The organism is Rhodococcus jostii RHA1, from assembly GCF_000014565.1.
Lineage (GTDB): Bacteria > Actinomycetota > Actinomycetes > Mycobacteriales > Mycobacteriaceae > Rhodococcus_F > Rhodococcus_F jostii_A.
In genome coordinates, this window is record NC_008269.1 from 686,807 (window position 1) to 917,492 (window position 230,686).

Sequence of the window (230,686 nt, forward strand, 5' to 3'; positions counted from 1 at the left end):
CGCACTCGACCAGGCCCGCGAGGCCGCCGGGAACCGGGACGTCCGCATAGCGGGCGGCGGCGCGACGATCCTGGAGTACGTGAACGCCGGCCCGATCGACGAGTTCTCGATCGCGTTGTCACCCGTACTGTTCGGCTCCGGAATTCGCCTGTTCGACGGCGTGGACGCGGGCCGCGTGGCCCTGGAGCAGGTCCGCGCGGAGCCGACGCGGCGGGTGACCCATCTGACTTACGCAGTCCGGGAACGGTAACTGTCTCGAACTCGGCGCTCCGCCGGTGTCCTCGGTGATCCCGGGCATGACCATGACGCCGGAGGGGCCGATCTCCGCCTCGACACGAGGTTCTCCTGGAGCCACGTCGAATACGGCACCGCGAGTGTCCTCACGGCGCTGAGTGGTTACCTGGATCGGTCCCTGGACACCCGCTCGTTGTGGCCGGCGATCATGACGCACGGCATCTACGACCTGTTCGTCTTTTGGGTGATGATTCGGATGTGACGGCTGGGGCCCTGGTCTGCGTGGTCCACCACTCTCGGACGGGTTGTGCCATGCTGTGGGCACAGTGTCGAAGTCGCGGGGGTGACATGACTGTTCATACGTTGGTGCGATCCACAGGCAGGCGCGGCTGGACGGTGCGATGTGATCTGTGCGAGCGCACCTTCGCCGCTCCGTTGGCAGGCCGGCCCGAGGCGGTGGCGTTCGCCGAGACGAATGGGTGGATCGTCGGCGAGCGCACGTGGTGCCCGATGTGTGCGGCGGCCCACACCTCTCGCCGCACAGCCTGAAATCGCCGGTCCACAGCCCTGACCCGGAACTCGGGGGCGGTTGCCGGGCTGTGAGGATGGGCTCGAAGGTTTCGTCTTGCGTTGAAGGGAACGGGTGTGATGGGGGAGCTGGCCGCGGCGAGCAAGGTGCATGTGATGGTGTCGTACTGGTGGAGCCGCGGCGACGGTCTCGCCAACCACCAGCTCGGCCAGATCCTCACCCGTGCAGCAGGTATGGACCAGGTGGATCTCGCCGATCCGCAGTCGATCGACCGGGCGCTGAGGATCGCGGTCGCCGATTCTACGGTGCTGGCCGAGCTGGACCAGTGGTGGCAGATGGTCGAAACCCGCAGGGCCGGCAACGGCACCCGCAACCCGGGTCTGGGTCTGGATCAGTCGATTCGGTACCTCACCGATCGGCTCGATGCCGCCGCCGTCACTCCGGAGGTGCTCGGCGAGTGCCGCCGGCAGGTCGCCGCGGTCGATCAGGCGATCATCGGCGCGAAGGACCTTCCCGAACTCGCGCACCCGGATGCGGAGATGCTGGATCTTCTCGGCCGCTACCTGGAGGCGCGTTCCCGAGTGCTGGCCCTGGCGTGACCCCACTCGGGTGAGCCGGTGCCAGGCGCGGGCCCACAGGGTTGGACCGGCGAACCGCCACCGGAGGAAGCGACCTGCCAGCATTGCCGGTGGGGCCGGTGGTGTCCGCGATGAGGCGGCTCGCCGATCAGATGGGACGTGTCGTTCCCACTGGTGAAGGCGGATAAATCTCTGGACGATTCAGAGGTTCCAGAGTTGGAGCAGAGCGGTCCGCAGGCTGGCGGAGGCGATCCGGTGATCGGCCCGTAGCCGGGGATTGGGGTGTCCGAGGTCGGCGAGGGTTTGTTCCGCGTCCGGCACCGGGAGGGGCGAGAGGTCGGTGCGGCTGCGCAGCAAGTGACCGATGGCGCCAGGCGTGCGGGGGATCGCGATCGCCTCGGAATCCACCACCGCGGGCGGGTAGATCCATTCGTTGTCGGCGGTGACGAAGACCAGGACGTCACCTTGCTTCAAGCGGGTGTCGGACTTGTCGTGGTGGAACCATTCGAGCTGGTATTTCGCGGCCGGCCCGGCAGGGGCGCGGTGGTGGCGGGCCTGGGTGGTCCAGGTGTGGTGTTCGGTGGGGCTGGGTTCATATTCGACGATGTGCCGCAAAAACATTCGGGTGATCTTGGCGGGCAGGAACCCGGGGTCGACTTGTCCGCGGCCGCTGACGCCGGGGATCGGCACTGCTCGCCCGATCTGCCATTGCGCGGTGGCGTTGTCGAGGAACGCCTGATCGACCTCGGTGATCTCCTCGATGCCGTCGATGAACTTCCGGACGGCAGCGACAACCTGGGGGTCGTCGGTGATGACCACCGCCTCGTCGGCGATGGTGGAGCTGTGGGAGGCGTTGGCGGAGCCGATGACCGCCTGCCGGTCGGAGGCGATGACATTGGCGTGCAGGTTCGGCGACGACAGCACCCGAACTCCGGCGTCCAGGTAGTAGGCGAGTGCTACCGGGGAGGTCAGGTGTGCGCGTACCGCGGCGCGGGAGGCGTTGACGACGAGGACGTCTCCGGCACGTAGCGGCAGCAGGGTGGGTGCGTCTTGGCCGAGGTGGGCGATCGCGGCACGGCGGGGCCCGCGCGTGCGGACGGCGCGGGTGATGGGCGGCCACGGGCTCGGTCCGTGGAAGGTGGTCTCCATATCCGAAACGGTAGCGGGTGCGAACACCCGATTGGGTGGATCCGGGATCAGTGGCGGCGTGTTCAACGGCTGGATGCAGGCCACCTAGCTGTGAAGATGGCACGTCCCCTCCCTCTCACGGGACTGATTCGCAGAGGCCGCTATTGGTGGGAAGTGGACGTCGTCACGGGCACCCTCGGTTGTGATGTCGAAACCGGAGTGCTCGTTTAGCTGGGTTCCTCTACGTGCCAAACTATCTCGCAAAGCTGGAATGGATACGGTGCCGCTGCCCGGCACCACTCGCGCGTGCCGAGGCCGGCGACGAGAAACGCCCACATCGTCAGTACTTACGAATAGGCGACGCCCGCAGCATGCGCAAGTGCGGCGGCGGTCGGCAACAAGACGAGTTGCGCCTGCTGAGTGCGCTCAATTCGCTCCAGTACCGCCGAGTATGTTCGGATTCATGGCACACGGTTCATTCAGTTGCGGGCTGACCTGCGCTGTGATCCTCGCGCATCGCCGGCGGTATGAGCGCCCGGGGCGCCTGCCGACCCCGAGCAATTGCCGATGAAAGGCGGGCTGCCCGGTCTGGCCCGTCAGCACTATTGAAACCACCATCTCGGTGGTCCCCGTACGCCTCCCAAGCGTTGGCCCAGGCCAGCGGATGGCCGCTCGTAGCCGGCGATCGTAGAACACCAGTGTCACACGCAGTGAAGCGCTGATCACCCTGCACGAAGGGAAGTATCGGCCGGTCGTGTCGGGTTTCGGCTGTCGACTGGTCGTCGAGGTCAGGCGAACTCCCGGCGCGACATCCGAAAACCGACACGGAAATGGGGATGTCGGTTGCCATTCGACCTGAGGCCTGAGCGCGCAGGCCGGACCTGCGGTGCAGACGGGACGCCGCCGCCGCTGAACACCGGCACGAACTCCTGCCAGTCGAACTCGAGGGCGTGTGCATATTCGCCATCGTCGTGGTCGGGATGTCGGACGTATGATCGACGGACCGTCGGGGGCGCCCACGCGGAAGGGATGTCCAATGGACAATTGGTGGCTGTACTACAGCCCGTTTCCCCAACCTGTCCGGGAATGGCTGTGGCTGATCGTGCAGCAGATCTGGTAGCGCGCTGACGGTCCCGGACGTCCACCTCCTGCGGTCCTCTTGGCGAGTCTGCACCCCATATCAGTTGTTGGTGACGACGAAGCCCTTCCCGACGGGGTTGGGTTGGGCGTTGATGCCGTCGAGGACGGCAGCGAACTTGATGTACTCGAACGCGAACAGCGCTGTGTCGAATCCGCGGACCATGCCCACGATCTCGGTGTTGTTCTGCAGTACGGGACCACCGGAGTCACCACCACCTGATTGGGCGTTGCTGTAGAAGCGTGTCGTGTTCTGCGCGGTGATCGACCCGCAATGGACGCCGGTACCGGCCCCGTCCTTGCAATGGGGACCGACCGGGTTGGAGGCGCCGATTCCGTCGACCCGGGCACTGGGACCATTCGATGTGAGTACCGCGTCAGCGTTGAGGTAGAGGACCACCCAGTCGACGCCGGTCCCGCCGCCGGGACTGCGGTAGGCGATGTTCCCGATGTGTTCCCGCGGTCCGGTCGGCGCGTAGCGGTAGACGGGTGCACCGTCGGGTGTGCCGTCGACACAGTGGGCGGCGGAGATGCCGATCTTGTTGCCGAACAAGTCGGTACCGACGACGCCCATCGTGCAGAACTCGATGATGCCGGGCGGGTGCGGTACCGGGTTCAGGTCGTCGGTCCACGCGATGCCGTTGGACACGACACCGGTGGCTGATGCCGCCGGCGCGTTGACAAGGAATGCGCCGAGGGTGACGGCGAGACACGCAACATACCCGTAAAGCCTTCTCAATTGGGTTCTCTCTTCTTGGCGGCGTCGACGGGCTGTCTGTAGGCCGCTTGTTCTTGGTGGCCGAGCTGGCTAGGCGTGATGATTTCTTCACGGCTGACTGTCGGGGTCCGGAAGTAGCGGGACTCTGTCTGCCGGTCGCTGGTGGCGTCAGGCTCGCCTTTCGGGAAGGCCGTCAGGGCACGGGCATGGTGCGGAAGAACGGCGCGGTCGGCGACAGCACACACGGATCGGTGGTCGGATTGGCGATGACGAGGCCCGCACCAACAGCGGATCCGACTCGCCCGGAATCATCCGGTCATAGCGGACGCGGATCTTGCCCCGGGCACCCTGCGCGAGGGAGTCGTCGACCCAGGCGTATGCCCGACGGTCCGATCGTCGTCCGCGACGATCGTGCCCGTGACGGGGGTGATGTCGGTGCCCGTCCAACGGGGCGACAGCTCGATGACCGTCCACGACATGATCGTGTCGTTCCCGACGAGGGAATCTTGCCCGGTTCGGTGCTGCGGCACGACGAGCATATGGGCGCGTCGGCGGCGGGCATGGTGTGGCACTGATCGCAGCAGCGGATGGTGAAGGCTCGCGTGCGACGAGAGGGGAGCGGGGGAGCTGATCGCGGTGGAACTGATCGTGCATCGGGGGCCTCGACTTGCAGGATTCGGGGGTTGTGCGACTCCCACACTCCTCGCGTAATGTCCGTCCGACGACGGCAGAACGACCGGTAGACATACCTGTTTTCGTGCCCGGGGCCGTCCATAGGGTCGAGATCCGCATGGCCTGGGTCGGGGGTGTGACCGGGTTCGGGCTCCCGGAGCAACGCGGGGCATGGCACGTCCACGTGCGACCCCTCGGGGTATTTGCACACTCGTCGGTGGATCGCCGAGATCCTCGCCGCGAACCCGGATGTCGATGGCGTGCACCACCGGCCGAGAACACCCTCGCCTGGATGTTGGCCGATGACCCGGCCGCACACACCCACCCCGCCGTCACCGTCGCCGGAGTACGAATCGGAAACGTCTGCCCAATTCGTGTGAAGGGGCGCCGAGAATGGGCGCACGGAACTACGCGAACGAGACTTGGGCAAGGGGTGACTCGCTCGGAGGTGACATGTTTGAGCCGAGGGGCGCCGCGTCACAAGGTGCGAACAGCGGCGGTGACACGGTTGATGTGTTGTGGCGCAGCCAAGCGCAGCCCCTGCCAACGATGTAGATCAGCTGGCAGGGGCGCTACACGGACAATCTGCACGTAGTAACGAGCAGCGCACAATTGATGTTCGTGAGCCGGCGCAGGGAAGTCCAGGGAGTGTGATCCATGCCATTGCAGTATTTTTCGCATCTCCGGATTACCGACCAGTAAGTGTGATTTCGGCGAGGCGTGCTGCGGTGCGTGCACGATCCGGATGGAGTTTCCGAGGGCGATCTGCGTGATCCAGCGACACGGTGCGCTACCGGACCCATTTTGTTCTGCTTCGCCGCAGCAGTGCCGGCGGGCTTCGACAGCGAGAGGTTAGGTGGGCAGTTCCGTTTCATTTACCGATTGTTCTGTGCTGCAGCGTGTCCAGTCGTGATGAGCAGCTGTTCTGCGCAATCGAGTATCTGCGGCGAGCCGCTCACCGACAGATGTCGCCGACGACCAACGACCCAGCCGGATCACTACCGGCGGGCGGGCAGGCAACCCCGCATAAACTGTGCTTGCGACGCGAAATGCTTGGGCGACACAGCTCAGGCACCAAGACTGTGACGTAGAACACAGCTGAATATGTGGGCGAAGCCTGGCGCTCGGGGATGTTCGGTTGCAACCCTGAGCTGAGACCCAAACCTCCAGACCCGAACACGGGTATGGGTGTAGGTAGTTCGGCCAATGTGCAGGTGTCGAAGTCGGTCCAAGGTAGCTGGTACGCCGCCATTCGACGTGGCAGCCGAAAATTATCTGCACGTGAGAGAAGAGTTGTCATGGCACGGATTACCGAGAACCTGGGCGCCAGTCTGCTGAATACGTTGCGGGTCGGTGTGGTTGGCACTGTTCTGTACGCCGGACTGATCATGGGCGTAGTTGTGGTGGCGGTGTGGAAGTTCCCGATGCCCGGCGTGTAGGCCCGCACCGACCCATGGCCTTGCGCCGATGGCGGCCAGTGAAACACTCGGTGGCAGTTCGGCGATAGAGCTGACAGGGGCGTGGTTGTGCCCGTGGCTCCGCGTGGCCGTTAATCAACACGCGATACCCGTGACGGGCCCTATTTGCTGTGGAAGGGACGATGATGTTCGGGACCGGCGTAAGCCTCATGGTTGCTCTGCTGGTGGTGATGCTTCTGGTGGTTCCCGTCTCGTTGGGTGTGGCGGCACGAGCGGACGCGAGGGTCCGCCGCCTTGCGGAGTCCCGGGCGTCCCATCCGAATCCGGTGGGTTCGGTCGGCGTCGCGGGTGTGGACGAGCGGTGTGATCGGTGGCGGCAGTTGGCGACGCGGGCGTGGTTGATCTGCGGCGGCGCCTCGCTGGTCGCAGTAGCGGTCGTGGGGGTCCTGATCTGTGTCGGGTGAAGGCGACTACATTGCGGGAGTGCGTGTGGTGGCTCGTGGCCGTCGGTGCGGGGCGGGCTGAGCCCTCAACCTGCGAACCCGCAGCTGACAGTTCAACGAAGATGAAATCACGTCGGCCGCTGTGATATACGCGCTACAGAATTCCCTTGATGCGGTCACGCCCAAGTTGGGCCGAAGCGGCCCGGTCGGAGTGTAGTCCGCTCCGGCCGGGCCTCGCCGGGACATACAACAGGTACCCGCCGCGTGAGCCCTGACCGCGCTCCTCATGCACTGCGCGTCGCGAAGGGGTGGGACGCGCTCCAGTCGAGAAGCGCGGTTCCGCGTTGGTGTACCTGGGTGGTCGGCGTCGCTGATGTCTCCTCGGATGTGCTGCGTGTGAAATTATCGACCGGACCGACGGAATTAGGCGCGGTATGTGCACCAATCGCTGCTAGCCAGTACAGGTTCGGCTTGCGCCGTGTTGCGTTATCGACCTGCTTCTTCGTGTTCCGGTGCGAGGAAATGGTAGACCCGACGCCCGCCCCAATCGCTGCAATGTGATCCACGCCACATGATTTTCTGGGTGGGCGATACTTGCGGCTGGCGGCCGTCGGTGCAAGCACGTCCGCGTTGGCATCACGCATTCGAGTGCGAGTGTTGTTTCTGGCCGGGCGGATTCGGCGCCTGACCGGTCGGCTCGCCTGCTACCAATTCTCCCGTACCCCGCTCGTCCGGGCGCAGCGAGGTCGTCGGCGTGTGGTGTACAGCGCGCGGTGTGGCGGGTATTCGAGGACGGACTTCCCGGTCTGCTTCTCGTGTCAGTGTGGTGTGGTGTGGTGCGGTTGAATGGGTGACATGGCGTCGTCGGCGGGTGAGCAGCTGTGGCAGACGTTGTCGGATTCCGGGTTGGCATTGGTATGTGTTCGCGGGCCGCAGCGCCGATGGGCGGATCTGCTCCTGCCCGGGAATGAATCGGTGGGGGAGCTGACCTGGCTGGCCCGGGACACCGACGAGGTCGCCGAGCAGTACCGCGACCACCGATAGTGACACACGGCGGAGCCGCGATGGCGCTGGCGCGGACCGGCGGCGCCCACCGAAGAAGCGGCACGCTGGTCTGTTTTTCGTGTGAGCGGGTATCGGTGCACATGCAGGTGGACGCCGGTCTTTTCCGGAGGTGAGGCGCACCGGTGCCGGTGGTAGCGTCGCGCAGGCTGCAGGGGTGCGATCGAAAGTCCCCGGGGCGACGTCGCTCCCAATCTTGACCAAGGGCTGCAGCGGCGAAGGGCACGGAAGGTGCGGTAGATGGTGCAACAGCAACGGGCGGCGGTGACCCGGGCGCAGATCGTCCGCGGGGCAGCGGAAATGTTCGACAAGTCCGGGTTCGAGGGTGCCAGTCTCGTCGAGATCCTCGAGGCGGCGGGCATGACGAAGGGGGCCTTGTACTTTCATTTCCGGTCGAAGGAGGATTTGGCCCGGCACATCATCGCCGAGCAGCACCGGATCTCCATCTCCGCGGTGCAGGCGATCGCCGCGCAGGAGGCGTCGGCGATCGAGCAGATCGTGATGCTCTGCCACGAGATGGCCCGGCAGATCGTGCAGGACCCGATCGTGCGGGCCGGGATCCGCATCACCCTCGAGCTCAGCGCCGACGACCGTGGCCCCGCGGGCCCATACCTGGATTGGATCGCCGCCTGTCAAACGTTGGCGGCCCGCGCGGTCGCCGAGGGCGACCTTGTCGACACCATCGACCCACCGACGTTCGCGCGGTTCGTCATTGGCGCGTTCACCGGAGTCCAGACCGTGTCCCAGGTCCTGACCCATCGCGCGGACCTCGAGCAGCGGGTCGACGAGATGTGGGGGTTCCTGCTGCCGGGGATCATGCCGACCACCCGGCACCCCGCCATGATGCGGATCCGGGCGGCCCGCACCGACGTTCCCGTCACCGGATCGCCCGACCGTCAGGATTAGTCCGCTCAGCCTGCCAACACGACCTGTGAATGCTCCCCGCAGACCGATAAGTGCGCCTTCCGGACGTCGCCGTCGACCGCAAGGTCACGACGGCGGATGAGTGCGGCCGGCTGACCGGATCTGCTTCAAGCGCACCGGTGCGGGTGCGTGAGCCCCGGTGTCGTCGGGGTCAAAATGGCCGATGCCGGGCAGCGTCCGGGTGTCGTTCCCGCCAGGAGGCTGCTGCGCCGCGGCGACGGGGTGGAGTCGGTCTCGATGAGCGCGCCGCCGCGGCTGGCCTAGATCGGCCGTGGGGTGTGGGGCCCGCAGAACTGCGTGCTTGCATACGTACCGCGGGATGTGCCATTGCTCCAGGTGTGTGCCGGGAAGACTGCTGCGTCACCGACCTGAGCGTGAGAGGAGGCTGATCTGCCGGAGTACGCCGCGGTATGGAACTCCACCATTTCGATCGTGTGTCCGGGTGCACCTCGTTCACCGGGTCAGCGGATCGGGTATTCGAGCTCTGGTCCGAAGTGACTACGTCCCGGGGTGCCGGGTTCGCCCCTGTCTGCGCTTCCGGGGGCGGATGCCACTCGTTGCTGGTTGGCCGCAATGTGTCGTTGCGGAATTGTTATCGGGCCGGTATAAATATTCACATCGTGTGCCGTGTGTCACGATTCTCTGAACAATCGAACTGGAGTTACAAATGGACCTCGCTTTCTTGGCGGACTTCTTCTCGAACGTCTCCACCCTTCTCGGCGCCCTCGACTTCTTCTCGGGTTCTGCTGGGTCGCTCAGCGGCTAGTAGCGCTGCCAGAGGCTTGAATTGGCTCTTTGGTGGCGGAAATGGGGTTCGTAGGTCACCTGCGGACCTCTTTTCGCTGTACCCGATCTTCCGATCGTGTCTCCGCCGCGTCGCTTCCTCGCGGGAAATTCCATGAATGTCATTCTTTCGCGTGGATGAGCCGACCATTCAAGATCATTTACGGTCTGGATGCTGACCTATCGCGATTCGGTAACTCGACTCGCGATCCGAATTACGTGTGTCGTCGAGTTTGGAAAGACAAGGGCAGCCCTCAGTGAGAGGTGCATGTCGCCGCAAGGCTGCTTCCTCACGCCCCACACAGCGGCCCGCGCCCTCATGGCCGCTGAGGCACTCGCGGTCACGGTCGACGAGCTCGCCGAACTCGGCCGCGCCTCGCAGGCAGCCAGTGCCTACGTCCGGCGCCCACGCGATGCACATCGGCACCCGCACCCAGGAATGCTCGTGTGGTCCGCCCGTGCCGTCGCCGGAGATTCGGCGGCACTGCTTCGGCGGACCCGCGGCGATCATCTCGTCCGCCCGGCCGCTGCGCCCGTCCAGGTGAACACGTCGTCGCCCCGGCCGTGGCCAGCATGTACGACGCATCTCGTTTCCTTGAGCCAGACCCGCAGGGAATTCATCGGCCCGTAGGCCTCGTCCACGGTGAGCCACGCGAACCGCACCTTCGCGTCGCGCGCGTTCGATCATGTTCTGCGCCAACACGGGTCTGGGTCGCGAGCTCGGCATCGTCACCGATGCCGACGGCGCGGCACCGGTCCCGATCGGCGGTCCACGATTCGGGAGATAGAGCTCCCGGTCGAGTCCTGAATGCGGTGCTGGTGTCTGGGCGTGGGCGCCGCGGTGCTTGTGGTGTGGCCGTTCGCGTCGCGACCGGACTCGCCCGAGCCGCCGCGCCCGCTGCCCGATATCCGGTCATGGTCTACGGCCGACCGGTGACGTGCAGTGAACTCTTCGGGCAGCGAAGTGAATTCGGGTTTACAGTCCGCCTGCAACCGGTGGGGACAGGCCTGCCCTCCATTCGTCAATTCCGGGTCCTGGGCCCGTACGCCGAGTGGATCGGTTCGTGGCATCGGCACAATTCTGATCGCCGCCCGCTCGTGGCAGGATGAGACCGTGAGCGCGCGGACTGCAGCCGACCTCGAGCGTGAACTCGCATGCTCGCCATCGTTCGTGTTCGTCTCCGGGCGTCGGAAGGCGAGGATGTCCGTCTCCCGACCACCGCTGTCGATCAGGTTCTCGACGAGCTGAACAGCCTCGCACGATTGCCGCGGGTCCCGAACTGATCGTGCGCGGTATGCGGGCCGAGACGGCACGTCATCCCGCTGGTGCCTCGAACGCAATGGCGTTCGACCATCGCCGGCACAATTACCGCCGGATGATGTGGGCGGTCCGCCCGACGGGGGATGGAGTACGTGACGTCGCTCGAGGCTATCTCGTCTGTGGGCGAGTGCCGTCAATAAGAGGACGGTGCCGGCGGTGAGTGCCAGACCCCGCAGGCGGCAGCCACCACGACCACCGTGTTCTCTCGGCTGTCGGGAATGGGGCCGGTGAGGTTGCCGTCCGCGTCGACGCTGATGGTGATGGCCTGGCCGGCCTTCGCGGGCGTGTCGGTCGATGTCGGTGAATAGGGCCGTCACACGGTCACCGATTGTCGGTGTGCTGTCCTCGTCGCACAGGATGCGCCCTGGAATGACCTGCCCGGCAGCGAGTTCGATCAACGCAACCGTCTACGGGACGGCGTCCTTCAACTCAGGATGCAATGCGCGCTCGTACACGGTGTAGCTCCAGATGGTCCCCGTGGGTTCTACATCACGCCAGACAGCGTTTCGGGACCAGCATTCCGAGCATAGTTCGCTTGCCGGGTATCTCGTATACGAGCACTGGCTGCAGTGCTGCATGACCGGCCGTCCGAACGTCGTCCTGTGGAACCCCGCCGCCGACTCGTTCCCCGCCGACCTCGAGTTCGCTCGACCACTCGATCACCCGAGGGTGCGGCCGATCCTCCGTACCGCCGCACGCACTATCGGATACGCATCGACGGTGTAACTCTGTCCCAGCGCGAACCGATCGGATTCAGCTGGATCGTCGTCACCGCGTGTGGGGCGGATCGGCACCAACCCGCGCGCTACCTCACCCCGCCGACCGTCGCCCAGCAGGCCACGGTCGTCGCCTGTGGCAACGGCTTCGCCGGGTTCCGTGCGCTGGTAGTGACCGGCAGGAGGCAGGTCACGCGTGGTCACCGGGTCTCGAATGGGCCGTGGTGGTTCTCCTCGTCCGGTGGTGGACGATTCGATCTGTCCGCGCCGCGGGGCACGTGCTATGTCGCATTCGATGAGGCGACGGCGATCCGGGAGACGGTGGGGAGGCGTTGGCCTCGCTCGGGGTGATCGCCCACGACTTCGCGGCCGAGCGGATGCTGTCGACGCTGCGGGTACCGGGCACCCATGACCTCGCGGACACCTGCGCCGACGCGGCCGCCGGGTTCGGGCTGACCCGGGAGTTGTGTTCGATGACACCGTACGACGTTCCCCGGGCGTGGGCGGCGGCGTTCGATGTTGAGTTCGACGGCATCCGGTACCAGACGCGGTTCACCACGGGCCAGGCCGCGAATGCGGCCGTGGTATTCGGTCCGGCCGGTGAGGTGTCCTGGCCGGTGGACCCGCGCCCGGAGTCTTTAGTGTCGGCGGCGAGGCGTTGCGGTATTGCGGTACAGCCGCTTCCGCGGTCGGTCCGGGTCCTTCATCCGCCGACCTGACGATCGCCACCGGCGCTCGGTTGGTCGAGCTGCTTCGGTATCGCGCATGTCAGATGGCCGTTGATCTTGATTCGCGTCCGACCTCTGTTGTGGCGAGTGTCCGTCGCAGGGCCGATGTTATTGAGTCCGCGGCTGATTGGGACGATGTAGCGGGGTGGTGTGTCGGCGGCGGTGTGTTCGGCGCCGAGGTGGTGATGTTGGCGAGGCGGCGGGTGCGTTCGGATCCGCGGTGGCCGGCGAGGTGACCGGATTGTTCGAGGGCGGCGACCATGGCCGGGTTGTGGGGTGCGCGCCGCCGCGGATCAGGCGGGTGGTGAGGCGGCACGCTCAGCGACGGAAAACTCGCATCTGATTCATCCGCCGTTTCGTCGTCCACGCGCTCGCGAATCGCGGGGATCTGCGTCCCCGGTGAGGGACAATCTCCGCATGCCGAAAGTGCGGTGGCGCGAGGCGCCCGAGGAACATGATTACCCGGCGGCTGCCGCGTACCTGGATCTGCTCACCTCCCGAGGTACCGTCGAACGTATCGTGGCGGGTTTGAGGACGGCTCCGGTCACACTCCACAAGGCCAAGGACATCCTGCGCGCCTCGCGGCTGCGGTTGCTGCCTCCGGACAACGCGCATGTGGCCGCCGACCTGCGGAAGATCGCAGACGGCACACCCCTTTCACCCATCCTGCTCGTGCGTGGCGATCTCGCGGCAGGCACCGCGCTCGAAGTGGCAGATGGGTATCACCGCGTGTGCGCGAGCTATCACACCGATGAGAACACGCAGATTCCGTGCCGGCTGACGAGCTTGCCGCCGACGAGCTGAGGTCCACCGATGTCGTTCGAGATCCTCGCCCTGATCTCGGCAGCCGCCCTAGCCGGTCCCTTGCTCGCGGTTCGTCGGGGGTGGCACCTGCCGGTGATGCTCGGTGAGTTGCTCGTAGGGATTCTTCTGGGCACGACGGGCCTCCGATGGATCCACCCGGAAGATCCCACCTTCACCTTTCTCGCGGACATCGGATTCGCGCTGATCATGTTCGTTGCCGGCACCCATGTACCCGTCCGCGATGCGACCATCCGGCCGGCTCTCGCAAAGGGCACCGCGCGGGCCGCAATCGTCGGGGTCCTCGCGGCGGCAGCCGGGTTCGGGATCGCCCGGGCATTCGGCACCGGCCATGCGGCCCTGTACGCGGTCCTCATCGCGTCGTCGTCGGCCGCCCTGGTACTTCCGCTGATCGACTCGTTGCGGCTCGAGGGCACCCCGGTAGTGCAGACCATGGCCCAGGTCGCGGTCGCAGACACCGCGTGCATCATCGCTCTTCCACTCGTGATCAACCCCGCCCAGGCCCCCCGCGCCGCGATAGGTGCTGCCGCCGTCGCGGCATCGGCGGCACTGTTCTACACGTTCCTGAAGTATGCGGACGGCCGCGGCTGGCTGCACAGTCTGCACCAGGAATCGAAGGACCGCCGCTTCGCGCTGGAGCTGCGGATCAACCTCGGCGTGCTGTTCGCCCTCGCGGCGCTGGCCGTTCACACCCACGTATCGATCATGCTCGCCGGTTTCGCGCTCGGGCTGGCCGTCGCGGGCGTGGGCGAACCGCGGCGCCTGGCCAAGCAGCTGTTCTCGATTACCGAAGGGTTCCTCGGTCCCCTGTTCTTCGTGTGGCTGGGCGCCTCGCTGAACCTGCGCGACCTCCGCGCGCACCCGTCGCTGATCCTGCTCGGCGTCGCGCTCGGACTCGCAGCGGTGACCGTTCACTGCGCGATACGCTTTCTCGGGCAGCCACTGGCCCTTGCCGCATTGGCCTCGGCTCAGCTGGGTGTCCCGGTCGCGGCGGCGACAATCGGAGAGCAAACGCATATCCTGCAGCCCGGTGAACCCTCGGCGCTGATCCTCGGTGCCCTCCTCACCATCGGCAGCACCACATTCGCGGGCGCACTGGCGGCACGCCAAGGTTTCGCTTCGCCCTCCGCTGCGAAACCGGGCCACGGACCAGAGCGCCGGTGATCACCATGGGTCGAGACACACCACCGTTCGAATTGTCGCAGCCATCGCCCCAGTTGCAATCACCACCGCGATCGCCGGTGGTGTCGCCGCCGCCCCACAGCGGGCAACGGCGATAATTCGGCGCCCGTGAATAGTGCGAGGTGCACCTCATTGCCCGACAACCGATTGCACCTCGCGGGCCTCCCCAATCAGATCACCTCGAACAGTGCGGATCGGCGGTTCAGGGCGCTGTCTGCTGCTCAGGCCGGTGAGCTACCTCGCTTTGTGGGTGCTCCCCAGGGTGACCGACGGCGCGGATTGACGGACGAAAGCGCACGGACAAGGTGTGGGTCGCAGTGCGCATCCAGGACTGCCGCCCATAGCCTGTCGACGAACTGGTGCTCGGTGATTCCGAAAGTCTGGAAGACCAGCTCTGCAGGAACTCCGCCGTAGGGAATCCACATCCGAGCGAGGGTGATGAGTTCGCGCGCTTCGCGGGGTACGTCCTGACCGTAACTCATCGCGCGTCTCCCGTTGCGTATCCGCCGCCGTCTCTCATGTCGATACTGTCAGGGGCATGGACGGGTCTGCTGGGCTCAGGTGAGGACGCCGGACTCGTCATCTCAGCCCAGAACTCGAAACTCCCGCGCGGGCACGCTGGGGCGTGCGCGTCGGCCGGTGCGGGCGATACGGTCGATGCGGCCCTGGCCAAATACCGGGCCGATCAGGAGATCACCGACCTCTGGGAGGCTCGGGAGCGGGTGGTCGTCGCGGTCACCGGTGGCCCGGAATCGGAGACCCTGGTTCGGCGGGCCAGCCGGATCGCGTCGAAGGCTAGCGCGGAATTGCTGGTGGTGCACGTGGTCCGCGGGGACGGGTTGGCCGGGGTGTCCGCGGCCACCATGGCCACGATCCGCCGACTCGCGACCGATCTCGGGGCGAGTGTGCACACCATAGTCGGTGACGACGTGCCCGACGCGCTGCTCGAATTCGCCCGCTCGGTCAACGCCACCCAGCTGGTGCTCGGAACCTCCCGCCACTCGCGGCTGGCCCGGATATTCGAGGAGGGCATCGGCGCCACCGTGGTCCGCGAATCGGGTCCCATCGACGTACACATGGTCACCCACCCGCACGCGAACCGGCGGTGGCGGGTGCCGGTCGTCGGCACGGGGCCGCGGATCGCCGCGAGCTGGCTGGCCGCGGTCGCCCTGCCAGCGGCCGCGTCGGCGCTGATGTCGCTGCCCGGGGATCGGCTCGGCACCTCCGGGGTGAGCGCCCTGTTCTTCGTGGTGGCGCTGCTCGGCGGGGTGGCGCCGGCGGCCCTGTCGGCGATCGTGTCCGGGCTGCTGCTGAACTACTTCTTCATCCCGCCGGTGCACACCTTCACCATCGCCGAACCGGACAACTTGCTCACCCTGGTGGTGTTGCTGCTGGTGGCGGTGGCGGTGGCGGTGGCGGTGGCGGCACTAGTGGATGCCGCTGCCCGGCGGACCCGGCAGGCGCGCCGCGCCTCCCGCGAGGCGGGAGCTGCTCAACCTGTTCGCCGGGTCGGTGCTCCATGGCAGCGACCTTGCGGCTCTGCTCGACCGGGTTCGGGAAACCTACGGCCGACGCGGGGTGACCGTCCTGCACCGCGGAGACCCGGTGTGCTCGGTGGGCGCCGCCCCGGTGACCGAGGCGGCGGCGGACACGGTCTGCGAGGCCGCTGATGGGGAATACGCGCTGGTGCTGACCGGCCGGGAGCTGCCTGGGCACGACCGCCGGGTGTTGTCCGCGGTCGCCAATCAGGCGGTGATGTTGCTGCGGCAGCAGCAACTGGCCGACGAGGCTGGCGAGGCCCGGGCGTTGGCCGCGGCGGACCGGCTGCGCCGCTCCCTCCTGTCCGCGGTCAGCCACGACCTGCGCACCCCACTGGCCGCGATCAAGTTCGCCGTCTCCAGCCTGCGAAGCCAGGACGTGGAATTCTCCCGAGGACACCGCCGAACTCCTGGCCACCGCCGACGAGTCTGCCGACCAGCTGACCGATCTGGTCGGCAACCTACTCGACTCCTCCCGCCTGGCGGCCGGGGCTATCCGCCCGGTCCTGAAACCGGTGTATGTCGACGAGATCGTGCATCGGGCGTTGGTCGGGGTCGGGCGCGGTACCCCCGGATACGGGCGTGCCGGCCCCGACCGGATTCACGTCGACGTGGGTGCGGTGTCGGTGCTCGCCGACCCGGGACTGCTCGAACGAGTTATGGCGAACCTGGCCGACAATGCGTTGGGCTACGCCGACGACTGCCCGGTCCGGATCGGGGCGGCCCGGTCCGGGACGCGCGCCACTATTACCGTCGCCGACCGCGGCCCGGGGATCCCCCGCGACGCCGAGGACGCCGTCTTCGCACCGTTTCAACGGCTCGGTGACCGGGACAACACCACCGGGATCGGCCTGGGCCTGTCGGTGGTTCGCGGGTTCGTCGAGGCCATGGGCGGAACGATCACCGCCACCGACACCCCCGGTGGGGGCCTGACCATGGTCGTCGACCTGCCCTCCGGTGAGGAGAACGGCGACGCCCCACCGAGGGCGCATCCGGGGATCCCCGGTACCCCCTCCATTACAGCTAGGAACACCCTGATAACCCTTGTGCCGCAGTCGGTGACGAACGGGGCGACCGGGATCGCATGGTGCCCCCTCCCGACACGACATCACCAGAGGTACCGGACGGATCACCGGTGGGGGGAGTCGGCGGCCCGGCCGGTCCCGGATGAGCCCGCAGTCGGCACGCGAGCTGGCCCGGGCCGGGCAGGCCGGGTGTTGAGGTACCGGATCATCGGTGCGGCTCCGACGAAGGAACCGACCATCACGACGGTGACCACGAGATCGCCCACCAGAGAGCATCCTTTCCCGCACGAGAAACCAACAGGTACAGATCAGCGTCGGCCTGCGGCGGCAGAACGGGAAGAAGGGGTACGGGTTATTCGCGAAATCGATTGGCGCACAGCTTCCCGAGGTGATGCGGTCATGGCATCGGGATGGGATCGGTGACCGGTCGACTACAGCCTGGCGCGGATAGTCGGCAGGTCGCGTCGCCCACCGGCGCGCGAAGCGAAATATCTTAGCGAAATCCTTACGCCCCGGCAGCCGAGCGCAGTCCCGAACCGCGTCTAGGCTTCGGCGGTGTCCAAAGCCGTACATGCGGCGCGGCGCCTGATTCTGGGGCGTGCGCTGCGCAGTGAGCATCTCGGTGACCAGTTGCTGTCCAAGCGGCTGGCGCTGCCGATCTTCGCCTCCGACCCCCTCTCGTCGGTGGCCTACGCCACCCAGGAAATTCTGCTGGTCCTCTCCCTGGGCGGGCTGGCGTACCTGTACCTCACCCCCTATCTGGCGGCCGGGGTGGTGGTGCTGCTGGCGGTGGTGGTGCTGTCCTACCGGCAGGTGGTCTTCGCCTACCCCAGCGGCGGCGGATCCTACGAGGTCGCGAACCGTAACCTGGGGCCGTCCGCCGGGTTGACGGTCGCCGCTGCCCTGCTCGTCGACTACGTGATGACCGTGGCGGTGTCGGTGGCCGCCGGAGTGGACAACCTCATCTCCGCGCTACCCTCACTCAATCCGCATCGGGTCGAACTGGCGGTCGGCTTCGTGATCCTGTTGACCGCGATGAACCTGCGCGGGGTCCGCGAATCCGGCAAAACCTTCGCCGTCCCGACCTACGGATTCATCGCCGGCGTCCTCGTCCTGATCGTCACCGGCCTGATCCGGGTGCTACTCGGGGACGCACCGGTCGCCGAGAGCGCCGCCTACTCGATCACCCCGGAACACTCCGGGTTCACCGGGCTGGCGCTGGTGTTCTTCGCCCTGCGCGCCTTCTCCTCCGGCTGCACCGCGCTGACCGGGGTCGAGGCCATCTCCAACGGGGTCCCCGCCTTCCGGAAACCCAAGAGCGCCAATGCCGCCAAGACCCTTGTCGCGATGGGGGCTACCGCGATCGTGATGTTCGCCGGCATCACCGCACTGGCCATCATCAGCAAGGTTCGCATCGCGGAACACACCTGTGACCTGATTGGTTTCACCGGAAACTGTGACACCGATCCGCAGCGCACCGTGATCGCGCAGATCGCGGCCGCGGTGTTCGGGGGGACCACCAACGTCGGGTTCTTCTACATCCAGGCCGCCACCGTGCTGATCCTGATCCTGGCCGCGAACACCGCCTACAACGGGTTCCCGCTGCTCGCCTCGATCCTGGCCCGCGACCGCTACCTACCCCGCCAGCTCAACACCCGCGGCGACCGGCTCGCGTTCAGCAACGGCATCATCCTGCTGGCCTTGGCCGCCGGCATCCTGATCGTCGTCTTCGACGCCTCGGTCACCCACCTGATCCAGCTCTACATCCTCGGGGTGTTCACCTCCTTCACCCTCAGCCAGGCCGGGATGGTGCGGCACTGGAACCGGCTGCTGCGCGCCGAACCGGACCGGGCCGAGCGGCACCGTATCCGGGTGCGGCGCACCGTCAACGGTGTCGGCTGCGCCCTCACCGGGTTGGTGCTGATCATCGTGACCGCCACCAAGTTCACTCAGGGCGCCTACCTGGTGGTGATCGCGATGCCGATCCTCTTCGTGATGATGAAGGCCATCCGCCGGCACTACGACCGGGTGGCCGCCGCGCTCGTCCTCGACGAGGACAGCTTCGACCTGCCCTCCCGGGTGCACGCCATCGTCCTGATCTCCCAGCTGCACAAACCGGCCGCCCGCGCCCTCGCCTATGCCCGCGCCACCCGGCCCTCGATCCTCGAGGCCGTCACCGTGCAGAGCGACGACACCCCCCGACTGCAGAAGGAGTGGGACAAGCAGAGTATGCCGGTGCCGCTGAAGGTGCTCGCGTCCCCCTACCGGGAGGTGACCCGGCCGATCATCAACTATGTCAAAACCATCCGCCGGGACAACCCCCGCGAGGTGATCACCATCTACATCCCCGAGTACGTCGTCGGGCACTGGTGGGAACACCTGCTGCACAACCAGAGCGCCCTGCGCCTGAAGGGCCGGTTGCTGTACACCCCCGGAGTGATGGTCACCAGCGTGCCCTGGCTGCTGGACTCCGCCGAACACGTCACCCATCCCGCCGCGAGGCCCGCCCCCGGCGACATCCGCCGCGGTGGTCTCGCGGCCGGCACACCGGGCCCGCTCACTCCGGCACTGTGAGGAGACCACCCCTGGCCGCGCAGCACGGGATCTACCGCAACGCCGACTCGGGCGTTCTGGTCCGGTGGTGCCGGGATCGACTGCAGCGATGGGACATGCCGCACTCGCTCACCCGGCTCGCCACCCCGCTGGGGTCGACGACCGTCCTGAACGCCGGCACGGGCCCCTTGTGGAGTCGTTCAGTGGTGTACGCGGCGACCGGTGACGGCCTTGACGATGAACAACAGGATCACCGCGCCGAGGAGACAGGTCAGGAAGCTGAAGATCAGCCCGCCGCCTTCAACGTCGACTCCGAGCAGTTTGAGGAGGAATCCACCGAGCAGTCCGCCGGCGATGCCGACGACGATGTTGAGGAGGATGCCCATCTGAGCATCGGTCTTCATGATCTTGCTGCCGATCCAGCCGGCTAGTCCGCCGATGATGATCCAGCCGATGATTCCCAGTCCGAGCATCGTGGGGTCCTTTCCTGGGGCACCCGCGAGGTGGTCTTGGGTGCCGTGGCCGTCGAGCGGGGTGTCGACAACTCTTGGTGGAGTGGATACCCCGATGAGGTCCTTGAGAAGCAGCGCTGGTGGTGTGCACGTCTGCGTCGTGATCACTCACGGTGGTGTGGGATCAGGGATTCGGAGCCTGTTCGAGGAGGGCGGGACGGCCGCCGGTTCCGTCGGGAATCGGGTAGTAGGTGTGGTGGGTGTTCGGGTCGAGTACCGCGACGTGTGCGCCGTCGGCGAGGTGACCGGATCCGAGTTCGGTGAGGTGTCCGCCCTGTTGGTCGAGCACTGTGACGGTGCCGCTCTCGGAGGCAACGTAAAGGCGTTGCGCTCCTTGGTCGTAGGCGAGGACATCGGGGTGTTTGCCGACGTCGATGGTGCCGGCGGTCTGCCAGGTCGCCAGGTCGACGGTGAGCAGGGTGGCATTGTCCTCGCAGGCGACGAACGCCAGCCGCGCCTGCGGGTCGAGGGCGAGGCCGTGGCCGCCGCGGCAGCCGGGCAACGGGAGCCGGCGAATGACGGTCAGAGCCTGTGGGTCGATGGCGGCGAGATCGCCCTTCCCTTGCACGGCGACCAGCATCTGGTCGGCGACCGGGTCGTAGGCGACGTTGCCGACGTCGCCGCCGAGGTCGACGGTGCCGCGTACCTGGGCGGTGACTGCGTCGATGACCGTTTCCGAGCCGCCGGATTCGTTGGTGGTCCACACCGCGCCGCGTTTCGGGTCATGGGCGATCCCGTCCGGATAATCACCGGTGGGGGCCTGCCCGAGCACGGCGGCGGTGTCTTCGTCGAGGATGACCAGCCGGTTGTCGCCGGTGGCGGTGACGTAGACCCGGCGCAGTTCGGGAACGACTAGGACACCGTGCGCCTGGGACAGGTTCGGGATCGTCCGCACGACCTGCCGGGTGTGGACGTCGACTTCGATGACCTCGCTGGCGCCGAGGTGGGCAATGAACAACAGTCCCCGATCAGAGTCGAGACTTCCGTAGTCGAAGCGTGAATTGTCGCCGGGGAGGGCAATTTCCGCGACCGGCTGCAGCGGCAGCGACCCATCCTCCGGCGGTGACGATCCGGACGAGCACGCGCCGACCCACATCGCCCCGATCATCAGCGCGGGCACCAGGTGCCGTGCTGCTCGGGCGCCGCGGCCGGTCATGGGCATCGTTCCCATTGTCGTCTCCTCGCCGTTCATCGCCTGCGTTGTCGAGCGCCGAGGCCCGGTCAGTTCCCGGCTGTGATGTTGGTGGTGTCGACGGCGATCCGCAGGGTGGCGGCGAGGGCGGGGGCGTCGCCGACGGCCCAGAAGTGCAGGTAGAACAGGCCCGGTTGTTCGTCGAGGGAGTGGTTGTGGACCTCGACGACGTCGATGCCGCCGGCGCGGAGCGCCTCGATCACGTTCTGCACCTCGGGTGCGGTCATCACGATGTCCCCGTTGACTGCGGCCCGGCCGCCGCCGACCGGTTGGAAGTTCAGTGCGGTGGTGACGCCGAAGGTGGGCGGCAGCAGATGGCCGTTGTCCTCGATGGTGTCGCGGCGGCCGATGGTGAGTTTGTAGATGCCGCCGTCCGCGGTGCCGTGCCGTCCGAGGGCGGTGTCGAGGTCGACCGGCGGCTGCTGGGCCGGGGGCGGGGTCGGCGGGGCGATGGCGGTGACGTCGAGTGCGGCCCGGATCCCGCGGGCGAGGTCGGCCGGATCGCCCATGGCGTGGACGCGGGTCCACCACACCGGCGGGGTCTGTTCGAGCGGGCGATTGTGGATGGCGGTCTGGGCGATGCCGTGTGCCTCCAGCGCGTCGGTGACCTGGGGGAGCTCGTCCTCGGTGACGACCAGGTCGCCCATCACCAATGTGTCGTCGTCGTACCAGGCGAAGGCGACGTAGCCGCCGAGCGACAGACCCGGCTTCACGGTCACCCCGCGGGTAACCACGGTCAGGTCCGTGGGCAGCGCGACCCGGCCCACGCCGCCTTGTCGCCGAGCTTGCCGGTGCGGCCGAGGATGGTGGACACCGAGGAGCAGTACGCGTCGGTGGTCTGCCCCGGCGTCTGCTCCGCCGGGGTCGTCGGACCGTCCGCGGAAGTGGTGGTGTCACCGCACGAGATCACCGCGAATGCCAGCGCGGTGACCAGGAGCAGGGATCGAAGGGCCGTGACCTGCGCAATCCGAGACATCGGTGCACCTTCTTCTGCTGTCGTCGGACCTCGCCGGGAGATCCACATCAACGGTATCCAATTGCGGACGTTCGGGTATCCGAGCAGCTCGGTGAGCGCGAATTAGGTGTGTGAGGAGGAGCGTTCGCCGATGCGGCAGTACGCGATGACCGGATGGTCGGCGGTGATGCGGCGCGGGCCATCACGACCAGCTCGCGATCTGGTGAACCTGCCCCGCGAGAGGCGATTACGCCGGGCCCTTTGCCTCGTTTCTCGCGGCAGGCGTGCCGCGCCAGCTCTCGGCTATTTCGGGCTCGGAACATCTCGTCGAGCATTCGGATCTCGATGGGGGTGGGGAACCGGAGGCGTTTTGCGGCGACGTACACCCAGCGCTCCTGCCGGGTGTGGCCCGAGTCGGTCGGGGAGGGCGTCCAGGTGGGCGAGGAGTTCGTTGTCGAGCGCGACGTCGATCCGGGCGGTCAGCGCGTCGGGCCTCGTGTCATGCAGTGCGGGATGGTACGCAGGTCGACGCCAGGTCGTCGCCGCGACACATTCTATCGGAACAACCCCACCGTCCATCCGGCGTTGGCTTCCAACCGGTGTCCTGTTTGACGGATCGTCAAACAGGACAGGCCGATACGGTGTGACGTGGCGGGGTCGGCCACCGGCATCGTGGGTATTGCGCGCTTCTCATTGACGTTGCCTGGTGCGGCACTGGCCGAGGCTAGCTGTCCGCGCGCAGTGCCGTCGGGGTCCAGGACGGCCAGGTCGGGTCGTCGATCGGGTTGCCGTTGGTGAAGCTTGCGACTAGGCGGAACGGGTGGGCTGTGGTGGTGTTGTCGTATACGTAGGCTTGGTCGGCGGCGGCGATCGCGGCCCGCAGTAGACTCCACAACCGCCCAAACCGCGCCCGGATCTTCTCCTCGGGCACATGGTGACCTCCGTTCGCTACACGGTCGACCACGCGCGCGACGGCCAACTCCTCCGGGATCAGGACCACGTGCAAGGTCAAGTGGAATCCTGCCTGGTGGGCGTCGCGGAGCAGGTCGAGTTTCGACTCGTGGGAGAACACGGTCTCGGTGACGAACGATCGGCGTTGGGCGATCCGCTGTGCTCGTTGTTCGGCGGCGAGGGAGGCCGCTTCGTAGGCGTGGGTTGCCGCCTCGTGCGGCCAGCGTGCGGCGGCGATGACGTCTGCGTTGACGAAGTCCAGGTGCGTGACGGGACCGAGTATGTGTTCGTAGAACGTGGTCTTGCCGGCACCGTTCGGTCCGGCGATGGCGTGCAGGACGGGATCGGGGCTCAAGCGTCGGCCGGCCCGCCGTCTTGGGCGGGGTGCCGAACGATGTTCCCGTGTTGGTCCAGCTCGACGTAGGAACGGCCGGAGTGGGCGAACTGTTCTGCCAGGTTCAGTCCTTCTCGGCGCTCGGTGATGCGCTCGGTCCATTCGGCGCGGACGACCGCCTGTTCGCGGTCGGTGAGCTCGTCGTAGTCGCGTCGGCCGTCCAGCACGTCGGCGACGTCGCGGTAGGAAACGCTGTGGGAGGCCTCCAGTTCGCGGCCGATCCGCGCCCAGTGCGCGATCTGTTGCGCGGCGCTGCGACTCATCCGTCCACCGACCAGTTTCGCCGATGCGTAGAGCTCGTTGTCGATTCGAGTCGGGGATGTAGCTGCCATGTCGTGCACCTTCCTCTCGACACCACTGTAGCAGTCTGCAACAGCCCAGGTGGGTGTGGTGCTGTGGGTCACTTCCGAAGCGTTTCCGAGCAGGTCTGCTGCGGGCATTTTCCTGCTATCGGCGAGTGGATCGGTCGGCACCGGCAGCGGCGGTCATGGGCGTTCTTGCAACCGTGCGGTGTGCCGCTTCGCCACGTCGAGGTCGGCGTCGGCGATTCCGAGTGTGTCCTGGGCGGCGCGGAGGGCGTCGACGGCGCTCTCCAACGCTTCCGGTGCGGTGGTCGGGTCGCCGAGTTCGTTCACGTCGAGCGTGTGCGCGTCGAGGGCTGCGTAGGTGCGCTCGAGGTCGAGGAGGGTACGGCGTAGGGCGTGCAGCGCATCCCGGACCTTGGTGACCTGCTCGTCGAGGTCGACGGGGGTGCTCACACGATCACGTCCATGTCGGCGGGGATATCCAGCTGCTCGTGCACGGCGGTGGATTGGTCGAGGTCGGTCATGCGATCACTCCGTCTGTTGTGAATCACTTGGGCAGGTCGTGGAGGCGGTCCGCTCGAGAGCACTCGGGTAAGGGCCGAGGTCGTGGTGTGGCACGCTCTGCCTGGCAAAGGCTCAGATTGATGGGGTTGCAATACCCGGCCCGGGGCGCGGCGCCATCGATCGTGCGCCGACAAGCTCCGCGACCGTAGCCGCAAAGCGAGGATAGCTAGCCCCGCTACGCTAGCTGGCATCGCGGTGTGGCTGCTCGTTCGACGTTTCGTTTGAGTACGGCCAACATCCGTGCCTGCATGATCCAGACAACCGGGGGAAAGAGCCAGTAGAAGACGAAACGCCCGAGCCAGCGAGGGCGGAAGGCTTGGTAACCGGCGATCACCAGACGGGTGCGCCCGCCGGGCAACTCCTTCAACAGGAAGCCCCAGAGTCCTTCGGTGTAGGCCGACGGCCGTGGTTGCTGGGGATCGAGAAGGCGGCCTCGAAGATCGCTCAACCCGCGCAGTCCCAGGAACCGATTCGGTTCCAGCGCTGCGACCTCCCAGGCGTCCACGGGGCCGTGGCGGCGTGTCCGGTACTTCACGTAGTCGCCGAGGGCGAGGTCCTGCCACTCGGGGTGGACTCTGTGGGCACTGGGGCGACCGGCGTTGTCCAGGTGGTCCCAGGAGTACCATCCCCCACGATCGCCGCCCAGCTGGACCAGCCACGGCCAGACCTGATCCGGGTGGGGCGTCGATCGTGACGGCCATCGCCCCGCCTCTGTCGCCGCCGGGAACCAGGTCGGCACCGGGATACGGCCCGGCGACTTCCGCATCCGTCGCGCCCCAGCGCACGAGCCGAGGGCGTACCCAGGCTCCGTAGAGGACAGCTGCTGTCCCGGCGGCACCGACGATCGTGCGTCCGAACGTCATACGACAAGCATTAGAGGCCTTGCACCGCCTCGCAAGGGACCAACGTCACGGGGTTGTGCGGCCCCCTTCGGGGGCCCGGCCGCAGTCCGACAGGAAGTGGGGACACGAGCGGCGTAGATCGGTGCTGCTGGGGTGGGCGAGCGGCGGGAATCGCACGTGTCCGGGCATGCGGTACGCAGTGTTCCCTCGGCGCCGGTGGTGTCCGGTCAGGGATCCGCTGACGCGACAGCGGCCGGGGCCGGGGATTCCGACACGTTCGGGACAATCACCCGCCGCCACGACGTTGAGAACCTGCAGGGTGCGGCTGTTCGGGTCAGGGGGCGAGGGCGTAGCCGCTGCCGGTGGCTTTGGCGTGGTACATGGCGGCGTCTGCGCGTCGGATGAGCGTCTGCCGGGTTTCCTGCGGTCCGGCGAGTGCGATGCCGACGCTGGCGGTGAACCGAAGTGGGCGCCCGGCGGAATCGGCCCCGACTTGTAGGTCGGTGATCCGGGTGGCGAGGGCGATGGACTCCTCGACCGAGGTGGTGCCGGGGCAGACGATGAGGAATTCGTCGCCACCGATCCGGGCCACGGTGTCGGTGGGGCGCACCACCGACTGCAGTTGTTCGGCCAACCGGATGAGGGCGTCGTCTCCGACGGCGTGGCCGAGCCGGTCGTTGAGGGTCTTGAACTCGTCGAGGTCGATCAGCAACGCCGCGACCTTGGGTTCGCTGCCGGGTGCGGTGTCCAGGGCGGCGTCGATCTGCTGATGCACCAGGGCACGGTTCGGTAGCCCGGTCAGCGGGTCGTGCAGGCTCTGATACCGCAGCGCCTGTTCTGCCTCGATGCGGCGGATCGACGCGGTCAGCACCGCGGTCACCGAGCGCAGGAACATCACGTCCCGGTCGGTGTAGTCGCGGGGGCGGGCACTGTGTGCGGTCAACACACCCCACACCGGCTCGGCGCCGATGGGAACGCAGACCCCGGACCGCAGCCCCCGGGCGTTCATGGCTTCGGTGGAGAACCGGCGCTCCCCGTACCGGTCGGGGCAGATGATGATCTGATCGGTGGCGGCCGCGTAGCCGGGTTGGGACTCGGTACCGGGGGTGAAGGTGTCCGGGGCGGGGGGTTGACCGCGGTAGGCGAGCACCCGCAATGCGCCGCCCGGCTCCTCGGCCCGGGCCACCGAGGCGCAGTTGACCCCCATCAACGCGGCGGCGGCGTCCGCCGCGGCGGCGAGCACGTGCTCGAGGTCGCCGTCGACGGCGATTTGACTCAATTCGGCGAGGGAGCGTTGTTCGCGGGCCCTGTACGCGGCCGCCTCCAAGGCTGCGTACAGGCGCTGTTCGTGCTCCTGAGCGGTCCGCAGATCCTGGGCGATGCAGGCGATCACCGTCGGGCGGTCCTCCCGGCTGCGCTCGACCACGAACGCCGACAGGGTCACCGGGATCGGTTCACCGGTCAGGAAGTTCCGAAACTCCGACCGCCCCTCCCACTGGCCCTGTTCGAGCAGGGCCGATTCCATGTCGGGGGCCTGTACGAACCCGACATCGGTGAAGAATTCCGGCGCCCAGCGCGCGGCGACGGCGGCCTCGTCGGTCAGTCCCATCAGGTGCATGCCGGCGGGGTTGAGATGGAGCAGGCGACCGGTGTCGTAGTCGGCGATGGCGACCAGGTTCTGGGCGTGCTCGATCACCGACAGCAATATGCGGGCTTCCGCTGCATCCGGTTTCATCCCGGTCGTCCTTCCCCGGCGTCGATGACGGGCGCCGCCGTTGTGTTCACCCGCTCGGTCGAGCCTTCACAGTGCTGGTGATAATTCGAGTGAACACCGAACGGGTTCAATCAGTCGATGGTGGATGCGTCCAAATCCTGGGTCGCGTTTCGGCCGTCGGGTTCGTCGGTTCCGTGCAACGGACTCCCATGCTGACACAGACTCGCTGAGGGTCAGAGGTCCCACAGCCCCAGCAGCGCAGTCCGGAGGGTGGGGGAGCGGACGTAGTGGTCGGTCCGCAGCCGTGAGCCGGGGTGCCCGAGGTCGGTGAGCGCCCTTTCGGCGTCGGTGAGGGGAAGGGGAGGCAGGTCGGTCCGGATACGGAGGAAGTACAGCACCGCCCCGCCGGACCGCGGGATCTTCATGGGGTCGGACACCACGACGGCCGGTGGGTAAATCCACCCGTCGTCTACGGAGACGAAGACGACCACGTCGCCGCGCCGGACAGCGCTGGTTCTGTCGAGGCGAAGCGATTCGAGCTGGTATTTCACCGCCGGCCCAGCCGTGGCCGGTTGCCGCGGCCGGTGCTCGTCGAGCACATGCTGTTCGGTGGGACTGGGCTCGTAGTCGACGGCATGTTTGACGAACATCCGGGTGACCGGGGCAGGCAGAAACTCGGCCTCGGTGTCGCGGATTCGGCCGCTGACACCAGGGATCGGCACCGCCCGGCCGATCTCCCACTCCCGAGCGGCGTTGTCGATGAAAACCTCATCGATTTCGGTGATCTCGTCGAGGCGGTCGATGAACGTCCGCACCGAGGCAATGACCTCGGGGTCGTCGGTGATGATGACGGCATCGTCTGCGAAGGCGGAGTTCTCGGACGCGTTCGCCGACCCGATTACGGCCCGGGTGTTGGTCGCGATCACTTTGGCGTGCAGGGTCGGTGACGACAGCACCCGCACCCCCTTGTTCACGTAGTACGCGAGGGCGGCGGGGGAGGTGGCGTGTGCCCGGATAGCGGCTTTGGAGGCGTTGACGACCAACAGGTCCCCGGCGCGCAGCGGGAGCAGCTCGGGTGCGTCCTGTCCGAGATACGCGATCGCGGCGTACCGGGCGCCGCGGGTGCGGATGGCGCGGGTGATGTGTGGCCACGGGCTCGGCCCGTGGAAGGTGGTCCCCATACCGACAGACGGTAATCGGCCGACCGGCCAGGGTGGCGACGGTCCCTGGCTATGCCGGCAGGATCGCCGTCCTCGGTCTACTCATTGTGCCCTCGGCAATCAGTGGCCCGCGCAAACGTGCATGCAAACATGCCGACGAAGATACGTGCATGAGGACATGTGGTGGGTAATGTGACCTCCGCGGAACTGCACGGGCGGCACGAAACAACAGGTGGGTGGGTATGGCGAAGGTAGGAAATCCCGACGGCGGCGCCCGCCGCCGCCCGACTGCGGGGGGACGAGGCGCCGCGGGGTCGGATAAACGCGCTCCCGGTGCGGGAGACTCCGGTGGTGCGGGAGGGCCGAGTCCGGAAGTGAGGGCGAGGTTGGAACCGCGGAAGGGGCCGGCGAAGGTTCCGCTCAATACCCGGGTGTTGGCCTCGACGGAGGCCCGGTTGACCTGGCTGGTGAACGATCGCCAATCGACGGTGACCAACGTCGTGGACGTGGCCCTGCAGGAGTTCTTCGACCGCTACAGCGTCCCTCCGGCAGATCATGACGGCCGGATCGCCGAGCCAGAGTCATGAGCGGCCGGGGGGAGCAGATTCCCCTGTTCGCACTGCCCGAGGCGACCCTGACGGCGTCTCCCGGTTCCACCGATGGCGTTGTCCCCGAAGATGATGACGCCGTCTCCGTCGATGCTGGTGTCTGCGTCGCCGCCGATTTGGCGGGTTCCGAGCCGGCCGTAGCCGCACACTCCGACTCGTCCGAGCAGGCGGATGTCGCCGCCGCCGACGCCCCGACCCCGCCGTCTCCCGAGGTGGACAGCGAAGAGTCGGAGCCAGCCGTTGCAGCACACCGTGAATCGTCCGAGCAGCGGGACGCCGCCGAAGCCGACGACGCCCCGACCCCGCCGTCTCCCGAGGTGGACAGCGAAGAGGTGGACAGCGACGAAGTGGCCGACGACGAGGCAGGCAGCGTCGCAGCGGATCCGCCGGTGTGGGAGGCGCTGCCCGCAGGAGACGAAGCCGACGGCCATGCGCTGATCGTGACCGCCGACGGGACCTACACACCCTCCGGGCGGGAGTTGACCGGCCCGGTCGATACGGTCGAGAAGCTGGACAAACTGATCCGCTGGGCCTCGCTGACACCGTTGGGAGCCCCCGCACAGATCTGGGTCGTCGGGCAGGCCGCATGCGAACTGCTTGGGTGGATCATCGACCCGGGCAGCGAGGACGACGTCGACGACATGGAGGCCCTCCGCAACCGGGCCGCCCAGGAACTGACTGCCGTCCTGCACGCCACCCTGACCCCGATGCTGAACGCGGGGTGGGAGTTGCGCGGTGACCCCGGGCACGTTGTGCACCTGTCCCGCTCGATCGGGAATTTCACCTCCATGGTCGATGTGGTGATCGAACCATACGTGTGGACGTACTGGAACAAGGACTTCGGTTGGCACAACCGGGTCGGGGACATGGGCATCCTCGGCTCACCGACGGCCGGAACGTATCTCCCGGACGACGACCTCCCGGCCGCACGGGAACTCGGTCGCCGGTTGGCCTGGTGCGCCCAGCACCTCGGGGTGCTCCCGGGACCAACGCCCGCACGCACCGGCGCCGCCCTCGTCGACAAGATCAAGCGTGAACGCACCCGCAGCGGCAAAGGCATCGTCGTCACCACACCCGGCTCGGTCCCACCCCTGGACGGCCCGCCGCGGGGAGACCTCGAACCCGCGGTCGGCTGGACCCGCGTCCCCGACGCGCAGGATTTGGACGGGACGAGCCGGTTGGTGTCGATCGACCAACGCGCCGCCTACCTCGCCTCCGCGGGCATGCTCGAATTCGGCTACGGACAAGCCAAACACCTGACCGGGGACGGCGCGGCCGCTGCGGCGGTGGGGGAGAAGGGTGCCCCGTTCGGGCTGTGGCGGATCACCCTGCCGCCCGGGCAGACACTGTCGCTTCCCGACAAGCTACCCCTGCCACACCCGCACATGCTCGCCGACCAACCGGTGCAGACCTGGGTCACCTCGGTCAGCCTCGACGGGCTGTGCTCACCGGTGGCAGACGGAGGAATCGGCGCCGAACTCGACGACCTCGACATCACCGAGGCCTGGATCTACCCACAGCAGGGCCGGGCGCTGGACAAGTGGGCCAAAATCCTGCGCGAGGCCCGCAAGGCCGCGGTGGACACCGAAGACGACGCGACGAAGCGGTTCCTCGGCACCTGCTACAAGGGTTACATCGGGCGAATGGTCAACCCGGACATGTGGACTGCGAAGCAGATGCAACATCACCACCAACCGCTCTGGCGTGCGTCGATCATCGCGCACTGCCGGTGGCGCGGCCGCCGCGTCGCGATGCGGATTGCCCGCGAGCACGGCCGCTGGCCGGTCCGCACCGTCACCGACTCCTGGGTGTACCTCCTCGCCGACGGCGAGGACATTGCCGACGCGAGCGAGGCGCTGGGGAAGATGTCGGTGGAGAAGGACGTGGTCCTCGCCGACACACTCCGGTCTGCCTTCACATCGGCCCAGGACGTGCACGACGTGAACCTCGCGATCAAGGCGGCCTTCGCCGACGACGAAGAGGGGGATCTCTGATGGCCCTGCATCTTCCCAAACCGCGCACCACGAAACCGGCGCAGGAGGCGGTCGGTCTCGACGGCCTCAAGGTGTCCGTGGCCAACGCCGCGACCAGCGGTGTCGAAAAATCAAAACAGGTCAAGAGCGGGGGACTGGCCGGACTGACCAGCAAGGTCCCGGTCAAGCAGCTGCGCAAGGAACTCGGCAACGAGGGCCTGCGGCAGGCCGCGATCGATGCCGGCCGCACACCCCCCTCCGCGCGCACACTGCGCCGGTGGGCGCAACAAGGCCGGATCCCACACGCCGACGTCCTCGAGCGAGCCCAACGGCGTGCGGCGATCGAACGCCTCGGCGGCATCGATGCCGTGGCCGCGAAGATCGGGCGGTCCCGCTCCGCCGTGTCCCGGTACCGGTCCGGGGAAACGAACGAGTTGCGTTCCGACGCCAGCAAGAAACTCCGGAACGTCAAGGCCGAGGACATCATGAAACGCGCCGGAGTGTTGCGGCCCGACGGGACGCCGAAAAGAGCGGTCATCCGGGTCAAGGGTGGTGTCATGGTCCGCAACGGCGCCGACGAGGGATACGACTACCGGGTCCGGACCCTGGACTTCGCGAACTCCGACACACCGTTCACCAGTGAGGAGTCCCGCGAACTGGCCGCCGCACTGGCCAACGACGATCACGCCCGGGTCGTCGCACTGCTCGAGCGGCACGCCACCCTCGATTACCCGGAGAACAAGGGCTTCAACAAGTACAGCGACCAGTTCGGATTCCACTTCGACCACATCGACTCCGTCCACATCGACTGGATCTGATCGCAGGCCTAGGAAATCCGGGGGACGTGTCGTTCCCGCAGCTCAGATCGCGGAAAGCGTTGCCGTCGCGGCAGCACTGCTATTGCAGCTAGCGGTTCTCGCAACGCTACGGGGTTACGCGGCGGTGGCCGGGCGGCAAGCGACGCGCGAAGGACGGCCAGGCAGAAGAAGTTATCCCCATACCCCGTTGAATTCCGCTGCCGGATTCGGTCACCGTATGCACCTCACCTCATCGGTGTGTGTTCTTCGGAGGCTGCGTGTGGCATCCCGGGGCTGCATCGAGGGGTGAGCTTCATAGCTCGCCGCTACAGATGAGGTGCCCATGCCCCCAGGACGTTCGAGAGCCCGCAACGTGGTCGCTCTCGTTGCGTGCGCGACCGTCGCCGGCGGTTGCGTCGCACTGACAGCCCCCGCTATCGCGCACGCCGACCCCACCAGCTGTGCGGCCACGTTCAATCTGCTCATCCCCGGCACCTGGGAGACATCAGAGACCGCCGACCCCCACCAGCCTGTGGGGATCCTCAAACCGGTCGCCGACGCCATCACCACTGCCCACGGTGACCGGGCTGAGGTCTACACCCTCCCGTACATGGCCCGCGCGTTCGACAACGGACACACCTACGCCGACAGCAAGGTTGACGCCCTCACCAAGTCCAAGGCTGTACTCACCGAGGTGGCCAGCAAGTGCGCGAACACGAAGTTCACGATTACCGGATACTCCCAGGGCGCCGACGCCGCCGGCGATCTTGCCTCTCAGATCGGCAACGACCACGGGCCGGTGCCCGCCGACCGGGTCCTGGCCGTCGGCCTGCTCGCCGATCCCGGCGCCGGCACCAAAGGGGCGGCGACTGTCGGCCCGCGAACCTCCGGCCACGGCATCGCCGACCCACGCCCCCAAGGAATGGGCACACTCTCCGGCCGCGTCGCTTCCATCTGCGACCCGAGCGACCTGTACTGCTCGATCCGCAAGGGCGACAACCCCCTACTCGGCTCACTCGGGTCGATTCTGAGCAAGACCCCCAGCACGAACGGAAACACCAGCAACGTCGACGGAAACGCTCAGCTGGCCACCGCGCTGAGCTCGGATTTCTCCGGTGCCGACCTGCCCGCACTCGGCCGGGGTGTCACCGCACTCTCCCAGCAACTCTCGCAGCCGAACGTCGATGTCAACGGTGTTGCGGCAACGGCATCATCCCTCGCCAGCACGCTCGCCCCGCTGGCTGATCTGATCGACTCCGGGGCCGCACGTGCTGCCACCGCACAGCTCGCCGCCACCCCGGTGGGCAGCCCCGAACACAGTGCCTCCCAGGTATTGTCGAAGGCCGGAGCATCTGATCTGTCCGCTGCACTGACCACGGTGACGGCGATCGCCGACACCGCGGGGAAGCTGGCCGAGTCGGGGGCGTCGACCGTGGCCGGGGCATCGGGGGACGCGGCGCAGCTGTCGGCCGCAGCCACCACCCTCGGCGGCCAGGTCGCCCCGCTGACCTCGGTTCCAGCCGATGCACTCGCGTCGTCCGCGACTGTGCTGTCGGTGCTCAAACCGGCCACGGTGGTGAGTCAGGTCCTCAACGTCGCCACCGGGGTGACCGCTCTCGACGTGCCCGGCATCCTGCACAACCTCACAGTGCTGCCACAGAAGGTCGCCGCGCTCGACGCCCACGGCGCGCACCAGGTGGCGGGGGAGCTGAACAACCAGTTCGCGCCGCTGGTGAAGATGGCCGCAGCCGTGGATCTGCGCTGGGTGTCGCAGATACTCTCTGTCATCCCGGACCCCACCGGGTACACCCAGATCGCCGCACTCGTAGCGTCCATCCTGGGAGGCGTCGACGTCATCCGGCTGGCCACCCTGGTCGGGCAGATCCAGGAAATCGCCTGGACCGCGGTGGAGAAACTGCTGCCGCCACCCGGGAAGGCACCCGACCCCCTCGGAGCGGGCGCCGCGATGGTGGGTCTGCTGCCCGTCGGCCTCGACCTGGCCTCGGTGGCGGTGACCATGCTCTCCGGCAAGGCATCCAAGACCCCACCGGAACTACTCGGCACAGCCTCGAACACAGCGGCGACCAGCATCAGTACCCAAACGGAGAATGTTGATCTGCCGGCGCTGACCGGCTCGCTGACGACCATGGCCCAGTCCCAGGGGGCCGAGGACCTGACCGCCCTGGTCGGCGAAGGCCTGAAGGCCGCGAGTTTCTTCACCTCCGGCGCCCACACCAACTACAGCGCGCTCGTCGTCGACAACGCCGGCCGCAACGCGATCACCTGGCTGTCCGATTGGCTGAATCTGCAGATCGAACGGTCCGTATGACCTCCCGCGCCTACAACTGTAGGGTCTCAGATTCGATCGCCCATTCTCGAAACGGACCGCACTCCTGATGCATTTGTGCAGTTCGAGTGAGACACGCCGACTCGGTTCCAACGCAGATCGTTGGGACGGTGGCAGCGTGCATGTCGAAGGGTTGGTAGTCGGCGAAGGGCAGCCCATGGCTGGTGCAACGGTGGCCGGGTCCGCGGTGGTGAAGTTTCGTCGAGCGCTTGACGGCCAGATCGAGGAGATGGCCTGGGACGATGTCACCGGGGATCGATTGTCGTCGGCAGCGCCGTGGAGAACCTTCCGATGGCATGACAACCAGCAGCATTATTCGGGCGCCTATTGGTCAGCAACCGAGCGCGGCCACGTCATCTACGAGTCGCGGCTCGAGCTCGCGCATCTTCTTTTCGCGGATTTCGATGATGAAGTCAATCATATTGTTGCGCAGCCGTTCCTGATCACGATGACGGTGGACGGTCGAGTGCGCAAGCATGTTCCGGACTACCTGCTGATCACCGATACGGGCCTAAGAATTTTGGATGTCAAGCCACGAGATCGGCTGTCCAAACCCAAGGTTCGATTCACATTCGGATGGACCCGCGCGTTGGTCGAAGGGCGGGGATGGCGGTTTGACGTCGGCAGCGAGCCACCCACCGTAGAACTCGATAACGTGCGATTTCTGTCCGGCTTCCGACGAGACTGGTTATTCGATCCAACCCTGATCGGTGAGCTTCAGGCACACGATCTACACGGCCAAACGATCGCGGATGCATGTCGACTATTTCCCGATCACCCTGCACCGCTAGTTCGTTCGGCCATCTTCCATCTTCTCTGGAGGCGTCAGTTGTTGGTCGACCTGACTCGTCCGCTGCGCCCGTCTCGGATCCTGACGAGAAGGGAGGGGTGATGCAGCGGGCTGGCGTTCGGGTGGGTGTCGGCACCCGGTTCGTCCTCGACGGTGAGGCTGCCGAGGTTGTCGAAGTCGCCGCGAACGACCATGGCGTCAGTGTTGGTCTCCGGATCGGTGCGAGCCGGCGGCTGGTGATACTCGGTTTACGTGAGCTGCTGGACTCCGGCCGGGCCCGGCCCATCGCAGACTATGGTGATACCTCGGCGGACGAGCGCGGAGAACCCGCGAGCATCATCCTTGCCGAGCTGTCGGAAGTTCAGCGGGCGAAGGTGCTGGAGCGTGCGGGGCATATCAGGGAGGTGCTGACCGGATACCGCGCCGGGAGTGTCGAATTGGCCGCGGCCGGTGAACCCCGGACCGGATTCGATCCTTGCCTGCCGTTGACCAGACGGTATGAGGCCAAGGCCGCCGAACTCGGTGTTGGAGTCCGCACCATCAAGCAGTGGGTTTCGCTGTTCCGGGCAGACGGCGAGGCTGGGCTCGCGCCCAAGCCGTCGATGCGCAGGGGTGTCGTGGCTAACTCGGACGAGCGGTGGGTTGAAATTGCGCTGGAGGTGATGGTCGAGCATGTGGACCAGTCGCGTCCGTCGCGGACGATGGTGATCGCGCGGACCAATGCGCGGGTGGCGGCGCGGTTCGGTGAGGGTGTGGTGCGGGTGCCGTCGCGGGCGACGGCGTTTCGTGTGCTCGAGCAACTGGAGCGGAGGCATCCGACGTTCCGGCTGAGTACGAAACGGAACCGTGATATCGCCGCTCGACCGGCGGGCGTGTACGGGAAGCTGCGGCCGACCCGGCCGGGGGAGTACCTGCTGATGGACACGACCCGGCTCGATGTGTTCGCGGTCGATCCGGTGACATTGCGGTGGGTGCAGGCTGAACTTACGGTTGGGATGGATTGGTACACACGCTGTGTCGTCGGGATCAGGGTCACGCCGGTGTCGACGAAGGCGGTGGATGCGGCCGCGACGTTGTATCAGGCCTTCCGGCCGCGACCTGCGGGCAAGGACTGGCCCGCGCATGCGGTCTGGCCCGAGCACGGCATTCCGCGGTCGCTTCTGGTCGATGTCGAGGCGATCGACGGGCCGATGGCCGGGGCGGCGTCTCCGGCGATCGTGCCCGAGACGGTCGTGATCGATCACGGCAAGATCTACGTGTCGGAGCATTTGACCAGTGTGTGTCAGCGGATGGGCATCTCGATTCAACCGGCGCGGCTGCGGACCGGTCGCGATAAGGGGCCGGTGGAGCGGTTCTTCCGCACTATCCGGGAGGACCTGCTGCAGGCGCTGCCCGGGTACAAGGGTCCGGATGTGCATTCGCGGGGTCTGGCGCCCGAGTCGGAGGCCTTCTTCTACCTCGACGAGCTCGAGGACATAATCCGGGAATGGGTGGCGGTGGTCTATCACCATCGCCCGCATGAGGGTCTGCTGGATCCGCATTTGCCGACCTTGGAGTTGTCACCGGCGATGATGTTCGAGCACGGCATGGCGCGCGCCGGGTACATCGAGGTGCCGCGCGATCCGGATCTGGCGTACGAGTTTCTTCGGACGCACTGGCGCACCATCCAGCACTACGGTGTCGAGATCGCGGGGCGCCGCTACAACGGCCCCGGACTCGACCCGTACCGGAACGTCACGAGCGGTTACGGCGGGGCGGCGCACGGGCGGTGGCCGATTCAGGTCGACTCCGACGACATCACCCGCGTCTACTTCCGCGATCCCGACTCGCGGCGGTGGCACACGCTGGAATGGGAACACGCTCCGTCACTGCAGATGCCGTTCAGCGAGGATGCATTGGTGTTTGCGCGCCGGTTGGCGAAGGAGAAGTACACCTATCCCGACGATCGGATCGCGGTCGCCGACCTGCTCGAGCGCTGGAGCCTCGGGCTCGGGTCGAGCATGCAGGAGAGGCGGGTGGCGTTGCGGCTCTCCCGCGAGCCCGCAGACCTGGAGGTGACGGCCGCGGTGCCTTCCGCAGAGGTGGGCGACGACGACAGCGACGACGAGCTGGACCTGCCTGGTGGCGATCCCGGTGCCGGCCCGATCGATGAGGACGACTTCTACGCCGAGGCGCTGGAGGACGTGTGAGCGGCGATGCCGACGAAATCACCGACGCCGAACGGCGGTTGGACAATCTCACCCTTGCCCGCAAGGAGGGATGGCAGCGGTTCGCCACCGCTCCGACGCGGACTCAGCCGGAGGTGATGACCCGACAGCAGATCACAGCGTTGGGTGAGGCCGCGCGGGCGGAGTACGACAGGGCACGGCGGATCTGGCACGCCAACCTCGGCCCGCTCAAGACGCCGCAGCTGGCCGAGTTGCATGAGGACCTGTGGGACATCGTCGACAGCAACTGCCAGGATGGGGACAAGGCCAAGGGGGCGGTCGGGATCGATGCGCTTCCGGGGCTGGGCAAGACCACCTCGGTGTTGGCGTTCGCGAGGGAGTTCCACTGCCGCGAGATCGGCGACTTCGGTACCCGAACCGCAGCCGGTCACGAGCGCTGGCCAGTGTGCCGGGTGGGGCTGACCGGGAACACCGGGATGAAGGAATTCAACCGGGCGATGCTGAAGTTCTACGCCCACCCGGGCACCGAGCGCGGCACCGCCGCCCAACTCGCCGACCGTGCACTTGACTGTGTACTGTCCTGTGAAACAACGCTATTGGTGGTAGATGACCTGCACTTCCTGCGGATGCGGGCCCAGAGTGGGGTCGAGATCAGCAACCACTTCAAGTACATCGCCAACGAATTCCCGGTCACCTTGATCTTCATCGGCGTGGGGCTTGCCGCGCGTGGCCTGTTCTCCGAAGGCTCCTCCTACGCCGAGGCGGTGCTCGGGCAGAGCGGGCGTCGGACGACCCCGCTGGGCATGCGGCCGTTCGTCGTGGACACCGAGGTCGGGCGTCGCGAATGGCGACAGATCCTGCTGGCCCTCGAACAGCGTCTCGTGCTGGCCGACAAACACCCCGGCATGCTCGCGGACCACCTGTCGGACTACCTGTTTGCCCGATCGACCGGGCACATCGGTTCGCTGATGACACTGATCAACCGTGGCTGCCAACGCGCTGTCCGCACCGGCGCGGAGCGGCTCGACGTCGAGCTGCTCAATCGGGTCCGGGGCGACGCGGCCGCCGAGAAAGCGCGTCAGGAACTGCAGGCGGCCGTCGCGGCCCGGCGCATCACCACAACCCCGATGCGGGAAGCGGTGTGAACGCGAACCGCACACTGCCCATCCGGTTCCCGCCGCTGCCGGGCGAGGCGCTCGACTCGTGGCTCGAGGCGATCGCGCACCGCACCCGCACCGCGTGGGCGGACCTGACCGCCGCGGTCGCACTCACCCCGCCGACGCCCGGGGGATTTCGGCACAGCGATTGGGCCGTGTTCTTGAGCGGCGGCGAAGCGGCGGGGATCGCGGCCGCCACCGGCGCCGATCCCACGACGGTCGAGGCGATGACCTTGGCCCGCTTCGACGGCACCGCGGTGGACATCGACCGCGCTCGGCGCCGCGTGGTCTGTACGTTCCCCTGGAGCCGGCCGCACGGAGCGCGGTACTGTCCCGACTGCCTCGCCGAGACCGGCGGGCGATGGCAGCTGCACTGGCGGCTGGGTTGGGCGTTCGCCTGCACCATTCACCGATGCCTGCTCGCCGATAGCTGTCCCCGCTGCTTCCGGCGCCAGCGCGGGCAGCCGACCCCCGGCGACACCATCCCGGATCCCGGGCGCTGCGGGCGCCCGGCCCGTTGGCACGGCGGCGCCTCGGCGCCTCCGCGCTGCGGCGCCGATCTCACCCGCACCGACGTAGCCCGCTTCCCGGCCGGCCACCCGGTCCTGGTCGCACAGCAGATCGTGTGCGACACCATCGCCGCGGGCACTGGATCGTTCGGCGTGTACGCCGAACAGCCGCTGTCGACGCGAGAGACCCTCGCCGACGTGCGCACCCTCGCCGCACGTGCGCTGTGGCACGCACGCCATGAGGACCTCGCCGCCCGATTACCCGCCGAACTCGCCACGGCCTACCGACAAGCGAAGGCGACCAAAGGCTCCCGCGACTGGCCCAACCCACCGGACAAACCCGGATCCTGGGCGCCGACACACGCTGCGCTGGCCGCGGCCGGCGTCACCGTCGCTCTGCAGGTGCTCGATGCACCCGACATCGCCTCCGCCGGTGATCGGCTGCGGTGGCTGATGCGCGGCGGTCACCACAGCGGCCTGGTCATCACTCCCAAGACCGTCCGCTCGTGGGGCCGCGACACCAGCGCAACACTGGCGGCGGTGCAGCTGAGCGCGCTGACCCCGCTGCTGCAGCCGGTCCACCAACTGCGGTACCGCACCACCGCCGACTACCCACGCCACCCCGAATCGGACGAGCGTCGCGTCGACCGCATCCTCCGCCGCCTACCCACCCTGCTCTGGCCTCAATGGTCCCTTCGATTCGCGCTGCCCGGGTGCGGTCACACCGAGACCAGCGTGGCACTCGCCGTCGCGACCCTGCTCGTCGGATCCCGACTCAGCCGAACCACCGCCGCCGACATGCTCGGCGCGGCGGCAACACCGCAGACGGTCTCACGGATCCTCAGCCAGCTTGCCGCGCACCAGCACTGGCCCGACGCCAATGCCGCCCTCCTCCGCCTCGCTGACTACCTCGACATCACCGAGGTGCCGATCGATTACGCTCGCCGACGCGCCCTGAACTACGAGGACCTACTCCCCGACGAGCAGTGGACCGACATCTGCCGGCGCACCCTGACCCCGCCCGGGGACGCGACCAAGGCCGATGTCATCCGACGCTGGCTGTTCCAACGCCTCAGCGGCCTGCCCGCCCACCGCGCACCCAGTGCCAACAGTAAGTACGCATTTCACACGAAGCTCGCCGCGCTGCCGCGGCACCTGACGCCCGACCTCGCCGCACACCTCGATCACACGGCCCGGCAATTCCTCACCCACCACGGCCTCGGGGAGGAACCGATCACCTGGCACCCACCCCTCGACCTGATTTCTGGATTAGACTTGCCCGCAATCGATCCGGAGGAAATCGACATCACCACCCTGCACCGACTTATCCGATACGAGCGACGTTCCTACTCCGCGGCCGCCGACCAGCTCGGCACAAGTATCGACACCGTTCGACACCTCCTCGAAACCCATCCCGCCCCAGAATCGGCGGCCCAGCTCCGCATCAGGGGCCACGCGTCCGCGCGAGCACGCGCCGCACTTCCCGAAAACACATTCATCGAGCTCTACCACCGCCAGAACCGAAGCCTGCGCGAGATCGCACGCAGCCTCGACGTCAGCAAAGCGACCATTGCGACCCTCGCCCGCGACTACAGAATCGAACTACGGCGACCGCAACCACGACCATGCATCGTCATAGACAGAGACTGGCTCCACGACCAATACGTCACCCGCGGACGCACGCTCACCCAGATCGCCCACGAGACCGGTGTCAATCGCGGCACCATCAAACGCTGGCTCACCGTCCACAACCTCCCCTGCCGAACTACCACCCACCGCGGCTGCCGTTCCGCCGCCGGAGTAGTGGCGACTCCTACCCTGATCCGGCCGGCACTGGTCCGCCCATACGGACGTCAACGACTTCAACGCTTCATCGCGGCAACCGAACACCGGACTATCGACGCCGCAGCGCGCACCATCGGAATCACACCGTCCACGTTGACAATCCAGATAATGAGGCTCGAACGAGAACTCGGTGGCAAGCTCCTGGTTCGTGCTCATGGACACCATCCGATGAGTCTCACCCCACTGGGAGCGGAAGTACTCGCCGTAGCCCGAGACCTTGAAGTACCCATACTCGCGCCGCTGTAAGAAGTGTCGCAGATCGGAGACACGCGAAGTGGTCATGTCGTGAGACAGAAATCGATCACACCTGGTCAGTACGGCCGAGACATGCCACCAGCTCGGAGAACCTACAACAACCCGGCCGCCCGCTGGACCTTCTGCCACCTGTGTCATCACCGCGGCTATCACAGCCGCGCCGACGCCAAAGCGGTCCGCAAACGGCACCCCGGCGAGAAGGGACTCGCCGTCTTCGTCTGCCCGCACACCACGGGACTGTTCCATATCGGTCACCGCCCAGACGCGCTGACCAGCGGGCAGATCGACCGGCAACGACTCCGGGGCCAAGCAGTGCGAGCAGCACGAGGTCAGCGGCAGTGAGCCGCCACAGCACCACGCTCCGACCCCCGCTCGCCCTCGCGCCCGGTGCCCTCGGTTGCTTCGGGGTCGCCGACCCTCGCCCTGGCATCGCCGGTAAAAGTGAGGTTGCCGCCTGGACGGAAGTCAAGTCCCACGAGTGGATCCCGCTTGCAACATACAATCGTGAACTTGTAAAGTATGGGCCTGGCGGGCGGCGAGATGATTCTCGGACGCCTGCTGCCCGAGGCAGGCTGGCGCGAAACGGACCGGGGCGGGGGCGTGAACGACATGCCCCACGACAACCTACTCATTGCGCCCGTGCACCCGGCAGGGCGGCGATGTAACCGACTCGCCCGCCATGTGATCGGCGGCCGACCCGCGTGTGGGGACGTGCCGTCTGCCCAGAAAGATGCCCCGATGTGCCGCTCGAAAGCCCACGGAAATGGGCGCCGCTGCCCCGGCTGCGGAAGCTACAAGGCCGCCGCAAAAGCCAACGCCAACAGACGACTGGGCCGCGAAGCCCGGAAAAAGGTGGTCGACCACCTGAAAGAGCAAGGCATGGCCCTGACCGCGGCCGCGGTGCAATCGGCACCACCGAGCGTCCTACCGGAGCTGATGGCCGCGTTGGGAATCGACCCCTCGGTGCTGGGGGACACCCCGATGCCGAGCACCCACGCCAAGCCCCCGTCGGCGAAGCTGCTGATCGCCCATGCTGAGGCCGAGCGCGTGAAGCTGGCCAGCTCGCAGATTACTTCGGCGCAGGCCGCTCTCGATGAAGCCGAGCAACGCGTCGCCGACGCAGACGCGGAGGCCGAGGAAGCCCGCAAGGCGGTCAACCGGATTCGGGCCCGACTGAGGAAGGCAAAGAAGGCTGTCGAGGACGGCACCGGTTCATCGTTCGACATCGCAGCGAAGCAGAAGGACCTCGACGACGCCAAACAGGCATATCTCGACGCCAAGCGCCGACAGGTCGAGGCCCGGGAAGATCTGGCCGCAGCGAAGTTCGGGATGCGCGACGACATGACCACCGACGCCGAACGCGACGCCTACTATGCGTCGCTCTCGGATGACGAGGTCGATGCGATCGCCCGATCGCTCAACCGCCGCTCCGCAGCTGAAGCGGCGCAGGCGCTCACCGAGGGTGGCCAGCCCGCCCTGGCATCATCACCCAGGGACACGAGCGTTTACAACGCCGGCACCATCGCGATGGAAACCGGATCCGGTGTCACCGAAGTCGAGGGGCGTCTCCTCGACGGCGGTACCGCCATCTACCGGCGCGGCGCCTCGGACTTCGTCATCTTGCAACGCAAGGGCGACGCCTACCACCCGGTTGCCCAGGCGCACGGCAAGAACGATGCCCTGGCCAAGGCCAACCGCATCCCAGTCATGACCGGGCCCGATCCGTTGCCCGCGAACGCCACGGAGATGCAGAAGCAAGCCCACGCCATGAAGGGTGACGTCGCCCTCGTCGTGGCTCGCCGAGCAGTCGACGGCTACGCCTCCACACCGTCCGCTCAACAGGCGACGATCGACGAGGAGATGGCCGAGGCGCGGGACAAGCTGACCGACTCGGTCGGCGGCGGCCCCGCCCGCGCGGACATCCACGACGGCATCAAGCGGCACCGTCGTGCGATGCAGGAGAAGGCCGCGGTCGAGGCCGGCGAGCAGGCCCGGGCGACAGCACTGGCCGTCGGCGCCACCACGGCCGAGGCCGACGCCGCCTACGCCAAGGCACACAGGCGCGCACTGGGAACCCAGACGGTCGGCGGAGGCACCATCCCGCACTTCGACCACGACATCCCACCGCAGAGTCTCGGCTCCGACAAGCACGCCAGTTTGTGGCGCAGCGGAATCCGCGCCTACGGCCAGGAAACCGCCGACGACTACGCCGTGATCGCGCAGCGGGCCGGGGACCTGAAGGCCTGGGGATTCCAGACCGGACCCGGCGGGCATGTGCAGACCTCGAACATCGGCGCGCTGACCACCTCGAACGCGGAATTCGTGCAGAAGGTACTCAGCTACAAGGAACGCAGCGCACTGACCACCTACACAGGCGGCAGCTACCGCTCGATCAACGCCGCCATCACCGGCCGCGACGCGAACCCGTCCGGACACATCAAGACCGTGGTGTCCCAGCTGGACTCGGCATTCGACAAGTTCCGCGGGCACAACCCGAACAAACAACCGATGACACTGGTTCGCGGCACCCAGGTCCCGAGCGGGTGGAAGGGCACCACCGAGGAGTACATCGACTCGGCCTTCACCGTCGGGTCGCGGATGGAGATCGGCAAGGTCACCAGCTTCTCCACCAACCACGGCACGGCGCACAACTTCGCCGGCCACCCGCCGTACATGATGGTCGTCCGCACTCGGGACGGGCTTCCGGTCAAGTCGATCTCGAGCTACTCCTCCGAGGACGAGGTGGTTGTCCCGATGGGCACCAACCTGCGGTGCGTGAAGGTCGACCATCACGGCATCGGCGGCCGGCCGACGGTGTACATGGTCGCCGAGGACCTGGTCGCCGAAGCCGACGGCGGCTCCGGCGGTAGCGCGACCACGGCCGCGTAACCCATTCTCTACCAGGTAAAATGACATGTCCCCTCCCGAAGAAGGGGCGACGAGGAAAGGACCATCGCCATGGCCGCACTCAACGATGAGCAACTCGACGAGATCCGCCGGCACCTCGACGAAGGCATGACCCCCGACGCGATCGCCGACTACCTCGGCCGCGTCGCGGACCTGGACCTGATGGACATCGTCACCATCCGCTCCGCGGCCGTCGCCCTTTCCCGTGGGGGGACCCCATGACCGCACCCACCGCCGGCAGCGACACCGCACTGCTCGCCCGCTACGGAAACGCCCTGACCGGCCTGGCCGCCGGCGACGCCTGGGGATACCAGGTCGAATTCACCAGCTACACACGGATGCCGGCCTACCCGGTCGCCCCACCCGCCGGTCGGTGGTGGACGGTCTCAGACGATACCCAGATGACTCTTGCCCTTCATTGGGCTCTGGCCGAGGTTCCCGACTTCGGCGACATCGAAGCCGTCACCGACGCCGTCACCCGGCAGTTCCTGCTGTGGCAGGTCGACCCCGACAACACCCGGGCGCCGGGCCGCGCCTGCATGACGTCGCTGCGCAACCTCCGTGCCGGTGCCCGCTGGTACGACACCGACGGCGCCGTCGAATCCGCCGGCTGCGGGGCCGTGATGCGCCTGGTCCCCACCGCCTTCGCACCCGACCCGTATTGGTTGGGCTTGACCGCACTGCAGGCCGTGATCACCCACAAGCACCCGCGGGCCGTGGTGCCGGCATTGCTGCTCGCCGACGCCATCCGCCACGCGCCCGAGTACCGCGGCCGGTTCCTCGAGCACGCCCTGACAGTGGCTGCGCAGATCTACAACGGCACCAGCGCCTGGACCACGGATCCGTACCTGCGGGACGTCCTCGCCCCGATCACCGGGGACGTGCCGTCATACCTGGTAGACGGGCTGAACGACGGGACCGCAGACATCCTCACCGCCGCCGCGGGCCGCCTCGAACAGCTGCGCCCTCTGTCGCCGTCCGACTTCGGGGACCCCTGTGCCGGGATCGGTGAGGGGTGGGAGTCGGCCAGCGCCGTCGCCCTGGCCCTGCTGGTCGCCGACCTCGCCACCACCTCCGACAATGCCGGCACCGCCGCCTTGACCGGGCCGGAGGCGCTCGCCTGGGCATCGACGAGCAACGGCGACTCGGACTCCATCGCCTGCATCGCCGGCGGCCTCATCGGCTCCGCCCACCCCGAAAAGGACTACTGGGCCGCCGCGGGCCTGACACCCACCTTCGAGCCCCGCTACGCCGAGGAAATCATGGCTGCGGCCAGCCAGCTCCCCGTCGGTGCTCCGGCCGACTGACACTCCTGCCGCGTCTTGTTCTCGCGACGTTACGGCCCCGCCAGGAGCGGGTGTCAGGTCAGGTCGTCGGTCGGGGCGGTTGCCGCATTGGATTTGATCGACTCAATCCCGTTCTGGGCCGCCGCCTTCGATGTGTAACCCTGACTGGCCGCGATGATTTCGCCGTTCGCAGCCTTCAAGTGAAACCGAAACTGTCCGGCGGTGTCCTTGAACAGCTCGAACTTCGCAGTCATCGCTCCTCCTCCGGTGAGTCCACGAGTGTCGCGGACCCCGTGCCACTTCACGGTAGGTCGACCGAGAGCCCACCGGCGGCAGAACACTCTTTTCTTCCGGTACTGCCAGTAGTGTCGTCTGGTCCGTACCGAAGAACTCGAGGAGTGGATCTGTGGCACGCAAGGTCGTAGTAGAGCTGGCCGACGACATCGACGGCACCGTCTTCGGCGACGACGGTGAGAGCATCAGCTATGCCGTCGACGGCGTCGAGTACGTGATCGACCTGAAGGACGAGCACGCGAAGGAACTCCGGGAGACCTTCGAGTACTACATCGCCCACTCCACCCGGGTCGGCGGCCGCAAACACCGCGCGGACCGGCAGGTCAACCCCACTGCTCCGAAACGGTCATCGGGCGAAACGAAGAAGGTCCGCGCTTGGGCGATCGAGCAGGGCCACCAGCTCTCCTCCCGCGGCCGCATCCCCGCCGAGATCGAGCAGGCCTTCCACGACGCCCACTGACCACGGGTGACCCGTGCAGGATCGCCACCCTCGCCGGGACACCCGCCTTCGGAATACCAGTAGATCGTCCGCTGCTGAAGAGGTCGACGGTGGCGCTCATACCCCGGGTACCACACCAGAAGAGTCGCTGCGAGCGACCACTTGCCGAGAGGCGATATGGCGTCACCGTCCCCCTGTCGCCGGGGAAGGCGACAGCGGCTTCCCCTTGCTCGGATACACTCCGTCACAAGGAATCCCGGGTGATCGACCCAGGATCCAGATCTCGGGCGAGGGCCACGATCTCGCCGTCGAAGGCGATGCGGCCACGCCGGTCGAACGTCTCGGACAGCGCCGCGGCCACCTCCGGGTACGAGGAGGTGACGACGTTGAGGTTGCGGGTCCACAACACCGGCGGCTCGCCGCCTCCGGCCGCAGCTATTAGGCGGAAGCCGTCGTACTTCATTTCCGCCCCCCAGTTGCCGGTGTTTTCCGGTGGTTCACCCGGTGTGGCCAGCATCGGCGCGATCAGCCGCATAGGGCCGATTGTGCACCCATTGGCGCAGCTCCGGCGACCTTCCCGGTTCACATCGCCGAGGGTGTGGGGCAATCACGGACCCGCCCACGGACCGGCCGGACCGCTCGAACGGCGGCGGCATGACACCCTGTCCGAAACAGCTTTCCCCCCCGCCGAACGCCGGAAGGACCCCGCACACCCATGACCACCTGGACCCTCTGGATCGGCGCCCTGTTGGTCGTCGGCGGCTCGGCCGCCCAACTCACACATCACACCGCGGCGGCCCGCGCCCTCTGGGTGCTCGCCGTGCCCGCCTTCATCGCCACGACAGTCGGGGCGGTGACCGCTGCCGAGTTCTCACTGCCGTTGGTGTTGATCCTCGTGGCCGCGATCGCGGCGACCTGCGCCCTGATCACGGTCAGCCGTGAGCCGACAAACGCCAATGCCGCCGCGCGACGGGGCGCGCAGTGATCACCGCGGTCTGCGCCATGGTGCTCGGCGTCCTACTCGCCGGATCGGACCTGACCGGCCGGTGGCGAACCCGCCGGTCGGAGCGGGTGCGGATCGCCGAGATCGCCGCACGTCTCGACCGCTTCCAGTGGTGGGTGCTCGAGGATCTCGCCGAGGCACGCCAGGCATTCCTGTACCGAGACCACAGCCAGGGGGACAAGGAGGTCCGGGCGTTCCTCGCTGCCCGCGAGGCTGCCATCAAGGTCGGTATCCCCGACGAGGTGGCGGTATACCGGCTGGCTGACCAGATGATCCGGGAACGGGACCAGCAACGGCTGGGATAAACCCGCACGTAGCGGTGCGGCCTCCGAAGAGTCCCACGAGTCCGGCCGTACCCATCAGGCAGACGACCACTCCAAAGAGCCAGGGCTTACCAGGGTGTCCGCCTGGTCGAGCGGTGGCCTTGTTCGGGAACGCGGAGCCAGCCCGGTAGGCGTGGACTCCTGCTTAGAGAATGTCTGGGTCGTGGCCGCGATGGTCAGTCACCCGGTGAACAGGATGTGGACCGACAGGAGCAATGACGATGGCATAGATGTTGGGGATCGACGTGGCCGTCCGGGCGGAGCATCAGGCGACGCTGGCCAGTGATGGTGCCATGGTATGGCGTGGCCGGAAGAGGTGCGGGCCGATGCTTCCCGGGCGTACGCCCCACCGGCCCGCACCACGCTTTGTGCCCCCGATGTTCGAACGGGGAACCTGCTGGGCAGACACACAGGAACCCTCTGAGTGGGGCAGTGCCGAGGCTACCACGCGCTCGAACAGGTGTGCGAAAATTGCTCAATCGGCGCCCGATCTCTGCCCCAACGGCAACCCGTTGGGGCCAGGCCGTGCTTGGTGGGATGGGAGATCTGCGGGTGCCCAGCAGCGGCGACCGAGAACTCCGGGCGCCGCCTTACCACCAGCCTCGTGCGGACTGACAGGGCGAATCCCGCCCTGCTCCGCTGCGCAACCGCAGGCGGACCGGTGGTTCACTCCTCCCAAGCCTGCCTGCTGACGGGGCGGCGCGGCCGCGCACTCGTCTGTCGGTGACCATCCGTAGACTCGGGTTCGTTCTGTTGAGCATCCCCCCAGATTTTGCTCGCAGAACCCCCGTGGCCCGGCATCACCCCCCGATGCCGGGCCACACCCATGCGGAACCAGACGATTCACCGAGTACGCGTTGTCATCTGCACCCAAAGCGTCGTGAACGAATTTTGACCCGGGGTTATGACACGTCCCCTCCGCTTCGGTCCGAGGACGTTCACCCCACCTTCACCTGGAATGTAGTTACGCGGAGTTACAGCTACCTCTTCTGTCCGATCCGCGGCGCTTGTAGGCTTCCGCGCATGACTGACAGCGGACGCGAACTCGATCTCGCCATCTACGGTGCCACCGGGTTCGTCGGGCGCCTTCTCGCCGACTACCTCGCACGCACCGCCCCCGGCGGTGTGCGGATCGGACTCGCCGGACGGTCCCAGGCGAAACTCGAGGCCACCCGGGCGGCACTCGGGCCCCGCGCCGCCGACTGGCCGATCATCCTCGCCGATGCCGACGACCCTGTCGCGCTCGCCGAGCTGGCCTCCCGCACACGGGTTGTCGCGACCACGGTGGGACCGTACGCGAAGTACGGCATCGAACTCGTCACCGCCGCCGTCGCGGCCGGCACCGACTACGTCGACCTGACCGGGGAGGTGCTGTTCGTCCGCGCCAGCATCGACGCCCACCACGACAAGGCCCGCGCCAACGGCGTGAAGATCGTGCACTCCTGCGGCTACGACTCCATCCCCTCCGACCTGGGCGTGCACGTCCTGCACCAGAAAGTCCAGGCCGACAACGCGGGGGAACTCACCGACACCACCCTGGTCGCGTCGCTGAGCGGCGGCGTCTCCGGCGGGACGATCGATACGCTGCGCACCCAGATCGACCTCTCCCGGGGCGACGCGGCACTGCGCCGGCTCGCCGCCTCCCCGTACTCGCTCAGCCCCGACCGGACCAAGGAACCCGACCTCGGCCGACAATCCGACGTCGCCATCGTCGACGGCACCGACATCGCCCCACAGGTCCGCGGATGGAAGGCACCATTCGTCATGGGCTCCTACAACACCCGCATCGTGCGGCGCAGCAACGCCCTCCAAAACTGGGTGTACGGCCGGGGGTTCAAGTACCGCGAGGTGATGAGCGTCGGCGACTCGCGCCTGTCCCGCGTCTACGCGGCCGGTGTCGCGGCCCTCCTCGGCGGGCTCGTCCTCGGGCTCAGTGTTCCGCCCACCCGATACGTCCTCGACCGCCTCCTCCCCGCACCCGGCGAAGGACCCAGCGAAAAGACGCAGCACAACGGCTACTTCGCGATGGACATCTACACCACCACCACGACCGGCGCCCGGTACGCGTCCCGGGTGGCGGCACAGGGCGATCCCGGATACCGCGCCACCGCGGTCCTGCTGGGGGAGTCGGCCCTGAGCCTGGTGCTCGACCGCGACCGGCTCCCCGGCGAGGCCGGCGTCCTCACCCCGGCCACCGCGCTCGGTGACGTGCTCGTCGAACGACTGCGCGGTGCAGGGGTAGAGATTTCCGCCCGAAAACTCTGACGTGACGCGCGCACGGCCCCGGGCCGATCCGCGCCCGGGGGGAGATGTGCCCCGACCGGTCTTAAGCGCGTCATCTCCGTGAGATGGTCACGCACCCTCGACGGCGGCAAGGGCGCCTGGGCGGGCATCGTCGCCGCCGAGGTGATCGGTGTGGGCTGCGTCCAGGGCTTGGCCCTGTGCGAGGGGACCGACAGCCGGCGGCCGTGGCCTGCGTTCGGGAGCCGAGCTGCAGCGCCCCTGCGCGGCTGCCGTGGCGGCCTCGGCCACCGTGGTGGGGGCCGCGGTGGGGCACGTGAGAGGTCCTCGCCCGGCAGCCTGGAGGGAATCGCGCGGGATGTCGGGGACATGTCATCTCCCCAGCTGGCGGCCGTATTCCGTCGTGCCGGCGCCCGACGTTTGACTGTCCGCGTCATCGAACCTGACGCGCGTGGGCCCCGGTGACGTTCCGCCGGAACGTGCTCCGCAGGACCTCCTTCGAGGAGCTCGCACCTTGCAACGTATCGCTGTATCGTGGGGCGGCACCGACCGAACCGGACACCCGCCGGCATCGCCGAAAGGTGGTGAACAGAAAAGGGGCTCACCGATGGCCAACCCGCATCGACTGACCACCGCTCAGGCCCTCGAGTTGATCAAGGCCGAAACCGGTAACGAGCTGTCCGCCTCGACGTTCCGCGGCTACGTCTCCCGCGGGCAAGCACCGGCACCGGTGGAGTGGATCGGCCGCACCCCGCTGTTCAAACGCTCGGAGATCACCGAGTGGGCCCGCAACAGGCCCGGCCAGGGCGCGCGCACCGATCTGCGCACAGCACGCCGCCGCCGCACCGAATAGTCACCCTCGGTCCCGCGACACCGGAGAGGCGACATGCCGACGGACATCCTGTTCCCCAACGAATCCCGGTGCAGCTCGTGCACTTATCGGGTGGGGGAGTGGCGTGCGTGGATGTGGTGCCCTGAGAGGGAAGGTTCTGGGACCGTTAGGATCGTCCCGGCCTGCGGGGGATCGGCTTCGCACAGCAACGACAGATCAACGATCAGGGGGAACACGCGCACATGACAGTCGGTGAGGTCACTCAGGCGGAGAAGGACGGAGCCAGCAAGTACAGCCGCGCCGTCCTCGCGGCGTACGACACCTTCGTCCTGCAGTGGAGCAACACCTACGCCTGGCGCTGCCCCCGCGAACGGCTCCTGGCCCACTACAACACCCACCTCGGCGGCCGGCACCTCGACATCGGCCCCGGCACCGGCTGGTACCTCCACCACGCCACCTACCCGACCGCGGCGCCGCAGATCACGCTGATGGACCTGGGCACCAACACCATGGCGATGACCACCAGCCGGCTCGCCGACCGGAACATCACCCCCGAGGTGCACACCGGAAGCATCCTCGCCCCCCTCGACCCCGCCGTGGGGGTATTCGATTCCGTCGCAGCGAACTTCGTCTTCCACTGCGTCCCCGGAACCTGGGCACAGAAGGGGACAGCATTCGGGCACATCGCCCAGGTCCTCGCCGACGACGGCGTGTTCTTCGGCTCCACCATCCTCGGCACCGGTGTGGCGCACAACCTCGTCGGCCGCACCCTCTGCGCCCTCTACAACGGGCCGATCAAGGCCTTCGACAACCGGGCCGACGACCTCGACGGCCTGCGCACCGCACTGACGGCCGCATTCGAGACCGTCGACATCACCGTCATCGGAACCGTGGCGGTCTTCGCGGCGCACCGACCACGACGCACCCCGCCGCAGTAGGACACTCACGACCCTCCTCGTCCGGGCAGTGATGCGAACGAGACCGGAGACGACCGGGACGAGTATGTGACGGCCACGCCGCTTGCTGGGTCCACACACCGCCGCCGGTTGTGCCATGCTGGGGGCAGCAGAGAGTCGACGTCGGGGGACAACATGACTGTTCATACATTGGTGCGATCCACAGGCCGGCGGGGCTGGACGGTGCGGTGCGATCTGTGCGAACACACCTTCGCCGCCGCCGTCGCCAGTCGAGCCCAGGCGGTCGCCTTCGCCGAGTCGACCGGGTGGATCGTCGGCGAGCGCACCTGGTGCCCGATGTGCGCAGCGGCCCACACCGCCCGCCGCACAGCCTGACCCGCCAATTCCGCAGCCCGACCCGGAACTCGGGGCGGTTGCCGGGCTGTGAGGTTGAACTCGAACATTTGTCGTCTTGGGTTGAAGGGAACAGGGTGTGATGGGGGAGCTGGCCGCGGCGAGCAAAGTACGCGTGATGGTGTCGTACTGGTGGAGCCGCGGGGACGGTCTCGCCAACCACCAACTCGGCCAGATCCTCACCCGCGCATCAGGTGTGGACCAGGATGATCTCACCGATCCGCAGTCGCTCGACCGCGCGCTGCGGATCGCGGTCGCCGATCCTACGGCGCTGGCCGAGCTGGATGGGTGGTGGCAGATGGTCGAAACCCGCAGAGCCGGAAACGGCACCCGCAACCCGGGACTGGGCCTGGAGCAGTCGATTCGGTACCTCACCGACCGGCTCGACGCCGCCACCGTCACGCCGGAGGCGCTCGACGAATGTTGTCGGCAGGTCGCCGCCGTGGACCAGACGATCATCAGCGCGAAGGACCTTCCCGAACTCACGCACCCAGACGCCGAGACGCTCGACCTCCTCGCCCGCTACCTGGAAGCCCGCTCCCGCGTACTGGCCCTGGCGTAACCCCACCCCGGGTCAGCCAATGCCGGCGGCCGGCCACCGGACAGGATCGGCGAACCGCAATCCGAGGGAGCGACCTGCCAGCATTGCCGGTGCGGCTTGTGTTGACTGCGATGAGCGCTCGCCGATCACGTGGGGACGTGTCGTTCTCACTGGTAGATGCCGGTATCGATCGGGGTGGTAAAAAAATTCCAGAGTTGGAGCAGAGCGGTCCGCAGGCTGGCGGAGGCGATCCGGTGGTCGGCTCGGAGCCGGGGGTTGGGGTGCCCGAGGTCGGCGAGGGTCCGTTCGACCTCCGGCACCGGGATGGGGGAGAGGTCCACCCGGCTGCGCAGGAGGTGACCGATGGCGTCGCGGGAACGGGGATCGCGATCGCTTCGGAATCCACCACCGCTGGCGGGTAGGGGCGGGGAGGGCACAAATTCCATCAGTGACGTAAGTGTCGCGAGGGTCTGGTGGCCGTTGGCAGGGTGCGCATACTCATGCGGTGCGCAGACATCGCGCCCCGCCCGACTGAAAATCTGCTAGCAGAGCTGTGCTAGCTAGCGTTACTAGGGTTGTGCGCCGTCTGAGGCAGCCGCTGTCGACAATGATGCCTCGTCCGGTGTGGACCACCCGAGTCCGAGCCTGACAGATTCACGGCACCCGCACATCGGCGCGGCACCGAGACCTCGAGTCAGCGCCACCAAGCCCCTTTCGAGGGGCCCACCCCTGGTGTCCCCTGGATTGATTACCTGCACAGTCATGTCACCCTCGCGACGAACATCGAATCCGAACCGTGACACCAGCATTGCACGGCCAACCGACAAAGCCGAGGTGCGGTGCGATCTGTGTGAGCACCGATTCGAGGCCGCGGTCGCCGGACATACGTCGGCGGTGGCCTTCGCCCGGATCAACGGGTGGGTCGTCGGCGAGACCACCCGGTGCCCGATGGGCGCGACTGCCCACATCGGCTGAGTGTCAGACCTTTGCGGTGGAGGCTTTCGTGGTCCCCGTCCGTGAGCGTGTACGCCCTGGGCCTTTCCGGATGAGGGGCCGGTGTGCACGCCGGCGTGGCGGGACACTCGGTGACCATGGAATCAGAAGAGCAGCCGGTCGATGCGGCGGTCATCGGAGGAAGGCTGGTGACGCTGGTCGCGGACCGCGACAGCGCAACGCTCTCGCATGCGCTGTCGGCGATGGCGCTCAATACTCGTCCCAGCAATAGGTATCCGGACTACGAGCAAGTGCTGGCATGGGTGCTCGGGCCCATCGGCGAAGTGATCGTGGCCCGTCTCGGACCCGTGCCACCGGGACAGGACCTCGCCCTGAATGTGCTTCGCAAGAACGGCGCCGAGGTTGACCGCGCCGGACTACCCCAATCCGGAGACTGGGTGCTGCGAACGGCCGGAGCGTTACTGTCCTACGACACCAACGGGAAGGAGTGGGTCGCGGCGGCCGGGCGGCAACCGGATCCGGTGCGGCGGGCCACCCTGCTCGCCGATGCCCTGATCTGGCTGGACTTTCTTCTCGATGCCGACGCTCCCGATCTTCCGGATGCGGCGACCTGATGCCACCCCTTCGAACAACGTCGAGCCAGGGCGGTCCACCACCTTCCCTGGCACCGGGCAGATACGCACGCGCCAGAACGGTTGGCTCTTCGGGCCGGCTATTTGAGTCGTTGGGACGAGGACCCGTCACCTACTCCGGAAGCCGGCGCGCTGGTGGGCGGTCAGCAGCAGATGATCGAACCGGGCACGCAGCCCGGTGCCGGGGTCGAATTCGCTGAACCCGGTGACGAGTTGTTCGGCGATTGTGCGGAGCCGGGTGTTGGTTTCCTGGGAGCGCCAGGTCAAGATGTCGAACGCGCGGTCGGCGGTGATGCCGTAGACCAGCATCAACGCACCTTTGGCTTGCTCGATCACCGCCCGGGACTGCGCGAGTTCGGCGACCGCTTCGTCGACCGAGTCCTTGACGTCGCTGCGGTAGGAATCGGTGATGTCGATGTAGAACCCGGTCGTGCCGATCACCTCGCCGGTGTCGTCGTAAAGCCGGTCGCCGACGACCACGACCTGGTGAATCGCGCCGGTGGTGTCGATGATGCGGTGTCTGCTGCTGAACGGTTCGGCGTCGGTAATCATCCGGTCCAGGACTCGGGCGACGCGCGGGTGATCGTCGGGATGCTTGTGGGACAGCAGCAGTTCGGTGGTCGGGGTGACCTGACCGCGTTGGTAGCCGTGCATCTGGGCGACGGCGTCGGACCATTCCCACCGCTGCCCGTCCAGAAGGAATCGGAAGCTGCCCACCCGTTGCGCCTTGCCGACCAACACCTGCTCTGAATCCACGCCCTCTTTCTAGCGCATGGGGGTAGCCGGCGAGTTGCCGTGGTCGTGCGCCCGGGTTTGGCCGCGACCGTTCGGGCCGGGCTTCGCGGCCGGGTGTGGAGGATGTCCGTCGCGCTGGGGTGGGGGGAGGTTCGGTTGGCGTCGCCGGCGTCGGTGATGTACAACTTTGACAGCAGAAAATGTGACACGGGTCACATCACTGTGACGGGGGTGCACACCAATCGGATGTGCCGAGTCCCCGAACATGACGAAAGGTAGGGCGCGCATGACCACAGCCTCGATGATTACGGCGTCTTCGATCACCACGCGACCGCCGATGCGGCGCAGCAGCGGCGCGATGAGCACCGTGGAGATCAAAGCGCGGATCGAGGCCATGTTCGCCGACGACCGCCGTCCGGACCGCCAGACGGGCCCGCGCTGACACCACGAGGGGGACACGAATGACGTGCTGCTTCTGCTGGGCTTGCTGATCACCGCATGCGCTGCCGTCCTGGCGATGCACACCGACGAGCAGTCCCGCTCTCGTCACTGAACAGCGGGACAGTAACCGGAAACTGGCGACACCTCGGTGTCGCAGTCGCGGCGGGCATGAGCCGATCTCGCAGTGCAGTCGGTCCCTGCACCGAGGGAGCAGTCGTCAGATCCACCCAGGCGGGTTTGTTCAGCAGTACCCGGTACTGACACACCGTAAACGGCTATCCGGCAGTGCATTCGGCTCTCAACTGTGCTTCTGCGTGTACTCCGTCTACGGGTGATGCGCCGCAATCCTGATTCGATTGCCCGTGGGGTCGGTGATCGTCGCTGTCCCCTCGATGATGGTCTCGGGGATGATGTCGTGGCGCTCGAGTTCGGCAAGGACGCGATCGATGCCGTCCACCTCGAGAGCCACCGTCGAGCTGCCCGCGCCGTACGGATCGAGGACCAGCTGCAGGGTCGCGTCAGTGGTGAGCTGCCATTCGGCGAGATCGGGCAGGTGACGGTCGGCAGATCGGCCGAAGAACGTTGTGTACCAGGCAACGGCGGCCTCGACGTCGACGACGGAGACTACTGCGTGTACGTGGCTGGGCTCCTGGATGGTCATTCTCCCCGGTGGGCCGAAGCGCACGGATTCTGATCCTCGACACCCGGTTCGTACTCGGTACTCGGACAGCCGAATAGAGGTGAAGGCACGCCATGCGCACCCTCGTCCATCCGGTCCTGTTCCCGTGTGCCACGGTGGTCGCGGTCGGTGCCTGCCTTCCCGTGTCGGCGGTATTGCGCCGGGCGACGTCGCGCTGATCGAGCTGCGCGGCGGCGTCCCCACCGGAATCACCGTCGAGCAGATCGAGAATCAGGCCTATGGCCTTCTATACATCGATGACGGTATTGCTGGGGGCTGATTTGCTACGGGACGCCGCGCTGGTGGGGTCCCGTGCGCCCGGGTGGCATGGGGTGTGATCGTGGGGATCGGCACCATCGCGGTGTTCGGGTTGCGGCTCATAACCCTGTCAGCGACTACTTCCGGGACAATTTTCGACAACGCGCTCACCGATGGCTGGGGCTGTCCTCGCCGCCGGCGGCCTGTCCCACGCCCCACACCGGTGCCAGACAGTGGGAGACCGACTTAAGACGCTTAGATGAGTGTTGCGTTGTATTGTGCGAGATGGGATCTGACCAGCTCCAGCCCGGCGCGGTCATCGAGTTTGATCGGGCCCTGGGAGATGGCCATCAGATCATGCAGTCCCACACCGGCATTGGGTGTGATGGTCATGACGACGGAGTACCGGTCCTCGTCGTTGCGTGCCCGGTACTTGATACCGAGTGCCCTGTCGGTCCCGCACAGGATGGATGCCGCCCAGTCCCGGGTGATCCGGTAGTCGACCGGGTCGCATTTCGTCAGCCAGGTGTCCTGACCGATCGCCGTCAGATGTGAGCCGTGCACCAGTGCGACCGGGACGTCGTCGGTGACGGTGACCTGGGACAGGACTCGACCGGCCAGTTTGGCCTTCCGCAAAATTCTCGGCACGTGATCATCGAGCGGCAGCGACCGGCAGTAGGTCTCCGCGATGCAGGTGGAGATGTCCTCCCCGAAATAGGAGTAGTGGTACGAGCCGTCGGAGGAGTCGAACCGGCCGCCTCCCGCTCCCGCCGGGGTCGGATTCAGGGTCAAGGCGCCCCGGTTCGGGTCGGCGGAGTGGATGCGCCAGAGCTTGGTTCCGGCGGTGAGCGACCCGACGTGCGCGGTCACCGAGGCCGGTGGTGGGCGGTTAGGCAATGTCGTCCGCGATCTCGGCGCGCAGCAACCCGCGCACGGCGTCGAACGCTCCCTCGTCCAGTAGTTGGACCGGGGACTTGCGGTCTTCGGTCGACGGGTTCGGGGAAAGCCACCACGACGCGACACCCCACGGATCGTCCCGGGCACCGAGCGCCACATTGGTTTCCCGCACCACCTGGGTCGCCTCGCCCGGCAGGGAGAACTGAAACTCCGGGTACCGGAACTTCCCGGCCCGCTTGAGCCCGATGACCTCGCCCTTGGCGCTGAGTTTGCGCAGCGCATCGCTGGGGTTGGCCCAGTTCTTGTCGTAGTGGTCGGCGACCTCTTTGGCGGAGAGATGCGGGAACGACAGGATGCGTTCGACGGCGTCGCTCAACACCGTCTTCTCGTCGAGGATGTCGTCCGACTCGATCAGCTCGAGAATCGGGTCGTCCCGATCGATCCGCCCGGCCAGCATGATGTGGGTGACCCTGTCGGCGACCAGCCGCATGCTCGGCCGTTTGTACAGCTCGGCTCGCATCCGGGCGATGAACTCGTGGTCGCTCACGCCGCCGCGCTGCTGTTGCGGATCGGCCTCGTAGCCCGAGGCCGCGGTCTGGTGCGCCATGTTCTCCTCCTCGGTGCCCGGGCAGGTGCTCTTTCTATATAGAAGTCTACCGTAGATCGGTGCTCGCCGGAAAGGGGGCTCAGATGTCATAGCTCGCCGAGCCGGCCCGTACCTGGGTCGCTGCCGGCAGACGCTTTTCGTGCGCAGTGCGGGCGCAAGGCCCCCCGGGACCGACGAGATCGGCACGACCGAGGTCCGACGCGTGCCGCCCGAACGTCCCCGACCCCGCTGCTCCGACCGCTTGCGGTCGACCTCGACGGGCTCTCCCCGCTGCTCGAAGGCGACCCCGTCTACGGCGGCGGCCGCATCGACCTGCGGACCGGCGACGCCTGGCCGGCAATGATCGCGGACGATCACTTGACCGACGACGACCCCGTGTGGTTCGGCAATCGCCGACGACGACCCCGAGTGGTTCGGCACTTCGCATCTCGGTCCTCCTCGGAGTGAGTTCGGTGTCCGTTCACTGCGTCGGATTCTTGCGACAACGCAGTCGGTCACGGTAGTCGTGCAGCCGGACCACCCCCGAGTGCTCGTGGTCCACGAACAGCAAACTCTCGTCCCGGAGAACCCGGGCGGCGATGCGATCGCACCGATAGGCGAACACCCCGACATGTTCGGAAGCGGTGACGTCCTCCGCCAGCCGCAGGGGAAGGCGCGCAAACCGGTAGCCGAGTCTCAGCGCGCTCAGCGGTAGCGACATCATCGTCGTCATTTCACGATGCTAGGCCGGGGCTGCGGCCAGTGGACGAATCAACCCGCCGCCGGGCGGGGTCGGCGGGAAGGGGCAGCTGGGCTTGCGTCGCGCCGCGGCTGGACGCTGACGCCGGGGACATCGTTTGGTGGCGGCGCATAGAGGAGAGCTGCGCCTGAGGCTGAACGGCAGCGATTCAGCAGCCCCGCTGCAGCTTGGTGTGTGCCGCGATCGACAAAAGGGTCGACGCGGGCCGACGTGGTTACTGGTGCGTGAAGAGTGTCTCGATGAGCGCGGCCGCGGATGCGGTCTTCGCCGCCGTTTTCGTGGTCGCGTCGGCGGTGGCGATGTGGCCGGCGAGGTGCACGGTGGCGGTGAAGCGGGGTGCGTGCGCGGGCCCGTCGATGTGAAACTCCCACTCGGGCGGAGCCTGATGGTTGTTCTGGGCGAGACTCATCAGCCAGGCGGTGGGGTTGGACAGTGCCTTGGATTTCTTTGCCCCGTCCAGGTTCAGGGCGGCCGGAGTGGTCGTCCGGTGCGGTTCCGCTGAGGAGGCGGGACCGGCAACCATCGGCGCCGACAGGGGAGCCGTTGGCTCCGGGGATGGCTCGGTGACAGGCCATACCGGTTCCGTGTCAGGGTGGTCGGTACCGGTCAGCTGCGCACGCACTGCCGCCCAGATGGCGGCCTGTTCGGCCGGCTTCTTGGCGGCCGCGATCGCCCACGGCCCGCGGACGCCGAGGTGGGTCGCGCGGGCGGCGAACAGTGGATGGTGGTCGCTGCCGTTGCGCCGGATCTCGAGGTCGGTGGGCGGTTGATCAGGGTGGGATTGCCGCCACACCGACGCCACGCTGGGACCCGTCTCCGGATGGGTGTCGGCGAGGGTGTCCAGGACGCGGAGTTGGAGGGGAAGCCAGGTGGGGTCGGCGGCGTCGATCAGGACCGCGACGTCCGGGGCGGTCAGCAGGTCGGCGTCGACACGGCGGGCGAGCTCGGCGGCGAGTTCGCCCCGAAGTAGTCCGGCGGCTGCGGATTTGAGCACCTTGTGGAAGGTGCGGGCATCGAGGGCGGTGAGATCGCGTGCCGCCTCTTGGGCGACGATGCGTTGGTCGGCGTGTTTGAAGTGATTCTTCTTCGCCTCCCGGGCGGCACGGGTGCGCCGGTTCAGGTCCGCACCGAGGGCAGCGAGCTGCTCACCGGTGTAGGGGGCGGGGGAGTGGTCGAGGTGGGCGAAGATGATCCGCTGGTTGATCAGGTCGGCCACCCGGCGAAGCGGTGAGGTGACATGGGTGTAAGCGCTGAGGCGTAATCCGTAGTGGCCGTGCACCGTCGGATCGTAGGTCGCGGCCCGCAGCGTCGACAGCAGCCGCCCGCGGAGTTTCGCGAACAGGTCCGGGTCTCCGGCCGCGGCGGCGATCTCTTGCATCAGCTCGTCGGTGCTGCCGGCGACCGGGTTGGTGCGGTGGTTGCGGAACAGGATCGGCAACCCCCGCTCGATACACCAGAGGGCGACGGCCTCGTTGGTGGCGATCATCAGCTCCTGCACGATGATGTAGGCGACGGTCCGCAGTTCGGCGGCGATCGCGACGATGGCGCCGTCTTCGTTGGTCGCCCAGCCGCGGGTGAGGTCGTAGAACGCCAGCGCCCCACCGTCGCGGCGGGCGGTCAGCAGGGCCTGTGCGGCGGCATCCGCCGCGGCCAACTGGACATGGAGCGGATGTTCCGGGTCGGTCAGGATGCCGGGCACCTGGGCGTGATCGACGGCAATGCACCGGCCCGACGGGATCTGTCCGCGGGCGATGGTGACGTCGACCAGTCGGCCGTCGGTGGTGAGGGTGCCGGTGACCCGCAGACTGGTCCGCGCGGCTTCGGCGGTCAGGGTGGTCGCCTGTTCGGCCGTCTCGCCGAGCATCGGAATGGTGCGGTCGCGCAGGTACCGGGTCTCCGCCCGCAGGAACGCCTGCTCGTCGGCCACCGACCCCAGTTCCACCACGTCGGCGACGCCGGCGACGTGAACCTCCACCGCCCACCCGCGGCCGCCAGCGAGCGGGGTAACGGCGAAGGCGTCGTCTCTGTCCCGCGCAGACGCGGAGTCGATCATCAGCAGCGTCGACAGGTCGGTGGCAGTCGGTGATGCCATGGTCGATACCCCCTTGGTTCACTACAGGTCTTCGACGATAACCCGCTGCTGTCGCTGCGGGTCGCCGGCACACGCCGGGCCAACCCCCCAGCGTGGGGCATCCTCGTGCGAGGTCCCATGAAATGATGTGCGGTCAGCGCTGCGGGGTGTCACTACTCGGCCGACGATGGTGACGGTCTTGGCGGTGGTTCTCGCGGGGCAGCACCAGCGGGTCACGATGAGGACGCCGAGCAGGACACGATGATGCTCCGCAATTCAGGTGCCCCGGTCTCGTGGGATGTCCTGCTCGACGTTGACGTCTCCGAGCCCCCGGGACGTGGTCGTCTGAGGTTGTGTCCGTACACGGTCACACCGCCAGCCCGCGCGGGCCTGTGATCTTGTGGAGTGGCCCACGCGGCGCGTCGGCACAAAGCCTGTCCGAAGGGGGATGCGGTCCCCATCAGGGGCGTTCCGGGGTGCACTGGAACTACACCTACGGCTATGTACCCACCGAAGGCGACCAGTCGGTGGACGTGTACGCCACGGGCAGCTGGGATGACGTGCGGCGCGGGCGTATCGGCGGGGTTTGCTCGCCGACGACGAGTGGGACATCCTGTTCGAGGGCGCCCGCACCGCACGTCAGGCGCAGCGCCCGCACGGCGGTGAGCGTGGCCGGAAACCACTGCGCGAAAAATTTTCTCGGCAATTGGTGCACCTGGGCCACCACGGGCACCAAGGATCGGAGCGGCAACGGCGAGACGGGATCCGGTTTCATATTGGCGTCCGCCGGTAACTGGCCGCCAACGACCCGTTGCCGAGTTTTGGGGTCGCGGCGCGCAGCCCGTCCATGGTGGCCGGGGTTTGTGGACATCGCACAGTGTCGGTGGCGACCTCTACGCTTACGTTGCACGATGGCAGGTGGTAGCGACGAATGACGCAGCCACTGTGTCCCCGGTCGTCGTGGACGCTTGCCACCGGTGTCGGATCAGTTGAGGACGGGAGATCGACATTCATTCGCACAGCCAGGACTTTTATCTTGCGGTGATGACTCGTGCCACTGAGAAGGCTCGCACGCTCGACCGAGTGCAGTGGGCGTTCATTGCCGCCACCGGTGCCTGTGCGGTGCTCTATCTCGTGTTTGACGCGTGGTGGTGGTATCTGGCGATGGTCTCGCGGCGGGGTCGGTTGTCGTGGCGATTTTTCAGCTCCGGGTTGTGCGAAAGGGGTTGAAGGCGGCCCGCGCGTTTCGTGCAGTCGGTTCGCCGGACTCGCAACACCTTGAGGGCTGAAGTCGGTCTTTTCAGATGTGGTGAAGGAGATCGGGCAGGGGTGAGGTGATGGTGGCGTGTGCTATCCATATCTGTCATTGGTCACGAAATTCCCCAGGGTGAGGGGTTTGTCCGTCACGTAATTGGATTTGGCGCAATTTTCGTTATTGCTTTGGGGCGCTTAGCTATCCGGCGTGTATGGCACGTTTGCGGAGTAGGTCGAAGTTGGCTCGCCCCCGGGGTGCCAGCATCGGCACAATCAGCCGCATGGGCCGATTGTGCGCCTGTTGTGCACAGCTCCGACGGTCTTCGCCGATAGTGCGGCCCGATTACCTCCCCGCTCATGGCCTGCCCGGCTGTCGGCCTCCATTGGCATGACACCCTGTGACGTGACTTCACGCCCGTCGAACGTGGGGAGGACCCGCACCGCCATGACCACCTGGACCCTCTGGATCGGCGCAGTGCTGGTCGTCGGCGGCTCGGCCGCCCAACTCTCCCGTCAGGCGGTGGCGGCACGGGTTGTCTGGGTGCTCGCCGTGCTCGCCTTCGTGGTCACGGCCGCCTCCGCGGCGTTCGCGTCCGAGGTCTCGCTGCCGCTGCTAGTGATCCTCGTGGTCGCGGTCGCGGCGACCGTCGCCCTGGTCTCCGTCACCCGGGAGCCGGCAAGGTCCGTCACCCGGGAGCAGGCAAGGTCTGCGGTCGCGCGACGGGACGCGCAGTGATCACCGCGGTCTGCGCCGTCGTTCTCGGTCTCCGGCTCGGGGGTTCCGACCTGGCGGATCGCTGGCGCACCCGCCAGGTCGGAGCGGGGCGGATCGCCGAGATCGCCGCCGGTCTCGACCGCTTCCAGTGGTGGGTGCTCGAAACCCTCTCCGACGCCCGCCAGGCGTTCTTGAACCGGAACCGCACATCAGGGGACGAACAGGTCCGGGCGTTCCTCACGGCCCGCGATGCCGCCACCAAGGTGGGCATCCCCGACGAGCTGGCGGTCTACCGGCTGGCCGACCAGATCATCCACGACCGGGACCAGCACGCCCTCATGTAGGTAGGTCGCAACCGTCGAGACACCAGAACGGCCCCTGGAGAGTTCCGCAAGGGCCGTTTGCATCAGTCACGCGTAGGAGGCCGTTGCGGCGGAGTGCCGCGGGCAGGATCGGTGGTACACCCCGCCCGAGTAGGCGTGACCGCCGTATTCGCACAAGCACATGTCCGGGGCGCTGTGTACTGTTGGCGCCGTTCCGGGAATCGCCCCCCAAACTGATTCTCGGAACTCTTGCCCCGGCGTCACCCCCCGACGTCGGGGCACCTTAATGCCCGGCCTTGGGGTTGGACGCCATGCCGGCGACGACCGCGGGTTCGTGCAGCGGCCAGAGCCGGTGCCCTGCCGCGCCGGGCGATCCGGACGCTCAGCCACCCACGTCAGGTGCGGTGCCCGATCCCGTCAGCGGATCCCTGTCGGACACACATGTCCCGCATCACCTACCGGATCCACGACGTGACGAGTGTTCCCGATGGGGTTGCGTCGACTGCGGGGTGTGGTCGTCGAGCTCGAGGGCGACCGCGCGCGTGAGGGCGTCCTCGGCGGGGAGCGCGGCCTGCTCGGCGGGCGAGAGATCGTAGCGGGAGACAGCGATCGGCTGGGTGGTGCCGGCCAGTGCGTACCGGACGACGGACTCGTTCTTGTCCGCCACCAGCAGCATCCCGACCGTGGGCTGGTGCTGTGGCCTGCGCAGCCGGTCCTCGACGAGGGCGACATAGAATCCGAGCTGGCCAGCGTCGCGCGGGTCGAACTTCGTGGTCTTGAGTTCGATGACCACGTACCGGAGTTGCTCGACGTGAAAGAAGAGTAAGTCGATGAAATTCCGAGGTCGGAATTTCCTCGATTATTCCGATTCCCGGGTTATGCCGATCTGCGCGTAGGCCCTGCACTGACGACGTGTTTTCGGAGCGGTTGTCGGAATAGTTCCTCAAACCGCTGACCATCTCCGGCCGATAGCGCGCTGCCGGGTCATGCCGTTGTGTTGGTTGCGGACGTTCCGATGGAGCGTCCGTGACCGTCACGATGGAAGGACGAGACCATGGAACCAGCCATGTCTGTGTTGGTGGACGGAGTGTTGACGGCAGCCCGGGGTGCCGGACTGACTGAGGCATCGCTGAAGTACCAGAGGAGCTGTTGCGCGACCGTGGCACGGTACTGCACCGACCACGCGATCGATGAGTACAACGAGCAGGTCCGCGACAGATTCCTGGCCGAAACAGGACACCCGTCTGCAGCGCGGGAACATCGGCCCGGTGTTCCGGTCGTCGCTGGAGAAGACAGCGAACATGCTGCTCGAGTTCAAGCTGGCCGGGAAGGTGGCATGGCGCAGGCGGCGTCCGATGTCGACGCAGCTGCGATCACGCTTCGAGACTGCCCTGCGCTTGTTCGACGAGTCGCTCTCGGGAACCCTGGCCGTCGGATCGGTCGAGTTGGCTGTGGGCGAGATCAGGCAACTGCTTACTCATCTACGTGACCGTGGCCATGTTGCCAGCCCCCACACCATCGAATCTGCCCGCCGCGCCTGGAACATGCTCCTGCGCCACGTCTGCGACACCGGCGGCATCCCCGTCGACAAGATCACCTTCCCGATGCTGGACCGCGCCTGCATCACCGGGTTCCTCGAACAGACACGTGCCGAACGCAACTGGACAGCGGCAACCTACAACCAGCGCCTCGCCTGCATCCGGTCGTTCTTCGAATACGCCGCCACCGCCGAGCCGACACTCGCCATCCACCTCGCCGATCTCGCAGGCATCCCGCTGATGAAAGCGCCCGCCACCAAACCCGTCTCCCACATGAGCCAGCAAGCGATCAAAGCGCTCCTCGCCCAACCCGATCCGATCATACGGACCGGACTCCGAGACCAGTTCTTCATGATCTTGATGTATGACACCGCCGCCCGCGACGCCGAGATGCTCTCTGCCGCCATCGGAGACCTCGACGCCCAACGTCTCACCATCGACCTACTCGGCAAGGGATCCAAACCCCGCCGCATCCCCATCACGAAGGAGACCGCCGCCCACTACCGGCGCTACACCGCCGCGTTCCACCCTGACCCCCAGCTTGGCGACCCGCTGTTCTACACCATCCACAGCCACCGCAAGACGCGCATGTCCGACGACAACGCCGCCCGGATCATTCGCCAGCACGCCCAAGCCGCCCACCGGAAATGCGCCGAAGTGCCCGCCGGAGCACACCCCCACATGCTGCGCCATTCCCGAGCCATGCACCTCTACCAGGCAGGCATGCCGCTCGCCCTCCTCACCGAGTGGCTCGGGCACGCCGACCCTGAGACCACACTCATCTACGCCCACGCCGACACCAAATGAAACGCCGCGCCATCCAGAAGGCCACCGCCAACGGCGCCCCGACACCCCAGCCATCCCAAGCTGTCTGGCACGACAACGAAGACATCCTCAACCGGCTACTCGGACTCAGATGACCGCAATATCCCTACACCCAACCAACCGAAATCAACATCATCCCAGGCTGCAAGCACAAAGCGGCCGCTCGACACCGGGCCTCGGAATAATCCGGGAATCGGAATAATCGACAAAAAATTCATCGCCCTCGACATCGAAGTGGACCTGGCGGCCCACGAACGCGAAACCGGGGCCCAGCTCGCGAAGGGTGTCGATGATGCGTTCGACGAGCCGATCCTCGAGCTGCCGCTCGGCGGCGTCCCCGTCGATGGCGAGGAACTTGAGCGTGAACGGATCCTTGGTGATCTGCTGAGCGAGCTCGGAATCGGTGCGCTCGAGCGCGTGCGGGAAGTTGGACGGGGCCGCACCCTCTCGCAGGTGCAGGTGGGTCTTGATCTGGTGTGCCAGTACGGGACGACTCCAGCCGTGTGCGATGTCCTTGGCGCTGTACCAGTCGCGCAACTCGGCGTCGTCGAGCTTCTCGAGCAACTCGATGACATGCCCCCAGGGCAATTGGCCAACGGGTCGTTGACCGATTGCCTCCTGGTCGGGCCACGCCTCGGCGAACCTCCGCATGTACTTGAGGTTGGCCGACGAGAACCCCTTCGCACCGGGAAACTCTGTGCGCAGATCCGCGGAGAGCCGGGAGAGGACCTTGCTGCCCAGGGGGCCGTCTTCTGTCGCTCGATGATCGTCGCCTCGATCTGCCAGTAGAGCTTGAGCAGTTCGGTGTTCACCCGGCGCTGGGAGATGTAGCGCGCCTCGTGCACGAGCCGCTTGATGCTCTCGAGCGTGGCGCGTAGTCGGTAGCGACGGGGGAGGACATTCCTCGAGGCTAATGGAATCGACTGACCCCGCTGGTATCGCGGGGGTGCGACCCAGGGAGGAATCTGGGCCACTGACCAGGTCTATCTGAGGATCGATGACCGGTCGCGATGGCGAGCCGATCGAGGACAGTCCGGTTTATCGGTGTCGGTGAAACCGCTGGCCGTTGACCCACTTGCAATGGACGCCGACGATCTCCGACCCATTCGACGTCGCGCGTTCGGGAGATAAGGGGAACCGGCGACACGACCGGAGCCCAGCACAGAGTTCAGCGTGCAAGTCTGCGCGCAACACTACGCGTAATACAGCGTGTGATGTTGCGCGTATCGACTGGTCTGGGTCCAGCGGCGGGCCGGCAACACGGACGGCGGCCACAGGGGAGCGGGCGAAGGAGCGGGGCATGGCGCAGGTCGGAAAGCGTGGAGGCCACTCCTCGCGGCCAAACGCGGGACGCCGAACGTCGAAGCCGCACAACGATGCCCGCGAATCGGTAGGCGATCCCGTCGCCGCGGCATCCACCGAGGCGTTGACGTCGAAGCTCGAGCCCCGCAGGGTCCGGTGAAGGTGCAGCTGAACACGTGGGTGCTGCCGTCGACGGAGGCCCGGTTGAAGTGGCTGGTGGCGAACCGACAGTTCACGGTCACCAGCGTCTGTGGACGTTGCCCTGCAGGAGTTGCTCGACTGCTACGTCCCGCCGGCCGACCCCGATGGCCGGATCAGGGAGCAGTAAAGCGATGAGCCGTCCGTGGGAGCAGATTGCCCTGTTCGACCTGCACGAGCCCTCCGTCCCGGATCCTGGCACCGACGATGCCGCCGAGATCGGCGCGGAGGACACCGCCGCGGCGGAACCACCGACACCTACCGCTGCCACGGATCCACCGACTGCACCAGAGATCGAGCCGACAACAACACCGAGCCGACCGGTGTGGGAGTCGCTGCCGGTGGGTGTCGAAGCGGATGAGCATGCGCTGATCCTGACCGCCGCGGGAACGTTTACGCCGTCGGGGCGGGAGTCGACCGGTCCGGTCGATTCGGTGGAGAAGGTCGACAAACTTGTTCGCTGGGCCGCTTTGACGCCGTTGGATGCTCCTCCGCAGGTGTGGATCGTGGGCCAGGGCGCGTGTGAGGCGTTGGGGTGGGGGCTACGTGAACAACGCCCGGCGTGGGTATATCCCCACACCGGGGACATAGTCGCTTCGATAGGTGAACTCTGCCCACAATGACTCGTGTCTGTAGCGGATCCACTCAGCGGGCAGCCGCGGTGCATGTTGTTCTTCAGTGAGTGATTGCGACCGTGATCGCGCGGTTGTCGATTGATGGGTCGACCGTGACCTCGGGTGTGCTGCTTCGGGTTCCGACGAAGGATTGCGTCACAGTGGCGCTGCTAGAGTAAACGAGGGCTTCGACCACTGCCGATGCGTCGCCGTCGGGCGTGAGGCGCATCGGCAGTCCGGGGCCGTCTCCGGCTTTATTGGAGTCCACGGAGGTCAGATCGATCTGCAGAATGCACGAACCCGAAATCGGCACGGCGCCATCCGTTCCTCGAAGGAACGGCGCCTGGACGAAGCGGACGGACCAGCCCATCGACCCGTCGCCCCCGAGGCTGAAGGTAACGGTCTCACCGTCCAAGGTCGGTTCGAGATCGACCGAATCCAGCCTGGGTCGAGCCGGACCGGGCATACGTTCGCCAGGTTGCGCTGGTACCAATCCGGTACGAACCGGCGGAGGATTACCGACGAGGAGTTGCCCGGAGAACGACTCGAACTGTTGACACTGCCCATCCCGGGCCGTCTCAACAGCGTCAGTGCTCGGGTGCTTCTCGTCCGGCACTCCGCATGCGGTCGACAAGGTCAGAACCGGAAGACAGAGGGCGAGGACTGCCACGCTTACGTTGTTTCGCCTGGCTGCAAGCATGTTGCAATCCTTCGTGGTCAGCGTTCGCAAGGGATATCGCTCACCAGTTCTATCGTCAGAGAATTTCGTTCCGTTCCACCAGGACCCTTACCCCATGGGCGAGGCCGTTGCCGTTAGCCGAACCCTGCCCGGAGCGTTCCGATTGTCATCCCATGACCGGACCTCGCTGACCTACGAGTTCCCCTAGAGGTCGTCCGTTTGACCATTACCGCAACGGGGCGGTAAGTGGTGCATCGCCAATGCGGATCATGCCCGTCCAGAGCTCGGGTCCGTGTCCCTCGTGATTTGTGCGGGGTCACTGCTGTAGAAAACATTTACGCAGCGTCTCCTGAAACTAGCAGGCCAGCAATGCTTTTTACTCTGCAGAGTGGCGGTCGGGGGCGACGCCTCAGCCTACGAGTCGGTGAGGTGGCGACGGAAGAGGCGTGACGAGATGGCGGGAGGCGCCTTCGGACTGGTGGGCCGCGGTAACAGAACAGCTGGCGATCGCGAAGATGATCTTGTGCGGACACCGATACTGATCGGATCGGCCCTCGGGCTCGGCACGGGCCTGGTGTGTACGAGTCTGTTCGCGTGGTGGCTGTCATGCCCGGTGCATTTCTATGTCGGCAGCTACGAACCGCTCGGCGCCGAAGGCTCCCACTGGACCATGGAATCCGTGAACCCGATCCCGTTCTCGCGGCTGGCCTGACCACCAGCGCAGTCCTTGGCGCGGTCTCCGGTTTCGTCGCCGCGCGCCGAGGCTGGCAACTGACACGATAAGGCTTGGACGGCGCCGTGCGGGCGTGGCCGTTCACCAGCAACCATGTCAGTTGTCCACCTCGTGTGTACGCGGGTGGGCGATGTCGTCGCCGCGTTCGACATCCCTCGCCCCAACGTCATCCGGTTGCCACGCTCCGGCACTCGAGCGCCACGTCTGCCGAGATGTTTTGCCGCGCATGAAGGCTCGGTCCCTGTTGCTCGGGTGTCGCCAAGAGACGGGAATCTGTCGGGCGACGGAGTTGTTGGGGGTCCACGCCGCGATCCGCGGCGCCGAACTGCCGGCTACGACGAGAACGTCGTCGCTCGGCTCGCGAGTAGCCGCGGCCCGGCGTCGGTTGGACGGGCGTTGATCGCGGTCTCTGGCGGTCGTCATCAATGAGGTTCTGCAATCCCACCTCACCTATGTCCGCACAGTCGCCACCGCAGATTCTGATTGTTGACAATCAGACGTCGATCTTGCACTGTGTATAACAGTCATACACCCAAGGTGTGATGAAGCGCACGGATCATTGCGCGGTTCTCCGCCCCAAGCTTGAAAGGCGACGGCCTTGACCACGACAACTGACGTCATATCCATCGACGCGGGTCCACTCGACGACGCTTTGGCGCAGTTGACGGGCGCAGTCGAGAAACTCGGCTACGGCCCCGGAATGCACCAACTTCTCGCCAAACCTCGGCGCGAGATGTCGGTGAGCATCCCGCTGCGCCGGGATAACGGTGACGTCGAGGTGCTGTCCGGATACCGGGTTCAGCACAATTTCTCCCGCGGACCGGCGAAGGGTGGGTTGCGCTTCAGCCCCCACGTGTCCCTCGACGAGGTCCGCGCGCTGGCGATGTGGATGACGTGGAAGTGCGCGTTGCTCGACGTCCCGTACGGCGGTGCCAAGGGCGGGATCACGATCGACCCGACGCAGTACTCGATGGGGGAACTCAGCCGGGTGACCCGCCGCTATACCAGCGAGATTCTGCCGATCATCGGTCCGGAGAAGGACATCCCGGCGCCGGACATCGGGACTGATGAACAGACGATGGCGTGGATGATGGACACCTTCTCGGCGAACGTGGGCTACACCGTTCCGTCCGTGGTCACCGGCAAACCTGTCAGTTTGGGTGGTTCGCTGGGTCGTTCGTCGGCCACCTCGAAGGGCGTCGTCCACGTCGCACTCGCCGCGCTCGAATATCGTGGGCTGACGCCGTCGTTCGCGACCGCTGCTGTGCAGGGCTTCGGCAAGGTCGGGGCCGGCAGCGCCCAATTCCTTGCCGAGGCCGGCGTCAAGGTCGTCGCAGTCGGCGACCAGTACGGATCGATCCACAACGGCAACGGCCTCGACATTCCCGCGCTGCAGGCCCATGTGGCCGCAACGGGAACCGTGCGGGGCTTCGCCGACTCCGAGCCGATCGATGCGGCGGCGCTGCTCGAACTCGAGGTCGATCTCCTGGTGCCCGCGGCCGTCGAGGGTGTCATCAACTCCGACAACGCGTCAAACATCCGGGCGTCGATCGTGGTGGAAGGCGCGAATGGGCCGACCACCGCTGCGGCGGACAAAATCTTGGCCGCAAGGAATGTCCTCGTTGTCCCCGACATCCTCGCCAACGCCGGCGGTGTCATCGTTTCCTACTTCGAGTGGGTGCAGGGGAATCAGGCCTACTGGTGGACCGCCAACGAGGTCGACGAACGCCTCGAGACCCGCATGATCCAGGGGTGGCGGTGCGTCCTGGAGACCTCCATTCGCCGGGGACTGTCCTTGCGTGAGGCTGCGACGGTGACCGCTGTCGAGCGGGTGGCCGACGCCCACCTCACCCGGGGCCTCTACCCCTAAGCGCCCGCGCCGACGTACCCGAGCAATCCGAACCACAGAACCGAAGGAGTACCCATGGCGAACCTCAGCCCCGCACTCAAGCAGGCCACCCCGGTGGTCGTCGACCACGCTCTCGGCAGCTGGATTTACGGCACCGACGGCGTCGACTACCTCGACTTCACCACCGGCATCGGTGTGACCAGCACCGGGCACTGCCACCCCAAGGTGGTCGAAGCCGCCCGGGAGCAGGTCGGCAAGATCATCCACGCCCAGTACACCACCGTCATGCACAAGCCCCTGCTCGCGCTGACCGACAAGCTCGGTGAGGTGTTGCCCACCGGACTCGACTCCGTCTTCTACGCCAACTCCGGGTCCGAGGCCGTCGAGGCCGCGATCCGCCTGGCGCGCATGGCCACCGGACGACCGAACATCGTGGTCTTCCAGGGCGGCTTCCACGGCCGCACCGTCGCCGCGGCCTCGCTGACCACCGCGGGAACGAAGTTCTCGGCAGGGTTCTCCCCGTTGATGTCCGGCGTGCACATGGCGCCCTTCCCCTACGCCTACCGGTACGGCCTCGATGAGGAAGCCGCCGTCGAGTTCGCGCTGCGTGAGCTCGACTATCTGTTCAAGACCCGGACCGCACCCAACGACACCGCGGCGTTCCTGATCGAGCCCGCGCTCGGTGACGGCGGGTACCTGCCGACGCCGCCGGCATTCATGGAAGGCCTGCGTGAGCGCGCCGACCAGTTCGGCATCAAGCTGATCTTCGACGAGGTCCAGGCGGGTGTCGGGCGCACCGGTAAGTTCTGGGGTCACCAGCACTCGACCGCGACCCCGGACATCCTCATCACGGCCAAGGGCATCGCCTCCGGCTTCCCGATCTCGGCGATCGCAGCGTCGACGGAGACGATGTCCAAGGCCTGGCCGGGATCGCAGGGAGGCACATACGGCGGCAACGCCGTTGCCGCCGCGGCCGGTGTCGCGACGTTGCAGGTCGTCGAGGAGGAAGGTCTTGTCGAGAACGCGCATGTCCGGGGCGAACAGCTCCAGGCTGGACTGAAGTCCGTGCAGGAACGGTTCCCGATCATCGGGGACGTCCGCGGACTCGGCCTGATGCAGGGCATCGAGTTCACCACGGCGGACGGTACCCCAGACGCTGATACCGCGGCAGCCGTGCAGCAGGAGACGACCCGGCAGCAGTTGCTCACGCTGACCTGCGGGCCTGCCGGTAACGTCGTCCGGCTGATCCCCGCCCTGGTGGTGACCGAGGACGAGATCACGCTCGGTGTCGAGCGTTTCGAGGCCGCTGTGGCGGCCGTGGTCGGTGCCGTGGCGGTCGGCGCCTCCTGATCCGGCAGAGGTTTCGGTCCGAAGCTGCGCGGACTGATGCAAGGCCCCGTCGAGGCTGTTCGCCACTCGGCGGGGCGTTTGCGTGCCTGCCCGTCGTGTGGCACCAGCGGAACATCAGGTCGGGCCGCCGGATCCGGAGATCGCCGCGAAAACCTCGCTCAAGGCGTCGATTCCCGCTCGGACCGTCGGCCGGTCGTTGTCCTTGCGCCGCACCGCGAAGATCTCGCGTCGCAGAACGGGGTGTACCGCGACTATCGCTACGTCGTCAGGTACCCAGATCCTGGCCAGCCGCGGGATCAGGGCGGCGGCGAGCCCGTGGGCGACGAACTCGAGCTGGGCGGCGAACTCCGGTACCTCGTACCGGATCTCCGGCTCGACACCGCGCATCCGCAGGGTCTGCACCAGCCACGTATGGAAGGACTCACCCTTGCGCCAGGTCGTCCACGGCATGTCCGCGACCTCGTCGAGCTCGATCTGCTCTGCTGCGGCCAGGCGGTGGTCCGCCGGCAGTGCGACGTCGGCGACGTCCTGATGGATGGGGGTGCAGATGACGTCCTCCGGCAGGTGCAGCGGCATCGTCACCCAGCTGTCGACCACCGCGAGATCGAGCTCGCGACCCACCACGGCCGGCAGCAGGTCGTCGGTGTCGCCGGCGACGAAACTGACCTCCAGGCCGGGATGAAGTTGCCTCATCCGGGCGATCGCCCGCGGCACCACGACCCGGCTGGCCGAGGAGAACGATCCGATGCGGAGCTCGCCGGCCACATCACTGTCCAGTGAGGCCACCTCGGATTCCGCTTGTGCCAGAAGGGAAATGATGTCCTGGCCACGCTGGGCGAGCAACCGCCCGGCCTGCGTGAGCTGCACCCCGCGACCGACCTGCACCAGCAGCGCGACGCCGACTTCCTTCTCGAGCTTGGCTAGCTGCTGCGACACTCCCGACGGGGTGACATACAGGCTGCGCGCCGCAGCCGCGACGGAACCCTGCTCGGCGACAGCGCACAGTGCGCGGATCCGTTCGACACTCAACACGGAAGCAATACTACCCGATTACCTGCATGACAATTAACTTGTGCTGATGAATGGGTGACCGGAGAATTGCAGAAGTGACAACCCAACTCCTTTCTCCCGCAACTGTTCCTACTTCTCGTCGCGCGTCACTGACCGCCGATCCCCGCGTCCTCGTGGTGACCGGTGCGGCGGCCATTGCGCTGACCGGTGTGTTCGTCAAGCTGTCCGCTGTCTCGCCGGCTACTGCGACCTTCTATCGGTGTGCGTTGGCGCTGCCGATCCTCGGCGTGATGGCGGCGCGGGAGTGGCGGCGGCACGGTGGGATCCCCGCCCGGGCGATGTGGATTCAGATCGTCGGCGGCGTGCTGCTGGGGATCGACTTCGCGTTGTGGTCGCAGTCGATCACCCTGATCGGGGCCGGTATCTCGACGGTGGTGGTCAATATTCAGGTGGTGATCGTGCCAGCCCTGGCGTGGGTCGTCTTCCGGGCGCGCGTGCCGGTGCGGTTTGTGATCGCGGTACCGTTTCTCTTCGCGGGAATCGCCTTGGTCAGCGGGATTTTCGGAGGCGGCGAGGGCGGCGGTGACGCGGTCGCCGGGACGGTGTTGGCGCTGACCTCGGGCGTCGCGTACGCCGTGTACATCTTCTTGACCGGTCGAGCGGGCGGGGCCGGACGGCCGGCGACGCAGGTGCTGGTGACCACTGTCTCGGCCGGTATATCGGGCAGTGTGGTCGGGTCCATCTGGGGCGGGGTGGATCTCACTCCCGGCTGGGACGCGATGGGGTGGCTGGTGGCGCTGGCATTGAGCGGTCAGGTGATCGGGTGGATGCTGATCGGCTTCGGTCTGCCGAAGTTGCCCGCGGAGGTGGGGGCGACGTTGCTGCTGATTCAGCCGGTGCTCGCGGTGATGGCCGGCATGATGTTCCTGCAGGAACGCCCCACCTTGATCCAGGGCCTCGGATGTGCCGTCGTAGTGACCGCGGTATGGATGGTGTCCGTCCCCCCGCGGGCTCGCGTGGTGACCACGGTTCCGGTGGCATCCGGGTAATGCGGCGAAGGCCGTTGTCCCCGAGTATCTTTGTCGAGGGCAACGGCCTTTGTTGCCGTGGTTAGATGCCGAAGGTGCGTGCCAGGTATCGGGTGCGCAGGGCGCGCTCGAGTTTCGGACGGTCGCTGCCGTCCTCGATGTGCGCGCCGTCCTCACCCAGTCGGGAGATCACCTCCTCCGCCAGGGTGATGTCGGTGGGCGAGGGGGCCAAGGCGGTGTTGATGATGTCGGTGTGGGCGGCTCGGAGGCAGAGTTTCCCGGTCATCCCGGCAGTCGCTCCCACCGCGATACCCGAGCGGAGATCCCCGTCGGGGCCTGGGTGTGTCGGACCGTCGATCGGAGCGTCGACCCTCGCGGCGCGGCTGACGACAACCATGCGCGAGCGGGCATAGGCCAGGGCGACGGGATCGTCACCGGCACCGGTGTCTCGACGGAAGTCCCCGGACCCGAACGCCAACCGCAGTGTCGCCGGCGAGTGCGCGATCCCCCGAGCGTCCTCGAGTCCTGCCGCGCTCTCGATCATCGCGACGATCGGAATCCGTTCACCGAGTCTGGCTGTGGTCGCCGCAACCTGCTCCGCGCTCTCGGTTTTGGCCAGCATCACTCCCGCCAGCGTGTCCAGGCCGGTCAGTGCCTCGAGGTCGCGCTCCCAGTGGGGAGTGGTGGTGTCGTTGATGCGCACCCAGTCGCGGTGACCGTCCTGCAGTCGGGCTCGTGCGATCGCGCGCGCGGTGTCCTTGTCCGATTCACGCACACCGTCCTCGAGGTCGAGGACGACGATGTCGGCGGTGCTGGTGTCGGCCGCGGCAACTGCCGCTGAGGTGGCGGCGGGCACCAGCAGCCAGGACCTGGCTACGGATGGATTCGATGGATGCGTCGGCCGAGTGGGGGCAGCGGGGGATGATGTCATGTTCGGTCCCTTCGAGCGGGGATGGGCCGGCGTGCAGGCACGGCCAGTCAGGTACGACGGTGACTGCGCCGGGCGGCGACGAGGAGATGCGCGATGCGGGGTCGCTATCGGCGGACGGTGAGACACGCAGGTCTCCGGGTCGGTGAAAGTCCGGCGGAACGCAATCTGCCGTGTCTGCGTTTGCACACCCCGAAGCGGCGTGGAATTAGGTGGTCTCGTAGTTCTCCACCGCGCGCGCGAGATGCCTGCGCATCTCACTCTGCGCGCGGTCGAGATCGGCGGATTGAATCTCGTCGAGCAGCTTTCGGTGCTCGCGCGCGAGATCCTGCGGGTTCGGGTAAGACTGCTGAATCTGCGCCAGGCACAACTGCATCTCGTCCTGCAGCGTCGAGTAGATCCGGCTGAGGCGCTGGCTACCTACCGCATCGACGATGGCGACGTGGAAGGCTGTGTGCACTTCGACCCGATCCGCCCAACTGGCGTTGTTCGGCATCTGCTCCATCTTCTCGAGATACCGTTCGGCCTCGTCGAGAGCGATGCCGTTCTCGACGATGACCCGAACGCCCTCGAGTTCGAGCGGAACTCGCACGAAATACAGATCGCGCACGTCTTCGTGGTCGAGGACCGGGACCACGAGCGACCGCCCCTGGGACTGCTGAGCCAGGTGGCGGCTGGTCAGCACCTGCAATGCCGAACGCACCGTCGGGCGCGCCACGTCGAACATGGCCGCCAGACCGGTTTCGGTCAATGGTGTGCCGGGCTTGAGGGCCCCGCCGAGGATCTGGGCACGGATCTCCGCCACCAGCGCATCGCGGGTGTTCGTGGTTTGCAGCGCGGGGCTCATACCGTCCTCCTCGGGTTACAGGATAGCTGATATACCGTAACTCAGTCAGTTGTTTTCGGTGCGGGGCAGGCACCTGGGGCTGCCCCGCCGCGCACCGAAAACGAGCGGTGTCCTCAGGCGCCGCGTCGGCGGGGTACTGCGAGGTACTTGTACTCGAGGAACTCGTCGATGCCGAGCTTGCCGCCTTCGCGGCCGAGGCCGGACTGCTTGACGCCGCCGAAGGGGGCTGCGGGGTTGGACACGATGCCGGTGTTGACGCCGACCATGCCCACCTCGAGGCGTTCACTCAGGTCGAAAGCACGGTCGATGTCCTGGGAGAACACATAGCCGACCAGGCCCCAGTCGGTGTCGTTGGCGATCCGGATCACCTCGTTCTCGTCGTCGAACGGGACCACCGGGGCGACCGGGCCGAAGATCTCGGTGGTCATCAGGTCCGAGTCGGTGGAGACATCGGTGAGCACGGTCGGCGGGTAGAAGTAGCCGGCGCCAGCGGGTACGGCGCCGCCGGTCAGCGCCTTGGCGCCGCGGCCGAGTGCATCGTCGACCAGGGTCTGGACCTTGTCACGGCCGGCGGCATCGATCAGGGGACCGACCTGGACACCCTCGTCGAGGCCGTTGCCGACCTGCATGTCCGCCATCCGGGCGGCCAACCGCTCCGAGAAGACATCGGCGATGCTGCGGTGCACGTAGAGGCGGTTCGCTGCGGTGCAGGCCTCGCCCATGTTGCGCATCTTGGCTGCGATGGCGCCGTCGACGGCGGTGTCGATGTCGGCGTCGGCGCACACGATGAACGGGGCGTTGCCACCGAGCTCCATCGAGGACCGCATCACCGCGTCGGCGGCCTGCTTGAGCAGGAGCTTGCCGACCGCGGTGGAGCCGGTGAAGCTGATCTTGCGGGCCTTGCCGCTCGACATCCACGGCTCGACGACCGAGCCGGCGTTGGTGGTGTTGACGACGTTGAGGACACCGTCGGGCAGGCCGGCTTCCTGCATGATCGCCGCGAGCGCGAGGGAGGTCAGCGGTGTTTGCGCGGCGGGCTTGAGGACCATGGTGCAGCCGGCGGCGACCGCGGGGGCGATCTTGCGGGTGCCCATGGCCAAGGGGAAGTTCCACGGGGTGATGAGCACACAGGGTCCGACCGGTTCGCGGGTGACGATGATCCGGTTGGCGCCGTCGCCGGTGGTGGTGTGATCACCGCCGATGCGAACGGCTTCCTCGGAGAACCAGCGTAGGAATTCGGCGGCGTAGGCGACCTCACCCTTGGCCTCGGCGAGCGGCTTGCCCATCTCGGAGGTCATGATCTCGGCGAGCCAGTCCTGCCGTGCCATGACCAGGTCGTAGGCGCGGCGCAGGATTTCGCTGCGGGCGCGGGGAGCGGTGCGGGCCCACGACTCCTGCGCAGCAACGGCGGCGGCGAGGGCGGCGTCGGCGTCGGCGGGTCCACCGTCGGCGATCACGGAGAGGACCTCCCCGGTGGCGGGGTTTTCGACCTCGAACGTTCTGCCGTCGGCGGCGCCCTGCCAGGTTCCGTCGATGAGTAGTCCGGTGGGAACGGCCTGGGTCCCGGTGGTGGGGGCGAACGCGGTGGCGGTGGTCATGGTGTGTTTTCTCCTTGCGGGGTGTGGGGGTCGAGGATCTGCGCGAGATGGACGGACGCGCCGGAGGATTGGTTGTCGGTCAGCTGCCGGACCTGCATGTGGCAGCTGAATCCGTCGGTGAGGACCGTGGTCTGGGGGAAGGTGCGCAGGGCGGGGGCGAGGGCCTGTTCGGCGACGGCCATGCTGGCGTCGTAGTGGTTGCGTTCGAAACCGAAATTGCCTGCCACACCGCAGCATCCGGTGGCCTCGCGCACCGTGGTGACACCGACGGCATTGAGGGCGCGGCGTTGGGTTTCGGCGCCGAAGACCGCGTACTCGTGGCAGTGGGTCTGCACGGTCACCTCACCGGGAACGCGATGCCGCGGTGTCCAGCCCTCGGATGCCTGCACGGTGACCTGTTCGGCGAAGCTGCGCACCCGGGCGGCGACCCGGCGGGCGGCGTCGGTGTTCACGAGTTCGGGTAGGTCCTTGCGCAGCGCCGCCGCGCAGCTGGGTTCGGTGACCACGATCGGCCGGTCGGTGCCGTCGTCGAGGGCGGCGGCGGTGCGGGCCATCCGCTTCTTGGCCTGCTTCAATTGTCCGGTCGAGATCCAGGTCAGCCCGCAGCACAGGTCGGTGCGCACCTCGCAGGTGTGGTCGGCGTCGTCGATGACGCGGCGGGCGGCCGCGGCCACCTCGGGCCGGAATCCCTGGGTGAAGGAGTCGACGAACAGCACCACGTCACCGCCGGCGGCCCGGGTCTCGCCGAGCAGCTTGGCGAGCTGGCGGCGGGACGCGAACGGTGGCAGCGCGCGTTCGGTGGTCAGCCCACCCATTCCCAGGGCCAGGGACTTCAGTGGGGTGGCGAGGGCGGCGTTGACCACCGGTGCCATCCGCGAGGTCAGTTTCAGCCACCGGGGTAGCCAGCCGAGCGAGTAGTGCGCCATGGGGCGGATCCGGCCGGAGTAGTAGTGGTCGAAGAATTCCGATTTGTAGGTGGCCATGTCCACCCCGGTGGGGCAGTCCGTCGAGCACGCCTTGCAGGACAGGCACAGATCCAGTGCGTCGCGCACGTCCTCGGACGCCCAGCCCTCGTCGACGGTGCGGGCGCCGCGGACCATGTCCTGCAGCACCCGGGAGCGGCCGCGGGTGGAGTCCTTCTCGTCGCCGGTGGCCCGGTAGCTCGGGCACATCACCCCGCCGGAGTGGGAGCGGCAGCGGCCGACACCGATGCACCGTTGCACGGCGTCGGCGAATCCGCCGGTTCCGTCGCCGTTTCCGGTCTCGTGGAGGGTGAAGCTGGTCCGCCACGGCAGGGCCGGAACGCCGGCGAGCGCTAGGTCGTCGGTGACCGCAGGCGGGTTCACGATGATGCCGGGATTGAGCACGCCGCCGGGGTCGAAGATCTCCTTGAACCGCGCAAACGAGGCCATGATCGCGGGGGAGTACATCTCCGGGAGCAACTCGGAGCGGGCCCGGCCGTCGCCGTGCTCACCGGAGAGGGTTCCGCCGTGCTTGACGACCAGGCGGGCGGCGGCGCGCAGGAACCGGGCCATCACATCCCGGCCCTCATCGGTCCGTTGATCGAAGGTGATCCGGATGTGCATGCAGCCGGCGCCGAAGTGTCCGTACATCACCCCGATCAGGTCGAATTCGGTGAGCAGCAGCCGGAAATCAGCGAGGTAGTCGGCGAGGTTCTCCGGTGCGACGGCCGAGTCCTCCCAGCCAGGCCAGGATGTCACGCTCGTGCCGTCGGGGTTGTCGAGCCGCGATGACAGGCCGGCGCCGTCTTCGCGGACGCGCCAGAGTTTCCTGCGGGCGGCCGGGTCGCGGACCTCGCGGCCGTCGAGGACCCGCCCGTTCTCCCGCAGTTCGGTGAGCAGTTGTTGAGCCTGGGCGGAGACGCTGTCGATGTCCTCGCCATCGAGGTCGACATACAGCCAGGCGTGGCCGGTGGGCAGGTCGGCGACCGAGTCGGCGCCGCGGCGGGCCCGCATCGTCTCCACGATCTGTTCGTCGATGCCTTCGACGGCCGCGGGACAGTAGCGCAGGATGGATTCGATGTCGCGGGCGGCGTCGACGACGTCGTCGTAGCCGAGGATCAGCAACAGCGCCGACGCGGGGACGTCGACCAGCCCGACGGTGGCACCGACGACGATCGCGCAGGCACCTTCGCTGCCGACCAGGGCGCGGGCGACGTCGAACCCGTTCTCCGGCAGCAGGTGTGAGAGGTGGAATCCGGAGACCTGCCGGGGGATCTGCCCGAGTTCGAGCCGGAACTGCGACAGGTAGTCGCGGGTGAGGTCTTTCAGCTGTGCGGTGATCTGCTCGGCGCGCTCGGCTGCCGCGGTGTCCCCAGCGACGGTGGCCTCGATGCCGGAGCGGGTGGCGGTCAGCCGGGTTCCGTCGGCGAGAACCAGGTCGAGGGACACCACGTGATCGGCGGTGCGCCCGTATCGGACCGAGTGATTGCCGCAGGCGTCGTTGGCCACCGACCCGCCGACGGTGGCGCGGGTCTTGCTCGACGGGTCGGGTGCGAAGGTCAACGTCCCGCCGGTGTGGGCTTCGACCGCCTGCGAGAGTTCGGACAGGATGACGCCGGGCTCGACCACCGCGGTCCGGGTGTGCGGGTCGATCGCGACCACCTGGTCCATGTATCGGGAGAAGTCGAGCACCAGACCGCCGCCGATGGCGTTGCCCGCCATCGAGGTGCCACCGCCGCGCGCAATGATGGCCAGTCCAGCCTGATGGCACACCGCCAGCACCTCGCTGACCTCGGTCGCGGACCGGGGAAATGCGACACCGGCGGGGGTGAGCCGGTAATTCGATGCGTCGTAGCTGTATTCGGCCAGCCGCCGGGTCGTGGTGTCGATCTCGACGGTGCAGGACTGGAGCAAGTCGGTGATGGGAATGTCCGTGGCGTCGACTGTCACGGTGTCCTCGATTCTGGCGGGCGGGTCGGCTGCCCGATGAGCAGCGGAAGGGATCCGGGGAGGGAGGGCAGAAGATGCGGGCCGCGTGGAGGCACGCGGGTCGGTTCCCGCATCTTCTGCCCTGGTCAGGGGGTCAGTGCGCGCGATGGCGGACACCCGACTGGTAGCGCCGATTCCGCCTTCCGCGTCGCGTCGTTCAATCGGGTTCTCCTCACCTGCTTGCGTTCTATGTCATACCGTATAACAGTATGTCTGTGATGTCATCCATGAATCGAGTCCCGGGGTGAGCCGGGGGGCCGCGACGGTCTTGGCCGCCACCGGGGCACTGCTGTGGGGAACGCTCGGGCCGGTCGTCAGTGCCTGGTCCACCCTCGGCAGTGCCGAGACCGCCTTCGCGCGGTCGCTGGTCGCCGCGCTCACTCTCGGCGTCGTCGCCCGAGGGGCGGTCGCCGCGCGATCGCATGTGCGGGACCACTGGCGGGCGCTGCTGGTCGGCGGTGTCGGACTCGCCGGCTTCCAGTTCGCCTACTTCGCCGCGGTCGCCGAATCGGGCGTCGCGGTCAGCACGGTGGTCGGGATCGGTCTGGCACCTGCGATGACCGGGGCATGGTCGTGGTTCACCTCGGCCCGGCCCGCCGCCACCTGGATGGTGGGGACCGGCGTGGCATCTGCCGGTTTGGTCCTGCTGGTTCTCGGCTCGGCGTCCGGTGCCGCGGTGTCGCCCGCGGGTATCGGCTGGTCGGTGCTGGCGGCCGGGTTCTTCAGTGCCCAGGCGTTGGCGATCGAGTCGGTGGGGGCGTGGGGGTCGAATTCGGCTGTGCTGGCATGGATGTTCCTGGTCGCCGCATTCCTCATGGCGCCGATCGGCGGCCCCGCACTGTGGCTCAGCGGCGCGCTCGCCGCCGAGGATCTCGTGGTGATCGCGTATGTCGGTGTAGTGACCGCGGGCCTTGCGTACTGGCTGTTCGCGGCGGGAGTCGCGGTTCTCGGCGCCGCTGCCGCGGTCACGATCAGCCTGCTCGAACCCGTCGGCGCCGTCGTGCTGGCGGTGCTGTTCCTGGGGGAAGGGCAATCACCGGTGCAGTGGCTCGGGATTGTCTTGCTCATCGCATGCGTACCTGTCATGGCCTCCACGCCGGGCCAGGATGCGAGCGTCCCGCCGGTGGCGCCGGAGCCGGCGCAACGGTCGTGATGCCCCCGCTACTGCCGGGCGGACGCGAGGAGGCGATCGTGTCGGGTGGGGGTCGGTCTGACGCCGTCGACGGCGCCGAATCGTGGCCCGAGGTTCAATGCCCACATCCTCTCCAGGACCTAGCTATATTGTCAACAATCGGAGAATTGCGGGGAGGAGCATCGCAACGGACGGAGTTCGCGGCGCACCCGGACAGTACGGGGTTGGTGCACTGGATGTATCAGTAGCGTTGCGTTGCAGATGATTCTGTGAAAATGGTGGGCGGGGAAGATGACGCCCGATGACCTTCGTTGCGGGGTTGCCTGCTGCATCGGCTTGCTAGTGTGCCTGATTGTTGACAATATCCAAACATCAGCTTGGAGGTTCGATGGCATTCAGCCGAAATTCAGATATCAATCCACCCGCGGGGGACGGAGCGGCGCCGGTGAGGTCTGCCCGCAATGACGGCGAGAAGAACCCCCAGGGCACCACCGCAGGGCGACCGGGCCATACCCTTCACAAGGGCGGGTTACGGCAGCGGCACCTGACGATGATCGCCCTCGGCGGCATCATCGGAGCCAGCCTGTTCGTCGGCAGCGGGTCGGTCATTCACACCGCCGGACCGGCGGCCGTGCTGTCCTACGCCCTCGGTGGGGTGCTCGTCATCTTCGTCATGCGCATGCTCGGTGAAATGGCCACCGCCAAGCCCACTCTCGGATCGTTCATGGAGTACGCGCGAGAGGCGCTCGGTGAACGTGCCGGCTTCATCGTCGGGTGGTTGTACTGGTATTTCTGGGTCGGTGTGGTCGCCTTCGAAGCCGTCGTCGGCGGCAAACTCCTCGGAGGATGGTTTAACGCACCGGACTGGGTGTTCGCGCTGGTGCTGATGTTCATCTTGACGGCCACCAACTTGCTGTCGGCGCGCTCTTTCGGAGAGACCGAATTCTGGCTCGCGTCGATCAAGGTTGCCACGATCATCGTCTTTCTCTCCGTCGGCGCGCTTTTCGTCCTCGGTCTCTGGCCGGGATCGCAGCTGTCGGTCGCCAACATCGGCCAGCACGGTTTCATCGTCAACGGTGGGTTCTCGATCCTGCAGGGCGTCGTGGTGGTGATCTTCTCCTACTTCGGCGCCGAGATCGTGACGATGGCTGCTGCCGAGTCGGAACAACCCGCCAAGGCGGTGGCCAAGGCCACCAACACCGTGCTGTGGCGGATCCTGCTCTTCTACGTCGGTTCCGTGGCGCTGTTGCTGATGATCACCCCGTGGACCGAGATCCCCAGCAACTCCAGCCCGTTTGCGGCGGCCTTCGACAAGTTCGGCCTTCCCGCGGCCGGGCAGATCATGAATGTTGTCGTGCTCACCGCTGCGTTGTCCGTGCTCAACTCCGGCCTCTACACCGCCTCGCGGATGCTGTTCGCACTCGCCAACCGTGGATGGGCACCGGGCTGGGCCAGGGATTGCAATTCGCGTGGGGTGCCCTGGAAGGCGATTCTGCTGAGCACGATCGTCGGCTATGTGGCGGTCGCGATGAACTACGTCTCACCCGATCAGGTGTTCTCGTTCATCATGAACTCCGCCGGCGCGGTGGCCCTGTTCGTCTATGTCATCATCGCCCTGTCTCAGCTGAGCCTGCGCTCTCGCATGACCGACGACGAGAAAGCGGCACTGGGCCTGAAGATGTGGCTACATCCGTGGCTCGGGATTATCACCGTGGTCGGGATCGTCGTCATCATCTTCTCGATGAGCCTGATCGAGAGCACCCGAACTCAGCTGTGGCTGAGCCTGATCAGCCTCGGGGTGCTCCTGGTGGCCTACTCGATCACCCAGCGCGTGCGCCACCGCCGCGCCCGCAAGTAGCACTTCCCCGGGCGCTTCCGGCCTCCCGTGCCGGTGGACGCGGCACTGCACCCACCGGCACGGGTCAGTCGGCACGGGGTCAGTCGGCCGGGAACATCGCCGACCGGATCTGCAGGGCGGCGGTCTCCATGTGCAGGGTGATCAGGCGGCCGAATGTCGACCCATCGGCGCGCCTGATGGCGTCGGCGAGGGTGTGATGATCGGTGATGCGATCTCGGGTTGCGTATTCGGTGCCTTCGAGGATCGACAGGCACATGCGGGTTTCGACCACCAGGGTCCGGTGCGCTCGCGACAAACGGGGGCTGTGGGCGAGTGCGACGAGCTGTTCATGGAAGTCGATGTCGATCTCGGCGACCTCGGCGTCGTCGTGCCGTGCGACTGCTTCGGACATCCGGTCCACGATGGCGTCCAAAACGTCTGCGGCGGCTGCGCGTGTGGTCGATCGGATGATCTCGAGTCCGGCGGCTCGCTCGATCGCCGCGCGTGTCCGGCAGATGTCCTCGATGTCAGCGGCGCTCAGGGTGGTGACGAAGAGTCCCCGATTGCGGACATTGACGAGAAGTTCTTCTTGGGTGAGGCGTTGGATTGCTTCGCGCAGCGGCCCGCGGCTGACGTCGAATTCGGCGGCCAGGTCTTGCTCGAACAGCTGCTGTCCGGGCCGCAGACGTCCTTCGGCGATCGCCGCGCGGAGACGGTCCGCCAGCATGGCCGGCATCGACTGCTGGGGAGGCGGGGCGGAGACGGAGATCAATGCCGATATGTCACCCATAGTGTCCGCCTTGCTCGCAAATCCCGGTTTCCACAGCGAAAGTAGCAGAGCGGTCCGTGCGGTCGCTGTCCACTACTGTGCCCGCACCCCGGGGTGAGGTGCGGGCACAGTGCAGAGCTGTCACCCGGCCGCGGTGTGCTGACTGGTTCCAGCCGGGGAGTTAGGAGGGACGGTAGATCGCGCGCAGCGTCTCGGCGACGTCGGCTGCGCACTCCCCGGTCTCGAGAGCCTCGAACAGCCGCCGTGCGAACCGTGCCGGTGCCATTCCGAACCGCTCGAAGACCTCGTCGTCCGGTGCCCGGCCGTACGGGGCCCAGCGGCAGGCGAACTGGATCAGCTCGGCACCCAGCCGAGGTGTGGTCTCGGCCGGGCCTTGACGCAGGAGCTGCAATCGTTGGCGGCGCCGGACCCGGTAGGCGTCGAGTTGGGCACGGCTGACGACGTTGTCCGGGTCGCCGGCGCGGTCGCGGTCATGCTGGCGGTGGCTGTCGATGGACATGGCGGAGTGCATCTCGGTTGTCTCGAGGGTCCGGCTAGTGCGGGCCCACGTCCTCGGTCGAGACTGCCGTCTCTCCACGAGCGGTGTTGAGAACGGACTTGCGGCGCCCGTATGCCAGGTACACCACCAGTCCCACCGCGAACCAGCCCACGAACCGCAGCCACGTCTCCGGCTGCAAGAAGGAGATCAACCAGATCGAAAACGCGATGCCCACCAGAGGGATCACGGGCATCGCCGGGCACTTGAAGGGGCGCGGGATGTCGGGGCGACGGTAGCGCAGAACGATCACCGCGGCGCAGACGACGATGAAGGCGAGCAGGATGCCGATGTTGGTCAGTTCGGCGGCTTCCCCGATCGGCATGAAACCGGCGACCAGGGCGGAACCGACACCGACGACCCACGTGATGCGGGTCGGCACACGCCGAACCGGGTGGGTCTTGGAGAACCACTTCGGCAGCAGGCCGTCCCGGCTCATGGAGAACCACACGCGGGTGACGCCGAGCATGAAGGTGAACATGACCGTCAGCACGCCGATGATGCCGCCCACGGCAATCACACTGGCCACTCCGCCGAGCCCGACGGACGCGAAGGCGGTGGAGAATCCACTGGTGGGGTTGATGTCGGTGTAGTGCTGCATGCCGGTCAGGACGAGGCACGCGCCGACGTAGAGCACCATCGAGATGGCCAGGGAGTAGATGATCGCCTTCGGCATGTGCCGCTGCGCGTCCTTGCTCTCCTCGGCGGCGGTCGACATCGCGTCGTAGCCGAAGACCGCGAAGAAGACGGTGGCCGCCCCGGTCATCACGCTGCCCATGCCGGAGGGCGCGAACGGCACGTAGTTGCTGCTGTCGACGAAGAATGCGCCGACGATGATGACGAGGAGGACGACGGCGACCTTCAGGGCCACCACGACCATCTCGAACTTGGCCGCGGCCTTCATGCCGCGGGTGAGCAGGAACGCGATCAGCAGGCACAAGATCATCGCGAACAGGTCGACGCGGTGCCCCTCACCGGTGCCGGGTGCCCCCATCATCCAGGCGGGCATGTCGAGGCCGAATTGTTGGACGAGGAAGTTGAAGTATCCGGAGATGCCGATGGCCACCACGGCGACGATGGCCGTGTACTCGAGCAGCAGATCCCAGCCGATGAACCAGCCCACGATTTCGCCGAGTACGACGTAGCCGTAGGTGTAGGCGGAACCCGCTTTGGGGACCATCCCGGCGAATTCCGCGTAGGAGAAGGCCGCGGCGGCGCTGGCAATGCCGGCGAGGATGAACGAGAGCAGAACTGCCGGGCCGACAGCGGGAATTCCGTTTGCCTCGTCGCCGTGAGCGACGCTGCCCGCCAGGGAGAAGATGCCGGCTCCGATGATGCCGCCGACGCCGATGGCGGTGAGTTGCCACAGTCCCAGAACGCGCTGCAGCCCTCCACCCTCGGAGCTTTCGTCGGTGACCAGGTCGATGGGCTTGCGCCGGAAGACGCTGGTGGATGGTCGCGCGGAAGGGGCGGGACCGGGTTTGGTTGAGGTCATAGGGGGACTTCCTCTAGCAGTGACATGGACCACAGTTAGACGGATAGTCTGCATTACGGTTATACAAAAGGCAACCCGATGGGCCTCATGAGCGCGGCCGGAACTGACGGGACTGCATCCCCGGCGTACGGAGAGCCGGGATTGCCCATGCGGGTGTGGCAGTGCCGGTCAGCGGGTGATCCGGCCTCAGCAGGGCGGTCGTTGAGTCGGGGCACATGACGGTGTCGCCCCGGTCGACCGACCTACCGGCAGGGGCGCGTTGGGGTGCCGGTAGTGCTGGGCGCGGGCGCCGAAGCCGTACAGACGCGACGGAGCGGAACGCCGGTACACGATGCCCCTGTATACCGGCGTCCCGCTCGGTCGCTGCTATCCGGTGGGTCAGAGGGAACGCAGGATCATCGACCCGCCGGCCATCACCATGTGAACGGAGTCGGTGAGAGCGGTGATGTCCTCCAAGGGATTTCCGTCGACTACCAGGAGATCGGCATGGGCGCCCGGTGCCACGATGCCCAGCCGCCCGTCCGCCTGGAGCAGACGCGCGCCCACCACCGTGGCAGAGCGGATCACGTCCACCGGTTCCTGCACCTGAGTGCGGAGGGTGAATTCGTCGAGTTGGCGATCCTGCAGGGAGCCGAGTAGATCGGAGCCGAAGGCGATGTTGATGCCGTTGCGGTGAGCGGTCTCAAGGCCTCGGAAGCTCGCCTCCAGTACCTCGGACACCTTCGCCTGCAGTGCATCCGACAGCCCGGCAGCCGCGCCCTCCTTCGACAGGGCGTGATAGGTGACCAACGTCGGAACGATGAACGCGTCGTGCTCACGGAACAGGGCAGCGGTCGCGTCGTCGATGAAGTTGCCGTGCTCGATCGAGCGAACGCCGTTGGTGACACCGCGGGCAATAGCCTCCGGGGTGTACGCATGACCGGCGGCGTACCGGTTCGCCGCCCGCGCCTCCTCGACGATCGCACGGATCTCCTCGACCGAGAACTGGGTGCTGTCGATCCGGTCGGTCGGTGACGTCGCACCGCCGCTGAGCATGATCTTCAGGTGGGTGGCGCCCTTGCGCAGCTCGTCGCGGGCGGCGCGGCGGCATTCGGAGATCCCGTCGCAGACCCGCCCGAAATCGGGGCAGCAGTAATGGCTGCCCGGGGTGTCGTCGCCCGGGTGGCGGACATCGCCGTGACCGCCGGTCTGCGAGAGCGCCTTGCCGGCGTAGTGCAGCCGCGGCCCTTGGATCAGCCCGGCCCGGATCCCGGCGGCGAGACCGTGGTCGGCGCCGCCGCAGTCGCGGACGGAGGTGAATCCGCGGCGCAGCATCCGGTTCAGCTCGGCGGCGGCGTGCAGGGTGGTGTACGAGGGCGCCATCCGGGGGAGGGCGGACAGGTCCGCGGTGGCCGCGGTGACGTGCACATGCGCATCGATCAGGCCGGGCATGAGGGTGCGGCCGTGCAGGTCGATCGTCTCGGCCCCGCGGTAGCTGACCTCGCTACCGCCGACCTCGGTGATGACACCGTCGGTGACGAGGACCCGGCGGTCCGGGTGGAGGGTTCCCACGTCCGGGTCGAGCACGGACGCGTTGGTGAACAGCCAGGTGCGGTTGGTGTCCGTGGTGGTAGTCATGGGATGAGTCTCGCTTTCGAATATGTTGCGGCAGTTACCGTTCTGCGGTGAGGGCGGGGTCGCGGTCGACCTTCTCGTCGTCGGATAACGAGACCTTGGAGGTCAGGTGGACCGATCCGGAGATGTCCTCGAGGGTGCGTCCCTTGGTGGAGGTGCCGAAGATGGTGATGGCCAGGCCGCCGAACAGCAGCGCTCCCGCGGTCATCAGGAAGACGCCGGTGAATCCGATCATCGGGTAGGTCGCCCCGATGATCAGCGGGGCGCTGATGCCGCCGATACGGCCGAACCCGGAGGCCACGCCCATCCCGCTGGCCCGGATCTCGGTCGGATACACCTCCGGGGTGTAGGCGTAGATCGACGAGTAGACGCCGTTCATGAAGAACGAGAGCAACGCGCCCCACAGCATGACCTGCGCCGAGACACCGGACTGGGACATCATGTAGGCGGCCATCGCGCCGCCGGTCAGATAGATCGCGATCGTCCACTTACGGTCGAGTTTGTCGTTGAGGTACGCGGCGGAGTAGTAGCCGGGGATCTGGGCCAGGTAGATCACGATCGAGTAGCTGAAACTCTTGGTGATCGTCAGGCCGCCGGCGACCAGCAGGGTCGGGATGAAGGTGAAGAACCCGTAGAACGCGAACGTGATGACCAGCCAGAGCATCCACAGCGTCGAGGTGCGGTGCGCGAGTCCGGGGCGCCACAGCGCCTTCAGTCCTTGCAGGGCGGTCAGGCGTTGCGCCACTGGCGCATTGGTTGACGTCGCGGCGACGATGGACGGCGCGACCGGCGGGAGTTCGCGGCCCAGATGCTTGACCGCCCGGCGTTCGATGTCCTCGACGACCAGTCGTGCCTCGTCCACCTTGCCCACCGACAGCAGGTACCGCGGGGACTCGGGGACCGAGCGCCGCCACCACAGCAGCATCACCAGCGGAACGGCGCAGAGCAGGTGCGCGATGCGCCAGCCGTCCTCGCTCATCGGGATGATGAACCGTCCGAGCAACGCTGCCGCGACGTAGCCGAAGGAGAAGAAGCCGGCGAGGGCACCGACAAATCGGCCGCGGAGTCGGCCCGGGGCGAATTCGGAGAGGAAGGCGGGGATGATCGACGATTCCGCGCCGGTGCCGATGCCCGCGATCAGCCGGGCGATGAAGAAGAATTGCCAGGTCGGGGAGAAGGCGGCGAGCAGAGTGGCGAGGCCGTAGATCCCGAGCGCCCACATCATGACTTTCCGTCGTCCGAAGCGGTCGCCGAGCATGCCGGCCGATACCGCGCCGAACAGGTAACCGATCAGGGTCGAGCTGCCGATCAGGCCGGCCTGGAATCCGGTCAGGTGCCATTGCTCCTTGATGGCGGGGAGGACGAACGCCAGGATCGCGACGTCGAGTCCGTCGAATGCGAGTCCTAGACCGCCCATCGCGAGAAGGCGATGATGCGGACGCGAGAATGGAACACGTTCCATCCGGGCAAGCAGGTCTGACATGGCAGTTTCCTCTGCGTGAAAGTCGCTGACCGAAGGCGTCTTCGGTGCGAAAAGTTAGTGGGGGAGGTGATTCGGGACTCGGATGTTGCCGAGACCACAAAAACCTCTCTGCAATGTGTAGTTCACAGAGTAGATCAATGCAATACTCATTGCATAGGGCTTGCGGGAACGGACCACGCCGAGCTCCGGACGCGGAACGATGACCCGGTGTGTCGCGGTCGTGTGGGCGAAGTCGCCCGACGGCGGTGGTCGGTGGGAGGGTAGGGGCATGAGTGAGGTCAGAGAATGGCTGGCGGTCCTGCGCGAGGGGACTCAGACAACGCCGAAGATCGGCGAGGTCCTGGATCTGATCGCAAAGCAGCCCCGGATGGCCTCGTATGCATCGGCATCCGCCGTTGCCGAGACGGCGCGGGTCAACACCGCGACCGTGGTTCGAGCGGCGCAAGCGCTCGGCTTCGAGGGCTGGCTCGCGCTGCGCGCCGAGGTGCGATCGAGATATCTCGCGTCGTTGTCGGCCACCGAGGTCTCCGCCGAGCACGCCGAACGGGGGGTGCATCCGGCGTCTTCCGCCGTCCGGCAGGATGTCGCGAACGTGGGACTGTTCGCCCGCAGCCTCGATCTCGATGTCATCGAACACTTCGCAACCGCTATCTCCCAGGCCAGTCGGACCGCGGTGGTGACCACCGGTAGCTACGCGGCGGTCGCCGCCCCGCTCGCTCACCTCGGTGCGGTGATGGGATACCCGATCGCGATGGAAATTCGCGGCGGCACCCATCTGGCCAACGTCATGAGCTCGATGACGCCCGAAAGCTGCTTTGTGGCGATCAGTTTCTGGCGGCTGCACGCCGAGATCCTCAAGGCGGCGCGCTCGGCCGCGCGGCGCGGTGCGACGGTCTGCGTAATCACCGACAGTGTGTCCACGCCGCTGACCGAGGTCGCCGATCACGTCATCGTGGTGTCCTCGGAAGGCGGTAGCTGGTTCCCGTCCATGACGGCCGGCGTTTGCGCAGTCAACGCTGTATTGACCTCGCTCGAACAGCAGGGCGGCCAAAAGGTTCAGGACGCGATCGCGGACATGGAACACACCTGGGCCGAACTCGAGCTTTACGACATCTAGCTGTACTGACCACCGACGTTGGTGACGGTGTGGCGCCCGCGATGGGCGTCCTCGCGCCCGAGGCACCGGCCGGTTGAATTCGGTCGGAATGAGAACCTCCGGCGAATCGGGGAAAACTCTGGTCAACACCGCATGCTCTGTTGTACTGTATAACAGTAATACCGACAAAGTTGTTGGGATCCCGGTAGGCGCACCATCGACGCAGATCGACGGGCCCACCCCGCCCTCAGCGACGGCCGGCCCGCACGGACTCGGCGCGTCGGTCAACGGCGTGGGCCGATCGGAATATCAACGGCGCTATTCCGATCAGTCCATTCCTCCGCGGCGCGGGCCAACGGCCCGCCCCTTGACCTCGAACACTGCGACACCCATCCCAAGGAGAACTGCCATGAATCTGGCCGACTACGACGCCCTGAGCTTCGACTGCTACGGCACCCTGATCGACTGGGAAGCCGGCATCGCCGCCGTCCTCGCTCCGTGGGCGAAGGAAGTCGGACTGGTGCTGACCGACGAGGAACTGCTCCTCGCCTACGCCGAGAACGAGGCCCAGGCCGAACGCGACACGCCCGATGCGCTCTACTCGGCGATCCTCGCCGACGCCTTCCGCCGCACCGGCGAGAAGCTGGGCAAGGAAGTGACCGACGAATGGGCGGCCAAGCTCGGCGCATCGGTCCCCGACTGGCCGGCCTTCCCCGACTCCACCGAGGCGCTCGCTTCCCTGGCGAAGGACTACAAGCTGATCATCCTGTCCAACGTCCACCGCGAGGGCTTCGCCGGCAGCAACGCCCGTCTGGGAGTCGAGTTCGACAAGATCATCACCGCCCAGGACGTCAAGGCTTACAAGCCTGCACCGAACCACTTCGAGGCCCTCGACGACGCACTCGAGGAACTGGGAGTTCCCCGCGAGCGTCTTCTGCACGTGGCTCAGAGCCTCTTCCACGACCACGTGCCCGCCAAGCGCCACGGACTGCCCTCGGTATGGATCAACCGTCGCCACGACCGTCCGGGCTGGGGCGCCACCCCCGAGCCTTCCGACGAGTACACCTACGATCTCGAATTCCCGACCATGGAAGGGTTCGCCGCCGCCGCACGCGCGGCAAAGGCCGGATAGAACCGGGACGCCGAACACAAGCGAACCTGACCAAGCGAACACGTGCTCCCTCGTCGACCCGAACTCACTCGAGGCCGGGTCGACGAGGGGGCAGTGAAGCTGACGACCCGCGAACGCAACAGGGACCAGTACTGCGTAGTGCCCGGCCTGGCCGATGCTGCCCCGAAATCGTGAATTCGCCACCGAAACAACGACTCTGCCGATAGTCAATTGGAGTGTCCACCAGATGGCACGCAAAACCCCCCAAGCGGATGTCACCCACTGCATCACCGTCATCCCCGGTGACGGCATTGGACGAGAGGTAGTGCCGGCGGCCATCACCGTCCTGGACGCAGTCTCTGCCCAGTACGGATTCGGGCTCTTCTGGGACGAGAAGAACTGGGGAAGCGGCTTCTACAAGAGGTATCGCCGAATGATGCCCATCGACGCCCTCGATCAGATTGCCAGAACAGACGCGGTGCTGCTCGGCGCCGTCGGGGACCCCGATATCAGCGACAGCGAGACCCTATGGGGGATGCTCATCCCGATCCGACGACAGTTCGATCAGTACGTCAACCTTCGCCCGATCCGATCGTTGCCCGGAGCCCGTTCACCGTGGAGCAGCGGCGCCGATATCGACTTCGTCGTCGTCCGGGAGAACGTGGAAGGGGAGTACTCCGAGGTCGGAGGTCGCAGCTACCGCGGAACTGACCACGAATCGGCGTACCAGCAGGCGATTTTCACCCGGCACGGAATCGGCCGTCTAACGCACTATGCATGCCGGCTTGCGAGCCAACGGCGGGGAAGAGTTACCTCGGCCACGAAATCTGATGGGCTCATCCATACGATGACCTTCTGGGACGAGATCGTCCAGGAAGTCGCCGCGCAGCATCCTGAGCTGCAATTGAACAGCGCACATATAGATGCCTTGGCGGCGTCGATCCTGACGGATCCCGAGCAATTCGATGTCATCGTCGCCTCGAATCTTTTTGGCGACATCCTCAGTGGCATCGCGGCAGCAGTCGTCGGATCGGTCGGTGTCTCCCCCAGCGCGAATTTGAACCCAGAACGTCGGTACCCCTCGATGTTCGAACCAGTGCACGGGTCGGCCCCCGATCTGGTCGGAAGGGGAATCGCCAATCCCACCGGTGCGATATGGGCGGGTTCGATGATGCTCGAACACCTGGGTCACCGTCAGGCTGCCGAAGCAGTTGTCGACGCGCTGACAGCTGTGATCGCGGCTGGGACCTGTACACCCGATCTCGGCGGCACCGCGACCACCAGCGACTTCACTGCCGCCGTTGTAGCCGAACTACAAGACGGCCGTCAGAGCCTCATAATCGCGCCCTCGAAGAGGGCTGCCGAGTTTGGGCGGGTATGTCCGAGAAGATTCGCCGATACCTGAGTGGTTTGGGAAAGCATGTCTGGCAGCAGGTTTGTCGCATGACTCTGCTCGCCAAGCCAAGCGCGTAGACCCGTTCGGTTGGGTCAGCGGCCGCGGTTGTGCACGGTCAGCAGATCGACTCGGCAGCCGGAGGCCGACGTCGGGTACGACGTCGGTCCTCGTGATCGGAGGCCGGAAGCAAACTAGAGCAGGTGGTGCTCGACCCGGGCCGCCGCGGGCACGGTGGCGGAGGTTGTCGCCCCAGCCGCCAGGGCCGCGTCGAGAGACCTGATGGCGGCTCGTTCGACCAGCAGGGGGACGAAGTCCCGGATCCGGCATCCGTCGAACTGGTGATAAGCGGTGTCGACCATCTCGCCGACCAGGTGCGGATCGAGGAACTGGTACCGCCGGACCAGCTGTGCGCGCACTGCGTCGAGATGCTGCCGTTCGGTGACGTCCATGCCAAGAATTGTCCTCCCGCACCGCTCCACGTGGAGCACTGTTTTCACGGGTCGACCCGGTGGACTGCGGTCGCCATCGCCGCCGAGCGCCTGATCGGCGGGTTGACGTGTCGACCGGCGGGATGGACGATGTGTCGCTGGACCGCAGCGCCGCAGTCTCGTTCGAGTCCCGCGGCATGAATCCTGTCGCGCCCAGCTGGAGGTCACCGGATGACACCGATCGAGCACGACCCCGACATCGACCAGGCGCAGGTCTTCCTACACCTGCTCAACACCGAGATCGACGTCCTCACCGCGGGTACGGCCGGAGGAGAGCGCCCTGCAGGAGCAACTTTCCGAGGCGCACCACCTGGTCGCCCGGCTCACCGCCCGCTATCCGAAACTTCGGGACGTCGGACGGAACTGACCCGGCGTCATCCGGACGTCACCGCGGCGGGTGTTGGGGGAGAGCGCAACAGTGGTCACTCGCGGGAAGGCTGATCTGTGGCCATTCGGCCGGTCAGTGCCACCATCCGTACCGGTGGCGAGAATGTGAGCCAGTACATCGGCTGGGTCCGGTACCGGCATGTCCCTGCATCCCAGTCCTGCCGATCGGGGCGGTGGAAGTACGGGTCTGCGACCGCGAGGTCGTCCGTCCCGGCCCACACATCCAGATACGACCAGTGCGCCGACGGGTCCGCCGGGTCGGTGAGCGGCCGGGTTTCACGCCGGGCCCGTTCGGCCGGGGGGCGGTGGCAGTCAGGGTCAGGTGTGCCGCGAGACCGGACGGATACGCCACGATCCGCAACAGATCCAGGGTCACTGAATGTCCGCGGCCAAGAGCCGGCGGCGCGCACCTGACCTGCTGATCGGCCCAATGCGACACCGGTTAACCCTTGCGTCATTCGTATGACACTCGGACCGAAGATGTCGGTGAAGTCGAGGCTCCGGTTGAATCGGGTGTGCCGCCCGAAGCGCCTACGGCACGCCGACGGAACGGGGAACGTCAACAATAGTGACGGCCTATAGACGAGAACCGAGCCTGAGGCTAACCGGGAGCGGTTCAGTCCGGTGCCGGCTGCCTCGATTGGTGTGTGCCGCGGTCAACAAAAGGACCGGCGCGGGCCGGCGTGGTTACTGGTGCGCGAGGAGTGCCTCGATGAGCGCGGCCGCGGATGCGGTCTTCGCTGATGTCTTCGAGGGTTGCGGTGGCGGTGTCGGTGTGGCCGGCGAGGTGCACGGTGGCGGTGTACCGGGGTGCGTGCGCGGGACCGTCGGTGCAGAAGTTCCATACGGGTGGGGCGTGGTGGTTGTTGTGGGCGAGGCCGATCAGCCAGGCGGTGGGGTTGGAGAGTGCCTTGGAGTGCTTTGCGCCGTCCAGGTTCAGGGCAGCTGGGGCGGTCGGCCGGTGTGGTCCGCGGAGGAGGTGGCGTCGGAATCCTGCGGTGCCGGTGGGGGAGTCGTGGGGTGCGGGGATGGCTCGGTAGTGGGCCAGTCCGATTCCGTGTCGGGGTGGTCGGTGCCGGTCAGCTGCGCGCGCACTGCCGCCCCGAGGGCGGCCTGTTCGGCCGGTTTCTTCGCGGCCGCGGTGGCCCACGGCCCGCGAATGTTCAGGTGGGTGGCGCGGGCGGCGAACAGTGGGTTGTGGTCGGCGCCGTTGCGCCGGATCTCGAGGTCGGTGGGCGGTTGGTCGGGGTGGGCTTGGCGCCACACCGACGCCACACTGGGCCCCATCTGCGGATGGGTGTCGGCGAGGGTGTCCAGGACGCGGAGTTGGATGGGAAGCCAGCTGGGGTCGGCGGCGTAGATCAGGACCGCGACGTCCGGGGCGGTCATCAGGTCGGCGTCGACGCGGCGCGCGAGCTCGGAGGCGAGTTCGGCCCGAAGGGGTCCAGTGGCTTCGGCTTTGAGGACCTTGTGGAATCTCGACTGTCGAGGGCGGCGAGATCGGCGGTCGCCGCCTGCTCGGCGACGATGCGTTGGTCGGCGTGTTTGAAGCGGCAGTCGGCGCTGAAAGTAGGCCTTGCCAGCAATGACCCCGCCCTGGTACCGCGCGGCGGCATCGCCGCCGGGCCGGGATCTAGATTCGCCCGCGACCGCCCCGACGGCCGGGGAATACTGGTGACATGCGGACCGTGTTAATTCTCGGCGCCGTTGGGTTAGTACTCGAAGAAACGGAGTCCGCGTGATCCTCGACGACATCTCTGCGCCCATCGTTCTTGCCCCGATGGCCGGCGGGCCGTCCACGCCGGAACTCACCGCGGCCGTCGCCGAGGCGGGCGGGTTCGGCATCCTCGCCGGCGGGTATCTGAGCGCCGACACACTGGCGCAACGGATTTCGGATACGCGGCAGCTCACTTCAGCGCGGTTCGGTGTGAACCTGTTCGCGCCGGGGACGCCGACACCGGTCGAGCAGATCGCGCCGTACCTCGACGATCTCGCCGCGACCGGAGCCGACGTCGGCGAACCGCGTTTCGACGACGACGACTGGTCCGCCAAGCTCGACCTACTTTCCGCCGATCCCGTTGCGGTGGTGTCCTTCACGTTCGGCTGCCCGTCGCCAGCTGAGATCGAGCGACTGCATGGCGTCGGGTCAGAGGTGTGGGTCACCGTAACGTCGACAATGGAGGCGCAGGTCGCCGTGACTGCGCGTGCGGACGTGTTGATCGCGCAAGGAGCCGAAGCTGGCGGTCATCGTGCGAGCTTCCTCTCAGGTCCGGGCGACGATCTCGCCGACCCGATCGGCCTGATCGCGTTGATGCAGTTGTTGCGCGGCAGCGTCTTCTCGGTCCCTCTTGTGGCGGCCGGCGGAATCACCACCGGTGCTGGGCTGGCCGCGGCGTTGGCGTCTGGGGCGGCCGCGGCGCAGCTCGGAACGGTCTTCCTGCGCTGCCCGGAGGCGGGTACCTCGGCGATGGTGCGAGACGCACTTACCGGGGCGCGGCCGACCGCGCTCACTCGTGCGTTCACCGGACGGTGGGCGCGTGGCATCCGCAACCGATTCCTCGACGAGCACACCGCCACCGCACCCGCGGCCTATCCCGAGATCCACCACGCGACGTCGCCGCTGCGTAAGGCCGCGCGTGAGAGCGGAGACAGCGAAGCGGTGAATCTCTGGGCCGGGCAGGCCTATCAGCTCGCACCGGAGCGGCCCGCCGCCGAGGTGGTGCAGCGCCTGGTCAGGGATTGCCGTGCGTCGCTCGAGGCGGCGGCGAAGCGGATCTAACCGCCGTTACGTCAGCTTCGGCTCGCCGCCGAGCCCCGTGCGCGTACGGGCTCTGGGTCATCAGCCCGTCCGCCCAACAGGTCCGGTGACGTGGAACGCGACGAGCGACGACCGGGTCGTCGGCTCGCATCAGGGCCGAGGAGCTGACTGATTTGGTCCCACTGGAGGAATGGGATGTGCCTACCAACCCGTCGTTCAGCACCGACGGGGCCGTGGGACAGTCCGGGGCAGCGTGCGGCGCTCAAATCGATCGGTTCAAATTAGCCGCAATGGTTATGCACCGGTCCGGCTCGTCTCTCATTCGACCGCTACTGGGCGCCGGCCCTCATGCGACTCCGAACGAACGGCCCACTCCCGTTCGGAGTGCCTGTCACCCACGACGGCATCAACCCACTTGCCTTGGCCAACCCGGCATCTTCCGAAGCCGCGTACCAAGAAGCTCAAGAACGTCTCATCGTGCTCACTGTTGCGGACTCACAGAACCCTTTGTGGCCGATCAGAGCTCAAAGCGTAGGCCGCCACTTAGACCCGGAGACGGGCTACCGTTGTTGAGGCATCGGGGCGGCGGCTAGACGAAGCCAATGCGGATCCGGTGTCATAGGTAACAGCAACTGTTGCAGCCGGTTCGGGTTCACTTCCTGCCCGCTCGGCCATCGTCCACTCTATTGTTCTCCGATAGTGTCCCCCAAACCCTGGGAAGGTATGCAGCGCAATGGCTAATGCAATAGCCGAGATTCCGAAGCGGGAGATTCGGATGCCGCGATAGCGGTTGATTGTCGGTCAGGGACATGGCCGAACCGAAGCACCTATCGGGCGGCCGTAGATAAGGTGTGTTTGGGCGTGACCGACCTCGGGGCGTGTCGCCAGGTGGTCGATGATCAGGCGATGTAGGTGCTCGCTGTCAGTCACAGCGACATGCACGAAGAAGTCTTCTGGGCCCGACACGTTGTAAAGCGCGAGTGTCTCGGGAAGAGCCTGAACTGCGGCTGTGAACGCCTCCACAAGGTCACGCCGGTGAGGGCGCAATTGCACTGCAATGAAGGCCTGCAGCGGCCGTCCGACAGCTTCGGGATCGACAACGGCCGTGACACGCCCTATAACACCGGCCGCCCGAAGGCGTTTCACGCGTTCATGACACGACGACGTCGCGAGCCCCACTGCCTCGGCCAAATCCTTGTTCGTGATCGACGCGTTGTCCTGCAAGTGCGCCAAAATTGCCCAGTCCACCGAATCCAGATGCGCCTGCCGCTTCATCCACCGAATCCTATCCGGTGATCATTGAGTGCTACCGATTTGGTGTGGAAGATTTCGCTCATGAATCTTCCAGGTCGATCAAAATGAGCGTGGACCGGTGGCTGGCATTCCTGAGCCTCCTGCTGATCGTGCTGTGCACCCCGGGTCCGGACTTCGCCGTCATCGTGCGTCACGCGGTGAACGAGGCTTCGAGAGGCATCGCCGCCGCCACAGGAGTCATACTCGGATTGTTCACCCATACACTGGCCGTCGCGGTAGGACTCGCAGCATTGATCGCGGCGCATCCCGGCGCGCTGTCAGTGCTGCGAATGATGGGTGCTGCGTACCTGGTGTGGCTCGGGATCCGCGCCGTGTGGGCCGCGATTGCGACACCGGCCGCGGGGCAAAGGGATGTGGCTGAGCGTTCAGGGGTCGATGCCGGCACCGCCTGGTGTGCCGCACTCAGGCAAGGATACTCAACCAACGTTCTCAACCCTAAAGCGTTGCTCTTCTTCCTCGGCCTGATTCCGCAATTCGTAGGCACCACGACGGTTACAGGTCTAGCAGCCCTGTTAGCGGTAGTGACCATCGCGGTCGCTGCTGTCTGGTGGGCAGTGGTGCTCGGATCCATCCGACTCACGAAGTCCGTCACCCGCCGCGCCCGAACCGACCGCGTTCGGGTGTCACGTTGGCTCGAGTGGGCCAGTGGGCTGACCTTTCTCTCACTTGGCGTCATCCTCGCCGTCGAGCAGTGAATAGCATTGTGTAGGCATCGCTATCGGTGCTCATATGGAACCGCACGCGCAAAAGAGACTCCGGAGGATGGAACCTGAGTTTGCCATGGACGCGTTGATGATCGCTTTTGAGCGGTGCAGCCGGCAAATCGCGTGTCGAACTCGAGCACCATGCGCCCGCCGTCGAGGTGTTCGGCAACGCCCGCTCCGGGATCACCATGACCGACGCCGCGTACACCACCCGCGAGTCCTGGACGACGGACATCAGCGTCGACCACGAGGCGCTCACGGTCGTGATCGAGTACGACGGCCCTCTGGCATTCCGTGGACGCGAAAGTGCTCGTCGATCAGCGAAAGAGCCGGGATCTGCTCAAGGCCGGATGTGTTGTGGTGCGGCTACTGGAAGACGATTTGCGGGAGTTGGTGGGCTCGTCGGGCGGGGTCGGTGATCAGCACCTCATGCAATCCACCATCCACCATGGCCGCGGCCACGTCGGTGGTCGCCGGAGGAGGTGTTCCAACAGATGTTCGCGGGCGAAAGGGATGCGCGGACCGAAGCGGGCGACTACTTCCAGCACGCGCACATGCTGCGACCGACCACCCGCTGGTGCCCCGACGTCACGGCCCTGCGTTCGGCGTCGACCCGCGTCGTGGTCGGTATCGGCGAGGAGTCGGGTGGCCAACTGTGTGACCGTATGTCGCGGGCGCTCGCCGCCACTCGGGCGACCACATCGGCTTCGCCACGACCCCGCCGCGTTCGTCACCCGTCTGCGCGCAGTGCTGCGGGAGGGCTGAGCGGACGCTCCCCAGGTGACCTCAGCCCGAGATCGGAATGCGTTTCGTGACGATCCGATAGATGAACCGGGCGGCGGTACGGGCAGTGCGGTTGTCGACTCGAACGACGGATAGAGCTCGTCACATCGCACAGCGAGTTTTCCCGTGGCGGCGACCGCATCGCACACGCACTGGATCGTCTCCGCCGGAACACCGTACGCGGCGGGAGCGCTCACTCCGTGAGGTCGATTCTCGCGGATCGAGGCGCACCGCGCCGCCCATGACGATTACGTCGCGTTCTCCGGCGGCAAGGACTCCCTCGTCCGCAGTGGCGCTTTGTAAGTGGGAGCGTTCATGGAGTCCCAGCCCTCGACGGATTCGGGGGTGCGGGGTGCGGGTCCGGTGTAGATGGCGGCGGGCCGGACGAGCTTGCCGAGACGCTTCTGCTCGAGGATGTGGGCGCACCAGCCGGCGGTGCGGCCGCAGGTGAACATCGCGGGCATCATGTGCGCGGGGACCTCGGCGAAGTCGAGGATGACCGCGGCCCAGAATTCGACGTTGGTTTCGATGGCCCGGTCGGGGCGGCGCTCACGCAGTTCGGCGAGGGCGGCCTGTTCGAGGGCGGCGGCCGCCTCGTAGCGGGGGGCGTTCAGGCGTTTGGCGGTGGCGCGCAGCACCCGGGCGCGGGGGTCTTCGGCGCGGTAGACGCGGTGCCCGAAGCCCATCAGCTTTTCCTTGCGGTCGAGGATGCCCTTGACCAGGGCGCGGGCGTCGCCGGACTTCTCGGTGTCCTCGATCATCGGCAGGACGCGGGCGGGGGCGCCGCCGTGCAGGGGGCCGGACATGGCGCCGATCGCCCCGGACAGGGACGCGGCGACGTCGGCGCCGGTGGAGGCGATGACGCGGGCGGTGAAGGTGGAGGCGTTCATGCCGTGTTCGGCGGCGGAGACCCAGTAGGCGTCGATGGCGGCGACGTGGGCGGGGTCGGGGTCGCCCTTCCAGCGGACCATGAACCGTTCGGTGACGGTTTTCGCTTCGTCGATCCGTTTCTGGGGGACGGCGGGCTGGTAGATGCCGCGGGCGGACTGGGCGACGTAGGACAGGGCCATGACGGAGGCGCGGGCGAGTTGTTCGCGGGCGGTGTCGTCGTCGATGTCGAGGAGGGGCTGGTATCCCCAGATGGGGGCGAGCATGGCGAGGCCGGCCTGGACGTCGACGCGGACGTCGCCGGTGTGCACGGGCAGGGGGAACGGTTCGGCCGGGGGCAGTCCGGGGCCGAAGCGCCCGTCGACGAGCAGGGCCCACACGTTGCCGAGGGTGACGTGCTTGGAGACGAGTTCTTCGATGTCGACGCCGCGGTAGCGCAGGGCGCCGCCGTCCTTGTCGGGTTCGGCGATGTCGCTGGTGAACGCGACCACGCCTTCCAGACCGCTGACGAAATCGGCAGGCGGGGCCTGCGGAGACCCCGCGAATGTGCTGCCCGCTAGATCTTCTCTCACTGGTGAGATCACAGGTTCCTCAGTTCATGATGCAGTGCGTCGTGTTGCCCTGGGTGCGTTCGGTTGTCCTCGTGCGGTGTCCGGCGTCCGGTGATGTATCCAAGGAGGCATCTCTTCGTGGAAGAGAGTCGTGACAGTCGCGAGTCGCGAGCTAGGTGGGCAGTCTGCCAGCGGCCCTGGTCAGCAGGCTGCCGGATGCACTGGGTCGATTCCCACTCGCGCGCGAATCAGTTGCTCCACCTGTTCCGACGGCGCGTCCTGCAGGATCTTTGCCTCCAGATTCGCCTGCGGGCCTGAGAGGCCCAGCACTTCCTCAAGGAATATCTCGAGCAGGTGCCGCCGTGCCGCGGTGCTTGCCCGTGCGTAGCGCTCGCGCGCAAGCGTGCGGCCTCGGTTGCTTGTTCCGCCTTGCCGATAACCCATTGCTGCCTCCTTCTGCCCTATGAGCACGACGCTAGATTGATCACCGATATAGGTCAAGAGAAATGCATATAGCGGATTTTCATCCTTGGATAGGTCTCGATGATGGCAACGTAACCGATATATGCAAAGTGCTTGACGTATATCGGAGATGCTTGTTACGTTGCTCGCCAAGCGCTCAGTTTCATCGACCCAAGGAGGTACCCCAATGTCGGAGTTGAATGTCCTCGACGCGATCGCCAGCGGTGAGTGCGAGGACCCGTTGGCAGGCGATGAGTTCCTCGAGCTGATGTGGGAACGTCGGCAGAACTTCTGGGACAGCAAGCCGGAGGCTGAACGTACGCACTACGTGGGCTTCCAGGAGGCCAATGAACAGTCCCAGGAAATGGCGCGTGAGCGACTCAAGATCCAGTGTCACGCAGAGCTCTTTGCGGCTTACGTCTGCGCCGAGGTCCTCGACTTCTGCCCGTGGCAGGATTTGCGTGGCGACCTGGCAAAGCAGTCTTATGACGAGTTCGTGCACTTCAAGCTGATCCGGGCGCACCTGCGCAAGATGGGCGGCGACTACGAGCCGGGTTATGTTCCCCCGATTGCCGATTGGACGAGCCTGCTCTCCCAGATTCACCTGAACGGGAACCGCTACTACAACGACCCCGTGCAGAGGCTGGTCGCGAAGTCCACCGGCCTGCAGTTCGCGGTCGAGGGCTGGGACGAGCTGTACATCCACCCCCACTTCATGGAGCTCATCAAGGAGAAGGACGAGGAGCTGTGGGACATTTTTGACGGCCAGATCGCGGCGGACGAACGCCTTCACCACGAGAATGGACAGCGCATTTTCATCAAGTGCGGTGGTGACATCAAGCTTCAACGGACCGCGATCATGCACTTCGACCATGCCAGTGCGGGACTCCACAAGGCAGGACTGGGGTTCAAGTCCTACTTCGAGGAACAGGGCGGGGCTCCCGACACCAGCGCTGAGCAGCCCGACATCCCCGAGGTCCCGTTCTCCCAGTACTTCGCGGGCCGCAACCTTCCGGAGTGAGGACGCACATGCGTACGAAGATCGCGGACATCGCAGACCTGGACGCAGCCGACGGCAAGATGCGGGTGCGTTTCGACCAGTACGACATTCTCATCACGCGCATCGATGGCGCCGTGCATGCGATAGACAACCGCTGCTCACATGCCGGCATACCCCTGCACAAGGGCCGAGTCCGCAAATGCGTCGTCACGTGCCCGTCCCACCTTGCCAAGTTCGACGTCCGTGACGGCTCCATCGTGCGCGGACCGGTCGAAGGCCACCCGGACAACGTCGAGCCTCAGGAGGTGTTCCCGGTGGACCTGGAGGACGGAGCCATCTACGCCGACCTGCCCGAGAAGGTGAGCTCACGATGGACATGAACGAACACAGCAAACCCCTGCGCATCCTGGTGTGCGTCAAGCAGGTTCCGGTGGCAGCCATGCTCGAGTTCGACCAGGAGACGGGCACCATGCGGCGCGATGGCGTCCCCTCTGAGGTCAACTCCTTCGATGCACGAGCTCTGCTCGCGGCACTGGAGCTGAGGGAGCGTACCGGCGGTTCGGTCGTGGCGATCACCATGGGACCACCCGCCGCCGAGGAGGCACTGCGATACTGTCTCGCGCTCGGGGCGGACGAGGCGATCCATCTGTCCGACCCCGCGTTCGCCGGGGCGGACACGCTCGCCACGGCCCGGGCGCTCGCCTTGGCGGTCGGGCGAGCGCCGCACGACCTGGTGATGTGCGGCAGGAGCAGCACCGACGCCGAGACGGGCAACATCGGTCCGCAGCTGGCGGAGCTGCTCTGCCTGCCGCAGATAACCAACGTCAGTGGATTCGATCTGGTCGAGAACTCATCGACGCTGCGCGCGACACGGAACACCGAGGACGGGCACGAGGTCGTACAGGTGCAGCTGCCGGCCGTGCTCACCGTGTCCGAAGACGTGGCCCACGAGCGGTTCCCCAGCCGATCCCAACGCGAAGCGGTAGCAGAGCGAAGTGTGAACGTCGTGCGGGCGCAGGATCTGACCGAGGACCTCTCGGTCCTCGGCAGTGCGGGCTCACCCACGAGAGTGGCCCGAGTCATGGCGACCGAGGTCAAGCGGGTCGGAACCATCCTGGAGGAGGACGATCCCGCTGAGCAGGTATCGGCGATCGTCGACTGGCTCACGGTAAACGACGTGCTCGTCGATGACGCGCTCAGCACTCGAGAGCAGGTGCTGCCCGATGACGTGAGGGAACGGGAGGCCAGCGTCTGCGTCTACGCAGAAATCGCACCGGGCGGCATCCGCAGAGTCTCACTGGAGCTGCTGGGCAAGGCAGTGGAGCTGGCCCACGCACTGGAGGCCGAGGTGATCGCGGTCGCTGTCGGCGCGAATGCGGGGGAATACGCTTCAGAACTTGGCTACTACGGGGCTGACCGAGTCGTCATAGCCGATCACCCCGCGTTCGCGCAATACTCCTCCGAGCGGTTCTGCAGCGCTCTCGAAACGGTGCTGACCACGGTCGAACCACGGGTCATGCTGTTTCCGTCGACGGTTCAGGGACGAGACTTGGCGCCGAGGCTCGCGGCCAGACGCGGCCTGGGGCTGACAGCTGACTGCGTGGACCTGGAGATGGATCCGGAGGGTTTCCTGGTCCAGCACAAGCCAGCCTTTGGCGATGCCTTGGTGGCACACATCCTCTCCTCGACCTTCCCGCAGATGGCCTCGGTCCGACCGGGCATTCTGCCGCTTCCGACCCCGAATCGATCCCGTCGAGTCGGCGTCGAGGCGATCGAGGTGCCTGACCTTCCCTCCGCGACCGTGGAGATCCTCGAAACAGTCCGGCTCCCCGACCTGCAAGGACACGACCTGGACGGTGCGGCCGTCGTCGTCGGCGTCGGCATGGGAGCCACCTCACCCGCCGCGCTCGACCAGGCGCGCGAACTGGCCGATGCACTCGGCGCTGCCCTGGGCTGCACACGCAAAGTGGCTGACGAGGGCATCCTTCCCCGGCAGACCCAGATCGGCCTCACGGGGCGGGCAGTGAGCCCACGCCTCTTCGTCGCTTTGGGGTCACGCGGAGCCTTCGAACACGTGGTGGGCTTCGGCCGTGCCAACTATGTTTTGGCCGTCGACAGCGACGAGGACTCGATGATTTTCGACCACGCGGACATCGGAGCGGTGCAGCGATGTGAATTGCTTGTTCCCCTGTTGATCGATGCTGTCCGGCAAGCCCAGGCCCAGACCAGTCCGAAGTCGAAGGAGTCGGCATGCACGTCCGCGTGACACGGTACCGGTTACTACCGGGAACCACCGAGAAGGCGATGGCCCTCGTCAAAGAGCACTGGATCCCGATGATCCGCGATGCCGAGGGCTTCCGCGGGTTCGAGCTCATGGTGTCAGAGACCGATGAGCTGATCGGCATCTTGCGGTTCCAGACAGGCGACCAGGGACTCGCCGCACTCGAACAGAGCCGAGAGTGGGTCTTCCATCACTTCGGAGACCTATTGGCCCAACCATCCGAAGTCCTGATGGGCACGATCGAGCTTGAGGCCTGGCCGACCAAGGGGCCTACCGGCTCTTAGACGGCTCGGCTCACTCACACGAGGCCTCAACCACTTTCCTGGTCGGGGATGAGGCGGCGCTGAGGCAGGCCGCCGAAACGGACCCAACAGCAGCTCTGGACCGGGGTAGGCAGGAACTCACCTTCCTGGTCCAGGCGGGTGAGTCCCGTCGGTTGAAGCTCTGCTGGTGAGGGCGCTGGCTGTGCGTCTGCGGTGGCGGGTGTTGAGCGTCTCTCGGTATGACGACCACCCAGCCTCCTACCGTCACCGCTGATGCCGACGGGCATCGGACCGACGGACGATCGTCTGCACCATCAACGTGCCGACCACCGCGATCCCCCGGGTCGGAGCTACCCGATTGGGCGATTCGGGATCGCGCACAGACGGCCGCACCATCGTCGGCATCCGCAACGACGGCGAGACGCGAAACATGCTGGCTCAAACACGAACTGACCCCTGGTGCGATCCGGTGTGGTAGTCAAGGCTGAACCAACCATGAGCGGAGCTATCGACTGTGATCGTCGTTCGCCGGCTCGAGGAGGCCGACACCTACCTCGACGCCGGCGCCATGCGGTGCCCGTCCTGCCAGGGTCGGGTGGCCCGGGGACGGGCGGGTGCGCACCGTCCGCTCGCTGGGCACGGCCACCGTGACCGTGCGCCCGCAGCCGGTCCGCTGCCGCGACTGCGGCGCCACCCATATCCTGTTGCCCACTGCCCTGCAGGCCCCTCGCGCCGCACCACCGAAGTCATCGGAAATGCGTTGGCCCACAAAGTAAAAGGCATAGGACTCCGGCGTATCGCCGAGCGGATGGACCGCCCTGAGTCGACGGTGCGCCGCTGGCTGCGCCGCGCCACCGATGAGCATCTGCAGTGGATGTGCCACCAGGGTAATCGGCGGCTGATTCAGATCGCCAGCGAGGTGTTCTCCGCCATCCGGTACGCCCGGAACCTGCTGCTGCAGCACACCCTGTGCATCCTGTCCGCCGCCGCCGTCGAAGATCGTCGCGGTTTCGGGTTCACCGACCCGCCGTGGGATCTGATCGGCATCTACACCCAGGGGCGTCTGCTGTCCCCGCCGCGCAGCGGCTGACGCGTCCGGCCCGCCGGGCTCTGTCATGCCCGTATCGGTCCGTCATCGTGCCGAGCATCGACACTCACAACGACATGGCCACCGTCAGCGTGCCGACGACGCTGTCAACGTGCCGACGAACGCCGACATTTGCGTCTGCATTTTCGGTGACGCCATCGTCTGCAGATTCAGTGACCAGCAACAGGCGGGCAGACTGAGGCCCACCGTCGCGTCGGGTGTGCGGGTCTCCCAGGTCCTTGGTCGTCGCGGGGTTGCCTTGCCTGTAGTCACCCGAACGCGGCGCGCGGTCGGTGGAACCTTTTGGCGATCGCGTGGCCTATCGCCAGGTTTCGATCGATCCCGACGTGGAGTTGGATCCCAGGAGTGGGTGCAGGCGGCCGTGCCGCACCCGGTAGAGGCAGGTGGCGATCTCACAGCTGGCGAGGTCGGGGACGCTGACGAAGCAGATCAGCTTTGACCATGTGACCAGGTCGGCGGCGGTGAGCACGGTCTCGAGACAGGCAGCGTTCTCGTCCCCTGCGGGTGCGCTCGACCAGGATCGACCTCGGGCAGCCGTACGCTGATCAAGAACCTCATCGGTCTCGAACTTCTCGCCGCGTCCGTGCGTCCGTGCGTGCCCAGATTGGGCACTTCGGCGGTGAAGTCGCTGTCAAGCATGTCGTCTTCCCGATTGCATCCTTGGTCGGGATCGTCGTCCGTGTTCGGCTTCCTAACCCGGGTACTCCCGAACTCCACTGTTACCGACGCGCATGAGAGCGGGGACGGGCCACGAACACTCACTCCGCCGGTACGTCCCTCGATGACACCGCCCACCTCAACTTGAACGTGCCACGTGCACATGCGGTCTCGTGGCGGCATCACCTAGGGAGGGCCATTCCGTCCGGCCGCTGTGCGACTTCACAATCCGAAGAACTCCGCGCCGGACAGGCAATTCTGTGCGGTGCGCGCCGTGCTCAGCCAGCAGCGAGACGGTATTCGAGGCCCGCGATTTCGGCGTACGCCATCCCTTGTGGCCCAAAACCAGCGCGACGCCTGTGCAAGCGAGGAGGCCAGCGCGTGTCGGTCTGGTCGGCGGAAAATCCACCGCGCTCGGGCTGCCAGGAGTCCTACTATGAGTCGAGAAGCTTGTAGGCGTTGGCGAGGCGCTGCTGGGCCCTGGCGCGCACCTGTTCGTAGGCGGAGTTGCCGACGGAGTCCATGGTCACGAAGAGCGGGCCGAAGTCCTTGACGCGGAACTTCCACAGACACTCCGGCATGAGGTCCTCCCAGAGGACCTCCTCGATCTCCTCGATTTGCAGCGTCTCCCAGCTGGCGGCACCACCGGTGATGGCGAGGTAGACGCCGCCGAACTCCTGGAAGTGGCTCAGCGACTCGTCGCTGAGCCCGCCCTTGCCGATGATGGCGCGAGCGCCGATGTCTGCGAGGCACCCGCGGGTGAACCTGTCCATGCGCATCGAGGTCGTCGTCCCCACGGAGACGGGAAGATATCGGTCGCCTTCTTTGCGGACGCTCGGCGCGGTGTGGATGAACAGCGCACCCTCGAAGTCGGTGCCTTCCGGGCGTTCGCCTTGGTCAAACAGGCGGATAAGGGAGGCGTCACGAATGCCCCAGACAGTGCCGTCTAGCCATACCTCGTCGCCGACTCGCAGGTCTCGCGCGTCCACCTCGGTGAGCGGTGCCCGCAGTCGCAGTGTCCTCTGCTCCTCAGTAGCCATAGCTGACTGCTCCGTCCGTTGAGATGGTGGCGCTGGCACGCTCCCCGCGCCAACACTGGATGTTCACCGCGACCGGATTCATGGAGATGTGGGTTGCGGAATACTCGACGTGGACCGCGAACGACGTGACGTTCCCCCCCAGACCCTGGGGCCCGATCCCCGTCTCGTTGATTGCCGCCAGCAGCTGCTTTTCGATCGCGGCAATTTCCGGCTCCGGGTGTGGCTCGCCAACGGGCCGGAGGATCGCCTTCTTGGCGAGAGCCGCGCACAGGTCTGCTGTGCCGCCGATACCGACGCCGACTACGGTGGGAGGGCACGGACGCGGGCCAGCGTCGATGACGCTGTCGAGCACGAATCGCTTCACCCCTGTGATGCCCTCGGAGGGTGAGAGCATCTTGAGGTAGGACATGTTCTCCGAACCGGATCCCTTGGGTACCAGCAGGATCTCGAGTTCGTCGCTTCCGTCGACGAACTCCACGTGCACGTCGGGGATGCCGACGCCCGTGTTGTCCTGACGGTTCTCCCGGGTGATCGGGTGCACGATGCTGGACCTGAGGTCGTGCTGCTTTGTCGCGAGCGCGACGCCGTTGCGTAAGGCGTTGATCAGCTTTGCGCCGTTGACCGGGAACTCCGTGCCGAGCCTCACGAAGAAGACGCAGATGCCGGTGTCCTGACAGACGATGATGCCGGTCCGGTCGGAAATGTCGATGGAGTTCACCATGACGTCCAGCCGTCGCCTGGCACCGGCCACCTCCTGCTCAGCGACGCGGTGCACGGCGGACCGCACGTCCGGTGGCAGGTCCGTCAGGGCCTTCTTATAGAGGTGGGCCGATAGCTCGGTCAAGTCGCGGTACAGCGACTCGGGGGCCAACTCCACCATGGTTCTCGGTTGCATTTCCGCTGCCTCTCTAACTCTTGCCGATCACGCTGTAAGTAAGGACGGTGACACCGATGATGAGGAGGATGACGGTCAATCCGGCGGTGCCGGCGATCCATCGCCGGCGAGCCGATGCACCGGATCGGTGGTCCCTGATCACGGTGACCATGCCTGCGAACGCGTGGAGCAGTGCCGTGCCGAGAAGCAGTCCGTCCCAAGCGATCCATAGTGCGGAGGACCAGCGCTCGGCGATGAAGGCGGAGTCGGTCTCCGCGACGTCGTTGACGATGTGGGTCAACCCGTAGTGGCCGAGCGCGAGGACGGCGAGTAACACGCCGGTGACGCGGATTGCGAGGTACTGCCCGCGGCGGGTGCCCCGGCTGATGCGGGGGATGTCGATGGTTGCGGTGCGCTTGGTCATGCGATCACTGGCTTCAAGATCACGATGCTGCCTGCCAGGGCGACCACGAGGGTGGTCGCGACAACGCCGGTGAGCAACCGTGTCGCGACCTTGGCCCCTACGTCCCAGACGTCGATGGCGACGAGCCTGAGGCCGTTGAGCGCGTGGAAGAGGAGCGCGAACAGGAGACCGCACTCGAAGACCCGCATCACCGGGCTGCCGTACAGCTCGTGCACGTCGTCGTAGAGGCTGGATGACACGGCGAACAAGGAGACGTCGACGATGTGTAGCACCAGGAACGCAAAGATGGCGATGCCCGTGATTCTGTGGGTGTAGAAGGCCATGCGGTTCGCTTCACTCCGCTCCGTGGGCAACCGTCCGAGCCTCTTGAATATCTCTCTGTTCCAGTAGCCACCGCCGTCGATCCGTCGCGCCTCACGGACCATGATGACCACAGTGGCAGCGATGACGACGTTCACGACGCTGAATGCGAGCAAGAAGAGGAACTGTGCTTGGGTCACCGGATCTTCGCCTCCGGCTGTGATGTTTGTTCTGGGGCTCGGCGCGAGAGTTCCACCGGACGTGACTGGATCGTGAGGTCGCCGTCCTCGCCCTGGCGGACAACGAGGTACCTGAGCCACTCGTCGTCGCGGCGCTCGGGAAAGTCGGCTCGGGCGTGTGCGCCGCGTGTCTCCTCACGCAGTAGAGCGCTCTGGACGATGGCACGGGCGACGACGACTTGGTTCCGGAGGTCGAGCGCCTCCTGCCATGCTGGGTTGAACGCCACGGGCCCCGGAACGCTGACGTCGGCCACATCCTCGTGCAGCGCGTCGATCTCCTTGGCGGCTTCCTCAAGTCCTTCCCTGTCGCGGACCACGCCGCAGCGCTCCCACATGAGGTCCTTCAAGCGGCGGGTCAGGTCGAAGGGAAGTATCCCACCCGGCCGGTCGAGGGGCGCGGCGGCCAGCATGAGCGACCTCTCCACGGCTGCGGGATCGAGGTCGCCGTGTCTGCGCTCGCGCGCCACGACGGCGGCGGTGTCACCTGCACGGCATCCGAAGACCGTGGACTCGGCAACTCCGTTGCCGCCCAGACGATTCGCTCCATGCACTCCGCCGGCGTCCTCTCCTGCGACCAGTAGGCCCGGGACGGAGGTACGGCAGTCGCTGTCGATAACGACTCCCCCCATGTGGAAATGGGCAGTGGGGGAGACCTCGACTGGCCCAGTCGCCAGGTCGCTGCCGATCTGCCGCGTTCTCGCCACCATCCCGGGGAACCGTCTCTCCACCTCGGCGGCACCCAGGTGCGAGATGTCGATCAGCACGCCGTTGGTGGCCGTCCCGCGGCCCGCCATGATCTCCATGTAGCTCGAGCGGGAGACGACGTCGCGCGTGGACCGCTCCATGCGCTCGGGGTCGTACTTGGACATGTAGCGCTCGCCCAAGGCGTTGTACAAATGGGCACCGGCGCCGCGCAGGCCCTCTTCCAGTACTGCACCCGTCATTCGTGCCTGACCGGCGAGCAGACCCGTGGGATGGAACTGCATCATCTCCATGTCGCGTAGCTCAAGCCCCGCTCGCATGCACATGGCCACGCCGTCGCCGGTCTTCTCGCGAGCGGGTGCGGCGATGCGGTACATGGTGGCCGCGCCGCCCGTTGCCACGATGACGACCCGCGCGCGCACGACGATGAACCGGCCCCGCCTCACGTCCAGGCACGTCACGCCGGCGGCGGAGCCGTCGGCGGCGAGGAGCAGGTCCAGTGCCCTCACGTCCTCGAGTTCACGTGGCTTGACGCGGAACATCTGGTCACGCAGGCGGGCCATGATCTCGATGCCGGTCAGGTCGCCTCGGTGAACGGTGCGGTCGAATGACTGACCTGCGAAGGCCTTCTGCTTGATGCTGCCGTCGGCAGCACGGTCGAAGAAGCAACCGACGCGGGTCTCGAGTTCTCGGATCACCTTGGGTGCGTCGTTGACGAGGGTCCAGGCGAGATCCTGGTCGTTGAGATACTTGCCGCCGTCGAGCGTGTCCACAAAATGGTTCTCGATGGAGTCGAGCGGGCTCAGTACGGCGTTGTAGCCGCCCTGCACCATGCGAGTACACCCGGACCTCCCGACCGCACCCTTGCTGATGACGGTGATGTCGAGATCCGGGTCGGCGTCGTGCACATGCAGGACGGCCATCAGCCCCGCACCTCCGCTCCCGATGATGGCGACGTCGGTGAAGACCTCCTCGTACGCGGGTGTTCTCATTTGTCTTCCACTCTTCCTGTCCGAAGGCGACGAATGGCGCGGGCCGGGTCGAGTCCCTTCGGGCACACGTTGGTGCAGCCGTACATGAGGTGGCAGCGGTCGACCCCGCCCTCGCTGGAGACAACGTCCAAGCGCTCTTGGCCGAGTGCATCGCGTGAGTCGGTGATCAGGACCATGGCGCGGTTCAGAGCTGCAGGCCCTAGAAACGTCTTGCCGAGGCCGGCAACTCCGCAACTGGAGTAACACGCACCGCACTGGATGCAGTCGAGCGCCGGGTCGATCGCCTTCCGTTCTTCGGAGTCCGGGTGCACCCTGGCTGGCTCGTCGAGACCCTGCTTGGGGGCCATATAGGGGGTGACGCGCTTCCACTGCTCCCAAAAGGGCTCGGTGTCCACGATGAGATCACGGACGACCGGGAACCCGGCCATCGGCGCGATCTCGATGCTCTTCTTGGCCTCCGGCACGATGGACTGACAGGCGAGCACTGATCGGCCGTCGACCCGGAGCGTGCAGGTGCCACACATTGCGACTCGACAGGAAAAGCGGAATCCGATAGAAGCATCGAGCTCCCGCTGGATTGTCAGCAGGACGTCAAGCACGGTCATGGCAGGGAACCGGTCGACCTGAAAGGACGTCAGGGCGTCCTTTTCTGTCCTCTGAAGTTTCACGAACAGAGGAACTAGCGAGCGACCGGCGGACAAGATTTGCTCCTTAGGGTAAGAGGTCTGACCACGTTCCCGACCGAGTGTATCAGTGCGTCCGGACCACGTCTAGCCTGCCGATTTCATGGTGGCTAGCGCGAAATTGTATGTCGGACATGAAGAAAGGTGACGCGAGCTGGAGAAGGTGGATTGCTTTGCTTGTATTCGAACCACCGGAGGATCGCCCTTCCGGTGCACAGGGTGCTGCTAGCCACATTTGCCCGCATCCTTCACCGGAACGGTGTCGCGACGCGCGGTGCTGCTGCTCCGGACCGCAGAGGCCACCGGCCTGACCGTAGCTGGTCGTCGGCCTCGACTCCACGCTGGTAACCGCACATAGCGATAAGGAGTCGCTACTTCGACTTCAGGAAGGAATACGGGTTTTAGTTCGTTGTGTGCCTTCGTCGAGGATGGCGAACGGCACTGGTGGGTCGGTCGCGGTGCTCCTGAGGTCGGGCACGCCGGCTCGAATACCGCCGCTGATCACATCGCGGTGATTTGAGGTCGCCCATGCACGACATCCTGTTCGCACGTGCCACGAAAATCGCGCTCATGCAACATGATACGGGCAGAGTTGAACCGAGCCGCCGAGGCGGCGGGCTGGGTCATCGTCACGCCATATCGACTCCGGCACGGCTACGCCACTAGTTTCAACTCGCGCATCAAGAAGAGCAAGGACACGTCGTGCTCAATCAAGACGAGGGACTCTCTCGGACTGTGGGCGGGTCGCGGGCTCGGCGATGAAATGCCTCGGTCATGCACCACCTGGAGCCGACCTTTCGGTCTCGAGCGACTTCAGTGCATCGCGCACCGGGCCGGTTGGCCCAAACCACCTCGGCCAGACGGCGGCCGGATTCCCGGTGTGAGCGCGCGACCTTTGATCACACGGAGGATCTCCTCCCGGATGCGACGAGTCAGGCGCCCTTACCCGAGTTTTGCGCAGTGTCTCGGCGGCAGGCCTGAGGCGAGTTCCATACCAGCTGACGCCAATCCGTTGACAACACGTGTGAGCAACCTTACTGTGAGTCGAACGGGGCAAGGTAAGACCACTGACCAAAGGGACCCGATGTCAAACCAGTCTCCGGACCTTCTCGCCCACTCCGACGGTGACGCTGTGGCTGTCGGCGCGAGGGACCTGTCCACCGGGCCGGTCCCGGTCGAAGATCTGGAAAGTACACAAACCGAGCACGTCGACCTCGCTGATGCCGTACCGCTGGGCCACAAGCTGGCCCTGCGGGATGTCGCCGAGGGCGAGCCTGTCATCGACTATGGCCTGGCGGTTGGGGCAGCCACGACAGACACCCCGGCGTGGCGACAAGGTACACACCCACAAGGTCAGGAGTTCTCGGCGGGCAAACAAGCGCGGCCGGAGCGTCAATCACCGACACGACGGAGCGGTCGGCGTCCGATACCACGGAGCCATTCTTCCCGCCGACGGGTCCGACGCGGCCGCGACCTGTGTCCCCACAATACCGCCAAGCAAGTCAGTAAAGTCCATCTGGTTAAGGCGACCCTAGGGAGCATGACATGTTAGAAGAGACGATCGACCAAAATGTAGGGGTGCATGAACCCGAGCCGTCTTCGCTGCGGCGCGTCGCCATCTCGAGCATGATGGGAACAGTGCTGGAGTGGTACGACTACTTCATTTTCGGCTTCGCCGCCGTACTGGTATTTGGACAGCTGTTTTTTCCGCAAATCTCCCCAGTAGCAGGGACACTTGCCGCACTCGGGACCTTCCTTGCGGGCTTCATCGCCCGGCCCATCGGCGGCTTGCTGTTCGGACACTTCGGGGACCGGCTCGGTCGCAAAACAATGCTGATCTGGACTATTGCGATTATGGGGGTTGGGTCGTTTCTCATCGGGATTCTCCCCACGTACGAGCAATGGGGTATTTGGGCGGCAGTCTGCCTGGTCATTCTTCGCTTTATCCAGGGCATCGGCTTGGGCGGCGAGTGGGGCGGCGCGGCTCTCATGACAGTCGAGTGCGCGCCAGTCGAACGCCGCGGCTTCTGGGGCAGCATTGTCCAGCTCGGCGCTCCGGGCGGTCAGGCCCTGGCGACGACCGTCCTGTTCGGCCTCTCTTACCTGCTTCCCGAGCAGGCGTTCCTGTCCTGGGGCTGGCGCGTTCCATTCCTGCTAGGCGCCGCACTGCTGGTTCTCGCCCTCTATATTCGCTTGAAGGTGATGGAGTCGCCCGCGTTTCGGGACATGGAGGAAAACGGCGAGCAAGTGAAGCTGCCGTTGCTCGAGGTGTTCAAGAGCCACCGCATGGCCGTGCTACGCACGTTCTTTATCTACCTCGGCGGCATCACGGTCCCCTTCTACATCACCTGGATCTTCCTGGTGTCATATGCCACGGGCACTCTGCAACTGGACCGGTCAGCGGTACTGCTGGGGGTCACACTCGTCAACTTGGCGCTTCTGGCGGCGACGATTGCCGGCGGCTCCCTGTCGGACAAGTTGGGGCGCCGTCCAGTTTGTCTCATCGGACTGGCGCTCCTCACGGTGCTCGCATTCCCAGTAATTGCGATCGCAAACCTGGGTACGGTCAGCTGGGTGTGGCTGGCGATGCTGCTGTTCGGCCTCCCGGCGTGGTTCATGTGGGGCGCGCTGCCGGCATTCTTCGCCGAGCTGTTCCCGACACAGGTTCGCTACAGCGGCCTGTCGCTGGGCGCCCAAGGATCTACGATCCTCGGTGGCATGGTGCCAATGTTCGCGACCGCAGTGGTGCCCATCGCTGGGACCTGGCCGGTGGCCGCGCTTGGTGCCGGTTGCGCACTGGTGACGGCCGTCCTCGTCTACGTCACGCACGAAACGCTGGGCACAGACCTTTCGCATGTCGAGGACCCGGGCGACAGATAGCGCCGGAGCAAGCCAATGCGCGGGGCGCCAGAGGCCGCAGAAAGCAGACGTGCACGGGCGGACCGTGATGAGTCCCCTCCCGACTGACCTTCTCCGTCGGTGTATTCACCCAGGGATCGCAGCCTGGTACACCGAGACGGCCCGGGATGTCGAGCTGGCGATGACTCCGCTGCGGATGGCTACTTGGCAGCGGACCATTCCCGATACGGTAACCCCACGGCGGATGCACGATCGCGTGCTCCGGGCTGGCCGCAGCCGCGGCGTCCTTCGGTCCACGTCGAGAGCCTCAGTGAAGCCTGTTTAGCCGATCTGGTCGGCAGCGTGATGGAGCCCATCGAGAGTTCTGATTGAAAGTGCCCGCTTGATGGTGTTCGTTGAAAGTCCCCAGTAACGCTCACTGAAATTCCCCACCCGGGTGGTTCTACCAATGAGGGCGGGTCTCCTTCGACGCTGATGGTCTCTAACCACACATCAGCTAGTCGAAGGAGATCCGCATTTCTCATGCTGGCATGGGAGGACGATGTCGATGTCGAAGTAGATGCCCTACGCAAGCAAGGTCGGTCGATCTCGGCGACCGCCCGGCACACCGGCCGCAATCGAAAAACCATCCGTGCTTATCTGAACGACGAACACACCCTCGAGAGCTTAAACGAACCGAACCCGTTCGCCCCATTCGTCGAGTACGTGAGTTGCCGGCCGGCGGAGGACCCCCATCAGCCAAGCCCCACAACAAAACCCCACGAAGAGTGCGCAGAACCCAGTTTCAACGAGCGTCATCACTGGCGCCGGATAGTTGCTGCTCGAGGATGGCAACGCGACGTTGCAGGAGGGGCGCAAGCGCCAGAAGCCTATCGCCTGTAAGCCGCATCGATGGTCCGGAAATCACGAGAACGCCCACAGCGTCGCCCTGAGAAGCTCGTACCGGTGCAGCGATACCCGATGCTCCGGACACGGTTTCTTCGAAACCCAATGCGTAGCCGTGCTTGCGCACACGTTCGATTTCTTCCAGCAATTGGTCATGATCGACCATGGTGCGCCCAGTCTCCTTCTCCAATGGACCTTCGAGGAACACCTCTGCCTCTTCTTTACTGAGGCAGCTGAGAAAGGCACGCCCTGATGCGCCGGCGTGGAGGGGATGAGTACGACCTAACTCAGGCGTGCGTCGTATCTCCTGCATGCTTTCCACATGGCGGGAGTACATCCATCGCCGCCCTACCTGAACCGCCAAGGACGCTGTCTCTTTGGATTCGTCTCGGAGGATCTGTAGGTGTGGGCCGACATGCGCATCGAGGGCTGAGCTGATCTGCTTAGCGTGCGCTTGGCCTAGTAAGGCAGCCAACGGCCCGAGCAGATATCCGCCGTTTGGACCGCCCTGCTCGACAAGGCCTTCTGCTCGAAGCGACCCGAGCGCTCTGTGTACAGTCGTGTAAGCCAGTCCGCTGAGTTCCGCAAGTTCGGAGACACGCAGGGGATTGGGGCTGCTCACAAGGCAACGGAGAATGACGGCAGCGCGAGCCACGGATCCGCGCGGCTCGTGAAGTTCGTTGGGCTCGACGACCAATGTAGGTGACTCCCGTTTTCTAAATGCTCGGCCCGAGGATTCACCATACAATCTCAATCAACCCTAGCCACCGCGGTGTACTGAGTGCCCGGGACCCCGTCTGACAATTGAAGGATACCCCTCCCACTGCCAACCTCGTGTGAGGCACCAGGAGAGTCGTGATCAATGTCGCGAGGTCGATTAGGTCGGTGAATCGCCCTGGGTGAGGCGGAGGCTCCTGATCCGAGATGAATGTTGCTCATGCCTGCACTGTTCACGGTCGAACATCGTGGCGGGTCTCGGACCGCGGAAGGTCGGGGTTTGCCGTTGTCATGGACTTGCGAAGACGTTGCGCGGGTGGAAAGTTCATGCGGCTCGGCCGTTATTCATCCGCGCCGCGTGTCTTCGTCACACGGGCAAGGTCATCAACAGCCAGCGTGTCCGCATCACCCGCCGCCGGGTCCTGCGTTCCGGCGGGAAAGGCCACCACCGACCGACGAGGAGTTGGGGGTGCGAGGAGGGGAGGCCCGGAGTCGGCGCTGGCCGACCGCTCGGGACCAGTCATCGCATATGTGGTAAGACCTCTGTCCGATAGGCTAGAATGTGTGGAGACGCGGTGTCAACAGTGGCCGCGCACAGTCGAAGACGCTTGGATGAAATGTTGACCGAAGGGTTCGTCAATGAGAAGTACTCCTGTGGACGGGTTTCGATTGACCTACGATAGGGCTGGTAGTGGTTGGCCGGTGGTGTTGCTGCATGGCTGGCCGGGAGACCGCACCGACTACCGCGACATGGTGCCCTTGCTCTCTGAGTCGCTTGATGTGGTGATTCCCGACCTGCGAGGGTTCGGCACTTCGGATAAGCATGACGCCGATCCGGCCGAGCAGTACAGTGCCAAAGCGCAGGCACGCAGCATCGCGGGACTCATTGAGGAACTCGACTTGGAACGCCCTGTGATCGCCGGCTATGACATCGGTAGCCGCACGGCTCAAACTCTAGCTACTTGTCGGCCAGACCTCGTGGGCGCACTTGTCGTGGCGCCACCCCTTCCCGGAGTAGGGCGCCGTGCCCTTGACGAGAGCGCGCAGCGGGAGTTCTGGTACCAGGCGTTCCATCAGTCGCCTCTGATTGAATGCCTCATCGACGGCAAGCCCGACGCTGTACGCGACTACCTGGCCTACATCTGGGGCCGCTGGTCGGGGCCGCACTACGCAGTCCATTCAGATCAACTCGAGCACCTGGTGAGCGTTTACGGGGCTCCTGGTGCATTTGCGGCCTCCATCGCCTGGTACCGCGCTGGCGCGGGTGCCGTAGCCACGTCGCTGGCCGAAGCTACGCCAGAGCCAGGGAGGCGCGTAGGTATGCCGACAAAGGTGCTCTGGCCGGAGCATGATCCGTTGTTTCCTCGTGAGTGGTCGGACAGGTTGGACGATTTTTTCAGCGACGTCGAGTTGCGCTATCTCGATGGTGTCGGCCATTTCTCCCCGTTGGAGGCTCCGCAGCCATTTGCTGCGGAGGTACTCAGTGCTGCAGACAGATTGAACTCCGGTAAGGCTGTCTAGTGTCGTGCAACTGACGGGTCGCGTGTCTTCTGTTGCGGTGGTGTGGCCGCCTTGGTGCTTCGCAGTGCCGCGAACCTAGAGTTTCACCGGCGCACACAGTTCAGTTGCGGCAACCCGTATCTCTTGGAACAACTTGATCGTGTCCAAGGGTGGTAATCGTAGCGACGTACTCAACAGCGTCGAGCGTGACTCAGAAGCGGACGGTCACCTGGCACTCGCGCATCCTGGACGCTCTCCGCAATCAGGACGGAGAAGAGACTCGGCGTGCATCCGGCATGCACCGGAGAATTGCGACGGCAGTCGTCTTGGAGTGGAAGCGAAGCGACCGGACCACGCCGATTAGCAATCTCGGTTGCCGCTCGGCGCCGCCCGTGCCGTGCACTGCGAAGCCGAGATTCTGGCCGACCCGCAAGTGGTCGAAGCGTGCACCGGGATTCGTACGGCTAGCAGTGACGGTATCAGCAACACCGGATCGCCTACGCCGACCAGCGCGGACGGAAACCCTACCGTTGTAACCAAATTGACGACGCGAACTGGCCAGGCCGTCGCGGACGATGGCCAGACTCTAACTGCCGATGCGCTAACGGGGCAAGCGGGATGACAATCATCGACTCTGTCATCAACTGGGGCTCTTTTCGGCCTCATTGACGAGCTGCCGTGGCGATCAGGAGCGGTATTTGCTCCAGATCTGCACTAGACCACCCTCGTGTTTCTCGATGCCTCGCCATGCGTTGTATCTCGCCGAGCTCCATGTCCCCGTCCCACGCTGGAGTGCCTTCATCGTGGTGGAAGACACCAGGGAATCAACCAATATTTGCAAGATACTTGACGTATAACGGTTAAACCTGGTTGCATTCCCTATGTTGGCGCGTGTCGATTAGGGGCACTTCGAGCTCCAGCTGCGCGGAGGTAACGGGCCACCGCGAGTACGTGCTCAGCGTCCATATTCAAAGTGCCGGGTCTGATTGGTTTTCAACCGGCAGTAAAGGGAAGGACAACCATGCCGCAGGCAGCGACTACAACGAACCTCATCAATGGCGAATGGCGCGAGATGGCGACGGTGCACGAAGTGCGTAATCCCGTTGACGACTCAGTTGTTGGCCAGATCACCTTCGGCGGGGCCGCCGAGGCGGAACAGGCTGCCACCGCGGCGGCTGAAGCGTTCCAGCCTTGGGCGGATACCCCGGTGCGTGAGCGCGCGGCGCTGTTGAGCCGGACCGCAGCGCTGATCGAAGATCGAGCCGACGAGATAGGCACATTGCTCGCTCGCGAGGCTGGCAAACGCAAACCTGAAGCAATCGGTGAAGTTCGGTTCGCCGCCGAGTACTTCCGTTGGTTCGCCGAAGAGGTCCGCCGCCCTATCGGCGCGGTCCACGCACACGAAGCTGCCAATCGCCGGCATCTCAGTATTCACCGGCCTGCCGGTGTAGTCGCCAGCCTCACCCCGTGGAATTACCCGGTCTCGATTCAGGCCCGCAAGCTTGCCCCTGCTCTAGCCGCTGGATGCACTGTGGTGGCGCGAGTGAGGTTGCCCCTTGAGAGTGGACACCGGATTTCATGCGGCAACTGACAGCGTAGACGACGCGATGAGTCGTTGTTCGAACTCCACTGGGGTGAGGTATCCGAGGGCGGAGTGACGGCGACGTCGATTGAAGTACGAGAGCCACTCGAACAGCTCCAGCCGTGCCTGCGACTTCGACGTCCAACTCCGTCCGTGCAGCCACTCCCTCTTGAGTCCTTGGAAGAACGACTCGGCGAGAGCATTATCGTAACTTGACCCGACCCGTCCTCGACTTTGCTGAATCCCATGACGGCGGCAGACATCGACGAAAGATGCTGCGGTGTACTGTGATCCGCGATCGCTGTGGAAGATAACGCCACCGACGTCACCACCGCGGGTGCGCACCGCCATCTCGATCGCGTCCGTGACGAGCTCGGTGCGCATGTGGTCAGCGATCGACCAGCCCACCACCCGGCGTGAGCAGATGTCGATCACCGTGGCCAAGAACAACCACGAGGATCCCACCGGGATGTAGGTGATGTCCCCACACCACTTGGTATCGACAGCCGTAGCGGTGAAGTCTCGCATCACCAGATCCGGCACCGACGGAGCCGACTTGTCCGCGATGGTCGTGCGCTTGCTGCGGCGCAGGTGCCTGCCCACCACGTGGTGGATTCGCATCAGCCGGGTCACCCGTTTGCGGTTGATCTTGCGTCCGCGGGAGCGGAGTTCGGCGTGAACCCGCGGGGCGCCGTAGGCGCTCCGGTGCTCGGTATGGATTGCGCGGATCTCGGCGACTGTCGCGGCTTCCTCGGCCTGCCGCTCGATTCGGGCCGGCTCCGTGATCAGGTGCTTGTAGTAGGCGGAACGGGAGGTCCCGAGCGCCCGGCACAGCCGCTGCACGCCGAACTCGGCGCGATGGTCGGAGATGAAGTCCCAGCGGCGGGTCTTCACTTCACCTCCTTTGCGAAATACGCGGCTGCCCGGCGCAGAATCTCGCGTTCGAGCTGCCATTCCTTTTCCGCACCGCGCAGCCGCGCGTTCTCCGCGCGCAGCCGCGCGAGCTCGTCCGCCTCGGTCCCGTCGGCGCCGGTACTGCGGTCCTGCGAGCGCGCGTTACGGGCGGCGGTGTCCTTGCGGACCCACGTCCGTAGCGTCTCGCCACTGACGCCCACATCCGCGGCCACATCCGCGTACGTGCGTTTACCGTCGGCCGCGCGGTACAACGCGACCGCGTCTTTCCGGAATTCCTCCGTGTACAGAGACTGGCGTCCCACCTCGACATCCCTCCTGGCTCTCCTAGAACCATTGTCAGGGGTGTCCACTCCAAGGGGGCAGCCTCACGAGTGTCGGAGAAGGCACCACTGGCGGTCACCGAGATGATCCGTTGCCTGACCGATGCAGGCCTGCCCGCCGGCGTGGTCAACCTGGTCCATGGGCCGGCCGCAGAGATTACCGACGCCTTCCTCGACCACCCGGCCGTACGGGTCGTGTCGTTCACGGGATCCACCACTGTGGGTCGTTCGATCATGGCGAAAGCCAGTTCGCGGGTGCTGCGGCCATTGCTCGAGCTCGGTGGAGACGCCCCATTCATCGTGTTCGACGACGCCGACCTCGACGCCGCTGTGGAGGGAGCGATGCTGGCCAAGTTCCGGAACACCGGTCAGTCCTGTATTGGAGCGAACCGGTTCTTCATTCATAACTCGATCTTCGATGAATTCACCTCCCGCTTCTCTGCGGCGGTGGATGCCATGACGATCGGCGACGGGTTGGCCGACGAGGTGCCCGACCTTGCTGCCTGCATCGACGCAGAGCGCGCGCAAGCGATAAACGCGATGATCCAGGAAGCTGTGGCCGCGGGAGCGAAAAAGATTACCCGCGATGTCGAGCTCCCCGGACCGGCGTTCGTGGCACCCACCCTGCTTGTCAATGTGCCTGAGCACGTGGCGCTGGCCCGGGAGGAGGTCTTCGGGCCCGCTGCCGCGATCTTCCCGTTCGAGAGCGATCAGGAAGTACTCGCGCGAGCTAACTCCACCGAAATGGGGCTGGCCGGATATATCTACACTCGTGACCAGTCGCGGATCTGGCGGATGGCCGAGAACCTCGACGTGGGCATTGTCGGCGTCAACGAGGCCCTGCCTACCGTGTGTTTCGCCCCGATGGGTGGCACCAAACAGTCCGGACTCGGCAGGGAAGGGGCAGAGGAGGGCCTGCGAGACTTCGAAGAAGTCCGCTACATGGCGCTCGGGTTGTCCTCGGCGCAGAGCCGAAGCTAACGCGTCTGCCAGCGTTGCTGCACTTCTTGCAGCGGCGAACGAAGTATCCGCGTCTTCAGTAGGGAACCCTGGCGCGCAGCCGAGGTCCTCAACCAGGATCCTGGGTGGAGAGGACTCCGCGAGCGACCCAGAGGAAAGGTTATGCCCCTGACGTCGAGTTCGCGGACAAGCAAAAGGTTTCGGCAACTTCGCGGACTTAATGGCCCAAATCGGCACGATCAAGAGGGTCACCAGCCGAGGAACTGGTCGCGACCCGTACCCGCCTTTTGACTGCTAACCCACAGCTCGTGCGGGCCCGCGGCCCATCGCCGCGGTCCCGCAACGAGTTCGGTAAGGCTGGGGGTTGATTGCGAGACACCCTAACGTCAGGGTGCCCGACGGGCAGTATCCGAATTGACAGTGACCGAAGGCCACGTCTAACCTCACCAGAGGTCAGACCACTGACCAGGAGGGCTGCGGTGTCTCGTTCCGGCCCGAGCATTCTCTGGAGGGTGGAGATCTGAAATGGACATAATGACCGCGGAACTGGCGCTGTGGATGGCGCACCGTGGGCTGGCGAATGCCGCAGCGGCGCGCGAGCCGGACGTCAGAGCCTCGCGCGCCGACGCGGCGCCGTCGGAACGTTCCGCGGCCTGGGTGACAAGGGATGATCGTGGCTGATCCCACTCTGCTGGTTCTCGGCGCTCTGGTAGTCCTCTCGGCCCAGTTTGTGGGAGGGGTCGTCGGCTTCGCCTACGGGCTCGTAGCCCTGCCCCTGCTGCTCCTGATCGGAGTGCCTCTCGTCGACGTCATCGTCGTCAACCTGGTGATCGACCTGGCGGGCCGACTGAGCATCGTCGCTCGCAGGTATGCGGACGTGAGCTGGGGGAGGGCTCGGCTGCTCCTGTTGGGCTGCGTGCCCGGCGTGCTTCTCGGTGTGCTCACACGGGGTCGCCTCGACACCGAGGTGATTAAGCTGTCTGCTGGAGTGGTGACCTTGGTGGCGGTGTACTTCATCGCCAGAGGCGGTATCAAGCGGGAACCGCGGAAGTCGCCCCCTGCCGTGGTTGTGGTGGCGGGATGGCTGGGAGGATTTCTCGGCGTGACCACCAGCCTCAACGGCGTGCCTCCAGCCCTGCTCCTGACCGGTGACCGGGCGACTGCGCGCAGCATGGTGGCGGACCTGGCGGTCTACTTCGTCATCGGCAACATCTTGACCCTGCTGATCCTCTCCCAGTCCGGCCAGGCACCCTCGAGCTGGGTGTGGTCTGCCCTAGTCATCTGGGTTCCTATCGGACTGGCGGGCAACCTTCTCGGCATCGCACTTGGCCCGAGGATGCCCTACGCCTTTTTTCGGCGGCTCACCTTCACGGTGATCGTGGCCAGTGGTGTTGTCTTGTCGGCACAGGCGGTCCGTGCGATGGTCGGCTGATCACCCCGGCTATCTGCTTCCCCAGGGGTGACGGTCTTTTCCTGTGACGACCTCGATCGGTGCGCGGTCCGCCCTGCACTCTTGACGTGGTTGCCCGCTGCTCTCCCCACCCCTGCGGAGTCGCCCGCGAACAGGGCGTCCAGGATCAGCTGGCGCTCCTGCCGCGACTGTTCCGCACGCCCTTCGATCGCCAGCGTGGTCTGGATGCCGATCCGCAGCAGCTCGTTCGGCCCCAGGGGCGTACTCCAGCAGCCTATTTCCGGTGGCCTGCAAGATACGCAGGTAGAATGTGTCGCATCGAGCTGCTGCAGTCTGTCGTCGTCGAGCGGTTCGCCGGCACGTACCGTTTCGCTGTCGCAGGTACGGCCGAGGATCTTCTCCGTCATCGTGTACCCCACGGCGACCAACGGTACGATTCGGCAGGAAGGTACTGGCGTTGCATGGCGGCCACTTCGGGAATCCGATCAAATTAACGAACTCGTGATGCGAGAGCGCATCGGCAACCGACGGATGCTGGTGCCTCTCCGCCAACGAGTCGTCGCAGTGTCTCCTGGGCGGCGCCGGTAGGCGGCACCGCGCCCTATGTTGCAGCCAAGCTCGTCGAGTCGAGCGGGAACCAGCATGTCCCCTACATATTGGGTGATGCGAGTCCGCGGAATCGGCGTGCCCACTGTGCTGACGATCCTCGAGGCAGGTGAGTCCTCGATCCCGGTCCAGACGAAGCGACTTGATCGGATTCAGTGGTGAGAAGACGCCTCTCGGACGCGGAGGTGCCGCCCCAGACTCCGAATGCTTCATCGGCCGTGATGGCGTGATCGTGGCATTCACGCCTGACCGGGCATGCCGCGCAGATCTGTTTGGCGACACGTTCGCGCCGGATCCGAGCACCCTTGCCTTCGCCTTCTCGGGGAAAGAACAGATCCCCGTTCATGTTTCGGCACCGAGCGTGAAGCTGCCACTCCCACAAGCGACTGAGGGGCGCCGGAAGCTGAGGGGTGAGCCGTGTCATCTTTCGGGTGTCCTTCCGGTCGGGTATCAGGCATGACAGCAGAGCGCACCGTCTACATCAGTCCCTGAAGTAACGCACCCAGTCGGGGTGCGGCAGCGGAGTCCTCGCACGATCTGCGGCGGCAGGGTGTCGGCAGCACCACCTGCCAATCGTGTCTGCAGGCGCCGGGACGTATTCGGCGAAGCCCGAATTCGAGGAGGATGTCCTCTGCTGATCCACCCACCCTAGTGCCGCCACTTCAGCGCGAACGCCAGAAAGTCGTCGGTAGCATCCACAATGCAACCCGTCAGCTCGCTTGCGCGACCTCGGTGTCGGTGTCCTCGATGCGGCGTTCGAGATAATGCAGATAGGCAATGGCATTGCGGGCGGTGATCTGCTGGTGGGTGCTGGTCAGTTGGCCGCGCCAGCTGCCAAGAAGTGTCCAGGTCCACGACAGCAGGGTCGCGAGGCGGCTGCGGAACCCGACGACATAAACCACGTGCACGGCCAGCCAGAGGACCCAAGCGAGGAATCCGGTGAGTTCTAGCCTGCCGATCTTGGTGACGGCTTTGAAGCGGGCGATAATGGCCATCGAGCCTTTATCGCGATAGCGGAAGGGGGTTCGATCGGGTACCGGGCGGTCTTCGGCCAGGGCTTTGACCTGGTAGGTGATCTGCTTGGCGGCATAGCAGCCACCCTGGATCGCGACCTGGGCGACACCGGGGAGGCGGTCGCGAGACATCATGTCGCCGACGACGAAGACATTCGGGTGCCCGGGCACAGTGAGGTCTTCTTCAACGGCGATACGGCCGGCGCGGTCGAGTTCGGCGCCGGCCTGCTCGGCGAGCTGCGCACCCAAAGGGCTCGCTGCCACGCCAGCAGACCACACCTTGCAGACCGCATCGATGCGGTGATTCTCGCCCGCTGTATCGCGGACGGTGAGTCCGTCGGCGTCGACGTCGGTGACCGTGCTGCCGAGCCGGATCTCCACGCCGAGTTTCTCGAGAACCGCGGCTGCTTTCGTCCCGAGATTGGTCCCAAACGGTGGCAGTACGGTCGCGGCGGCGTCAACCAGGATGATCCGGGCGTCGCGGGTGTCGAAGTTGCGATAGGCGCCGACGAGAGTGCGGTGGGCGAGTTCGGTGAGCTGTCCGGCCATTTCGACGCCGGTTGGGCCCGCCCCGACGACGACGAAAGTCAGGAGCTTCGCTCGCTCGTCGGGGTCCGTGGCGAGTTCGGCGTGGTCGAACGCAGCGAGGATCCGGCCGCGCAGTTCGAGGGCGTCGTCGATGGTCTTCATACCGGGAGCGTGCTCGGCGAAGTGGTCGTTGCCGAAGTAGGACTGCTGGGCGCCGGCGGAGACGATCAGGCTGTCGTACTCGGTGACCGTCGGGCGCCCGTCCTGGACGGAAGTCACCGTGCGAGCGCTCAGGTCGAGGGTAGTGACCTCGCCTAACACGACGGTGGCGTTGGGTTGGTCCTTGAGGACCATCCGGGTCGACGGGGCGATCTCACCTTCAGAGAGAATGCCGGTTGCGACCTGGTACAACAACGGCTGGAACAGATGATGGGTAGTGCGGTCGATGACCGTCACGTCCACCTTCGCACGCCGCAACGCCTTGGTTGCGAACAACCCGCCGAACCCGGACCCGATCACCGCCACCCGATGACGCGAAGTAACGGTGGCAGTGGTGGAGGTCATGACTAAGTGCCTTTCCGGCCGCGACTCGGGGCGCGGCCTTACTGGTAACGAAGTCTGCGACGCGGGCGCAGCAACGTGATGTACTTCCCCCAGCGTTGTACCGGCGAGAGGTGTTTTGTCGGAGAGCATTACCGCAGAGTTCCTCGCCTCACGGAGCTGATTGCGTTCCGCTCCTCGTACGGGAACAACGCGACCGTTCCAGCTCTGAGGCACGGACGTCGCGGATCGTAATCGTCACGGTTGGCGACAGGACCTGGAGTCCAATGGTGGTTGGACCCCCTAGCGACAACCATTGCCCGGCCAACTCTGTCGACACTGCGACCGGGCTGCGTTTCAGCTCATGACCGGCTGGTCGGTGCTGGGGGCAATTACGACCCCCAAACGCCCCGCCCATCCGATCAACTGGTCGACCGTGGTCGTGCCGAGGGCGAGCGGAGTGTTGGCGGGAAGGTCGCCGATAGCAGACCGGCGGGCGCCTGGGAGTCGACCTCCGTGCTCACCCACAAGATTCGCCAGCCTGTCGATTCGCTCCTGGGCCCCGTTGCCGCTGCTGCCGAGGCGGGCAGGGTCGACCGTCACGATGAGGTGACCGATCCGCTGCGGATGTTTGGCGTCGGAGTCGTCGAACATGTCGGGGACGTCCACCGAGAGGTGCGGGCCGACCGCACCGCCGGCGAGTGCCTCGACCAGGAAGGCAAGGGCGAATCCCTTGGCTCCGCCCAGCGGGGACAGCATGCCGCGCAGTGCGGCCTGTGGGTCGGTCGTCGGCTCTCCGTGTGCGTCCAGTGCCCACCCATCGGGAAGTTGATCGCCGTTCTGGGCGTGGGCCGCGATCTTTCCCCGTGCGACCGCGCTGGTGGCGAGGTCGATGATGGCCGGGGTGGGTCTGGAGGGTATGCCCGCGGCGATCGGCGATGTCGACAGCAACGGCTTGTTGCCACCCCACGGCGGCATCACAGCGGGTCCGTTCGAAAAGGTGAGTGCGATGTAACCTGTGTCGATCGCGGCGCGGGTGTAGATGCCGAGGGCTCCGCAGTGACCGGAATTGCCGACCGATACCGCCGCGACACCGTACGTGGCGCAGCGTTCGGCAGCGAGCTCGGCCGCACGCCAGAGCTGCCAGTGCCCCAGACCGCCGCCACCGTCCAGTGCGACCACGGGACCGGTGTCGCTGACCGTGACGAGGTCGGCCTCCGGGGGGTATCCGCCTGCCTGCATTCGTTCGAGGTAATAGGGCAGGCGCAGCAGACCGTGAGAGCCGATGCCCCACAGGTCAGCCTGCACGATGCATTCCGCGGTTGTCGCTGCCCGGGTGCGGTCGAGCCCGGCCGCGGCCAGGAGGTCTGTGGCCAGGGCGACGGCTGCTTCTGCGGTGTCGATCATGAGCGGGCCTCTCGGAGTGTTCCGACCGCCGCGGTGGCGCTGCGGTTGTCGAGCACTGCCGCGATGTTGTCAGCAAGCACCTCGATGATTCGGTCCTGGCTATGGGTCGTGATTCCTGCGATGTGCGGGGTGAGAATCACGTTGCCGAGTTTCTCTAAACGCCCGGGGAGTGGGGGTTCTACTTCCCGGACATCGAGTGCTGCGGCCGCGAGGCGACCGGTTTCGAGAGCATCGGCCAGCGCGTTCTCATCGACTACTTCACCGCGTCCGACGTTGACCAGCACAGCTGTGGGTTTCATGACAGTGAGGAGTTCACCGTTGATGAGGTGAGCGGTCCCGCGGGTCGCCGGAAGGTGGCACGACATCACATCCGCCCTCGCTGCGACCAGCGCAGGATGCTCCACCAGTTCGATCCCTTCCTGCGCCAATTTCTCGGCATCGGCAAACGGGTCATAGGCAACGATCGACATGCCGAGGCTGCGGGCGAGGCGGGCGCAGGCCCGTCCGGTTGCTCCAGCCCCCAGCAGTCCCCACACACCGCCGTGAAGTTCTCGCCCAGGGGTACGCTCCCAGCCACCTCGACGGCAGTCGGCATCGAGTTCGACGGTGCGACGCACCGCGGCGAGAGCCATCCCGATCGTGTGTTCAGCAACGCTGATCGCGTTGGCGCCCAGGGGGGCCACCACCACGACCCCGGCTTCGTTGGCGCACTTGACGTCGATATTGTCCAGGCCGACCCCGGCGCGGGCGATGACCCGCAGGGACGGACACGCTTCGATCAGCTGGCGATCGACTTGGGTCCGATTGCGGACCACAAGTGCCCGGGATCTCGAGCCCAGCTCGAGCAGCTTCTCCCGGTCTTGCCACGCGTGGGGTGCGCGCAGAATCGAGCGTGATGTGCCCAGATCGTTGAACGCTCGCCCCCACACGTCCTCGGTGATAACCGCGTCGATCATTCCGTCAATGTCAGACATTGTCTGTCTCCGACGAGTTGAGCAGGGTTGCGCTCGGGTCGAGGACCTTGGCCACAGCGATGACGTCCTCGTCACCGTAGCCGTGAGCGATAGCGGAGACGAGTTGAGCAAGACCCTGTGCAGCAACAGGTGTCGGAACACCGGAACGCGCGGCGGCGTCGACTGCAAGTCGCACATCCTTGGCGGCAAGCCGGACACCGAATCGTGCGGTGTAGTCGTTGTCGATGATCCACGGCAGCCGCACGTCCGACTGGAACGAACATGCCCCGGTGTCCTTGAGGGCGGCGGCGAACATTTCCGGAGTGATGTCGACACTGCGTGCAAGCACGTATCCCTCGGCAAGCACAGCGAGATTGGTCATCCCGATCAAGTTCGAGATCAGCTTGAACATGGCAGCCCCCTCGGGGGAGCCGAAGTCGTAGGTCTGCTGGCCGATCCGGTCCAACAGCGGCTGCAACTGAGTGAGCGCGGACGCTGATCCCCCAACGAACAGCGGAATATCACCGCTCTCGGCGGCGGCGGGAGTCTTACCCAGGGCGCAGGAGACAAAGCCGTGGCCCAAGCCCTCGAGAAGGTCGGCTGTGGTGCGTGCTGTGGTGGGATCGACCGTCGAGACATCCACCGCAATCGCCGAATCGGAGAGGTGCGGCGCCACCTCGCGCCACATGGACAGGACGTGCTCAGGGAGCGGGAGGCTGGTGAACACGACATCCGCTCCAGCCACCGCGTCGATTGCGGATGCGGCGGCGACAGCGCCGACCTGGACACAGTCGTTGACGGCTGCGTCGTTGAGGTCGAAGACCCGGACGTCGTATCCCCCGGTAGCCAGACGGCGAGCGAGCGCTCCGCCCATCTTCCCGACTCCGATGAAGGCAACCTTCGTGCTGGTGGTCATTGCATCTCCTTGCTGAGTGGCCGACCGGCCGCCTGGCCACCGGTCGTGGCAGACCGGGTAGCGCCGACAGCTTCGGTGGTGGCTGATGAGTTGGATGGGTTGATTTGGGGAGCCGAATTGTTATCGGCGTCGGCGTCTTGTCTGATGGGTTTCCATCGGTTCAGGATCAAGATGAACAGCCCCAAGGTCGGTGCGAGCGCCACGACCAAATAGACGCCGGTTCCTAGCTGGGCACCCAGGATCGGGAAGAAGAGCAGGGCAGTGGTCGACCCGATCCGCAGCAGCGTTTGGCTGAATCCAGAGCCGACTTCGCGCAGCGAGGTCGGGGAGCGGGGGGTCGACATTCCCTGCGCCCCGGGGCCGGCGACGTGAGCGAAGACGAAGGCCACGAGCAGGGGCTGGGCCACCGCGCCGTGTGGGCACGCCGTGAACCGTCTGCGGAAATCGCCGAACGTTGGTTTGTCGCTGAAAGGTAGCTCTCTTGGAGCGTCCGGGTCGAGCTGGCCTTGTAGGCCGTAGGACTTCTGTAGAATCGCCGCGGGCAGATCAAGATCTCCCTGGTGGGCCGCCCGGGAGGGGGACTCGTCCATGTAGCGGTGGCGAACGAGCATGACAGCGAGCCCGCCTTTCGCGATACCCGAGTTGACCAGGTTGGGGACGTCGCGAGCGGATCCGATGATTATTGCCTCGCCCGTCGAATGCGAACCTGACATCTCATTGCTCCCTTAGTACGGACCCTACGGGCTTCGCGATAGTGCAGCTATGTTGTTCCGGAGTGGGGTGGGCGTACATGATCAGGTCTGAGGCGCTGCCCATCGAATGCGGACCTGTCACGGCATGTCGAGCAGGTCTGCGCGTTGCAGTGCAGGTGTCCGCCCCCGCGGAAGCACGACTACCGCGGCGATCGCTTCTGCTCGACCGCCATAGCCGATCCGCCCACGACTGACCCTGTCACAGGGTTCAGCACATCCTTTTGCGCGGAGGGATCGTGCCACGTACCGTCGATGAAAATGCTCGATGTATTCGCCATGAACGGTGAATCCCTCTCTGAGTGGCCGGGGCGGGCGCCGCCCCCCGCCCCGGCCACAGGGTCACGCGCTCGGGTACAGACGGGTCATCACGAATTCGCGGTGGCCCAGCGCCTCAGCGCAGGTGAGTCGTCCGTTGGTGGTCCGATCGATGACCGCCATGAGTTGGTCACCGGCCGCAGTGAGGTCGTACTCGCGGCGGAGCAGACCCGAGCAGTCAAGATCCATGTGTTCACTCATGGTCTCGGCGGTAGCCGGATTCGCGGTCAGCTTGATCACCGGTTCGATCGGGTTACCGATAATGTTGCCCTGCCCCGTAGGGAACAGATGCACGACAGCTCCTGCGGCGGCCATGAGCGTGATGCATTCTGCGGCCGCGGACGAAGTGTCCATGAAGTACAGTCCCGGCCCTGACGTTGGTGCCTCAGCGGCGGCCAGCGCACCAACTACCGGTTTCGTGCCTGTCTTGGCGATGTTTCCCATCGCCTTCTCCTCGATCGTCGACAATCCACCTCGGATGTTGCCCTGAGTGGGCTGCGAACCGAGCAGGTTCGCCCCGGTCCGCTCGACCATCGCGATGTAGTCGTCGTATATGAACTGAAACTTATCGCGCACAGTGTCGTTGATACACCGATCAGCGATCAGGTGTTCGCCTCCGGTCAACTCGGTGGTTTCACCGAAGAAGACCGTTCCGCCGGCGTCTACCCAGCGGTCGACTGCTTCCGAAGTGGTCGGGCACGATCCGAGCCCACTGGTGGTATCAGATTCGCCACACTTGACCGAGAGAACGATCTCACTGCGTTCCACCGGCTCACGGTGCTTCTCTGAGTCGTCCTGAAGGAATTGGGCGGCGACACGCGAGGCCTTCGCGATCGTCTCGAGATCTCCGTGACGCTCGATGGAGAATCCCTGAACCTTCTTGCCGGTCTTGGCGATTCCTTGAACGACTCGGTCTGTCCAGTTCGGCTCGATGCCGATAACCACGACCGAAGCCACGTTGGCGTTGCAACCGGTCCCGATCAGGGTGCGGAATGTCAGGTCGAGGTCCGGGCCGAATTGAAGGCGGCCATATGCGTGCGGAAGAGCGAGTGTTCCGGGCACCACCTTGGCTACCGCTTCGGCGGCCGCATTGGACAGGTCGTCCAGTGGCAGAATGACTGTGTAGTTGCGGATACCGACGGTGCCGTTCTCTCGGCGGTATCCGGTCAGGCGATGCTGTTTTGCCACCGTGCGCTCCTAATGTTGTGTACATGGACGTATGAGCCGCGGGTGATCTTCTCGGTGGTCACGCCCACACGGAGTCCGTACTCGATGACGTCCTGGCCGGCTTCGAGATCAACCAAAGCGACCTTGTGTCCCAGAGGGATTGGATCTAGAAGTTCGAGGCTGACCGATTCCGGCCCGCGAAGATATCCACCTTCGGCAGCACCGGGCTCGAGATCGCGCACTGCAACTGCGACGACGTCGCCGTCGTGGTGCGCGAGGAAGTCCGGCGCTCGAGTTGCGTTTTTCATATGTCCTCCTTTTTCGGCAAGAGGTCTTACCTCTCAGGCGAGTCTGGCACGGTGCGACTCGCGACGCAAGGGCGAAGGAAAGGAAAAGTCTCACTGAAGGAGGTAAAGTGGTCTTACCAACATTTCGAGAAGGGGATCTCCATGGCAGCTGAAGAAATTTGGGAGTCGCTTCAGCGGGGGCGTGTCTCGGACCTCATCGCGAGACGCATTCTCGATGTGATCGCGACAGACCAACTTCGCCCCGGTGACCGACTCCCTCCCGAGCGTGAGTTGGCTGCCATGCTCGGAGCCAGTAGGCCCTCGCTCCGAGAGGCGCTCCGCTCATTGAAGGCGCAGGGCAGAGTGGACGTCCGGCACGGGTCCGGAGTGTTCGTCGCAGACCCGGAGACCACTCGTAACCTGCGTGAGGCCCTCTACGCCGAGGAAGTCGATATCGAGGAACTTTTCGACATGCGCGAAGTGTTGGAGTTACCCGCCGCAGCCTGGGCGGCGCGTAACGGTGACACGGCCAGGCTCGAAAAAGTGTCCGAAGCGTATGAAGCTCTCAACGCTGCCAGTCTCGAACCGAACATCGACTGGCGTCATCTGCAGGCCCTCGACGCAGCCTTTCACATGCGCATCGTCGAAGCGGCCGGGAATCGATTCCTCGCCCGCACACAAGGCGTCCTGCACGAGATACTCTCCCGCGGCATGGAGACGACGCTGCAAGTCCCGGGGCGTCTGGAGCGTTCCCGCGCGGACCACCAGCGGATTCTTGATGCGCTCCTCGCAGGCGACCAAGCAGCGGCACGGCAAGCCGCACGGACTCACGTTGCCGGTGCACGGAAGGCGGCCCTCGGCCGGATACGGGAAGGGGCGTCCGGTCGCCATTCAGCCACCGGGTGAGCCCAGCAGGCCGAGATGGGGACCTTACAACGCGTTTGCGCGGCGAATCAGGCGTACCAGTTCGCCTGCGGGACCGTCGAGTTGACGGGTGCCGCGCCACACGGCGCGCAGCACCCTGTCGAGTTCGAGGCCGTCGACGTCGATCACCTTCAGCTCTCCGGCGCCGACCTGTTCCGCCACCGCGAGGGTGCTCATCACCGCGGGACCGACTCCGGCCAGCACGCTGGTGCGAATCGCGGCGGCGCTGCCCAGTTCGAGAAGTGGTGCCGCCCGGTCGTATTCCTGCAATGCCACGTCGAGGGTGGTTCGCGTGCCGGATCCCGGCTCGCGGGCCAGGAGCGGTGTGAGCGCCAACTCGGCGACGGTCAGCGCCTTCCGTCGCCGTGCCCACGGATGGGTGGGGTGAACGACGACGACCAGCCGGTCACGCGCGACCGTGAGACTCTTCAGCGGTCGGGGCACCGTCGGCGATTCGACGAACCCGACGTCGCAGATCCTGCTGTTGATCCGCTCGAACACCTGAGTCGAGTTGTGTACCTGCAGGTGGATGGTCACGTCGGAGTGCAAACGGCGAAACTGCCCCAGCCACCCCGGCATCAGGTGTTCCGCAACCGTCATGCTGGCACCCACCGTCAACTCGGCGGCGCGTTCCGCGCGCAGTCCCTCGGCCACGTCGAGCAGCCGGCGCGTGTCGGAGAGCACCCGGCGCGCCCAGTGCGCGATCACGGTTCCCTGCGGTGTCAGTATCGAGCCCGTCGGGCTGCGCTGCAACAGTGTCATGCCGAACTGGCGCTCGAGTTGCTTGATGGCGCGACTCGCATTCGGCTGCGCCATTCCGGCGAGTCTGGCGGCAGCGCTGAGGCTTCCGTGGTCGTCGACGCCCACGAGCAACTCGAGAACGGGGAACTCGGGCCATCTGCGGGACATGTATCGAGTATATGACCCCGGCGCAAGACATATCACATTGATATGTGTATATGTCGAGATGACGGCTACCGGAGACGGTCGCAATGACGGACCGTGGATCCATGAGTAGTCAACTGAGCGAATCGAAGTCCGAGGAACAGCGCGTCGAGAGCCCGGCAACGCTGCCGCGACTGCAGACCGCCACGGCCACTCTCCTGCCGGGTCTGGCGCTGTGCGCCGTCGCCACCGCCGTCGCCATGGGTGTCGGCCGGTTCCTTCCGACGGTGAGTCCGCTGCTCATCGCCATCGTGCTCGGCGCCGTTCTGTCGAACGTCGTGCATCTGCCCGAACGCCTGCGCCCGGGACTGCAGTTCTCCGCGAAGAAGCTGTTGCGGGTGGGCATCGCCCTCCTCGGACTCCAGTTGATGCTGAGCGACATCCTCGGACTGGGCTGGGGCGTCATCGTCGTGGTCGTCTCGATCGTCTGTCTCGGCATCGTGGGAACGATGTTCGCGGGCAAACTGCTCGGCCTCAGCTGGACCCAGCGCCTGCTCATCGCCTGCGGATTCTCGATCTGCGGTGCGGCCGCCGTGGCGGCCGTGGACGGTGTCGTCGACGCCGACGAGGAAGAGGTGATCACCGCGGTCGCGCTCGTCGTCATCTTCGGCACCCTCATGATCCCCGCGATCCCGCTGCTGTCGCGGGCGCTGGGACTCTCCGACACCGACGCCGGCCTGTGGGCGGGCGGGTCCATCCACGAGGTCGCGCAGGTCGTCGCCGCGGGCGGCGCGATCGGCGGTGCCGCCCTCGGCGTCGCCGCGGTCGTCAAACTCGCGCGAGTCCTCATGCTCGCCCCGGTCATGGCCGTCCTCAGCGTGCGCCAGCGCAAGCTCGCCGGCACCGACGCCGACGTGAAGCGGCCCCCGCTCGTCCCGCTCTTCGTCCTCGCGTTCCTCGTCTGCGTCGGCCTGCGGTCGTCCGGCCTGCTGCCCGCGGGCCTGCTCGCCGAGGCCAAGATCGTGCAGACCGGTCTCCTCACCGCCGCGATGTTCGCCCTCGGCGCCGGTGTCCAGATCGCGACGATCAAGAAGGTCGGTGCACGACCCTTCGTGCTCGCGGGCATCTCCACCGTGTGGGTCGCATCGATCGCGCTGGTCGGCGTGCTGCTCGCGGGCTAACGCACAACTGAGTCCCTACGATGCCCGATGATCGTGCGGGCGGGACTTACGCGGCAGGCGATTAGCCGGCGTCGCCTGATCGGTGTCCACCTGATTCGAAAGTGGTGCGCCTTCTGGAAGTGCACGACAATGGTGCCGGTCCTGATGTCTAGATCCTCATCGACCTTAACTTCAAATCCGAAGAAGGGCTTACTGAAACAAGCGCTCCGCTTCAATCCGTGGATCACGCCGAATGGCCGGCGGGACGCACCTGCTCGCGGCCTCGATCCAGTTCGATACGGTTCGTGAGGCGCCCTGTCTCTCGGAGGGTCCAATGGCCGCTCGCCCTGCTACGGGGCACGTCGATAGTGATGGGTCCGACAGCGACATTAAATTTAGCCACGTGACCAATCAACGTGGCGATATCCTTGAGGAGGGCACGCCCATCGCGAGGTGAGTCCACGGGTGAATGTCCGCTGGTCGTGCCGTCGGGACCAGCGCGCGGGAACCAAAGCCCGACGGCAGTGAGTAGACCGTCCGATGGGTGCAGGTGATCCGCTCGATACGCAGCGGTACCCGCCCTCGCCGGCCGCGGAGCTGGCTGACATCGGCTTCGATGACGCCCAGGAGATCGGTCGCGGCGGCTTCGGCGTCGTCTACCGCTGCACTCAGGCAGACCTCGAGCGCACGGTGGCGGTGAAGGTGCTCACCGTCGAACTCGACGACGAGAACCGGGCCCGCTTCTTCCGGGAACAGCGGGCGATGGGCCGGCTGACCGGGCACCCGAACATCGTCAACGTCCTGCAGGTCGGCGCCACCGACAGCGGCCGTCCGTTCATCGTGATGCCCTTTCACCCACAAGATTCCTTGGACGCGCGGATCCGCCGCGACGGGCCGCTGCCGTTGGGCGAGGCCTTACGGCTCGGGGTGAAGATGGCCGGTGCGGTCGAGTCTGCACACCGTCTCGGAATCCTGCATCGCGACGTCAAACCCGCGAACATCCTGCTCACCGAGTACGGCGAGCCAGAGTTGACCGATTTCGGCATCGCGCACATCAGCGGAGGTTTCGAGACCGTCACCGGCGCCGTCACCGGGTCACCTGCCTACACCGCTCCGGAGGTGCTCAGGGGTGATCCGCCGAGCCCGGCCGCCGACATCTATGGCCTCGGTGCCACCCTATTTAGTGCCCTCACCGGTCACGCCGCGTTCGAACGTCGCAGCGGCGAGCAGGTGGTCGCACAGTTCCTGCGGATCACCACACAGGAGGTGCCGGACCTGCGGGAGCAGGGGATTCCCGAGGATGTGTCCGGCACGATTGCCCGCGCGATGTCCCGCGAACCAGGTCAGCGGCCGGCCAGCGCCGCCGACTTCGGTGAGGAACTGGGACAGCTCCAACGTCATCACGGCTTCCCGGTCGACGAGATGGCCCTGCGCGCCGAACCGGGCCAGCCACTGACATCGCGCGGTGAACGAAGATCCCCGGCTCCCTCGGGGCTCGGCACGACGGGAATGCTCCCTCTGGAGATGACAAGTTTTATCGGCCGCCGCCACGAGCTCACCGAGTCGAAGAACCTGCTGGCCCGGTCCAGACTCGTGACGTTGACCGGCATCGGAGGTGTCGGCAAGACCCGGCTGGCGATGCGGGTCGCGTCGAGTACGCAGCGCGAGTACGCCGACGGTGTGCGACTAGTCGAGTTGGGTGAACTGCGCGACGGTTCCTCGCTGGTCGACGCGGTGGCCGCCGCCGTGGGGGTACGGGACCACTCGGCGAGGCCGCTGCGGGACGTCCTGATCGAGTTCCTCGTACCGCGCGAACTGTTGTTGGTGCTGGACAACTGCGAGCACATGGTCGACGTGGCTGCGGAACTGGCCGAGATCCTGTTGCGGGTATGCCCTGGGCTGAGGATCCTCGCCACCAGCCGCGAGCCCCTGGCCATCCGCGGAGAGGCGGTGCTGCGGGTACCCCCGTTGGCCGTCCCGGATCCAGAAGGACGGCCGTCGTTGCGGGGGTTACCCAAGTACGATGCGGTGATCCTGTTCGCCGAACGCGCCGGTGCCGTCGTTCCCGGCTTCGCGCTCACCGAGGAGAACGCGGCGACGGTGGCGGGGATCTGCCACCGGCTCGATGGGTTACCGTTGCCGATCGAATTGGCTGCGGCTCGGCTGCGGGCGATGTCGCCCGAGCAGATCCTTGGGCGGCTCACCGACCGCTACGCCCTGCTGACCCGCGGCAGCCGGGGTGCGCCGAGCCGGCAACAGACCCTGCGGTTGTGTATCGACTGGAGCTTCGAATTATGTACCGCCGAAGAGCAACTGGTGTGGGGTCGGCTGGCGGTGTTCGCGGGGAGCTTCGAACTCGATGCGGCGGAGCGGGTGTGCGGCGGCGATCTGGCCCCGGACAAGTTACTGGACACGCTGACGTCGTTGGTGGAGAAGTCGATCCTGATCCGGGAGGAGCACGGGTCGGTGGTGCGGTTCCGGATGCTCGAGACCCTCCGCGAATACGGCTACGAGAAACTCGAGCAGACCGGTGAGGACATCGCTTTGCGTCGCCGCCACCGGGACTGGTACGAGGCGTTGGCGCTCGAATCGGAAGCCGAGTGGATCAGCACGCGCCAGCTCGACTGGATCGCCCGGTTGAAGCGGGAACAACCGAACCTGCGGGAGGCCCTCGAATTCAGCATCGACGACGACCCCGCCGCCGGACTGCGCGCCGCCTCCGCTCTTTACGTATTCTGGGCTTCGCAGGGTCTTTACAGTGAGGGGCGTCGCTGGCTCGACCAATTACTTGCCCGCCAGACCGGCCCCCCAACGCTCGAGTGGATCAAGGCCCTCTATTGCGCCAGCGCGATGGCGAATGTACAGGCTGACCTCCAGTCGGCTGCCGCGCTCGTGGAGAAGGGGCGCGCGTTGACCGCGCAGAACGACGACCCCATGATGCGGGCTCTCGTCGACGACGCTGACGGCATGCTTGCCCTCTACAGCGGTGATCTCCCGCGCGCCTGCTCCTACCTCAGGGCTGCCGCTGCGGAGTTCAGCGGACAGGGGTATTCAACGCTTGAAATAGGCGCCTTGTACCCGTTGGGGTTGGCCTTCGGACTGGGCGGAATGACGGAGGAGTCGATCGAGTGTCATGAGCGTGTACTCGCAATCACCGAAGCGTTTGGCGATAGATTGTACCGTTCACTTTCGCTGTGGGCCTTGGCCATTGCCGTGTGGAGACAGGGTGATGCCGATCGCGCGGTCCGACTCCTCGAGCAGTCGTTGAAGCTGTCGCGGCAGGTGCACAGCCCCCGCGTGGCCACCTCATGCCTCGAGGCGCTGGCCTGGATCGCATGCGAGCAGCTCGACCCACCGCGGGCTGCGGTACTGATGGGGTCGGCAGCAGAGCTGGCGCGGTCGATGGGTAGCTCTGCGGTGGTATTTTCGGATCTCTCTGTCTACCACGATGAATGCGATCAGAGAACTCGACGGCTAATTGGAGCCAAAGCCTTCGAAACGGCACACCGCAAAGGCCAACGCCTCAGCTTCGATGCGGCAATCGCCTACGCCCTCCACGAGCAACCCCTCAACGCCTCTGATGCTCCCGTCGTCGACAGGTCGGTGCGACTGACCAAACGAGAACGCCAAGTCGCCGACCTGATTGCCGAAGGCCTGACCAATCAGGCCATCGCCGACCGCCTGGTGATTTCACCCCGGACTGTCCAAAGCCATGTGGAGCACATCCTGGCAAAACTAGGTTTCACATCCCGGACACAGATCGCGGCATGGGTTGCGGAGCGGATCGGCGAATAATCAGGCGGCGCCCACCGGCTATAGCGTAACGCCGATAAAGATTGCGCCAGTCGAAGCGCCGGGTCTCCTGGCCGAAACCGCGGGCGCTGAGCCCACAAATTGTCATGGAGCCCCAACGTTGTAGCGCGACAACGACCTGACGTCGCAAACACTGCGGCTACCACAGAGTGAGGGGCGATCCGGCGGCGAGAAATGATCAATACCTGTGGATCAGACTCTATAGCCGTGCGCTGAGAGCGGCGGCGGACTCGGCCTTTTCGCCAAGTTCTGCCATGAGTGCGATCCCGTGTTTCTCTACATGACTCTCGGCGAGGGTCTGGGCTAGTGCTTCTTCGCCCGCGCAGATGGCGTCGCAGATCTGTCGGTGTCCTTCGGTGATTACCTCGGGGGACGAGCGAATGTTGGTGTTGGAGACGTAGAGTAAGGTTGCGCCGAGAATCAGATCGTATTGTCGGCGGAGGCGCCGGTGCCGAGTCAGGTCGACGATGGTGGAGTGGAATCCGACATCGGCTTGGGCCAGTCCGAGGCGGTCGGATCCTGAGCAGCATGCAACGATGCGGTCAAAGTCTTGGCGCAGACGTTGTCGGCCCTCATCGTCGATCTTCTCTGCGGCCAGCCGTGCAGCAATTCCGTCCAGGCTTTTACGTAGGGTGTACAGCTCCCATGCGTCCTCCGCGGACAGTTCCGCGACGCTCCACCCCGAGTATGCCTGCCGCACGACCAGGCCTTCGGCGGCCACATGGAGCAGTGCGGTGCGGGTGGTGGATCGCGAGACCCCGGTTTCGCTCGCCAGTGCCGCTTCGGTTAGCCGCTGGCCAGGGGCCAGCCGTCCGCTGACGATCGCATCGCGTAACCAATCGGCGGCCTGCTGATCAAAGCTTTGTCTGCTGATACCGCTGGCGCCCGAGCTCGTCATTTTGTTAATCCTACATGATCAATCCTTGACCGCCCTGTAGTGACGTGGCACACTCCCGATTGTTAATCCTTAATGATCGAGGATTGACGTCCCAATGGAACGCGCGAATGAAGGGGTTCTAGTGAAGATCACCAATGTGGAGACGCTGTCTTGTGACGCCGGCTGGCGTAATTACCACTTCCTGAAGATCACCACTGACGAAGGAATCGTCGGCTGGTCGGAGTTCGACGAGGCATTCGGGCCCGCAGGTCTATCGCACGTCATCGAGAACTACGGCCAGTGGCTGATAGGGAAGGAGGTCTCGACTCATGAACTGCACTACACGACCATGGCGTCGACAGCCCGCCCTGCTCCGCATGGGATGACGGCAGAGGCGTTCGGCGCGATCGAGAACGCACTACTCGACGCGAAAGCCAAGGCACTCGACGTCCCGGTGTATGAACTTCTCGGCGGCCGGCTTCGCGACTCGATACCTGTGTACTGGTCACACTGCGCGAGCTGGCGCATCAACCATCCGGAGCTCTATCCCCCCCGAATCACCGATCTCGCCGGAGTCCGCGCCGCAGGTGAGGAAGCGCGCGAGCGCGGCTTCACGGCCGTCAAGACCAACATGTTCACTCATGGCGAAGGTGGGGCAAAGGCCTGGATGGCAGGCTTCGCCAATCCGTTCGAGCCAGGACTGAACGTCACCCCGAAGCTCATTAGGGACGTCGTCTCGCACGTCGAGGCCCTGCGCGACGGGGTCGGCGACGAGGTCGAGGTTCTGCTGGATCTGAACTTCAATGCCCGCACCGAAGGAGTCCTGCGCCTACTCCGTGCGCTCGAGCACCTCGACCTGTTCTGGATCGAACTCGACCTCTACAACCCGCGCGCACTCTCCCACGTCCGGAGTCAGAGCCGACACCCGATCGCTTCCTGCGAGACGCTCTTCGGTGTCCGGCAACTGCTCCCGTATCTCGAGACGCAGGCGATCGACGTCGCGATCATCGACACGGTCTGGAACGGCGTCTGGCAGTCGATGAAGATGGCATCGACTGCGGAGGCCTTCGACGTAAATGTGGCACCCCACAACTTCTACAGCCACCTATCGACGATGATGAACGTCCACTTCGCCGCAGCTGTTCCGAACCTGCGGGTGATGGAGACCGACATCGACCGGCTGCCCTGGGATGACGAACTGTTCAGCACCAGCCCCCAGATCGTCGACGGCGCCATTCTCGTCCCCGCCCAGCCCGGCTGGGGCATCGAACCCAACGAAGACGCCCTCCGCGCCCACCCGCCCGTTCCACGCACGAGCTACCTCGGACTCGATTAGAGACGCAATTTCCCCAACCAGAGAATTACCGGAACGTCATCCAATGGTGGCACCACTGCACCGGACATCTCGGGTTATCTCGATGAATTCATCGATACGTCCGCCGGCTGTCTCCGACCATGACTCGCTCGGCGTAATCGCCACCCCGGCTCGAAAAGAAAGTAAGACGATGACCGCACCTCCGCGGACCGGATCGCCCGAAGCGACCGCACACTCCGCCTACCGCAAGATCTTCCGCCGGATCGTCCCGGTAATCATGTTGATGTACCTGTTGGCTTGGCTCGATCGTGTCAACATCGGGTTCGCAGCACTGACAATGAACAAGGATATCGGCCTCAGCGATACCGCATTCGGTCTGGGCGCGGCGTTGTTCTTCGTCGGGTACTTCATCTTCGAGGTCCCCAGCAACGTCATCATGGAGAAGGTCGGCGCTCGTATGTGGCTGGCCCGAATCATGATCACCTGGGGACTCGTGTCAGCTGCCACCGCATTCGTCGTCGGCGAAGTCAGTTTCTACGCCGTACGTATCCTCCTCGGTATCACCGAAGCTGGGTTCTTCCCCGGCGTCCTGCTGTACCTGACGTTCTGGGTCCCGCGTGCGCTCCGTGGCAGAATCACGGCCTTGTTCTTGATGGCGGCACCGCTCGCGACCGCGATCGGTGCACCCATCGCCTCGCTGATCCTCGCGCATCTGGACGGCTTCCTGGGCTTGAAGGGCTGGCAGGTGCTGTTCCTTGCCTTCGGGCTTCCGACCGCGCTGGTTGGTGTCGCGGTGTTCTGGCTGTTGCCGTCCAAGCCGGCCGATGCCAAGTGGCTGACCGCGGACGAGAAGGCATTCCTGCACCACCAACTCGCGCTCGAACAAGCCGACACCGATAAGGACGCCGGACACTCGACCTTCTCCGCGCTCAAGTCGCCAAAAGTTCTCGCCCTCGCCTTCGTCTTCTTCGGAATCGCCTCCGGCAGCTACCTGCTGAACTTCTTCCTGCCGCAGGTGGTCGCATCCTTCAAGACGACCTACGGAATCTCACTGTCGGTGACACAGATCGGACTGATCTCCGCCATCCCTTTCCTGTGCGCCGCACTGGTCATGTACTTCGCGGCACGTCGCTCCGACCGCACCCAGAAGCGCGTGGTGTACGTCAGCGGCGGTACGGTGATAGGGGCGGTCGCTCTGGCGCTGAGCCCCTTTGTCGGCAACCCGGTGCTGGCAATAGTGCTGCTCTCGGTGACCGCGTCCTGTGTCTACATCGCCCTTCCGCTGTTCTGGCAGTTGCCACCACGATTCCTGACGGCGGCGTCCGCCGCCGCGGGAATCGCACTGATCAACTCGGTCGGCAACCTCAGCGGTTTCGTCTGGCCTTACGCGACGGGAGCCCTCAAAGCCACGACCGGCACCTTCACCGTGGCGTTCGTCCTCGTCGCCGCCACAATGTTCATCGCGGCCGTGGCCGTCATTGCCCTCGACCGTTCCCGGAAGCGCCAGGACAACGCGCGCCCCTCGCGTGAGGAGCCGGAACTCGAGACGGTCGCCCGAGTCGACCGGTAGACGCAAACACGCACGCAAATACGCGGGATGATCCGACCAGACGGCGCGGATCATCCCGCCCCGGGTGGGACTCGACGGGAATCGCCTTTCACCGGCGGCGATCCCCGCCAACACCTAGGGCCACCTCACCACACAGATCGCCGTGGAGTCGGCGGATTGAAACCGGTCGTCGCAACACCTCGATCAATCAGCAAGTGAGTGCAGAGCACCCGCCGAGCGGTCACCCGTGAGTACTTATCAACGCTCCGCTAGTCGAGTTCAAGTCGCGCTCACACACCCAGGAACGATCCCGACCTAAGGATCGACTTCTAGTCGAGTCGCAGCGAGAACCAGTCCCCTTGTCGATACTGCGGTCGGTGTGTCGTCCCTTCGGCATCGACGGTGGGCTCAGGGCCCGCTTGTGGTTCTGGTTCCCACAGTTGCGTCACGGTGGCCGCAGTGGAGGAGATCAACTTTCCGTCGAGGGTGACAATCTGCTCGGACATTCCAAGCTGCGGCCACGTGGTCGCGACCTCGATCGGTCCGGCGGGAGGTACGGGTACCAGCAGGTACTCGCCGCGGACCGACCCACGTCGTCCGTCCGCCGAACGCAAGTCCAGCAGTTTGTTTCGTGCCTTCCGCGCGGTGGTGACGGACGTTCCGTCCGCGAAGCCGAGACCAAGAAGTAGGGGTGCACTGAAGTGGGTGAACTGGGGGCGCCCATCGAACGAACCGAGGTGCAGCGACAGATCCGGATGCTTGCAGCGGGCATCGATGGTGAACATCATCCCGAACGAGTACACCCTCACCGCAGACAACCACACGACCGCGTCGTCAGTCCGGTTGAGGTCGAGCGAAATCGGAAGGTCGACGGGTCGTTCGCTGCGTAATGCCTCGGCGAGACCCTTGTACGTATATCTCACTGTTCCTTGCCTGTCTTCGCGCTCGTGGGTCCGCTCGTGGTCGGTGCGTTTTCGGAGTCAGGGCGAAGTCCCTCAGTGGACATGCTGTCCAGCATGGCAGAACCATAGGGTGCGGTGGGCGCGCGCGAACTGGTGCGTGTGCGCAACGCCGAAGATCTGCCGGCTCTATGCGTGGCGGTGCTCTCCTCAGCGCGCACGGCCGCGAAGGACGAATCCACATGCCGCCGGCGCCTCACATCAAGATCGCGCCGTCGGGCGGTGTGCCACCGGGCCACCGTGTTTGCGCCGAGTACTTCGTTCCGTGGGTGATGGACTGGTCGAGCGTGGATTTCGTGAGGTCGACGTCCGCCAGGACAGCGTTGGTCAGGTCCGCGCGGGTGAAATTCGCAATGCCGACCTCAGCCGCGGTGAAGTCCGCGATGGTGAGATTGGTGTCGGTGAAGTCGGTGTCCCTGATCTCCGCACCGATGAATTTCGCCTCGACAAGTTGGGCGTCAGTGAACTTGGTTTCGCGGATTGACGCATCGGTGAAGTCAGCTCCATTGAGGTGCCCATGTGTGAGATCGGTCCCGTGCAACAGCGTCTTTGCCAGCTTGATGTCAGACAGGAACACCCATGCAAGGTTTGTCCTGTAGAGATTGGCATCAGTCAGGTCGGCCCCAATGAGGTCGGTGCCGCGCAAATCCGCGTCCGAAAAATCAGCCCGCATAAGCTTGGCGCCAGTGAGATCGAGAGCACAGGTGCGCCAGTTCCGGGGATCCTCTTTGGCCCGCGACTTGAGCCGGTGCGCTCGAACGGTAGCGATGATCGCAGCCCTGACGGTGTTTTCCTCCTCGCGCATTGCACGCTTCTCAGCGTCGGTGGTGTCCTCACCGCCATAGCGCGCCGCAGTGTCTGTGCGAAGGTACGCGCACAACAGGTCGATACAGACTTGCCGCTCGGTGTCGTCACCGAACCCGTGCCAGTCATCGGCGAGTGCTGCCAGCGCGTACACGCCGGCCATTCTCACGGGGAACTGAGGTGACCCGAGAAGTTCGGCGGCCTCGGTGTACCTCTCGCGGAGTGCTCGTTCGGTGGTGTGCCGGAATTGTTCCTGGCTGAGGACGAGCGCGCCGGCGGCTGTCTGCTGAGCGAGTGCGGCTGTCATTTGCGACTTGGCGGACACCTCGAGCGCTTTCGATGCGGTGGCCTGCGAGTCTTCGGTGCTGCGTTGACGGCGGTACGCGAGCAGTGCCGCACCACCCAAACCGATCACTGTGACCATCGTCAACGCCGTTCTGGCGGCGTTGAAGAGCACGTCACCGTTGACGTCGGCGGCCGCGGTGAAGAAGCGGTCGCCGCCGAGCTCGGTTTGAGTCCATACGAACAGGCAGAAGAACAGGACGCCGAGGAGCAGGGTGACGACGATGCCGATCGTGACGAGCCATCCAAGCCGCAGCGGACGAGGTTCTGCGGCTTCGGGCCGGCCACCGAGTTTCGGTTCTTCTCGCACTGGCTCGTCTGAAGTATGTGTGCTCACATCGCGCATTCTCGCGCAGCAGCGAAACGGCTCATTCGCCGCCACCGCGCTGTCCAGCGGGGGAGTGGCCGCGTCGGATGATTGCGCCGATTCCCGGAGGGCGACTAGTGCTGATACTTCGACTGAATCGAAGCGACGTTCGCTCGGTAGTACTGGAAAGCGTTGAAGTCGGCGAGACGCGCACTGATCGTCTCGGTGTCCAATCCGGCACGGCGAAGTAGGACGATGCGCAAGACCCAGGGCACAGACCAGGCGACAAGCGTCATCGCGTCGATCTTCTCGAGCATTTCTCTCTTGTCGTCATCCAATTGATGAGCGAGCAGGTTACGGGTCTTCACAACCGACGGCGCCCAGGGAAGGTTCGTAAATCCGGCTGTCACTTGAGGTACGACCTCGACTGCCGCTTGCTCGAGCTGCTCGAGCCGGGCCCGGTACGTCATATTTCCCGTCCCGGAGAACAGTCGCCTGTGGAGTCCTTCCGCGACGGAAGCCATCGTCAACGCCTCCGCCTGAATGGCGACACCCTTCGGTGGGTTCGCGACGACGGCGGGAAGTCCGTCGAAAGCAACCGAGAGATCGATCCAGCTGGCGAAGTTGTCGATGCCGAGAACAGATGAGGGCAACAGCACCTCGGTTGGCTGCTTTCTGCGACGGATGGGCTCCGAGCTGCGGCGCTTTGTCAGCACCGAAATCCATGGGGATGTCGCTGGGCCTACCCGAAGTTGTGTTGGACCAATGTCGAGGTCCATCCCCGATGCCAGGCGCGCAAGGGTGAGTGCTGGTGAAGTCACCAAGGAATCGCATTCGCGGAGGGTCATCGGTTCCGTCAACTCGAAGACGAACCACACAGACTGTCCGTCGCGCGAAATGCTCAAGGAACCCACTGTTCCTCCTTGTGCGGTCATCCCATCTTCGAGATGGGTCCACCACCGAGGATCGTCGAGTTGGAAGCGCACTGCGCTGAAGCGTTCATCGTGACCGTCGACATGCGCGCCGTCCAAGACGTAACGCACGCGGAAGCTTTGAGAGGCCACACCAGCTGTTCCCATCGCGTCGACGAGCGTGACGTCGCGGCCGGCGTCGAGGACTCCGTGGACTGTGATGGGGGAGAAGTCGGCTACTACATCCTCGGGGTCCCCGGATTGCGTCCAGTGCGTCTCACCGTTCGGGAACATCGTCATCGTGACTGCGCGCATGTCGACCAGGTCGATGGTGTCTAGCAATGCATCTGTCTGGGCTCGGACAGTGAGTTCACCGCGGCGCCGACGAGCAGGTGCTTCGGCTGCCCAGAAGTCACCTTCAAGGGGAATCTGGCTTTCTGCGTCCGTCGATTGCTCCGCAGCCAGCTCCATCGGCCCGGGTTGCGCAGGTGCTTGTCGGTTGGCGCGGGCTACTCGCTTGAGCTGAGTCGGAACCCTGCTGGCCAGGCACTTGACTGCCGCCTTCAATCGCTTCTGCATCCGCGCAGTCAACCAGATTCGCAGAGGGCAAGTAGATCCGAGATGGTGATATGGATGCCAGTTGCTGGGCTTGTGAGAATAGGGCGGGCCTCAGGCGTCGCTGTCGCTGTCCTCGACCTGGTCCTGGTCGTATTCGGGGTGCGGCCCGCCGCGAATGGCGATTGCGCCGACGATCATGGAGTACTCGACTATGAGGGTGGCGATGAGGGCGAGGATGAATTTGCCGCATTGAATGCCGACCAGCCCCCCGATCGGTATTGCAACGGCAGAGCCGACCACAGCCGACTTCCATAGCCAGCCCATTCTCCCCATGCCGGGTACCTTAGCTGAACGGTCGCCCAGGTCGCTCTCCGCACGTGGGTGAGAAGGTGAGGCCCCGCCTCAGATCAGGGTCAGAACCCGCTTGTCGACGATCCGCGTACGGACCCGTTCCATGATCGCGGAATGGGCCAGCTCGTCGAAACACGCCGTCCGCCTCGAACACCCAGTGATGATTCCGGGTCCCGAGAGCGTGAATCTCAGCGATCGCGTCCTGAGCTCGCTCTGAGGGTCGTCGGCGGCGCATCCTTTGAGCGAGCCGATGATTTAGTCTCGCGAGATGACGGCATGGATCGAGGTCCTCACGGCACTCACCACCGGCCCCGATGTACCTATACGCGGCTCCATTCGGGAGGTGCGCCCGGATGGGTCCGCGAAGAAGGAGGGGTTCGCCTCGTTCACGACGTCGACTCCGATGCTGGTTCTGACCGGTGACGGATGTCGGGTGTGGCGGAGCGGTGATCGGTTGCGTGTCGAACGCGATGGGCGTCCGATCTTCGCCACCGATGGCACCCGGGCGTGGGATTTCACCGCCGACTCCGAGCGGCCCCGAACCGGTCCACCCACCGCGTCCTTTATCTGGGCCGGAACCAGTTCCTACTACGTCGACGCAGCGCCGCCGAGTGGTCGGGCGATGACTTCACCAAGCCCACCGGCCGGTCGAAGAGACGGACTTCGCCGGCCGACGTTGCTGGACAGTCGAGCTCGCCCCCCCCGAACAAGCCTCATCCGCTCCGGATCTGGGTGGATATCGAGTCCGGTCAGATGCTCGGCTACCGGTCCGAGCGGGTGGGCGAGGGGGCGCAGTTCGTCGAGCTCGTAGTCGGGGAAGGCTGTTCACGTGGGATGGGCCGGTGTACACGCCGGAGAAGTACCAGCAGGTGTTGAAGGACCGGCACCTCGCGGTGCAGCGTGAGCAAACGGTCTGGTTCACCGAGGCCGTCGCTGCGGTGCCGATCCTCACGCGGTTGCCGGTGGATTTCACCCCTGACAGTGTTCCGTTCCGGGATCCGGAGACCGGTGCGTTCGACGCGCACAATCACCAGACATTGCTGGCCTGTCGGCCGCGCAGCGAGGACGGGTGGACACCGTGATGCGCCGGGCGGCGGCCTACCTATCGCGCGATGTCAACCCGTTACCCTTCCTCCGCTTCCTGTTCGAGCAGCCGGATACGTTTGCGGGCCTCGCGGAGCTCGTCGGATTCGTCTCGTGTGAGGCCGGGTCGGGTGCCGTCCTCGATGTCGGCCTTGCGCAGCCAGTTCTTCAGACAGGTTTCGGAGATCCCGAAATCCTTCGCGATCTGCTCCAGCGGGGCTTCGCGTTTGCGGGCCACGGCGACGACGTCGCGACGGAACTCCTCCGGGTACGGCTTCGGCATGTCGATCATCCTTCCACTGTGAGGGCGGATCCCTCACAGATTAGGTGTCAACCAGAGCCGGGGCAGTCCCGAACTGCTTGCCCTGCGCCTCGGTGCTGGCGGTGACGAGGACGCGGTCGATCTCTGCAGGCATGCCTGCCAGGTCGATCGCTATGGATTCGTCCGACACGAGGGTGACGCCTTGCGCCTTCGGGTTGTTGAAGAAAATGAAGTCGTCGTCGTTGCGGACCACGCCGGAGTTGGTGAGCAGTACTGCGGCGATGTCCACAGCGCCAGCGGACTGGGTGGTCGAGATCCGGACGGTGTAGCTCTGATCGGTGAGATCGACTTTCGACCCCTTAGACACCTCAGCCATTGGCTCCCTTTCGGCATGCGCTGGTCGGCACCCCCAGCCGAGGTGCGATTGCCCGGTCATAGACACAGGGACGAAGACACTGATCGGTAGGTTTACTCCACTACATGACGCAGATCGCCGATGCGCTGCATCCGAAAAGGTAGCCGGGACCCCGCGACATCGCGTACGAACGGATGCCAGCCCAGATGAGCTGTTCCCGTGGGGACTCAGATCACGTCGTACGACCGGTGCGCCGGCCTCCTTTTCCGGGCCGCGGCGTGCTACATCCAGCACGGCCCGAATAGCTCGCACAGTCTCGTCGCTGACCCCGTCCTCGAGCCACCGGTGAAGTGGCGAACCGATTTCCACCCGATACGGGTGGGAGAGCCACGTGAGCGCCCAGACTTCACGCAGAGCGGCGAGCAGGTCCGTACGGTCGAGTTGCCGAGGGTGCACGCCGAGTGACCGGTCGGATCAGCACGTTGGGCATGGAGGACGAGGGTCGCCACGGTTCCCAGTGGGACCTCCAAGGTTGACGGATTGTTCGACGTTCTATGCCATGCGGCGGATATGGCGGTCGCGGTCTTGCGCGCGGTGGACGAACCATCAGCCTCCCGGCACCACCACGCGGTGTTTCAGTCGCTTGGAAGGAACTGTGGGCTGTCCGCCTCTGACGTCCGATGTCGTCCGGATGTCACCTCCCCCAAACACGCGCATACGTTCCCCGTATCGGGGTTTGCTCCGCAGGAGCTGTCGTTCATCGGTGCCCGACACCCGAACAAAGAGGCATCTACCGCTCAGATGTTGCTGAGATCGGAAATGACCTGGTCGAATGCGCCGGTGCGTCCGGGTGTCACGACCTTGTGGAAAACAGTCAGTACACACTCGTCCAGGGCGTCAGTTGCCGCCAGGCTCTTTCGGGTGACTGTGCTTCGCTGGGACCAGCGGCCACGCACCATGTGCGCCAACGCGACTCCGTCACGCAGGGCCGTCGCTTTTCGGCTCGATGAATGGGTGAAGAGGTACGCTCTGCCCGCGACCATGACGTCACATCGTTTATTCTTTCGCCGCATCGCGTTTGGCTTCTGGTCGGTCACGGTACCGATCGTCCCGTCGGAGAGGCGAAGCGTGGCGGGATAGCCCTTGCGGAAGACGAGCGTGTCCCGACCTTCGCGATCGGCCACCGGTGAATCCCCTCTTCGCCCTCTCGGATCACCATTGTTCCCAGCGTCGTGGGTCGGAAACAGTTCGCCCCACAAGATTCCGGACGGGTCGAAGATCGCTATTGCCGAACCATCTTCGGACCGTGTGACGGACCACCCGGTTTCTGTCGGACTGTTCCAGTTCATGGGGACGATTATTCCTCCTTCGTGCCATCGCCCCGACTGAGCGATAACCGCCTCACGGGCAGGTGGATGGGTTGGTCTCAGGCGGAGTCGTCCGGACACTGACCGTCTGGGTCGATCGGGCAGAGAGTGACTGGAAGCCCGAAGTTGTCAGTAGTCTGGCGAACTTGCACATCTCCGGAGTCCGTGATGATCACGATCCGCGCGGTGCCGCCGATCCCTGCGGCCCCCACCTGCTGATCGGCCTCCCGACCATCAATTCTCACTTGCTCGCGAACCGCGGCCGCGAGCTCCATCACCGAAGGGACGTCTTCGGACGTGGTGACATTGCTGACTTCACTCTGCAGTCTCAGTACGGTGTTGTGAGGCGCCTCGAGGTAGGCGATCCGGAGAATGCGAAGTACCGCGTCGGCCGTGACGTCTGCGGCGGTGAGAGCATGATCACTTGTTTCGTCGGCAAGCGCCGCAGTGTCGGACCGGGCCGCATGGACGCCAGCAAGTTCTCCCTGCAGCAGCACGTTCTGATCGATCACGCGACAATCCGGAGTCGGGTGATAGGTCGCCGAGAATGTCGCTGTCACGGCCTCACCCGCGTCCAGCCCGTATGGCACACAAAGCCAGGTCAGTTCACCACCAGCGGTGGACTTGCATCGGCATCCCGTGGGAAACTTCGACGCTGTTGAGGACGGTAGCCCTTCACCAGGTGAGCACAAGCATCCGTATTCATCGGGCGGAAGCCACTCGTAGATCGGTGTCGCGTCGCATTTGTCGCAGGTGAAATTTGCTGCACATCGGCTGCATTCGTCGCGCGGGTAGACACACCCGAATCCGTCGTTGCGGACATAGTTGTCGCTGCAATCGCACTCTTGCTCGCTGTTGTACTTCTCGATGACCAGCGCAAGCGATCGAGCAAAATCGCCCGGCCCAGAGATCGGACGCCCGGCTGCGGCTCGTTCCTTCACCAGCAACTTCTCGATCGCGGAAATGGAGACATCTCCGACGGTGCCGCGACCGCTCGACGCGGTGACGTATCCCCCATCCCCGACTCGATGAATGCGAATCTTCTCAGCCGTATCAGTCTTGATGTGTTTCGGGAGGTTCGGTGTGCATGTGCGGCCGTCAGCAGCAAGTACGTAGCCGTTTGTTGCGCGGGCGAAAACGATGGCTGTCACTCATCCATTGAAGCCGAACTCTCTGAGCCAGGCGTGTCGCCCCGCCGTATCCACGACCGGATCGTCTACAGGACCATCCGAGCGAACCCCAGGAGGGTCAGATGGACTCCTGGGCCAACGCTTCGGATCGGCCCAGGCACACGTAAGCGGGCCGCGGCCACGGCCGCGACCCGCCCCTGCATCCGACGCTACTTGAACGATCCGTGCGAGCTGCCCAGCGGTGAAAGCTGCAGCTGCCACGAGAGCGGGTTGCCTTTGTCGCCGACGAACGTCACTTCGGTGAACGATCTCTTGTCGTACGTCTTCGGTGACGCCGACACCGACGACGACTGCCCGTCTCGGCGGCCGGAGAGCCGCAGCGACGTTGACGCCGAGCTGTTACGACCGATGGCTTCTGCAGTGACCCGATGCACCGTCTGCCCACCAGCAGGGGCTTCTTGTAGTCGCAGATCTTCCATGCCGCTTTCGGCGACCCGGTTGGCTGAACGTTCTCACAGATCGGTGCCGCTGATGCCTCGACCGCGCTCACCGTGCCGGCAGACGCAATCCGCCGCGAACACGGCTGCGACCATTGCACTTTTCTTGATCATGCGGGTTCTCCCCCCTTTGTCCCAGTACCACTTGTCGGCGAACGTGGCTTCGGCGATGGGCAGCCTTCCTTCCGCGTAGAACTCTCCACAACCGGACGGCAGCTTCACTGTCTGCGTCGCCTGCGCGTGACCCTTGATGGTCACCCGGAAGAGCCGCTTCGGGCCGTTCTTGTCGTAACAGAACACCTCACCGGTCACGATGGCCTTGGAGTTGTTGCATGCGCTGCTACGCGAGAGGTTCAGGTACGCGCTGTCCTTCTTGTAGTCCAGATTGATCTGGGGGCTGCAGCTTCCGGCAGACGCCTCACTGACACCTGGACCGACCAAACATGCTGCTGCGACCCCGATTCCCGCGGCCGTCAGGGCGATCTTGTCGGCCTCGAACAGAGCGGATCCCACCAGATCGGTGGTGACCGGAGCTCCGTTGTAAGCCCAGTCGGCGCCGGGGAGCCGTCTTCGGCTACCCAGGGGTGGCATTCGAAACGGCCGGACCGGTACTTCGAGTCCACCAGGACCACCCCGCCCGGCCCGATCACGATGTCGTCGGCGTCAGCGGCAGTGTTGTGCAGCGCCCGAGAGTGCAAGACGTGCCACGGCTGCACCGTCAAAGGCACTAACGATGTGATCGACATCGGCGTTGATGTGCCGGGCCCAGAGGAACGGCAGCCCACTCGGCGTAAACGTCGCCAGCGGCCCGAGATTCGCTGATTCCGCGACGGCGCCGAGATTCGATGTCCGTACGACAGTCGGGCAGCACCGCCGCCGGATGGCATTCCCCGAGCAGTTGTACACACCGGCCCGATTGAACTGGACGGCAACCCGTATGTCGGGCGGTGGACTCGAGGCCGCCACAGCCATGCCTCGACGATCAAAGGTCGATAGGTCTGTTCGTCGTCCGTGTCGATCAGGAGGTAGTCGCCGACGGAATCGCCGAGCACATCCGTAGTGCGGCCTCCGTCTCGAGGACACGTATCCGGCGATCACGTCCAACTGTCCTGTATGCGGCGATGCTGGCGTGGATGTGAATAGGATCGAACAGTCCATGTGGGGGTCGACGTACTCGTGCTGTCGAGATCCCACAGCGTTAGACCCGTACTGCGGGCCTACAAGATCTTGTACTTGAACTGTCGCCTCTGGAAGTTGATGCTCGCGGAGAATGATGCGTGCCGCTCGCGTTCGGTACGGCTTGGAGACAGTGCGGGGCGGGCAGCGAGGAGACTCCCAACCGGTCCTCGATCGTTGCGGGTGCAGGCTCGACGGGCGGTGTACCGCCACCGACTAACCGTGTCCGCACGGGTCGTGAGTGGTGCACCGCCTGACGAGGAGCCCTGTCCCAGGTCATCGACAGAGGTGAGACGGTGTGGCTGGTCAGCGGTCCTGCCACTGGGGTTCGCGTTTGCCCAGAAACGCGGAAATACCCTCCTGGGCATCGCAGGTGACCGCATTGACCGCCATGACTTCCTGCATCGCCTGATAGGCGTCGTCCTCGGCCAGATCGATCTGACGGTAGAACGCGTCCTTTCCAGTGCTCAGGGTCATCGCACTGGCGTTCGCGATCGTTTGCGCCATCGTCCGCGTGACGGTATCGAGCGTTTCGGGGGTGGTGACCTCGTTGACCAGTCCCCACTGCATGGCGGTCGTCGCGTCGATCATTTCCCCGGTCAGCAGCATCCGCATTGCCTGTTTGCGGCCGATCGCCCGGGTCAGGGCGACCATCGGTGTCGAACAGAACAGTCCGATCTTCACTCCGGGGGTTCCGAAGCGGGCTGCGGTCGAGGCGATTGCGAGGTCGCACGAGGCGACGAGTTGGCATCCGGCCGCCAGGGCGCTGCCTTGAACCGAGGCGATCACCGGCTGGCGCACCTGGTGAATCGTCTGCATCATCTTCGTGCACGTGGCAAAGATCTCCCGTTCTTGATCCAAGGATCGGCCGAGCACCTCGGTCAGGTCGTGGCCGGCGGAGAACGCGGGCCCGAGGGCGCGAACGATGATGACCCGCACGGCGGGATTCGCCGACAGATCGGTCAGTGCCTGCAGGAACGATCGCATCGTTCTCACCGACAGCGGGTTTCGGCGCTGCGGTTCGGTCAAGGTGATGTACCCGATGGTGTCCTCGACGGACATCTGGACAGCGGTGGCAGCCGAAGCCTGTGACATATGTGTTTCTCCTTGGTTCGGGTGGCACGTTCGAAGAGTTGGCAGCAGCACCGCCTCTCTTGCGGTGGCAACTATGCGATGACCGTCGTAGGGTTGCCACCCCCAGGGGGTTCGCGCCCCTGCACCCGCGGACGTTGGTGTTAATGCCGCGGATGCGATGTCAGAACGGGTTAGTGCTGTGGGAGCCGCAGTAGAAGGGCTTGCCCCTGGCCGCCACCCCCGCAGATGGTGGCAACTCCGAATTCCCGTTGCCGCAATCGCATTTCGGTGGCGAGAGTCATCAGAATCCGGAACCCGGAGGCCGCCAGGGGGTGGCCGAGGGCGATCGCGCCACCGTTGACGTTGACTCGGTCGAGGTCGATGCCGAGATCGCGGGCGGAGGCGAGTACGACTCCGGCGAAGGCCTCGTTGATTTCCCACAGCCCGATATCGCCGATGCTCAGACCGTTCCGGTCGAGTAGAACGCGGGCGGCGACCGCGGGTTTGAGGTGCAGCGACGGGTCGGGGCCGGCGACGACAACCCGGTCGACGACCTCGACCAGCGGGTCCAGTCCGAGCGAGTCGGCAACACCAAGGGACATCAGCACACCGGCCGCCGCGGCGTCGGACATCTGCGAGGCATTTCCCGCGGTGATGGTGCCACCCTCGGTGAACGCCGGGCGCAGGGTCGCGAGTTTGGTGACGGTACTGCCGGGACGGATACCCTCGTCCGCGTCGAGGATGTCGGTCAACGCGCGGATCTCTTGTTTGAACCGCCCGGACTCGGTGGCCGCGGTCGCCCGGCGGTGGCTGGCGCACGCGAACTCGTCCTGGTCCGCACGGGTGATGCCGTGCTCTCGGTTCGCCTGGTCGGAGATCTCGCCCATGCCGGAATCGGAGACCGCGCACCACAATCCGTCGTTGACCAGCAGATCAACCAGTCCGCCGTGCCCCACCTTCGCTGCGGCCCGCACCTGCACGCCGTGCAGGGCGCGGCTCATCGATTCGAAGCCCCCGACAAGGGCGGTGTCGATCTCGCCACCCCGGATCATCGAAGCGGCCATTCCGGTCGCGGTCACCGAGGCCAGGCAGACGTCGTTGATCGTGGTACCCGGAACGGTGGTGGGAACGCCGCCGTGGATCGCGGCCACCCGGGCGGGGTTCTGCCCGTTGCCGGCCTGGACGACGTTGCCGAGGAAGGTGTGGTCGATACTGATCTGCCGGTCGAGGGGTTCGAGCGCTGCGTGCACGGCTGCGGCGCCGAGGTCGAGCGCCGACAGGTGCGCGAGTGCGCCGCCGAATTTGCCGACGGGCGTGCGGGCCAGTGAGACCAGGACGGGGGAACGGTCGGGGGTCACTGGCCGGCTCCGTTGGCGAGGTCCATGGTGTAGCAGACCGCGGTGCCGTCGAGGACGACGGTGCCGTCGTCGCGGGTGACGGTGGTCTTGAGTTCGGTGATCGGCTTGTCCTCACGTGCCGCGGTGACTTCGACCCGGCCGGTGATGGTGTCGCCGGGTCGTACCGGTGCCTTGAACGCCCAGTTCACGTTCAGGAACACCGTGCCCGGGCCGGGGAGTTCCTCGGCGACAACGGCGTTGAGGATGGCGCTGGTGATGCCGCCTTGTACGACGATTTCCCCGAACCGGGATGCCTCGGCGGCAGCCTGGTCGTAGTGCAGGGGGTTGCGGTCGCCGCTGATCTCGGTGAACAGGGCGATGTCGTTGTCACCGACGGTGCGGGAGAGCTCCGCGGTCTGGCCAACTGTCGGGGTGCGGCGGGTCGAGGTGTTGGTCATGGTGTTCCTCCTTGGAACTGTGTTGGGAGTTGGTAGCGGGGGTGGTGCGAGCACGCAGAGCTGCCATCGCCACGGCGCCGATCAGCGGTCCGGGGGCGAGGAGCAGGAAGGCGTAGCGCCAACCGGTGAGGTCGGCGGCGACGGGGACGAGTTGGATCGTTACGACGGTGAGCAGGAACCCGATCGCTGTCTGCGCGGTGAGGGCGGTGCCGACGAATCGGGAGTCGGCGGTTTCGCTGAGCGAGGTGGAGAACACCCCGGAGTCGGCGATCACGGCGGCACCCCACACCAGCAGAAACGCGAGGAGCACACCGGTCGGTGCAGTGAAGAACAACGGGGACAGGACACAGCAGGCGCCGCTGATCACCAGTGCCGTCACTGCGGCGGGGGAGCGGCCGAACCGGTCCGATGCCCACCCGCCGAGCAGGCAACCGGCGATGCCGGCGAGACCGATCGCGGCGAACGCGATGATGCTGGTGGTGGTGACCGGGCCGGTGCCGCGTTGTTCGCGGCCGGCGAGGACGAACATCGACATCCAGGTCCACAAGGCGTAGAGCTCCCACATGTGTCCGAAGTAGCCGATATTCGCCAGCCGGGGTCCGCGTTCGCGGAACATGGTGATCGCGTACCGCGCGCTGGGGGTGATTGCCCGGGTGTCGAGGTGCGGGCCGGGTGTGATGAGGAGGACGGCGATGAGGGCACCGATTGCGGTGAGGACGGCCGCGGCCATCATCACCGTCCTCCAGGGCAGCGGGCCGAGTCCGCTGATCAGGTGGGGCAGAGCAGAACCGAGGGTGAGGGCTCCGAGCAGCACCCCGAACGCACGGCCCCGGTCGGTCGATTCCGACCAGGAGGCCATGAGTTTCATGCCGACCGGGTAGACACCTGCGAGCAGGAGCCCGGTGAGAAATCTCAGCGGGATTGCCGCCGAGAGGTTATTTACGAATAGGGCCAACAGGGCAGTGCACACTGCGGCACCGAATGCGCTGGCGGCAAGCAGGTACTGGGGCGCGATCCGGTCGGCAAGGTTGAACAGGGTGGAGGTGACCGCCCCGGCGACGAATCCGATCTGCACCGAGGCGGTCAGCCAGACCGCGGCCGTCGACCCGATGCCCCACTCCGACCGCAGGCTGGGGACCACTGCGGTGGCGGAGAACCAGACACACAATGCCAGCACCTGCACGGCGGCGATGAGGGCGCGTTGCTGATTGGTCGACGGCGCGGTGATCATGGAGGTGATGACTTTCTATTTCAGGACCGGCTGGTCAGGACATTGCCGGCATCGTGCACATCCGACTGGCCGGCGGAAGGGAAGTCGGCGGAGCCTGGGTTTCCGCGACTACGGTTTCCGCGGTGGGTTTCCGGGGAGAAGAACGTGGCGATGATGGTGATCACGCTCAGCCCCACCATGTACAGGGCAACCGGCCAGGGACGGTTGTCGGCGAGCCCGAGCAGCAGCACCGCCAGAACCGGGGACAGTCCACCGGCGAGCAGGGAGGCCACCTGGTAGCCGACCGAGGCTCCGGTGTACCGGAGTTCAGGTTCGAACAGCTCCGACATGAACGCCGCCTGCGGGCCGTACATGAGGTCGTGGAAGACCAGCCCGATCACGATCGACGCCCAGATCAGCAGGGAGCTCTTGGTGTCCATGAGCAGGAAGAACGGGAACGCGAACAGCGCCGAGAGGACCGCGCCGATCAGATACACCCGGCGGCGACCGTACTCGTCGGACAGGCGACCGAAGAACAGGATGGTGAACATGCTGACCACCGAGGCTGCGAGGACACCGATGAGGGCAACCGAGCGGGGGAGTTCTAGGACGGTGGTGACGTAGGTCAGGGCGAAGACGGTGATGATGTAGAAGATCGCGTTCTGTGACATCTTGATTCCGACGGCGAGGAGCACCTGCTTCCACTGCTTGCGGAACACCTCGACGATCGGGAATTTCGCGATGTGCCCGTCGTCCTTGGCCTTCTGGAAGTCGGGGGTCTCTTCCATCTTCAACCGGATCAGCAGGCCGATCGCGATCATCACGGAGGAGGCGAGGAACCCCACGCGCCAACCCCAGGTCATGAACGCTTCGTCGGACAGGGTCAGCGTCAGGGTCATGAAGACCCCGTTGGCCAGCAGCAGTCCGGCAGGGACACCGGCCTGTGGCCATGCGCCGAACAAACCGCGCCGACTCGGGGGTGCGTGTTCGACCGCGACCAGGACGGCGCCGCCCCATTCGCCGCCGACACCGAAGCCCTGCACGATGCGGAGGACGAGCAGCAGGATCGGCGCCCATATCCCGGCGACCGCGAAGGTCGGGAGCACCCCGATGAGGGTGGTGGCGACACCCATGATCATCAGGGAGGACACCAGCATCGCCTTGCGGCCGATGCGGTCACCGAAGTGCCCCATGATCACCCCGCCGAGGGGGCGGGCGATGAATCCGGCCGAGTAGGTCAGCAGCGCCAGCAGTGTGCCGGTCAGTGGGGAGTAGGAGGGGAAGAACAGATGCGGGAAGACCAATGCGGCCGCGGTGCCGTAGAGGTAGAAGTCGTACCACTCGATCGTGGTGCCGATGAAGCTGCCCAGGCGCGCCCGCCGTTGCATGTCGGCGCTCGAGGTTGCGGGGGTGGAGGTGGTCATGGCGATGTCCGTCCGTTGTCAGGATCGCGGTAGGGAGTTTTGGGGGTGGAATTGCAGCGGGGGCTGCTCGGATCCAGGGATGTTCGGTGCGAGCTGCACCCGCTGGCCGACGTGCACGGTTGCCGGGTCGCAGTCGATAATATTGGTCATCATGCGGGGGCCCTCGTCGAGTTCGACCAGGGCCAGGACGTAGGGGGTGTCCTGTTCCCATGCCGGGTGGCCGGGTTTGCTGACCACAGTGAAGGTCCAGACGGTGCCGGTGCCGGCCGCTCGGATCCAGTCGAGGTTCTCCGACCAGCAGCCCCGGCACATCCCGGCGGGGTAGTGCTGGCAGCGCCCGCAGTCCTCACACCGTTGGATCCACAGTTCACCGTCGGCGGCGCACTTCCAGTACGGCTCGGTCACGGTCGTGGTCACCGGACCCGGCCGCGGCACCGTACGGGCAACTGTCGTGGTCATGTGTTCGCTCCTCCTAGCACTAGTGCGACTTCCTCGCTCATCGTTGCGCCGTTGCCGGTCACCAGGGCCAGGTCGGCGGCGGCGACCTGACGCCGGCCCCCGGCGTGCCGCAGCTGCCGCACCGCTTCGACGATGTGGGTCATGCCACCTGCGAGATCTGCTTGACCGCAGGCTAATTGGCCCCCATTTGTGTTCACCGGAAGTGAGCTGGTCGCGGAGAAGTCGTGCTCGGCGACCCACTGCCCGCCTTCGCCTTTGGCGCAGAGTCCGGCGTCTTCGGCGGTGATGGCGACGACGATGGAGTAGCAGTCGTAGATCGAGAGGAAGTCGAGATCGGACGGGCCTACCTGCGCCATCCGGTAGGCGTCGGCGATGGCCGGTGCCAGCGGGGAGGTGGTCAGGTTCGGTGCCTGGCTCAGGGCGCGGTGGGTGACGCGCTCGCCAGCGCCGAGTAGATACACCGGTGGGTGTGGGTAGTCGGCGGCCCGCTCGGCGGAGGTGACCACCAGGGCGGTGGCGCCGCCGCACGGCATGACCGTCTCGAACAGACGCAGCGGTGACATCACCATCGGCGAGGACAACACGTCGTCTACGGTCAGCGGCTTGCCGTAAAAAACGGCATCCGGGTTGAGTTGGGCGTTCGCGCGTTCCTTGACCGCCACGTTCGCGAGTTGCTCGGGGGTGGTGCCGAACTCTGCCATGTGTTTTTGCGCGATCATCGCGTAGGCCTGGTTCGCGCCGCTGGCACCGTAGGGGACGTCGAACTCACGGATCGGGTTGCGGTTCGGAGATCGGGGCACCCGGTCGGGCTCGCGGGTGTTGCCCAGCATGCACAGCACGGTCTCGCACATGCCGGCGTTGATGGCGGCGGCCGCACGCCAGACCATCCCGGCGCCGGCGGCACCGCCCAGGTCGACGACGTCGGCGAATCGTGGTTGCAAGCCGAGGTATTCGGCGATGGTGGCAGGCACGTGTTGCGGGGTCTCGCCGACTTGGGGGCCGCAGATGACGCCGTCGATCGCGGACGGTGTCAGGCCGGCGTCGGCGACCGCGGCCCGGCTCACTTGCGCGATCATTTCGAGGGTGGAGACGCCGGGGGTGGTGCGCCGGGCCGGCACCTCGGCAGCACCGATGATCGCCCCGAGCTTGCGTGCGCTCATGACAGGTTCCTGATCAGATCGAGGGCGGCGGGATCGTCGAGGGAGGACGTGTCACCGGAGGGGTTGCCGAGGTAGACCGCCCGGATCACCCGGCGCAGGATTTTCCCGCTGCGGGTGCGGGGAAGGGAGTCGACGATGTGCACCTGCTTGGGGGTCAGAGGTTTTCCGAGTTGCCGTCCGACTTCGGCGGCGATGGTGGCCGGCAGCTCGGCGTGCTCACCCTGCTTGGCTTCGGCGACCCGGGCGAACACCACCAGTGCTTCGCCCTTGATGTCGTCGGGGACGCCGATCGCGGCGGACTCGACGACCTGGTCGATGCCGTTGACGACGGATTCGACCTCCGCCGGGCCCAATCGTTTGCCGGCGATCTTGAGGGTGTCGTCGCTGCGGCCGCGCACGTACCAAATGTCGTTGTTATCGACCTCGACCCAGTCGCCGTGGTACCAGGTGCCGTCCCACCGGTTCCAGTAGGTGCTGTAGTAGCGGTCGGGGTTGGCCCAGAAGGTCAGCGGCATCCCCGGGGACGGCTGCCGTAGGGCCAGTTCACCGAGCCCGCGACCGAGACTGCGGCCGTCGCTGTCGACGATGTCCGCACCCATTCCGGGCAAGGGTCCGGCGAACCCGCAGGGGTGGATGGGTTGTGCGGTGGTGTTCGACAGGATGGCCCCCGACACTTCGGTTCCGCCGCTGTAGTTGATGATCGGGATGTGCCCACCGCCGACTCGGGAGTAGAGCCACTCGTACGCATCCGGGGTCCAGGCCTCACCGCTCGAGGCCAGCACCCGCAACTGGCCGGTGTCGATCGGCACCTCGGGGTGGGTGTCCTTGTCCATCAGCGACCGGATGAGGGTCGGGGAGACTCCCATCATGGTCACGCCGAGTTCGCGGACCATGTTCCAGATGCGGTCGGTGTCCGGCCAGTCCGGGGTGCCGGCGTAGAGAGCGACGGCGCTACCGGCGATCAGACCACCGAGCACGATGATCGGGCTCATGATCCAGCCCGGATCGGTGATCCAGGTCGACACGTCGCCCGGACCGATATCGAAGCTGAACGCGGCATCGCTACCGGCCTTGACGGCGAACCCGGCGTGACCGAGCACCACACCCTTCGGTGCCCCGGTGGTGCCAGAGGTGAATGCGATGAGCATCGGGTGATCGGTGGGGCACTCGGCGGCGGCGACGGGCTCCTCGGTGGTGCCGGTGCCCAACTCGTCCCAGTGCACCGGTCCGGGCAGATCAACAGGCAGCGTGTGCGCCAGCAATGGGACCACGATTGTGGTGGTCAGAGTCCCGAGGTCGGCGAGGGCGGTGGGCAGATCAGCCGGTATTGCGACCTCACGGCCGCGGCGGTGGAACCCACTGGACATGATGTGGGCCTTCGCACCGGCGATGCGCAATCGATCGATTACCGCCGCCGTGCCGAAACCGGAGAAGATCGGGACCGAGATCGCCCCGATCTTCGCGCAGGCCAGTTGCGCGACCGCGGCTTCGCGCACCATCGGCAATTGTATGCCGACGGTGTCCCCGAACCCGATGCCAGCGTCGATCAATCCCCTTGCAACCCGGTCAATCTCGAGGGAAAGCTGGGAGAATGTCCACCGTCCGCTGCTGCCGTCCTCGAGCTCCCAGGACAGGGCGGTGTCGTTGCCTCGTCCGGCTCGGATCCAGCGGTCGACCGCGTTGTCGGTGATGTTCAGCGCCCCACCGGGAAACCACTTGGTGTTGTGCGGGGCATCGAGTTGGTCGAACACGCTGGTTGGTTCGCGCTGCCATTCGAGTTGGAGCCAGTCTGCGACGTAGCTCCAGAACCACCCGGGGTCCTCATTCGCCGCCGCACCCAGCTCGTCGACATCCGCGCACCCGACCTGCTGGGCAAAGGCCAGGATTCGACTGCGATCAAGTTCGAGTTGACCAGGCCGCCACACCAGATGATCGATGTCCGACAAGGGAGTAGTGGTCACAGCATCTCCTACGTTTATGAGCTGAGTCACATGAATGACTTGTTGGGGAAGACGTTAGGAGTGATGGCGGTCATACGTCGCTACGCAAAGAGGAGAACTTCACCGTGCTGGTTTGCGCATTCGGCAAACCGGCGGGAATCAGTTCGGGGGAGTCACCGGTGAGACGACGAACGCCTCCCCCGGCGGGCAGGGGGAGGCGAACAGGAGCACAGGGCTACTTCGTTGCGGTTGCCTGCTCGACGACCTTCCGGCGAACCTCGCCCATGTCGAGGCCCTTGACCTGGGCGACCAGATCGTCGAGCGCCTCGGGCGGAAGCATGCCGGCCTGATTGAAGACCAGGACTCCTTCCCGGTAAGCCATCACGGTCGGGATGGACCGGATGTTCGCGGCCGCGGCAAGACCTGGCTCGGCCTCGGTATCGACCTTGGCGAACACCACGTCCGGGTGCTTGTCCGAGGAGGCTTCGAAGGTGGGGGCGAAGGCGCGGCACGGGCCGCACCACGACGCCCAGAAGTCGACGATGACAACATCGTTGCTCGCGACGACATCGTCGAACGTGCGCTGAGTGAGACTCTGGGTGGCCACAAGAAGGGTCCTTTACAATTTGATGGGTGGGTGACGGTTTGCGATTGCGTACGGACAAGGCATCCGCGGCCGCCGTCTTACTGGCGGAGGGTTGATTCCACTCGCCGGGCGGGGCGGTCATCATGTCAGGCCGTGTCCGGGCACGACCGGGCCGCGGTCCTAGTGCCGCATGGGATAAGCGCTGCGACGGTCATGTGGTCAACCAGCCACGACAGGGTCCGGGATGTGTTTGGCGCGGTGGCGCCTTGCCGAAGTCGAGCCAACTGAACTCGTGCGCGATTCAGCGTCGAGGACTAGACTTTTTTGGGATCGGTGGAGAAGTCGGCTGCAACCCCTTTCCAATGGGCGATCCCGCCACGCGCCCGCCGCAGAAGCCCAAAGCCGAGACTGTCAGGCCGCTATGAGGTGTTACATGGTGGTCCTGCCGGCGTGTGCTTGCCCTTGTTTCTTTTTTCGGGCGGCCGAGGGTCTTACGGAATTGATGTGGAATCGCTCGTTCGTGGGTGGGGCGGGTATGCGCTCGCTAAACTGCGTTTCTCATCTTGGGCGCAGGTCGATTCGGGGATAACTTGCCACAATCGTTCGATGAACCGGCGTGTGGTCATTCCGAAGTGCACGAGGATGTCCTCTTCGGTGGCGCCCCCGTATGGTGCCCACGTGCTGGCGAACTCGATGAGGCGCGCCGCCTCGGTGTCAGGGTGGTTGGGTTTGTGGTGGCCTTTGATCCAGGCGTCTCGACGCCGGTGGCGCCATTGGCGATAGTTGCGAGAGTTCATGGGATTTCGTACCTAATTGGGACCACGGAAGCCTTCGAACAACATGGGTGCTTCGCACAACGATGGGTATGTGGGGAGTACCAATGGTCTTGCTCTGACCGTCAATTGCTTATCCCACGCCGCACTAGGCCTCGGTCGAGGCCAGCGGCTTCGCGGCACGTGCGGCGACGGATAACGCCTTCATGCCATGGACGACGGCACCGCCGGCGCGCATCGCTGCCGCGATATAGGTGACCTCGGCGAGTTCCTGCTCGGATGCGCCGAGCGCGACCGCATCCTCGGTGTGGAACCGAATGCAGGCTTCGCATTGCGTCGTCAACGCAACCGCGATACCGATGAGTTCTTTGTACTTCCGCGGGATTTCACCGGGTCCGGTGAAGACGGCCGCATTGTAGGCGGCCAGTGCGGACCCCATCTCCGGTGCCAGGTCGGCGCCGAGTGGGGAGTGACGATGGTTGTGCGGTGTAGGCATTCGAGAAGATCTCCTTGGTAGAAGGGTCGAAAGCGATCACGCGGTGCCGGGTTGCAAAAGTTTGCGGACGGTGCCCTCGTTCGAGGCGCCATCGAGTTGCTGCAGCCGTTGCGCGAAGACGGTGGCCTCGCGCTTCATCCACTCGACCACATGGGTCCTGCGGGGCTCGGACAACCTCGGGGAGACCGCTTCGACGCTGAACGCGGCGATCGCTGTCCCCGAGCCGCCGATGATCGGAACTCCGATTCCCTCGGCTCCGGGCACCAGCGTGGTAGGGGCTTGCGTGAAGCCGGCCGTCCGAGCTCGCTGGATCAGCGCGGGCAATGCGGCCGGATCCGGCAGCGCGCTACCGGATAGTTGGGTGGTGGGAATCGAGGTGAGCAGGCGGTCGACCTCGTCGGGCTCGGCCCAGGCGAGCAAAGCAAGGCTGCCCGCACACGAGCCGAGCATCCGCCGCTCACCGATCTGCGTGGTGATCGCCCTGATCGGATACGTTCCGACCACACGATCGACGCAAACCGCCTGGGAGCCGGTCTTCACCGTCAGATACACGGTGTCACTGGTCAGCTCCGCGAGCCGGTTCAGATGGGGCGCAGCCAGACTGGTGAAACCATGCCGGTCCGACGCGGCCATCCCGATACCGACCAGCGGCAGGCCCAGGACGTACGCGGACCGGGATTCGTCCAGTTCGACCCATCCCAGCTTGGTCAACGTTCCGAGCAATCGGTGAACCGTGGTCTTCGACAACCCGGTGGCGAGGGCGAGGTCGGTTAACCGGCTGCCCGATTTCCCCGCGTCAGCGATCGCCTGAATCAGGGCCGCAGCTCGTTCCACACTGCGGATCGCTCCGGATGATTCCTCCGCCATGTTGCTCTCCGTTCCCAGCATTACTTGCCTACTCGATCCACCACGAACAGCCACGAAATCTCACTGTCCGCCGCGGGGGAGTGTTCGGCATGTCCGTGGCAGGACTACTCGCAGGCGGAGGCGTGGACCCTGTGGTGCCGCTCTCAGCGTAGAGCGGCACCACTCGATCACTTCATGCCAGTGTTGTCACCACGTCGACGGGGCGGACCAGCGTGTCCCGGATGGGGGAGCGCTTCTGCACGGTGTCGACAAGGTCCTGCAGCTCTTCCCGAGTAGCGCCGGGTGCGGTGAGATCGACCTTGACCCGGATTTCCCGGGCGCCGGGAGCTTCTTCCGGGGCAACGCCGAGGAACGAGGCCAGGTCGAAATCGGCCTCCAACTCGAGCTTGTAGCTCTCGAGCTCGATACCCCGCGATGCGGCGTTGGCCGCGAGCGTCACCGTGTAGCACCCAGCCAGGGCTTGCAGCACGTACTCGGCCGGGGACACAGCGGTGTCGGTACCGAGCAGTGAAGCCGGCTCGTCGCTGGACATGGTGAACTTGCCCAGCCGGGAATTGTCGAGCTGACCAGCCTGGGTGAGGCCACCGGTCTCGGAGTTCACCCGAAAGCCACCCTGCCACTCGCCATTTACGGCGAAGGACACATTGCCGAGCGCGCGGTCACCGCGGACCGCGTCAATCGTCTGGTTCAACGCCTCCAGATCGACGCCGTTGACCGTCTGCTTCGTTTCCATCGAGTTCCTCACTTCTGTAGGGGATTGACACACTGTGCGGAATCGGCGCCGCACCGGCGTGTGTGCTGCCAGTGAACGTCCCGGATCTCTCGATGTCAATCAGTTGTTCCGCGGTACGGAACTGTCGGAAAAATCGAGATTGTAAACCCCTGTTCAAGCCTTCAAACTTGCCAAAAAATGGAATACGATTCCGTCATGCAGTACAGCCTGCTGGCGAGGAGTCGCGTGTGTTCATGAGCAGTCGGTGTGACGCCCCGGAGCGTCGCGGCAGGGTCGGTGACGACCCCAGGAGGGCATTCGTCCGCCTCTTCCGCGACCGGTTACCCGTGATGTCGATCATGCGAGGAGCCTGATATGGCGGAGCAGTCCGGCGATAATGCACGCAGCGAACTTGACGAGACTGCCTTGCGGCAGTTGATCGTCGAACTCATCGAGCACCTTCATCGCCGGGCGTACGAGATCGGCGAGCTGATCGCGCAGCGTTACCGCGAAAACATCGTCGAATATCGTTCTCTTCCTGACGGTTTCATCGAACAAGATGTCGCACCCACGGCGCGGGCGAACCTCGAGGCGATGCTCGCCAGCCTCACCGACGACGATAGCGCGGTCTCCGAACGAGACGATGGGAACACCGCGCGGTACTCGCCGTTTCGCGACAGTGCGGTGCGCCGGTTCCACCAGGGTGTTCCCGTCCAGGCTCTACTACACGCCTACCGGCTGTGGGGTCACACAGTGTGGGAGCAGGTCCGTCAAGCCCCGCAAATCCGAAACAACCCAGAGTTGGGTCTGGTGGTGGCGGGCAAGATCATGCGCCACGTGGACCTGGTGTCCACCGCGGTCGCCCAGGCGTACCTCGAGGAGGCCTCCGGGGTCATGCGGGACCGCGAGGTCGTCCGACGTGATCTGCTCGAGGCCCTCATCTCCGGCAACGCGTCCCCGGAACGTATCGACCGGCTTTCCCAGTACTTCGGACTGCCCACGACCGCTCGATACACCGTATTTCTCGTGCGCAGCCGGAAACTGTCTCGATTCTCCCCGGAATCGCTCCGCAAGACCCTCGAGACCGTGCGTCACCATCTGCATCCCACCGAGACTGGATTCCTCACGGGCGTTCGTGACGAAGAGGTCGTTGCGATCTATCCCCTTCACCAGGCGGCCAGTCAGCAGGAGATGCTCCGGGAGCAGGCGGACGCGCTCGCTGCGATGCTTCCCCGGTTCGTCGTCGGTGTCAGCCGCGCGCACACCGGCCTCGGGACCGTCTCCAGTGCCTACCGCGAGGCGCAGGACGCCATCGCGTCAACCCAGGTCACCGACGAAACGCGGGCGCAGTTCTACGCGGACGCCATGCTCGATCACATCGTCGCATCCAGCCCATTCAAGAGCGTCTTGTACGAGGAGGTCATCGAACCACTCGAACAGTACGACAGGGACCACCGGGCCGAGCTGGTCGCGACCTTGCGGGCGTACTGTGCGTCGGGATTCAACCTCGCCGGGACAGCGAAATCGCTTATCGTGCAACCGAACACGGTCCGCTACCGGCTCAAAAGGATTCACGAGCTCACCGGCCAGGATCCCTTCGTGTCTAACAACCTCATCCTCCTGGCGCTGGCGCTGCGCGCAGCACCCTAACGCGCCGGGCGGCCCGGTCGACGACCACGCCCACGGCAGCGGTCTACCTGTGATGGTCGGCCGCAAAGCGTCAGACCCGGTGGTGACCGGGCGGTACACGATCGGGGGCGATGCGTAATGTGCTGGGGAATCGATCGCGCGGGGACGCGCTGATCAGATGGTCGTGGTACCGCCGATCACGCTCGGAAGTCCCACCCCAGATGCCGTAGCTCTCCCCGACGGTGATCGCGTGGTTCTGACACGCCTGCCGGACCGGACACTCGGAACAAATCTGTTTCGCCACTCGCTCGCGGCGGATCCGAGTACCTCTGTCCTCTTCGTCTTGGGGAAAGAAGACATCGGTGTCCATGTTTCGGCAGCGGGCGTGAAGTTGCCACTCCCACGCGGGCAGTAACGGTTTGAGATGAACAGAGATTCGGGGGGCAGGCATGGTTGTCCGATCACGGTCGTCGTGCAGAATGCGTGGTTCGGGAAACTGCCATAGTGCGCCGATTTCACTGACGGCCCGAACCGGGTGCAGACCCGGGCAACACGCGCTTCACGAGTACCCAGTCGTCTCACCCCTTTGCGCTCGCGCACGGGTTTTGCGATACACACTATCGGCGTCACAATATAGCTCCCGTCTCGCGAGCGCGCCCCGGCCCGAGTCAGTGATGTTCACGCCAGGCCGCACCCATACGTTCGACGGCTTCGGTGAGGACCTTCTCGCTGGTGGCGAAGTTCAACCGCACGTGACCGTCACCACCGGCGCCAAACGCCGGCCCAGCCGACAGTGCCACCCGAGCCTGGGTCAGGAAAACCGCCGCAGGCCCGGCGCTGAGCGTGACAAGTCCGCGTTGCACGGGAGCCTCGGATTCGTCGTCGAGTCCGAGACCTCGGCAGTCGAGCCATGCCAGATAGGTGCCCTGCGGAGGGGTGAAGCGGACCGGCGGGAGGTGTTCGGCAAGTAGCTTGCCGAGTATCCGTCGATTGTCGTCCAGGCCAGTGATCAGTGCGTCGAGCCAATCACTGCCTTCTCGGAAGGCGGCAGCGTGCGCGATGACGCCGAGGTGGCTCGGACCGTGACTGACCTCTTCGGGAAGGCGGGCAAGATCACCCGCAGCGGCGGGGCCCGCGATGGCCAATGCGGCCTTGAGGCCCGCGAGGTTCCAGCCCTTCGACGCCGACATCACGCACAACGCGTTGTCGCTGCCCGGCACGGTGAGGTACGGGACAAACGTTGCGCCGGGAAGTACCACCGGCGCGTGAATCTCGTCGACGACGACCCGGACACCAAACCGATCGGCCAGTGCGGCGACACGCGACAATTCTTCGGCGGTGTGTACGGTGCCGGTCGGGTTGTGGGGGCTGCTCAGCAGATAGACCGCACGGGAGTTGCCGGCGGTGACTCGCGCGAACGTCGCCTCGAGGGTGTCGAAGTCGATCCGCCCGTCCCCGTCGAGCGGGGCGTCGACAATCCGCCGATTCATGTGCTCGACGAACGAGTAGAACGGCGGATAAACAGGGGAGTTGACGACCACCGCGTCCCCATCGGAGCTGACCAGCCGCAGCATCTCGACGACGCCCATCATGACGTCGGGAACTATGGCGGTCCGTTCCACTGCAATTCCGTCCCAGCCCCAACGTCGGTGCGCAAAGCTCTGCACGGCCTCGGCATAGGAGGTGCCAGCCGCGTACCCGGTGTCTCCCGCGGCAAGGGCAGCCTCGAGCGTCCGGCGGATCGGATCGGCCATCCGCGTATCCATTTCGGCCACCCACAGTGGCAGCACATCCGACGGATGCGTGCGCCACTTCATGCTCGTCCTCTCCCGCAGCTGCGGCAGGGTCAGTTCTTCGAGGGGATTCGGTAGCTGGTTGCGTGTACTCATGCGAAGGTCCTCGTCTGTGTGTCGTCGTACGGTATGGAAGCGACCGTTCCCGGTGTTCGAACCGATGCCGATCTGGATTCAATGAAGTTGTAGTACAGATGATTTAGGCAATTTGCGGGCGCGGCGGACCGAGAAGGTTTGCCCGCCGGGGCCCTTACCCGGCAGAGCTTGGTGCTCGGCAATCCGTGAGCGGCATCATCCGTGGAATCAACGGTAGAGAAAAAAGTCCGCAAGATGTTCGCTACTTTCGCCACTGACAGAGCTGTGAGAGGAATAATGTGCGTATGGACGGGATAGACCGCAAAATTCTTGCCCTATTGCAGGAGGACGGCCGCCAGAAGATCACCGAGCTGGCTCCACGGGTGCAGTTGAGCGTGTCGCGTTGTCACCGGCGGCTACGGGAACTCGAAAACGCCGGCGTGATCAAGGGCTACAGGGCGATCATCGACGCCTCATCCGTCGGCCTGGGATTCGAGGTGCTGGTCTTCGTCACGATGAGCCAGGAAGACCGCAAGACACTCACCAAGTTCGACGCGGCTGTCGCGGCAATCCCCAACGTGGTCCACGCTCAACGCCTGTTCGGCGACCCGGACTACCTACTTCGCGTCGTTACCGCGGATCTTGCTTCGTACCAGCGGCTCTACATGGAGCATTTGGCCGAACTCCCAGGCGTGCAACGACTGAACTCCACGATCGTGATGGAACAAGTCGTCGAACCACGACCCCTACCGGCATAAGTGTGTTCTCGGCGGTCGAGCGGGGACAGTGCCCGTGACCGGTGTCTGGGCGGAGGCCGTTCACCGGCGGTCACGGGCACCGCTCATCGCCGGCGCTGCGCCGTTAGTGCGAGGTTCTCGGGGGAATCTCGACCGGGACGAAGTCCCGGTGATCGGTTGTCGTCGAAAGCCGCGCTCTGGACCGGCGCCAACCCACAATGAGCAGCGGAACGATAACCACCAACGAGCCGAGAACCCACTGCCCGGTCTCGGAAAATCCCATGGTCACGAGGACGAAGGCGAGGAACGCCAGAACGAAGTAGGAGGTAAACGGTGCTCCGAAGAGACGGAACGACGGTCGCTCGACCCTGCCCTCGTTCGCCCACTTGCGCAGCTTGAGTTGGCACAACATGATCGTGCCCCACGCCGCGATGATGCCCAGTGCGGAAATCTCGAGCACGATCTCAAATGCCTTCGTGGGAACGATTGCGTTGAGTCCCACGCCGAGGAGGGCACACCCGACGGTGAGCAAGATTCCCCCGAAGGGAACTCCGTTACCGCTCAGCTTCGATGTGAAGCTGGGGGCGGAACCATTGAGCGCCATCGAGCGAAGAACACGACCCGTCGCGTACAGCCCAGCATTGAGGCTCGACAGAGCCGCCGTCAGGACGACGAAGTTCATCACGGACGAAGCCACCGCAGCGGTCTCGGGCGAGCCGATATGGGAGAAGAAAGTGACGAAAGGTGAGGTCTGCGCTGTGTAGGCGCCGAAGGGCAACAGCAGGGACAGCAGCAGCACCGAACCCACGTAGAAGAGGAGAATGCGGATGATCACCGTGTTGATGGCCTTCGGGATGATCCGGGACGGATTCTCGGTTTCGCCGGCAGCGATTCCGACGAGTTCGACCGACGCATACGCGAAGATGACGCCACCAGCCGCAAGGATCGGCGTGATGGCGCCGGTGGGAAACACACCGCCGTGGTCGAGGACGATGCTGAAGCCCGTCGCTCCCAGGTCGGTCTCGCCATTGAGTACCAGGAACAGCGTGCCGAAGACGAGAAAGGCCACCAGGGCGGTGACTTTGATGATCGCGAACCAGAACTCCATCTCCCCGAAGAGCTTGACCGAGACCAAATTGAGAAGGGTCACCACGAACAGTGCTACGAGGGCGAGGGTCCACTGTGGTGCCGCATCGATCAAAGGCACGGCTGGAGCCCAGAACTTCAGATACAGAGCGATTGCGGTGACGTCCACGATCGAGGCCATCGCCCACATAAGGAAGTACAACCAGCCGACAACGAAAGCCATCTTCTCGCCGTAGAACTCGCGCGCATAGGAGATGAACGATCCGGACGACGGACGATAGAGCACCAGCTCGCCAAGTGCGCGAAGCACAAGGAACGCGACGAAGCCGCAGAGCGCATACACCAGCACCAACGACGGGCCGGAGGCGGAGAGGCGTCCGCCGGCACCCATGAACAGGCCGGTACCGATTGCCCCGCCGACCGCGATCATCTGAATATGGCGAGGCTTTAGGGATTTGCGGTACCCAACATCGTCACCGGAAGCGCCTTGGAGGCTTCGATTGGTTTTTGCGCGACTACTCGCGCCTTGGGAGACGGATTCGGTCATGGTCATCCTTGGGAACTGGGCCTGTCACGCCGACATCGGCCGTGGTGGGGGTGGGAGCGAGAGACGAAGAAGACCGCGTGTGGTGGGAGCACCCCCGCAGGATTTCAACGATGCGTTGAGAGTATGTCACTGATCACACAGATGATCAACAGCCAGTTGCCCCCCGCTGTCGGTGCAGCATGGCACGACGTTCGGGCTTGATCTGGTGATACACCCTGATTTCACTGTTTCGACAGCATGTTGAATTTAAACTGGATGTGCCATAATGTGGCACTGTCACCCCAGTCCTCAACAAGACATTGAAATTCGTGACGGCACGGTCCCCATATCTGTGGCATCTGCCCATTTCTCGGATCGCGATGTATCCCGCTTCCCACGGAAGGTCTCGCATGACTCAGTCGGTTTCCACCCCTCCGCTCTACTCTCGCGCCATTCGCGTAGGCGATCTCCTCTACATCTCAGGCCAGTTGCCACTCACGGCGGACGGCTTGCTGTACGCAGGCCACGTCGGTCAGGAGGTCAGCGTGGAGCAGGCGCGCGAGGCTGCTGCTCTCGCCGCCCGGCGATGCCTCGATATCGCCCGTGAGGAGCTGGGATCGTTGGAATCCATCCGTGCCGTGGCCCGACTCGGCGGCTATGTATCGTCCGGAGAAGGGTTCTGCGATGCACCCGCGGTGGTGGACGCGGCTTCGCAGGTCGTGCTGGACCATCTTGGTGGCAGGGGACGCCATGCACGTTTGGCGTTGGGGGTTGCCTCACTGCCGCTCGGCGCATGTGTCGAGATCGAAATGGCAGTCTATTGCTGAGCAGTGTGCATCGTGACCGGATGGACGGCGCGTGATAGGCCCTGCCGGCCGATTCGACTGATTACCGGGCTGCGGAGGTGTCGGTGGGCGCGACATGTGCGTCCACCGACGGGAGTGTGAACGCACCTCTCCCGCATAGACACTCTCGCCCGAGGTGCGCGGGACCAACCCGCGAAGCCTGCACCACCGAACGGACGGCCTCAGCCCCCCCGGGTGACCGCACTCCGAGGAAATTTCAGACGACGTACTCGGGCCTGCGGCGCACTACGCCAACTTCTCTTCGGCGTCCTCGAGTTCGTTGAGGTAGTTGTAGATGGTGAACCGGGTGACACCCAGGGCCGCGGCTGCAGACTCGGGCGCCTGTTTGACCAGGAAAAACCCACGACGATCCAACTCTGCAACCACCTGCACCTTGTGCTCTTTCTTCATCTTCGCCACAGGGACCCCCACCGCGCCGATCGCTGCGTCGAGCATCCGGGTGCTGAGTTCCTCCACACTGTGTGGGAAGTACTCACTGGACCGACTCCCAGTGTCGGCTGACCCACGGCCCGGTGGAAGCGACGACGCCGCGGACGGGCCGGGCGACATCATCAACCCATCGTGACCGAGTACGAAGCGATCCATCGCGGTGCGGAGGGAGACCCAAGCGGACACATCGGAGTTCAAACACAGCGCTGCGGCCGGTCGAACATTCTTATCTGTGTAGATGATGGTGGTGCTCTGCAGGATTCGCCCATCGGGCAGCTCCGACCGATACCCGATCTCATGATGAAACTCACCTGCAGCGATTCGCTCCAACAGTTTGTCCGTCGGCGGATCTCCGATCTGCCGACCGGTAACCACACCGGCGATCGCCCGCACGGTGTTGGGAATGCGCTGCAGGTCGTGGAGGACCACTTCGGTGGGTTGGGGAACGGCGGCCTGCAACGGTGCAACGAGCAGTTCGAGAACCTGATTGATCGACTCGGCATCCATCCCATGCAGTGCCGCGGGTGCAAGCTTGATCAGGCCAGTGGCCGTCGGGTGCATCGGGGTCCTCCCATACCTTCATCAGGATCCGAGGCGGTCGTCACATCGAATCTGTCACTACTTTAACGTCTTGTGTAACCGGATCCGCACCTCGCCAAGGAAATCTAACAAAATTGAGAAGATTCCCCGAGTGTTTTAAGTTCTAGTTGCCTCAAGCGGGGCTGGTAAGCGGGGAAGCCCGTTGCCAAGCTGCACAGGCACACCATCCCAATCGTCCACGCCGAGCCGAATAGGTGCCCCGAAAATGCAGTCTTAACCGCCCCGGATCGTCCACGTAACCAACCAGGTGACGGTGACGATCACGTCCGAGCCCTGGCAGCCCAGTCCGGAGTGAGCGTCGAGGTCATTCCCTGCGAGACCGCCGCCCACCTCATTGCCCGATGCCCGCATGCCGACGCCCTCATTGTGTGGGTGCAGCCTGTCACCGCCGACGTGCTCGCTGCGCTCCCACATCTCAAGGTGATCAGCCGACTGGGAACCGGTGTCGACAGCATCGACGTTCCAGCGGCGAACAGGCACGGTGTGGTCGTGACCAACGTGCCGGACGCCAACTCCGAAGAGGTAGCTACGCACACAATGGGGCTGGCACTGGCCGCCCATCGTCGTCTGCCCTCGTTCGACAAATCCGTCCGCCAGGGGCAATGGCACTCCGCCCCGATTCATGGGGAAATAAGACGACCCAGCGAGCAAACCTTCGGAGTAATCGGCTACGGGAAAATCGGATCCCGAGTTGCCAAACTATTCGATCAACGATGCACTGACCTCCGCATACACCGATGCCCTATCTGTACTGACTGGCCAGTCACCTCGGCACGCGGTTAACCCCGGCTAACGGATTGCCCTACAGACCAGACGAGACGGGTGGTGTTGCTTCGACTCCCTCGATCGTGAACGACAGGGCCCCTATTTCCAGACGCTTGCCGTCTCACACACGTACCTACGTGGGGGAATGTCTGACAACCTCTCCGCAGGCTGACACCGCCGGTCCGAAGGCCGGAATGCTGAACGCAGCGTTCAAGGTGGGCGTATTCAAGTACATCGTCCCGAAACCGCTGTGCAGCAGGTGTATCGCGCACACTCTTTGTCGCGCAACCCGAGCGGATCGCACAGCGAGAGGAGGAATATCGTAGGGCGGGCGAGCTTCGTCCTTCAACGGAGAACTGTAGCGATAACGCAACGTACCTATACGTCGATGGCGTGGGACTGGGAGCCCGACCACCGGCGCGGGCTGCACCTGACGGGGCTCAGCGAAATTCCCCGTTTGTGCTCGGCGAAATCCCGACCTGTGAGTGCTGATTACTGCAGCGGCTGTCGGATCGCTGGAGGTTTGCTTTGCGGAGATTCTCGGATCGGGCGTGGGTCTCGGAGGGCCTAGGAGTCGCCGTCGGGGTTGAGCACCACCGACCGGTGCAGCAGCACCAGGGTCACGGTGACCTGCGCGGATGCCAGCTCCGGCGGCACTGAGTACCGTTGCCGCGATAGGACACCAGCGCCTGCCGGGACGCGATGCGGGTTTCGCTGAGAATCACCGGATACGGCGTCGTCGGCGGGGCCGTCAACTGCTAGCTCGCAGCCACGGGCTTGTTCGACGGTCTCATGGTCGGGGAGCGTGCGCCACCGTCGCTCGGCGACAATGTGATCGTCTCTCTCCGTCAACCTGTTTCGGTTCCCGGACCGGGTCGGCCAGAGCGCGACCGGACGCCATAGTGTTTGGCGACGCCAGCGAAGCTGGCCGTGATCCGGCCGGAGTCGGGGTGGCAGACGGTCGCCATCCGATCGAACCCCACGTCCTGGTGAGTCCGCCTAGCCGGCGGCTGACCCGGTCGAGGCCGTCGACCAGGTACTGCTGGGTCATCGCGGGCGCCAGGCCACGCCACAGATTGTTCTCGGTATCGCCAGGCGCTTTTGGGCGCCGGCGTGGTCGGCGGTCCCTAGAATGGGGTAGGCGCACTGCGAGGAGGCCCTCATGGGCAGGTGTTGGTGGGCGCGGGCACGCCGCATCGACGAACCAGGCGACGTGCGCTGAGGCTTGCCATGCCGGACGACGACACCGAGAGCACGCAACGACAGGTCGACGCAGACGTCGTCGCGGAGTTGGCGGCTGAAGGTTTCGAGGACGCGTGCATCGCCGGCCGCGGCGGTTTCGGCATCGTGTACCGGTGCCGGCAACCCGCCCTCGACCGGGTGGTTGCCGTCAAAGTCCTGAGCCCGGACCCGGACCACATGGATCGGGCACGTTTCCTGCGCGAGCAACAGGCGATGGGGCGACTGTCCGGACACCCGAACATCGTCCATGTGCTGCAAGCCGGTATCACTTACACCGGTCGCCCCTACATTGTGATGCCGTTTCATCGCCGTGATTCCCTCGACTCCTGGATCACCAAGCACGGCGCGTTGAGGGCGGCCGAGGCACTGGCCGTCGGTGTCAAACTCGCCGGTGCTCTGGAAACCGCGCACCGCGCGGGAGTGCTGCACCGCGACATCAAACCGGGCAACATCCTGTTGACCGAGTACGGCGAGCCGCAGCTGACCGACTTCGGCATCGCCCGCATCACCGGAGGCGAGGAGACCACCCGGGGACTGGTGGCCGGGTCACCCGCCTACACCGCCCCGGAACTGCTCAGCGGCTCCGACGCCTCGGTGGTCACGGATGTCTACGGGCTCGGCGCGACACTGTTTACCGCGCTGGCGGGCCGGCCCGCGTTTGCCCGGCGCCGGGGGGAGCAGGTCTTCGCCCAGTTGCTGCGCATCGGAACGGAGCCGCTGCCCGATCTGCGGGACATAGGAGTGCCCGAGGCGGTGTGCACGGTGATCGAGTCGGCCATGGCCCGGGACCCAGCGGAGCGCCCCGCCACTGCTGCGGACCTGGGCGGCGCGCTGCGACGGGCGGGCGAACACATCGGTCTGGCACTGGGGGACATCCCGCTTCCGATCGTCGATGAGGAAGACCGCCCCTTCCGGCCCTCGGATGAGGTCGAGGTCGGCGTGTCCGAATACCTGCGATATCGACGGGGCAGCGGGACCCGGCTTGATCGCCCTCCGCCACCGAGTGCGTCCACCAAGTATCGTCCACCGGTCACACCTGGAGTGACGGTGGCGCGTACGCAGCTGCTCGAGCGCCTGCGCCGCAGCGGTCGCCCGCGTCTGGTGCTCATTCATGCACCCGCGGGATTCGGGAAAAGCACGCTGGCCGCCCAACGCCTCGCGGCCCTGCGGGGAGAAGGTGTGGCGACCGCGTGGCTGACGATAGACAACGACGACAACACCCTCATCTGGTTTCTCACCCACCTGATCGAGTCCATTGCGGTGGCACAACCAGCTTTCGGCCGAGAGCTGGTTCGTGAACTCGAAGTCCACGGCGCGGACCGCGAACGGTATGTGCTCACCTCGTTGATCGACCAGCTTCATTCCTCCGACCACCACGTCGCCCTGGTCATCGACGACTGGCACCGCGTGAGCAACGAGGACACGCGGTCGGCGCTGGCGTTCCTGCTCGAGCACGGCTGCCACCATCTGCATCTGATCGTCACCAGCCGCACCCGCCTCGGTCTGCCGCTCAGCAGAATGAGCGTGCGCAACGAACTCATCGAAATAGATTCCTCCGCATTGCGTTTCGACGTCCGGGAGTCGACCCAGTTGTTGATCGACCGCTCCGGCCTCCACCTGGACGCACCCGACATCGTCGAGCTGGAACAGTCGACGGACGGATGGGCGGCGGCACTGCAACTGGTCTCACTGGCGTTGCGTGATCACCCGCACCCCCGCGAGCTGATCGAGCATCTGTCCGGAGGGAATCGGGCCATCGGCGAGTATCTGGCCGAGAACGTCCTCGGCAACCTCGATCGAAGCACCCTCGATTTCCTCCTCGCCACCTCGATCACCGAGAAGATCTGCGGCAGCTTGGCACGCGCGCTCACCGACAACCGGGAAGGCCAAGCGACGCTCGAGGACATCGAGTCCCGCGATCTGTTCCTGCGACGGCTCGACGAGGAGGGGAGATGGTTCCGCTACCACCATCTGTTCGCCGAGTTCCTCCAGCACCGCCTCGAGCGTGACGATCCCGACCGGATTGTCGAGCTTCATCGGCGAGCAGGTCGGTGGTTCGCGGACCGGCACCTCCTCAGCCAGGCGGTCGACCACTACATCCTCGCCGGTGAGCAAGACGACGCCGTGACGCTCGTCGAGGACGCCGCGATGGAGTTACTCGAGCAGTCGCAGATGGGAACGCTTCTCGGCCTCGCCGCGAAACTGCCGGCGAAAGGGACTACCGACCGGCCCCGCTTGCACATCGCACTCGCGTGGGCGCACGCAATACTGCATCACCCGCGCGACGCCGAACAAAATCTTTCCGCCGCGGAAACAGCACTCGACAACGCAGTCGACGATCGCGCGGCAGCGGACATGCGCGCCGAGGCCACTTTTATTCTGGCCCCGATCAACGTCTTCGACGACAAGATCGATGGACTCGATGAGGCCGTCGAGGGATGCATGGCCCGGGCGGACACACTGCGACCATGGGTCATGTGCGGGGCCGCCGACGTCGCGTCCTTCCGCGCTATCTACCGCTTCGATTTCGACGAAGCCCGCCGATGGCAAACATGGGCGCTGCCCTTCCACCAACGTTCCACCGGGCCCTTCAGCGTGTTGTACGGATATTGCATGGCCGGGATCGCCGCACGCGAACAACTCGACCTGCCGGCGGCTGAGGCCAGTTTCCGGCACGCCATGGCACTGGCCGAGGCCGACGATGGTCTCGGCTACGGCGCCCGGCTCACCGCTGCCCTGCTCGGCGACCTGTTGTACGAACAGGGGCACCTCGCCGACGCCGACCACCTCCTCGACCGCAGCCACACCTTGGGCGCCGAGGGCGGCACCGTCGACTTCCTGCTCGCCACCTACGGAACGGGTGCCCGACTGAAGCGCCTCCTCGGACAGAACGATGCGGCGAAGGCGCGTCTCGACGAGGGAGCCCGGCTGGCGCAGCAACTGCGCTTGCCCCGATTGGCAGCGCGAGTCACCAACGAACGAGTCCGAACCGGAATCGGACACGCCGCGCCCGGAGCCCCGGTTATCGACCGCGAGAGCCGACAACTACCCGCCCGGAACAACGGAATCGCCGTCGTCACATTCGAATTGGAAGAGGACTCGGCGATCCGCGCAGCACTGACCGCCCGCGATCAGGACCTCGAGCCCGTCTACGAACGGGCACACGCCCTCGTCGAGTCGATCGAGCGACGGGTCCGCCCCCGGGCGTTCCTCAACGCCGCCCTGCTGCAGGTGGAAGTGTCGGCCACCATGGGACAGCAAGACGCCGCATTGACGGAGCTGCTGCCACTCGCCGAGCAATGCGCTCGACTCGGGCTGATACGACCGGTGCTCGATGCCGGACCCGCGGTGAACAGGTTGGCACGACATCTCCGCACACATCTCCATGAGCGCGCCGACGCCGCCGCGTCCATCGTCTTGAACCAGTATCTCGCCGACTTGGAGAAGCAGACGATCTGACCATTGCCCGCGCCCGATGATTTTGATTATGGTACTTCATCGTGGGTAAGTCATTAACTCCTAATGATTTACGTTCGTGGAGGGGCTGATTGCCCCAAGTCTGTGCCCGGCGTCGCACGCGACGTCGTCAGGTGATTTTTGTAGCTATGTGCTCCGGAATGGCCACGGTCATGCGGACACCGGCAGATAATTTGGTGACTGCGAATAGAAACTTGAGCATTCACCGCCGTTGAATCCACGCGGGATGATCTGACCAAAGGCTCGGATTATCCCGCCTCGGGTGGGACCTCAAAAGGTTAGAATCTGCACCGGCTGCGAGTCCTCCATAACGAGAGAAATTCTCGAGGGCATGTCCGACAAATTTTGGGTCCAGGCGATGACGGCGTTGAGGACCACTGCGGCTCGGTAGACGATGGCGAGTTCGTCGTAGCGCGTGGCCAGTCCTCGCGATTGCTTCAGATAGCAGAACCGGCGTTCGACGACGTTGCGACCCCGGTAGTCATCACGATCGAATGCTGGCGGGCGGCCGCCGCGTGAACCCCGCCGGCGCCGATGGCCGGCCGGATCGTCCGGTTTCGCGTTCACCGCCCCGATTCCGCGGCGGCGCAGTAGGTCGCGGTGGACTCGTGAGGAGTACGCCTTTCTCGCCCCGGACTCGATCCGGGCGGGTGTGGGGCGCCCACCACCGGCAGTCGGTACCTGCAGGTGTGCGAGGAGGTACGGAAAAGCGGGTGAATCGCCCGACTGCCCCGGCGCCACCAGCGGTAACCCGTGACCGTCGACGAGCTGATGGATCTTCGTCGACAGGCCACCGCGGGAGCGGCCTACGGTGTGGTCAGGCGGCTCAAGGTGTGGATTCGTGCAATTCAATCCAGTCCCTGTGTGGCGGGTGATGTTCGTTGCGTGCTGATGGGCGCGAGCGATGGTCGAGTCCACGGCTAGAGGTGTGGCAGATACTGGACGACTGGATTGATCGGTGGCACGGACCGCTAGTGTGCCACCGTGACTTCCGGTTCGTCGGATGCAAGCCGCACACATGCGGATTCCCACCCGTCGGGCGCCCAACCGGGCACATGATCGACCACGCAGTAACCGTGGCTCCGCAAGTCGTCGGCGACCGCGTTCCATAGCTCGGACACATCGGTTGTCGCGTCGACCGACACGACCGCACCGTCCGCGATACCGACCGCCGCGATGTCGTACAACAAACTTGCGAGCGACCGGACTCCGGTGGGTATACGAAGACAGTTCTCACTTGCCTCGAGCGATGCCCGTGTATCGATGTGGAGCAGCGTGCTGTGCGGAATCGTGGCGTACGCGTTGTCGATTTCGCGCGACATCGTCTGCGCCTGACGCAGATCCGCAGCGGAAAGGGTGACCAACTCACGTTCGGACGGTCCGCTTCGGCGGAGACCCCAGGCATCCACGCCCATGTAGAGGGTGATCACTCGTTCGTCGCATGCATTCATCATCGATCTCATTTCGGGTTGGCTACGCGTGGAACGCGTTACTCTGCGCGAGTGCGGGTCCACTCCCGAATAGCGACCGCGGGGATAGAGGAGTGGACTCGGCGTCCGCGGTGGAACCGAGGTGCCGCATCAGACTCACGACGTCAGGTGGTCGTCGCCCAGGTGGGCGGTCTCGATCTCGCGCTAGTTCGACGCTTTGATGATCAGGAGTCCCCATGGGGATTGGCTAGGCAATACCCCGCGGATCCCGCCGCCTCGACTGGCGTACGGGCGGGCGCCGAGATCGACCAACTTGGTTTGTATTGGTAGGTACTTCTATTTCGTCTCCACGTCAGCATGAGAACGCGGGTCATCTTCGAATTTGCTGATGTTGATGAGGGATCATCAGGCATCGAAGGAAGACCTGCGTTCTCACGCGCGTAGGTGATTAGGCCGCAGATCTCAGCGTGCGGTACGGGGGAATTTCAGCGAGCGCCGTCACAGACGGGCGTTTCGGTTTCCTGCCAGGCGTTGTAACCGCCGAGGAGGTCAGTTGTCCCCTCGTACCCATTCGCACGGAGAAGGCTTGCGGCCACGCTCGAGCGCCAACCGCTTCGGCAATGCACGACCAAGGGTCGACCCTGGGGAAGCGTGTTGTGGCGCTTCGCAAGCTCGGGCAGCGGAATATGAAGCGACCCTGCGATATAGCCGGAGTCGCGTTCTCCTTGGTTTCTTACGTCCAGGAGGGTGATTCTGCCATCTTGCAGTGCTGTGGCAAGTTCTGCAACAGTGAGCCGCTCGGTCTGTTCGAGCAATCCGATGAGTGGTGAGGGAAAGGGAGTGACGCGGTCGGTCGTGAGGGTATTGAAGTATCCCTGCACGTTGTCATACCCAATTCGTGCGAGTCGCATCGCGGCTTCGGCCTCGTCGCCGGGTCGTGTGACCAAAATAATCGGTTCGTCAACATGGGTGACCATTCCGCAGGTCTCCGCGAAACGTCCTTCGAGGCCCACATTGACGGCGCCCTGTAAATGCGCGGCTGCGAATTCTTCGGGGCTACGCGTATCGATCACCCTCGTCCCATCCTGTACACCCCTGACCATCTGTTCGGCCGAGAGTTCCCGTAGTTGACGGGAGCGGTCGTAGACGGCACGGTTGCGTCGGTTGAGATCGGCGTCAGTGGAGAAGTACTGTGGAATCGCGGGCTGGCCGGTGGTGACAAGGTCGACAAAATCCGCTTCTGCCATCGGCTGCACTGACGGGTTCGTGAGCCGCTGCTGGCCGATTGTCGAGACCAGGTCGGTAGACATGTTCTTTCCACAGGAAGAGCCTGCTCCGTGTGCAGGCATTACTTGCACATGGTCCGGGAGCGCCAGCAGGGTGTGATGAATTGTCTTGTACATCGCGCGTGCGAGGTCTGTGTTCGTGCCGGTCCCGAGGTTTGCGAGGTCAGGTCGGCCCACGTCGCCTATGAAGAGTGAGTCACCGGTCAGGACCGCTGTCGGTTCGGTGTCAGCACCGTCTCGGAGGAGGAGGCTGATCGATTCCCAGGTGTGTCCCGGTGTCGTCAAGATCTCGATATCGACGTTTCCCAGCGAGATGTGTTCGCCGTGCTGCAATCGGCGGATGGGATAGTCGGTGTCTGCCGCCTCACCGAAACCGATCCATGCCCCGGTTGCGGCCACGAGTTCGAGGTGGCCTGAGACGAAGTCCGCGTGAAAGTGCGTGTTGATTACTCCTTCGATGCGCAGGCCGCGGCGTTCGGCTTCGTCGATGTAGTCCGTAACATCACGCCGAGGATCGACGACGATCGCGCGTTTCGTCTGTTCATCACCTATGAGGTACGAGGCGTGAGAAAGGCATTCGAGGTAGTACTGCTCGAGAATCATTGGGCTTCTCCATTTCTGAGGAACGTCGGGATGGGGTGCGTAGTCGATGCTGGCCGGTCGTGAAGGTATTTCACTACCCGGGCAGCAGACCGGAGCTGCGTAGGCCCACGTATACCGAGACCGCGACAAGTAGTACGGCAAATGCCCGCGTGAGTGTTTTCTCGGAGGTTCTGAGAGCCAGCCATTTACCTACAAGGGCGCCGACGATAGCTGAGGCTGTTACTGGCAGGACTACGGACCAATCTAGCGCATCGTGGCTTGATCGAGCTGCTAGTGCCACTGCCGAGTTCAGCGTGATGACTAGCAGGGAGGTTCCCACAGCGATCGGCATGGGGTAGCCCAGAGCAATCACGAGTACCGGAACGATGACGAATCCCCCTCCTACGCCGAAGAATCCGGTGAGGACTCCGATTGCAATCCCCGCGGTTAGTACCTTGCCGGCAGTCAGGTAGCGTTCGGTACGGGGGCCGGGACTTGCCTCGAGCTGGGTCGCGGTGGTTTCGGCCGGCGTCGACGCAGGGACTACGGCCAGCGCGGGAAGCCTGTTGGCGACGCCCACGGCTGGATTCCGTGTCCGCTTCCTCGCCAGCTTGGACGGCCTCGTTCTCCAAACAAGCGAAATCGATACTGCTGACAGCAAGATTGCGAAAGCCCCAAGCGCGACATTTGGGTCTGCCAGTCGACCGAGGGCTGTTCCGGCCCAGGCAGCTACGCCGCCCACGGCACCGAGGGAGATGCCTGCACGCCACTTCACTCGGCCTGCCCGCGCATGGGAAATAGCGGCCACGATGGAGGTAATCCCGACGATGACGAGGCTTTCGGTAACAGCGATCTGTAGTGGTTGACTCAGGACATAGACAAGTGCGGGCACAGTGAGAATGGAGCCGCCACCGCCGAGGGCACCGAGGCTGATTCCGATGCAGATGCCGAGCACGATTGCCGAGATCAGCATTTCGTCACGGCCAAGCACTCAGATCTGGTGGCGGTTGATGTTGCTGGTTCGATCTGGCAGTGCACCTCAGCGCCACCAGGGTTGTGCGTTAGGTATTCCATCGGGCCTCCTGGTCAGGTCTGGGTGAAGTGTGAGGACGAGCCATATCGGGACTGGCGGGCCATATTGATCCGAGCGAGGGCTGTCGGGTGAGTCGGCCACTGCCGCAGGTGTCCGGCTGCACGGCAGTCCGCTGGCCCGGCCCTCCGCCAAACCTCTGCGCACGACTTTGAGACTCGCTAATCCGCCTATGGAAAGAGTTGCGGTGATTGCGGGGGAGCTGTACCGATGCTGCGCTGCACGTTCAGGGTCCGTTCGCTCCGGATGCGGTAGTAGGCATCGACTTCTCCTGTTTGCTGTTCTTGGTGTCTGACGACCCAGAGTAATGTACGGACATCTAGAAAATCAATGACCGGACATTTACTGTAGTCCGAACGCCCGCTCAGGCAGCGTCAACATGGCCTTTTGCACCGCACACCGTCGATCGCGGCTCGACGGCAGGCTGAGCAGCTCGATCCGGACCAGAGGCAGATCGCTATCGACGACGATGTCGGCGCAGTGATCGGCTACGCGGCTCGCGCTCTGCCCCGCAATAGAGAACGACAGGGACGCGAGGGCCGGCGCTGACGCGATAGTGACACCGCTCGTGCCAAGCAACTATGCCCGCATACTCGCTTCCAAGCATGGGACTGATCCGCCGCCTGCGTTTCGGGACAGCTGTTCGCGATGCGTCCGGGCAATGAACGGCAGGCGCCTATCAGAAATCGCGTCTCTCGCTGGTGGGCTGCTTGCCTCGCTGCTGACCCACAGTCGGAAGGACGAGTGAGCCGATCACCGATTCGCGGGACGGCAAATCGGCGCGAGTCGCCGTCGATACCGGGCCCCTTGCAACACCCGCCGCCCGCAGTTGCCCGAGCGACGTCGACCGTGGGCAGGAGACCGGTGGTGCGCTGCTCGTGGCAACAGTCGGTACGGCGCGCACTGTGAGAGCGATGAACCGCTCTACGTCGGGATCTGTTGTTCGGTATAGGTCGCAACTCTCCTAAGTGTCCACCGGGACATTGCGAACTCATCTTGAAGGCCAGATTCGAGTGAGTGACGCCGCCAATATCGAACGGCGAGACCGGAAAGTGCGGCCGCTACGGCACGTTCGCGGCCGAAAGATTTAGGGAATACCCAGTTCGTGCCGAGAAATCAGCGAGGACGCTGAACCGATCTCCGCGAATGAGCGAGGTGCGCCATTCCACTGGTGTTCCATTGGAGGTTCCTATCCGCTCAACTTTCATTGCTGCAACATCCGGTGTCGTTCCGAGAAGTTTGTGCTGTGCAGTACTCGGTACGACTGCTCGTATTTGCTCACTCCCGCCGGTGAGGCGGACCCCGCAACGTGATGCGAGTTCGTCGTACAGTCCTGTGTGGGAAAAGTCGACATCGAGTAACGGGCTGGCAATCGAGGCCGGCAACCATGCGCAGTCATGTGCGAGTGGCAGCTCGCCTGCCAATCGCAGTCGCTCGAGATAGAGCAGGGGAGCGGACTCCTCGAGGCCGAGACGGATCGCAACGTGCGCATCAGCCCGTATGTCGAGACGACGGACGATGCTGTGCTGGCGCAGATTCGAGGCTTCGACCGACGCGAACAAGCTGTACAGGGCACCTAGGGGTTGCGTGATCTCGGCGTCAGCGTTGAGTCGAGTTGAGCGGCCACGACTTGCGACGACGATACCTTCCTCACGTAGGGCGCGCACCGCAGCGCGCACCGTGTGACGGCTAACACCGTACTGATCACGGAGTTCCAACTCGCCAGGGAAGGCATCCGTGAACTCTCCCTCTCGCAGTCGGCGTTGGAGGTCCGCCTGTAGTTGCTGCCACAGGGTTTCCCCCGATCCGCGCTGCAACTTTCTCGCCCCGGCCGTTTCCGTCTCCGTACCAGACACCCGTGCTCGCTCCCGATCGCCATTGTGATGCTCTACTTAGGAGGATAATGTACGGACATCTAATCAAGCAATGACCGGACATGACCTTGGATGTGTGTTAGAAGGGTCGCACACGGTCGCCGACGAATCAACGCCGTCGATACTCCGAAGGGACGCGTGCCTGTGGGCCATCCATTCCTGATTCGACATCCCTGTAGACGACGCTGATACAACGCTGCTCGGCCGACCGGAGTCGCTGGCAACTATGGTTGCGCGCCGGCGGATCGCCAGGCCTGGCTGCGTGGTACCCGGCACCATGCTCGAATCTGGCACGCTGCGGTGGACCGCGTCGCCGCCCATGGCGCCACGCCGCACAGCCGCTGCCCGAGCGGCGGGCCCATCCCCACTAACCCTCGAGTTGACCCGATACCGCAGGAGCACCCATGACCGACTCCCGAGCCCGCCGCGTCGCCACCCTCAGTGCCGCCGCGAAAGCCAAATCGCACAGGAAGACCCACGCGGCCGAGCAAGCAATCCGACGGCTCGTCGAACGCGGTGAACAAATCACTTTCCAAGCCGTCCAACGCGAAGCCGACGTCTCCCACGCCTTCCTCTACAACCATCCCGAACTCCGCCAGCGCATCGAACATCTTCGCGGCCGCCCACGATCGGCCCCGACCGCCTACGCTGTTCCCGGCAGCGACAGGACACTCGTCATCACACTCACCCGGCAAATCGCCGACCTGAAGAAGCAACATCACCACCAACTCAAAGCATTGCGCGACGCGCTCGAGCAAGCCCACGGAGAAAACCTCGACCTCCGACGCGAACTGGCCCGTCACACCGTCGGCAGCCAGACCGCCGCTGACGCTGCTTCAGTCGCATCAACAACCTGATCTGCACGCACATGGCGAGCTTGCACATGCCCCAAGGCCCGGCCGGAAGAGACATCCTTGGCGAGTTACGCTGCCATATAACGCTCCTGCACCGCCACACCGTGCTCGTAGTTTTCTCGTCTAACGTCCAGCTTGATCCCAACGTACAGTTGAGGATTGCTCCATAGGGTGCTCGCGGATCACTCCCAGGCGCTGCCGCCACCACTGCATGATCCGTCCGGACGTTGTGGGGGTTCCCGTTCCCCGGTCCTTGCCTCACCAGTCGTCGGCGACAAAGAGGGGGCAAGGTGAAGTCCCCGCAGCGCAGCGAGGAGACCCGACCTCTCCAACCGAACGAGTCGACGACCACACTCGAAACCGGATGCGGCGGGTTTCAGGTATTCAGCACGGCCGACCAACCAGCCGGCGAGTTCACGGGCGATCGCGGTGTTCGCCAGCGCGGGGCGTTTTTTTCGGGCGTCGAACCCTGCCCAGCGGGCGTGCAGGCGCTGGTTGTTTGCTGTCCCTGGGCCCGGGCCGCAGGACTGGCATGGTCCCCGCGGTGCCGCAGATCTGCTCCGGGACTGTACCGGGGTCGGTGGTGCCAGGCGGCCTCGATGAGCAGCCGCCGGGCGTGGCCGTTGCTGGTCTTGGTGATCGATCCCTGCGAGCGCGACGTGACCGAGGAGTGTTCGGTGGGCACCAGCCCGAGGTAGGCGCCGATCGATCGTCCGGTCCGGCGCTGCCAGCCGCCAATCTCTACGGCCAGCCCGAACGCGGTCAGTGTCGAGACCCTGCGAAGGCAGCCGAGCCGAGTCACCACCGGGATGAAATCGCTGTCGGTGGCCATCGCCGCGATCGCTACATCCAGCCGATCCCGCCGGTCTACCGCCGCGAGCCTGGTGTCGCAAGCGGTCTCGTTCGCCAGCTGCAGACCATGCGCGTCGAAGTGCTGGATGCGCAGCCAGGTGCCGTGCACCTTCGTTCACGCGTGGCCGCCGTAGTAGATAATCCCCTGCCGCAGAGGTAGTTTCGACACCCGATGCTGGCCTACATCAGATCTCCACGAGAGTCTTCACGGGCACGGACCAGACCACGGGCCGCCGGCCTTCGGGAAACTAGTGACAGCACGCACGTTGGCCAACGTTACGACACCAATCACGCATTCGTAGGGCGCGTAATCGGCACTCGGCGTAGATAGAGGTCTCGATCATTAACTCTGACAGGAGTGAAGGTTGACATGGGCAGACCAGTCTGCCCATTTCTGCTGAGGCTTTAGTGAATTGCCTGAACTGGCCTCCACCCCCTCACGCTGATCTTCTTCGAAGAAGCTGTAACCCAGCGAGAGGGAGGGATTCGCCTTCAGTCCTCGAACAGGACGCCCATGCCCGCCGCCACACTTCCTCTGATTCGGGATCGTTCGATTACGTGACTAGGTCGTCGCGGGCACGACGGTTGCACGCGGCTCGGCGACCGTAGCATCCATCCGGGCGGGGGTCAGTCCGGTCGGGGTCAATGCGGCGACCCAGACGAACACGGCGTCGGCGTCGTTGCTCGAACGACCATGCCGGAGACCGGTCGTGCAAGCGCGGGGACGTCAATACGTCCACGCCGTCCTCGCTCAGCGGGTCGTCAGTAGCGGCCCAGGCACGAGTGATCCCTCGATCGCTCGGACCGCGTCCCTCCATCTCCGCGGACTGCGTGTCGACTGGGTCAGGATCCCCTTGGATTAGCCGGTCAAGAGGCAGTCGCCGAGGCTGCCCACCGAAGCAGCCCCGCCGGCTTCGGCGAGGCGCTGGGATAGCGGAAGGCTCGGTATTGAACGCCACGGTCAGAGTGATAAAACAGACCCGGACAGATCCTGACCTCATGTTAACGGGGTGAGATGCCCGTTTCCTGGGGCGTCGAGCGCGAGAGCGGTGAGTAGGCTCGTCGACAGCGGCAACCCGACCACCACCCGGGGAAGGTTCGGACGTAAGTGATGTGGCGCCCCCAGCTGGTCCGGCGCCAACGCCGCAAACCCGCGGTTGGCCAGGTCTGTAGTCTTTCGCCCTCGGCTGCAGTGACCGTCGTCCGCGGATCCGCGGAACGGGTCCTCGCAACCCCTCGGCACGCATCAGCGCTCGAAGTGCACCAGAGTTCGTTGCCGGTTCAGCGCCGCATAGACCGTCGGGCACCGTGAGCGCCGTGGTTCCCGGCATACACGGTGGATTTGCTCGGCCGCGTGTTGGCCGTGTGTGCGTCGATGTAGGTCCAGAAACTGTCCCGCGTTGGACAGTCCGGTAGGAGGCGCATACCCGACGAGCGCCAGGCGACAGTGTCCGTTGACATGATGCCGCCAGTCTCCGATTCGCGCGGGGTCGGGCTGACCGAGGAAGCTGAGGCAGTTGAATCGACCGCGCACCCTCGCTACTGCGAGCGCCGTGACATCTAATAAGCGGCCCAGCGCAGTCATCCAGAATCGACCGTGCTGGGCGAGTGAGTGCGGCTTGCTCGGGTATCTACTCGCGCGTAGCCTCACAGACAGACTGTTCTAGCTAGAATGTCGGCCAAATTAGGTATGAGGTAGGACCATGCGAGCCCAAGTCCACCAGGGGACACGAGCGCGTGGGAGCGCCCGCGAGCGCCTGCTAGCTGTCGCTGAAGAGTTATTCTTCGCCGAGGGAATCCACAACACGGGCATAACACTCCTTATTGAGCGCGCCGACATTGCCAAAGCAACTTTCTATTCCGCGTTCAAAAGTAAGAATGACTTAGTGGACGCTTATCTAGAGCGGCAACATACGACTATTATCGAGCGACTCCATATCATAGAGCGGAGCGATGACTCACTGCCGGTTAAGATCGTTCGAATTTTCGATCTTCTCGCTACGGCAACTGCGCAAAACTCGTATCGGGGCTGCTTATTCGTCGTTGCTGCAATAGAACAGCCTCAATCAGATCTTCCGGCTAAGCGATGGGCTCGTGTACACAAAATGGCTGTGCTGTCCACGTTCCGTAACATTTTTGAAGACGCTGATCATCCGCACGCCGCTGAGGTTGCCGAACAACTGGCCATCATCTACGACGGGACGCTAGTCACTGCAGCCATCCGACCCGAATCTGGTGCAATAGAACGGGGGCGCGCCATGGCTCTGGCCGTCATCGACTCTTACCGATAGCCTTCCGATGGTGCGGATCGGGGTCAGGTGTGGTACGGAGTGAAATACCACGCGCCGCAGAGCTTTCACCCTTGTCGGTTATGTTCGAAATGGTGTCCTTCGGTACCGATTATCCTGGCATCTGGATCCAGACCTACCTAGTCGAGAATCCGGAGACCGGGGACAGCGCGCCATCGCAATCGGCGGCAGCGAGGGACTCGACGCCCTATCGCTCAACCTTCATACGCCACCAATTCGAAGGACGCCACTTGGGTAGGCCGCAGGTGTCGCCCGGCCCCGTAATGTTGATCAGCACGTACGTGCAACACCAACCGCCGCGCCCGCTCGGCCATCGCCACCCAGTTGCTCAACTCGCCCGAGCCGCTGTCGCTGCCGGATCTGTGGGAAGGGCTGGGGCGCAATCACTACTCTCGCCTTCGGGCCGCACACGGCTCCGGACGGTGTAGCGGTGGGGGAGCGTCGTGGTCGTCCAGGGAGTAGGGCGCCGATCCCCGTACAACGGTCGATAGTCGAACGGGCGAGCCCCGAACGGGTGGGAGATGTGCTGCTGTACATGACGCGGGCGATGACCACGGACAAAACTACGCCGACAGCAAGTCCGACGCCCTCACCAAGCCACCGAGGTGATCGCCAACGTCGCCCGCAAATGTGCGAGCACGAAGCTCACCATCACCAGCTACTCCCAGGGCGTGCGTCGCCGACTAAGTCCCTGGTCAACCCCGAGGAGACATGATCATCGTTGCGGGCCAGATTCCACGTAGTTTTGTGATGCTCAGGCGACCTCGTCCGCAAAACGAATCTTCCTCGACCACTGACAGGCCGTCACAGACAGTGGGGCCAGAACCCTCCCGTCGTCGACACAGACACCGAAGTGACCGCTGTCCCCACGCCGCGGAATTCAGTGACTGGTCCCCGCAGCGCGGTCGCTCCTCGTGACGAGTGATCGTGGCCGGGGACGACCTCGCGGTGACCGACGCTCTCGTAAACGCGGCACCGTGCGGGTGCGCGGTGACGTTAACTTATTCATCCCCGGCACGTGGGAGAGACCGGCTCCGGTGGCCGAGGCCGCGATATGCCCCAGCGCTAAGAACCTTCAAGATCCGTTTGAACGTAATAGCATCTCACTAGTGACTGAGGGAGAATGGACCGGCGGCGGCGTTCGCCACGTCCTCCAGGCAATGCGACGACGGATCCGGAATCGCGCTGGTTCGATCTTGCGGTTCACGCCGTCTCCAATATGAGCTGCAGGTGAATCCACTACAGAGGACACGATGGTGACAGAAGGTTCGAACGGGCACGTCGGCGTGCTCGACCGCGCCGTGCACTTGCTTTTGGCCTTCGGGTACGGAGAGACTGCGTTGCCACTGACCGAGCTTGCGGTGCGCACAGGGCTGCCCAAGAGCACTGTGCGTCGGCTCGCCAACACGCTCGCAAGGTACAATTTGATTGGCACCGACGGTCAGGGCAATTACAGTCTCGGTATCCGACTGTGGGAGCTCGGTGTCGTGTCGGTAAATGGACGGCTACCGCTGCGGATGGTCGAACACTACGCAGAACAGGCGGCGGCGGACTGGGACGAGACTTGCCATGTCGCAATCCTCGACGGCCAGGACGTGCTATACATCGTCCGCGTAGCAAGTGCGCGAGCAGTGGCAGTGCAGACTCATCTAGGTCAGCGTGTCCCGGCGTATGCCACAGCAACCGGTATGGCAGTACTGAGTACCCATCCAGCTGAGATGATTAGAGCAGCCTTCTCGGATCCACTCGAAATTTTCACTGAGTCCACCCCTCGAACGGTCGAGAAACTTATCACTCGCGTAGAGCGGACTCGCGAGCGCGGGTACGCCCTCACCATCCCCGGGTGGCAGCCTGATATTTGCGACGCTGCGGCCCCGATCCTCGATCGAACTGGACACGCCGTTGCCGCCATAGGTATTGCCGGATCCATCTACCGCAACACCGAAGAACGGCTACAGCAAATCGGGACGTACATCAAGGCTGTCGCTGACGAAATCTCATGCGATATAGGGGTTCTGTTCAGATAAGGTGCCGAAGAAGCGCAGAACCAGGCCGGCTTTGTTCTTGGCCTGCTGAAAGCGCTGCTTGACCCGTCTCCGCGGCCCGGCGACGGCAGCGACTTCGGTCAGCGTGGTACGCCGGACACGGGAGCAGGTGTAGTACGAAATCTCGATCGGATCCGACAGTGACCCGCGGGCGAGCCGCCAGTGCCACGCCCGGAAGCCCGATCGGGTGGATTCCTGTGTCCTACGTTGCTCGAGGCTGCGCGGTTCGGGCGAATCGACTCGCGTGGCTTTTAACTCCAATGCTGAAGGTCGGGTGTCCCGGCGAAACTCCTCTCCGCGTCTCGTCAAGCTGCGGCAGGACGTACCAGTTGTCCAGGTTCAGGGGTAGACTCCAATTGTGGCTGGACAGACCGTTCTGGCTGGCTTAGGATAGGGGATCAAGTGCACGCATCGGAGCGATCGACATCGACTTTGCCTCATCGTGGAAGCGCGAGAGAGCGCATCCTTGCTGCGGCTGATGAGCTATTTCTTACCGACGGTATTCACAACACTGGTATCACATCACTGATCGATCGAGCCGGTATCGCGAAGGCGTCCTTCTATTCGGCGTTCAAGAGTAAGAATGATCTGATCGACGCATACCTCGAGCGCCAGCACGATGATATCGTCAGTCGGCTGCACGTAATTGCAGATGCAGACGATTCCCCCGAGGAGAAGCTCTCCCGCATTTTCGATCTGCTCTGTACCTTCTGGGTGCAGGCCTCTTACCGTGGATGTTTGTTCGTGGTGGCTCAGATCGAATTGCCCAAATCGGAGCTTCCGGCGCGGCGTTGGGCACGAATTCACAAGTTGGACGTGCTCAGCATCCTAGGGCCCATGCTCGAGCGCGCTGGGTACGCAGATTCGGACGAGCTCGCCGAGCAACTATGTGTGATCTTTGACGGCATCCTCGTCGCCGCCTCCATTCGACCAGAGTCTGAAGCCTTCGATCGCGGGCGCTCCATGGCTCTGGCTTTGCTCAATGCCGCTAGTCGAGCTTCGAAGAAGCGGAGTTAAGGGTGATGGTGCGCGACACCGCCAACTCTTGAACAAGATCGACTGATGTCGAATAGCTTCGTGATCTCCTCGACCGGCAGGGGGAATCGGTCGTTAATGAGGGTGAGCAAGACTGGGTCGGCGAGGGTTAGGGTGGGCGATGGCCGGGTCCTGCAAACTGCGGGAACTCTCCCATGGTTTCTGTATCTGACTATCAGATCCCGAGAATAGCAGCGTGTTTCGCAGATTGTTATCGATTCCACCGATGCCGAAGGGTTCGTTTCCCGGTACCGCATGTCGCACCTAGCCCGATGCAGGGGTTGTATCGGTGAAGGCAAGTAGGCCGCCGAGAAATGGTCAAAGTCTAGTCCGCACAGCGTGTTTGAAGAATGTATCACTACTGTTCCGGAGATGGTGGCTCGCTTTTGTGGGGAGCGTGGTGTGGGCTACGAAGGGCTGGCTATCAGCCTCGGTCCCTGGGATTTGTGGAGGTGCTCCTGCCGCGAGTCGTGTCGGATTCTGCAGTCGTGTCACTGGAGTAGCGGCATTCCTCGCAATCTGCGCCGCGGCTGGAACGTTGGTACGTCGATCCCTGTACCAACTGCCGGGGGAGGGGCTTCTCTCAGTGGTGTGCTGGCGCACGGCAGAGGTCGAGGTCTGCTCGAAGAAGCCCCTCTGGCCGACGTTCAGGCACGTCCTTTTAGCATGAGGTTCCAGTACAGGAAGGGAAGCCCGTATCGTTTCAAGTACCACATGTCCCGGCGAGACTTTGTGGTGTCGATGAGAGGGATAGAGGGTGTGTGCTGGGCAGAGTAGTCAAACTCGGCCAGTAGCATCGTGTTTCGAGATGTGGTCAATGGGCATGACCCGTATCCGTTGTATGCCGCGGTGAGAGGCCGGCCGCTGACTGTCGCGAGAAGATTATCGACGACCACGGGTGCTTGCTTGCGAACGGCGGCACCGGTTTTGGAGTTCGGCGTGGACCCTGCGTCGCCGAGAGCGAAGATGTCGGGGAAACGATTGTGCTGAAGGGTGTGCTTGTCGACGTCCACCCATCCGGCAGGGTTGTCGGGGAGTGCGAGTGGAGACTTCTTGATGAAATCGGGTGCCGATTGGGGTGCGACGACATGGAGTAGGTCGTACTTGATCGTGTCGGTGGTCTTGGTGGTGGTGTCGATGATGGACACTTCGCGTCCGTCAGGGTCCACTTCGGCTAGCTCGCTGCTCAGGTGAACTTCAATCCCGTAGTCCTTGGCGACGCGGTCGAGTTCCTCAGAGAATGCTTTGATTCCGAACATGGCCGGAGTCGGAAGGACGAGTACGATGCGGATGTCGTCGAGAAGTCCCTGCTTGCGCCAGTAGTCGGCTGCAAGGTATGCGATCTTCTGCGGTGCGCCGGCGCATTTCATCGGCCCGGCCGGCATAGTAAATACTGCCGTGCCCGAACGAAGGTTCCGAATGAGTTCCCAGGTCTTCGGGGCGAGTTCGCGGGCGTAGTTACTCGAGGCGAACGGTGTTGAAACCGCATCGGCAACGCCCGGAATTGCATCCCAGTCGGTCTGGATGCCTGGACAGACCACGAGTCGATCGTAGCCGATGGTTGTGCCGTCATCGACGGTGATCTGTCTCTGCACAGGGTCGATTTCTTCAGCCGCGCTCCGGAGCCAAGTCACCCCTCTGGGCATTACCGACGCCTGCGGCCGGCCACTCTCGTCCATGCTGGCGCGGCCGCCGCCGACGAGGGTCCACAGCGGTTGGTAGTAGTGCGTGACTGCAGGGTCGACGACGCATACATCCTTTACGCCCTTCCGGCGTAGCCGGGACGCGACACTGATTCCGGCGCTTCCGCCGCCCAGGATGACGATTCCATGATGTGCGGTATTCGAGGCCATACGAAGCTGCCCAGTCCTTTCCATCGACCGTTAAATGTCCGGTCATTGCGGATTGTAGTGTCCGTACATTATCCTTCACCATGGATGATCACAAGGGGCAATACGGCGCGGTCGAGTGCCGCCGGCCGGTCTGTGGTTATGAGGATCGGAGGGTGTGAGGAGGCGAGCGATCGCACCGCTGCGATGAAGGGCGAACGGGAGGTTCTGCAGGGTTGTCATCGCAGAATGGCAAGCCGGATTCAATGACCACGACGCGATGGCTGCGTGACTCAACGGCCGCGGCGTCGACGTCCGTCGTCCGATGGAGGCGGAAAATGCTGCCGGAGAAGGCGGACGGTGTCGCAGGTCCGCGCGCCGGGCCTGTGCATTCGGGAGGACCGATAATGCAGCTTTCAACCGATCGCTGACGAACGAGCCCCGGCTTCGAGCCGTGGAGTACAGCCCTTCCGTCGAGCAGATTCGCAGTGGCGCTTAGTTTCTGCCGGTTGGGCCGACGGCACGGTAGGGTCTGGTGCCGTTGCTATTCGATCGATTGTGGCTTCATAATTCTGAAAAGCGTTATCCTTCAATGTATTAGCGGCGATAAGGTCACGCTGCGACTTCATCTCGGCTGACTGGTGAGCGGGTGGCCAATGGAAACTTCGGGGTTATGAACCATGCAGATGCTGTCCTCCGTCGAGGTGGGGGACAGGGGCCGAATAATTGGCACTCGGTGCACATGGTGACTGAGCCCACGAATGGCCAATGAAGGTGATGATTGACACAGGCAGACCGGTCTGCCTACTATTGAGGGGCTTCATCAAATTGCCGGAACTGGCCTCCACCTCCCTCTCGTGCTTGATGCACTCGAAGAAGCTGTGACACAGCGAAGGTGGAGAGGTTCATTCAATCCACGAACAGGACGCACATGACCGCAAATGCTGCACTTGCCACGACAATTCAGGCGGCCGTCGATCACGTCAAGCAGAATCCTTCTGCCGCAATGGCGACCTTCAAGGCAAAAGTTCTGCAGGACAAGGGGGTGCAATGCTCTGCGTTCGTGCGCAAGCATCCCGCGATCATCGTCGATGAGCCGGCGAGCCTTGGTGGCAACGACGCCGGCCCGAGCCCCGTGGAGTACCTGCTGGTGTCGTTGGGCGCCTGCCAGGAGATCTTGTACCAAATCACGGCGAGCATGATGGGGATCGAGCTGGATTCCGTCACCGTGTATCTCAAGGGGAATCTGGATGTGCGCGGATTCATGGGAGAAGAAGGGATTCCGCCCGGCTATCAGCAGATCACCTTCGAAACCCGTATCGAGAGCCAGGCGGATGCTAAGGCGATCGAAGCGCTCGTCCACACCGTCGAGGCAAACTGTCCGACAATGGACACTATTCGGCGCCCTGTCGACGTCCATGGAAAGGCCTTCCTCAACGGCGAACCGATCGTCACTGTTTGACGATCGGGGGCGTTGAATATGAACCCGGATTAGAGAGTACTCGCGGGACGCAGATACTTGAAAAAGACGTGCGATCAATGCAAATTCAAGTGGGAGTTCAGATCGACAGATTCGATTAGCTCGTCATGAACTACTACGCGAATCCGCGCCAGTTCAGCCACAATCATGATCGCACGGCCATACCACCGGTACCGCTGCAACAGCCGCGCTACCACCGAGCACTGAAGACGGTCGCGGATCGCTCCGCGACTATAATAAGGAAGGAATCGCCATGCAGGAACTAAATGCAGGATGGACCGTAACGGGGACGTACAACGAGGCATGCGCCGCTGAAGGGCATTGCCCACTTTACTTCGGCAGAGGCGTCGAGGGCGGATGCAGGTATTATATGGTCTTCCGTCTTGAAGAAGGCACCGTCAATGGCGTTGACATGTCCGGAATTACCGTGGTCTACAACGGTGATATCCCGTACTCCAGTTTTGCCGAATTTATGGAGAACGGCTCAGAAGCCGGGATCTATGTGAGCGACAATGCTACAGAGGCCCAGCGGAAGGTGCTCGACACCCTGGTTGAGAAAAGTATCGGCGGTCTTCTCGTGGGGAAGAGTTTCGGAGTCAAGTACGTACCCATTGATGTATCGGAAACTGACGACTCGGTTAGCTTCAAGACACCGTACGGGGAAATGAGCCAGAATCTCTCAAAGGGGCACGATGGCCACCCAGTTCGCATTGAGAATTCCACTCTTCCGTTCCTGAAAAACCTGAAGCACTGCCACACGACCCACTGGACATACAACGACCACGGGAAGAATTTCGACTACAAGGATCGTTGTGGATCGTGGGCTGATTTCGCTTTTAGCGGGTAACGGCATGGCAGGCAGGAGGACCAAGGGCACGCTTCAGTCGCACCCATGCGCCAATACCGCGACCACGCTGCTCCTTCCTGCCTTCTGCAAGCGATCGCACTTGTCCGCGAAAGTCGGGGTATCGGCGGTCCTATTGATGGGATCTCGGATGAACTTCGACGGCATGTGTGGGCCAGGGGAGTCCGTCAAGTTCGAAGAGACGTACTGCTATGACCATCCAGTGGGCCTAAATCTGTTTGTTGCGACACCCCTTTGATTCTCAAGGTGGAGAGGTGCCCCTCCATGGCCCTAGCCGAATGAATAGGCGCACAGCGTCGTGTAGACACCCGAGCAAGAGGCTGAGAACTCTTGAGAAGACGGCGATCTGGTCTAGTGTGCGATGTTGCCAAAAGGAGTTGTGCACGCCAGGATCCCCGCGCGCGAGGATGACTACAGAAGGCCTGGCGTGGAGGGGCATGAATCCCGCTTTCGTCGGTCCGTGGTGGCCAGTGATACTCCGGAGCACCCGACGTACGGCTGCCGGGTGCAGCCCGGAACGAGTATTGCCCCAATGAAGCACCGACCGTCGCCGTCGCGACGATGGAAACCGACGGACACATCTATTCGCGCAGGACAGCAAGGATTTCTGACCACTGTGTCCGCGCTTCACGATCACCAAGAAACAAGGAGTCACGATGTCGAGACAAGCGAAGTGGGAAGAACTTTCCTCACCCATCGAAATGAGGGGAGTGAAGTTCAAGAATCGGATGATGCGCTCGGGCATGTATGAAGGTATGGCAACGGAGCGGGGAGAGGTGACGCCCGAGCTGGAAACCTGGATCGCCCGACAGGCTGCCGGCGGTGCTGCTTGTATTTTCCCCGGCTACACCAACGTTTGTCTGCCCCGTTGTATGCCTTACCAGACGGGGTCATACAGTGACAGCCACATTCCCGGCCTGACAAAGTTGGCGGAGATAATCCACTCGTATGGTGCGGTAGCGGGTCTGCAACTGGCGGCCGCCGGGCGGCAGGCCAATCCCAACCTGTTCTTCTCAGACGCAGAGGCAGTAATGGGCCCGTCTGCGATGGGGCCGAGTCCGCTCTACCAGGCTGCGTGTCGGGAGATGACCGAGGCCGAGATCTGGCAGGCCGTCGAAGACCAGGCCGCTGCTGCCGCGAGGGCTAAAGAGGCCGGATTCGATATCGTGCTGCCCAACGCCGCCCACGGCTACATGCTGGCGCAGTTCCTGTCGCCGCATACCAATAAGCGAACCGACGCGTGGGGAGGTACCCCCGAGAAGAGGTTCAAGTTCTTCGAAGAGACATTCCGAGCGGTAAGGGAAGCGGTCGGGCCAGAGATGCTTGTCTGGACCAAGATTTCCGTTGACGAACCCTGGGAAGACGGAATCAATCTTGACGAAGCCAGAATCTTCATCCCGGAGGTGGCCAAACTTGTCGACGCCATTGAGATCAGTGGCGGCACGATCGTTGACAACGTCTTCATGATGACACGGGGAGAAATTCCGATCGGGACCCTGAGGAAGGGTATCGGCGGACCCGTCGAGGGGATCTCTGCCGAACTCGTTGAGGGCCTGTATGGAATAAGGGACTCGGTCAAGTTCGAGGAGACCTATTGGTATGATCATGCGCTCGCCCTGAAGCCTCTCTGTGGCGATACCCCTCTGATCCTCACGGGCGGTCACAAATATCCCGCGACGATGAATCAGATCATCAAAGAAGGGACCGCCGATATGCTGTCCCTGGCGAGGGTTCTTGCTGCGGAACCGAACTTCCCCAATGAAGTCGTCGCGGGAAGAGAGGACCCGGGGAAGTGTTCTAATTGCAACAAGTGTCTGGTTGAAGTTGTTCTGGGAAACAAGCTGAGGTGTTACCTCCCGGATCCCGGATACACCTACGCCTGACAGTTGAACTGCTAATCCCCTAGCTGTGTGAACACAGGGGAGAAACTGGCTACAGGTAAATGCACTGGGTGCGGTGCAACTTCTTACTGTGGTCACACGGTCTTGGTGTAGGCATTGACGCTGTAGTGGATGCCATCTAGAGCAGATCCAGGATGCGGTGTGGGTCGTAGCATTGCCGACGGCGGTATTCGCCCGTCCGGGCGTGGTGTACGAGGATAGTCGCCTGAGTTTCGGGGTGCTTATGCGGTTAGTGCTGCGGGTGCCGACTCCTGGTCGAATCCCTGGAGGGTACGTCGAATCGGCCGCGAGGTCTTTGCTGTGGTTGGCATCTGTCAGTGTCCGCTGTTGTACGAGGTCCAATTCGTACCGAGTTGTCGGACCGGCCGGTATGCAACGTGGTTGCAACGCGCGCTCAGTAGTGTTCTGGGAGTCATAACCGGGAGTTCGCCTTTCCGAGTTCTATGCCCCATCGTTTTGTCGACATTCATTTCGAGTTTTATGACACCAGGGAGTTATCGATGACCGTGTATGCCCGCCCGGGTTCGCCGGACGCCGTCATGTCCTTCCAATCGCGTTACGACAACTGGATCGGCGGCCAGTGGGTTGCGCCCGTCAAGGGCCAGTACTTCGAGAATCCGACACCCGTCACCGGACAGCCGTTTTGTGAGGTCGCGCGTTCGACGTCCGAGGACATCGAACTTGCGCTCGACGCCGCACACGCTGCGGCTCCGGCCTGGGGCAAGACGTCGGTGGCGGAGCGCGCCATCATCCTGAACAAGATCGCGGACCGCATCGAGGAGAACCTCGAGTCCATCGCGCTCGCCGAGTCCTGGGACAACGGCAAGCCGATCCGCGAGACCCTGTACGCCGATATTCCGTTGGCCGTGGATCACTTCCGTTACTTCGCCGGCGCTATCCGGGCGCAGGAAGGCGCACTGTCGGAGATCGACTCCGACACCGTCGCCTACCACTTCCACGAGCCGCTCGGCGTGGTCGGCCAGATCATCCCCTGGAACTTCCCGATCCTCATGGCCGTGTGGAAGCTCGCTCCCGCACTCGCCGCGGGTAATGCGGTCGTTCTCAAGCCCGCCGAGCAGACCCCGGCGTCGATCCTGCACCTGATCTCCGTCATCGGCGACCTGCTGCCCGCCGGTGTGCTGAACATCGTCAACGGCTTCGGTGTGGAGGCGGGCAAGCCGCTCGCCTCGAGCCCGCGGATCCGGAAGATCGCGTTCACCGGTGAGACCACCACGGGCCGGCTCATCATGCAGTACGCGTCGCAGAACCTGATCCCGGTCACCCTCGAACTCGGTGGCAAGAGCCCCAACATCTTCTTCTCCGACGTGCTGTCCTCCAACGACGACTACCAGGACAAGGCGCTCGAGGGCTTCACGATGTTCGCCCTCAACCAGGGCGAGGTGTGCACCTGCCCGTCGCGTTCGCTGATCCAGGAGGACATCTTCGACGAGTTCCTCGCGATGGCGGCCATCCGCACCAAGGCCGTCCGTCAGGGCGACCCGCTCGACACCGACACGATGATCGGCGCGCAGGCCTCGAACGATCAGCTCGAGAAGATCCTGTCGTACATCGAGATCGGCAAGGGCGAAGGCGCCAAGGTCGTCACCGGCGGTGAGCGCGCCGAACTCGGCGGCGACCTGTCCGGCGGCTACTACGTGCAGCCGACGATCTTCACCGGTCAGAACAAGATGCGGATCTTCCAGGAGGAGATCTTCGGTCCCGTCGTCTCCGTCACGTCGTTCAAGGACTACGACCAGGCCATCGAGATCGCCAACGACACGCTGTACGGCCTCGGCGCCGGCGTGTGGTCGCGGGACGGTGGCGTCGCCTACCGCGCCGGTCGCGACATCCAGGCCGGGCGCGTGTGGACCAACACGTACCACCAGTACCCCGCGCACGCGGCGTTCGGTGGCTACAAGCAGTCCGGCATCGGCCGCGAGAACCACCTGATGATGCTCGAGCACTACCAGCAGACGAAGAACCTGCTGGTCAGCTACGCCCAGAAGGCTCAGGGCTTCTTCTGATGGACGCAGCCCGGGCGCCTCAGCGCCTGAAGGCAACCGCCGGGGCGGTGGAGCTTCTCCGCCGCCTCGGCGGTACCCACGGGGCGCTGATGATGCATCAGTCCGGCGGGTGCTGCGACGGCTCCGCGCCGATGTGTTACCCCGACGGTGAATTCATCGTCGGCGACCGCGACGTGCTGCTCGGCGTCCTCGACCTGCGACTCGGGGTCGGGGAGACCCCGTCCACCCGGCCCGAAGGCGGCGATGCGGTGCCCGTGTGGATCTCCGGTTCGCAGTTCGAGGCGTGGAAGCACACCCAGCTGGTGCTCGACGTCGTGCCCGGCCGCGGATCGGGATTCAGCCTGGAAAGTCCCGAAGGCATGCGTTTTCTCAGTCGTGCGCGTGCGTTCACCCCGGAGGAGAACGCCAGCCTCGCCGCGGAGGAGGTCATCGTGGGTCAGCGGTGGGAGCAGGGCTGGAGGCCCGCGCCGTCCCCCGAACCGCAAGTGGTTACCGAGGCGGTCGACGCGTGCCCCGTGCCCGGTACCCACCCAGGCAACTAGCATTACGTCAGCGCGCGATCGTGGGGGTGTCCCCATATGCGTGCTGCGGTCCTGACCCAACGCCGCACGGCGCGAGAGCTGGCGGGCGGACCCCCGGCATCCCGAGCTGCGCGGTTCGTTGCGGGGACGCCCACCCCCAGTCGGCGGCAAATTGACGGCACGTGACTAGCCCCGGAATTCAGCACATCGACGGCCGCAGCAGCGGCAGAAGCACGCAACGGACGGCACGGCGTCAGCGGTGACGACCGTCGTTAGTTACGCGAACAGCAGAGGCTACGCAATGACAAAGGTGCAGGAACCGATCACGGCGGGCACAGCGGTCACGCCCGATATTCACACGACGGCGGGAAAGCTCGCCGACCTGCGTAATCGTCAGGCCGAGGCGCAGCACCCGAGCGGTGAAGCCGCGGTCGAAAAGGTCCACGCCAAGGGCAAGCTCACCGCCCGCGAACGCATCACCGCCCTGCTCGACGAGGGCAGCTTCGTCGAACTCGACGCCCTCGCCCGGCACCGCTCGGTGAACTTCGGCCTCGCCGACAACCGCCCCGTGGGCGACGGCGTCGTCACCGGCTACGGCACCGTCGACGGCCGCGACGTCTGCGTGTTCTCCCAGGACGCCACCGTCTTCGGCGGCTCCCTCGGCGAAATCTACGGCGAAAAAATCGTCAAGGTCATGGACCTCGCCCTCAAGACCGGGCGCCCCCTGATCGGCATCAACGAAGGCGCCGGCGCCCGCATCCAGGAAGGCGTCGTCTCCCTCGGCCTGTACGGCGAAATCTTCCACCGCAACGTCCAGGCCTCCGGGGTGATCCCGCAGATCTCCCTGATCATGGGCCCCGCCGCCGGCGGCCACGTCTACTCCCCCGCCCTGACCGACTTCGTCGTCATGGTCGACCAGACCTCCCAGATGTTCGTCACCGGCCCCGACGTCATCAAAACCGTCACCGGCGAAGACGTCACCATGGAAGACCTCGGCGGCGCGCACACCCACATGGTCAAGTCCGGCGTCGCCCACTACGTCGCCTCCGGCGAACAAGACGCCCTCGACTACGTCAAGGACCTGCTGTCCTACCTGCCGTCGAACAACCAGGCCGCGGCCCCCCGGATGCTGCCCACCGACCCGATCACCGGCTCCATCGACGACTCGCTGACCGCCGAGGACCTCGAACTCGACACCCTCATCCCGGACTCGGCGAACCAGCCCTACGACATGCACGAGGTCATCCGCCGCATCCTCGACGACGACGAATTCCTCGAGGTCCAGGCCGAACGCGCCGGCAACATCGTCGTCGGCTTCGGCCGCGTCGACGGCCGCAGCGTCGGGATCGTCGCCAACCAGCCCACCGTCTTCGCCGGCTGCCTCGACATCGACGCCTCCGAAAAAGCCGCCCGCTTCGTGCGCACCTGCGACGCGTTCAACGTCCCCATCATCACCCTCGTCGACGTCCCCGGCTTCCTGCCCGGCACCGACCAGGAATACAACGGCATCATCCGCCGCGGCGCGAAACTGCTCTACGCCTACGGCGAGGCCACCGTCGGCAAGATCACCGTCATCACCCGCAAGGCCTACGGCGGCGCCTACGACGTGATGGGCTCCAAGCACATGGGCGCCGACGTCAACCTCGCCTGGCCCACCGCCCAGATCGCCGTCATGGGCGCCTCCGGCGCCGTCGGCTTCGTCTACCGCAAACGCCTCCTCGAAGCCGCCCGCAACGGCGACGACGTCGACGCCCTGCGCCTGCAACTGCAACAGGAATACGAAGACACCCTCGTCAACCCGTACGTCGCCGCCGAACGCGGCTACGTCGACGCCGTCATCCCCCCGTCCCACACCCGCGGACAGATCGTGGCCGCCCTGCGCCTCCTCGAACGCAAAATGGTCACCCTCCCGCCCAAGAAGCATGGGAACATCCCCCTATGAGCGGCGGCGAATCGTTTGGCACCTTGACCGCAGAATTGGCGGTTGACGAGGTGCTCGACGAGATCGCGCTGGACGCCGACATCGCCGAAGAGCCGCCGGCGGCGCCGGCCGTGACGTTCACGGGCAACCCGAGCGACACCGACATCGCCGCGGTGCTCGCAGTGTTCGCTGCGATCGCCTCGTCCGGTTCCGCGGCGGAAGCGCCCGCGTCCGATAACGATTCGTGGGGCACTCCCGCCCTCATTCTGCGTCGGCAAGTAGCCGCCGCTGCCGTCCTGGTCAACGCAGGCTACTGAAACTGTAGAAAAGGGAAGACATTTCGATGAGTAGTGCACGTATTTCCAAGGTGCTCGTCGCGAACCGCGGTGAGATTGCAGTGCGGGTGATCCGGGCCGCCGCCGATGCCGGCCTGGCCAGCGTCGCCGTCTACGCCGAACCCGACGCCGACGCCCCGTTCGTGCGCCTGGCCGACGAAGCATTCGCCCTCGGCGGGCAGACCTCCGCCGAGTCCTACCTGGTGTTCGACAAAATCTTGGACGCCGCCACCAAGTCCGGCGCCGACGCCATCCACCCCGGCTACGGCTTCCTCTCCGAGAACGCCGACTTCGCCCAGGCCGTGCTCGACGCCGGCCTGATCTGGATCGGCCCCTCCCCGCAATCGATCCGCGACCTCGGCGACAAGGTCACCGCCCGGCACATCGCCGAAAAAGCCAAGGCCCCGATGGCCGCCGGCACCAAGGACCCCGTCCGCAACGCCGACGAGGTCATCGCCTTCGCCCAGGAATACGGGGTCCCCGTCGCCATCAAGGCCGCGTTCGGCGGCGGCGGCCGCGGCATGAAGGTCGCCCACACCATCGAGGAAATCCCCGAACTGTTCGACTCCGCCACCCGCGAGGCCGTCGCCGCGTTCGGCCGCGGCGAATGCTTCGTCGAACAGTATCTGGACAAGGCCCGCCACGTCGAAGCCCAGGTCATCGCCGACCAGCACGGCAACGTCATCGTCGCCGGCACCCGCGACTGCTCCCTGCAACGCCGCTTCCAGAAACTCGTCGAGGAGGCCCCCGCCCCGTTCCTCACCGACGACCAACGCCACCGCATCCACACCTCCGCCAAGGCCATCTGCAAAGAGGCCGGCTACTACGGCGCCGGCACCGTCGAATACCTCGTCCAGGGCGACACCGTCTCCTTCCTCGAGGTCAACACCCGCCTGCAGGTCGAACACCCCGTCACCGAGGAAACCGCCGGCATCGACCTGGTCCTGCAACAGTTCAAGATCGCCAACGGCGAACACCTCGACCTCACCGAGGACCCCACCCCCCGCGGCCACGCCTTCGAATTCCGCATCAACGGCGAGGACGCCGGCCGCGGCTTCCTGCCCGCCCCCGGCCCGGTCACCAAGTTCGTGCCCCCCACCGGCCCCGGCGTCCGGATGGACTCCGGCGTCGAAACCGGCTCGGTGATCGGCGGCCAGTTCGACTCCATGCTCGCCAAACTCATCGTCACCGGCGCCACCCGCGACGAGGCCCTGGCCCGCGCCCGCCGCGCCCTCGCCGAATTCCAGGTCGAAGGACTCGCCACGGTCATCCCGTTCCACCGGGCCATCGTCTCCGACCCCGCCTTCATCGGCGACGGCACCTCATTCGACGTCTACACCAAGTGGATCGAAACCGACTGGAACAACCAGATCGAACCGTTCACCGGCACCCAGCCGATCGACGAGGACGAGTCCCTGCCCCGGCAGAACGTCGTCGTCGAGGTCGGCGGCCGCCGCGTCGAGGTGTCCCTGCCCGGCCAGTTCACCCTCGGCACCGGCGGCGGTGCCGCACCCGGGGCGGTCCGCAAGAAGCCCAAGGCCCGCACCCGCGGCGGCGCCCACGGCGGCGCCGCCTCCGGTGACGCCGTCACCGCCCCCATGCAGGGCACCGTCGTCAAGGTCGCCGTCGAAGAAGGCCAACAAGTCGCCGAGGGCGACCTCATCGCCGTCCTCGAGGCCATGAAAATGGAAAACCCCGTCAACGCCCACAAGGCCGGCGTCGTCACCGGCCTCGCCGTCGAACCCGGCGCCGCCATCACCCAGGGCACCGTCCTCGCCGAACTGAAATAGCCATCACCAACTCTAGGCACGGTCCTCATATAAAGAGGACCGCGTCTACGTACTGCAACGGCACCTATCGGACACGTCCCATAAGTGCCAGCGCTCGTTGACGCATCGGGCACCGCGTGAGAGCCATGGCTAGCAGATTTCAGATCCGGCCAGCGATGTTGAGCGACATCGTCGATGCCGCAGACCCGCGGTCTTGCCTTCCTGATTACCCGTTCACCCGGCATTCCGTCGATTCGCGGGATTACCAAACCGAGTGCTGTCGTTGCAGCGATCGTTTTTGACGGATATCGGATTGCAATGGAGAACTCTTGGCTATCAGATAATTTGGCCGCGGTGGCAGTGTGGACGACCCCGTCCTCGATAGGTCTGGACGCGACTTTTGCGAGATCGCGGACCAGGTCACCGACCTGGAGGGTGATCGAGCGGGAATCGCTGCGAGGGCCGATGAGGCAACCGCCCGCCTGCCGTCGACGGATTCTGTCTGGTATTTGGCACCGGTGGGTGTCGGCCTTCCTTGCAAGGCCGGGTCTTGGCGAGCGGTGCTCGAACCCGGACTGAAGGCGGCGAAGAATCAAAGAGATGCGGCAGATTTGGAGACATCGTTTCCGTCCAAAACCGTCGCCGACCTCGATGAGGATGAGCGCAGCCGTCCTGACCGGAGGTTGTGGTGATCTGCGGCGAGGCGATATCGCACCTGCATGGGTGCCCGGCTGCATCGCCGCCGAGATCAGTCTGCCGAAACTCGTCGACTCTCTTAAAGGTACTGACACAGCAGAGAAGTGTTGTCGAGGAGGTCGACAGGGCGCTCGATGATCACCCTCTTTCCAGGATTTGACCTCGATGCCCTAGGGACGACGACCTAAACCGCTTCTTAAGCGGGCGGGCGAGTCGAGGTGTGTTGGGCGCAGATTCGTCGTGTTCACCCTCTTTACATACCTGAAAGCCCAATCAATCCAGCCGTACCCGCTGCCCCGCTTCAATGTGTTGCTGCCTCGACAGCACAACGGCGCAGGCCTTTTCCCCTCTGCTCGGGTACACAGCGTTTCGTGGGCACGAGATTGCCCTTCCGCTGCCCAGCGCACGCTCAGGTTCTCGATCAGTGAGGGACAGAACCAGGGCGGGATGGGGGATCGACTCCGGCGGGACTAACCCCCCCGGAGTCGATGATCCGGCGCGCAGCGTACGGGAGGCACACGCTCCTCCACGACCGTCGCGCGCCCCGGGAAGGGCACGTGCAAGCGTTATCCGCGGAGGAGTTTTGACAGGTCGTCCAGCACGGTGGCGTCTTCGATGGTTGACGGCACTGTGTACTTTTCGTTGTCGGCGATCTGGCGCATGGTTTTTCGTAAGATTTTGCCTGAACGAGTCTTCGGAAGTGCCGACACAATGGTCACGTCACGGAAGGTTGCGACTGCGCCGATCTGATCGCGAACGCGGGCCACTAGTTCCTCTCGCAGTGTTTCCGGATCTATGCTCACGCCGGATTTGAGCACGACGTATCCGCTGGGCCGTTGGCCTTTGAGTTCGTCGTGAATGCCTATGACGGCGCATTCGGCGACGGCCGGGTGCCCCGCGACCACCGCCTCCATGCTTCCCGTCGAAAGACGGTGTCCGGCCACATTGATCACGTCGTCGCTGCGCCCGAGAACGAAGACGTAGTTGTCCTCGTCGATGAATCCGGAGTCGCCGGTGAGGTAGTAACCCTCGAATGTCGATAGGTAGGATTTAATGTACCTGTCCTCGTCGCGCCACAGTCCGGCGAGTGTGCCGGGAGGAAGCGGAAGGCCGATCACGATGTTGCCCTCGGTGCCCGGTCCGACGAGTTTGCCCTCGCCATCGACGATTTCGACGCGATATCCAGGACATGCGACCGAGGGTGAACCCGCCTTGATTTCCATGGGTTCGAGACCGCGCAGGTTTGCGCAGATGGCCCAACCGGTTTCGGTCTGCCACCAGTGATCGATCACCGGGCGATCGAGTGCCCGGGTTGCCCACTCGTACGTGTCCGGATCCAAGCGCTCGCCAGCGGCGAAGAGCGTGTCGAGCGAGGAAATATCGTACTTGGAAAGCTCTTCCGCATTCGGGTCGGCCTTGCGGACGGCACGGATTGCGGTAGGAGCGGTAAAGAGTGCCGACACCTTGTAGTCGGAAATGATCCGCCAGAATGCACCGGCATCGGGAGTACCGACAGGCTTGCCCTCGTACATGACCGTGGTAGCTCCGGCGAGCAAGGGGCCGTAGACGATGTAGGAATGGCCGACTACCCAACCGACGTCGGACGCAGTCCACCACACCTGGCCGGGGCTGATGTCGTAGAGGTTCTTCATCGTCCACGTCAGGGCGACGGCATGGCCACCGTTGTCCCGGACGACACCCTTGGGCTTACCGGTCGTGCCGGAGGTGTAGAGGATGTAGAGCGGGTCCGTCGCTGCCACCGACACGGGATCCGCGGGCGTAGCGTCTGCGATCAGGTCGTCCCAGTCGAACCAGGCTGCGGCACTCGACTTGTAATCAGCGGCTGTGCCGGGAATCTGCTCACGGTTCTTCACGATTACCGTGTGGGCGGGAGTTGCGGACAGTTGCAGGGCCTTCTCGACCATCGGCAGGTACTCGATGGTTCGTGCGGGCTCGAGGCCGCCGGACGCCGTCACCAGCACTACCGGGCGGGCGTCGTCGATGCGCGTGGCAAGTTCCTTGGCGGCGAAGCCGCCGAACACTACCGAATGCACAGCGCCGATACGCGCACACGCGAGCATCGCGATCGCGGCCTCGGGGATCATCGGCATATAGATGATGACGCGATCACCCGCCACCACACCCTGACCTTTCAAAACGCCAGCGAACAGCGAGACCTGCTCGAGCAGTTCCGAGTACGTGTACATCGTTTTGGTGGGGACCATCGCGGAGTCGAAGATCAGGGCGATTTGATCGCCGCGGCCGTCGCGCACATGCCGATCGAGGGCATTAAAGCTGGTGTTCAGCGAAGCATCCGGAAACCAGCGATAGATCGGTGCGGCCGAATCGTCGAGAGCTTTGGTGGGCGCAGAATCCCAGTCCACGGCTCGCGCAGCATCGAGCCAGAACTTCTCCGGGTCGACGATGCTTTCGCGATAGGCGTCTAGGTACGTCGTGTGGGACGCCTGCTCTGTGGAGCTCATCGATGTGTATCCTTTCGGGTTCGCCTACTCGTGATGAGTCGGGATTTGGGGGTCATCGGGGCGGACCGCGGTACGGGCCGGACACCCCGGCTAGTGCGCTGACCAAGCGGGGGCGGGCCTACATCAGATTTAGCTTTTGACGAGGGTTGCCGATGCATATTGAGGTAGAGGCTTCATGCAGATTAATGGACAGTCGGACAAGAAGCACAAAGTTCAAAAGTTCCCAGTCGGGAAACGCTTGGCCGGCGTCGGTTGACGCGGAGCCGTGGGGTCAATTTGATTGCATTGTGCGCCAAGTGATTTGCGGACAGTTTGCAATCCCGTGAGGGTGCAGTCCGAGAGTCGCTGTTTACCTCGGGCGATCCGTCGCCTTCCGGATCTACCAACCGCGAATGCATACCTCTAATCGCCCGCTCGGGATATGGCAACTGCACACGTCGGATCTCTGGGCGATGACAAGTGGCGGACCTCGCATGGAATCATGCTTCTTAGGGCCTGGACACGTCAGCGTTGCGAGGCTACTCGAGCGCCAGTTTCGCCTTCTCTCGCACTATGATCCCATGGTTTCTCTGTAGCGTGCGCCGAAGCGATCCATAGCTGCCGACCCTTCTTTGAATGTCCGGTCAATGGTGATCGAGATGTCCGTACATTACTCCAGTCGGGTAAATCTTGACAAGGCCTTCTGGAGGGCCGCTGTCGCCGCAAAACAGGCAGGCCGCGTCCCTCCATGGCGTCCTTGCCGGTTGTGGCCAGCGAAGGTTCAGCTCGGATCACAGCGATAGGTGCGTGATAGATGGTCCGGTTCGAAGCATCTTTGATCGAGGTCACCCTGTCGGCCGGTGCGTGGTCCGGGTGCAGAACCCGCGATCGGGGGGGGGCGAATCGCGGAGTGGTGTTTGACATAGACAGACTGGTCTACATACCCTACTTTCACCTTCTTCGCGCGGAGAAGATGCCACCCTTCCTCGCTCGAAGAAGAGTGCTACCGACCGAGCACTGAACAGAGAGAGAGAAAAGATGCCGTTTGTCAAGGTCAATGTGATTGAGGGCGTCTTTGATTCGGAGCAGAACGCCAACATCGTGCGGACTCTCTACTGACGTAATGGTCAGCATCGAAGGTGAGGGCATGCGCCCGGTGACCTGGGTCATCATCGAGGAAGTCAAGAGTGGTGACTGGGGCATCGATGGTAAGGCCATCACCACGGCCGATGTCGAGGCAATGTCTGTCGGTTAGCCAGGCTGGCTGACAGGGCGAAGCGGGGAAGGGCGCCGCGCCAGCAGTTCATTGTGAGGGCGTCCGTTGAATCGAGTTGGACGGGAACCATTCGATGGACCTCGAAGAACCGGCACGGGCCCTTCTCGTCTGGGTCTCCTCCACTACTCCGTATGCCTCCGAACCAGGTTTGGGGGCGGGGAGACGGATGAAGGGCCTCGTGCAGGCGAGGACGTTTGCGCGGGGCTGTGTGAGCGTGCAATCCGGTAATAACGGGCGTCGGATCCGAACGGACTTCGCCGACTGACATGACAGTGAATGTTCAACCGGTGCTGCGGAACTGGATCCGACAGGCCGAGTCGATCACTGATGAGAAACGTGGAGCTGCGAGCTGTGCCGGTGCAACCAGGTGCTGTGGGCTGCGAACAACGTACTTGCCAGCGAGTTCGGTCCGACGCGATGGCAATCGTGATCGTCGTCAACCATATGACCTCCCGATCGGTCGCGTGCCCGCCAATAGCTTCGTCGACGCATCGCAGACAACCAGTGCATGAACCCATGGAATCGGGTCCATGCACTGGCCCGCAGTGGCATTTGACGCCAGAGCGGCGACCGAGTCCGCTGTATCGGCGGCTGGTACGCCCGCAGGGTCCAGGCCGGCTGGGTGAATTCCTTGCCGACCCTGGGCGATGATCCCCTCCTCGACTCACCTGCGGTTCGTCGCGACGAGCAGTCCATGGTCTCGGTAGGTGACAAAGACTGCCAATGAATGCTTCGACGAGCCGCCAATCAAGAAGAAGACTGTAATGGCATCGAGGCTCCGTTCGTCGAGCAAGGCCATGAGTTGATCGCCTGTCAATCCTTCAGGGTGCTCCGAGAGCAACAGCAGTATCGCCGCGTGTCTGCGGGACAGTTGTATGCGTTGGGGCCCTAGTGGCTGTCAAATCGGGGGAGGGTGCGTCAGTCGCAGTCGCAGTCGCAGTCGCAGTTCGGATTCGGCGGCAGCGACGGTTTCGCGAACAAGCGACAGCACCTCTGGTTCGGCGACTCGTGGTCCTCCCGAGATGTCAATGGATCCGATGGTCATCCCTGTTGAAGGGTCATGAACAGGGGCGGCCGCGCAACTCCAATCATGCGCGGCGCGGCTGTAATGCTCGGCGCCGAAGATTTGCACATAGTGATCGAGCGCAAGTGACGTTCCGGGCGCATTGGTGCCCGCGTTGTCTTCACTCCAGTTCGTGCCCTCCGCGAAGTTCATCTGGAAAGCCCGGGCCTTCGCCGCAGGGTCTCCTTCCACCCATTGAAGTTGGCCTTTTTCGTCGGATATCGCGACAAGAACTCCAGTGTCGGCAGCATCGTCGACCAGTCGTTTGTGGACCACCGGCCGCACGAGAGCCATCGGGTGCATCGACCGGTAGGCGGAAACTCGGAGAGGGGCATATCGACAGTGCGTGCGGGCTCGCCTGGACCGACACCGTTGCGACGACTCGCCGTCACGAATCGAGAACGACCTGGGCGCACACTGCCTGCGATCGAAGATTGTTCGACGTGGAGATCTGCGCGTCTCTCTACCAGGATGCGGTGTGCCGTGGACAGGGCCCGTGCGAGCGCAGTGGTGTCCTCGCCCGGACGCAGAGCAACGTTAGGATTACGCTGTTCATTTGACTGCTCAGTTCGGCTTTCATCGTGAGGTGGTGAATTCGACTATTACGCGCAGAGACTCGTGGAACCTATGCTGGTGCCGACTCGATTCGAACATCGTCGGTTTCGGCCCGTCCGCCCGTTCCAGGGGCGAGATGTGGTGCCGAGCGTCCTTGCGTGGTGGCAGTCCGAATTTGATCGACGTGCGGGGTCGTCGTGGAACTGGCGCTACGCCACCCTGGCGGTTTATGCCGAGGCAAGATTCGTAGTCGCGCTACTGGGCTACTTCGCTGTAACCGCCTTGGCACAGGCTCGAAGTAGCGGCGTTCCGACTCAGACGTACCACCCCAAACTCCGTAGGTCTCATTTGCTTCTAAAGCGTGATTTCTGCAGTCGCGCTGAACGGGGCAGCGTCGGCATACCGCCTTCGCCAGTCGTTCGAGCGATTTGCGAGTAGTTCGGCTCACTCCGTCGTCAGGAAAGAAGAGTCGAGCGTCCATCGAGCGGCATTGTGCCTGAAGCTGCCAGTCCCACACCGAAGTCAACGGGCGCAACTCGAAACCTTGTCCGTCTTGAAAGGTCATCGGTTCCTCCTTCTGTTGGCTGAGTGCGGCGGCGTGGGCGCCCCCGGATTTTTGCGGGTCTCGGCAGGCGCCGGACCCTTTGGAATCAGACTCGGGCATGCCTCACGTGTTTCGCCGCGAAGTACCGGAGACGTGGGCGGCCTTCGCCGCAAATTAAATGTCTGGTCATTGTGCGAAAACATGTCCGTACATTACTATCCCCGATATCGCCTGACAACGGTGAGCAAGCGAACGCAGATGCACCGCAAGAATCCGATCCGGGTCGCAACCCCTCTCAAGATATGGAAGGGCAACCGGGCTGTCCTCCACTGCGCTACTTGCTATGCACGGTCCTCTGACTTGGTGTGACGGTGTGGAGCAACCCATAAGCCGACGAGTTGCGGCCTCAAACCGCTCAATAGCGTAGGAGTGTCCATCGTGTCCATCGTCTCCGAATTCACCACACCGCAGAAGGTCGAGCTGACCGACGAGGAGATCTTCGCCGGACATCTCGGGGGCAAGTTGTCCGTCGAACTGACCGCCCGGCTCGATACCCAGCGGGATCTGTCCATTGCCTACACGCCCGGCGTCGCGCAGGTCTCCCGCGCGATCCATGTAGACGAGACCCTTGCCGATCGTTACACCTGGACCAGCCGCCTGGTGGTCGTCGTCTCCGACGGCTCCGCGGTACTCGGCCTCGGGGACATCGGCCCGCGTGCCTCGCTTCCCGTGATGGAGGGCAAGTCCGCCCTGTTCAAGAACTTCGCGGGCCTGAACTCGATCCCGCTGGTCCTCGACACCAAGGACCCCGACGAGATCGTCGAAACCCTGATCCGGCTGCGCCCGAGCTTCGGTGCGGTCAACTTGGAGGACATCTCCGCGCCGCGCTGCTTCGAGATCGAAAAGCGGGTCATCGAGGCCCTGGACTGCCCGGTCATGCACGACGACCAGCACGGCACCGCCATCGTCGTCCTGGCCGCGCTCAAGGGTGCGGTCACCGTCCAGGACCGCGACATCCATCAGTTGCGGGTGGTCATCTCCGGTGCCGGCGCCGCCGGTGTGGCCTGCGCGAACATTCTGCTCGCCGCGGGGATCGCCGATGTGACGGTGCTCGATTCGAAGGGCATCGTCTCCAAGGATCGCCAGGACCTGAACGAGGTCAAGGTGGATCTGGCCGCGCGCACCAACCCGGCCGGCCGCCGCGGCGGCATCGTCGAAGCCCTTGACGGGGCGGATGTGTTCCTCGGGGTGTCCGCGGGCACCGTGCCGGAGGAGCTGATCGCGACGATGGCGGAGGGTTCGATCGTGTTCGCGTTGTCGAACCCGGACCCGGAGATCCACCCCGACATCGCCCGTAAGCACGCGGCGATCGTCGCCACCGGACGCTCGGATTTCCCGAACCAGATCAACAACGTGCTCGCCTTCCCCGGGGTGTTCCGGGGTGCGCTCGATGCCGGTGCCCGCCGGATCACCGAAGGTATGAAGCTCGCCGCCGCCGAGGCAATCCTCTCGGTCGTCGGTGACGAGCTGGCTGTGGACAAGATCGTTCCCAGCCCGCTCGATCCTCGCGTCGCTCCCGCTGTCGCGGAGGCAGTCGCCGCCGCTGCTCGCGCAGAAGGCGTCACAGACCGTTAGTCGTTGGGTGATCTGGGGGTGTAGCCGTGTGTGGCTTGCGAACTGAGGGTTGCAAAGAAGTCCGAGCTGTAGCCGAATCCGTTGAGTTACGCTCGGTCACCTCGGGAACAGGCCTGGATTCGGATCGTCGATCCGACTCGCCAACCACCGACAACATCGATACTTGCAAGATGGGGGAGTAGGACCCGCACACCGTCTTCAGCGCACCCGGAGAGTCCTCACCCGACCTTGTCGATACAAGTCTGTGACACGCCAAGCGGCATTACGGAAATTGCGCCAGATCCACTTGCGCATCGCCACGGACAACAGGACCGGTACTGCTCGGGGGCGAGAGCCGCATAGTGCAATGGTTGTCAATGTCACCATCGACGACTTCTAGCGGGGTGGGGTCGGCTCTGGTAATCGTCAGCAGTAATCCGGAAACGGCACCACGATCAAAGGCCCCAAGGCGGAGCTACTGAGGCAGACAGCCCACCAACTACACGGAGCCGAACGCGACTCGTCACGAAATCGACTAGTTGTTCAGCGAATTCACCGGAATGGCCTCGCTCAAGTGCCGCGGGTATGAAGGGCAGGCGAAGTTGGCGATCCGATTCTGGCCCGGCCGTTCGATGGCTTCGAGATCATTGCGGCCGGCGTCGCGGACTCATAGAGGCGAACTACAGGTTCGCCTGCTAACGACCGATGCCAGCTGTCTTCAGATCTCCAGTGGCGCCTCGACCTCAGAAGTGCCTCGGGCGACCAGGCGCTGTTGCGCCGGTGTGTAACTCCCACAGCCGGGTTCTCGCCGTGGTGGTAGACCCGGCGAGTGCAACTTGGTCACGCGGAACGGAGCCCATCAGCGAAACTCGCTGCTTCCCGCGATCAAACAATCCTGTGCCAGATTTCATGGGTGGGCTGCGGTCTCGGTAGTCGCGGGTGACCCGTATTGGAACGCGAGTGAACGGGGCTTTCTTTCAGCGCACGCAGCCAACTTCTCCGAGCAGTACGCCAGCAGGTAGCGTTTGGCCGCAAAGTCGAGTTGAGCGCGACTCTCAACGATCGTAAGAACTCGACGATAGAAGGCTTCTGGTGTCAATCCGAACTCCGGCAAGATGTGCTCGTCCCCACCGCCGTAAGTGCACCACCGTATGACGTGGTCCAGCAGAGCCTGGTCGAAGGTATCCATATGCGTCTCCGTCGCTACTTCGTGCATTTTGTAAGCGGGTTCTACCCGGCAGCCGGGCAGTGTGGGCTCGAGTTCATGAGGGGTTTGCCCAGGCTGTGTATTCGTTGTAAGGGGTGCGGTGTAGTGAATATCCGTGGAGGATTCCGACGAGGCGGTTACCCAGTGCCCTGCGGTTACCCACGGCCCTGATTGGTTGGTAATGAAGGGTGTCGAACGCGTCCAATATTGTGGGGTCGTACTCGCACAGCGAGGAGCGGCGTTGGTATGAGGGCTACGCCCACCAGATCCGGTTCTGGTGGGCGGTATCGGGAACTTTGATCGCTTTGACTTGTTCGGAGTCGGCAGCGAACGGGCGATTCTGGTCAGGTAGCGGGCCGAGGGACGAGTGGCCAACATCTCGGGCTGTCCCCGGATACCGGCCGACCTTCGGGTGGTAACCCGCCCGCCAACCGGAAGACTGTCGCCATATATCAGGTGCACATCGGGATGGGTCCTCGGCGCAGGTGTCTCCGATGAAGATCATCGAAATCTCCTCCGCGAGTGCGAATGCGGTAGGTCGAGCCCCCGGGGTGCCCGGCGGCGACCCAATGGATCCCGCCTGGCAAGTAGCTCAGGGACCAGTGTTCTCCGAGACTACCAAGACTCCTCGCAGATCCACCGATCGACTGCGATCAGGGTCGGCGTTGTCATTGTCAGTTGCCGATCACCGGCAACAACAGTGAGATCCGCATTTTCGAGTCGATCAACTGCCCGAGCGAGAGGGACTGGTCCAGCAGCGGAGCGAGTGCCTGGACTTTCGCATTGGCGTCCGCGAGGGTATACACGACATGCTCTGCTGGAACCGCTGCGGCATTTGCCTGTTCGGCTGCAGACGCGCCAGCATCGATGATTCCGACGAGCGGGGCGTCTGCCGATTTCAGTGCCTCGCTGAGTTCTTGCAGTTGTGTGCCGAGATCGCCGAGGGTGTGGTCGGCTTGCGTCAGCGAGTCGAGGACGCCCACTACCTGCGGGAACCCCGTGTTGATGGCGTCATTCGCCGGCGGCAGCTCCTTCGCCCCGGCGAGTGCGTCGTCGGTGGTTCGATCCACCGTTTGGGCCTGCACGACACCATCTTTGAAGATGTCATTGGTTCCGCTCAGGTCTCGTGTGACGATCAAAATGCCACACATGAGTGCAATGGTGAAGGCGAGGGCGATCGCCCAGGAGAGCCGAAACATTTTTGTGTTCTGCCTTTCACTCGTTTTGTGATCAGGGTCTGACCACTTCCGAGCGTTACGGGTTCGAGGTGGGCGGGATGCCGATTGGGGGAAGGTTCAACGAGTTGACCGGCGGACCGATAACGGCCAGAAGTGGCCCGAACTCTTGAACGTGCCGAGCCTCTTCCTCGATATTCGACAAAGTCGCGGCAATCGCGGATGCTTTCGGCCCGAGGACACCGAGGGAGCCTTCGATCGTGGTCAGCCCCTGATTTACCGCCTCCAATTGGGTAGTGACCGAGCCGACTGCCGACGACAGTCCCGCGACCGTAGGACTCGCTTGGTTGGCACGCCCCGTTACATTCGCAACGAGGTCGGGGAGCGGCGCCGCGATCGTGCTGACACCACCGGTGGAGGAATTGAGTGTCTTCGTTTGCCCCGACAGCTCACCCGCCTTCTCTGTGAGGCTCTCCAGGTCGGTTGCCAGAGGATTCAAGGCCTGGATGTCCGAGGCCAACTGTGCATGCTTGGGCACCAAAATGGAGGTCAGAGTATCGAACTGGCCAGCGGAGTCGATGACCTCGAGGCTGAGCTGAGACGGTCGGCCGAGCGGATCGATTACGTCGTCGACTCCGGGAACGAATCCGTTGACTGCGCAGAGGAGCGCTGCTGGGGCCACTCCCAGTGCCAGTACTACTCCGAACCAGGCCTTTTTGGTGACCATCAGTTTTCTCCAGGTGCAGGAATGAAGGCCCCCTGCTCGGGGACCAGCGTCAGTTTGTTCGTCGTTCGTGTCAGTTGCGCGTTGAGTTGGTTGACGAGATCGATTGCCGCCGTGAGCTCGTTGTTCACCTCGGAAACGGTGGCATCTGCGTCCGCGGAGATACGGTGCAGCGAGGTAGCGGAGTCCTGCATGGTGTTGGCGACAGTCTCGAGCTGCCCCGCGATCGCAGTATCGCCCTGGCCGGCAGCAAGCAACGCACGGGCATCCGGCAGCAGGGCCGCCAAATGGTCGACGTCGGTTGCGGTAGCCGAATTGAGCTGCGCCAGCACAACCGCCAATTCATCGAGCTGCTGTCGTGCCTTCGCCGGAGCTGTCAGGTCGGTTCGTTCGGCGAAGTATTCATTGGTGATCCGGAAGTTGTCTACGACGGTGCGCGCGCTGTCCTGCACGAGCTTGCCTTTGTGGATGGCCATCAGCACGAAAGCGAATAGGACTACGGCCACCACCGCGGCAAGGCGACCCATCCATTCGGTCACGATAGCGAACCCAGGGGAGCCAGGTGCCACGGTATCCGGTACATCCGGTCGTTGAGGCAATATGCCTTTTCGGTATGGCAGCGCCGATGTGGGAACATCGAATCGCTGAAGTCCGGCCAGGCCACGGTGGGGGCTCGCACCTGGCGATAGTTCGTTGCCCTGCTGCATGTCAAATCCAGTCTGGAGGGGGGATACAAGTCGGTCGGAAGTGGGGATCGATCAGCCGGGGAGCGGAAGCATCTGGTTGATGGTTTGTGCAGCCGCTACCGAACCTCGCAGGTCGCTGACCAGTCCTTGAACGATGACAAGCAGTTGCCGGCCTTGATCGCCGAATGCTTCGGCCGAGACCACGAGGGGCAGAACGGTGTTCTGCACTTCACCAAGGATGCCCTGAATGTTGACCAGCTGGTCGTTGGTCAGCTCGGCACCGTCGGTGGTGCTGGCCAGCATCTGAGCGGCTGGCGTCAGGGCCTCGTCCAACTTGGTCAGAATCGGCCCAAGCGCCGTGGTGGCGTCGAGCGCGGTCTGAGCGGTATGGGTGAGCTCGGTCAACTGCTGCAATCGGCTGGTGAGTCGGTCATTGACATCGACGATCCCTTGAGAGACTTCGATGCTCGTTTCATTGACACGTCGCTGGTTGTCGAGTCGAACGTTCATGTTGAACACGACGAAAGCGAGCAGGCTGAGGACGCCCACCGCGACGATCGACAGAACCATCCGTGCGGGCCCACCGCGGCGTCCGAAGAAAATCACTGGCTTCTCCTACTTTCCAGATAGATCATTAGCGGACTCTTCCGCCGACAGACGGGCGCTGTGGACCTTCTCTGCGGTGGAGCGTGCATCGGCAAGGACCGAGTCCAGGGTGGCGCTGTTACCCGCAATGGCTTCAGTGGCACCGTCAACGGGTGCCTGAAGTGAGTTGATATGCACGGTCAGAGTGTTGAGCGACGTGACGAGATCGCTCACGTTTGCGCCGGCGAGATCAAGGGTTGTCTGCATGTCATCGCTGATCTGAGCGACCAGTGTGTTGAGTTCAGCGGTTACGGTGGCATCGGTGGTCAAAACACTATCGAGTGATGCGTTCATCGTGTCCAGTGAGTCGAAGGCAGCTAGTGTGACCTTCTCGTGCTCGACGATCTGGGCGAGTGCGGGATTGTAGTTGTCCGCGGACACCACCGTTTGGTCCAGCCGGTACGGCGTTGCAGTCAGATCGTAAATGCGGGGGTACAGGTAGAACGCGCTGATGGGAATCAGTGCAAGTACCACCAAGCCGCGAGCAATGTTGGTACTCATCGCCGTCCGTGATGGTTCCACCCCTGCCTCACTCCCGTCGTAAAGATCTGGCAGATTGAAGGGGGCAGTGCGATCGTCGAGGGAGTGATTGGCTGGGCGGTCGCGGCCCGAGACCGCAGTCATGATCCGACAACCGAAACCAGCGCGATCGTCCGCAGGACTGTCACGGTATGGGTCAGTAAGCCTTTGACTACAAGTTTGCGCTTGAAAATCGCGCCGACAACAGACATTCCCCGCTTGGTGAAGAAGCCCACCGGAAGCAGTCCGCCGGCTTTCATCGGCAACTGCGAGACATCGATGATCTGGTCGACGGTGGCGATTACAGTGACACTCGGCCTTCCGACGATGTCGTTGTAGACGATGGCTTCATCGGATCCGAAGATGATCGTGCACGCACTCTCGGTGTCCGTGCTGTAGACCGTTACAGGCCGTGAGATTTTCCGTGCAAATTTCACTCGGGATGGGTATTTCTCAAGATTCTGCCCGAGAAGCATCCCAAGGATACCGGCGACGCCGTTGGCGTCTTGTCCGTCATACATACTGACGGCATAACTGCCGCGCTCAACGGTTGTCATGGTATTGACCTTTCAAGAAGGGGGTTTCGGTGTGCGGATCGATCCCAGGCGGGACTCGCCGGTTGGGGGAGGAAGGCGAGTCCCGCACGCGAGATAGGTACTACACGTCCCAGTCGGTGGGGATCTCACCCCAGGTGCGCAGAAAGACGTTGAGTGCTGCGGCGTTCTCGATTGCCCCGGACACCGGACCCTTGGCGAGCTTGATCTGGCCCGTCATCAGCAGCTTTTCCCCTGCAACGTCACCGGCGGCGGCAGTCTGCCAGGTCTCGAGGCTGCCGTTGACGACCATCCACAGTTCACTCTCGTCGAATGTGCGCGGCGTCCACGAGACGATCTTGCCTTCCTTCGACTCGAGGTGGCTTGCCACGCCGTCACGGCCGAGCACACCAAACTCCATCTTGTTGGTGAACGTCAACGGATCCTTCAATCCCGCACGGAAGGCTTCGTTTGCGTTGACCGCCTCGATTGCTGCATCGCACCACTCCCGCGAGAAGAACTTCAGCTTGTTGGTCATGTGATCAATCTCCTTTTCCTATTCGCCAGCAGCATGTTTGAGCTGACTACACTGTGTGGGGGAGGCGCCGCGCCTCTGAGGTTTAGGGGCGGCGGATCGGCGGAGGAACCTTGTCCGGCTGGGCGGCTGCCGGGGCTCTCTCTGGTGCCGGTCAGAGACACCCGGAGCTTCGATCGGCAGGTCGATGCACTGTCGATGCGACCAAACCGGGATGCTTACCAACCGCGGGAATTCTTTCATGTTTTGCGGGATTTGAATACCAACTCCCGCAAATAAGAGGGTATTTCGCAATTCTTTATCGATTGCGCCGATGCCCGCGAGAGTTCCATTTCCTCGGTACCTCTGTTGTGTCTGGCCGGTGCGGGAGTTGCGCACAGCGATAGACAGCTACGCCATCCTGACGTCGAAGTCCTAGCAACGCACCGTGGTTGGTGCGTGTTTCACTTCTGTTCCGGAGATCGTGGCTCGCTTTTGTGGGGAGCGTGGTCCGGGCTACGCAGGGCTGGCTATCAGCCGCGGTACCCTGGGATTTATGGAGATGCTCCAGTGACGAGTCGTGTCGGATGCTGCAGTCGTGTCACTGGAGTAGCGGCACTCCTCGCAATCTGCGCCGCGGCTGGAACGTTGGTACGTCGATCCCTGTACCAACTGTCGGCATGAGGGGCTTCTGTCAGGGGTGTGCTGGCGCGCGGCAGAGGTCGAGGTCTGCTCGAAGAAGCCCCTCATGCCGACGTTCAGGCACGTCCTTTTAGCATGAGGTTCCAGTACAGGAAGGGAAGCCCGTATCGTTTCAAGTACCACATGTCCCGGCGAGACTTTGTGGTGTCGATGAGAGGGATAGAGGGTGTGTGCTGGGCAGAGTAGTCAAACTCGGCCAGTAGCATCGTGTTTCGAGATGTGGTCAATGGGCATGACCCGTATCCGTTGTATGCCGCGGTGAGAGGCCGGCCGCTGACTGTCGCGAGAAGATTATCGACGACCACGGGTGCTTGCTTGCGAACGGCGGCACCGGTTTTGGAGTTCGGCGTGGACCCTGCGTCGCCGAGAGCGAAGATGTCGGGGAAACGATTGTGCTGAAGGGTGTGCTTGTCGACGTCCACCCATCCGGCAGGGTTGTCGGGGAGAGCGAGTGGAGACTTCTTGATGAAATCGGGTGCCGATTGGGGTGCGACGACATGGAGTAGGTCGTACTTGATCGTGTCGGTGGTCTTGGTGGTGGTGTCGATGATGGACACTTCGCGTCCGTCAGGGTCCACTTCGGCTAGCTCGCTGCTCAGGTGAACTTCAATCCCGTAGTCCTTGGCGACGCGGTCGAGTTCCTCAGAGAATGCTTTGATTCCGAACATCGCCGGAGTCGGAAGGACGAGTACGATGCGGATGTCGTCGAGAAGTCCCTGCTTACGCCAGTAGTCGGCTGCAAGGTACGCGATCTTCTGCGGTGCGCCGGCGCATTTCATCGGCCCGGCCGGCATAGTAAATACTGCCGTGCCCGAACGAAGGTTCCGAATGAGCTCCCAGGACTTCGGAGCGAGTTCGCGGGCGTAGTTACTCGAGGCGAACGGTGTTGAAACCGCATCGGCAACGCCCGGAATTGCATCCCAGTCGGTCTGGATGCCTGGACAGACCACGAGTCGATCGTAGCCGATGGTTGTGCCGTCATCGACGGTGATCTGTCTCTGCACAGGGTCGATTTCTTCAGCCGCGCTCCGGAGCCAAGTCACCCCTCTGGGCATTACCGACGCCTGCGGCCGGCCACTCTCGTCCATGCTGGCGCGGCCGCCGCCGACGAGGGTCCACAGCGGTTGGTAGTAGTGCGTGACTGCAGGGTCGACGACGCATACATCCTTTACGCCCTTCCGGCGTAGCCGGGACGCGACACTGATTCCGGCGCTTCCGCCGCCCAGGATGACGATTCCATGATGTGCGGTATTCGAGGCCATACGAAGCTGCCCAGTCCTTTCCATCGACCGTTAAATGTCCGGTCATTGCGGAATGTAGTGTCCGTACATTATCCTTCACCATGGATGATCACAAGGGGCAATACGGCGAGGTCGAGTGCCACCGTCCGGTCTGTGGTCATGAGGATCGGAGGGTGTGAGGAGGCGAGCGATCGCATCGCTGCGATGCGGCCGGAAGAGACAGGACGGTTACTCAGATCCGTGGCGCCCAACCGCGTATACGAGGCCATATGAACCCCTGTCGACCCCTCCGGTGACGATGGGCGGCGGCCCGCTCAGCTAGCACGAGTGTTGCGGCGCGCCCTAATCGTTGCGGCGATCGAACGAAGGTCGACGACCGGAAGTTGTTCGGGTGGAAAGGGACGGCAAATATGAGTCGAGGTTCGGATGTGGTGATCGCGTGGTTAAGTATGTTGGCCAGGCCGTGCACGTGCGCACGGTCGTTGCTCATCCGAGTTGCCATCACTCGGGCCGAATTGCGGTCGCTTGCCTTCCGTGCGTACGCGGCGGGTGCCTTCGATGATGATGAGGTCGATCTCGATATTCCGCTGACGAAGGTGGTTGATGGTTGGAAAGGCGATGACGACGTCCGGCACACAGCGGCAATGAGCTGGCGTCCTGGCATGGCGCACGTTTCCGACGTATCTGTTCCTTGACTAACTCCAAGATTGATACATCTGAACGCTTCGACGCGATGCGGATTCCAATGGGCAGTCCGCGGCGTGTGTGATGGTGTGACCGCACCACGCACGTGTGATGGGCAATATGGTTGCCTTGCAGTCATCTTGCGAGTCGTCAGCGTAGCGGCTGCGCTGCGTGTCTGGTAACTGGCGAAGACGAGGACTCGGCGGCACCCGGCAGGATGACCCGTGTGACTGATCGTTGATCCAGTCCGCAGCACTCACGATTCAGACGCCGCGATCGCGGAGCCTTTGCGACTAGATTGTGTTTGAAAGGGGTGGGGGCTGTTGGGGAAGGCGAATGCCGGACTCGACAAAGCTGGCGATTTCGCCGAAGAGGCCTTTTGTGCCCAATGGAATTGGTGACTTCGTCGCATCAGCGAACTTCTAAACGACTCTCCCGCGAGGAAACTACTGAGAGAATCAATGCACCAGTCGCTTCCATGTCCGACCGCGCATAGAACCCGCTATGCTCCGGTGTACCCCTTCGAGCCGGGCGGACCTTTGATCAAAGGGATTGGCGAGAACCCTTGGAATGCACCGTGAATCGCTCGTCGGTCTCCCCGCGTATCCGGTCCCTTCTCGATGCCCGCGGGTGTGGCGATATTGACGATACTGAGTTGAGCGTGCACGTCTCAACTCCCTGAGAACTTGACTGTAAAGCCGCTGCATCAACTGTGGGTAGCACAGGGTTGACGTCACGTTGCATAGCAACCGCCTGTCCATTGCCGGCCTTGAATTTTGTGTGAGGCTAGCTAACCCGCAAATGGGCTTGGGTCCGGCCGAGCGCTGAGTAGCAGCGGTTGGTGGCACAGCTAGAACGCTGGCGTGACGCGACCGAGTCGCTCGCGGAAGGCACACGCCGTGGATACGAGAACGACCGTGCATCAACAAGTTAGCGGACAAATGGGCTACGCATCGATTTCCTTCTCGGCTGACTGGTTTGTGAGCGGACGGCCGAATTGGGGGGCTTCGGGACGCGAACCATACGGATGCTCGTCGTGCATCGCGCGATACGGAAGCGCAGCGGATTTATTCGACACTCGATGCGCATTGTGACTGTGATCATGCGTCATGACAGAAGTGATGGTTGACACAGGCAGACCAGTCTGCCTACGCTTCGGGGGCCTCATCAAATTGCCGGAACTGGCCTCCACCTCCCTCTCGTGCTTGATGCACTCGAAGAAGCTGTGACACAGCGAAGGTGGAGAGGTTCATTCAATCCACGAACGGGACGCACATGACCGCAAATGCTGCACTTGCCACGACAATTCAGGCGGCCGTCGACCACGTCAAGCAGAATCCTTCTGCCGCAATGGCGACCTTCAAGGCAAAAGTTCTGCAGGACAAGGGGGTGCAATGCTCTGCGTTCGTGCGCAAGCATCCCGCGATCATCGTCGATGAGCCGGCGAGCCTTGGTGGCAACGACGCCGGCCCGAGCCCCGTGGAGTACCTGCTGGTGTCGTTGGGCGCCTGCCAGGAGATCCTGTACCAAATCACGGCGAGCATGATGGGGATCGAGCTGGATTCCGTCACCGTGTATCTCAAGGGGAATCTGGACGTCCGCGGGTTCATGGGAGAAGAAGGGATTCCGCCCGGCTATCAGCAGATCACCTTCGAAACCCGTATCGAGAGCCAGGCGGATGCCAAGGCGATCGAAGCGCTCGTCCACACCGTCGAGGCAAACTGTCCGACAATGGACACTATTCGGCGCCCTGTCGACGTCCATGGAAAGGCCTTCCTCAACGGCGAGCCGATCGTCACCGTCTGATCGTCCGCGCCAGGACCGGTGAATCTCGGTCCGCTTGAATGATTCTTTGCGGGTTACGGATACGGGCGAAACTCGATAGATCCAACAGCCTGAAACCCGCATTCGGCGAGATTGTCCCAGCAGGACGTGGCACATCCAAACGGATTGAGGGTGGTACGTACTGCCCCTTTGTTTTCCAGGGTTATGGACTAATCGAAACTCTTCACTCTATGATAGGCAGTGCGCCCTTCCGGTGATCGATATCACAATGGTGCTTTATGCTGGGCGCAATCCACTACGTCGATACATTCCGACGACATCTAGCGGCAATGTTATGTCAGAAGCTCGCAGAGCTCCGGCACTGACATGACTTCCACAACGCCTGACAACCCTTTTGAACGGAGAACGCATGTCTCGTTCCAATGCGCGACTACCGGGTGTGGAGACTGCACCGCAGTCACCCAACGCGTCTCAGGTTAAACAAAATACCTCGCTGACGCGGGTGGCCGCCGCCGCCTCGGTCGGTACGGCCATCGAGTGGTACGACTTCTTCATCTTCGGCACGGCCGCCGCCCTTGTGTTCCCCTATGTCTTCTTTACCGACCAAGATCCGGCGACGGCAATCCTGGCGTCGTTCGTGACGTTCGCGGTGGCATTCTTCGCCCGGCCTGTCGGCGCGGGGATCTTCGGGCATTTCGGCGACAAAATTGGGCGCAAGCGAACTCTGGTGTGGACGTTATTCATCATGGGTGCCTCCACTGTCCTGATTGGTCTGCTACCGGGCTACAGCACCGGTACCTTCGGGCTGTTCGGGAATGGAATCGGTCTCTGGGCGCCGATCTTGCTCGTGGCGATGCGCTTCTTCCAGGGTTTTGCGGTCGGAGGCGAGTGGGCAGGCGCAGCACTGCTTGCCGCCGAGTACGCTCCGCAGGGCAAACGCGGCATGATGACGATGTGGCCGCAGCTCGGCTGCGCCTTCGCCTTCTTACTCTCCTCGGGTACGTTCCTCGTCTTCTCGCTTATCGCCGGTGCCGGCGCTGCGCTTGACAGCCCATTCATACAGTACGGCTGGCGCATCCCGTTTCTACTCTCATCGGTGCTGGTCATCATCGGACTGTGGATTCGTCTCGCGGTCGAGGAGACCCCGGTCTTCCGTCAGGAGGAAAGGCGCATGGTGAAGGACTCAAAGCGCAACCTCCCTTTCCTGGACGTCCTCAAGCACCAGTGGAAGGAGATCCTCCTCGCCGGTGGCGCGCTGGCGTCACTGTTTTCCTTTTTCTACATGGGCACATCGTTCCTGACGAATTACGCCACAGGAAAACTCGGCCACGATCGCTCGTTCGTGCTCGCGACTGGCGGGGTCGCTGCCATCGTCTTCGGTGTCGCCATCGCAGCGTCAGCCATGTACTCCGACCGGATCGGGCGCCGCAAAGTTATCGGTACCTCCGTCACGCTGGCCATTGTCTGGTCACTGGCAATGTTCCCGATTCTCGACACGGGCTCGACGACGGCGTTCATCATCGTCCTGTTGGTCACACTGATCATCTTCGGCATCGCTTACGGTCCGGCTGGTGCGCTGCTGCCCGAGCTGTTCCAGGCCCGCTACCGGTACACCGGTGCCGGCTTGGGCTACGCCCTCGCCGGCATCCTCGGTGGCGCGCTTCCACCGTTAGCCGCTTCTCAGATGGTCGCAGCAGGAAATAGTTTCGGCGTCGGCATCATGCTCTCGCTCCTGTCGGCGGTATCGATGGCTTGTGTCCTCCTCCTCAAAGAGTCAAGTCGTAACAAGATGTATGTCGACATCGAGCCTGAGCGGGCTGACACCGGAAGTGCCTCGGCTGGCGCAGGCATCTCGTAACATGTGTCAGTGTGATACCGGGCAACGCGATCACCTGAGAAGCAGATCCGCTGGTAGACAGATACCAGGACATCATCACCACACGCTCGCCGTTTGGTGGTGTGCTCGATCATCTCCTGGGAAGGTGGGCATCGACCGTGATCACCGCGGCGATCAAGTTGAGAACGCCGACCTAATCCTGGCCCCTGAGTCGGGGGATCTCATTTGTCCTCACTGCCACGTCGACTGTCCGACGATGGCGCCACTCGAGTGATCTATCGCGGCCGGCAGGTGTCGCCGGTTCCCATCAGTCCATGGCTCTACGGACTACTGCTTCGCCTGCAGACGAGATCAACCGACGACCGCAACCGTGCTGAACAACAGTCGAACCAGATGCGTCTCACAGGCCAGATTGACGCCCGCCGAGCGGCTCGAGGAGACGGGGGAGGCTCGCTCGGATAATGACGTCAGGCAAGCTGGCAGTGTCGATCCGGCTGGGCCGTACGCTAGTTGTCCATTGGATAATTGCGGCGAATCATGTGGCACCCGCATGGCCGCGGCGGCGGCCAGCATGATCAAGCGAAGGCGCTGTAATGGTCGCTTGGAGACCGAAACCCATTCTGGTACAGGGGGTATCGACAATCAGAAATATTCGATTTACGATAGGTCAGAATGTCGTCCAGCGATGAAGGTCACAACATGAATATCTCGACAGTGCCTGTGGCAATTACTCTTTCCGATGGGGTGGGAGTTCTTACGCTCGATAACCCCGCGAAGAGGAATCCTCTCTCGGTTCCCGTGATGTCGTTGTTAAACGAAGCGTTACTGGATTTCGCGAGTAATCGCGAGGTGCGGGCGGTGGTTATTCGCGCCAACGGGCCGGTTTTCTCATCGGGCCACGATCTGAGCGAACTTGTTGACCGCACCCTCGAAGACGAGCGCGAGGTCTTCGGTGTCTGTACGACAATGATGGAGTCCATTCAGCAGATTCCACAGCCCGTTATCGCTGCGGTCAACGGCCCTGCTGTCGCAGCGGGTAGCCAGTTGGCTTCCTCGTGCGACCTCGTCGTCGCGTCTTCCAATGCCGTGTTCGGCACTCCCGGTGTCAAACTCGGCCTATTCTGCTCGACTCCTATGGTCGCGATCAGTCGCGCGATCGGAAGGAAGCGAATGATGCAGATGCTTTTGACCGGGGAAGTGATCGATGCGGCGACGGCGATGGATTGGGGCCTGGTCAATGAGGTGGTAGATCTAGATCGACTGGATGCGAGAGTGTTCGAACTCGCAGCGGCAATCGTCAAGGCGAGTCCGCTGACGCTCAGGGTTGGTAAACAGGCATTCTACCGGCAGATTGAGCTTCCTCAATCGGAGGCGTATGCGGAGATGGCGGAAGTGATGTCAACGAACGCAATGACCTGCGACGCGCAAGAAGGTATCGAGGCGTTCCTTGCCAAGCGTACCCCGACGTGGACTGGACAGTAATGCTGCTTTTGGATCCGCCTAACGTTACGGTCGTCGCTGTCGAGGCGGCAGGGAAGACGCGCTGCGCGTAGGTTTTCAGGATTCATCCGATAGTGAGATCACTTCGAGCGGAAGCTGGCTACTCCTGGAGCGGCAGGTGCTTTAAGTCTGCAGATGCTCACGTGCGCAGCCTTTAGCAGTATAAGTATCGGCGGTGCGATTACGCTCCCGTGTCTTCTCGGTGACTATACCTCGGTGTAAGCTCTGCATGGACGTCGTGGGGTCCTATCGCCAGCGCAAGGTATTGCGCGCTATGCGCTTCACTAGTTCACTCTCGCCGGCACCGACACTGTGTTGAGCCCCACAATCAACTTCTGCATACCGCTTCCAGCACTGCGTCGATTCCGCAATCGACCGACGCGTTGTGGGTGGGTCGTTCCGGGTGCTGCAGGCGACAGGAGCTTGCTTGGCAACAGCCCAAACCTAGTGACACGTACTATGTCCATTCCCAAAGGGGTACAGTTATGAATCTGGCAGCGAACCTGCACCGTTCTGCCCGGCTCCACCCGGACCGCACAGCACTGTCCTGCGGTGACCGAACCATCAGCTATACGGAATTCCTTCAACTGTCACAAAGGATTGCAGGAGTGATCAGGGCTAGTGGGGTTAGACCTGACACAACGATTGGACTTGTGTCCAGCAACGTGCCTGCCTTCCCTGTCGTCTTTTACGGTGCGCTTTTGGCGGGTTGCAGCGTGGTTCCACTTAGTCCTCAATTGACGGCAAGAGAGTTAATATACTTCTTCGAGGACTCTGATGCTCAGATGGTGCTTGCACACTCACCGGATGCTGACGCTGCGGACGCGGCGGCACGACAGATTGGTCTACCGTTACTCCGTGTAACGGGCGATGGTCTACCCGAGAGCTGGGTCCGCGATACGCAGCCAATTGAGGAAGCCGTACACCGATCCGGTGACGACACGGCAGTGATTCTCTATACCTCAGGTACTACGGGGCAACCTAAGGGTGCCATGCTTACGCACGATAATTTGAACACGAATGCGTGGACCATGTGCGAAACGATACTTGAATCGGATCAGCACGATGTCATGATCATATGCCTGCCACTATTCCATGTATTCGGCTTGTCGTGCGGAATCAATGCAGCGGTGGTTGCTGGTGCTGAATCCGCCTTGGTCCCGAAGTTTGACTCCAGTGTCGTTGCCGATCTCATTGGCTCCAAGGGAGCCACTCTCTTTGCGGGGGTCCCGACGATGTACAGTGCCATGCTCAATGATCCAGGCACTCATGAGCTGTCGAGTCTGAGAGTATGTCTCTCGGGAGGTGCGGCTCTTCCATTGGAGGTTCTTCACGGCTTCGAACGTCGATACGGAGCAACAATTTACGAAGGATACGGACTGTCTGAGACTTCACCGGCGGCAGTATTCAACAGGCCATCGATCGAACGTAGGGAAGGTTCTGTCGGATTGGCGGTGCGAGGGACCGATGTTCGCATCGTCGATTCGCAGGGAGTAGGAGTGGCTCACGGGGTTGTGGGCGAGATCGTGATTCGAGGCGAATGTGTGATGGCTGGATACTTCGGTCGGCCGGAGGCGACGGCGGAGGCCATTCCGGATGGATGGTTCCGCAGCGGTGATCTTGGCCGGATGGACGAGGACGGCTACCTGTACATAGTCGACCGGAAGAAGCAGATGATTATTCGCGGCGGATACAATGTTTATCCACGCCAGATCGAGGAAGTGCTATACGAGCATCCCGCGATTCGGGAAGTTGCGGTGATCGGACTCGAGCACTCCCGGTTGGGTGAGGAGATCGGAGCGGCAGTGGTGATCCGCGAGGGATTTGAATTCAGCCAGGCTGACGTGCAAGAATTTTGCAGGGAGCGGATCGCAGGATTTCAGCGCCCCCGGCATATCTGGGAAGTACGCGAGCTCCCTAAGAACGCTGTGGGAAAAATCTTGCATCGAAGTATCCGACCACCGGTCGGTCTTACCGTCGAATGACAATTCGGCCAGATCATGGCCGGCTCGTCCGACGTAGTATGTGTCTCGGCTGGATGTAGCAATCTGTGTTGCACGTTGTAACGCGGGGTATATGAGTTGTCTCTCTGGTCGGATTCCAGCTGCCGTGGAGGTCATCCTGTGAACCGATGATTCCACGGTTCAACACTTGGCAGCCGGCGAGTCTGACGAACCTCTGAATACTGCAGAGTAGTTGGGCAGTAACGAATGACTCAATGCTCGCAGAGCGGTCAAGTGCACCCCTAGCATCCCGAATGCTGTTCTGTGGCCGAGAGACTGGGAACCGAGGACGAACAGCACCGGGGCGCATGTGCAGATTTCATCCTGATGAGTGGACCGTTCGACAGAACCGCTGGCGGGCCTCCGATAGTTGGACCACGTCGTTATAGAGTCGCGGTTGTGTGAGTTCAGTCGATCTCGCACCCGTCCACCGGCAGTTCAGGGCGGTTGACCTGTTGTTAAACAGTGCTGCAGAATATGATAATTCGAGTGAAGAGATTCCTGGAGGCTGTAAGTGAAGTCGCGTTTCCCCTTATGCCCCCTCGCTGAATTGAGCGGTCTTCCTGATGACGTCGCGGCCAGCATTCTCAAGATTCAGGAGAAGTCTGGGTTCGTTCCCAATGTGTTTCTGATGCTCGCTCGCCGACCGGCGGAATTTCGGGCGTTCTTCGACTACCACGACGCGATCATGTACCGCAGCGAATCGTCTCTCACAAAGGGAGAACGGGAGATGGTCATCACCACGATCTCCGCAGACAATCACTGTCTCTACTGTGTTGTCTCGCATGGTGCCATCCTCCGGGTGTATGAGAAGAATCCGATTGTCGCAGATCAAGTTGCGGTGAACTATCGGCATGCGGACATCACTCCTCGGCAGCGCGCGATCCTCGATTTTGCGGTCAAGGTCAACAAGAGTGCATGGGAAATCGCCGACTCCGACTTCGAATCTTTGCACCATTATGGCCTTGACGACGAGGATGCCTGGGACATTGCAGCTATCACTGCACTATTCGGTCTGAGCAACCGCATGGCCACTGTTGGCAAGCTGGAGCCGAACCTCGAGTTCTACATTCTTGGCCGTACCCCCAGGGATTGAGTGCCGCAGAGGTGCAGTTCCGACTCTGCGCTTTGTTCGGCCGGAATCGGATCTCATGAGGCGCTCGGAAGTGCGGTTGTCGGGGGCTGCGACCCTGTGGTCGCACCCGGTTTCTGGACCACCGGTTCGGCATAGTCCTACCTGCATTCGATCGTCGACGGGGTTCTCCCGTCTGCCTTACATTGAGGATGTCGCGGCCGCACGCGAGACCGCACGGCCGTTGCTCGATCCCGTCCAGGTCGATCATCTCGGGCGTACGCTGACGTGTCGCCGTGCTCGACGTCCGCAATCCGTCACTCTGCAGCGTGCGTCCCGTCGCTCTCTGCACGCACGGAATCTGGCGGGCGAGACGGTTCCCCGATTCTCGGCAGCGGCAACATCCACGCCTCCTTCATCGGGGGTGGCGAAGCGATCGCGAGTTACCTTGTCAAGTGCACGATCTCGATCGAACGCCGAGGCCCCGCCGATCCGCTCCTGGTGGGCGAATTCCACCGTCTGCGCAGCGCCGCCGGAGCCCATAAGCCCTGCTCGCCGCCGAAGGCAAAGGCAACACGGCTGGGTAGCCATCGGTGAGGTGTCCCGCGCCTTCAACGTCTTCCTGGCGGCGGGCGGCCACCCGGGTGGAGGGATACTTCTCGGGGGGTTTATAACGTCGGTGGGTTCTCGATCGCGATCATTTCGCCACGCGCACACACGTTCTCGGCTGATGCGAGTTCGAGAGACACGGTCACCTTCCGTCCCTCGTGGCTTCGCAGACGTTCGCGGACCGTCAGTTCGACACCCATCGGGGTCGGTCTGCGATATTCGACGGTCAAGGTGCCGGTCACGAACCGTAGGAGTTCCTGGCCATCCCCGATCTCGCGCCCTCGAGCGTGCTATACAAATGCCGAGGCGGAGTCGGCGCCGTGGCAGTCGAGCAGTGAGGCGATGAGTCCGCCGTAGACATGGCCCGGCACTCCACCCCTGTAGGCGGGTCCCGGCGTGTATCGCGCCACTGTTTCGTCCTCGTCGAGGTAGCTCACGAGTCGCATTCAGTCGGGGTTGGCCGGCCCGCATCCGAAGCAATGGGCAAAACGCTGAGGATAATCGGAAGTGGTCAACCTGTCTGAGACAGTCGTGCCTGATATTGATGCCTGTCAATTGGGGTAGGTCCGGTGCTTGGGGACGGCGACGGAACCGTTCGGGGTGTTCGGTCCAGATCCGGTCGAGCCGGTCCTGACGGCGCCGACGGATCTCGGCGGCGATACCGAACAACACCGCCGCCCGTGTGTGCCGACTCAGACCGCCGTGCGGTGCTCGTTCGCATACCGCTACAAGAACTGCTCGGTCCACTCCCGTGCGTGACCGATGCCGTCGAACCGTTCTGGGCAACTCGAGTCGTACTTGAGTGTTTTGAACAGCGACTCGGAGAACGGGTTGTCATCGCTGACCCTCGGCCGTGAGTAGGTCCGGCACGCGCCCGCCTCGTCGAGGGCGGCGATCAGGGCATGTGAGCGCATCGACGCCCCGTTGTCGGCATGCAACACCAGCGGCACCCCGTACTTCTCGAACGCGGCAGCGAACATCTGCACCGCTATCTGTGTCGTCTCGGCGTACTCGATCCGCCAGGCCACCGGGTAACGAGAGAAAACGTCGATTGCCAGATACAGCAAGTACCGGTCCTGCTTGCGCGGCCCCTGGAGCATGGGGGTACCTCCCTGCACGCAGTGCTCAGGGGAATGTCCCAGGACCACAACTGACCCCCTTGCGCGGTCGCCACGACCGGCTTCGGTCGCGCGTTGCTTCCGCCGCGGCGAGTGCGCCGACGATCCCCGGTCAGATTCTGCGACCGGGCGACCCGATAGAACGTCCGCTCGGAGCAGGCCACCAGCCCCTCATCGAACGAACGCCAATATATTTGCACCACAGACCGATCCGAATTCTCTTCGGCAAGCAGCAGGTCGATGATCGCCCGGCTGATCGACAGGCCGGTGGAAGCGGCGACGCCGCAGACGGGCCGGGCGGCATCATCAACCCATAGTGACCGAGTACGAAGCGATCCATCGCGGTGCGGAGGTGCCACCTAAGCATCCGCAATCCGGATTAGCTGGATGGCGCTGGTGTGACGTCGCGAACTACTTGCCGAGCATGCATGTGTTGGAGGAGAGGTCTCCAAAATCTTGTCGTGCGGGGGAATGCAGATCTGCCTTCGCGGACTTTCGCAGCAGGTGTGGTCTGTGGGACCACATTGGCGCCTGCATTGTGGAACGCCGGCCCATCGTTTCTGGATGGTTCGGCTGGCAGCATTTGATGTGACGGAGCGCACATAACGTGGCATCGCTAACTACGACGGAAAGCAAGGAAGACAATGACTTCGACGATCAACGACCGTACTCCCACTCGTCTGGAGGGCCCGGGTGGCGCGTATATCTCGGACCCGAAGAACGCCACGATGGTGATGGGTGGCAGCGAGTGGGATGGGGCCCCGCAGATCCCCGGTGCCACCCTAGTCCTGCACGCCATGGGGGACCGAACCAACAACTCGCTCACGTTCGCGGAGGTCACCTTCCCCGTCGGCCAGCGTCCGTGGTTTCACACCCATCACAGCGAGGATGAGGGTTTCTTCATCCTGGAAGGCCAACTGACGGTGACCGTCCTCGATGATGAGGGGCAGCGTCACACGCTGGTAACCAACCCCGGCGAACTGGTGTGGGGACCGCAGGATTACGCGCACAGCTATCACGTCACCAGTGACGTGCCGTGCAAGACGATCATTGCGCTCACGCCCGGGTCGACG

189 protein-coding genes and 17 pseudogenes (2 of these 206 cut by a window edge) are annotated in these 230,686 nt (G+C 64.5%); 100 read left to right on the forward strand and 106 right to left on the reverse strand.

Going from position 1 to position 230,686, the window contains the following annotated elements; genetic code table 11:
• Both RHA1_RS38895 and RHA1_RS38900 read left to right on the forward strand, forming a co-directional pair.
• Positions 1–250: pseudogene (locus RHA1_RS38895) on the forward strand (dihydrofolate reductase family protein) (it extends 371 nt beyond the left edge of the window).
• Between the two features lie 614 nt (positions 251–864).
• Positions 865–1,362: a hypothetical protein gene (locus tag RHA1_RS38900; RefSeq protein ID WP_237727065.1), complete on the forward strand. Its 498-nt coding sequence runs from the start codon at positions 865–867 to the stop codon at positions 1,360–1,362.
• A 180-nt stretch (positions 1,363–1,542) separates the two neighbouring features.
• Here the strand turns inward: RHA1_RS38900 and RHA1_RS38905 are convergent, their stop codons facing one another.
• Positions 1,543–2,490: a phospholipase D-like domain-containing protein gene (locus RHA1_RS38905; RefSeq protein WP_041813212.1), complete on the reverse strand. Its 948-nt coding sequence runs from the start codon at positions 2,488–2,490 to the stop codon at positions 1,543–1,545.
• Positions 2,491–3,649: 1,159 nt separating this feature from the next.
• Complete coding sequence (locus tag RHA1_RS38910; protein ID WP_011599439.1) at positions 3,650–4,345, reverse strand: chymotrypsin family serine protease; 696 nt, start codon at positions 4,343–4,345, stop codon at positions 3,650–3,652.
• A gap of 1,949 nt (positions 4,346–6,294) precedes the next feature.
• Between RHA1_RS38910 and RHA1_RS50925 the strand changes: the two genes are divergently transcribed.
• The 5 genes from RHA1_RS50925 to RHA1_RS53045 all read left to right on the forward strand — a co-directional run bounded on the left by RHA1_RS50925 (position 6,295) and on the right by RHA1_RS53045 (position 9,107).
• On the forward strand, positions 6,295–6,435 hold the full coding sequence (locus RHA1_RS50925) for a hypothetical protein (protein WP_016880491.1): 141 nt from the start codon (positions 6,295–6,297) through the stop codon (positions 6,433–6,435).
• A 161-nt stretch (positions 6,436–6,596) separates the two neighbouring features.
• Positions 6,597–6,878, forward strand: a complete 282-nt coding sequence (locus tag RHA1_RS38925; protein WP_011599442.1) for a hypothetical protein — start codon at positions 6,597–6,599, stop codon at positions 6,876–6,878.
• 825 nt (positions 6,879–7,703) lie between these two features.
• A complete protein-coding gene (locus RHA1_RS38930; RefSeq protein WP_237727066.1) occupies positions 7,704–7,901 on the forward strand; it encodes a hypothetical protein in 198 nt (65 codons plus the stop codon).
• Between the two features lie 258 nt (positions 7,902–8,159).
• Positions 8,160–8,825, forward strand: coding sequence for a ScbR family autoregulator-binding transcription factor (locus RHA1_RS38935; RefSeq protein ID WP_011599445.1), 666 nt, complete (start codon positions 8,160–8,162; stop codon positions 8,823–8,825).
• Positions 8,826–8,972: 147 nt separating this feature from the next.
• Positions 8,973–9,107: a hypothetical protein gene (locus RHA1_RS53045; protein ID WP_257226498.1), complete on the forward strand. Its 135-nt coding sequence runs from the start codon at positions 8,973–8,975 to the stop codon at positions 9,105–9,107.
• An 890-nt stretch (positions 9,108–9,997) separates the two neighbouring features.
• Here RHA1_RS53045 and RHA1_RS47475 read toward each other — a convergent pair.
• Positions 9,998–10,443 (reverse strand): annotated as a pseudogene (locus RHA1_RS47475) (transposase); the annotation flags it as partial.
• 1,080 nt (positions 10,444–11,523) lie between these two features.
• Between RHA1_RS47475 and RHA1_RS49900 the strand changes: the two are divergent.
• The 7 genes and pseudogenes from RHA1_RS49900 to RHA1_RS38965 all read left to right on the forward strand — a co-directional run bounded on the left by RHA1_RS49900 (position 11,524) and on the right by RHA1_RS38965 (position 19,532).
• The gene (locus tag RHA1_RS49900) at positions 11,524–11,673 is read left to right on the forward strand and encodes a hypothetical protein (RefSeq protein WP_237727094.1); all 150 of its coding nucleotides are present in this window, start codon (positions 11,524–11,526) and stop codon (positions 11,671–11,673) included.
• 161 nt (positions 11,674–11,834) lie between these two features.
• The gene (locus RHA1_RS52565; RefSeq protein WP_105422456.1) at positions 11,835–12,014 is read left to right on the forward strand and encodes an RES domain-containing protein; all 180 of its coding nucleotides are present in this window, start codon (positions 11,835–11,837) and stop codon (positions 12,012–12,014) included.
• Positions 11,996–12,382: a hypothetical protein gene (locus RHA1_RS49905; RefSeq protein WP_237727067.1), complete on the forward strand. Its 387-nt coding sequence runs from the start codon at positions 11,996–11,998 to the stop codon at positions 12,380–12,382. The genes RHA1_RS52565 and RHA1_RS49905 overlap by 19 nt, the downstream gene beginning before the upstream one ends.
• Before the next feature lie 426 nt (positions 12,383–12,808).
• Complete coding sequence (locus RHA1_RS38950; protein ID WP_011599451.1) at positions 12,809–13,195, forward strand: hypothetical protein; 387 nt, start codon at positions 12,809–12,811, stop codon at positions 13,193–13,195.
• Positions 13,196–13,204: 9 nt separating this feature from the next.
• Positions 13,205–14,377 carry a cation:proton antiporter gene (locus RHA1_RS38955; RefSeq protein ID WP_011599452.1) on the forward strand — a complete coding sequence of 391 codons (1,173 nt, stop codon included), beginning with the start codon at positions 13,205–13,207 and terminating at the stop codon, positions 14,375–14,377.
• Positions 14,378–15,042: 665 nt separating this feature from the next.
• A pseudogene (locus RHA1_RS47505) lies at positions 15,043–16,901 on the forward strand (ATP-binding protein); the annotation flags it as partial.
• Positions 16,902–17,513: 612 nt separating this feature from the next.
• Positions 17,514–19,532, forward strand: coding sequence for an APC family permease (locus RHA1_RS38965; protein WP_011599456.1), 2,019 nt, complete (start codon positions 17,514–17,516; stop codon positions 19,530–19,532).
• Positions 19,533–19,711: 179 nt separating this feature from the next.
• Here RHA1_RS38965 and RHA1_RS38970 read toward each other — a convergent pair whose 3' ends face one another.
• From RHA1_RS38970 to RHA1_RS39015, 9 genes and pseudogenes are all read right to left on the reverse strand, one after another.
• On the reverse strand, positions 19,712–19,984 hold the full coding sequence (locus RHA1_RS38970) for a GlsB/YeaQ/YmgE family stress response membrane protein (protein WP_029537907.1): 273 nt from the start codon (positions 19,982–19,984) through the stop codon (positions 19,712–19,714).
• A gap of 163 nt (positions 19,985–20,147) precedes the next feature.
• The gene (locus RHA1_RS38975) at positions 20,148–21,194 is read right to left on the reverse strand and encodes a YncE family protein (protein WP_029537904.1); all 1,047 of its coding nucleotides are present in this window, start codon (positions 21,192–21,194) and stop codon (positions 20,148–20,150) included.
• Positions 21,195–21,244: 50 nt separating this feature from the next.
• Positions 21,245–22,191: pseudogene (locus RHA1_RS38980) on the reverse strand (DUF1259 domain-containing protein).
• A 703-nt stretch (positions 22,192–22,894) separates the two neighbouring features.
• Positions 22,895–23,476 (reverse strand): ATPase, encoded by a 582-nt coding sequence (locus RHA1_RS38990; RefSeq protein WP_011599462.1) that lies wholly within the window; start codon positions 23,474–23,476, stop codon positions 22,895–22,897.
• Positions 23,473–23,847 (reverse strand): TA system antitoxin ParD family protein, encoded by a 375-nt coding sequence (locus RHA1_RS38995; RefSeq protein WP_016880473.1) that lies wholly within the window; start codon positions 23,845–23,847, stop codon positions 23,473–23,475. Before RHA1_RS38995 ends, RHA1_RS38990 begins: the two co-directional genes overlap by 4 nt.
• A gap of 153 nt (positions 23,848–24,000) precedes the next feature.
• On the reverse strand, positions 24,001–24,273 hold the full coding sequence (locus RHA1_RS39000; protein ID WP_011599464.1) for a hypothetical protein: 273 nt from the start codon (positions 24,271–24,273) through the stop codon (positions 24,001–24,003).
• A gap of 286 nt (positions 24,274–24,559) precedes the next feature.
• Positions 24,560–25,150 (reverse strand): hypothetical protein, encoded by a 591-nt coding sequence (locus RHA1_RS39005; RefSeq protein WP_011599465.1) that lies wholly within the window; start codon positions 25,148–25,150, stop codon positions 24,560–24,562.
• Between the two features lie 410 nt (positions 25,151–25,560).
• Complete coding sequence (locus RHA1_RS39010; RefSeq protein WP_011599466.1) at positions 25,561–26,961, reverse strand: sensor domain-containing diguanylate cyclase; 1,401 nt, start codon at positions 26,959–26,961, stop codon at positions 25,561–25,563.
• A gap of 212 nt (positions 26,962–27,173) precedes the next feature.
• Entirely contained in the window at positions 27,174–28,121 is a 948-nt protein-coding gene (locus RHA1_RS39015) for a phospholipase D family protein (protein WP_011599467.1), read from the reverse strand.
• A gap of 434 nt (positions 28,122–28,555) precedes the next feature.
• Here RHA1_RS39015 and RHA1_RS53050 point away from each other — a divergent pair, with 434 nt between their 5' ends.
• The 12 genes from RHA1_RS53050 (at position 28,556) to RHA1_RS39065 (ending at position 44,763) form a co-directional block, all read left to right on the forward strand.
• A complete protein-coding gene (locus RHA1_RS53050) occupies positions 28,556–28,687 on the forward strand; it encodes a hypothetical protein (RefSeq protein WP_272942786.1) in 132 nt (43 codons plus the stop codon).
• On the forward strand, positions 28,684–30,702 hold the full coding sequence (locus RHA1_RS39025) for a hypothetical protein (protein ID WP_011599469.1): 2,019 nt from the start codon (positions 28,684–28,686) through the stop codon (positions 30,700–30,702). Before RHA1_RS53050 ends, RHA1_RS39025 begins: the two co-directional genes overlap by 4 nt.
• A complete protein-coding gene (locus RHA1_RS39030) occupies positions 30,702–31,499 on the forward strand; it encodes a hypothetical protein (protein ID WP_011599470.1) in 798 nt (265 codons plus the stop codon). The genes RHA1_RS39025 and RHA1_RS39030 overlap by 1 nt, the downstream gene beginning before the upstream one ends.
• Before the next feature lie 322 nt (positions 31,500–31,821).
• Positions 31,822–33,807 (forward strand): cutinase family protein, encoded by a 1,986-nt coding sequence (locus tag RHA1_RS39035; protein ID WP_011599471.1) that lies wholly within the window; start codon positions 31,822–31,824, stop codon positions 33,805–33,807.
• 136 nt (positions 33,808–33,943) lie between these two features.
• Positions 33,944–34,717, forward strand: a complete 774-nt coding sequence (locus tag RHA1_RS39040) for a TnsA-like heteromeric transposase endonuclease subunit (protein WP_237727068.1) — start codon at positions 33,944–33,946, stop codon at positions 34,715–34,717.
• Positions 34,717–36,804 carry a TnsB C-terminal domain-containing protein gene (locus tag RHA1_RS39045; RefSeq protein ID WP_011599473.1) on the forward strand — a complete coding sequence of 696 codons (2,088 nt, stop codon included), beginning with the start codon at positions 34,717–34,719 and terminating at the stop codon, positions 36,802–36,804. The genes RHA1_RS39040 and RHA1_RS39045 overlap by 1 nt, the downstream gene beginning before the upstream one ends.
• Positions 36,801–37,928, forward strand: a complete 1,128-nt coding sequence (locus tag RHA1_RS39050) for an AAA family ATPase (RefSeq protein ID WP_011599474.1) — start codon at positions 36,801–36,803, stop codon at positions 37,926–37,928. Before RHA1_RS39045 ends, RHA1_RS39050 begins: the two co-directional genes overlap by 4 nt.
• Positions 37,925–40,540 (forward strand): TniQ family protein, encoded by a 2,616-nt coding sequence (locus RHA1_RS39055; RefSeq protein WP_050787571.1) that lies wholly within the window; start codon positions 37,925–37,927, stop codon positions 40,538–40,540. Before RHA1_RS39050 ends, RHA1_RS39055 begins: the two co-directional genes overlap by 4 nt.
• Positions 40,541–40,621: 81 nt before the next feature.
• Positions 40,622–40,891 carry a hypothetical protein gene (locus RHA1_RS47515; RefSeq protein WP_148228474.1) on the forward strand — a complete coding sequence of 90 codons (270 nt, stop codon included), beginning with the start codon at positions 40,622–40,624 and terminating at the stop codon, positions 40,889–40,891.
• A 537-nt stretch (positions 40,892–41,428) separates the two neighbouring features.
• Entirely contained in the window at positions 41,429–43,438 is a 2,010-nt protein-coding gene (locus RHA1_RS39060) for an ADP-ribosyltransferase (protein WP_041813222.1), read from the forward strand.
• 69 nt (positions 43,439–43,507) lie between these two features.
• Positions 43,508–43,678 (forward strand): helix-turn-helix domain-containing protein, encoded by a 171-nt coding sequence (locus RHA1_RS50930; protein ID WP_011599477.1) that lies wholly within the window; start codon positions 43,508–43,510, stop codon positions 43,676–43,678.
• The gene (locus tag RHA1_RS39065; RefSeq protein WP_011599478.1) at positions 43,675–44,763 is read left to right on the forward strand and encodes an ADP-ribosylglycohydrolase family protein; all 1,089 of its coding nucleotides are present in this window, start codon (positions 43,675–43,677) and stop codon (positions 44,761–44,763) included. The genes RHA1_RS50930 and RHA1_RS39065 overlap by 4 nt, the downstream gene beginning before the upstream one ends.
• A gap of 53 nt (positions 44,764–44,816) precedes the next feature.
• On the opposite strand, the gene RHA1_RS39070 is transcribed toward RHA1_RS39065, so the two are convergent.
• On the reverse strand, positions 44,817–44,996 hold the full coding sequence (locus RHA1_RS39070; protein ID WP_005256424.1) for a YegP family protein: 180 nt from the start codon (positions 44,994–44,996) through the stop codon (positions 44,817–44,819).
• 152 nt (positions 44,997–45,148) lie between these two features.
• On the opposite strand from RHA1_RS39070, the gene RHA1_RS39075 reads away from it, so the two are divergent.
• Positions 45,149–45,496: a histone-like nucleoid-structuring protein Lsr2 gene (locus RHA1_RS39075; RefSeq protein WP_011599479.1), complete on the forward strand. Its 348-nt coding sequence runs from the start codon at positions 45,149–45,151 to the stop codon at positions 45,494–45,496.
• A 262-nt stretch (positions 45,497–45,758) separates the two neighbouring features.
• Here the strand turns inward: RHA1_RS39075 and RHA1_RS39080 are convergent.
• Positions 45,759–46,010: pseudogene (locus RHA1_RS39080) on the reverse strand (ATP-dependent DNA ligase); the annotation flags it as partial.
• 180 nt (positions 46,011–46,190) lie between these two features.
• Here RHA1_RS39080 and RHA1_RS39085 point away from each other — a divergent pair.
• The 7 genes from RHA1_RS39085 to RHA1_RS39110 all read left to right on the forward strand — a co-directional run bounded on the left by RHA1_RS39085 (position 46,191) and on the right by RHA1_RS39110 (position 51,746).
• Complete coding sequence (locus RHA1_RS39085; protein ID WP_011599481.1) at positions 46,191–46,460, forward strand: hypothetical protein; 270 nt, start codon at positions 46,191–46,193, stop codon at positions 46,458–46,460.
• Positions 46,457–46,783 carry a hypothetical protein gene (locus RHA1_RS39090; RefSeq protein WP_011599482.1) on the forward strand — a complete coding sequence of 109 codons (327 nt, stop codon included), beginning with the start codon at positions 46,457–46,459 and terminating at the stop codon, positions 46,781–46,783. Before RHA1_RS39085 ends, RHA1_RS39090 begins: the two co-directional genes overlap by 4 nt.
• A 1,041-nt stretch (positions 46,784–47,824) precedes the next feature.
• On the forward strand, positions 47,825–49,066 hold the full coding sequence (locus RHA1_RS39095; protein ID WP_050787572.1) for a saccharopine dehydrogenase family protein: 1,242 nt from the start codon (positions 47,825–47,827) through the stop codon (positions 49,064–49,066).
• Between the two features lie 583 nt (positions 49,067–49,649).
• Positions 49,650–49,895 (forward strand): helix-turn-helix transcriptional regulator, encoded by a 246-nt coding sequence (locus RHA1_RS39100; protein WP_011599485.1) that lies wholly within the window; start codon positions 49,650–49,652, stop codon positions 49,893–49,895.
• A 221-nt stretch (positions 49,896–50,116) separates the two neighbouring features.
• Positions 50,117–50,812, forward strand: a complete 696-nt coding sequence (locus RHA1_RS39105) for a class I SAM-dependent methyltransferase (RefSeq protein WP_011599486.1) — start codon at positions 50,117–50,119, stop codon at positions 50,810–50,812.
• 171 nt (positions 50,813–50,983) lie between these two features.
• The gene (locus tag RHA1_RS49920) at positions 50,984–51,166 is read left to right on the forward strand and encodes a hypothetical protein (RefSeq protein WP_148228475.1); all 183 of its coding nucleotides are present in this window, start codon (positions 50,984–50,986) and stop codon (positions 51,164–51,166) included.
• A gap of 100 nt (positions 51,167–51,266) precedes the next feature.
• Positions 51,267–51,746 (forward strand): hypothetical protein, encoded by a 480-nt coding sequence (locus RHA1_RS39110; RefSeq protein ID WP_011599488.1) that lies wholly within the window; start codon positions 51,267–51,269, stop codon positions 51,744–51,746.
• Between the two features lie 146 nt (positions 51,747–51,892).
• On the opposite strand, the pseudogene RHA1_RS39115 reads toward RHA1_RS39110, so the two are convergent.
• Positions 51,893–52,146, reverse strand: a pseudogene (locus RHA1_RS39115) (hypothetical protein); the annotation flags it as partial.
• Between the two features lie 413 nt (positions 52,147–52,559).
• Here RHA1_RS39115 and RHA1_RS50935 point away from each other — a divergent pair.
• Positions 52,560–52,700: a hypothetical protein gene (locus RHA1_RS50935; RefSeq protein WP_167540988.1), complete on the forward strand. Its 141-nt coding sequence runs from the start codon at positions 52,560–52,562 to the stop codon at positions 52,698–52,700.
• Between the two features lie 116 nt (positions 52,701–52,816).
• Positions 52,817–53,293, forward strand: a complete 477-nt coding sequence (locus RHA1_RS39125) for a hypothetical protein (protein ID WP_063721813.1) — start codon at positions 52,817–52,819, stop codon at positions 53,291–53,293.
• A 126-nt stretch (positions 53,294–53,419) separates the two neighbouring features.
• Here the strand turns inward: RHA1_RS39125 and RHA1_RS39130 are convergent, their stop codons facing one another.
• Positions 53,420–54,067: a PAS and ANTAR domain-containing protein gene (locus RHA1_RS39130; protein WP_011599492.1), complete on the reverse strand. Its 648-nt coding sequence runs from the start codon at positions 54,065–54,067 to the stop codon at positions 53,420–53,422.
• 265 nt (positions 54,068–54,332) lie between these two features.
• Here RHA1_RS39130 and RHA1_RS50940 point away from each other — a divergent pair, with 265 nt between their 5' ends.
• Positions 54,333–54,488 carry a hypothetical protein gene (locus RHA1_RS50940; RefSeq protein WP_167540989.1) on the forward strand — a complete coding sequence of 52 codons (156 nt, stop codon included), beginning with the start codon at positions 54,333–54,335 and terminating at the stop codon, positions 54,486–54,488.
• Between the two features lie 324 nt (positions 54,489–54,812).
• Here the strand turns inward: RHA1_RS50940 and RHA1_RS49925 are convergent, their stop codons facing one another.
• The 6 genes from RHA1_RS49925 to RHA1_RS49940 form a co-directional block, all read right to left on the reverse strand.
• Complete coding sequence (locus RHA1_RS49925; protein ID WP_041813225.1) at positions 54,813–55,148, reverse strand: VOC family protein; 336 nt, start codon at positions 55,146–55,148, stop codon at positions 54,813–54,815.
• Positions 55,149–55,679: 531 nt separating this feature from the next.
• Positions 55,680–56,294, reverse strand: a complete 615-nt coding sequence (locus RHA1_RS39140; RefSeq protein ID WP_148228476.1) for an RES family NAD+ phosphorylase — start codon at positions 56,292–56,294, stop codon at positions 55,680–55,682.
• A 19-nt stretch (positions 56,295–56,313) separates the two neighbouring features.
• Positions 56,314–56,928 (reverse strand): hypothetical protein, encoded by a 615-nt coding sequence (locus RHA1_RS49935; protein ID WP_050787575.1) that lies wholly within the window; start codon positions 56,926–56,928, stop codon positions 56,314–56,316.
• Positions 56,929–57,388: 460 nt separating this feature from the next.
• On the reverse strand, positions 57,389–57,640 hold the full coding sequence (locus RHA1_RS39150) for a hypothetical protein (protein ID WP_011599497.1): 252 nt from the start codon (positions 57,638–57,640) through the stop codon (positions 57,389–57,391).
• 241 nt (positions 57,641–57,881) lie between these two features.
• Positions 57,882–59,759, reverse strand: a complete 1,878-nt coding sequence (locus RHA1_RS39155; RefSeq protein ID WP_011599498.1) for an RNB domain-containing ribonuclease — start codon at positions 59,757–59,759, stop codon at positions 57,882–57,884.
• Between the two features lie 478 nt (positions 59,760–60,237).
• Entirely contained in the window at positions 60,238–60,444 is a 207-nt protein-coding gene (locus RHA1_RS49940) for a hypothetical protein (protein ID WP_148228477.1), read from the reverse strand.
• Positions 60,445–61,437: 993 nt separating this feature from the next.
• On the opposite strand from RHA1_RS49940, the gene RHA1_RS39170 reads away from it, so the two are divergent.
• Together RHA1_RS39170 and RHA1_RS39175 are read left to right on the forward strand one after the other, a co-directional pair.
• Positions 61,438–61,728, forward strand: coding sequence for a hypothetical protein (locus tag RHA1_RS39170; protein WP_011599501.1), 291 nt, complete (start codon positions 61,438–61,440; stop codon positions 61,726–61,728).
• Positions 61,725–62,051: a hypothetical protein gene (locus RHA1_RS39175; protein ID WP_011599502.1), complete on the forward strand. Its 327-nt coding sequence runs from the start codon at positions 61,725–61,727 to the stop codon at positions 62,049–62,051. The genes RHA1_RS39170 and RHA1_RS39175 overlap by 4 nt, the downstream gene beginning before the upstream one ends.
• A gap of 430 nt (positions 62,052–62,481) precedes the next feature.
• On the opposite strand, the pseudogene RHA1_RS39180 reads toward RHA1_RS39175, so the two are convergent.
• Positions 62,482–62,865: pseudogene (locus tag RHA1_RS39180) on the reverse strand (PDDEXK nuclease domain-containing protein); the annotation flags it as partial.
• A gap of 355 nt (positions 62,866–63,220) precedes the next feature.
• On the opposite strand from RHA1_RS39180, the gene RHA1_RS39190 reads away from it, so the two are divergent.
• The gene (locus tag RHA1_RS39190) at positions 63,221–64,375 is read left to right on the forward strand and encodes a tyrosine-type recombinase/integrase (RefSeq protein ID WP_011599504.1); all 1,155 of its coding nucleotides are present in this window, start codon (positions 63,221–63,223) and stop codon (positions 64,373–64,375) included.
• Between the two features lie 150 nt (positions 64,376–64,525).
• Here the strand turns inward: RHA1_RS39190 and RHA1_RS53345 are convergent, their stop codons facing one another.
• Positions 64,526–65,425 (reverse strand): PDDEXK nuclease domain-containing protein, encoded by a 900-nt coding sequence (locus RHA1_RS53345; protein ID WP_337505399.1) that lies wholly within the window; start codon positions 65,423–65,425, stop codon positions 64,526–64,528.
• A gap of 268 nt (positions 65,426–65,693) precedes the next feature.
• Between RHA1_RS53345 and RHA1_RS53790 the strand changes: the two genes are divergently transcribed.
• Both RHA1_RS53790 and RHA1_RS39200 read left to right on the forward strand, forming a co-directional pair.
• Positions 65,694–65,855 (forward strand): hypothetical protein, encoded by a 162-nt coding sequence (locus RHA1_RS53790; protein ID WP_167540990.1) that lies wholly within the window; start codon positions 65,694–65,696, stop codon positions 65,853–65,855.
• Positions 65,856–66,027: 172 nt separating this feature from the next.
• A pseudogene (locus RHA1_RS39200) lies at positions 66,028–66,432 on the forward strand (hypothetical protein); the annotation flags it as partial.
• Between the two features lie 136 nt (positions 66,433–66,568).
• On the opposite strand, the gene RHA1_RS39205 reads toward RHA1_RS39200, so the two are convergent.
• Positions 66,569–67,207 carry an AMIN-like domain-containing (lipo)protein gene (locus RHA1_RS39205; RefSeq protein ID WP_011599508.1) on the reverse strand — a complete coding sequence of 213 codons (639 nt, stop codon included), beginning with the start codon at positions 67,205–67,207 and terminating at the stop codon, positions 66,569–66,571.
• A 502-nt stretch (positions 67,208–67,709) separates the two neighbouring features.
• On the opposite strand from RHA1_RS39205, the gene RHA1_RS39210 reads away from it, so the two are divergent.
• From RHA1_RS39210 to RHA1_RS39220, 3 genes are all read left to right on the forward strand, one after another.
• The gene (locus RHA1_RS39210) at positions 67,710–67,898 is read left to right on the forward strand and encodes a hypothetical protein (RefSeq protein ID WP_237727071.1); all 189 of its coding nucleotides are present in this window, start codon (positions 67,710–67,712) and stop codon (positions 67,896–67,898) included.
• A gap of 619 nt (positions 67,899–68,517) precedes the next feature.
• On the forward strand, positions 68,518–69,789 hold the full coding sequence (locus RHA1_RS39215) for a Glu/Leu/Phe/Val family dehydrogenase (RefSeq protein ID WP_011599511.1): 1,272 nt from the start codon (positions 68,518–68,520) through the stop codon (positions 69,787–69,789).
• Between the two features lie 54 nt (positions 69,790–69,843).
• On the forward strand, positions 69,844–71,118 hold the full coding sequence (locus RHA1_RS39220; RefSeq protein ID WP_011599512.1) for an aspartate aminotransferase family protein: 1,275 nt from the start codon (positions 69,844–69,846) through the stop codon (positions 71,116–71,118).
• 114 nt (positions 71,119–71,232) lie between these two features.
• On the opposite strand, the gene RHA1_RS39225 is transcribed toward RHA1_RS39220, so the two are convergent.
• Positions 71,233–72,150: a LysR family transcriptional regulator gene (locus tag RHA1_RS39225; protein ID WP_011599513.1), complete on the reverse strand. Its 918-nt coding sequence runs from the start codon at positions 72,148–72,150 to the stop codon at positions 71,233–71,235.
• Positions 72,151–72,224: 74 nt separating this feature from the next.
• Between RHA1_RS39225 and RHA1_RS39230 the strand changes: the two genes are divergently transcribed.
• Complete coding sequence (locus tag RHA1_RS39230; protein WP_011599514.1) at positions 72,225–73,178, forward strand: DMT family transporter; 954 nt, start codon at positions 72,225–72,227, stop codon at positions 73,176–73,178.
• A gap of 61 nt (positions 73,179–73,239) precedes the next feature.
• On the opposite strand, the gene RHA1_RS39235 is transcribed toward RHA1_RS39230, so the two are convergent.
• The 4 genes from RHA1_RS39235 to RHA1_RS39250 form a co-directional block, all read right to left on the reverse strand.
• Complete coding sequence (locus RHA1_RS39235; RefSeq protein WP_011599515.1) at positions 73,240–74,088, reverse strand: HpcH/HpaI aldolase/citrate lyase family protein; 849 nt, start codon at positions 74,086–74,088, stop codon at positions 73,240–73,242.
• Between the two features lie 205 nt (positions 74,089–74,293).
• Complete coding sequence (locus tag RHA1_RS39240; RefSeq protein WP_011599516.1) at positions 74,294–74,932, reverse strand: GntR family transcriptional regulator; 639 nt, start codon at positions 74,930–74,932, stop codon at positions 74,294–74,296.
• A gap of 113 nt (positions 74,933–75,045) precedes the next feature.
• Positions 75,046–76,530 carry an NAD-dependent succinate-semialdehyde dehydrogenase gene (locus RHA1_RS39245; RefSeq protein WP_011599517.1) on the reverse strand — a complete coding sequence of 495 codons (1,485 nt, stop codon included), beginning with the start codon at positions 76,528–76,530 and terminating at the stop codon, positions 75,046–75,048.
• Entirely contained in the window at positions 76,527–79,442 is a 2,916-nt protein-coding gene (locus RHA1_RS39250; protein ID WP_011599518.1) for an FAD-binding and (Fe-S)-binding domain-containing protein, read from the reverse strand. Before RHA1_RS39250 ends, RHA1_RS39245 begins: the two co-directional genes overlap by 4 nt.
• 283 nt (positions 79,443–79,725) lie before the next feature.
• Here RHA1_RS39250 and RHA1_RS39255 point away from each other — a divergent pair, with 283 nt between their 5' ends.
• Together RHA1_RS39255 and RHA1_RS39260 are read left to right on the forward strand one after the other, a co-directional pair.
• Positions 79,726–80,634: an EamA family transporter gene (locus RHA1_RS39255; protein ID WP_041813233.1), complete on the forward strand. Its 909-nt coding sequence runs from the start codon at positions 79,726–79,728 to the stop codon at positions 80,632–80,634.
• Between the two features lie 424 nt (positions 80,635–81,058).
• Positions 81,059–82,471: an amino acid permease gene (locus RHA1_RS39260; protein ID WP_011599520.1), complete on the forward strand. Its 1,413-nt coding sequence runs from the start codon at positions 81,059–81,061 to the stop codon at positions 82,469–82,471.
• Positions 82,472–82,550: 79 nt separating this feature from the next.
• Here RHA1_RS39260 and RHA1_RS39265 read toward each other — a convergent pair whose 3' ends face one another.
• From RHA1_RS39265 to RHA1_RS39285, 5 genes are all read right to left on the reverse strand, one after another.
• On the reverse strand, positions 82,551–83,240 hold the full coding sequence (locus RHA1_RS39265; protein ID WP_011599521.1) for a GntR family transcriptional regulator: 690 nt from the start codon (positions 83,238–83,240) through the stop codon (positions 82,551–82,553).
• A gap of 160 nt (positions 83,241–83,400) precedes the next feature.
• On the reverse strand, positions 83,401–83,739 hold the full coding sequence (locus RHA1_RS47560; RefSeq protein WP_148228478.1) for a hypothetical protein: 339 nt from the start codon (positions 83,737–83,739) through the stop codon (positions 83,401–83,403).
• 34 nt (positions 83,740–83,773) lie between these two features.
• The gene (locus RHA1_RS39275) at positions 83,774–85,270 is read right to left on the reverse strand and encodes an amino acid permease (protein WP_011599523.1); all 1,497 of its coding nucleotides are present in this window, start codon (positions 85,268–85,270) and stop codon (positions 83,774–83,776) included.
• Positions 85,271–85,648: 378 nt separating this feature from the next.
• Positions 85,649–86,887, reverse strand: coding sequence for a metal-dependent hydrolase family protein (locus RHA1_RS39280; RefSeq protein ID WP_011599524.1), 1,239 nt, complete (start codon positions 86,885–86,887; stop codon positions 85,649–85,651).
• 34 nt (positions 86,888–86,921) lie between these two features.
• Positions 86,922–88,367, reverse strand: coding sequence for an MFS transporter (locus RHA1_RS39285; protein WP_011599525.1), 1,446 nt, complete (start codon positions 88,365–88,367; stop codon positions 86,922–86,924).
• A gap of 268 nt (positions 88,368–88,635) precedes the next feature.
• Between RHA1_RS39285 and RHA1_RS39290 the strand changes: the two genes are divergently transcribed.
• The 3 genes from RHA1_RS39290 (at position 88,636) to RHA1_RS39300 (ending at position 91,979) form a co-directional block, all read left to right on the forward strand.
• The gene (locus RHA1_RS39290; protein ID WP_011599526.1) at positions 88,636–89,484 is read left to right on the forward strand and encodes a MurR/RpiR family transcriptional regulator; all 849 of its coding nucleotides are present in this window, start codon (positions 88,636–88,638) and stop codon (positions 89,482–89,484) included.
• A gap of 388 nt (positions 89,485–89,872) precedes the next feature.
• Positions 89,873–90,595: a haloacid dehalogenase type II gene (locus tag RHA1_RS39295; RefSeq protein WP_011599527.1), complete on the forward strand. Its 723-nt coding sequence runs from the start codon at positions 89,873–89,875 to the stop codon at positions 90,593–90,595.
• A 226-nt stretch (positions 90,596–90,821) separates the two neighbouring features.
• Complete coding sequence (locus RHA1_RS39300; RefSeq protein ID WP_148228480.1) at positions 90,822–91,979, forward strand: isocitrate/isopropylmalate dehydrogenase family protein; 1,158 nt, start codon at positions 90,822–90,824, stop codon at positions 91,977–91,979.
• Positions 91,980–92,161: 182 nt separating this feature from the next.
• On the opposite strand, the gene RHA1_RS39305 is transcribed toward RHA1_RS39300, so the two are convergent.
• Positions 92,162–92,419 carry a three-helix bundle dimerization domain-containing protein gene (locus RHA1_RS39305; RefSeq protein ID WP_011599529.1) on the reverse strand — a complete coding sequence of 86 codons (258 nt, stop codon included), beginning with the start codon at positions 92,417–92,419 and terminating at the stop codon, positions 92,162–92,164.
• Between the two features lie 1,113 nt (positions 92,420–93,532).
• A pseudogene (locus tag RHA1_RS53795) lies at positions 93,533–94,401 on the reverse strand (double-stranded RNA binding motif domain-containing protein); the annotation flags it as partial.
• Between the two features lie 182 nt (positions 94,402–94,583).
• Here RHA1_RS53795 and RHA1_RS39315 point away from each other — a divergent pair.
• Entirely contained in the window at positions 94,584–95,624 is a 1,041-nt protein-coding gene (locus RHA1_RS39315; protein WP_011599532.1) for an NAD(P)H-dependent flavin oxidoreductase, read from the forward strand.
• Positions 95,625–96,404: 780 nt separating this feature from the next.
• Here RHA1_RS39315 and RHA1_RS39320 read toward each other — a convergent pair.
• Entirely contained in the window at positions 96,405–96,878 is a 474-nt protein-coding gene (locus tag RHA1_RS39320) for an Lrp/AsnC family transcriptional regulator (protein ID WP_011599533.1), read from the reverse strand.
• A 44-nt stretch (positions 96,879–96,922) separates the two neighbouring features.
• Between RHA1_RS39320 and RHA1_RS39325 the strand changes: the two genes are divergently transcribed.
• The 3 genes and pseudogenes from RHA1_RS39325 to RHA1_RS53355 form a co-directional block, all read left to right on the forward strand.
• The gene (locus tag RHA1_RS39325; protein ID WP_148228481.1) at positions 96,923–97,612 is read left to right on the forward strand and encodes a LysE family translocator; all 690 of its coding nucleotides are present in this window, start codon (positions 96,923–96,925) and stop codon (positions 97,610–97,612) included.
• A gap of 107 nt (positions 97,613–97,719) precedes the next feature.
• A complete protein-coding gene (locus RHA1_RS47575) occupies positions 97,720–98,040 on the forward strand; it encodes a hypothetical protein (RefSeq protein WP_011599535.1) in 321 nt (106 codons plus the stop codon).
• Positions 98,041–98,094: 54 nt separating this feature from the next.
• A pseudogene (locus RHA1_RS53355) lies at positions 98,095–98,386 on the forward strand (alpha/beta fold hydrolase); the annotation flags it as partial.
• A gap of 21 nt (positions 98,387–98,407) precedes the next feature.
• Here RHA1_RS53355 and RHA1_RS47585 read toward each other — a convergent pair.
• From RHA1_RS47585 to RHA1_RS49955, 3 genes and pseudogenes are all read right to left on the reverse strand, one after another.
• Positions 98,408–98,604, reverse strand: a pseudogene (locus RHA1_RS47585) (formimidoylglutamase); the annotation flags it as partial.
• A gap of 48 nt (positions 98,605–98,652) precedes the next feature.
• Positions 98,653–99,864, reverse strand: a complete 1,212-nt coding sequence (locus RHA1_RS39330) for a citrate synthase 2 (protein ID WP_237727072.1) — start codon at positions 99,862–99,864, stop codon at positions 98,653–98,655.
• Between the two features lie 180 nt (positions 99,865–100,044).
• On the reverse strand, positions 100,045–100,287 hold the full coding sequence (locus RHA1_RS49955) for a hypothetical protein (protein WP_148228482.1): 243 nt from the start codon (positions 100,285–100,287) through the stop codon (positions 100,045–100,047).
• A 205-nt stretch (positions 100,288–100,492) separates the two neighbouring features.
• Between RHA1_RS49955 and RHA1_RS39340 the strand changes: the two genes are divergently transcribed.
• The 5 genes from RHA1_RS39340 to RHA1_RS53360 all read left to right on the forward strand — a co-directional run bounded on the left by RHA1_RS39340 (position 100,493) and on the right by RHA1_RS53360 (position 104,939).
• Positions 100,493–101,326 (forward strand): hypothetical protein, encoded by an 834-nt coding sequence (locus RHA1_RS39340; protein ID WP_011599539.1) that lies wholly within the window; start codon positions 100,493–100,495, stop codon positions 101,324–101,326.
• 8 nt (positions 101,327–101,334) lie between these two features.
• Positions 101,335–101,685 carry a Rieske (2Fe-2S) protein gene (locus RHA1_RS39345; RefSeq protein WP_011599540.1) on the forward strand — a complete coding sequence of 117 codons (351 nt, stop codon included), beginning with the start codon at positions 101,335–101,337 and terminating at the stop codon, positions 101,683–101,685.
• Positions 101,676–103,571, forward strand: coding sequence for an FAD-binding protein (locus tag RHA1_RS39350; RefSeq protein WP_011599541.1), 1,896 nt, complete (start codon positions 101,676–101,678; stop codon positions 103,569–103,571). Before RHA1_RS39345 ends, RHA1_RS39350 begins: the two co-directional genes overlap by 10 nt.
• The gene (locus RHA1_RS39355; RefSeq protein ID WP_011599542.1) at positions 103,556–103,870 is read left to right on the forward strand and encodes a hypothetical protein; all 315 of its coding nucleotides are present in this window, start codon (positions 103,556–103,558) and stop codon (positions 103,868–103,870) included. The genes RHA1_RS39350 and RHA1_RS39355 overlap by 16 nt, the downstream gene beginning before the upstream one ends.
• 787 nt (positions 103,871–104,657) lie before the next feature.
• The gene (locus RHA1_RS53360) at positions 104,658–104,939 is read left to right on the forward strand and encodes a hypothetical protein (RefSeq protein ID WP_337505322.1); all 282 of its coding nucleotides are present in this window, start codon (positions 104,658–104,660) and stop codon (positions 104,937–104,939) included.
• 1,109 nt (positions 104,940–106,048) lie between these two features.
• On the opposite strand, the gene RHA1_RS39375 is transcribed toward RHA1_RS53360, so the two are convergent.
• The 6 genes from RHA1_RS39375 to RHA1_RS39400 are packed head-to-tail and all read right to left on the reverse strand — an operon-like array spanning position 106,049 to position 110,886.
• On the reverse strand, positions 106,049–106,654 hold the full coding sequence (locus tag RHA1_RS39375; protein WP_011599548.1) for a FumA C-terminus/TtdB family hydratase beta subunit: 606 nt from the start codon (positions 106,652–106,654) through the stop codon (positions 106,049–106,051).
• Complete coding sequence (locus RHA1_RS39380; protein WP_011599549.1) at positions 106,644–107,549, reverse strand: fumarate hydratase; 906 nt, start codon at positions 107,547–107,549, stop codon at positions 106,644–106,646. The genes RHA1_RS39375 and RHA1_RS39380 overlap by 11 nt, the downstream gene beginning before the upstream one ends.
• Positions 107,550–107,562: 13 nt before the next feature.
• A complete protein-coding gene (locus tag RHA1_RS39385) occupies positions 107,563–107,952 on the reverse strand; it encodes a succinate dehydrogenase/fumarate reductase transmembrane subunit (protein ID WP_011599550.1) in 390 nt (129 codons plus the stop codon).
• Positions 107,949–108,410 (reverse strand): succinate dehydrogenase, cytochrome b556 subunit, encoded by a 462-nt coding sequence (sdhC, locus tag RHA1_RS47620; protein WP_148228483.1) that lies wholly within the window; start codon positions 108,408–108,410, stop codon positions 107,949–107,951. Before sdhC ends, RHA1_RS39385 begins: the two co-directional genes overlap by 4 nt.
• 38 nt (positions 108,411–108,448) lie before the next feature.
• Positions 108,449–110,185: an FAD-binding protein gene (locus tag RHA1_RS39395; RefSeq protein WP_011599552.1), complete on the reverse strand. Its 1,737-nt coding sequence runs from the start codon at positions 110,183–110,185 to the stop codon at positions 108,449–108,451.
• Entirely contained in the window at positions 110,182–110,886 is a 705-nt protein-coding gene (locus RHA1_RS39400; RefSeq protein WP_011599553.1) for a succinate dehydrogenase/fumarate reductase iron-sulfur subunit, read from the reverse strand. Before RHA1_RS39400 ends, RHA1_RS39395 begins: the two co-directional genes overlap by 4 nt.
• A 299-nt stretch (positions 110,887–111,185) precedes the next feature.
• On the opposite strand from RHA1_RS39400, the pseudogene RHA1_RS53800 reads away from it, so the two are divergent.
• The 3 genes and pseudogenes from RHA1_RS53800 to RHA1_RS39410 form a co-directional block, all read left to right on the forward strand.
• Positions 111,186–111,382: pseudogene (locus tag RHA1_RS53800) on the forward strand (IS1380 family transposase); the annotation flags it as partial.
• A gap of 570 nt (positions 111,383–111,952) precedes the next feature.
• On the forward strand, positions 111,953–112,420 hold the full coding sequence (locus tag RHA1_RS54030; protein ID WP_518525576.1) for a hypothetical protein: 468 nt from the start codon (positions 111,953–111,955) through the stop codon (positions 112,418–112,420).
• Positions 112,414–113,748: an MFS transporter gene (locus RHA1_RS39410; RefSeq protein WP_011599555.1), complete on the forward strand. Its 1,335-nt coding sequence runs from the start codon at positions 112,414–112,416 to the stop codon at positions 113,746–113,748. The genes RHA1_RS54030 and RHA1_RS39410 overlap by 7 nt, the downstream gene beginning before the upstream one ends.
• Positions 113,749–114,511: 763 nt before the next feature.
• On the opposite strand, the gene RHA1_RS53805 is transcribed toward RHA1_RS39410, so the two are convergent.
• On the reverse strand, positions 114,512–115,267 hold the full coding sequence (locus RHA1_RS53805) for an IclR family transcriptional regulator (RefSeq protein WP_423816307.1): 756 nt from the start codon (positions 115,265–115,267) through the stop codon (positions 114,512–114,514).
• Between the two features lie 701 nt (positions 115,268–115,968).
• Here RHA1_RS53805 and RHA1_RS39415 point away from each other — a divergent pair.
• Together RHA1_RS39415 and RHA1_RS47650 are read left to right on the forward strand one after the other, a co-directional pair.
• On the forward strand, positions 115,969–116,850 hold the full coding sequence (locus RHA1_RS39415) for an alpha/beta fold hydrolase (protein WP_011599558.1): 882 nt from the start codon (positions 115,969–115,971) through the stop codon (positions 116,848–116,850).
• A gap of 1,000 nt (positions 116,851–117,850) precedes the next feature.
• Positions 117,851–118,420: an aldehyde dehydrogenase family protein gene (locus RHA1_RS47650; RefSeq protein ID WP_011599560.1), complete on the forward strand. Its 570-nt coding sequence runs from the start codon at positions 117,851–117,853 to the stop codon at positions 118,418–118,420.
• Here RHA1_RS47650 and RHA1_RS39430 read toward each other — a convergent pair.
• Positions 118,406–119,628 (reverse strand): IS3-like element ISRhosp1 family transposase gene (locus tag RHA1_RS39430; protein ID WP_085996104.1). Its coding sequence is split into 2 segments (ribosomal slippage): positions 118,406–119,373 and positions 119,373–119,628, totalling 1,224 coding nucleotides; the frame shifts between segments, so codons are not numbered across the junction. The genes RHA1_RS47650 and RHA1_RS39430 overlap by 15 nt on opposite strands.
• Before the next feature lie 69 nt (positions 119,629–119,697).
• On the opposite strand from RHA1_RS39430, the gene RHA1_RS39440 reads away from it, so the two are divergent.
• The 3 genes from RHA1_RS39440 to RHA1_RS39445 all read left to right on the forward strand — a co-directional run bounded on the left by RHA1_RS39440 (position 119,698) and on the right by RHA1_RS39445 (position 122,038).
• Positions 119,698–120,627 carry an aldehyde dehydrogenase family protein gene (locus RHA1_RS39440; RefSeq protein WP_011599561.1) on the forward strand — a complete coding sequence of 310 codons (930 nt, stop codon included), beginning with the start codon at positions 119,698–119,700 and terminating at the stop codon, positions 120,625–120,627.
• Positions 120,628–121,131: 504 nt separating this feature from the next.
• A complete protein-coding gene (locus RHA1_RS50955; protein WP_167540994.1) occupies positions 121,132–121,287 on the forward strand; it encodes a hypothetical protein in 156 nt (51 codons plus the stop codon).
• Entirely contained in the window at positions 121,274–122,038 is a 765-nt protein-coding gene (locus RHA1_RS39445) for a sulfite exporter TauE/SafE family protein (protein WP_011599562.1), read from the forward strand. Before RHA1_RS50955 ends, RHA1_RS39445 begins: the two co-directional genes overlap by 14 nt.
• Positions 122,039–122,666: 628 nt before the next feature.
• Here RHA1_RS39445 and RHA1_RS47660 read toward each other — a convergent pair.
• The 8 genes from RHA1_RS47660 to RHA1_RS39480 form a co-directional block, all read right to left on the reverse strand.
• The gene (locus RHA1_RS47660) at positions 122,667–123,047 is read right to left on the reverse strand and encodes a WhiB family transcriptional regulator (protein WP_011599564.1); all 381 of its coding nucleotides are present in this window, start codon (positions 123,045–123,047) and stop codon (positions 122,667–122,669) included.
• A 286-nt stretch (positions 123,048–123,333) separates the two neighbouring features.
• Positions 123,334–124,728, reverse strand: a complete 1,395-nt coding sequence (locus RHA1_RS39450; RefSeq protein ID WP_041813239.1) for an NAD(P)/FAD-dependent oxidoreductase — start codon at positions 124,726–124,728, stop codon at positions 123,334–123,336.
• Positions 124,729–125,061: 333 nt separating this feature from the next.
• The gene (locus RHA1_RS39455; protein ID WP_011599566.1) at positions 125,062–126,111 is read right to left on the reverse strand and encodes an Ldh family oxidoreductase; all 1,050 of its coding nucleotides are present in this window, start codon (positions 126,109–126,111) and stop codon (positions 125,062–125,064) included.
• The gene (locus tag RHA1_RS39460; RefSeq protein ID WP_011599567.1) at positions 126,108–127,085 is read right to left on the reverse strand and encodes a hydroxyacid dehydrogenase; all 978 of its coding nucleotides are present in this window, start codon (positions 127,083–127,085) and stop codon (positions 126,108–126,110) included. Before RHA1_RS39460 ends, RHA1_RS39455 begins: the two co-directional genes overlap by 4 nt.
• Positions 127,078–127,980: an NAD(P)-dependent oxidoreductase gene (locus RHA1_RS39465; RefSeq protein ID WP_011599568.1), complete on the reverse strand. Its 903-nt coding sequence runs from the start codon at positions 127,978–127,980 to the stop codon at positions 127,078–127,080. The genes RHA1_RS39460 and RHA1_RS39465 overlap by 8 nt, the downstream gene beginning before the upstream one ends.
• Positions 127,977–128,591, reverse strand: a complete 615-nt coding sequence (locus tag RHA1_RS39470) for an MFS transporter (RefSeq protein ID WP_148228485.1) — start codon at positions 128,589–128,591, stop codon at positions 127,977–127,979. Before RHA1_RS39470 ends, RHA1_RS39465 begins: the two co-directional genes overlap by 4 nt.
• Before the next feature lie 480 nt (positions 128,592–129,071).
• The gene (locus RHA1_RS39475; RefSeq protein WP_011599570.1) at positions 129,072–130,235 is read right to left on the reverse strand and encodes a UxaA family hydrolase; all 1,164 of its coding nucleotides are present in this window, start codon (positions 130,233–130,235) and stop codon (positions 129,072–129,074) included.
• On the reverse strand, positions 130,214–130,522 hold the full coding sequence (locus RHA1_RS39480) for a UxaA family hydrolase (protein ID WP_011599571.1): 309 nt from the start codon (positions 130,520–130,522) through the stop codon (positions 130,214–130,216). The genes RHA1_RS39475 and RHA1_RS39480 overlap by 22 nt, the downstream gene beginning before the upstream one ends.
• A 141-nt stretch (positions 130,523–130,663) precedes the next feature.
• Here RHA1_RS39480 and RHA1_RS39485 point away from each other — a divergent pair, with 141 nt between their 5' ends.
• Positions 130,664–131,407: a FadR/GntR family transcriptional regulator gene (locus tag RHA1_RS39485; protein ID WP_011599572.1), complete on the forward strand. Its 744-nt coding sequence runs from the start codon at positions 130,664–130,666 to the stop codon at positions 131,405–131,407.
• 24 nt (positions 131,408–131,431) lie between these two features.
• Here the strand turns inward: RHA1_RS39485 and RHA1_RS39490 are convergent, their stop codons facing one another.
• Entirely contained in the window at positions 131,432–132,334 is a 903-nt protein-coding gene (locus RHA1_RS39490; protein WP_011599573.1) for a LysR family transcriptional regulator, read from the reverse strand.
• 101 nt (positions 132,335–132,435) lie between these two features.
• Between RHA1_RS39490 and RHA1_RS39495 the strand changes: the two genes are divergently transcribed.
• Together RHA1_RS39495 and RHA1_RS39505 are read left to right on the forward strand one after the other, a co-directional pair.
• Positions 132,436–133,491: a YeiH family protein gene (locus RHA1_RS39495; RefSeq protein WP_041813453.1), complete on the forward strand. Its 1,056-nt coding sequence runs from the start codon at positions 132,436–132,438 to the stop codon at positions 133,489–133,491.
• A 519-nt stretch (positions 133,492–134,010) separates the two neighbouring features.
• Entirely contained in the window at positions 134,011–137,265 is a 3,255-nt protein-coding gene (locus tag RHA1_RS39505) for a protein kinase domain-containing protein (protein WP_011599575.1), read from the forward strand.
• 217 nt (positions 137,266–137,482) lie between these two features.
• On the opposite strand, the gene RHA1_RS39510 is transcribed toward RHA1_RS39505, so the two are convergent.
• Positions 137,483–138,181: a GntR family transcriptional regulator gene (locus RHA1_RS39510; protein ID WP_011599576.1), complete on the reverse strand. Its 699-nt coding sequence runs from the start codon at positions 138,179–138,181 to the stop codon at positions 137,483–137,485.
• A 94-nt stretch (positions 138,182–138,275) separates the two neighbouring features.
• Between RHA1_RS39510 and RHA1_RS39515 the strand changes: the two genes are divergently transcribed.
• Together RHA1_RS39515 and RHA1_RS39520 are read left to right on the forward strand one after the other, a co-directional pair.
• Positions 138,276–139,496 (forward strand): mandelate racemase/muconate lactonizing enzyme family protein, encoded by a 1,221-nt coding sequence (locus RHA1_RS39515; RefSeq protein WP_011599577.1) that lies wholly within the window; start codon positions 138,276–138,278, stop codon positions 139,494–139,496.
• 169 nt (positions 139,497–139,665) lie between these two features.
• The gene (locus tag RHA1_RS39520) at positions 139,666–141,045 is read left to right on the forward strand and encodes an MFS transporter (RefSeq protein ID WP_148228486.1); all 1,380 of its coding nucleotides are present in this window, start codon (positions 139,666–139,668) and stop codon (positions 141,043–141,045) included.
• Between the two features lie 308 nt (positions 141,046–141,353).
• On the opposite strand, the gene RHA1_RS45015 is transcribed toward RHA1_RS39520, so the two are convergent.
• The 4 genes from RHA1_RS45015 to RHA1_RS49970 all read right to left on the reverse strand — a co-directional run bounded on the left by RHA1_RS45015 (position 141,354) and on the right by RHA1_RS49970 (position 145,238).
• On the reverse strand, positions 141,354–141,947 hold the full coding sequence (locus RHA1_RS45015; protein ID WP_011599579.1) for a hypothetical protein: 594 nt from the start codon (positions 141,945–141,947) through the stop codon (positions 141,354–141,356).
• 232 nt (positions 141,948–142,179) lie between these two features.
• Positions 142,180–143,475, reverse strand: a complete 1,296-nt coding sequence (locus RHA1_RS39530; RefSeq protein WP_011599581.1) for a pentapeptide repeat-containing protein — start codon at positions 143,473–143,475, stop codon at positions 142,180–142,182.
• Between the two features lie 95 nt (positions 143,476–143,570).
• A complete protein-coding gene (locus RHA1_RS39535) occupies positions 143,571–144,818 on the reverse strand; it encodes an ApeA N-terminal domain 1-containing protein (protein ID WP_041813244.1) in 1,248 nt (415 codons plus the stop codon).
• Positions 144,819–145,016: 198 nt separating this feature from the next.
• Entirely contained in the window at positions 145,017–145,238 is a 222-nt protein-coding gene (locus RHA1_RS49970) for a hypothetical protein (protein ID WP_148228488.1), read from the reverse strand.
• A gap of 860 nt (positions 145,239–146,098) precedes the next feature.
• Between RHA1_RS49970 and RHA1_RS39545 the strand changes: the two genes are divergently transcribed.
• Positions 146,099–146,338, forward strand: a complete 240-nt coding sequence (locus tag RHA1_RS39545; RefSeq protein WP_011599585.1) for a hypothetical protein — start codon at positions 146,099–146,101, stop codon at positions 146,336–146,338.
• 50 nt (positions 146,339–146,388) lie between these two features.
• On the opposite strand, the pseudogene RHA1_RS39550 reads toward RHA1_RS39545, so the two are convergent.
• The 19 genes and pseudogenes from RHA1_RS39550 to RHA1_RS39635 form a co-directional block, all read right to left on the reverse strand.
• Positions 146,389–146,622 (reverse strand): annotated as a pseudogene (locus tag RHA1_RS39550) (transposase); the annotation flags it as partial.
• A 40-nt stretch (positions 146,623–146,662) separates the two neighbouring features.
• The gene (locus RHA1_RS39555; RefSeq protein WP_011599587.1) at positions 146,663–146,977 is read right to left on the reverse strand and encodes a TerD family protein; all 315 of its coding nucleotides are present in this window, start codon (positions 146,975–146,977) and stop codon (positions 146,663–146,665) included.
• A gap of 776 nt (positions 146,978–147,753) precedes the next feature.
• Positions 147,754–148,140 (reverse strand): hypothetical protein, encoded by a 387-nt coding sequence (locus RHA1_RS39565; protein WP_237727075.1) that lies wholly within the window; start codon positions 148,138–148,140, stop codon positions 147,754–147,756.
• Between the two features lie 242 nt (positions 148,141–148,382).
• Positions 148,383–149,474 (reverse strand): hypothetical protein, encoded by a 1,092-nt coding sequence (locus RHA1_RS45390; RefSeq protein ID WP_011599589.1) that lies wholly within the window; start codon positions 149,472–149,474, stop codon positions 148,383–148,385.
• A gap of 188 nt (positions 149,475–149,662) precedes the next feature.
• Positions 149,663–149,887, reverse strand: coding sequence for a hypothetical protein (locus RHA1_RS47680; protein ID WP_167540996.1), 225 nt, complete (start codon positions 149,885–149,887; stop codon positions 149,663–149,665).
• Between the two features lie 78 nt (positions 149,888–149,965).
• Entirely contained in the window at positions 149,966–150,463 is a 498-nt protein-coding gene (locus RHA1_RS39575) for a hypothetical protein (RefSeq protein WP_148228489.1), read from the reverse strand.
• The gene (locus RHA1_RS53810) at positions 150,424–150,837 is read right to left on the reverse strand and encodes a nuclease-related domain-containing protein (RefSeq protein WP_148228490.1); all 414 of its coding nucleotides are present in this window, start codon (positions 150,835–150,837) and stop codon (positions 150,424–150,426) included. The genes RHA1_RS39575 and RHA1_RS53810 overlap by 40 nt, the downstream gene beginning before the upstream one ends.
• 595 nt (positions 150,838–151,432) lie before the next feature.
• Positions 151,433–152,221: an enoyl-CoA hydratase gene (locus RHA1_RS39580; RefSeq protein WP_011599593.1), complete on the reverse strand. Its 789-nt coding sequence runs from the start codon at positions 152,219–152,221 to the stop codon at positions 151,433–151,435.
• Between the two features lie 170 nt (positions 152,222–152,391).
• Positions 152,392–153,558, reverse strand: a complete 1,167-nt coding sequence (locus RHA1_RS39585; RefSeq protein WP_011599594.1) for a thiolase family protein — start codon at positions 153,556–153,558, stop codon at positions 152,392–152,394.
• Positions 153,555–153,995, reverse strand: coding sequence for a MaoC family dehydratase (locus tag RHA1_RS39590; protein WP_011599595.1), 441 nt, complete (start codon positions 153,993–153,995; stop codon positions 153,555–153,557). The genes RHA1_RS39585 and RHA1_RS39590 overlap by 4 nt, the downstream gene beginning before the upstream one ends.
• Positions 153,925–155,226, reverse strand: coding sequence for an MFS transporter (locus tag RHA1_RS39595; protein WP_011599596.1), 1,302 nt, complete (start codon positions 155,224–155,226; stop codon positions 153,925–153,927). Before RHA1_RS39595 ends, RHA1_RS39590 begins: the two co-directional genes overlap by 71 nt.
• A 20-nt stretch (positions 155,227–155,246) precedes the next feature.
• Positions 155,247–156,629 carry an MFS transporter gene (locus RHA1_RS39600; RefSeq protein WP_011599597.1) on the reverse strand — a complete coding sequence of 461 codons (1,383 nt, stop codon included), beginning with the start codon at positions 156,627–156,629 and terminating at the stop codon, positions 155,247–155,249.
• Between the two features lie 18 nt (positions 156,630–156,647).
• A complete protein-coding gene (locus tag RHA1_RS39605; protein ID WP_011599598.1) occupies positions 156,648–157,088 on the reverse strand; it encodes a Zn-ribbon domain-containing OB-fold protein in 441 nt (146 codons plus the stop codon).
• The gene (locus tag RHA1_RS39610) at positions 157,085–158,248 is read right to left on the reverse strand and encodes a thiolase family protein (protein WP_011599599.1); all 1,164 of its coding nucleotides are present in this window, start codon (positions 158,246–158,248) and stop codon (positions 157,085–157,087) included. The genes RHA1_RS39605 and RHA1_RS39610 overlap by 4 nt, the downstream gene beginning before the upstream one ends.
• Positions 158,245–160,209, reverse strand: a complete 1,965-nt coding sequence (locus RHA1_RS39615) for an AMP-binding protein (RefSeq protein ID WP_011599600.1) — start codon at positions 160,207–160,209, stop codon at positions 158,245–158,247. The genes RHA1_RS39610 and RHA1_RS39615 overlap by 4 nt, the downstream gene beginning before the upstream one ends.
• 214 nt (positions 160,210–160,423) lie before the next feature.
• Positions 160,424–160,795, reverse strand: a complete 372-nt coding sequence (gene trxA, locus RHA1_RS39620) for a thioredoxin (RefSeq protein WP_011599601.1) — start codon at positions 160,793–160,795, stop codon at positions 160,424–160,426.
• Positions 160,796–161,695: 900 nt separating this feature from the next.
• Positions 161,696–162,043, reverse strand: a complete 348-nt coding sequence (locus tag RHA1_RS39625; RefSeq protein ID WP_011599603.1) for a carboxymuconolactone decarboxylase family protein — start codon at positions 162,041–162,043, stop codon at positions 161,696–161,698.
• 36 nt (positions 162,044–162,079) lie between these two features.
• Positions 162,080–162,910 carry an IclR family transcriptional regulator gene (locus tag RHA1_RS39630; protein ID WP_167540998.1) on the reverse strand — a complete coding sequence of 277 codons (831 nt, stop codon included), beginning with the start codon at positions 162,908–162,910 and terminating at the stop codon, positions 162,080–162,082.
• Between the two features lie 172 nt (positions 162,911–163,082).
• A complete protein-coding gene (locus RHA1_RS39635; protein WP_011599605.1) occupies positions 163,083–163,643 on the reverse strand; it encodes an OsmC family protein in 561 nt (186 codons plus the stop codon).
• Between the two features lie 354 nt (positions 163,644–163,997).
• Between RHA1_RS39635 and RHA1_RS39640 the strand changes: the two genes are divergently transcribed.
• Positions 163,998–165,272 (forward strand): PucR family transcriptional regulator, encoded by a 1,275-nt coding sequence (locus RHA1_RS39640; RefSeq protein WP_011599606.1) that lies wholly within the window; start codon positions 163,998–164,000, stop codon positions 165,270–165,272.
• Between the two features lie 70 nt (positions 165,273–165,342).
• Here the strand turns inward: RHA1_RS39640 and RHA1_RS47695 are convergent, their stop codons facing one another.
• Positions 165,343–165,702 (reverse strand): WhiB family transcriptional regulator, encoded by a 360-nt coding sequence (locus RHA1_RS47695; protein WP_011599607.1) that lies wholly within the window; start codon positions 165,700–165,702, stop codon positions 165,343–165,345.
• 217 nt (positions 165,703–165,919) lie between these two features.
• On the reverse strand, positions 165,920–167,140 hold the full coding sequence (locus tag RHA1_RS39645; protein ID WP_011599608.1) for a MalY/PatB family protein: 1,221 nt from the start codon (positions 167,138–167,140) through the stop codon (positions 165,920–165,922).
• 284 nt (positions 167,141–167,424) lie between these two features.
• On the opposite strand from RHA1_RS39645, the gene RHA1_RS39650 reads away from it, so the two are divergent.
• A complete protein-coding gene (locus tag RHA1_RS39650) occupies positions 167,425–167,877 on the forward strand; it encodes an Lrp/AsnC family transcriptional regulator (protein ID WP_011599610.1) in 453 nt (150 codons plus the stop codon).
• A 103-nt stretch (positions 167,878–167,980) separates the two neighbouring features.
• Here RHA1_RS39650 and RHA1_RS39655 read toward each other — a convergent pair whose 3' ends face one another.
• The gene (locus RHA1_RS39655; protein WP_011599611.1) at positions 167,981–169,489 is read right to left on the reverse strand and encodes an amino acid permease; all 1,509 of its coding nucleotides are present in this window, start codon (positions 169,487–169,489) and stop codon (positions 167,981–167,983) included.
• Positions 169,490–169,878: 389 nt separating this feature from the next.
• Between RHA1_RS39655 and RHA1_RS47705 the strand changes: the two genes are divergently transcribed.
• Complete coding sequence (locus RHA1_RS47705; protein ID WP_011599612.1) at positions 169,879–170,295, forward strand: RidA family protein; 417 nt, start codon at positions 169,879–169,881, stop codon at positions 170,293–170,295.
• Between the two features lie 264 nt (positions 170,296–170,559).
• Here the strand turns inward: RHA1_RS47705 and RHA1_RS39665 are convergent, their stop codons facing one another.
• A complete protein-coding gene (locus RHA1_RS39665) occupies positions 170,560–171,324 on the reverse strand; it encodes a helix-turn-helix transcriptional regulator (protein ID WP_011599613.1) in 765 nt (254 codons plus the stop codon).
• Between the two features lie 330 nt (positions 171,325–171,654).
• On the opposite strand from RHA1_RS39665, the gene RHA1_RS53815 reads away from it, so the two are divergent.
• Positions 171,655–172,146, forward strand: coding sequence for an NAD(P)-dependent oxidoreductase (locus RHA1_RS53815; RefSeq protein WP_011599614.1), 492 nt, complete (start codon positions 171,655–171,657; stop codon positions 172,144–172,146).
• 600 nt (positions 172,147–172,746) lie between these two features.
• On the opposite strand, the pseudogene RHA1_RS49985 reads toward RHA1_RS53815, so the two are convergent.
• Positions 172,747–173,200: pseudogene (locus RHA1_RS49985) on the reverse strand (Mu transposase domain-containing protein); the annotation flags it as partial.
• Between the two features lie 158 nt (positions 173,201–173,358).
• Between RHA1_RS49985 and RHA1_RS39675 the strand changes: the two are divergent.
• Positions 173,359–176,829, forward strand: a complete 3,471-nt coding sequence (locus RHA1_RS39675; protein ID WP_011599616.1) for a serine/threonine-protein kinase — start codon at positions 173,359–173,361, stop codon at positions 176,827–176,829.
• A gap of 288 nt (positions 176,830–177,117) precedes the next feature.
• On the opposite strand, the gene RHA1_RS50965 is transcribed toward RHA1_RS39675, so the two are convergent.
• The 5 genes from RHA1_RS50965 to RHA1_RS47735 form a co-directional block, all read right to left on the reverse strand.
• Positions 177,118–177,867, reverse strand: a complete 750-nt coding sequence (locus RHA1_RS50965; protein WP_148228492.1) for a transposase — start codon at positions 177,865–177,867, stop codon at positions 177,118–177,120.
• Entirely contained in the window at positions 177,819–178,298 is a 480-nt protein-coding gene (locus tag RHA1_RS39685) for a hypothetical protein (protein WP_041813253.1), read from the reverse strand. Before RHA1_RS39685 ends, RHA1_RS50965 begins: the two co-directional genes overlap by 49 nt.
• A gap of 464 nt (positions 178,299–178,762) precedes the next feature.
• On the reverse strand, positions 178,763–180,166 hold the full coding sequence (locus RHA1_RS39690; RefSeq protein ID WP_011599620.1) for an MBL fold metallo-hydrolase: 1,404 nt from the start codon (positions 180,164–180,166) through the stop codon (positions 178,763–178,765).
• Between the two features lie 73 nt (positions 180,167–180,239).
• On the reverse strand, positions 180,240–181,118 hold the full coding sequence (locus RHA1_RS47725; protein ID WP_011599621.1) for a sulfite exporter TauE/SafE family protein: 879 nt from the start codon (positions 181,116–181,118) through the stop codon (positions 180,240–180,242).
• A 1,178-nt stretch (positions 181,119–182,296) separates the two neighbouring features.
• Positions 182,297–183,091, reverse strand: coding sequence for a GntR family transcriptional regulator (locus RHA1_RS47735; RefSeq protein ID WP_011599623.1), 795 nt, complete (start codon positions 183,089–183,091; stop codon positions 182,297–182,299).
• A gap of 422 nt (positions 183,092–183,513) precedes the next feature.
• Between RHA1_RS47735 and RHA1_RS39710 the strand changes: the two genes are divergently transcribed.
• Positions 183,514–183,966 carry a DUF6262 family protein gene (locus RHA1_RS39710; RefSeq protein WP_011599624.1) on the forward strand — a complete coding sequence of 151 codons (453 nt, stop codon included), beginning with the start codon at positions 183,514–183,516 and terminating at the stop codon, positions 183,964–183,966.
• Between the two features lie 398 nt (positions 183,967–184,364).
• Here the strand turns inward: RHA1_RS39710 and RHA1_RS39715 are convergent.
• A pseudogene (locus RHA1_RS39715) lies at positions 184,365–185,049 on the reverse strand (transposase); the annotation flags it as partial.
• 1,469 nt (positions 185,050–186,518) lie between these two features.
• Between RHA1_RS39715 and RHA1_RS47745 the strand changes: the two are divergent.
• From RHA1_RS47745 to RHA1_RS39730, 3 genes are all read left to right on the forward strand, one after another.
• The gene (locus RHA1_RS47745) at positions 186,519–187,106 is read left to right on the forward strand and encodes a TetR/AcrR family transcriptional regulator (protein ID WP_011599627.1); all 588 of its coding nucleotides are present in this window, start codon (positions 186,519–186,521) and stop codon (positions 187,104–187,106) included.
• 1,271 nt (positions 187,107–188,377) lie between these two features.
• Positions 188,378–189,151: an IclR family transcriptional regulator gene (locus tag RHA1_RS39725; protein ID WP_011599630.1), complete on the forward strand. Its 774-nt coding sequence runs from the start codon at positions 188,378–188,380 to the stop codon at positions 189,149–189,151.
• A 420-nt stretch (positions 189,152–189,571) separates the two neighbouring features.
• Entirely contained in the window at positions 189,572–190,186 is a 615-nt protein-coding gene (locus RHA1_RS39730) for a TetR/AcrR family transcriptional regulator (protein ID WP_011599632.1), read from the forward strand.
• A gap of 665 nt (positions 190,187–190,851) precedes the next feature.
• On the opposite strand, the gene RHA1_RS39735 is transcribed toward RHA1_RS39730, so the two are convergent.
• The gene (locus RHA1_RS39735) at positions 190,852–192,057 is read right to left on the reverse strand and encodes an NAD(P)/FAD-dependent oxidoreductase (protein ID WP_050787588.1); all 1,206 of its coding nucleotides are present in this window, start codon (positions 192,055–192,057) and stop codon (positions 190,852–190,854) included.
• 907 nt (positions 192,058–192,964) lie between these two features.
• Here RHA1_RS39735 and RHA1_RS39740 point away from each other — a divergent pair.
• From RHA1_RS39740 to RHA1_RS53820, 9 genes and pseudogenes are all read left to right on the forward strand, one after another.
• Positions 192,965–193,495: an OsmC family protein gene (locus RHA1_RS39740; RefSeq protein WP_011599636.1), complete on the forward strand. Its 531-nt coding sequence runs from the start codon at positions 192,965–192,967 to the stop codon at positions 193,493–193,495.
• A 271-nt stretch (positions 193,496–193,766) separates the two neighbouring features.
• Complete coding sequence (locus RHA1_RS39745; protein ID WP_081437570.1) at positions 193,767–194,360, forward strand: DUF1326 domain-containing protein; 594 nt, start codon at positions 193,767–193,769, stop codon at positions 194,358–194,360.
• Positions 194,361–195,034: 674 nt separating this feature from the next.
• Positions 195,035–196,261: an NADH:flavin oxidoreductase gene (locus RHA1_RS39750; protein WP_011599639.1), complete on the forward strand. Its 1,227-nt coding sequence runs from the start codon at positions 195,035–195,037 to the stop codon at positions 196,259–196,261.
• Between the two features lie 518 nt (positions 196,262–196,779).
• Positions 196,780–198,303, forward strand: a complete 1,524-nt coding sequence (adh, locus tag RHA1_RS39755; RefSeq protein ID WP_011599640.1) for an aldehyde dehydrogenase — start codon at positions 196,780–196,782, stop codon at positions 198,301–198,303.
• Positions 198,303–198,845: a DUF779 domain-containing protein gene (locus RHA1_RS39760; RefSeq protein WP_011599641.1), complete on the forward strand. Its 543-nt coding sequence runs from the start codon at positions 198,303–198,305 to the stop codon at positions 198,843–198,845. The genes adh and RHA1_RS39760 overlap by 1 nt, the downstream gene beginning before the upstream one ends.
• A 280-nt stretch (positions 198,846–199,125) precedes the next feature.
• Positions 199,126–200,766, forward strand: coding sequence for an acyl-CoA carboxylase subunit beta (locus tag RHA1_RS39765; RefSeq protein WP_011599642.1), 1,641 nt, complete (start codon positions 199,126–199,128; stop codon positions 200,764–200,766).
• 23 nt (positions 200,767–200,789) lie between these two features.
• The gene (locus tag RHA1_RS39770; protein ID WP_237726922.1) at positions 200,790–201,062 is read left to right on the forward strand and encodes an acyl-CoA carboxylase epsilon subunit; all 273 of its coding nucleotides are present in this window, start codon (positions 200,790–200,792) and stop codon (positions 201,060–201,062) included.
• Positions 201,063–201,088: 26 nt separating this feature from the next.
• Positions 201,089–202,870, forward strand: a complete 1,782-nt coding sequence (locus RHA1_RS39775; RefSeq protein WP_011599643.1) for an acetyl/propionyl/methylcrotonyl-CoA carboxylase subunit alpha — start codon at positions 201,089–201,091, stop codon at positions 202,868–202,870.
• 702 nt (positions 202,871–203,572) lie between these two features.
• A pseudogene (locus tag RHA1_RS53820) lies at positions 203,573–203,702 on the forward strand (IS110 family transposase); the annotation flags it as partial.
• Positions 203,703–204,111: 409 nt separating this feature from the next.
• Here the strand turns inward: RHA1_RS53820 and RHA1_RS39780 are convergent.
• Positions 204,112–206,028: a propionyl-CoA synthetase gene (locus tag RHA1_RS39780; protein ID WP_011599645.1), complete on the reverse strand. Its 1,917-nt coding sequence runs from the start codon at positions 206,026–206,028 to the stop codon at positions 204,112–204,114.
• A gap of 1,017 nt (positions 206,029–207,045) precedes the next feature.
• On the opposite strand from RHA1_RS39780, the pseudogene RHA1_RS39785 reads away from it, so the two are divergent.
• Positions 207,046–207,262 (forward strand): annotated as a pseudogene (locus RHA1_RS39785) (tautomerase family protein).
• A gap of 919 nt (positions 207,263–208,181) precedes the next feature.
• Here the strand turns inward: RHA1_RS39785 and RHA1_RS45040 are convergent.
• Both RHA1_RS45040 and RHA1_RS53055 read right to left on the reverse strand, forming a co-directional pair.
• Complete coding sequence (locus RHA1_RS45040) at positions 208,182–208,640, reverse strand: sigma-54-dependent transcriptional regulator family protein (RefSeq protein ID WP_193384956.1); 459 nt, start codon at positions 208,638–208,640, stop codon at positions 208,182–208,184.
• A 331-nt stretch (positions 208,641–208,971) separates the two neighbouring features.
• Positions 208,972–209,565, reverse strand: coding sequence for a WhiB family transcriptional regulator (locus RHA1_RS53055; RefSeq protein ID WP_337505339.1), 594 nt, complete (start codon positions 209,563–209,565; stop codon positions 208,972–208,974).
• Between the two features lie 318 nt (positions 209,566–209,883).
• Between RHA1_RS53055 and RHA1_RS39800 the strand changes: the two genes are divergently transcribed.
• Positions 209,884–211,080, forward strand: a complete 1,197-nt coding sequence (locus tag RHA1_RS39800) for an NAD(P)-dependent malic enzyme (protein ID WP_011599650.1) — start codon at positions 209,884–209,886, stop codon at positions 211,078–211,080.
• Between the two features lie 1,860 nt (positions 211,081–212,940).
• On the opposite strand, the gene RHA1_RS39810 is transcribed toward RHA1_RS39800, so the two are convergent.
• From RHA1_RS39810 to RHA1_RS39845, 8 genes are all read right to left on the reverse strand, one after another.
• Complete coding sequence (locus RHA1_RS39810; RefSeq protein ID WP_011599652.1) at positions 212,941–213,465, reverse strand: hypothetical protein; 525 nt, start codon at positions 213,463–213,465, stop codon at positions 212,941–212,943.
• Between the two features lie 55 nt (positions 213,466–213,520).
• Positions 213,521–214,168, reverse strand: coding sequence for a hypothetical protein (locus RHA1_RS39815; protein WP_011599653.1), 648 nt, complete (start codon positions 214,166–214,168; stop codon positions 213,521–213,523).
• Positions 214,168–214,872 carry a hypothetical protein gene (locus tag RHA1_RS39820; protein ID WP_011599654.1) on the reverse strand — a complete coding sequence of 235 codons (705 nt, stop codon included), beginning with the start codon at positions 214,870–214,872 and terminating at the stop codon, positions 214,168–214,170. The genes RHA1_RS39815 and RHA1_RS39820 overlap by 1 nt, the downstream gene beginning before the upstream one ends.
• Before the next feature lie 51 nt (positions 214,873–214,923).
• Positions 214,924–215,457: a hypothetical protein gene (locus RHA1_RS39825; RefSeq protein WP_011599655.1), complete on the reverse strand. Its 534-nt coding sequence runs from the start codon at positions 215,455–215,457 to the stop codon at positions 214,924–214,926.
• Positions 215,458–215,466: 9 nt separating this feature from the next.
• A complete protein-coding gene (locus RHA1_RS39830; protein WP_050787589.1) occupies positions 215,467–216,120 on the reverse strand; it encodes an Mce/MlaD family protein in 654 nt (217 codons plus the stop codon).
• Positions 216,117–216,572 carry a hypothetical protein gene (locus RHA1_RS39835; protein WP_011599657.1) on the reverse strand — a complete coding sequence of 152 codons (456 nt, stop codon included), beginning with the start codon at positions 216,570–216,572 and terminating at the stop codon, positions 216,117–216,119. Before RHA1_RS39835 ends, RHA1_RS39830 begins: the two co-directional genes overlap by 4 nt.
• Before the next feature lie 100 nt (positions 216,573–216,672).
• A complete protein-coding gene (locus tag RHA1_RS39840) occupies positions 216,673–217,086 on the reverse strand; it encodes a hypothetical protein (RefSeq protein WP_011599658.1) in 414 nt (137 codons plus the stop codon).
• 734 nt (positions 217,087–217,820) lie between these two features.
• Positions 217,821–219,026, reverse strand: a complete 1,206-nt coding sequence (locus tag RHA1_RS39845; RefSeq protein ID WP_050787590.1) for an NAD(P)/FAD-dependent oxidoreductase — start codon at positions 219,024–219,026, stop codon at positions 217,821–217,823.
• Positions 219,027–220,964: 1,938 nt separating this feature from the next.
• Between RHA1_RS39845 and RHA1_RS39855 the strand changes: the two genes are divergently transcribed.
• The 5 genes from RHA1_RS39855 to RHA1_RS39875 all read left to right on the forward strand — a co-directional run bounded on the left by RHA1_RS39855 (position 220,965) and on the right by RHA1_RS39875 (position 227,910).
• Positions 220,965–221,495, forward strand: coding sequence for an OsmC family protein (locus RHA1_RS39855; protein WP_011599636.1), 531 nt, complete (start codon positions 220,965–220,967; stop codon positions 221,493–221,495).
• 388 nt (positions 221,496–221,883) lie between these two features.
• The gene (locus tag RHA1_RS39860; RefSeq protein WP_011599663.1) at positions 221,884–223,332 is read left to right on the forward strand and encodes an MFS transporter; all 1,449 of its coding nucleotides are present in this window, start codon (positions 221,884–221,886) and stop codon (positions 223,330–223,332) included.
• A gap of 678 nt (positions 223,333–224,010) precedes the next feature.
• Complete coding sequence (locus RHA1_RS39865) at positions 224,011–224,793, forward strand: enoyl-CoA hydratase (protein ID WP_050787632.1); 783 nt, start codon at positions 224,011–224,013, stop codon at positions 224,791–224,793.
• 503 nt (positions 224,794–225,296) lie between these two features.
• A complete protein-coding gene (locus tag RHA1_RS39870; RefSeq protein ID WP_011599666.1) occupies positions 225,297–226,796 on the forward strand; it encodes a long-chain-fatty-acid--CoA ligase in 1,500 nt (499 codons plus the stop codon).
• Between the two features lie 532 nt (positions 226,797–227,328).
• A complete protein-coding gene (locus tag RHA1_RS39875) occupies positions 227,329–227,910 on the forward strand; it encodes a peroxidase-related enzyme (protein ID WP_011599668.1) in 582 nt (193 codons plus the stop codon).
• A 1,310-nt stretch (positions 227,911–229,220) separates the two neighbouring features.
• Here the strand turns inward: RHA1_RS39875 and RHA1_RS45050 are convergent.
• Positions 229,221–229,595, reverse strand: coding sequence for a DDE-type integrase/transposase/recombinase (locus RHA1_RS45050; RefSeq protein ID WP_050787591.1), 375 nt, complete (start codon positions 229,593–229,595; stop codon positions 229,221–229,223).
• 662 nt (positions 229,596–230,257) lie between these two features.
• On the opposite strand from RHA1_RS45050, the gene RHA1_RS39890 reads away from it, so the two are divergent.
• Positions 230,258–230,686, forward strand: partial view of a cupin domain-containing protein gene (locus RHA1_RS39890; protein ID WP_011599675.1) — the 5' portion only. It continues 135 nt past the right edge of the window; 429 of the gene's 564 nt are visible here — the first part of the coding sequence; its start codon is at positions 230,258–230,260; its stop codon lies off the right edge, out of view.

Coding starts and splice junctions, on each gene's coding strand:
- RHA1_RS38905 (WP_041813212.1), bottom strand. CDS start 2,490: ATGGAGACCACCTTCCACGGACCGAGCCCGTGGCCGCCCATCACCCGC.
- RHA1_RS50925 (WP_016880491.1), top strand. CDS start 6,295: ATGGCACGGATTACCGAGAACCTGGGCGCCAGTCTGCTGAATACGTTG.
- RHA1_RS38925 (WP_011599442.1), top strand. CDS start 6,597: ATGATGTTCGGGACCGGCGTAAGCCTCATGGTTGCTCTGCTGGTGGTG.
- RHA1_RS38930 (WP_237727066.1), top strand. CDS start 7,704: ATGGGTGACATGGCGTCGTCGGCGGGTGAGCAGCTGTGGCAGACGTTG.
- RHA1_RS38935 (WP_011599445.1), top strand. CDS start 8,160: ATGGTGCAACAGCAACGGGCGGCGGTGACCCGGGCGCAGATCGTCCGC.
- RHA1_RS49900 (WP_237727094.1), top strand. CDS start 11,524: ATGACCGGCCGTCCGAACGTCGTCCTGTGGAACCCCGCCGCCGACTCG.
- RHA1_RS38950 (WP_011599451.1), top strand. CDS start 12,809: ATGCCGAAAGTGCGGTGGCGCGAGGCGCCCGAGGAACATGATTACCCG.
- RHA1_RS38955 (WP_011599452.1), top strand. CDS start 13,205: ATGTCGTTCGAGATCCTCGCCCTGATCTCGGCAGCCGCCCTAGCCGGT.
- RHA1_RS38970 (WP_029537907.1), bottom strand. CDS start 19,984: ATGCTCGGACTGGGAATCATCGGCTGGATCATCATCGGCGGACTAGCC.
- RHA1_RS38975 (WP_029537904.1), bottom strand. CDS start 21,194: ATGGGAACGATGCCCATGACCGGCCGCGGCGCCCGAGCAGCACGGCAC.
- RHA1_RS38995 (WP_016880473.1), bottom strand. CDS start 23,847: ATGGCAGCTACATCCCCGACTCGAATCGACAACGAGCTCTACGCATCG.
- RHA1_RS39005 (WP_011599465.1), bottom strand. CDS start 25,150: ATGCGGAAGTCGCCGGGCCGTATCCCGGTGCCGACCTGGTTCCCGGCG.
- RHA1_RS39010 (WP_011599466.1), bottom strand. CDS start 26,961: ATGAAACCGGATGCAGCGGAAGCCCGCATATTGCTGTCGGTGATCGAG.
- RHA1_RS39015 (WP_011599467.1), bottom strand. CDS start 28,121: ATGGGGACCACCTTCCACGGGCCGAGCCCGTGGCCACACATCACCCGC.
- RHA1_RS39025 (WP_011599469.1), top strand. CDS start 28,684: ATGAGCGGCCGGGGGGAGCAGATTCCCCTGTTCGCACTGCCCGAGGCG.
- RHA1_RS39030 (WP_011599470.1), top strand. CDS start 30,702: ATGGCCCTGCATCTTCCCAAACCGCGCACCACGAAACCGGCGCAGGAG.
- RHA1_RS39035 (WP_011599471.1), top strand. CDS start 31,822: ATGCCCCCAGGACGTTCGAGAGCCCGCAACGTGGTCGCTCTCGTTGCG.
- RHA1_RS39045 (WP_011599473.1), top strand. CDS start 34,717: ATGCAGCGGGCTGGCGTTCGGGTGGGTGTCGGCACCCGGTTCGTCCTC.
- RHA1_RS47515 (WP_148228474.1), top strand. CDS start 40,622: ATGCCACCAGCTCGGAGAACCTACAACAACCCGGCCGCCCGCTGGACC.
- RHA1_RS39060 (WP_041813222.1), top strand. CDS start 41,429: ATGGCCCTGACCGCGGCCGCGGTGCAATCGGCACCACCGAGCGTCCTA.
- RHA1_RS50930 (WP_011599477.1), top strand. CDS start 43,508: ATGGCCGCACTCAACGATGAGCAACTCGACGAGATCCGCCGGCACCTC.
- RHA1_RS39065 (WP_011599478.1), top strand. CDS start 43,675: ATGACCGCACCCACCGCCGGCAGCGACACCGCACTGCTCGCCCGCTAC.
- RHA1_RS39070 (WP_005256424.1), bottom strand. CDS start 44,996: ATGACTGCGAAGTTCGAGCTGTTCAAGGACACCGCCGGACAGTTTCGG.
- RHA1_RS39085 (WP_011599481.1), top strand. CDS start 46,191: ATGACCACCTGGACCCTCTGGATCGGCGCCCTGTTGGTCGTCGGCGGC.
- RHA1_RS39095 (WP_050787572.1), top strand. CDS start 47,825: ATGACTGACAGCGGACGCGAACTCGATCTCGCCATCTACGGTGCCACC.
- RHA1_RS39100 (WP_011599485.1), top strand. CDS start 49,650: ATGGCCAACCCGCATCGACTGACCACCGCTCAGGCCCTCGAGTTGATC.
- RHA1_RS39105 (WP_011599486.1), top strand. CDS start 50,117: ATGACAGTCGGTGAGGTCACTCAGGCGGAGAAGGACGGAGCCAGCAAG.
- RHA1_RS39110 (WP_011599488.1), top strand. CDS start 51,267: ATGGGGGAGCTGGCCGCGGCGAGCAAAGTACGCGTGATGGTGTCGTAC.
- RHA1_RS39125 (WP_063721813.1), top strand. CDS start 52,817: ATGGAATCAGAAGAGCAGCCGGTCGATGCGGCGGTCATCGGAGGAAGG.
- RHA1_RS50940 (WP_167540989.1), top strand. CDS start 54,333: ATGACCACAGCCTCGATGATTACGGCGTCTTCGATCACCACGCGACCG.
- RHA1_RS49925 (WP_041813225.1), bottom strand. CDS start 55,148: ATGACCATCCAGGAGCCCAGCCACGTACACGCAGTAGTCTCCGTCGTC.
- RHA1_RS49935 (WP_050787575.1), bottom strand. CDS start 56,928: ATGGCGCACCAGACCGCGGCCTCGGGCTACGAGGCCGATCCGCAACAG.
- RHA1_RS39150 (WP_011599497.1), bottom strand. CDS start 57,640: ATGACGACGATGATGTCGCTACCGCTGAGCGCGCTGAGACTCGGCTAC.
- RHA1_RS39155 (WP_011599498.1), bottom strand. CDS start 59,759: ATGGCATCACCGACTGCCACCGACCTGTCGACGCTGCTGATGATCGAC.
- RHA1_RS39170 (WP_011599501.1), top strand. CDS start 61,438: ATGACCACCTGGACCCTCTGGATCGGCGCAGTGCTGGTCGTCGGCGGC.
- RHA1_RS39190 (WP_011599504.1), top strand. CDS start 63,221: ATGAGTACAACGAGCAGGTCCGCGACAGATTCCTGGCCGAAACAGGAC.
- RHA1_RS53790 (WP_167540990.1), top strand. CDS start 65,694: ATGGCGCAGGTCGGAAAGCGTGGAGGCCACTCCTCGCGGCCAAACGCG.
- RHA1_RS39205 (WP_011599508.1), bottom strand. CDS start 67,207: ATGCTTGCAGCCAGGCGAAACAACGTAAGCGTGGCAGTCCTCGCCCTC.
- RHA1_RS39220 (WP_011599512.1), top strand. CDS start 69,844: ATGGCGAACCTCAGCCCCGCACTCAAGCAGGCCACCCCGGTGGTCGTC.
- RHA1_RS39235 (WP_011599515.1), bottom strand. CDS start 74,088: ATGACATCATCCCCCGCTGCCCCCACTCGGCCGACGCATCCATCGAAT.
- RHA1_RS39240 (WP_011599516.1), bottom strand. CDS start 74,932: ATGAGCCCCGCGCTGCAAACCACGAACACCCGCGATGCGCTGGTGGCG.
- RHA1_RS39245 (WP_011599517.1), bottom strand. CDS start 76,530: ATGACCACCGCCACCGCGTTCGCCCCCACCACCGGGACCCAGGCCGTT.
- RHA1_RS39265 (WP_011599521.1), bottom strand. CDS start 83,240: ATGGGTGACATATCGGCATTGATCTCCGTCTCCGCCCCGCCTCCCCAG.
- RHA1_RS47560 (WP_148228478.1), bottom strand. CDS start 83,739: ATGTCCATCGACAGCCACCGCCAGCATGACCGCGACCGCGCCGGCGAC.
- RHA1_RS39275 (WP_011599523.1), bottom strand. CDS start 85,270: ATGACCTCAACCAAACCCGGTCCCGCCCCTTCCGCGCGACCATCCACC.
- RHA1_RS39280 (WP_011599524.1), bottom strand. CDS start 86,887: ATGACTACCACCACGGACACCAACCGCACCTGGCTGTTCACCAACGCG.
- RHA1_RS39285 (WP_011599525.1), bottom strand. CDS start 88,367: ATGTCAGACCTGCTTGCCCGGATGGAACGTGTTCCATTCTCGCGTCCG.
- RHA1_RS39290 (WP_011599526.1), top strand. CDS start 88,636: ATGAGTGAGGTCAGAGAATGGCTGGCGGTCCTGCGCGAGGGGACTCAG.
- RHA1_RS39295 (WP_011599527.1), top strand. CDS start 89,873: ATGAATCTGGCCGACTACGACGCCCTGAGCTTCGACTGCTACGGCACC.
- RHA1_RS39300 (WP_148228480.1), top strand. CDS start 90,822: ATGGCACGCAAAACCCCCCAAGCGGATGTCACCCACTGCATCACCGTC.
- RHA1_RS39305 (WP_011599529.1), bottom strand. CDS start 92,419: ATGGACGTCACCGAACGGCAGCATCTCGACGCAGTGCGCGCACAGCTG.
- RHA1_RS39320 (WP_011599533.1), bottom strand. CDS start 96,878: ATGAAGCGGCAGGCGCATCTGGATTCGGTGGACTGGGCAATTTTGGCG.
- RHA1_RS49955 (WP_148228482.1), bottom strand. CDS start 100,287: ATGGGTTATCGGCAAGGCGGAACAAGCAACCGAGGCCGCACGCTTGCG.
- RHA1_RS39340 (WP_011599539.1), top strand. CDS start 100,493: ATGTCGGAGTTGAATGTCCTCGACGCGATCGCCAGCGGTGAGTGCGAG.
- RHA1_RS39345 (WP_011599540.1), top strand. CDS start 101,335: ATGCGTACGAAGATCGCGGACATCGCAGACCTGGACGCAGCCGACGGC.
- RHA1_RS39350 (WP_011599541.1), top strand. CDS start 101,676: ATGGACATGAACGAACACAGCAAACCCCTGCGCATCCTGGTGTGCGTC.
- RHA1_RS39355 (WP_011599542.1), top strand. CDS start 103,556: ATGCACGTCCGCGTGACACGGTACCGGTTACTACCGGGAACCACCGAG.
- RHA1_RS53360 (WP_337505322.1), top strand. CDS start 104,658: ATGGACCGCCCTGAGTCGACGGTGCGCCGCTGGCTGCGCCGCGCCACC.
- RHA1_RS39375 (WP_011599548.1), bottom strand. CDS start 106,654: ATGGCTACTGAGGAGCAGAGGACACTGCGACTGCGGGCACCGCTCACC.
- RHA1_RS39380 (WP_011599549.1), bottom strand. CDS start 107,549: ATGCAACCGAGAACCATGGTGGAGTTGGCCCCCGAGTCGCTGTACCGC.
- RHA1_RS39385 (WP_011599550.1), bottom strand. CDS start 107,952: ATGACCAAGCGCACCGCAACCATCGACATCCCCCGCATCAGCCGGGGC.
- RHA1_RS39395 (WP_011599552.1), bottom strand. CDS start 110,185: ATGAGAACACCCGCGTACGAGGAGGTCTTCACCGACGTCGCCATCATC.
- RHA1_RS54030 (WP_518525576.1), top strand. CDS start 111,953: ATGTCAAACCAGTCTCCGGACCTTCTCGCCCACTCCGACGGTGACGCT.
- RHA1_RS39410 (WP_011599555.1), top strand. CDS start 112,414: ATGTTAGAAGAGACGATCGACCAAAATGTAGGGGTGCATGAACCCGAG.
- RHA1_RS39415 (WP_011599558.1), top strand. CDS start 115,969: ATGAGAAGTACTCCTGTGGACGGGTTTCGATTGACCTACGATAGGGCT.
- RHA1_RS47650 (WP_011599560.1), top strand. CDS start 117,851: ATGCCGCAGGCAGCGACTACAACGAACCTCATCAATGGCGAATGGCGC.
- RHA1_RS50955 (WP_167540994.1), top strand. CDS start 121,132: ATGGACATAATGACCGCGGAACTGGCGCTGTGGATGGCGCACCGTGGG.
- RHA1_RS39445 (WP_011599562.1), top strand. CDS start 121,274: ATGATCGTGGCTGATCCCACTCTGCTGGTTCTCGGCGCTCTGGTAGTC.
- RHA1_RS47660 (WP_011599564.1), bottom strand. CDS start 123,047: ATGACACGGCTCACCCCTCAGCTTCCGGCGCCCCTCAGTCGCTTGTGG.
- RHA1_RS39450 (WP_041813239.1), bottom strand. CDS start 124,728: ATGACCTCCACCACTGCCACCGTTACTTCGCGTCATCGGGTGGCGGTG.
- RHA1_RS39455 (WP_011599566.1), bottom strand. CDS start 126,111: ATGATCGACACCGCAGAAGCAGCCGTCGCCCTGGCCACAGACCTCCTG.
- RHA1_RS39460 (WP_011599567.1), bottom strand. CDS start 127,085: ATGTCTGACATTGACGGAATGATCGACGCGGTTATCACCGAGGACGTG.
- RHA1_RS39465 (WP_011599568.1), bottom strand. CDS start 127,980: ATGACCACCAGCACGAAGGTTGCCTTCATCGGAGTCGGGAAGATGGGC.
- RHA1_RS39470 (WP_148228485.1), bottom strand. CDS start 128,591: ATGCTCGTTCGCCACCGCTACATGGACGAGTCCCCCTCCCGGGCGGCC.
- RHA1_RS39480 (WP_011599571.1), bottom strand. CDS start 130,522: ATGAAAAACGCAACTCGAGCGCCGGACTTCCTCGCGCACCACGACGGC.
- RHA1_RS39485 (WP_011599572.1), top strand. CDS start 130,664: ATGGCAGCTGAAGAAATTTGGGAGTCGCTTCAGCGGGGGCGTGTCTCG.
- RHA1_RS39490 (WP_011599573.1), bottom strand. CDS start 132,334: ATGTCCCGCAGATGGCCCGAGTTCCCCGTTCTCGAGTTGCTCGTGGGC.
- RHA1_RS39495 (WP_041813453.1), top strand. CDS start 132,436: ATGAGTAGTCAACTGAGCGAATCGAAGTCCGAGGAACAGCGCGTCGAG.
- RHA1_RS39505 (WP_011599575.1), top strand. CDS start 134,011: ATGGGTGCAGGTGATCCGCTCGATACGCAGCGGTACCCGCCCTCGCCG.
- RHA1_RS39510 (WP_011599576.1), bottom strand. CDS start 138,181: ATGACGAGCTCGGGCGCCAGCGGTATCAGCAGACAAAGCTTTGATCAG.
- RHA1_RS39515 (WP_011599577.1), top strand. CDS start 138,276: ATGGAACGCGCGAATGAAGGGGTTCTAGTGAAGATCACCAATGTGGAG.
- RHA1_RS39520 (WP_148228486.1), top strand. CDS start 139,666: ATGACCGCACCTCCGCGGACCGGATCGCCCGAAGCGACCGCACACTCC.
- RHA1_RS39530 (WP_011599581.1), bottom strand. CDS start 143,475: ATGCGCGATGTGAGCACACATACTTCAGACGAGCCAGTGCGAGAAGAA.
- RHA1_RS39535 (WP_041813244.1), bottom strand. CDS start 144,818: ATGGAGCTGGCTGCGGAGCAATCGACGGACGCAGAAAGCCAGATTCCC.
- RHA1_RS49970 (WP_148228488.1), bottom strand. CDS start 145,238: ATGGGGAGAATGGGCTGGCTATGGAAGTCGGCTGTGGTCGGCTCTGCC.
- RHA1_RS39555 (WP_011599587.1), bottom strand. CDS start 146,977: ATGGCTGAGGTGTCTAAGGGGTCGAAAGTCGATCTCACCGATCAGAGC.
- RHA1_RS53810 (WP_148228490.1), bottom strand. CDS start 150,837: ATGCCATCCGGCGGCGGTGCTGCCCGACTGTCGTACGGACATCGAATC.
- RHA1_RS39580 (WP_011599593.1), bottom strand. CDS start 152,221: ATGTCACAGGCTTCGGCTGCCACCGCTGTCCAGATGTCCGTCGAGGAC.
- RHA1_RS39590 (WP_011599595.1), bottom strand. CDS start 153,995: ATGACCAACACCTCGACCCGCCGCACCCCGACAGTTGGCCAGACCGCG.
- RHA1_RS39595 (WP_011599596.1), bottom strand. CDS start 155,226: ATGATCACCGCGCCGTCGACCAATCAGCAACGCGCCCTCATCGCCGCC.
- RHA1_RS39600 (WP_011599597.1), bottom strand. CDS start 156,629: ATGACCACCTCCACCCCCGCAACCTCGAGCGCCGACATGCAACGGCGG.
- RHA1_RS39605 (WP_011599598.1), bottom strand. CDS start 157,088: ATGACCACGACAGTTGCCCGTACGGTGCCGCGGCCGGGTCCGGTGACC.
- RHA1_RS39610 (WP_011599599.1), bottom strand. CDS start 158,248: ATGAGCGCACGCAAGCTCGGGGCGATCATCGGTGCTGCCGAGGTGCCG.
- RHA1_RS39625 (WP_011599603.1), bottom strand. CDS start 162,043: ATGCCTACACCGCACAACCATCGTCACTCCCCACTCGGCGCCGACCTG.
- RHA1_RS39630 (WP_167540998.1), bottom strand. CDS start 162,910: ATGGCGGAGGAATCATCCGGAGCGATCCGCAGTGTGGAACGAGCTGCG.
- RHA1_RS39635 (WP_011599605.1), bottom strand. CDS start 163,643: ATGGAAACGAAGCAGACGGTCAACGGCGTCGATCTGGAGGCGTTGAAC.
- RHA1_RS39640 (WP_011599606.1), top strand. CDS start 163,998: ATGGCGGAGCAGTCCGGCGATAATGCACGCAGCGAACTTGACGAGACT.
- RHA1_RS47695 (WP_011599607.1), bottom strand. CDS start 165,702: ATGCCTGCCCCCCGAATCTCTGTTCATCTCAAACCGTTACTGCCCGCG.
- RHA1_RS39645 (WP_011599608.1), bottom strand. CDS start 167,140: ATGAGTACACGCAACCAGCTACCGAATCCCCTCGAAGAACTGACCCTG.
- RHA1_RS39650 (WP_011599610.1), top strand. CDS start 167,425: ATGGACGGGATAGACCGCAAAATTCTTGCCCTATTGCAGGAGGACGGC.
- RHA1_RS39655 (WP_011599611.1), bottom strand. CDS start 169,489: ATGACCGAATCCGTCTCCCAAGGCGCGAGTAGTCGCGCAAAAACCAAT.
- RHA1_RS47705 (WP_011599612.1), top strand. CDS start 169,879: ATGACTCAGTCGGTTTCCACCCCTCCGCTCTACTCTCGCGCCATTCGC.
- RHA1_RS39665 (WP_011599613.1), bottom strand. CDS start 171,324: ATGCACCCGACGGCCACTGGCCTGATCAAGCTTGCACCCGCGGCACTG.
- RHA1_RS39675 (WP_011599616.1), top strand. CDS start 173,359: ATGCCGGACGACGACACCGAGAGCACGCAACGACAGGTCGACGCAGAC.
- RHA1_RS50965 (WP_148228492.1), bottom strand. CDS start 177,867: ATGTGTGCGGCTTGCATCCGACGAACCGGAAGTCACGGTGGCACACTA.
- RHA1_RS39685 (WP_041813253.1), bottom strand. CDS start 178,298: ATGAATGCATGCGACGAACGAGTGATCACCCTCTACATGGGCGTGGAT.
- RHA1_RS39690 (WP_011599620.1), bottom strand. CDS start 180,166: ATGATTCTCGAGCAGTACTACCTCGAATGCCTTTCTCACGCCTCGTAC.
- RHA1_RS47725 (WP_011599621.1), bottom strand. CDS start 181,118: ATGCTGATCTCGGCAATCGTGCTCGGCATCTGCATCGGAATCAGCCTC.
- RHA1_RS39710 (WP_011599624.1), top strand. CDS start 183,514: ATGACCGACTCCCGAGCCCGCCGCGTCGCCACCCTCAGTGCCGCCGCG.
- RHA1_RS47745 (WP_011599627.1), top strand. CDS start 186,519: ATGCGAGCCCAAGTCCACCAGGGGACACGAGCGCGTGGGAGCGCCCGC.
- RHA1_RS39725 (WP_011599630.1), top strand. CDS start 188,378: ATGGTGACAGAAGGTTCGAACGGGCACGTCGGCGTGCTCGACCGCGCC.
- RHA1_RS39735 (WP_050787588.1), bottom strand. CDS start 192,057: ATGGCCTCGAATACCGCACATCATGGAATCGTCATCCTGGGCGGCGGA.
- RHA1_RS39740 (WP_011599636.1), top strand. CDS start 192,965: ATGACCGCAAATGCTGCACTTGCCACGACAATTCAGGCGGCCGTCGAT.
- RHA1_RS39745 (WP_081437570.1), top strand. CDS start 193,767: ATGCAGGAACTAAATGCAGGATGGACCGTAACGGGGACGTACAACGAG.
- RHA1_RS39750 (WP_011599639.1), top strand. CDS start 195,035: ATGTCGAGACAAGCGAAGTGGGAAGAACTTTCCTCACCCATCGAAATG.
- adh (WP_011599640.1), top strand. CDS start 196,780: ATGACCGTGTATGCCCGCCCGGGTTCGCCGGACGCCGTCATGTCCTTC.
- RHA1_RS39760 (WP_011599641.1), top strand. CDS start 198,303: ATGGACGCAGCCCGGGCGCCTCAGCGCCTGAAGGCAACCGCCGGGGCG.
- RHA1_RS39765 (WP_011599642.1), top strand. CDS start 199,126: ATGACAAAGGTGCAGGAACCGATCACGGCGGGCACAGCGGTCACGCCC.
- RHA1_RS39775 (WP_011599643.1), top strand. CDS start 201,089: ATGAGTAGTGCACGTATTTCCAAGGTGCTCGTCGCGAACCGCGGTGAG.
- RHA1_RS39780 (WP_011599645.1), bottom strand. CDS start 206,028: ATGAGCTCCACAGAGCAGGCGTCCCACACGACGTACCTAGACGCCTAT.
- RHA1_RS45040 (WP_193384956.1), bottom strand. CDS start 208,640: ATGGCTCTCGTGCGGCCGGTGGTCCACAAACGACTGGTCGACGATGCT.
- RHA1_RS53055 (WP_337505339.1), bottom strand. CDS start 209,565: ATGCCCGAGTCTGATTCCAAAGGGTCCGGCGCCTGCCGAGACCCGCAA.
- RHA1_RS39810 (WP_011599652.1), bottom strand. CDS start 213,465: ATGTTTCGGCTCTCCTGGGCGATCGCCCTCGCCTTCACCATTGCACTC.
- RHA1_RS39815 (WP_011599653.1), bottom strand. CDS start 214,168: ATGGTCACCAAAAAGGCCTGGTTCGGAGTAGTACTGGCACTGGGAGTG.
- RHA1_RS39820 (WP_011599654.1), bottom strand. CDS start 214,872: ATGCAGCAGGGCAACGAACTATCGCCAGGTGCGAGCCCCCACCGTGGC.
- RHA1_RS39830 (WP_050787589.1), bottom strand. CDS start 216,120: ATGACTGCGGTCTCGGGCCGCGACCGCCCAGCCAATCACTCCCTCGAC.
- RHA1_RS39835 (WP_011599657.1), bottom strand. CDS start 216,572: ATGACAACCGTTGAGCGCGGCAGTTATGCCGTCAGTATGTATGACGGA.
- RHA1_RS39840 (WP_011599658.1), bottom strand. CDS start 217,086: ATGACCAACAAGCTGAAGTTCTTCTCGCGGGAGTGGTGCGATGCAGCA.
- RHA1_RS39845 (WP_050787590.1), bottom strand. CDS start 219,026: ATGGCCTCGAATACCGCACATCATGGAATCGTCATCCTGGGCGGCGGA.
- RHA1_RS39855 (WP_011599636.1), top strand. CDS start 220,965: ATGACCGCAAATGCTGCACTTGCCACGACAATTCAGGCGGCCGTCGAC.
- RHA1_RS39860 (WP_011599663.1), top strand. CDS start 221,884: ATGTCTCGTTCCAATGCGCGACTACCGGGTGTGGAGACTGCACCGCAG.
- RHA1_RS39865 (WP_050787632.1), top strand. CDS start 224,011: ATGAATATCTCGACAGTGCCTGTGGCAATTACTCTTTCCGATGGGGTG.
- RHA1_RS39870 (WP_011599666.1), top strand. CDS start 225,297: ATGAATCTGGCAGCGAACCTGCACCGTTCTGCCCGGCTCCACCCGGAC.
- RHA1_RS45050 (WP_050787591.1), bottom strand. CDS start 229,595: ATGCTCCAGGGGCCGCGCAAGCAGGACCGGTACTTGCTGTATCTGGCA.